This window comes from Sulfurimonas aquatica, from assembly GCF_017357825.1.
GTDB classification, from domain to species: Bacteria; Campylobacterota; Campylobacteria; order Campylobacterales; family Sulfurimonadaceae; genus Sulfurimonas; species Sulfurimonas aquatica.
Genome location: NZ_CP046072.1, coordinates 1 through 230,686 on the forward strand (window position 1 = coordinate 1; position 230,686 = coordinate 230,686).

Genomic DNA, 230,686 nt, shown 5'->3' on the forward strand with positions numbered 1-230,686 from the left:
AGTTATTCACATATCTTTAACCCTAATTTATGCAATATGTTTGTACTATTCACATATATATTAATTAACAAGGTTTTATGTGAATATAGGTCAAAAAGTTTTAGAATCATTAAAAGAAGAGATCAGTGAATTAGAATACAAAAGATATATCAAGCATCTGCACTATGATGAAAAAAAATCTACTTCTGATTTAGCAATATTTTATGCACCCAATGCGCTTGTAGTAAACTGGATAAAAAATAAATACACAGAAAAAATTTCTCACCTATTTGAGGTTAAGTCAGATTTAAAAGTAAAAGTACAAATAACGCTAAAAAATAAAATTGAAAAAAAATCTTCTAAAAAAAGCATTGAAGTAAAAAAAGGAAGCACTCTTTTAAATCCATCTCATTCGTTTAACAACTTTATGGTTGGTGGCTCCAACCAGTTTGCTTATGCTGCTGTAAAGAGTGTAAGTGAAAGTGCTGGGAAGATTTATAACCCACTTTTTATCTATGGTGGTGTTGGACTTGGAAAAACTCACCTTATGCAGGCTGCAGGAAATGTCTTTTTGCAAGAAGGCAAAATAGTTATATATACTTCAGTAGAGCAATTTTTAAATGATTTTACACGCAGTATTAGAAATAATACCATGGAGCGTTTTCGTGAAAAATATCGTAAATGCGATGTTCTATTAATAGATGATATTCAGTTTTTAAGTAATAAAGAGGGTATTCAAGAGGAATTTTTTCATACCTTCGAAGCACTTAAAGGTGATGGAAAACAGATTATATTTACAGCAGATAAACATCCAAAAAAGATAGCAGGACTTGAAGCACGTCTTCAAAGTCGTTTTGAATGGGGGCTTGTTGCTGATATTCAACCACCTGAGCTTGAGACAAAAATAGCCATTATAGAAAAAAAATGTGAAATCAATAAAGTAAAACTCTCAAAAGAGATTGTTAATTATATTGCAACTGTTATAGAGAGTAATGTGCGTGAGATAGAAGGCATTCTTTCAAAACTACATGCCTATTCACAACTTATGAATATAGATATAGATTTAGAGTTTACTAAAAACGTTTTAAAAGATCAACTCCATGAAAAACGAACAAATCTTTCAATGGACACTATTACAGAACTCGTAGCAAAAGACTTAAATATAAAACCAAGTGAAATCCGCTCTAAAGGGCGTAGCAAAAACATAGTTTACGCTAGAAGAGTTTCCATCTATATATGTAGAGAACTAACACAAAACACAATGCCACAACTTGCTAAGTACTTTGGTATGAAAGATCATACTGCAATTAGTCATACTATTAAAAAAATAAATGATTTAATACAAGATGATGAAGATTTTAAAGTAAAAATAGAAGAACTAAGTAACAAAATAACATCCCTCTCTTAAACTTTATACCTGAAATCTATTAAAAAAAGATATAATTCTAAAAGTGAATAAGCGTGAATGAAACTCTAAGCATTCATCACGCTGTAAATGTACAAGTAGTAGGGCTTTGAATATCCTTTTCACGTATTCACTACCCCCTACTACTACATACTAAAATTATAATAATTATATAGGGAATTTCATATGATAATAACTATTTCTAAATCAATTATAGAAAATATACTCATTCATGCAGGACCTTTTTTAGAAAAAAAAGATACTTCACAAATAACTTCACATATTTATATAAATGCTTCAAATTCAACTCTAACTATAAAAGCTACTGACTATGAAATAGGATTTTTAGTTACAACACAAAATGTAAATATAGAAAAAGAGGGTAGCATTACCGCTAATGGTAAAAAGTTTTTAGATATTGTTAGAATACTTAAAGATGGTAATATAAACTTAGAAGTAAAAAATGATATGCTTCATATCTCTCAAGCTCATTCAAACTTTAAATTACCTACATTCTCATTTAATGACTTTCCAGAATTCCCTTCTTATGAAGGTAAAGCACGAATATCAATAGAATCACATACTCTAATAGAATCTCTTAAGAAAATAACGCCAGCCATAGATACAAATAACCCTAAATTTGAATTAAATGGCGCATTAATAGATATAAAAACTGATAGTATTAATTTTGCATCTACAGATACAAGAAGATTAGCAATTGTAACTATCAATAATGAAAGTGAAAATGAACTCTCAATAATCATTCCTAAAAAAGCAATAATTGAAATACAAAAACTCTTTTTTGATAATATTGAACTTTATTATGATGATACAAATTTAATTATACATTCAGAACAATATACTTTTTTTACAAAACTAATAAATGGAAAGTTTCCTGAATATTCAAGAATTATTCCTAAAGAGATTAAAAATTCACTAATTCTGCCAAAAGCTTTAATGATAGACTCTATAAAACAGATAACTACTATTTCTACAGACGTTAAAATTACGTTTTTAAATGAGTTGATCACATTTGAGAGTTTAAGTGATGATAACATTGAAGCAAAAACAGAAATAAGCCACTCCACAGGTTTTAATGAGCCTTTTTCAATTGCTATAAACTCAAAATATTTATTAGATTTTTTAAACTCTATAAACTCTTCAGAATTTAATATCGGACTAAATGAAGGTAATTTACCTTTTATATTAAACGATGAAAACTTCAAAACAGTTGTAATGCCTATCGTTATTTAATTAACGATAGCTTACAAAATCCCCTATAAAACAAACTTTTAGATTAATTTAGATAAAATAACTTCAATTATGCCAATTAAGGCTACTTACGGAGATGTTAATGGAAAATTATGGTGCTAGTAATATTAAAGTTCTTAAAGGACTTGAAGCTGTAAGAAAACGCCCTGGTATGTATATTGGTGATACAGGTCACCGTGGATTACACCACCTTGTATATGAGGTTATAGATAACTCAATAGATGAAGCTATGGCTGGTCATTGTGATACTATCAATGTAACGCTTACAAAAAATGGCACGTGTAAAGTTTCTGATAATGGTCGTGGTATACCAACGGATATGCACCCAACGGAAGGTATGAGTGCCGCTACAGTTGTTTTAACTGTACTTCATGCAGGTGGAAAGTTCGATAAAGATACTTATAAAGTCTCTGGTGGTCTTCATGGTGTTGGTGTTTCTGTTGTAAATGCACTCTCATCTGATCTTAAAATGACTATTCATAGAGAAAAAGAGATATTTGAGCAAGACTTTAAAAAAGGTATACCTCAAGAACCTCTAGCTGTAATAGGTAATACTCGTAAAACTGGAACAACTATAGAATTCTCTCCAGATCCTAGTATATTTACTGAAACAGTAAATTTTGAATTTGATTATTTAGCTCGCCGTTTTAAAGAGTTAGCATACTTAAATCCATTTATTAGCATCGTTTTTAAAGATGAGAGAACAGATGTAACAGAAACATATCACTTCGAAGGTGGTATAGAGCAATATGTACAAGACTTAAATAAAAAAACACTTGTTGCACAGGCTTATTCATTTAGTGGAAAAATTGAAGATATTGAGTTTGATGTTGCTCTTATGTACAATGATTCATATGAAGAAAAGGTTGCGTCATTTGTTAATAACATTCGTACGCCAAATGGTGGTACGCATGAAGCTGGATTTCGCGCAGCGTTAACGCGTGTAATTTCTACATATAACACAAATAATTCTTCAGCAAAAGAAAAAGACGTAAAAATTTCTGGTGATGATACAGGTGAAGGGCTTATTGCAATAGTATCTGCTCGTGTTCCCGAGCCTCAGTTTGAAGGTCAAACAAAAGGAAAACTTGGAAATACTTATGTAAAACCACTTATTCAAAAATCAACTTATGAAATTCTTTCAAAGTATTTTGAAGAAAATCCTATTGAAGCAAAAGCTATAGTTTCTAAAGCACTAATGGCTGCTCGTGGGCGTGAAGCTGCTAAAAAAGCTCGTGAATTAACTCGTAGAAAAGATTCTATGAGCGTTGGAACGCTTCCTGGTAAATTAGCAGATTGTCAAAGTAAAGACGCATCTATCTGTGAACTTTATTTAGTGGAAGGGGATTCTGCAGGTGGTTCGGCAAAAATGGGTAGAGATCGTGTTTTCCAAGCGATATTGCCATTAAAAGGTAAGATTTTAAATGTTGAAAAAGCTAGACTAGAGAAAATTTTAAAATCTGATGAAATTACAAATATGATTACAGCTATGGGCTGTGGAATTGGTGAAGAGTATAATGAAGAGAAGCTACGTTATCACAAGCTTGTAATCATGACGGATGCGGATGTAGATGGTTCTCACATTCAAACGCTACTTTTAACATTCTTCTTTAGACATTTCCGTGATGTAGTTGAAAAAGGATACTTATATCTTGCTCAACCACCTCTTTTTAGATATAAAAAAGGTAAAAAAGAGATTTATTTTAAAGACCAACGCGAAATGAACGACTTTTTAATTGGCAATGGTATTGAATCTTTAGAGAATCAAACATTGGGTCATAACGACCTTGTATCTTACTTTAAAATGGTTGATCATTATGCTGGTTCACTTGAAGCGCTTGACAGAAGATACGCACTTGTAAACCTTATCCGCCACTTCGTAGAAAATCCAGACTTGATTAGTCTTGGTGCAAAAGATTTATATGTTAAAGTTGAAGAATTTTTAAATAGTATCGAAAATAACGTACTAACTAAGACAATCAATGAAGAGGCAAATGAGATTCATATTTTTGTTCAAACAAAAGGTGGAATGGAAGAGCTTCTTATTAATGATGATCTTTTCAGTGCTCCTCACTTTACAGAAGCTAATTATGTATTTAAAAAGATTCAAGAGTGGGAACTAACATTTGAAGAAGATATTTTAGTAGAGCTTGAAAATATTAAAGATTATGCGAAAAAAGGTGCTTATATTCAGCGTTACAAAGGTCTTGGTGAGATGAATCCTGATCAACTTTGGGAAACAACAATGACTCCTGAAAATCGTGTATTACTCCAAGTAACTATAGAAGATGCTGAAGTTGCATCTGATGCATTTACTCTCTTTATGGGAGATGAAGTTGAACCTCGTCGTAACTATATAGAGACTCATGCTAAAGATGTTAAACACCTGGATGTTTAACAGCTATTAATGCTATTACCACAAACTAAAGAGAGGGAGTACCGTTTTAGACTAGCTCTAAGAATGGGACTTCCTATCTTTGCTCTCATTATTGCCCTTGTATCTCACACTCTTGTAGGTAACTATGATACTCTAGAAAGCTCGTTCTATGTTGAATCTATTCTGCTTCTTGTCTTTAGCATCTATTTTATTTTATTTCTTATATATCGTGGTTATGATGTAAAAATAACAGATGATGTGACTAAAACTTTTACACGTGAATATCTTTATAAACATATTAAAAAAAAGCTAAAACTTCAGGGTGATTACACATTAATACTTGTAAGTATTGATAACTTAAATGATATAAATAGGCTTTATGGAATCAACAATGGAGATAAGGTTTTAGAAGAGATATCTCTTTGGATAGCTAATTATCTCAAAAGCCAAAAAATTGAAAACTTCCCTCTTGGACATATTAAAGGGGGAGATTTTATTTTAGGACTAGAGGGACTTAAAAGTGAGTTTACAACTATTTTAGACCTTATGTGTTTAAAATCTAGTGAGTTAAAAGTAGAAAATATAGAGATAAAAATCTCTGGCTCAATCATAGATACTGAGTACTCTAGAGATTTAAACTATTTGGTTGAAAATCTTTTTATATCCCAAGAAGAGAATAGAAACTCAAAAAATACTCAAGCATATGAGCATATAAATCCAAATGAATTAGAACTACTTGTGATTGATGCACTTAAAAATAGAAGCCTTACTATTATGAAACAAGATGTTTTTAAAAATAAGTCTGTAGCTTTTTCAGAGTGTTTTATAAAGCTAAAGGCCAAAAACTCAAAGCTTTTATATCCAAAGAGTTATCTAAAAGTTATAAATAAACTAGGTTTAAATATAGAATATGATTTGATGATATTAGAGCAAGTTTTACTTTTTGCTAGGCATTCACAGACTCCCTATGCTCTTTCGATCTCTCCAACATCATTAAGAAATGAAAAATTTATTGCTAAAACGAAAGAGCTTTTAGAAGAGTCCTATCAAAAAGTTATTTTTATTTTAAGTGAGCAAGAGTATTGTTCACATATTAGTAGATATAATAGCATTCTAAAATCTCTTCAAAAAAGTGGAGTTTTAATTGCTATTGATAGATTAGGAGCAATTCATACAAGTTTTTTATATTTAAGGGAGCTTGATGTTGATATAGTTAGATTTGATAGTTATTACTCAAGTAAAGAGAAATTAAAAGAGAATGAAAATATTATTGATGGCTTTAACCTGATGGCACATGAAAAAGGGATAAAGAGCTGGATAAAAAATATAGAAGAAGATGAAAGTTTTGAACTTGTAAATAAAATGAATATAGACTATAAGCAAGGAAAATATCTCTCATCTTTACAAGAAATTTATGCAAGTTAATAGGAGAATTATAAATGAAGTATGGTGAAAAAATAGTAAATGAGTTTGATGTAGAAAAAGATTTAGAGATATGGCCCAATGAGCATAAACGCGACTATCTAATAAAGATGACTCTACCAGAATTTTCTTGTCTTTGTCCTAGAAGTGGATATCCAGATTTTGCTACTATATATTTAGAGTATACACCTGATGAGTGGGTAGTTGAACTAAAGGCTATAAAACTTTATATAAACTCTTTTCGTAATAAACATGTATCTCATGAGAACTCTGCAAATGAGATTTATGAGCTTTTAGAGAGAAAGCTAAAACCAAAGTACATGAAAGTTGTAGCTGATTACAACCCAAGAGGAAATGTTCATACTGTTATAGAGATCGATAGTTCAAAAATGAGCTCATAAGGAGCAGGTATGTTTGGTAAAATATTATCCAAAAAGAAAAAAGAAGAGGCTAATCCAGTTAGAGAGAAAGTCTCAAAAATGACTATAACAGAGATGAAATCGTATGTTAGAGCACCTGATGTAGAAGAAGAAGATATCTATGAGGTTATGCGAAAATTGACTTTAGAAGATAAGAGTACGAAGCAGCTATACATTAAAAGTGATGACATGGATTCTAAAAAGAAAAAAGCTTTTGATCTTGTCTTACAGATATCTGGTAATGCTAAAGTTTCAGTCGACTCAATAGAGTTGACACAAAAGTTTTTAGAAGTCTATGCAGATATTCTAAAAGATTATGACACAAAACATAAGGATATCTATATATCAAGAATAACAGACTCTATTGATGTCTCTTTAGGAATATTAGAGACACTTACTCAATTAAAGTCAAAAATGGATCTTTTAAAGCAGTAAATCTAACTCTTTTTTTAACCAAGCTTTAGCCTCTTTATAGATGATAAACTTACCTTTTATTTGGGCATCATAGGCAAGAGCTAGGATTTGAGAAAACTTTATAGATGGCTTTAATCCAAGTTCAAGTAAATCTCTCCCTTTTAATAAAGGCTCCGCTTCTTTATTTAAAACACCAAGCTTAGATGCTTTTTCATATATCTCTTTAGACTTTTTTCTGTTTTTACTTAACTCGATAGCCTGTTGAAAGATTAAAAAAAGTTCTATATCTACTTTAGTTGCTAAAAGATAGATATCGTAATCTGTTTTTTGTTCATCAAGAGAGATGTTTTTATGTTTTAGCAAAGGAAATACTGACTCAAACAGTTTTACCTCATTTGTTAATCTTGATAAAAATATTTTTGAATCTCTCTCATTAAAGTAATAGCAAAGTACAGATAACATAAGAGTTATGTTTGTTTTGTTATTATTGATGGTAAATCTTTTTAGGTGGTCTATAGAGTTAAGAGTAGATAAAAATTCATCTTGAGAAAGCAAAGCAAACTCTCTGAAATAAGAAAATCCTCCCATCTCTTTAAGTAGTAAAAATCCTTTTGATGGTTTAGTAGACTTAAAAAAAAGTTTTTTTATTTCATCAAAAACTCTCTCTTTTGGAAGTTCATCTAAGAGAGACTCATTTATCATCGCTCTGCATTTCATTAAAAGCATATCATCTATTTTTAGGTTAAATCTAGAGCTAAACTGAATAGCTCTTAAGACTCGTAGTGGATCATCAGCAAACTTTATAATGTCTACTGCTTTTAATATTTTTAGTTTTAAGTCTTCTCTACCATTAAAAGGGTCTAATATTTTTCTCTCTTGTACATCGTAGCCAATAGCATTTATAGTAAAGTCACGCCTGCTTGTTGCAGTTTTAAAGTCTAAGTGGTTTTCTACTAAAACATTAAAACCTTTGTGTCCTGAGGATATTTTACTTTCACTTCGAGGTAGAGAGAAGTCTATATCTAAATCCTTCAAAGTGAGTTTACACACCCCAAAACTTTTACCTACACTGTTAACCCTGCCAAACTCTTGTAGGATGTTTTCTAAATTTTCAAAGTTTTTTACGCCATAAAGTTCAATATCTATATCTTTAGAGTCAATATTTAAGATTTTATCTCGTACATAACCACCAATAATTATGGGTTTTATGCTAAATTTCTTTAGTTTATCAAAGATTTTTTCTAAATTATTTGGATAATCAATCATAGTTCACTTTTTTTAAAGATAAATATTTTGTTTTTAGAAAATAATAATATTTCTATTTTTCTTTGAATAATAAAAGATTATGCTTTTATTATAATGCTTAAGAGTGTGTAATTACAATTTTAACATCTAAGTATATCACTTATTTTACAAGTCTCTTATATTTATTTGGGTATAATCGCGAAAATAATTGAGATGCTCTGTTTTTAAGTAGAACACTCTTCTAGAAAATCTTTCCCAAAAAGGAAACCCTAATGCAAAAAATTAGAAACATCGCCGTAATCGCTCACGTTGACCACGGTAAAACTACACTCGTTGATGGACTGCTAGAACAGTCTGGTACATTTGGTTCACATGAAGCACATGATGAAAGAGCTATGGATAGCAATGACTTAGAAAAAGAACGTGGAATTACGATTCTTTCTAAAAATACAGCTATTCGCTATAAAGACTATAAGATTAACATTATTGATACTCCGGGTCACGCTGACTTCGGTGGTGAAGTTGAACGTGTTCTTAAAATGGTTGATGGTGTTTTAATTCTAGTTGATGCTTATGAGGGTGTTATGCCTCAAACTAAGTTTGTTTGTAAAAAAATGTTAGCACTTGGTAAAATGCCAATCGTTGTAATTAATAAAATTGATAAACCTTCTGCTGATTGTGACCGTGTTGCTGATGAGATGTTTGACCTTTTTGCAGATATGGGTGCTACAGATGAGCAACAAGATTTCCCAATCATTTATGCTGCTGCACGTGATGGTATAGCAAAACTTGATATGGATGATCCTGATGGAAACTTTGAGTGTATATTTGAGACTATTTTAAGTCACATACCTGAACCAGAAGGTTCTCCTGATAATCCACTTCAATCACAAGTATTTACACTTGATTATGATAACTATGTTGGAAAAATCGGTATTTCTCGTATTTTCAATGGTACTGTAAATAAGGGTGATAACATCATGCTTGCAAAAGCTGATGGTGAATTTGTTAAAGGTAAGATTACTAAACTTATTGGTTTTCATGGTCTTAACCGTATGGAAATTGAGCAAGCTGAAGCTGGTGATATCGTTGCATTTGCTGGTATGGAGACTGTTGACGTTGGAGATACTGTTTGTGATCCAGTTAATCCAGTTGCACTTGACCCAATGCATGTTGAAGAGCCAACACTAACAGTTGTTTTTGCAGTTAATGATTCTCCACTAGCTGGTAAAGAGGGTAAACACGTAACTTCAAACAAACTTCGTGAGCGTTTAGAGTTTGAGATGAACACTAACGTTGCTATGAGACTTGAAGTTGTTGGTGAGGGTAAATTTAAAGTTTCAGGTCGTGGTGAGCTTCAGATTACTGTTCTTGCTGAAAATATGCGTCGTGAAAACTTTGAGTTTTCTATCTCTCGTCCTGAGGTTATCAAAAAAGAGATTGAAGGTGTTAAGTGTGAGCCATTTGAGCATTTAGTTATTGATGTTCCTGAAGAATTATCTGGTGGTGTTATTGAGCGTCTTGGTAAGCGTAAGGCTGAGATGAAGTCAATGCTACCAATGGGTTCAGGTTTCCAAAGAATCGAGTTTGAAATTCCTGCTCGTGCACTTATCGGTTTCCGTGGTCAGTTTTTAACTGATACTAAAGGCGAGGGTGTAATGAATCACTCTTTCTTAGAGTTCCGTCCATTTAGTGGAACAGTTGAATCACGTTCATATGGTGCACTTATCTCTATGACTCCAGGTTCAACTCTCGCATTCTCACTATTTGGTATTCAAGATCGTGGTGTTCTTTTCATCGGTGTTCAGACTGAAGTATACGAAGGTATGATTATTGGTGAGCACTCTCGTCAAAATGACCTTGTAGTTAACCCTATTAAAGGTAAAGCACAGTCAAATGTACGTTCATCAGGTGCTGATGAAGCTATTAAACTTATTCCACCTCGTGATATGTCACTAGAGCGTGCTCTAGAGTGGATTGAAGATGATGAAATTCTTGAGGTTACACCTAAGTCTATTCGTATCCGTAAAAAATTCTTAACAGAAGCAGAACGTAAACGTAACTCTCGTAAGTAGTCGTTACTTCTTACATGTCACACAATGTGACATGTAAGTCTAAGGGTTTAAAGATTTAAACTCTTAGTTTTGGCACTGACCTTTTCCTTGACCCCTAGCATTAGCACTATTTTTCCCTTGACCTTTTCCTTTCATGCTTTTAGTATTATTACAATTACCTCTACCACAATCTGGACTTGATGTAGATATATTAGATACTAACCAGTTTGCAACTATGTCTAGTTCAGCTTCAGTGATATTTTCTTTTTGAGAGGGCATAACGCCAAATCTTCTTACACTTCTACATACTGCTTTATCTGCTGTGGGGTTCATTGTAAATGATTTTATATGAGAGAGAAGCTCTTCATCACTTTTCATAGCTTCTCTTAGATGAAATATAACACCTTGTATTGGCGGAGCAAGCATAGTGGACATATCATCCGGTCTTTGCATGGTATGACAGAGGGCACATTTGTTTGTAAATAGCTCTTCACCTGAAGATGCCAAGAGTTGAGTATATGTTAATGAAAGAGAGAGAGTTAAAAGTAGGCTTGATAGTTTCATGGTAATAAATCCTTATTTTATATATAGTAGATTATACTTACTTTGTGTTAGGCTAATATTAACTCTAGATGCTCGCATGACCCTTCACAAAGAGCTTCATAAGTGCTCCAGTGAGAGTAAGGTTCATAATCATAGCAACTATAACAGTTACTCCTGTTATTAGTCCAAAGTTATATAGGTTAGTCATACTAGCAAACATAAAAACCAAAAATCCTGAGCTTAAAACAATGGAGGTGATGAAAATTGCTCTACCTGTAGAGTGTAGGGTCAATCTTATAGCTTCATCCACATCGTTGTGTAGAATATAGTAGCGTTTAAAATTATGCATATAGTGAATGGTGTCATCAACTACCATACCTATGGCTATTGCACCGATTAGGATTGTAAACATATCTAGAGGTAACTCATAAACATACATGAATGCTATACCAAACATAATTGGTGTTAGGTTTGGTATCATGCTCAGTAATCCAAGTTTTAAATTTCCTATTAGCACAACCATAAGAACTGCTATAACTACAAACGCAATAAGATAACTCTCTAATGAACTCTCAATTGACTTGGTGATAGTAGTGGCGAGTATAGGGAGTATCCCAGTTATACCAACAGTGGCTTTATCTTTAAACTCACTCTCAAGTAGATTCGTTAGTTTATCTATCATATCTAGATACTCAATAGCATCAACCCATGGTGCTTTTATGGAGAGTCTTGTTTTGCTAAACTGTGAGTCGACTATCTGCTCTAAATCATCACTTCCGCTATTTTCAAAGAGCAGAAACTCTTGTGCTATGAGCTCTCTATTTTGTGGAATGGTGTAAAATTCGGGCCTATTTTCATTTAACGCCATGTTTATTTCACGAAGAACATCATTGATAGAGACTATTTTACCTATAAAGTAGTTCTCCCCTTTGTAGGTATATATCTCTTTTGTTACTCTCTCAATGGAATTTAAAAACTCAGGATTATAAACACCATTTTCTTTGCCAGTATCTAAAACAACTTCGATTGTGATAGAGCCTCTTAACTCTTTGTCTATAGTCTCAGTATTTATACGAACCTGATTATCTTCTTTAAACCATTCTAGAGGGTTATGTGAAAATCTCATCTGTATGGCAAAAACTAAAGAGACAACAATGATAACTACAGCAGCACCAATGATACTTTTGTAGTAATTTATAGAGAAGTTAGCGATTTTTATCATAAAGGAGTCTAAAAAACTATCGCTATCTTGAGACTTGTGTTTCATTGGAGTCAGTGAGAGCATTAAGGGAATAAAAACAAGTGTAAGGATAAGAGCTAAAGTGACACCAAGGGCTGAAAATATTCCAAGACTTGCTACTGGTGCAATATCTGAGATGCTAAATGAGAGAAGAGATGCAGCTGTGGTAAACGAGGTCATAACTACGGCTAATCCAGAGTGGCCAATAGCATAAGCGATGGAATAGTTTTTATCTCCTGTTTCATCATACTTATGATAAAAAATCGAGAGTATGTGTATACTATCACCAATGGCAACTGCCAAAAGTAAGGAGGGCAGAATCTGTGTCATAGATGTTATAGGATATCCCAGCAGAGCCATACTCCCTATAGTAGCTACAAGCGTGAGAATAACAACAAGAAGGGGAACAATAATGCCACTGACTCTAACAAAGGTAATAAAGAGCAAAATAGAGATAGTTAAAACTACATAGAGGATAAATTTAGACATATCACTCATGAGGGTTGATTGTAGGTTTTTGGTAACTATGGGTGAGCCAGCATTATATATTTTAAAGTTATCGTCTTCGTACTTCTTTAAAATCTCCTCCAAAACAAGTATGAGTTCATTGCTCTCATTTGCTGTAATGAACTCTAGTTTTACGTCACTACTTGAATCCTCAAAACCCTCACTTAGTGGATCAAAATTATCGGCTCCGAGTGATGAGTATGTATTTGTGGTTATCATTATGGTTGTAAAGGTAGCATCTGCATTTAAATAGAGGTCTTTGTAAATAGCATTACTTTGAGCAAACTCTTTTATGGCGTTTAGTTTTTCCTGCTTAGTAGGTATGCCATCGACAAAGAGGTCTTCGACTATAAGTGCACTCTCGTTACCAACTGTCTTTCTAGCATTTTGGAGTGAATCTACCTCTTTTATGTAGGGTAAATTATCTTTAATCTCCTTGTGGAGTTTGAAGAGTTTTTCTAAAAACTTTTTATCAAAAATATCCTCTGTTTTTATGGCGACTATTATCTTCTCATCGCGACCAAATTGATTACGAAAGTCATTATAGAGGAGTATTTTTGGGTCATCTTTATATAAAAACCCCTCTGTCGATGTGTCAAAAGTAATATTTGGTATATTTGATGCGAGAGTAAAAATCATTAAGAGAGTTAAAAAAAGTGTTTTAAGTCTATGTTTGATTATAAAGTAAGAGAAACTCTCAAATTTTTTTTCTACCTGTAGGCGCCAGTTTGATTGCATAATAAATCCTTGATCGAATTTTCTTATAGATTGTAGTCAGTTTATGTTAAGTGATTGTTAAATTATACTTAGTCTAAAAGTTCAAGCATCTCTATGGCTTCTTCTACACCTTCGTTGGAGGCTTTTGTAAACCAATATTTTGCTTTTGTTATATCTATGACTGTTGTATCGCTTCCCTTGTAAAATAGCCAGCCAAGCATAAGCATAGCATCTTTGTCACCATTGTTTGCTGACTTTTCATACCAGTGAGATGCCTTTTGTAGATCTTTTTCACCAAGCTTACCATTTTTATATGCAGTTGCTAGTAAAAAAGCGGCAGAGTTATCTCCTGCGTTTGCTAAGTTTTCTAACTCAAGTAAAACACTCTTGTTAGTGTGGAGTTTGTTACTCTCATATAACTCAAGTGCCTGTTCAATGACTAGCGGAACACAGAGCAGAAGGGTAGTGACAAAAAGAGAGAGAAAGAGTCTACTTAGTTTCATAGTTGTACACCAAGTTTAAAAGTAACATAGTTCTATCTTCACTCAAAAGATCTCTATCATCCACATCCATATAAACTACACCACCGCTAATTGAGAACTCTCTATTAAGCTCATAGCCCCCATAGAGATCTATCTCCCTAGAGAAGAGCTTATTAGCATCTGTTTGAAATATATCATTATAGATACTACTTCCTACTACAGTTTCGAGATAGAATTTACTAGCATTATATCTATATTTAAAAAAACTATTTTTAGCACTGCTTCTATCTACTTGATTACCAAGGTAGAAATTGCCAAAGATATAGCTTCCCATACTAAGCATTGTATAGAGTCCATTCTCTCCTGTAAGGGATGCTCCAAGGGCCATATAGTGGTTTTTGTAAAGGTACTCAATAGAGGCATCAAGAAATGATTCATGATAAGCATATGAAGATGAGTCGTCTCCAACAAGACTTGTGTAGCCAAGATTAAAACCAAAGTTTTTATAAATATATGCGAGGTTAGCACCCGACATTGTAAATGAGTTCTCGATACAGTAACTATAAAGATGAAGCTGTAAATTTCTATCTTCTATAGAAAATATACTACCAAACATCCCCTCAAGTGAGCTAGAGTCTGTTTGTAGTTTTGTTTGTGCATAGTAGTTATAATAAAGCTGTTCATAGTTGTAGGCCCAAAAAGTTTGTAAGCTATAGATGCCATATGTATACATAAATATAGCTCCGTCCATAGAGCCAGATATCCAGTCATAGTTTATATCATTTTTGCCAAGAGTTATAGTGAAGTTTTTATTTTGGTAGTTAAGAGAAGCTTCGCTGATCATAGCACGGTTAAGTTCCTTAGACGTTTGGCGTAGAGTTAGATTTGAAGTTGAGTCATAGTTGTCTTCATAAAAAATGTAGTTGGCTTTAGCACCTAAAAGAGTATAAAAGTTTTCATTAAAATCGTAGGCTATACTTAAGTGTGAGTAGAGAGAGCTGTTTGTTTGTGAGTCTGTAGAGTTGTTTTTGGGTAGTATAGTTTCTGCTTCAGCATGCGCGATAGTGTTAAGCCATACAGTATAGTCTTGTGCTAAAAGATGGATCTGTAGAAGTAAAACTATAAGAAGCTTATTCATTCCAAGTTACTCCCATCTTAGTGATTACCTCTTCCTGGTGGCCTAGCATCGATGGAGATATTAGGACTTATCCTCTCTTGAAATGTATCTAGTTTCATTTTAGCCTTAGCTTGATACTCTCCAGTGCTATGATTTGTAGGAGAATTCTCTAATAAACGAGTTCTATTTTGAGCCTTAAAAAAAGTGTCATGATTCATAGTTGTTGATTTTTTATACTTTAATCTTCTGTTTTGTTTGTTAGTGATAGTTCTTTGTGTATGAAGCTCTTTAAACTCAGCTAGAGTTGCATAGCGTTCACTCTGACGCAAAGACTCCATGCTCAGAGCAAAAACATTTGTAGCGAGTAAAAAAAATGAGATAAAAGTTAATGTTTTCATAGGAGTATTATACTTAGTTAAAATGTAGTTAGTGTGTAATGCTAGATATATCAAAACTAAACGTAGTTCCATTACCCAACTGCGAGTTTATGTTTATCTTTACTTTATGCATTATAGCTATTTGGTAAACTAAAAAGAGACCCAGACCTAGGCCATCTACTTTTGTAGACTCTCTATAGTATTTCTCAAAAACCATTTTAGGATTTTTTATTCCCTCTCCTCTGTCAACTACCTTGAGCTCATTTCCTCTAAGCTCTATGGTGACGTTCTGATCTTGTTTGGAGTATTTTATGGCGTTTATTACTACATTGTCTATCATTCTAAGTAGAGCAATTTCATCTGCATTTACAGATATCCTCTCCCCTATAACATTCACATTTATGTTAGTTTTAAGATCATTCCAATAGCCTTGGCGTTCTTGGAGTTTAGAAAAAAGGTCAAACTTCTTTTTTTGTAGTTCATAGTGGTGGATTTTCAGTGTAAAAAGAAGTTGTTCTTCAAGGTTTTCTATATGCTCGCTTGCTTGGATGATGCGTCTATTTTTAGCGATGAGTTTTTCATCATCAAGTCGGCGTGCTATTGACTGGGCATTGAGTTTTACTATACTAAGTGGAGTATTGATGTCGTGGACTATTCCATTTATAAAACTATCCATTCTCTCTACCGAGTCACGAACAGGCTTGAGTGAAATCCTAGCAAGGATAAAACCTGCTCCAAGTGTAAAGATAAGTGTTAAGAGCGATGTATAAAGAAGAGTCTCTGTTGTTTTACTCATATCTGGTCGGGAGCTTTGCATCTCACAAATTTCTTCATTTTGAAGTAGAGAGTTGATGCGTTTGCACTCATTAAACGCCAACATTACTTCAACTCTTTTCTCTTTAAATAGGCGTTGGCGTTCTTGGAAATAGTATAAAGATGCAAGAGCTATAAACATAAGCATAAAAACTGATGTATAGATAAGAAAAAAGCGTATAAAACTTCCCCTCTCATAAGACTTTAAAGCGATAACCAACTCCTTTTACATTTTCAATCTCTGCATAACCCTCTATGTGGCGTTTAATATTTTTTATATAGGTTCTAAAGGTAGCTATAGTTATAGGGTTGTCGCTATAAAGTATGTTAATGATATCTTGAGCAGAATTAATTTGATGTAAATTAACGCAGAGATACTCAAGTATGGAGAACTCTTTAACAGGAATGTTTATGGCGTTATCATCGCAAATGATAGTTTTATTTACGGAATCTATGGCAAATCTATTTGAGAGTTGAAGTGCAGTTGTTTTTGGGAGTTTAGACTCTATACGTAGCAGGAGTTCATCTAAGTCAAAAGGCTTTTTGATATAGTCATCAGCACCGGCTTTGAAGCCTTTTTTCATGTCGTTTATCTGGTTGAGAGAGGTTAAAAAGAGAGCGGGAGTTTTGTCGCCGCTCTCTCGTAGTGACTCTAAGAGTTCAAAGCCATCTATATCTCCCTCTACATTTACATCAAAAAGGTAGAGGTCAAACTTTTCATCATAAGAGAGTTCACTTGCATCATCTGAGCTGCTCACCCAAGATACCTCATAAGAGATATCTTCAAGCTCTTCAATAACACTTTGTGCTAAGTTTTTATCATCTTCCATAAAGAGTATTTTCATTCTATAAACACCTAGGGCTATTTGAAGATAATGATAACCAAAGCAAGCTTAATGGTTATTGTTTACCTTTTCGTAATCTTTTAGCAGTCTCGCCTTCAGTAGCATTACTCTCAGCCACTGGATAATCTTCAGTAGTTTTTGCATACTCAGAGCCTAAAATGCCACATCCTTCAGCTACACCAAGGTTGATAAGTGCTCCATTATAAGACCAGTAGTGAGAGTAGCTTCCATTTAGAAGTACATTAAATGCTGCAACTACATCTGCTGAGTTATTTGCAGTGGCTGTTTGTATGTCTGCTCTTAAGTCATTCACATCTACTACTTCTATTATGCATCCTACCTCTAGAGCACTCTGCATATCTGTCTGCCCTTTTGTATAAAGGTCATCATAAAGGTTTTGAATTACAGGGAGACTATAGGTTCCAGGAGCAAAACTACGAAGTTCTTCTTCACTATAATTAACACTATAGTCTACAAGGTTGGTGATGTTAAGATCATAACGCTCTACAAGCGACTCAACTATATCTATATGTTTAGCTTCACTTCTTGTTGCGATATTTATAAATGATTTTTGTTCTGGATACAGAGCAAAAAGTGCATTGTACATATCATAAGCTAAACGCTCCTCGTTCCACATATATGCAAGAGTATACTTTGTAGCCTCATCTAATGTTGACTCTGGATAAGCACTCAGGTTAAAATCATTTCCACCATTTTGCATATCTTGATTTGCTTCGCGTTGACCCATCTCAAACGAGAGTTCACTTTCTAGAACTACCATATCCTCATCGTCATAGATATCATCATCAAGTGCTGAACTCTCATTTGCATCAGATATTTTATTATGGATGTTATCAATAGTAAGTGCAAGCGTATAGCCTGTAAAACCATTTGTTTGGAGTTTTTGTAACTCTGAGTGAAAGTCTTTGAGTTTATCCTCATCTAGTGGCTCTAATCTTTGTCTATTGCGGTCCAATGCATTAAGCATAAGTATTTCCATATTTGCACCATTCGTAGAAGCTTGCGCATACTCGGCATAGACATCAGCATCACTATCTTTCTCTTCTATATATGCTGAGATATACTCTAACTCCATAGCTATTTTTAAGATATTTTCATTGCCAAGATCAACAGGATTAGAGTCTAAATCTTCAACGCTTACTCCAAGTGTAGAAGCAATTTGCAGCTTTATCTCTGCTAATGTTTGAGTAGAGTTTTGAAGTTTGTAATTGTGTACAAGTGTTGTTAGTGGCGTTATATTTTGAGTAGTTGCATCTGTCTCTATAAGAGCAGAGAACTTACCCATAAATTTTTTCTTAGTTGCCTTGTCAAAGCCCTCAGTAACTATTATTGCCTTGTCTAAATCTTCTGTAGGTATATTTAACGTGTAAAGTCCATTCTCATCAGTGTATGTAAGGAGTTCACCTTCATCATATGTACCATTACTGTTTGCATCTACAAATACCTTTGCATTTACTAGTTCTGGGTCAACTGCATAACCTGTTATTGTGTCTGTGTTTGTACTATCAAGTGCACTTTGAGCACTACTACCACAACCACTGAGACTTATGATAGCTACTAAACTTAGACTCGCTAATGTTAAATTTTTCATCTTTAAAACCTTCTGTTTTTATTTATAAACGAAGTATAGGAAAGATGAATGTGGTTAGTGTGTAGTGAAAAGATTATAATCTAGTATTGAAATCATTTTTATTATGGGAGCTATTTATCTATTCCCACAATAGTTGTGGGAATAGATAAAAAAGAAGGTACTTAGATATTAGTTAAGTTCTTGGTCATCTACTTTGAACTTTTGGAAGTATTTACTAACAATAGTTCCAGCTGGCATACTTTCAATTTCTGAGAAGATGACATAACTAATAACACCATGGATAATGAGAGTAATAATAAGCCCCTCAAAGATACCAACTTTAAATACCAAGCCTGCACAAACAGTTGCAAGTAGTACGGCATAAGGTCCAAACGCAGCAATGTGTAACAAGCCTAAGAACATTTTGATACCAACAAACGACATAATGATTGCCAATGCGAAGTAAGGTAAGTAATGTAAATATTGAGAGTTAAATACAAAAAACGTTATGAGTATACCGATTACTAATACCGATAGTTTTGTATATGCACCCGCAAGATGATTTGTCGAGGATTTTGCCAAACCATCAAGGTTTGTCATACCACCAAAGAAACTTGCACCCATGTTTGATACCCAGATGGACAATAAGGAGTTATTTGAATTAGATGGACGCTCTAATGGGTCGATTTTTTCAATTGCCGCATTACTCATTACCTGCTCAATTACATCAACAACAGCTAGCATTAATGAGAAGAAGATCGCATAGGCCCATAAATATAGAGAATCGAAATTAGGTATAGGTAACGCCAGGGTGAAATTCACATCTTCTACCGTTAGCATCTTCACATCGATAAATAGAGAAGCTACGATACCATACACGATTAAAGTAAAATATGGCAATGCTGGTTTTGTATCTTTAAATTTTTTAAACAAAAGAAGAAAAAGAATTGTTCCAACCACAGAAAGTGCGATGATTTGAATGCGAGCGTCACTCCAAAATGCTTCATCAGTGGCAGCGCCAGCTGGCAGCATCCAAAGAAAAGGCAAGAATTTCAGAGCAATTTTTAAACCGATACCAGCCAATAATCCTTCAACTAAGTAAGAGGGAACAGCCATTAAAAGATAGCGTTGCCAGTTAAACTTCCATATAACAGCTTGAAATGTTGCCGTCATAAAAATAATAAAGGCCATGTTCTCCATCCCAAAGGTTGCAATTCCCATCGCAAGAATTGGGGCTAAGCCCGCTGCAATTCCTGGAGCTCCAATATAATTACCTGGACGAAAGATAGCAAATATGAATGCTATAAAAGAAGCAAATGCAACTGTTGCAAGTCCTACTTGAATTGGATAATCTGACATCATGGCAATACCAATGGATAATGGGATTGCCATTGTCGCGGTAATTACACCAGCTTGAAGGTCACGACTAGCATATTTTGCAATAAATGCTGCAGAACCGTGGTCTATGTTCTGGTCTTGCTCAGTATTTTCATTTTTCATAGTTCAGTATACCTTTGTAATGTTATTATTATTTTTTAGTGAAATAGTATATAGAATATTACTTATAAAATCAAAAAAAAAGAGATAAAAAGATTTTTAATACAAAAGAGTTACTATATGAAAACATTTTTTTTTGTATTATTGACTAATTATCTCCAAAATTTCTCTCACCCCTTGTATAACTCCCCTACAACTTCGACTTTTCTCTTCAAGTTTCTAAGTGGCGATTTACACTAATTTATATTTTAGAAAGATTTGTTATTATTTCTTACTTACAACTAAATGGATAATATCATGCAAAACTGGTACGAAAAAACAAGAGCTAAAACAGAATATATTTATCAAGAAATCATTATGCACGACTTCGTTAGTGAACTTATGCAAGCAACTTTAGACAAAGACACTTTTGGTTTTTACGTTAATCAAGATTCGCTTTACTTGAGTGAGTATAAAAAAGCGTTAGTTGGCGTGGGAAGCAAGTGCCATCGAGCGGAAGATACGCAGTTCTTTTATGAGTCTGCTACGGGCATCATACAAGTTGAAGACGCTCTGCACAAAGAGTTTTTAGAGGAGCAGTATAAAAATACTACTCCCTCTCCTACGTGTGAACTCTACAACTCATACCTCGCGCGTATAGTAAATAATGAATCTGTAGAGATTGGAGCAGCAGCAGTACTTCCATGTTTTACCATCTATAAGGAAGTGGGTGACTTTATATTGGCAAACCAAGAAAACAGAGACTCCAACCCTTACCAAGCATGGATAGCTACATATGCAAGTGATGAGTTTGCGCAGGCCGTTAAGCAAGCAATAAACATTGTCGATACATATGCGTTAACAGCTTCGCCTGAGAGTCTTGCTAAAATGGAAGAGGTATTTATAAAAACATCCAAATTAGAGTGGATGTTTTGGGACTCCGCATATAAGCAAGAGCAATGGAAGATATGAGAGTAAAAGAAGATAGTTAATGAGTATTTACGCTTTACAATCGCCAGCAGGTGGATTTTTAGATGAAGAGCTAGAACACTTTAATAAAGTCTTTGATGATTGGTGCGTTCAGTTTGACAACTTTGAAGACGCAAGTCTCATCGCTCAGAGTTTAGAAGAGAGAACAAGCGTTAACATTGTTGAAATTACGCCTCTGAGTTATCCAAAGTATTTTTTTCATACTCTTCAAGGTGATATCCATGCAACGCGCCAAGTAAATGGAAAAATTATTTGTATAGTTGAGCCATTTATGGGCTCTAACTTTCGCCTTGCAATATGTGACATAGAAACAAAGTATGTCAGATTAACGAATACACGTTATAAAAATGTCCTAAGTGTCGAAGGTGCTTTTGCACATTACGAAGAGTGATTTAGTAATATATTATTTATTTAATATTTTCAATAAACGTAAATATATAATCTTCAACTTGTGGCAGAATCATTGTTCCATGACCATTGCCTGAGACAATAAGAGCAGTTCCTAAAATAGACTTTTGAGTATAAAGAAGAGTTCTTTCTTTAGCACCGAGAGGATCATTTTTAGAAGCTATAAAAAGCTCCTTTGTCATAGAAGTAGAGAGTGCCATGTTTGTCTCTTCTTTAAGCGATGCCTGTCTTCCCGTAGATATTGCAACTAACGCTTTGGCGTCATACTCATTAAGAAGAGAGATGATACTACCAGCGCCTAAAGAGGAGCCAAACAGATAGAGGTTTTCCATATCAAGAGACTCGTCATCACTTATGTACTCTAACCAATTAGTAAGGTCTTGAGGGATATTTTTAAAAGTAACTTTTTTATCACTTTGAGTATGTGCTACTTTAATCTCTGAAAACTTAGTAGCGGTTACAACCTCATTTTTTTTGTTATTTTGATATATAGACTTACCATGTCCTCTAAGGTCAACAAGTAGAGTTGCATAGCCTTTATCGTTAAACTTTTTAGCGATGTTATTCCATGAGGAGTGGTCTGAGCCAAACTGATGCGCAAAAAGTATGATGGGAGTTTTACTTTTTGAAGTTTGGGGCTTATCTAAATACCCATAGAGTTTAAAACCATCTTCTGAGGTAATAGTTAGTTCAGAAGCAAAACTTGAGAGGCTCAAAAGTAAAAGTAGGGCAAATTTTTTCATACTAAATCCTATTAATTTTAGGTAATGGTACTAGAGAAGTGTAAAATTAGTGTTAAAGAGCTTTGAAAACTACAGAACCTAGGAGAAAAATCTAATAGCTCTTTTTTCAAGCCAATACTCTGGTTTGAAAATACTCCCGCCAACAAATCCAACATGCCCGCCATTTTGACTTACTTCAAGCGTAATGAAGGGAGAGAGTTCATTCTCGTTTGGGATTACATCGCTACTCATAAAGGGGTCATCAAGAGCATGAATAATGAGTGTTGGCGTTTGAATGTTTTTTAAAAACTGTCTTGAGCTACACTTGGTGTAATAATCCTCAGCAGATTTAAATCCATGAACCGGAGCAGTATATGCTCCATCAAAATCCCAGAAGGTTTTAAGTTTTACAATATCTTCGCGTTTAAGATTGATATGAGAGAACATATCGTGTTTATCGTACTTTTTATCTAGAGACTTGTTTAAATCTCCCACTAATCTTTTTTGGTAGATTTTAGAAAAGCCCTCATTAATAAAGTTTGCACAAGTATCTAGTTGCATAGGAGCCGAGATGGCAACGGCTTTTTTTATTAGAGAGTTTTTTGCCATCTCTCCAAGGAGTTTTAAGAGCATATTTGCGCCCAGAGAGAAGCCTACTGCATAGACGTCCGAGAGAGGATTTCTTTTTCTAAGGGATTGTATAAACTCTAAGGCATCTCCACTCTCTCCACTGTGGTAAGAGCGGGGCAAAAGATTTGCTTTTGTACCGCAGCCTCTAAAGTGCATTAGTACGGTGTTAAGTCCTGCAGAGTTAAGCGCATGGATCATTCCCAGTATATATGAAGATCGGTATGAGCCGGTGAGGCCATGAAAAAGTACGACGGTTGGCATTTGTTTCTCTTTTTTATCCGCATAACTCCAAAAGCACTCAAGAAAATCACCATCGCTTAAAACAAACTCTTCCACTTCAAAATCAATGGGAACGTTTTTTCTAAAAAATGATGCATAAACCGTCTGTAAATGTCTATTTTTTAGACCAAAACCAGCACTAAATTTTTCATACATTTTAACCATCCTAAAACATTATTATAGCTTATTATATTTTTATATATAGATGGCTATAATCATGAACTTACAAAATATGGAGCCACTAAAATGGATAGAAAAAAGATATATAATCCTGATTCGACTGAGAGTGTAAATGATAGAAAAGTATTTGGTGGCGATCCAACAGGAATCTTTGAACTTAACAACATTAAGTATCAGTGGGCATACAATCTTTGGGAGATGATGTTAAATAACACATGGTTTCCAAAAGAGGTAGATATGACTCGTGACGTGAATGACTATAAGCTTCTTACTGACGCTGAAAAGACGGCTTATGATAAAGCGCTTTCACAACTTATTTTTATGGACTCACTCCAAACAAATAATATCATTGATAACATCAATCCTTACATCACTTCTCCAGAGATAAATCTTATCTTGGTACGTCAATCTTTTGAAGAGGCTCTGCACTCACAATCATATGCGGTTATGGTTGATAGTATCTCAACAAATTCGGCTGAGATTTATGACCTTTGGCGTAGAGATATGATGCTTAAGGGTAAAAATGACGCCATAGCAAGAGTTTATATAGAGCTTATGGATAACCCTACCGATACAAACTTTGTAAAAGCGTGTTTTGCAAACCAAATTTTAGAGGGTATCTACTTCTACAGCGGATTTACTTATCTCTATACGCTTGCTCGTTCAGGTAAGATGCTAGGAAGCGCACAGATGATTCGTTTTATTCAACGCGATGAGGTAACACACCTTGTACTTTTCCAAAACCTTATCAATACACTTAAAAAAGAGAGAGCGGATCTTTTTACGGATGAACTAAAAGCTGACGTTATTGAGATGTTTAAAGAGGCCGTTCAACTTGAGACTGAATGGGGAAAATATATAACGCAAGGACAGATTTTAGGTCTTACTGATGATATTGTTGAGCAGTATATTCAGTACTTAGCTGACGATAGACTTCGCGCTGTTGGTTTTGAGAAGATTTACAACGTATCTAATCCTATTAAATGGGTAGATGACTTTGCAAAGTTCAACGACCAAAAAACAAACTTCTTTGAAGCGACGGTAACAAACTACTCTAAAGGGAGTCTTTCATTTGATGATGACTTCTAAAGTAGATGAGCATACTCTGTGCTCATTGCTTTTTAAAACCACTTCTGACTATAACGCTAACCTACAAACGCTACTAACGCTCATAAACAAAACGCCAAAAAACTCTTTTATTGTTGCTCCTGAAGTCTGTTTAAGCGGTTTTGATTACGCAAACATTGAAGATGCTGTGGCATTTAGTAAAGAAGCTACTCTAGAGATATTAAAAGCTTCAACAGAGAAGATAGTTATTTTAACCATGCTTGAAAAACATGAGGGACAAATCTTTAACACGGCAAAGATTTTTTTTAATGAAGAAGTTGTATATGAACGATCAAAAGCAAGACTCTTTAAACTTGGAGACGAGCATAAATATATGGCTGAAGGCTCAGATGAAAACTTTGAAATAGTGGAAGTAAATGGAATAAAGATTGCAATATTTATCTGTTTTGAGCTGCGTTTTAAAGAGTTATGGAAAAAGGCTGAGGGAGCGGACGTGATAGCTACACCATCATGGTGGGGTGTTCCAAGAGCTGAGCATTTTAAAGCGCTAACGCAAACGCTTGCCATCATGAACCAGTGTTATGTAATAGCAAGTGATTCACTTAATGAAGAGTGCTCAAAAATGAGCGCAATAATTACTCCAAATGGTGAAGTCACTTACAATGGGAATAAGCCTTGCTTAGAGCAGGTATATAAGAAAAAAGAGATATCTTTAATGCGAAGATATATTGACGTAGGGATAAAATAGTTTGGACAGAATAACAGCAACAAAAACAGCCCGCTTAGCAGATGAGTGTGATGCAAGATTTAAACTTAGCGACGACGTTAAAAATGCCATCGCCTCTACAAACAGAGAAGAGTTTGTACCAGCTGGCTTTAGACATAGCGCATATAAGCTCGATGCCCTACCTATAGGCTCTTCACAATACATAAGCTCACCACTAACAGTCGCTAAAATGAGTGAGTACCTTGAGTCAAAAGGCGCTGATAGAGTCCTTGAAGTTGGCTGTGGAAGTGGTTATCAAGCAGCAGTTCTTTCACATCTTTTTCGTGGTGTTTTTACTATTGAGCGGATTGAACCACTGATGTTAGAGGCTAAAAAGAGGTTTAGAAGTCTTGGGCTGAGTAACATTCACACGAGAACGGATGATGGACAAAATGGGTGGATATCTTATGCACCTTATGACAGAATACTCTTCTCAGCAACGGCTAAAGAGATTCCCCAAAAACTTTTTGAGCAACTCAGCGATGGTGGAATTTTAGTAGCTCCCATGCAAAAAGGCTCTAAGCAGATTATTACTAAGTTTATAAAAAATGGAACTACTATAGAGAGAGTCGAGCTAGAGGCTTGTGATTTTGTTCCCATCTTGGATGGTGTGCAGAAGTAAACTGAGGAGTTATTATGAAGCTAGTTTTATTATTGCTCTTTTTGCTATTGTCACTTCAAGCAGAAACGAAAGGCTTTAAAAAAGAGGTTTATGGTGCTGTTAATAGTGATATTGAGCAAAATAATGACGAGCTCTTTAGTACCCTAAGTTGGATTGAAGATACCCAAACGAAAAAAACAATTTTCCAGCACTCCCATTCTGTTTTTAACATCAAGTCTCACCATGAAAATTATTTACTTCCCCTAAGCGCTAGAATAAACGGAAACTACGATGATTCAACTAAGATTCGTGATACATATAACATGGAAGTAGAGTTTCAAGTGAGTGTAAAGTATAGTTTTTTCCCGAATCTTTTAGGTCTTGGAGAACTCTATAGCGTTGCTTATACTCAGCACTCTTTTTGGCAATACTATGTTGGCGATGCTTTTTTTAGGACGAGTGATTATAATCCAGAGTTTTTTGTAACGCTCCCACTCAAGACAGAGTATGCAAAAGCTATTCGTTTAGCATATGCGCATAAATCAAATGGTCTAGGAGTTCCGCATGAAAGAGCATGGAACTATGTAACTCTAAGTACTTATTTTCAGTATAGATCAATTTTTGCAGAGCTTGCTCTTTGGACTAGGGTTTCAGACAACTATGACTACAATCCAGCGCTAGTAGACACAATGGGAAGAGGGCATCTTAAGTTTTTATTTCCTTATAAAAAGCATCTTCTTACAACGCTCTTTAGAGATAACTTTAAAGATAGGGGCGCTATTGACATACGTTATAGTTATCCTCTTTTTGGAGAGAGTCTTTTCCTTTATGTAAAAGGTTTTATGGGCTATGGTGAGAGTATGAGCTCTTATGCTGGAAATAGTGATTATGCAGGGCAAACCCCACAAGAAGATGACTATGTAGAAAAGATAGCTATAGGATTTAGTTTATCACGCTGAGAAAAGAGTCTTAACGACTCTTTTTCTTCCCTATCTCTGCACGTGGAACAAACTCTAAAACAGTGGCATTAATGCAAAAGCGTTTTCTTCCATCTTCTCTATCAAAAACGTGACCAAGGTGCGCGCCACTTTTTTTAGCGACAATCTCTACTCGCTTCATGCCAAAGCTATTGTCCTCTTTTTGCACGGTATTGCCATTTACCGCCTTATAAAAACTTAACCATCCCGTTCCAGAGTCAAAACGATCTCTTGTATCAAAAAGAACGTCTCCTGAGAGTTTATCTACAAAAACGCCATCGGGAGTATCTTTAAAGATGTCATACTGTTTACAAAATCTATAGTCGGTTCCCTTGTCAAACGCCACTTTATAGCTCTCAGAGTTTTTGCCGAGTTTAAAGTCGCCTAGCGTTTTGTAAAACTTTTCACTCTCCATATATCCACGATGAGCCATAATCTCTTTGCCATCTTCTATAAAAAGAATGGTAGGAGTGGCAAAGAGCGCCGTGCTAATGTCAAAGCCCTCTAACGAGCTCATAGTGACGGTTCTAAGAGGGATGGTCCCTTTATAAAGACTGCTCACTTCTTCGTCAAACTTCTCACAATAGGGACAATACCCCTCTGCTTCAATGACTAGAATCTCTTTTGAACCCAGTGGTATAACTTTTTCCTGAACTGCTTGCGTCTCTTTTTCAAACTTTACGCCAGTGGCGTGGTTTGGACAGTATCCAAAAGGATTTTTTGTAAGATAGTCTTGATGATAAGTCTCGGCTGTGTAAAACTTCTCAAGTGGTTTTATCTCTGTAACAATTTTTGAGTAACCACTCTTGGTTAAAAGCTTTTGATACTCATCTTTTGTGTTTTGCGCTATCTTCGCTTGGTTTTGGTTTGTATAGTAGATAGCACTTCTGTAGTTGTTACCGATGTCATTGCCTTGGCCATTTACCTGCGTTGGGTCATGAATCTCCCAAAAAGATTTTATCAGGGTTTTTGCATCTGTTTTTGCCATGTCAAACTTTACTAAAACAGCTTCGGTATGGTTTACTTCGCCATTATCAAGTTTGAGGCGACGTTTTTCCAACACAGACTCATAGTCGGGGTTCTTATAGCTTCCCCCACTATATCCAGACTTTACTTCCACCACACCAGGCAGTGATTCAAAATGTTTCTCAACGCCCCAAAAACAACCTGCTGCAAAAACTATTTCCGCTATCATCATAAATCCTTTGAAGTTATTATAGCGCTAAGTATGCTAACAATATTTTTTTAATTATATATTTAGTATAATCTTTTCAATATAAGGCACAGAGTAGAATAGGCGGTAAGACATATGGAAGAAATGTACGGAATAAAATATAGCAGACCTGAGGTAGTACTCTTACAAGACACTGGAATAGGCGTAGCGGAGAGCGCTGCTCGAACTTGCTATGACTCTTTTGAAAACAGTGAAAACGACGTTGTTAAAAGCATTGAGCATCAGATGCCAGATGATATAATGCGCGACGAGTTAAACGCCATTGAAGATTCGGCACTGCTTGACGACTTGGCATGGACCTATTTTCACCACTCTATTTTAGAGCATGCCAACCTAAGCTTTTTAGTTCGTGGAACGTCTCGTGGAGTTCTTCAAGAGCATGCTCGTCATCGTCTTCAAGCTATCTCAGTGAGAAGCACGCGCTACACTATGAGCTCACTAATAAATGCTTTTGTGGCTTCAAAACATGGCGGAGATAGAGAGTTTTTTATAGATAAGGTTATGGCATTCGATATGTTGGTAACTGCCGATGAAGCCTATAATCGCGTTGAGATTGGCGGGATGTATGACAAGTTAGATTTCCAGTTTTCCAAGGTAGAAGATTTTTATGAGATCTCTGTTGCAAAAAGCTCACTTCCTTTTTTAGATGAGTTTGACAATGAGCCTCAAAAGCTCTTTGAAGCGCTTCAAGGTGGAAAGAAAAAGCGTAACGTTGGCGACGCTTTTAAACACATAGTAAGTGATAACGTAAAAGTAGACATGGTTGTTACGTTTAACCTTAGAAGTCTTAAAAACTACTTCGCGCTTAGAGATAGTGGTGCGGCATACTTTCAGATACGTTGGTTAGCGCAAGAGATGATGAAAGTTACTCCCGCTAAGTATTTAGACCTTATTATTAAGAAAAAATAGGAAAATTATGTATAAAATTTTACTCCCGATAGCACTACTTTTAAGTGGCTGTTCATACTTTACTTTTAACGCGACTATGTGTGACCAGATAGCATCCGAGCCAGGTTCAATTATGCCAAAAGAGTGTCAAGAGTACTCAGAAGAAAAAGCGGATAAAGCCTTTCATAAAGATACCCCTAAGCATGAATCTAAAGAGGATATTATCAAATTTTCTCAAGACGTAGAGGAGAACCATAGATGAGTTTGGAAGTTAGAAGCGGTGGTGTTTGTGAATTATGTGGAAGTAGTGAAGGGCTGAGCGCTTTTGAAGTTGCTCCAAGTGATGCTAGTGATGAGCAGTCTGTATATATCTGTTCAACTTGTAAATCTCAGATAGAAAATCCTGATACTCTTGATGAGTCTCACTTCAACTGTCTTAACGACTCTATGTGGAGTGAAACACCTGCTGTTGCGGTTCTCTCATATAGACTACTTGGTGCTTTAGGTCGTCAAGACTTGGTAGACATGATGTATATGGAAGATGATATAAAAGCTTGGGCAGATGCGCAAAGCATCGGTGGTGGGGATGATGCTCTTGTTTATAAAGACGCAAATGGAGTGACTCTTGCTGCTGGTGATACAGTGGTTATCACAAAAGATTTAGATGTAAAAGGGACTGGTTTTGTAGCTAAACGCGGAACGGCAGTACGAAACATTGGCCTTGTTCCAAACGATGCTGAGCACATAGAAGGTAGAGTCAATGGCGTTAAGATTCATATCCTTACTAAATATCTTAAAAAATCTTAGGTTTTAGCAGTTGAATCCTACTGATAGATTTCATAAAATAGATAAAGATTTTCGCAATCCCTATGCAAGAGATAGAGATAGAATCATCCACTCGGGAAGTTTTAGAAAACTTGAGTATAAAACGCAGGTTTTTTTAAACCACGAGGGAGATTTTTTTCGTACTCGTCTCACTCACTCCATAGAAGTTTCACAAATCGCTCGCTCTATCACTTCTCAACTAGGCCTTAACGAATCACTTGGAGAAGCTATAGCGTTAGCGCATGATTTAGGACACACTCCTTTTGGTCATGTTGGCGGAGATACACTTGATGAGTGCTTAAAGGCGGATGGTTTTAAAAATGGTTTTGAGCATAATTTTCAAAGCTTTCGGGTGGTTTCAGGACTTGAGAAACGCTACAAAGCTTTTGATGGACTTAACCTTACTTTCGCTACTCTAGAGGGGATTTTAAAACACTCTTATCCATACAAGAAGTCTTTTTTCCCTAGCATCATTCATGAGCAGTTTAACCTTGACGCGCATCCATCTTTTGAAGCGATGGTGGTAGACCGTGCCGATGAGATAGCATACATAAGCCACGATATAGACGATGGCGTTAACTCTGGTCTGATATCTTTTGAGGATTTAAAACAGAGTGAGTTAGCGTTAGAGATACTTGACAAAGTAGCGGCAGAAGGTGTTGGAGAGGAAAATGACGAGATGTTTCGTTATCGTTTTAGCTCACACCTTATAAATCATTTGGTCTACTCTCTTTTAGAGTACTCAGCGCCAAAACTCAAAGATGCAGCTATCTTAACGCCAATAGGTTTTGACGCAGCGCTTGAGACTAAGATAAAAAAACTTAAAAAACTTCTGTTTGAGAAGATGTATCACCATAAAAACATAGTGCGTAAGATGTATGCTGGAAAGCAGGCTATCAAAGGTCTCTATAGCGGTTTGATGGATGAGCAGAATATGCTTCCAGAGTTTTACTACTTGCAGCTAGATAAACGCAGTAAACATCGTGTTATAGCGGACTATATAGCAAGTATGAGTGATAGATATGCTCTAAATTTTTATAATGAAATGTACGGAAAGATTTAATAACACAAGATGCAGATAAAAAAAGCCTCATCCACAGAAGATATAGCAAGTGTTGAGGCCTTAGCTCACGAGATCTGGAATGAATACTATCCCTCTTTAATAACTCAAGAACAAGTTGATTATATGCTTGATAAATTTCAAACTTCAAGTGCCATAACAAAACAGATTGAAGAGGGGTATCTCTATTTTTTGTTTATTCAAAACAAGAAACCTTTTGGATATATGTCCATCCAAAAACAAACTAACAGCTTCTTTCTCAGTAAGTTATATATCCAAAAATCTTTTCGAAGAAATGGTTTCACAAAAAAAGCACTCAAGTTTTTAAAAGAGTTAGCACTTAAGCAGAGAGTTACAAGTCTCTATCTTACTGTTAACATAGGTAATGATATAGCTATAAAGAGTTATGAAGCATTATCATTTAAAAAGAGTGGGAGTATAGTGCAAGATATTGGCAATGGTTTTGTTATGGACGATTTTAGGTATGAGTTAGAGTTTTAAAGTTACTTTTTATTGCTGAGTAAGTTTTTCTAGAGCTTCTTCTTGCTTTCTAATTCTTTCATTTGATAGTTCATTGGGTGAAGGTAGCTTTTCACTTTGAATCTCTTTTGCTGCGCTAAGAGTGTTTGATATTATGTCTTTGTCAATTCCCGTACTTTCGCTTAGAGAATTAATCATCTCATTTGTTTTGTCTGGCATAAAATAATTGGCAATGTAAAATCCAGCAATACCTATAAAAAGTATCTTAATAATAAAACCCATTTGAAATCCTCTATATTAATAGAAAAGTAGTCTAGCATAAATTGTTAAATTTTTTGTGAAATAGTATGAAGGTTTTGTAAAAGTTAGTTAAAGAAGATAAACGCAGCCCGAAGGCTAACGCTTACAGGCGTGATTCATAACGTCTCATCATATAAAGACGCTTAAGCATCTTTTTACGAGAAGCAATTTTGAATTTCTTACGTTTTTCAGTTTCCGTTTCGTGGAAACGGCGAGCACGAGCTTCAGTAACGATTAAGTTACGGTCAGTCTGCTTTTTGAAACGTCTATAAGAAGCGTCAAAATTATCATCATGGCGTAGTACGATACCAGGCATATCACATCACCCACTTTCATTTAATTTTTTTCGAGTTGAAATTATAGCCTAATAAAGAACTTATTACAATGGGGAACAAACCAAAGTGGCTTAATAAAACTCTGAAGAGGAATTTTATTCATATTAATACAACTGGGTAGTGTTATGCTGTAAAAGTATAAATTTTAATGCAAATATGAAAAAATATAGGTAGAATATAAGAAACAGTTATTTTATAAGGGGATAAGAATGAAGAAAATATGTTTTTTAATACTTGCCTTCGTACAGTTTATCTCTGCTAATGACTACACCTATAAGATAAGTTCAGGCTTTTTAGAACCTGAGGTAAATCTTGTAGGAGAGGTGATAAAAGAGGGCTTTTCAAGAGCAGGAGAAAAGCTTGAGTTTCAAATCCTTCCTAATCAACGCTCACTTATAAATGCAAACTCTGGCATTAATGACGGTGATGGTTCTCGAATATGGGAAATAGCTAATTTTTATCCAAACCTTGTAAGAGTAAGTGTTCCTACTCACTCTATAGACCTGATGATACTAAGTAAGAAAAAGATTTTTATAAAAAAACTCTCAGATTTAAAATTTTATCATGTGGGTGTAATTAGGGGAATGAAGATAGCAGAAAAAATAGCATCGGAAAATACTCCGCTCTCGCTTACTATGTCTACTAATTATATTAACCTTATGAAGATGCTTGGTGATGGGAGACTTGATTTTATTATTATAAATAAAATTGCTCTATATACACTTATATCAGGTTACAAAGATGAGGCTTTCTACATGCATAAAAAGCCTCTCATGTCTCGTCTTCTCTATATGCATCTGCATAAAAAACATGCAGCGATGATACCTAAGTTCGAAAAAGCCTTTACTAGTATGCATGAAGATGGAACATTCAAGAGAATTCAGATGGATTTTGTGAAAAAAATGAGTGCAGGTAATACGAATTTTCTAAAAGTAATAGAGTATGATTAAAGGACTGCTAGATAAACTCTTTTATAAACAGAGAGTATCTTTAAAACTTCTTATTCTTACTATACTATTTAGTGCACTCATTACACTGATTATTACATTAATACAACTCTATATCGAGTATAGACACGGATACAAGAGCATACACTCTCAAGTAGAACTGGTTGAGTCAAGCTATTTAGCAAGTTTGAGTCAAAGTGCATGGGTTTATGATACTCAGCAGCTAGCTTTGCAGCTAGAAGGCATTGTAAACCTTACAGATATAAAATATGCTTCGGTTACTTTGGGTGATGGAGACTTTTTTGAAATGGGTGAAGAGGTACAGAAAAATTTTATAGAAAAAAGACATAAAATTCTCTTTAATTATGATAATAACCAGATAGAACTGGGAGAGTTAAGAGTTTTAGCTGACCTAAATGAACTCTATAGCTATCTGCTTGATAGGGTCACAGTTATCTTGTTAGCGCAAGGGATTAAAACTTTCCTTACATCTTTTTTTATTCTTTTTATATTCCAAAGATTAGTAACACGTCATATTCAAGAAGCAGTTAGGTATATGCAAGAGTTTAATGTAAATATATACAGAGAACCACTACTGCTGACAAGAGTTTCAAGTCACACAAAAAAAGATGAGCTTGATGAACTACAAGACTCTATAAACATCATGAACCAAGAGATTTATGAGGGGTATGAAAAGATCTCTTCAGAACTTGAAAAACGCATAATGGTAGAAAACTCGCTAAAAGTACACGAAGAGAAGCTTGAGCATCTTTATACGACAGACTCTCTTACTGGGCTGGGCAACAGAGTTAAACTACTTTTAGATATTGAAGAGATTTATATGCCTGGGGTAGCAATTATTGATATAAATAATTTTAAAGAGATAAATGACTTTTATGGAAGTAATATAGGTGATAAGGTAATCATAGATCTAGCAAAAAGAGTTGTTGAATACTTAGAAGAGAGTAACTTTGAGGTATATAGACTCCATGCAGATCAGTTAGCACTTCTTTCACATGGAAATGAAACTGCTGAAGTCTTAGAATCGAAAATAAAAGATCTTATAAGTAGCGTAACCAAAGAGAGTATGCTTTTTGATCATTATGAGATTATCATTGGGCTTAGCGTTGGTTTTGCGGTTGAAGAAAAAGACTCCTACATAGATGCTGATATAGCACTACTAATAGCAAAAAAAGAGCATAAAAACTTTGTAAGATATACTAGTGAATTTAACATAGAAAAAGAGTACGAATCAAATCTAAAATGGACAAGAGAGCTTAAGAATGCACTTGAAGATGATAGGGTAGTTGCCTATTTCCAACCAATATATAATCAAAAAACTCACAAAATAGAGAAGTTCGAGGCACTTGTGAGAATGATAAGTACTGATGGTAAGATAATCTCTCCATTTATGTTCTTGGGCGTAGCCATCAAAGCGCAACTCTACTTCCGTATAACGATGATTATGATAGACAAGGTGATAGAAGCGGTTCTTGAGCATGATTATGAGTTTTCTCTAAACTTCACGCTTGAGGATATTTTACATAAGGACGTGAGTACGTACTTTATAAATAGACTTGAAGAGACAGGCATAGGTAAAAGGATTGTTTTAGAGCTTGTTGAAACGCAAAACATAGAAAACTATGAAGAGGTTAACAACTTTATAAAAGAGATAAAGTCTTTAGGCTGTCAACTTGCAATAGACGACTTTGGAACTGGTTATTCAAACTTTGAGTATCTTCTAAAACTAAACGCAGACTATATTAAGATAGATGGTTCTTTAATCAAAAATATCGATAAAGATCCAAACGTAAGACTAATAACGGAAAATATTGTTGCATTTGCAAAGATAGCGAAGATGAAAACTATAGCTGAGTTTGTTTATAGCGAGGAAGTCAGAAGTGTTCTTGATGAAATTGATGCTGATTATCTACAGGGCTATCATATCAGCGAGCCTGTGGCTTATGAGGAGATCTCTAAGTTTAAGTAAATATAAGGGGTGGTTTATGAGGGGCTTTATTATAGCACTGTTGTCACTGTTGACACTCGATGCTTTAGCGAACGATGATGTTAATGGCTCTAAGGTTGATTGGGGAGACTTTGAGGGTAGAATAAGACTTTATCATATATTTGAACCAGCATATATAAAAAGCGGTCGCTCAAAAGACTACGGGATTGACGCAAGCACAATCGGCGGGCACCTTAGATATAAATCTCCAACATATAAAAATATTGGCGCGACTGCAGCTCTGTATACGGCAAGCGGAACAGGTCTAAACAATCTAAATGATAATGATACCATCATAGGTGCAGGGCGTTTTTTCTCAAAAGATTACTCTACAAAAGTTGTTTTAGGCGAGTTAAATCTACACTACAAAGACAAAACTCACCATGCTCGAGTAGGGCACTTCAAACTTGACACTCCGCTTACAAATGCCATCTATACTTATATGCCAAATATGTTCGAGGCCTTTTTGTATGAAAATAGCTCTTTAGAAGATACAACTATAAGCATAGCTCAAGTAGAGAAGATGGCCTATGGAACTCGTGCTCCGGTTGAATTTGGTTTGATAGGAGAGGTAACAAGAACAGGCGGAACGACGCAAAATGCTCTGGACACTAGAGGTCTTTTTCAAGACATAGAGAAACAGACAGTTGCTGACAATGCGGCTGAGACAAATGGTCTAACAACATTAGGCATTGTAAACAAATCCATTAAAAACACAACTATCAGAGCTTGGGACTTTTTTGCACACGACATAATCAATATGTTCTATCTCGATGGGACGTACAAAAGTAAAGAGTATGCATTCTCTTTAGCGGCGCAGTACTTAAGAGTGGATAGCGTAGGAAAAGGCTTAGCGGATAAGTGGCTGGACTCTTCAAGCGCTTCTATGGTAGGTTTAAAAGGGACATATAAGTATAAAAAAGCATTTTTTGCTCTTGCTTATAACCACTCGGGTGATTCAAGAATCTTAAACCCTTGGAGTGGAGACCCGGCTTATACCTCTTCGTTTTTTTCAAAAAACGCTTATCGAGCAAATGTTAACGCTTATAGAGTTGATTTTAAGTATGATATTTTTGATAACTTGAAACTTATCACATTCTATGCGAACTATGGCAAGTCAACTACTAAAGGTTCTTTTGCTCCTGCAAGACCTTTTGAAGCGATAAATGATCCTAGAGGAGAGGCTATGGAAGAGGCACTTCTTTTATCATACAAGCCTATGAAAGGAGTGCATATTTTGGGTGGGTTAGTCTATAAAACAAGCGAGTACTACTACCAAAACCAACAGGTTGAAATCTTAGACGTAGATTTGTTGGTAACCTATAATTTTTAAATCATCTTCTTTGAAGCAAACATAGAAGATAATCCGCATTATTAAGGATAAAAAACATGGATTATCTATTACTCTTTTTTAACTCTCTTTTGGACCTAAGTAATGCTATGGCCCCATACATACTCTTCGGTCTTATATTTGCAGGTATTTTACACGAGTTAGTCCCAGACACTATCGTCTCAAAGCACCTAGGCAAAAGCTCTATCCTCTCTGTTATAAAAGCAACCCTCTTTGGCATACCCCTTCCCGTATGCTCATGTGGCGTTGTTCCTCTTGCAACAAGCATAAAAAAGAGTGGAGCGAGCAATGGTTCTACCTTGGCGTTTTTAATCTCAACGCCAATAACTGGAGTTGATTCCATACTTGCAACTTATGGAATGTTTGGTTGGGCATTTACTATCTACAGAGTTATAAGCTCTATGATTATCTCCATCATCGCAGGAGTTCTTGCTAACTTTTATGGGGATGAAACGCTAGAAAAAGAAGAAGTCAAACCTGCGTTTAGCGTTCAGCCTCCTCTGAAGCCATCTGCCGTTATGAACTTCTCAGCCGCTAAAACTTCTCAAACGCCACAAGAGGAGCAGAGTGCAAGTTGTTGTTCATCTTCATCATCTTGTAGCGATGAGAGTAGTAAAAAGTTTTCACTCACTAAGGCCTTGCGTTATGCTTTTGGCACGCTACTCAAAGATATAGCGTCGCCTCTGCTTTTAGGTCTTGTTCTTGGCGCTCTTATAACGACAGCCGTGCCAGACAACCTTAGCGAGATACTTATAGAGTACAGTTGGCTCTCTTATCTTATAGTTATAATCATCGCCGTTCCTATGTACATTTGCGCTACTGCTTCTTTGCCAATAGCAGCTGGACTCATGCTTGCAGGAGTGTCTCCTGGAGCTGCATTTGTCTTTTTAACGGCGGGTCCCGCTACAAATACGGTGACCATAGGAGTGGTTAAAAAGATGCTAGGAACTCGTACGCTTTATGTCTATCTTGGAACTATCGTTTTAGGCTCTATCGCTTTTGGTTTTGGACTTGACTATATGCTTAGAGACGTGAGTGTAAGTGATATGGTTCACCTTCACGAAGAAGCGGGTTTTATAGAGTGGGGCTCCTCTTTAGTGCTTTGGGTTTTAGTGCTTTACTATATACTCAAGCCCTATTTTAAGAAAAAAGATGAAACGCCAACTGCAAGCTGTTGTTCAAGTAACTCTTAATGCATATGGATTTAACGCAAGGGACTATTAAAGAGCATATAGTAAAACTCGCCATTCCTTCCGTAGTTGGCTACTTCTTTCACACTCTTTTTAATGTCACAGATACCTACTTTGCAGGGCTAATATCTACAGAAGCACTCTCCGCTCTCTCTTTGTCGGCTTCTGTGTTTTTTATGATTTTAGCCATTGGCATAGGGATGAGTGAGGCTTTGAGCTCTTTAGTTGGAAATGCTTTAGGTGAAAAAGATATAAAAAAAGCACAGCATACTACGCTTAACGGCCTGCTTTTTGCACTACTGCTTTCCATATTTTTAAGCGTAGTTGGCATTTTGACTCTTCCTCTTTTAGTTGAAGCTCTTGGTGATCCTTCTTATGCAAAAGAGACATATGAGTATATTCACATTATCATCTATGGGATTATCTTTTTCATAGCCTCTTTCTTTTTAAATGCCCTTTTAAACGCCACGGGAGATACAAAGTCTTTTAGAAACGTACTTATATTTACGGCTATTTTAAACATCTTTCTTGATTATGTTTTTATACACTACTTTAACCTTGGCGTTAAGGGTATAGCGTTAGCTACCATACTCGCTGAGGTTATCACTATGCTTTATCTCTTTTACAAGGTAAGAAAGAGTGTTTTATGGAGTGGATTTTTAGCATTAGAATATGATTTTACACTTATAAAAAGATTACTAAAAAATGGTTTCCCACCAAGTGTAAACATGTTTATGATGGCGTTTGGTATGTATATCATTACCTATTTTGTTGCACCCTTTGGAAAAGAGGCTGTTGCCGCGTTTGGTATAGGTATGAGAATAGAGCAGCTTTTTCTTATGCCGGTAGTAGGGCTTAATGTCGCAACTTTAGCCATAGTCGCACAAAACAACGGTGCTAAAACATACGAGCGAATAGAGCCAACAATGAAGATGGCTATAAAGTATGGATGGATTATCTCTACCTTAGGTGTGACGTCATTTTTACTCTTTGGGGAGTTCTTCGCCTCTTTGATGACTACTGATGCTTTAGTGATAGAACAAACTGCGCTTTATCTTCGGGTGGCAGGCCTTGCTTCTTATGGCTTTGTGATTATTTTTATCTACATTGCGATGCTCCAAGGCATAGAAAAACCAGCAGTTATCTTACCTGTGAGCATATACAGACAAGTGGCTGCACCCATCCTTCTTTTATCACTTTTGAGTTACTATGACTTCTCATTAGTCTGGGTGTGGATAGCTCTAAATGCCATCATATTCTCCTCTGCGATTTTCTTGTGGCTTTATGGAGAGAAAAAGTTAAAACTACTAGCTTAATCTCCTTGGTTACACTCTTGTAATCTGAAGAAACCCACTTGCTACCTCCGTGAAACAATCTTGTAATCTTTAAACTCTAGAATTCGCCAAGCCAAAAATTATGGCATATATTTATGGAGTTTACTAATGAAAAAAAGAACAATGATAAGTTTTGTAACTGCTACAGCTTTACTATTTACCCTCAGCGCTTGTGGAACAGATACACAAGATGGTGCTGTTGGAGAAACTGGCTTAGTTGGTACAAGTGGGAGTGATGGTGTGGATGGAGCAGATGGTGCGGATGGGACAAATGGTGTTGATGCAACGGCATACAGCATGTCGTTTACTAGCATAGCCGTTCCTACGACTGATGCTGACAAACGTGTGAACAATGCTTCAAAATCTGTAACAATTAATGGTACAGAAAAATCAATAGACTTTCATACCCTGCTGCGTTCAGGTGATGCCTCTCCTGATGCTAATGGAGAACACTTTGCACTTGTAAAAGATGCTGCGGGTAATGCACTTACTCAAGCAGATAATGTTGCTAACTCTAAGTATGGAGGGAGTGAGCCTTGGTACTGTGGACAATCTAGTGGACTTGATTATACTTCACTCATCACTTATGGTTCAAAACTTTTTGCCATTACAGCGCTAGAGTGTAGAATCGGTGGTGCATATATTACTGAGTTAAATCAAGATGCACAAAATGGAGAGTTATCAGTTGTTTCGACAAAGAGTGTTGATTTCTCAGATGTAAATGGTACGTACATTAACTGTGCGGGTATGACTACTCCATGGAATTCACACCTAGGTAGTGAAGAGTATGAACCAAATATGCGAACTGTTGATGAGACAGATTCTAAGACTATAAGTATCGCAAAATACAATGGCTATACTCCAACTGCTACAAATGCTAAGTACATCGGTTATCACATGGGTTGGATTCCAGAGATAAAAGTGACAAGTGATGCAGGTGCTACAAATGTAGTAAAACATTATGCAATGGGCCGTGCAGCACATGAGTTAGCATATGTGATGCCAGATAAAAAGACAGTTTACCTGAGTGATGATGGTACAAATGGTGGATTTTACATGTTTGTTGCCGATGTTGAGGAGGATTTAAGTGCTGGTAATTTATATGCCGCAAAATGGATTCAAGAGTCATCTGAAAATGGCGGAAGTGCGACTATTAACTGGGTTGCTATGGGTCACTTGAGCAATGCTGAAGTTAAAACAATGCTAGATGCTAAAACTGAGTTTAGCGATATCTTTGATTATGAAGCTGTAGATGTAAATGGTTCATGTACTACTGCTGGGTATAAGCCTGTAAACACATCTGCTGGAGCTGAATGTCTTTTACTCAAGTCAGGAAAAGAAAAAGCTGCTGCTAGTTTAGAAAAACGCCGTTATGCAGCATATCTTGGTGCAACTACAGAGTTTGCAAAAGAAGAGGGAATCACATACAACTCTGATGATAAAAAACTCTATATGGCTATCAGTAATATTTACAAAGGTATGGAAGATAACAAGTACAAAGGCATAGCGGAGACTAAGTATGACATCGCTAGTAATAATGACATTCGCCTTGACTATAGTAAATGTGGAGCTGTTTATGCACTTGATGTTGAAAATGGCAAACGCGATACTCAAGGCGGCACAATTGATAGTGACTATGTAATAGGAAATATGTACTCAGAAGTAACGGGTGCAGATGCGACTTATACAGGAGACCTTGCGTTTAATCAGTGTAGCGTTAATGGTATCTCTTATCCTGATAACGTAACATACTTAGATAAGTATGGCATTCTAATAATCGGTGAAGATACTGGCTATCATGAAAATGATATGATTTGGGCTTACAATGTAAAAACAAAAGATATGAAACGTGTATTTACATCTCTGTATGGAGCTGAGACTACATCTCCATTTTGGCATAAAAACATCAATGGTTTTGGTTATATGACGACGGTTGTACAACATCCATTTGGTGAAGATAACACAGACAAAAAACTTGTTGATTCTGATCTTAACTCTTACATGGGTTATATGGGACCATTTCCAGCTTTAGACTAAATCTCTAAACTATCTCTTTTTTTGAGAGATAGCTTCTATCCTTTAAACCTCTTGTAGATATAATACATACATGATTGCACAAGACTCCATAGAAGCCCTAAAGGCACGACTTGACATTGTTGACGTTGTTGGTAGCTATGTTGAGTTAAAAAAAGCAGGTGGTAACTACAAAGCACCTTGTCCTTTTCACGATGAAAAATCCCCCTCATTTGTTGTAAGTCCACAGAAGCAGATATATCACTGTTTCGGCTGCGGCGCCGGCGGAGATAGCGTTAAGTTTGTTATGGAGTATGAGAAACTTAACTATCCAGAAGCCTTAGAAAAACTTGCCGACTCTTACAACTTTACGCTCTCTTATACAGATAACAAAAACAACAAACCCCGCTCACAAGTTATGGACGCTTTAAACGAGTGGTACAAAAACCTACTCAACCAAAAACGAGAAGCACTCGCATACATACAAGAACGCGGAATATACGAGAGTAGCGTTGAGAAGTTTGGCATAGGCTATGCACCTGATTCAAACGCGACTATTAACTATGTAAAATCTCAGATGTTTACTATGAATGAAGCCGTTGAAATGGGTGTGATTGGTTATGATGGTGGGCGAAATTTTGCACGCTTTATAGAGCGTATAACCTTTCCTATTCGCTCGGCAAATGGAAGTTTGGTTGGTTTTGGTGGAAGGACTATTACTGGACATCAAGCAAAGTACGTAAACTCTCCAGAGACTCCATTTTTTAACAAGTCGCGTTTACTTTATGCTTATCACTTAGCAAAGCAGTCGCTTCATAAAAAAGGTGAGATTATTATCACTGAGGGTTACTTAGACGTTATCATGCTTCATCAAGCGGGTTTTGATAACGCAGTGGCAACTTTAGGAACGGCTCTAACAGTTGAGCATCTCCCACTTCTTAGAAAAGGTGAGCCAAAAGTTGTGATGGCATATGATGGAGATAAAGCTGGTCGTGCTGCGGCTCTTAAAGCCTCTAAGCTTTTAAGTGCGAGTGGATTTCGTGGTGGCGTTGTTGTTTTTGAAGGTGGACTTGACCCTGCAGACATGGTAAAAGATGGAAGAGTCGAAGAGCTTGCAAATATGTTTCGCTCTCCTAAGTCTTTTATAGAGTTTGTTTTAGATGAACTACTCTCTTTGTATGATCTAAGAGATCCAAAGGCAAAAGAGAGCTGTATGGGAGAAGGCGTGGCATATCTTAAAACTCTCTCGCCACTGCTTCAAGAGGAGTACAGGACTTACCTTGCTTCGCGTTTAGGCGGACTTGGCGTTTCGCCATCGCTTGTTAAGCTAACGTCTAATGACAACTCCCAGCAAAATAGGCCACTTGTTCAAAATAACTCACATAAAGATATGTGGGAGCTTTCACTCATAAAAACGGTTTTAGAAAAACCACACTTTATAAACCAGATACTAGATGTTCTAGACCCGTCATTGTTACTTTTTCATTCACGTGAATTCTCTTTAGCAATAGCTGGGAAGAGTGATTCTCCTGAACTTATGGCCATCATGGTAGATGAGAGTATAACTGGACTCAAAGATGAAGATAGTCTCAATGCAGAACTTATAACCTTTCTGACTCGTTACTACGAACGTGAACTTAGGAAGGTAAATCTTGCGCAAAATATCTCTTTTGAGGAAAAAGCATTTTATATTCGTAAGTTTCGTGGTAAAATAGGAAAACTTAAACGCGGCGAACTTGTTGGCTTCAACGATTAAAGATTAGGAAAAATTTATGAAAATAGTATTACTTGTATTTATCTCTTTTGTTATGGCATATGCTCAAACGCCATTTGTGCTTACTGCATTTAAAAGTGCATACCCTGTGGTAGAAATAAACACAGATAAGGTACCACAAGAGTATAAAACAAACATTACTAAGTTACTTGCTAATACTACAAAAGAGTTGGGCATTAATACTGCAGGTTACTCATCAAGACCTATCGCTCTTACAATTTCTCGCATCGCTATAGGTGAGAAGTTAGTTCTAAAAGTGGCACTTATCGTTGGTGAAGAGGTTAAACGCAGTGATGATAATGAAGAGGTGTTTGCTATAACTTATGTAAAAGATGATATCTTTGAAGTTGAAAGTCTAAGAGGAGATGTGATGGATAGTGTTGAGTATCTTCTAGAAGATTTTAAAGAACAGTATAAAGAGGATAACACAAAATGAGATATATCTTTTTAGTAACACTCCTTTGTAGTTTTATGTTTGCGCAGTCCTATCAAGAGTTTGCAAAACAGTACGGATATGAAACTGACTATAAAGTAGCTCTGCAAAAGGCAAAACAGGCCAAAAAAGATGTTTTAATGGTGCAGGTTTCAAACTACTGTCCATGGTGTAGAAAGTTAGAAAAAAAGATACTCTCTCGAGAAAATATAAATGAAGTTATACATAAAAAGTATATTCCACTCATAGTAAACCGCGAAGAAAAAAACTTACCAAAGCAGTTTAACACACCGATAATCCCCGTGACATACATTATAGATTATGAAGATGACACTGCTTTTCTTAGCCTCCCTGGATATAAAGATAAGGACGAATTCTTCTCTTTTGTAGAGTAGGTTTTGGTAGAGAAAGTTACAGCTCACACATTTAACTTCCATGAATTAGTCAAGTTTTTTATTATTACATAAGATTTTGCTATACTTGACTTAACACTAATGAAAAGGTTCATTCATGGCAGGAATACATTTTACATTTGACAATTTCAAGCAACTTATGCGTTTAAATATGGGTATATCAGATAGATTGGATGAGAATCGTGCAGAGAGCTTTACTCTTTTGTATTGTGATTTTGAGGGGATAGCCCCTGAGATTATTGATAGTTCATTAGAAGAGATACTAAGAACGTCCGACTCCATTGTAAACCATGGAACAGACTACTTTTTTGTACTTCCATATACGGACAAATATGGAGCGGACATAGTTAAGAAAATGTTTGATGAGTTTTTTGCTAAGTATTTGAATGCTTTTTTACTCTCTTATCCAGCTGATGGAGAGACACCTGAAGAGATACTTGGAGCTATGCAAGATAGTGTAAGTACCTTTTTAAAAAAAGATCTGCACTGTCTAGATAGGTTCGCAAAAGTAATCTAATAATCTTTTTTTACAAACTTGTAATATTTTGAATTTTTATAAAAAAGTATCGCATTTTCAATTTTGCGTTCTTTAGATACTTTTTTATCACACACCCATCTACACTTCACCTCTGAATTTTCAGCTATTTTTTGATGAGTCTTACAAAGCATGATATTTTTAGGGACATAAGCAATAAGCATTGATGCTGCAAGTAGTAATAGTGCTATTTTCATACTCTCTAAATCGGCAACTTTTTAAATAGGTTTAGTTCATTTGTGGATAGATTAAAACCTAAGCTGAAAACCAACTTGCATGTTATGGATAAGGTTGAAACTTATACTTGATGATGTGTCTGTGAGTTCTATGAGTTGATTTATATAGATAGCTTGGTAAGCACTATAAATGGAAAAATTATCTCCTATATCGTAGGAGATACCAGCTTGTACACCTAAGAGCATAGATATTGATGGTTCACTTGCTTCATACTGTGTTAGCTTGAGTGAACTGACTCCTCCAAGAAGCCCTGCATAGAGTCCTAAATCTTCTGTAGCATATAGCTTGTAGTTAAGAGATCCATATGCATTGCTCATTGCTATATCAGTAGTTGAGGTGTCTAAATAGCTTAGAGATGAGAAAATATTATCGTTAAAGTAGTAACCAGCCTCAAGAGCGAAGCTCATACCACTGTTTACATACTGGCTTGCCGTTTGATCATCTGTTGATCCATTAATGCTTGAGAGTCCAAAACCTGCTGCTATGAACATACTGTTTTTATCCCTATCTGCTGTACTTTGAGTACTTGTTGTCTCTTTCTCTTGGCTTTTGATGTTTTTGGTATTTTCATCTTTGCTCTGTTGTTTTACAACTCTAGCAGAAGGGAAGTAGCGTTTAGCTCTTTTAAGAGCTAGGTTAGCAGATGAAGTAGAGTTGTATTTACCTGAATACACGACATAACCTGAAGAAGACTTCTGTACAAACATCTTTATCTTTAAAGAGTCTAGTTTGGACTTTATGGACTTTAAGGCACTCTTCTTAGAAGTTTTTGTAATGATGAGCTGCGATGTAGCGGCAAATACAGGTAGACTCAAAAGAGAGATAAGCAGTAGTAGTTTTAGTAGTTTCACGATTTTTCCTTATAATATATCAGCATAGGAGTAAACTTTTGTAGCTGTTATTTCATTTGAATTTTCAGAGTTTAGTTCATATCTATAACACTTATGAAGGCCATCAATATCTTTTGGAGTCATGAGATAGATAGTTTTGTCTATGTTATTCACCCAAGCCTTATTAAATACAAAGTAATAGTCTGTTTCAAAAAATACTACATTTGATTCTGTTTTTGTATTTTGAAGATCTGGGTAAAAAAGTTTTACTTCAGAATTGTTTATATTTATGGCATCTTTATACTCTGATCTTATAGATATTCCATTGCTCAAGTCATCACTCTTTTGAAGTGCTAAGTTGTCATTTGTAAGTATGTTATAGTTTGTCTCTTTGCAAGCTTTATTATCCAAAATTGCATCGGTAGTGTCAAAGTCAGATTGAGTGATAGTATCATTTGTGATTTCCATGCTTACAACTGTTATCTCAGTGATATCTGAAGAGTTCACAAGCTTTTGGTTTGCCTCTGTCTGCTTGTTTAGTATGGATTCTTGGAGTCTGTTGAGGTTTGCTATATCAAGAGATGTGTCTTGTGCAAGTGTATTAAGTGTTGTCTGAAGCTCTTGTATCTGTGCTACAACATATATCTTTTCATTTTGAGGAATACTCATATCTAAGTTAATCTCAGAAGCTATAAGTATGTTGTTTATGTTTAGGTTCTGCTGTATCATCTCATCTTTTATGAACTCCTCTAGTGAGAAGTCAGTAGGTTTTGTGAAACTTGGGTTTTCATTTTTTTCTATAGCTGTTTCTATCATCAGTTTTGTGTGCTGAATCTCTTGAGACTTTGCAAAGAGCTTTATGTCTTTCATGGGGTCTTGATCTATTTGTGCTGCAGTTACTTCAAGAAGAGAGGAGATAGTAACCACTGCGTCATGGAGTGTTAAAATATCTATGTTTTGAGAGTTTAAAACAGACATAGCAACAAGATCAGTCATAGGAGAAACAACTACACTTGGATTATTACTTAAAGTAGAGGAGTTAAGAACTCTTTTAAGTTCTCCCTTGTGATCTAAGTTTGTAGAGGTGTCTATACCTCCAAAAGAGATAAGAGAGATTATTGAGTCCTCTTCAAGGCTAATGGCTTTAAAGCTAAAATTTCCATTTGAGTCTGTAGTGGTAGATGGCTCACTGCTACTACAAAGAGCATCATTGTTTGTATCTATACATACGGTTGCCCCACTGATATATCCATCAACCACAATGCCATTTATATTTGTAGTATGTACTGAAGTAGTATTTGAATCAGTCGCTTTGTAGTTAGATGCACCACATGCATTTAAGAGTAAAAGAAGTAGGAAAGTAAGTATAGTTTTCATAATATTATGCAATGCTATTTCCTTACTATATAATGTATTCATGTATGTTTTTGATTAAAAAGCATAAATTATTCCATAAAAGTTAAATAATAAAAAATAATAGTCGATATGTGGATGTATGTTATAAATTTTTGGAGAATCTATGAAGTTTTTTGTTGTTTTTATTTTATTTTTATCACTTCTTTTTTCTGCAGATAACTACATACTTGTAACAAAAGCTACAAAAAAAGCACATCTAAATAGCATCTACTCCAAACTTAAAAGAGTTGGGGAAAAGATGCTCTATATTAAAAATAGTAGAAGCTATATAATATATACAGGACCATATGGCAATGCCCTCTCAAGCAAGAAAGCACTCTCAAGAATAAGATACTATTTTCCTCATGCAAAAATCTCTATGAGAAAACAAGAACAGAAGTCAGATGTACTACAGCAAAAAGTAAAAAATAAAAAGACAGATAGTGAAAACAGCAGCCAGCTTTTTTATACAAATAATCATAAGTCTGGAAGCTTCATAAAGTTTGGTACTGGATTTAGTTCGGCAGTATCTACTCACAGCATAGAGAGTGGAACAGTAAAGATAAATGAACCAAATAGTAATGGTATAAGCTATACACTTGGTGCAGGATATAATTTTAAAAACGGTTTTTTTATCTCTACTAACTATATGCACCTTAACACTGATGATATAGCATTTGATAATATTTATGCTTCTCTAAACTATAAGTTTGAAAATATCAAAAAATTTACTCCCTACTTTGGTCTGATGAGTGGTTACAGTAGACTAGGATGGAGTGTAGGGCCTATAGATTCCGTTGATCCAGTCTCAAACAATAACAGTGATTCTCTTTTTTTTGGAACGCTGGCTGGAGTTTTATATGAAAGTACAGAAAACTTCTCTTATTTTATAAACTACGATTGTCTTTTTATGCAACATACTACAAACATAGATAACTCTACTGCTACAAGTATAAATATTTCTTCTTTAAAACACAACACACTACACTCCCTAAAATTGGGAATCCAATATAATTTTTAATAATATTTCGAAAAAATTTAAAGTTTTTTCATCATCTGTCGATTTTTACTTTAGAACATGGAACAAATTATGCTCATCCAAAGGACGGGCTAGCATGTTTTGTTATAAAAGGGGTGTGTCGTAGGTAATTTTTACCAAAGACATTAATTAACATATTTGCTAAGACAATATAGTTTTCATTTTTTCGTAAATGGTAATTGTATTGTCTTAGGTATGTGAAATATTTTCAAGGATGGAAAATGAAAAGATTAATTATTACATTAATAAGTGCACTAGCTCTGAGCTTAGCATTTACGGGATGTGGCGGTAGTGCTGGTAGCAGTAGTTCTGCTGCGGATACATCTGTTAACACAGTCAATGAAGTTGCAACAGTTAGTAATAGTAGAACATTAAACACAGAGGGAATCAGAGGTTTAAGTAGTTTACCACCTGTTCCAAATCCTCCAATCGACTAAAATAGGTTGTAGGGTTGTATAGTAAAGTTCTAGTATTTATGTCTTTAATATTTGTGTTTAGTTCTTGTGGTGTATCAACAGAGTCTAACACAATTAAAGAGACTATTGTAGTTGTTGAGAACAACACAACAGATACAACTGACGACACTACTGAAGGTGAAAACTTAGGTGTCGATACAAATACAACAAATAGCACAGGCGGAGTTACGGTTATAGATCCTTCAAGTTCAGGATTTGATAAAACTGGAGCATCATATGATGCAAATTCTTGTAACATTGTGGGCGATTACAAAGCTATTTCAGATACTAGTTTTGATCCACTTTCTACGGTTGACCCCGTCAACGGTATTGAGATAAATTCAGATTTGGGCTATACATCTGATCTGCAGGGAACGACTGTTGCGATTTATTATCCAACTCTGACAAAAGTTCTGGTTGGACAATTTGTAAATGTCTATACGGACAAAAAGTACAGATTTGGCTTTGATAAAGCATGGCTGAGTAATGTTAATAAGACAGTATATGTAAGAACACCAAGTATTGATGGATTGGATTACTCCTGTTATAGGTTTACTCTTACTTCTCTTACTCCAGGTGCAATCACAAGTACTAAAGTATATCGATAAGATTTTAAAAATAAGGATTTTCAAATGATGAATTATAAAAAAAGTTTAATGAGTTTAGCTGCTACATTAGCTCTCTCTTCAACAGCAGTAAGTGCAAACTACATTACGTTAAATAATGCTAATGCTAATACGCCTAATGCCCCTTGGGTTCTCTTTGGTGTTACGGGTCTAAAAGCTAACGGTGCTGGTTCTGGCAGTACGGCAGGAGTATTTAGTATAACTGATAATACTGCGAATAAGAAAACTGATTCAGGTTCTGATGAGCTTTTCACGGAAGGTTTTTTTGCAGGAACTGGAGAGAGTTTAGCGAAAATTAAGGCGATTGCTGTTCCAACTGTGGAAGTGAGAGTTGATACAACTAGTCTCACTTTTAATAACACTGAACCGGTACACACTATGTACGTAACAATGGAAGCTGGGGATTCTCCATCTTTTGCTATTACCTATAGAGCGTCTATGGAAGGTCAAAAAATGCAGTACAGTATTCTACCAGATGGTTCTAGCGCCCATGAGATCACATTAAGCTCTTCAGGTACCTATAGCAATCCTGGTGTTGGGGCTTTGATAGAAACTGTTCCAGGTCTTGAGAGCGGGACGCTTAATAAGATAGCAGATGTAGTAGATTACGATTTATCGAATAATCCTACAACTGCTTCATACTATGACAAAACAGATAACCAGCAAGTTGCAGCTGCAAGTGAATACATAAGATTATATAATTATGATACTGCGAACACTAGATGGAATCTATACGATTCTAGAAATAGTGAAGCGACAAACGACTTTCTAACACTTACAAAAGGTAAGGGTTACTGGGGGCAGATGAATTTAGAACTTTCAGATAGACAAGCCGGTCTGGTTCTTGGAAGTTCGTCAATATCTGCTGATGAGTATACTGCCGCAGGCATAACTGAGGGCTGGAATCTCCTCGCATTTAGTGATGAAACTTCAACGATTAGAAAAGCTTCTACTGGATTGAAAGTAACACTAACAGGTGCTGCTACTATACAAATTTGGGACTCTTCAGGTAATCATATGGTAGAAGCCGCTTTTGTGGGAGCTACATTAGCTAATACTCGATCAGGATGTTTAGCAATCAATCAAGCAATTAAAGATGCGAAGATAGCTGGTGATTTTCCTGAGACATTTGACCTTAAAGCTTTTAGCTCTATTGCAGGAAGTATTGTTCTGATGTCAAACCAGCGCTTTGTAATTGCAGAAAAAACAGGTACTACAGCAATAAATGCTGTAACAACTTTAGCTAATCAAGTCCCATATAATGTAGATGTATCAGACTTAACACAAACAACATCTGTTGCCGTTACGGATTTAGGTACTGGTGTTGGAGCTAAGACAGCAGTTATGTCTAAATATGGTGAGTACGCGATGGTAATAGAGCCACTTACTGAAGCCGGTGTTGTCGCTGCCGCTAATGCTACTCCTAATAAAGTTAAAATACATTTCCAAAACGCTGCCGATGATGCAACGGATGCTACACCGATTGAAACTAGTGGTGCCCTTGGCGATGTAGTTACTCAAGTAGAAGCGATTGCAACTGGCGGTTCAACGTATAAAGCGGTAGTGATAGATACTAATTATGACAGCGCAAGTGCTGTAGATAAGGTTCTTGTGGCTTCAACTAAGCCTTTCTTTATTAGAGATCATACTTTTACAAGAGTTTTTGATTATACAGATGTCAATGCTAATTCAAAAGTTAGAGTTACAGGTGCTGGCGCAGATTTAGAAACTGATGTAAATGGGGCTCAAGATTTAGGTACTTTTGCTGGAGCACTTGATACGGCAGTAAATAATGTGAATGTTTCATTTGTAGGTACTACCACTGATTCTACGGGTAAAATAGTTATGTTTACATCCGTGGCTGATGCAAGTAAATTTGATGTTACTGAAAATATAGAGACTTTACCATATACGGATCAACTAGCAGATGGCACGACGACTGACAACTTAGCTAAAGGTGCCGTTAAAGGTGTTTGGTCTTTAGATAGTTTAGCAACTGGAACTATGAACAATGTTATTACACATCAAGTTGTTGCCGCTGAATTTCCAGATAATGCCGCAGATAAGATTACGCTTGTACTTAGAAATAGTTATGGAGCAGATTATACTCATCCTGAATACACGGTTAGTGGTATTCCAGCAGATGATGCGGCATGGGCGGCAGAATTAAAAACATTGATTGAATCAGCATTAACAGCGGCAAATTTATCAGCAGTTGTTACAAGTGTAGGTGATGGAACAGATGTTGATATTACTATCACAAGTACGGAAGTAGCTGATATCGCTTGGAGTTGGGAAGCTGGTAATGGAGCGACTGATGAAGAAGCAGTTACTTTTGCTGGTGCAACTCCTGTTGATAATATAGAAAGTGGTTTACTCGTAGTTCCAACTGCAGATTTAGTGGAAGACTTGAAATTTAATGCAGTGTTTACACCAAATTATGTATCTTTTGGACCTCTTTATACTATTATGGATGCTGGTTATGCTTTAAAAGCTTTGGTAACTGGTACGACGAATATCTCATCAGGAGCTGTAGAGTGGGAGAGTATAGATTTAACTAGAAAACCTTCTGAGTGGCTAGACTCTCAAGACTATAGTCTTTTCAAAACTAAAGAGACTTCTGGCTACTGGGCATACCTTGAAGCAGCGACTGAAGAGACATTAAGTATTACAACTGCATCGTTTAACCCAACGTATACGACGCACTTTAACGCGAACGGTACTACATATAACAATGTAGCTGGTCAAATTTATCTTGAAGTTGCTGGATTGCCTCAGTTTGGAGACTCAAACTATGATAATTCATCAGTTATTAAAGCTTTAGTAAATGGTAATGCGATTGAGCTTAGTAGTAAAAGCACAAACAACGTTTATTCTGGAGACTTAAGTTCTTATGAGGTGGCTAACCTCACAGCCGGCTCTAAGTATCCAGTTTATGCAAATATTGCTAATGGACTTGGTTCAAATCTACTTAATGCAGATACTGGATTGATTGTTGACCTTATAAAACCAGCTGCTCCTACTGTAAGTATCGGTGATGGAGTAAGTGTGGCATTTTCGTCAACAAGTACGGATGTTGCTGGGTACTATGTATTTGATGGCAAAGTACCTGATTATAACACTCTAAGTGGCTCAAATCTAAAAGCAACTTTAAGTGTTACTGATGCAGCGGCTTATCCATTGTGTTCAAAGTTAGATCGACTTACAACGTCTAGTGAAGATGCTTATGCTCTTAATGTATTTGCTGTTGATGGATCGGGTACTTTAGGTACAGGTAATGCATCTGATGTTACTACGAAAAATTACATTCCAATACTAAAATCAGCTGTTAAAGTATCTGATGCAGCTAACACGGATAGTGAACCTACTACTTATGGTACGGTTTATGGTGATGATTGTGTTGCAACGGGACCTCAGGTTATTGATTATGGTTTATCTATTACTTCAGAGACTGATTTACAGACAGTTGCGATAGCTTATGAGCCTGAAAATGGAGCAGACCTTGCAAGTCCAATTGATGTATTTGTAAGAGGTGCTGTATCATTGGCAAGAATAACTTACTCTGATGTGTATGAAGGTTCGGTTGTATACATTAAGATAGATGAAGTTGTGTATTCTTATACTCTACCAACAGCTGCGAATGCAGTACCTTTTACTTCAGCTAATCCAGCTGTTCTAACTGATACTGCCGTAGCTACTAAACGTTCTGATCAAAATTTTTAATCCTTCTATAGGATTATAAAAAGCTTAGGTTTAGATTCTCTTTTTTAGGTTATAATTTTCCTAAAAAGGGATTTAAATGAAACGACTAACTCTTTTGGTGCTTTTCCTTGGCACCGTCTTAAATGCTGACTGCGAAAACCTTCTCCTTCTTGGTTTACAAAATAAAACTCTCAAAAGTATACAATCTGACAACACCATCATTTGGAGCTTACGAGATAAAAAATGGCATGCCTCAGAACCTTTAGCTTCTAAAACACTTCAAGATATAAAATGCGATAAGAATGCTTATGCTCTAGTAAACGAGAATGCTCTTAAGAACACGAGTAAACTTCATCCAAAGGATAGCTACGAACTTACAAAAGGTTGGAATCGTCTTACAAGCCCCAAAAATGGTATCGACACAGTTGAGACTTTTTCTGAGTTAAAAGAGGTGAAGTTTGTTTATGTCTATGACAAACTATCAGCTGCATGGGCCGGCTTTTCAGCAGATGACAAGATACTCCAAGAGATACGAAACACGAGAATCTTGGATCTCAAGTATATAGAACCCAACATTAGCTTTTACGTTTATGTTTCAAAACGAGTTAAAGTAAATATCGAAAATACCGATGTATCTAAGATATGTAAAGATAAAATAGCTTCAGGGTTTGAGACTTTACTCTCTTCAGGGATAAATGAGAATCTCATTTTTAACAAAGAAAAAAGTGTAGGTTTGAAGTCGCGTTATATGTCTCACTATAGAAGAGGAGTGTATAGCGACTCGAGGGTCTTGCTAATATACCCGAAGATAAGAGCAGCTTCAAAAAAGTTGCTTAAGTATGGGCCAGGCTCCCCACGAGTAATACTCAACTACGCTAAAGAGTACGAAGATAGAGAGTTTTATGTTTTTGACTACTTTGAGAAAAGCTGTTACAAGGGCAAATACCCTTCTATGAAGATGCCTCCAGTTCCGACTCTAAGAAAGTTAAAAGAGGAATAGTTTGTGCTACTTCATTCCTAAAAAGGAGAACATGTGTTTAAGTTTATTATTTTATCTATACTATTTATAGCACAACTCCAGGCAAATACACTTTGCAATACCAATTTAAATGGGATGATACACACTTTTAATGCAGCAGATAAGTTGGCATATGAAAAAAAATATGTCAGAGCGATAGCTGAACTTAAAAATAGTAATGAAAGCTCCTATAAGGCACTTGAGTATTGTGAGGCAGAAGAGAAATTTGATTTTCGCATGGTTTATGCCTACATTGTAGAGAGTGAAAATAGAATTTATAAACTCCAAGAACTACTTATAGTAGATTAGGATGATCAAGCTAACATCACTTTACATATTGATTTTATCAGTTTTTACTGGATGCGGTAATATAGAACAAACCAAATCAAATATAGACACTAACGGTAGCATTGAGACAAACGCTACCGTAGCATCAACCGTTACAGGAAGATTTTTAGATGATTATGTTCAAGGACTTTCTTATCTATGCTCCTCTTCTAGTGACATAAACCTAACAAACGGCTCTGGAGAATTTACTTGCCTAGAAGATGATAATGTAACTCTTTCTTTGGGTTCTTATAGCTTTAGTCCTTTTATGATTCAAAACGCAACTCTAACTCCATATACTCTTTTTACAAAGGATGTTAAGGCCTCTTTAAATCTAGCAAGGCTAATACAGTCCATCGATTCGGATAATCTCACCACAAATGGAATTATTGTTTTAGATAAAACAAAAGAAGCGCTCATACCAAATGATATTAACTTCAGTAGTCCTAATTTTGAAGCAGATATAGAGGCCGCTCTTTCTATAACTCTCGTAAGTGCCAACAGCGCGCAAACTAATATGAACGCAGCAATTGTAACGGCTGGATTAAGCGTGCCTGCAGAGTTTAGCGTAGTGCCCTTAGCAAAAATAGTTACAGACCTTAACGCGACTACAAATGGAGTGGTTAAACTTGATGGAAGTAGCTCTATAGCTTCGAGCTATTTATGGCGTTTGGTAGAGCCCCTACCATTGGGCAGTACGACTTCGATCATAAATCCTACAGCGCAAAACGCAAGTTTTTTAGCAGACGTAAATGGAACATATATAGTTGAACTCGTTGTAAACGAGGGTGATTTAAATAGTATCTCGCAGAGAGTTGAGATAGTTGTTAGCAATGATATGACTTCAGCTCTAAACTCAGCGCCAGTAATAAGCCCAACTCTAAATGACGTTTTGGAAGTGTATGAGAATACTCTGATGGTAGTTGACGTAAATGCTAGTGACGTAGATGGAGATACTCTAAGTTACTTTATCTCAGGTAGCGATAGCGGTAGTTTTTATATGGATGTGAAAACAGGTGTTTTGAGATTTAAAGTAAAACCAAATTATGAGTTAAAAAACTCATACCGCGTCACGGTGCTAGTGGATGATGGAAACAGCGTAAATTCACAAGCAAGCAAAGATATAAATATAAACGTTAAGAACATTGTCGAAGTTCCCTCATTGGCAAATACAAGTTTAAACATTGATGAAAACGCTTCCATTGGAGCTCTTGCTGGAAGTGTGACTATTTTAGATCAAGGTGATTCAAACATAAGCTCACTAACTCTTTATGGAGAAGGCGGTGAAAGTTTTAAGATAGATAGTTCTGGCAACATTAAAACCGCTACCGCTTTAGATTATGAGACAAAAGTTTCTTACACTCTTTTTGCTTATGCGACAAGTAGCACTGGAAAAAGCGCAACGGTAAGCGTAAATATAAAAATAAATAACAGTACCGATACTAAACCAACTATAGTAAACACTGCGCTTACTATTCTTGAAGATGCAAAAAGCGAAGCGCTTGTGGGCTCGTTGACTATTTCAGATTATGGAGATACTAGCATAAGCGACATATCTTTCAGCTCTCCATCGAGTGAATTTACTATAGATACAAATGGGACTATTAGAGTGAGCAGTAGCGCCGTACTAGATTATGAAACTACCCAAGAGTACAACCTGACGGTAAGGGCGATAAATAGCGCGGGAAGTAGTAACGGCGCAATAATTACTATATATATAAATAATGTTATTGACGAAGTTGCAGTCCTTGTAGATTCAAATGCAAACATAGATGAAAATGCAATGGCTGGCACATATGTTGGGGACATAAACATAACATATATGGGTGATAGTAATATTACTTCCATAGCTTTAAGTGGCAGTGGAAGTGAAAACTTTCAAGCTGCGGTGGATGGAAGAGTGAGCTTAAAGTCCGGCGCGTCATTAGACTATGAAAAAGTAAATAGTTATGAGCTTATAGCGGTTGCGACAAATATGAAAGGCAAAAGCAATTCGGCACTATTTAAAATAGCTCTTAATGATATACCAGAAGTTGCTATCTTAAATGATTTTGTAGGCTCAATAAAAGAGAATAAAATTACTGGAGCGACAATTGGAACTATGGAGATACTCTATGGAGGAGATACTTCAATTACGGAGATAAAGTTAAGCGGCAGTGGAAATGAAAATTTTATAGTTAATGCTACTGGTTTGATGAGTTTAAATGCAGGCTCTACTCTCGATTATGAGACTACAAAGGTTTACAACCTAAAAGCAGTTGCGACTAATACGGCGGGAAATAGTGCAGAGGTAGATGTAACTATTTCAGTAGAAGATTATGCTTTTAGACCTTTTCAGATAGCAAAACTCCAAGCAAGCGACGCAGAAAAAAATGACAACTTTGGAACTACTGTCGCAGTGAGTGGCGAGTATGTAGTTGTTGGAGCGCCATACGAAGACGCGGATGGAATAAGTAACGCCGGAAGCGCTTATGTTTACAAAAAAGATGAAAATGGCTCATTAGGGCAAGTACAAAAACTCCAAGCCACAACGCCTTCGGCAGATGATAACTTCGGAAGGTCCGTAGCCATAAGCGAAAACTTTATAGTTGTTGGAGCACCAAATGAAGATACGACAGCAACTAACGCTGGTAGTGTTTATCTCTACGAGAGACTCTCAAATGGCACTATTTCGTTTATATCTCAGTACCAGGCCTCAAATGCTAGTGCGAGTTCAAATTTCGGCTCATCTTTAGCTATGGATGGCAGTTACTTTGTCGTAGGCGCTCCAAAAGAGGACACTTTGAGTGAAAACTCGGGAACGGCTTATCTGTTTCAGATATCTGGCTCGGTAGCGACTCAAAGAGCTATCCTAAGAGCAAATTCCCCAGCCTTTAAGGATAACTTTGGCTCATCCGTAGCTATAGATGGGGATTATGTGGTTGTAGGAGCGCATCTAAGCGACACAATTGCAAGCGATGATGGAAGCGTATATGTTTTTAAAATAGCAAGTAACTCCACCGTAGGAACTCCTAAAAAGATAACAGCATCGGATAGGGAAGATAGTGACTACTTTGGCTCAGCTGTGAGTGTAAGTGGTTCTTACATACTAGTGGGTGCTCCTAGTGAAGACTCACAAGGCTCAAACGCAGGAAGTGCATACCTTTACAAGATACAAAGTGATGAGAGCATTAGTGAGCTTGAAAAAGTACAAATAGCAGACATAGAATCGGGCGATTACTTTGGAAATAGTGTGGCTTTAAATGGTCAATACTTTGTAGTTGGTGCTTATAAACAAGACTCTTTAGCGAGGGAAAGCGGAAGCGCATATGTTTATGAGATAAACAGTGGCGACTCTGTGAGTCAGCGCTTTAAACTAAAAGCAAACGATAAAGAAGCAGATGATATGTTCGCTTCTTCTTTAGCGTTTAGTGGAGATTATATAGCTGTTGGAGCACTTGGAGAAGATACTATTGCCTCTAATGCAGGAAGTGTTTATCTCTTTGATACAGAAGCCGTAGATAGAATCTATCTTTACAATAGCAATAGTGTGAATATTTATGAAGATGAGGAGCAAAAAAGGGTACTCTTTAGTGTAGACGCACTTAGTCCAAATGGTTCTCTTTTTTACTCTCTTGGCGGAGATGACTTTGATAGTTTTGAGAGAAATGGTACAGATATCTCAAATCTAATCAAATTTGATTACGAAATGCCACTTGATGTAGGAGCAAACAATAGTTACTCTGTCACGGTAGGTTTAAGTGATACTCTTGGAAATAGCGCTTCATTAAGTAGAGTTGTAAATGTAAATGATCTCTATTACTTAGAGTTAGCACAACAGTTAGCTTCTGATCCAAGTTTAGATGATAGATATGGCGAATCAGTCTCTATAAGCGGCGATATCATAGTAGTAGGCGCACCTTATGATGACGATACGGCAACGGATGCGGGAAGCATTTACATATATAGAAAAAACAGTGATAAATCTCTCTCTTTTGTTGATAAGATTCAAGCTGCTACTCCAGAAAATGGAGCATACTTTGGAACATCAGTCTCTATAGATGGGGCATACATAGCAGTAGGAACTCTCAAAGAAAAAGCATATCTTTTTAAGATAAATAGCTCTTATGTTGTAAGCCCTATCGCTTCACCAACTATAAGTGATGGAACTTTAGGCGATATGTTCGGAGCTAAAGTGGCTCTATCTGGAAATTATTTAACGCTGAGTGCTCATGAACAAAACTCAAGTACTGGTAGTGTGTATGTTTATAAAATTATAAATGATACAAATACATCTCTCATAGGTAAAATTTCAGCAAGTAATAGTGCTAGCGGTGATAAGTTTGGCTCAACTATCTCTATTGATGGTAGCTATATTCTTGTAGGTGCAGCAGAGAAAAATACGCAAAGCGGAAGCGCATACCTCTTTAAAATTCAAAGTGATACTCTTGTAACAGAGTTAGCGAGTATTGTCTCAAGTGACATAGCACTTGGTGATAGATTCGCTTCAAGTGTGAGCATAAGTGGTAGTTATATTGCAATTGGTGCTAGTCATAGTGATGCAACAGCCTTAGATTCTGGTTCAGCATATATCTTTAAAATAGCAAGCGATGATAGTGTGAGCGAACTCCAAAAGCTTGAGTTTGCATCAGCTTCACCTAATCAGCATTTTGGAGTATCTATATCTATAGATAGTGATCACATAGTCGTAGGCGAGTCTTCAACAGAAGAGAGCAAAAATGTGTATGTTTACAAAATTAATAGTGATACAAACATAACGCAAGTAGAAACGATTAGTGCAAAAAATAGTAGTGTTAGTAGCAATTATGGTGTATCAGTTGATATAGATGCAGATAATATTGTTGTTGGGGCAAATAAAGAGAGCAGTACCATTGTAGATGCTGGGGCAATCTATCTCTATGAAAAAGATTAAACTTTAATCTATCTTAGTCAATAATTATGTTAAAATCATTCAAAATGAAAATTTAGGATGAGAATATGGTTCTGTTACGACTTTTATTATTAGTTTTTATAAGTTTTCCACTTTTAGGAGAAGAAAATAGTGAATCAAAAAGTATAGAAGCAAAAGTTGAGTTTGGTATTTATCTGCCTAAAGCTGGTGGAAGTATTTCAAATTTAAAAAGTACGGCATACTTTAAAGACGACCTTGGCTATACAGGCTCACAAGCTTCATACCTTGCATTTTCTCTTGTAACAAAATACGATTATGTGCCTTGCTTTAAACTATCCTATTTTAATATGAACGATAATCAAGATGCTACTCTAGCTTCTCCTGCAACATTTGTAAGTATTCCTTATGCCTCTGGTGTGGGAACGGTCATAGATTACCAAGTTTTAAATACCGTAATATATTATGACTTAAAAAGTAAAGGTAACTATGTAACATTTTTTGGCTCACCGTTTTATACAGGTGATTTGGAGTTTGATGTAGGTGTAAATATTAAAACAATTACATGGAAGTATAAGGTAAGAGATTTAACTGATAGCTCTAATAGTTCTGCATTTATAAATGTTAATGAACTCGTTTTTGCTCCATCTATAGGAGTGAAGTATTATTTATATGATTTTATAGCTTATGCTGGTGCAAGTGCACTTTCATTTAGCACGGCAAAATCAACATCCTATGAAGCAGAACTGGATTATCGTGTAGTAGGCGGACTTTACCTAAGCATAGGGTATATGTATAATCAGTTTGAAGCACTTGATAAACTAGATACGGTAGATTTTTCTATGTCTGGATACAAAGCAAGCTTTAAATATGCATTTTAGATTTTAATAAAAAAAGAGGAAAACGAATGAAATATATATTAGCGTTTATGATTCTACTAAGTCTCAGTATATCAAGCTATGCAAAAGATGGTTACCCAGATGAAGAGTATATACAAGAGTATGTAGAAGAGGACTCTAAAAAAGAGATGAGCGATGACCTGGGTTCTATGGTTACTATTTCAGTTACAGGACAGGGTGTTGCCCCATCATTTGCAACTTCTCCTGCTCAGGCTTATGCACTTGCCAAGCGTGCTGCTATGGCAGATGCATATAGACTCTTAGCAGAGCAGATTAAGGGTGTTAAGATAGAAGGTAAAGATACTATTAAAAACATGGCTATTAAAAGCTCTGTAGTAAATACTCGCGTTGCCGCTATGATAAAAAACGCTAAAGTTGTTGAGACTACATTTAAAGATAGCATGTGTGAAGTTGAAATGGAAGTTACAATAAATAAGGCTGACTTTTAGTTAAAAATATATAATGGAATAGTTCTTGCTCTAAAATATAAAAACCCATGCTTTTTTTGGGTAATTATAGTAGGAGTAAAAGATGATTTCATTAGATGTAAAAACAAAACCTTCCTCCCCTTTATCATTGGGTGTACCCACTCTAGATGCTAAAGAAAATTCCCTCTCCTTTTCAGAACTTTTAAAAGGTATCTCTTTAAAAGATGATGATAAAGCTATTCAGGCTGGTCCTGTCTTCCTAGCTTTTGAAGATGCTAAAGAGTCAACTCAAGCCACTCAAGAAAAGCCTACTCTTGGGACTCTTTTATCTTTACTTAAAGGTGATGGCACTATAGCAGAAGAGATAAAATCAATGCCACAAAAGAGTATAGAAGCTTCAAAGAAAGATACTCTTGACATCCCTTTAAAAGAGTTAAAAATCCTTGTGGGTGATGCTAAAGAGTACTTAAAAACTAAAATACTAGAGAGTTCTGATTTTAAAAAGTTTGAGGCTAAAGAGTTGCCAAAGACACTTAAAGGGCTTGTGAGCTTAGCTGAAAAGTTTGGATTGGATCTTAGTAAAATAACTCTTGAAGAAATTAAACAGACTCCAAGTAAACTAGCAACAGAGTCTTTAGTTTTAAAAGATACTAAGGCACCAGCTATAACTCTTCCAAAAAGTAAGCTAGATGTCACAAAACTAGATATCAAAGATGAACCTATAGTTTTAAAAAAAGAAACACCATTAGAGAGTTTTTTAAAAGAGAAAAATAAAGCAGAAGCTCCAGTAAAACAAGAAGCTAAGGCAGAAGCAAAAGTGCAAACGCCAACTCTGCAAGAAGCTCCAGTAAAACAAGAGGCTAAAGCAGAAGTAAAAGTTCAAACACCAACTCTGCAAGAAGCTCCAGTAAAACAAGAAGCTAAGGCAGAAGCAAAAGTGCAAACGCCAACTCTGCAAAAAGCTCCAGTAAAACAAGAGGCTAAAGCAGAAGTAAAAGTTCAAACACCAACTCTACAAGAAGCTCCAGTAAAACAAGAAACTAAGGCAGAAGTAAAAGTTCAAATACCAACTCCAAAAGAAGCTCCAGTAAAACAAGAACTTAAAGAGCAAATAAAAGTTCAAACACCAATCCAGCAAGCGACAAAACATGAATTACATTCACAAGTCGTAGCTCCGAAGCTTACAACACAAGAGATAGTTACAAATAGACAGCCTAAAGTAGAAGAAAAATCAGCTAAGAGTAGAGCAGATGAAACGCTTAAACTGCTCCTTCGAGGAGAGAAGTCTTCCCTAAGCATAAATGCGAATATCACAGCAGACTTCTCAGTAGCTACAGCGAAGGTGATCGCACCAAGTGCTACAACAGAATTAAGTAAAAATCTTGCTTCACTTTTAAGTTCAGACACATCAAATAGTGAGAGTAGCTCTAAGGTTGATGGATTAAACATTCCAAAGGCAGATAGCTTTGAAGTAAAACTACAAGAATCAAAACAGATGATTAAATACCTTTCATCTGATGTTAAGAGTGCTATAGAAGATTATAAGTCACCATTTACAAGAATAAAAATTCAACTAAACCCGCAAAGATTAGGGGAAATTGATTTAACCGTAGTGCAACGTGGAAAAAACCTACATGTAAACCTTAGCTCAAACAATGCAGCAATTAACACACTCGCACTTAATGTAAATGATCTGCGTACTCAATTAAATAATAGTGGAATAAATAATGCTTCATTAAACTTTAATAACAACTCACAAAGCTCTGAATCAGGTTTCTCTGGATCTCAACAGCAAAGTTCTGGCCAACAAAGCCAAGCTCGAGATGAATATAGAAGTTTTCAAAAACTTGATGAGGAAGAGACTAGCCAAGAGATATTAAGCTCTTTAGAGATAGTCGTTCCTCGCTACATATAAAGGATAAGTCATGGCAATTACAGCAACAAATGAGTATCAACCAATAGATTATACAAATGCAAGAGCAGCAGTAGATGCAACAGATAAAAGTATATTATCTAAAGATGATTTTATGAAGCTTCTTTTAGTTGAACTACAAAACCAAGACCCTACTGAGCCTATGGATAGCGAAAAGATTTTATCGCAGACTTCTCAACTAGCAACTCTTGAAGCATCAGATAACACGACTAAAGCCTTAGAAGAGTTGTCAAAGTCATTAGGTAGTTCACAACAGTTCTCGAATGTAGCGGCTATTGGTAGAATGGCTGACTTAGGAAGTAGTGCTATCTCTTTTGATGATACCCAAGGTGCGAGTACTTTTGAACTTTACTTTCAAGCACCTGCAAGTTCAGGAGAGGTTGAGATTAGAGACTTTGAAGATAAGTTAGTAGCGACTCTTGAAGTATCTGAGGGAATGAACGGCTTAGAGCAGTTTACATGGAATGGTTTAGACTCAGCAGGCAATGCAGTTGAGAATGGACTCTATAATGTAACAGCGAAATATCAAGATGCAGACCAAAAAGAACTTACAACAAAGGTTGGAGCATATCCAATAGAGTCAGTAAGATTTGAAGATGGAAAAACACTTGTTAAAGTTGCTTCTAGTTATGTTCCTTTAGAGAATATTGTAGAAGTTTACTAAAAGAGGAGTCGATTATGATGACTCAAGCATTTTATACAGGACTAAGTGGCCTTAGAAATATGTCCACTGGTATAGATATTGTCTCCGACAACATGTCTAACAACAGTACAGTTGGATACCGTGGTTATGGAGTAGAGTTTTCTAACCTTTTTGAAGAGGCCGTAAATCAGGTTGCAACTTCAAGTAGTGTAGATAGTTCTATCGGTGTTGGAGTTAAAGTAAACGCAACTCCAATGTTAGAAAAAAATGGAGAACTACTCTTATCAGATAGAAGTACTGACCTTGCAATAGATGGGGATGGCTGGTTTGGTATAGAAGGTGGAGCAGATACCATTTATACAAGAGCAGGTAGTTTTACTTTTGATGCAAATAATGATCTTGTAACAGAAGATGGCTTTCATGTACTTGGAACGATGGCTAATAATATACAAGACAATACTTTAACAGAAGTTATTAATACTATGTCCCTTGGAAATGTGGCAACACAAGAGGGTCTACGGTTTCCTAAAACACTTTCATACCCTCCCCAGCCAACATTAAATAGTTCATTTTATGGCAATATAGGTATTTCAGATGAGTTTCCTAGTACTATTAGTGCTACTGTAATTGATGCTCAAAATAATAGAAATGAGTTAAAACTTACTTTCACTAAAGCAGTTGATCAAAATCAACTAGGTACAAGATGGGATGTTCAAGCCGTTACTCAAAGGCTAGATGGTTTAGTCACTTATGATACACAAAATGGTACAGTTGAGTTTGACTCCTCTGGAGCTCTTGTCTCTTCTAGCTTAACCTCAATTGATAATAATGGAACAGCTGTAAATATGGACTTAGGTAGTGAGTTTAGTGGTGTAGTATCGAGTAATGTGCCACAAACAACTGGTTCAAGTTCATCTGATGGACTCATAGGCGGCGATTTATTAGGCTACTCTATAAATATAAACTCTGAAGTTATTGCTACATTCTCTAATGGAGAGCAGAGTAGCGTTGGAAAGATTGCAGTTTATCATTTTCAAAATGACCAGGGATTAGAGCGAATTAGTGGAAGTAGATTTCAGGAGAGCTCAAACAGTGGAGTTGCACTATTTTCAACTGATGGAAATGGAAACAATATATTGGGTGCAACAGTACATAACTTTAAACTTGAAAGCTCAAACTATAATAATACAGCAGGCTTAACTGAACTTATTATACTTCAAAGATCGTATGATGCAAACTCTAAATCGATAACTACAGCTGATCAAATGATGCAAAAAGCCCTTGACATGGATGCCTAAGTAGGTTTATTAAAACTGGAACACTAAGTGCTATATATCTTTTACTAACTCTATCTTTTTTAGATAGACCGATAAAGGATTTAAAATGTTAAAGTCACTTTTTGCCGGTGTATCCGGACTCCAATCACACCAAGTTGCGATGGATGTTGAATCAAACAATATTGCCAATGTGAATACTACAGGCTATAAATATTCTCGTGCAAACTTTTCAGATTTACTAGCTCAAACCAAATCAATTGCTACAGCTCCACAAGGTGAACTTGGTGGACGAAATGCAGTTCAAGTTGGACTTGGATCTCAGGTAAGCTCTATGACTAGAATCTACTCTCAAGGATCTGTCCAAAATACTGATAAAAATACCGATGTAGCTATTCAAGGTGATGGTTTCTTTATAGTCTCACCGGATGGTGGTAATACTTATAAGTATACACGTGCAGGAGATTTTAAATTTGATTCTGGCGGAAATTTTGTTGACAATGGTGGATTTATCGTTCAGGGATGGTCAAGAGACGATGAAACAGGAGTTGTAGATACAAGTGCTCCAATTTCAAATATAAACATACCACCAGGACTAACAACACCTGCAAATCCAACTGAAGATCTCGTACTAAAAGCAAACCTAAACTCTGGACCTGTTGTTGAGAGTTTTGCTCCAGCTTATGAGGTTGCAACTACTTCAACGGGTGATGCTGTAGATACCAATGGACGAGTAATATCTTCAGGGGATATGGGTGTTATGTATAACGAGAGTGGAGAAGCTCTCTCTTTGCAAGACTCACAGGGAGTTTGGGCTTCTTTTAAAGCAGCAACTCTTCCTCAAGGTGCAGCAGTAGCAGCCGGTGCAGTAGCACTAGATACGACATTTACTCTTGATGATGGAAGTACAGTAAATGTTACTTCAGCTGCAGGACCAGCAACAAATACAGCTCTAAACAATGCGAATGCTTTCATGGCAGCCATAAATGCAAAGAGTGCAGTAACAGGTGTGGTTGCATCTGTATCTACTTTAGGTGAATTAACACTTAGAAATGAAAACTCTAATGTAACAGCAGCACATAATATTAACTTTACTGACAATACAGGGACATCAGGAATAGCTTCAGGAAGTAGTGTCACTGCGTATCAGTATCAGTATAGTCCAACATCTGCAGTTTATACAGAAAATGCTAATAAAACATTTACAACAATCGCTGATCTTAGAGCTGCACTTCAAGCACAAGCAAGAGCTGATGGTGGTGCTGCAAATGGCATCGAGGTAATCGTAAATGAGCAAGGAAAACTTGAAATAAGTAATACTGGGACAAATGCGACAGATGATTATGATGTTAACTTCAGAGTAACTGCTATTAGTACAGCTGCAATTACAGAAAACACTAGATTTACTAGCAACATGTTAGCTTTAAATACTGTTATTCCAGCAGGAAGTGCAGGTAAAGCATATTCTCAAGCTTTTAACACGGCAACGCATTCTGCAAGTATTGATGTATTTGATTCTTTAGGCTCAAAGCATACAGTTAGAATGGAGTTTAGAAAAACTTCTGTTGATAGTGCGACAGGTAGTACATGGGATATGGTGGTAAGTGTGCCAGCTCCAGCTCAGATTGATACTATCGCTCCTTTAGACGAAAAAACGGGAAGTGTAAAGTTTAATAGTGATGGCTCACTTGCTACTTTTAACCCACCAAATATCTCTTTTACAGGAAATAATGGTTCGTCTCCAGATCAGCAGATTAATTTACGATTTGGTACTACTAATGCTTTTGATGGAATGACTAGTTTTGATTCACCATCAGCTACATCTGGAATTTCTCAGGATGGTTTTACTGGTGGAGATATCGTTGGTATCAGAATTGATCAAAGTGGCGCTCTTATTGGTTCATTCTCAAACGGTAGATCTTTTGCGCTCGCTCAAATTGGTATGGCTAAGTTTACAAATAACGAAGGTCTCGCTACCGAGGGTGGAAACGTATATGCGCAAACGGCCAACTCGGGAGATCCTATCATCGGTACAGCGGCAACGGCGGGACGTGGGTTTATCCAATCTTCCGCACTTGAAGCTTCCAACGTGGATCTTTCAACCGCTCTAACGCAGCTAATAATCATTCAACGTGGTTATCAAGCTAATGGTAAAACGATTACTACGTCCGACCAATTACTTCAAACTCTAATTGGACTGAAAAACTAGTTTAATCCTAATTTGATATAATTTCTTCTTTAGTCGCCTCATGCAGCGCAAGCGAGTAAAAGGGATACATTCCTTTTACGGACTATTAAATAAAAGAAGGAATTATACTCATGCAATTCTCCGCTCCCCTCAAATCAAACTCAAAAAAAGTAATGTTGCTAGGTTCTGGCGAACTTGGAAAAGAAGTAGCTATCGAAGCTCAGCGTTTAGGCCTTGAAGTTATCGCAGTTGATAGATACCAAAACGCGCCTGCGCATCATGTGGCACACCGCTCTTACGTTGTAAATATGCAAGACAAAGACGCTCTTTTAGAGATAATCTACCGTGAAAAACCTGATTATATACTTCCAGAAATAGAGGCAATAAGTATCGACGCTCTTTTTGCAGCTGAAGATAAGGGTTACAACGTAATTCCAAACGCAAATGCGGTAAGTAAAACTATGAACCGTAAAAACATACGTACGTTTGCGGCGGAAGTTCTAGGTCTTAAAACTGGTCCTTATGAGTTTGTTACTACTGAAGAGGAGCTTGAAAAAGCATCTGCTAGAATGGAATACCCTTGTGTTATAAAACCCGTTATGAGCTCATCTGGACATGGTCAGAGTATCTGTAAGAGCGCTGACGCAGTTGGAGAGTCATGGGAGATTGCAAAAGAGGCGCGTGGAGACGCAAGTGAGCTTATCGTTGAAGCCTTTATAGACTTTGATTATGAGATAACTTTACTTACTGCTCGCAATGGCAGTGAGACAGTATTTTGTGAGCCTATAGGACACGAACAACGCGATGGCGACTATGTCTTTTCATGGCAACCGATGCAGATGAGTGAAGAGGCTAAGAAAAAAGCTCAAGATATGGCTAAGACTATAACTGATGGGTTAGGTGGCCGTGGAATTTTTGGCGTAGAGATGTTTGTAAAGGGTGACGAGGTTTACTTTTCAGAAGTCTCTCCTCGTCCACACGATACAGGCATGGTTACACTTATTACACAATCTCAAAGCGAGTTCGCTCTTCATCTTCGCGCTGTTCTTGGACTGCCTCTTGGGTTTACTTTTTATGGCGGTGGCGCTTCCGCTGCGTATAAAACGCAGATGAAACATAGTAACGCCCCGGTTATCAAGGTTGATGACTCACTCTTTTGTGAGAACTCGTTTATAAGAGTCTTCTCTAAACCAGAAGCGCATGCAGGTCGCCGTTTGGCAGTTGCTCTTGTTTATGATGAAGTTGAAGCTGCTCTAGAGAAGGCTCGTGAACTTATCGAAAAAATCGAGGATAATTAAGATGCAAATAACTCTTTTAGATACTCTTACGTTTGGAAGCACTGACTTAAAAGGCTTTAATGATTTAGGCAACGTCACGTCGTATGAGACTACTTCATCTGATTTAACGCAAGAGAGAATAACAAACGCTGAGGTTGTAGTTACTAACAAAGTTCTCATTACAAAAGAGCATATGCAAAAAACCCCATCGCTTAAGCTAATCTGCGTTGCGGCGACTGGGATGAATAACGTAGACCTTGAAGCCGCTAAAGAGTTAAATATAGAGGTTAAAAACGTAGCAGGATACTCGACTGATTCAGTAATCCAGCATACGTTTTCTATGCTCTTTTATCTTTTGGGTCACTCAAGATATTATGATGAAGTTGTAAAAGACGGTACGTACTCTAGAAGTCCCATCTTTACAGACGTGTCTCAACCTTTCTTTGAAGTGAAAGGTAAAAAATGGGGTATCATCGGTTTAGGCGAAATAGGCCGTGGCGTGGCAAATATAGCTAAAGCGTTTGGCGCTGAAGTTTTTTACTACTCTACAAGCGGAGTAAATCGTACTGAGGATTTTCAAAGAACAAATCTTGACGAGTTGCTAAAAACCTGTGACATCATCTCTATTCACGCTCCATTAAATGACAAAACTAATAACCTTTTAGATTATGAACAGTTGTTAACTTGTAAAGATGGAGCTACAGTTTTAAACCTAGGGCGCGGTGGTATCATCAATGAAGAGGCAATTGCTAAGATTATAGATGAGAAAAATATCTTCTTTGGCTTGGATGTTTTAACGAAAGAGCCTATGAGAGAAAATCATCCACTACTAAGCGTTAAAAATAGAGATAGCCTCTACATAACGCCACATATAGCTTGGACTTCAGTTGAGGCTAGAGATAAACTTATAGCTAGCGTTATAGAAAATATAAAGAGCTCTTTTTAAGAGCTAATGCTAGAACTTACTCTTTTTGTAACTGCGTTTCTAGCAGCTACAATCCTCCCTTTTTCCTCTGAAGCCGCTTTTTTAGTAGCACTCTCAAACGATATGCCGACTCTTAATGCCATACTTAGTGCTTCATCCGGAAATATCTTAGCGATTATCTTTAACTACTATCTAGGCTACTTTTTATATGAAAAGACAAAAACAAAACTCCTAAAATCTAAGATTGGAAATCGCTCTTATGCTCTAGGGCATAAGTATGGGTACTTTGCGCTACTTCTATCTTGGTTACCGATAGTGGGCGATCCACTCACTCTAGTAGCAGGTCTTGTTAGACTGAAGTTTGTTTGGTTTGTTATTATAGCCGGAGTGTTAAGAGTCGCTAGATACTATTTTTTAACTCTTATGATATAATCCAAATAGAAAAATTAACAATACTGAGTAAAGAATGAATTATAAAAGTGATGTATTAATTATTGGAGCTGGTGGGGCTGGTTTAACTGCGGCTCTGCATGCTAAAGAGAGTGGAGCAAGTGTAAGAGTTCTCACTAAAGAGTATCCAACGAGAAGTCAAACCTGTATGGCACAAGGTGGTATGAACGCAGCACTAGCAAATGTAAGTGAGGATAGTGTTGAAGCCCATATTGCTAACACACTTAAATCTGCTCATGGCGAGGCTGATGAAGAGGCAGTTAGGTTTATGTGTAGTGAAGCTATAAACGCAGTGGAGTGGTTAGACTCTATAGGCGTATGTTTCTCCCGCACGGCTGATTCAAAGATAGCGCAAAGAACACTCGGTGGTGCTTCTGCACCAAGAGCCTGTTATGCACAAGACTATACGGGTCTTAAGATACTTCATACTATCTATGACAGATGTCTCTCCCAAGATATTGAGATACTCAATGAGAAGTATCTGCTTGATATTTTAAAAGATGAGAGTGGAGTAGTAAAGGGCGCTAAAGTTCTAGATATTAGAAGTGGTGATATAGAGATATATGAAGCAAGCGCCGTTATCCTCGCGAGTGGTGGATATAGCCGAATATATGATAAAAACTCGACTAACTCCACTGCTTCAACAGGTGATGGCATAGCCGCTGCAAGTCGCGCTGGAGCAAAACTTATAGATATGGAGTTTGTACAGTTTCATCCTACAGCTCTGAAAAACTCATCTATACTTATAAGTGAGAGCGCTCGTGGCGAAGGTGGGTATCTACTTAACTCAAAGGGAAAGCGTTTTACTAACGAGTTAGCGCCTCGAGACGTAGTGAGTCGCGCTATAAATGACGAGATTAACAAGGGTGAAGAGATATTTTTAGATATTCGGCACCTTGGAGAAGAACTTATAAACGAAGGACTTCCTCAAGAGAGAAAACTAGCAAAACTCTATGAAAACGTAGACCCGGTACATGAACTTATTCCCGTGCGTCCAGTTGCTCATTATACTATGGGCGGCATTGAAGTAGATAACAAGTCTAAAACATCTTTAGATGGTCTTTACGCTTGTGGAGAGTGTGCCAACCATAGAGTTCACGGCGCAAATCGTCTCGGTGGAAACTCACTCTTAGAGATAGTGGTTTTTGGAAAAGAAGCGGGACTAAATGCCGCAAAATACGCACTTGAAACAAAAAATGCACAGAGTGAGTTAGTTTTAGAAGACGGTTTTTTTGAAGAGATAAAAGAGTGTAAAAATGAGATAGACTTTTATGCTAAACGCGAGCATGTAGGAAATATGTTTTATAAAGACGTTGGCATAGTAAGAACGCAAGAGCAGTTAAAATCGGCCTTGTTAGAAGTCAAAGAGTTGCAAGCAAGTCTAAATCTGATGGGAGTGAGTGATAAGTCCAAAGTTTATAACACAAACCTTGTTGAGTTTATAGAGTTTAAAAACATGTTGGAAGTTTGTGAGCAGGTTGTGAGTAGCGCAATTAAACGCGAGGTGAGCTGTGGTGCTCACTACATAGTATAGAGTTGGGAATAAGATGAAGATAAGTATAAAAAGAGAAGATAATATTATAAAATATGAGCTTGATTTAAAAGATATCACACTCTTAGAAGCACTCAATTATATAAAAAGCAATCTAGATAATACTCTGGCGTTTAGCAGCGGCTGTAGAAGTAGCGTATGTGGCTCTTGCTCTATGCGCGTAAATGAGAGAGAAGAGCTTGCGTGTAACTATAAAGTTCAGGATGGCGATAGTATTGAGCCTCTTAAAAATATGAGTGTTATTAGAGATTTAGTTGTTGATATGGATAGCGCTTATAAGACAAACTTCAAAGCAAAGGCATGGCTCAATAAGCTCACCCAGGGAGTAAGCCTAAACCATGATGACGAAAAACGAAATGAAGTTCAGAGTGATTGCATACTCTGTAGCGCATGCTATTCCGCTTGTCCTGTATATGCTGTAAATGGAGAGTTCCTAGGGCCATTTGCCCTCACTCGCGTTTGGAAATACGTAAGTGATAAACGCGAGAGTGATGAGAAGAGTAAAATAGACAATGTTCAGAGTAATGGTGTTTGGGATTGTACTCTGTGTAACGAGTGTACTCTAGTCTGTCCTCAAGATATCTCAAGTAAAGCGGACATAGAAAAACTACGCGCAAAATCAGCGGGATATGGTTACATGGACCCTAGTTTTGGTAGCTTTGGTGGCGGATTTGGCTTTGATGGAAGCCCAAGTTTTTAGATAGATGGGGCTTTTGGTGGAGCACTCTGCACATCACTAACAATTGGTTGTGGAGGGTTTTTGGAACTTTGCACACCATCCGCATCCTGCGTTATATTTTCTGTGCATCCAAGCAAAAAAAGTGTTAGAACTGTTAGTATCACTATTTTCATTTTGTAACTCCTAAGTTTTTAGAGATAATGTTTGAGCCTTTAAAGAGAGCTCCGTAACTAGAACTATCTAGATCAAAAAGTAAACCCCTCCCAACGTCTCCCCAGTTAGAGTTATCTGAGTCAATGGCAGTAATTGCTTTTATACTCATACCGTCTATCTGGTAGATACCAAAATGTTCACTATAACTTGATGAGTAGTTTCTGTAGGGCACTCCAAACATCAGGTCACTTGCTCTGTATGTGAAGGCTTTATGGTTATGTTCTGCTTCACTATAGCTATATCTGTCCCCGATTTGGATTTTATCTGCAAGTTTTGGATTTGTAAAATCACTTACGTCAAAGAGTTGAAACTGTAACTCTTGAGCAATGCCACTCTCATCTGCATTACGGCCAATGCTTAAGACTCTATTTTCATCTACAACATGAAGGTAGCTTGAAAATCCAGGGATAGAGAGCTCTCCAACTGTTTGTGGATTAGTAGGATCGCTTAGGTCTATGGTATAGAGAGGATCCGTTTGCCTAAACGTTACAACATAGCCACGATCTCCCATAAAACGAACGGCACGGATGGTCTCTCCCTCTTTGCCAAGACCTGTAAGCGTTGCTTGCATTTGAAGCTCTTTATCTACGTCTTTTAGAGTGTAAATGGAGTTGGTAGTCTCTCCACCTCCCCACCATGCCCAACCAGAAGTGGTAGCAACTCTAAGGTACTCATCTTTTTCACTCATGCTAAACTGGTTAAGCATTCTTCCTTCAACCAATCCACGACTTTTATAGGATAGGTTCTCATCTAAAGAGAAGTGGTAAATCATCTGCTGTTCTTTGTAGTTAGTAAAGTCATAGTAGAGCGGGTACTCATTTGAGACAAGGTAGATGGATGAAGTTGAAACATACTGAGTTGTGCTGTTTCCTAAAAATGAACTTGTATTGTTATAAACGCCGCTATCGATGTTAAAGCTACTTATGGAGGTAATATTTGCTCTTTGGTTAAGTTTTATAGGGGCATAAAACTTCAGAGGATTTATAAGTTCTGACGTTACTCCATTTGAGGTTATCTTTGGCGTTAGTTTTTCGCTTGTTATAGTTGGGTTTTCATAATCATATCTATACTCGTCTATTTTGTTGTAACTATAGACTAAGAAGGGAGAAAATGAAGAGATGAGATAAAAGTTGTTATCTATGAGTCTACTATCAACATAGTAGCCTTCAACATTATGAGTCGCAGTTAAGGAGATGCTGTTGATATCTGAAATATCATAAATATCTATGTTAAATGAAGAGCTATATTGTGATGGCATTGCGATAGAGTATGAATAGTAATTATAGTTATTTGCATTTGAGACTACGACAAGTCTGGAGTTTTGAAGATACATGGAGGTAATGTATTTGTCTGTATAGTCTATTGAATTAATTGGGGTGTAAATCTGCCGCGCAATATTTGTAAAGCTCGTGATTATAATTTTATGATTTGAATTATCCACACTAAAAATATGTACTCCATCATGCTTTAAAATATCTCCCTCATCTACACCACTCTCCTGAAGATTCGTACTTGTAGTGTCTTTGGCTGTTTCATCACTTGTACTTGGTGTTGCAACATTGTTTAAAACTGCTGTGTCGGTAGTTTCAAGGAGGGCAAAACTGTAGGAGTAGTACTCATTCATACGAACCATCTTTCTAATGTAAGAGAGCATAGACTCCTCTGAGTTAAAAGTGCTTAACTCTGATGATTTTGTATTTATATCTATATTTACGTTTGACTCACTCTTAACCCAAAGCCCTTCGCCTAGAGTTATACTCTCTATAGAGGGAAAGTTCAAGTCATTTTTGTTTGTTTGCCAGTCACTTCCTTGAGAGAATTTCCAAACTAATGCATCCCCAAAAAGTTTATCGCTTATGATGCTTTTTTGAGGTAGGGCAACGAGATTCCAGCCAGTTAGAAGTTCAATACTGCTATTTTTTGGACTCTGTAAATTCTGCTCAGGCTCATACTCTAAACTCCAGTTTTCTTTTGAGAGAATCAGCATAGCTTGATAAGGTTTGAGTGAAGTGAGTTGCTTATAGCTAGCAACTATCTGAGTATTTTTTTGGACTTCTGGTGAGTAACCCATCCAGCTCTGAGTATTTGCATCAAAGCCCCAGACTATGTCAACATTTTCATTATTAAGCAGTTGTTCAACATCCAGAGTTGTAGGTACACCTATGAGTTGCCACCCTTTTTGAATACGTAGAGTTTCACTCGCTTGTAGTAGGTAAAAGAGCATGGTGAGTAGAGTTAGTAAACGCATGAGTAGACTCCTGTGTTTAGATGATATTACATAAGTATAGCATATTAGACTATAGTACTCATAACCCATTTATAACATTGTTATGAAATATGTTATAATAATTTAAATAAGATAAAGGCGGACTCATGGCAAAAGAGCACTCATTTGATATTACAGCAAAAATAGATATGCAAAACTTTAAAAATGCGATAAATCTAGTCGATAGAGAAGTGGCAAACAGATATGACTTTAAAGGGACTACATATGAAGTGAACTTTAAAGAAAAAGAGAAGGTTTTAGTTTTAGTGGCGTCATCAGATAACAAGCTTGACGCACTCAAAGATGTAGTAATAGCAAAGTTTTTAAAACAAGAGCTCTCTTCAAAAGTTTTAGAAGAGTTAAGAGTTGAAGACTCAAGCGGTGGTAATAGAAAAGCTACTTTTAAAGTAGTCGATTACATAGAGTCAAAAGAGGCTAAAAAAATAACTGCTGAGATAAAAAAGATGAAGTTAAAAGTAACTGCAAACATAGAAGGCGATAGCATCCGCGTTAAGGGAGCTAAACTTGATGATTTGCAAAAAGTTATGAAGATGGTTAGAGAAGAAGAGTGGGATGCGCCACTAGTTTTTGAAAATATGAGATAAGGGTTCTATTATGAGTAAAATGAGTGTAAGTGATGCGGCAGAGCATTTTGGTGTTTCAAAAGAGGCTATACATAATCGTATAAGACGAGGTTCACTAAAAGTAGTGGTAGAAGACGGCATAAAAATGGTAATAATTGACCCTTTGGCTCAATCTTCTAAGTCAAGAGTATCATCAGCTACTCAAAAATCAAGCACAACAAATGATAGATACTATAAACTTCTAGCAGAGCAAAACGAGAAGCTCCAATCTCGCATAGCGTTTTTAGAAGATGAGACGCGAACGCTTAGAGATCAAAAAGAGTTGATGCTTATAGAAGAACGAAAGAAAATAGAACAGATATATAAAGATAAAGACGAACAGTTAAAAAACATACTTAGTAGTATCTCTTCGCAGTTTATGTTACCTAACGCAAAAGAAGAAGAGCTTGAAGTTGAAGCACTTGAAGTGGAAATAGAACCTAACGATGAAGTAGAAGATGATGTTAGTTATGTTATATCTCTAAAAAAGTATCTAAACTCTACAAAACTCTCAGATAAAAAGAGAGAGAAGATACAAAAGAGATTTGCTAAACATGCGCAAAAAGATAAGAGAATTACAACTATAGGTAAAAAGTATTATATAGATACTTCAAAGTATGACTATAGTGACTTAATAAGATAAGAATCTTATAAGTCATCCATTTTTAAAGTAAGACCCTTCAGATGAGATATAGGGTAGGCATAAGCTATCCCATCTCCCTCCCCAGCTAAATCTAAATCATACATCAATTTTTGAATAATTTTATCAACATTTTTTGTAGGGGTAATAAACATCATATTTGAATCGGTTGAGTCAGAGTGTAGTCTATTATAAAAGTTATCCATCTCTTCTAGACCCATTCCATGAGCTTGCATAATGGTAACGCCATGAGCCCCTGCCTCTTTAGCTGAGAGGAGTGCTTGTTCTTCTTTATCGTGAGGAATTATGACATGTACAGATGAGAATGCCATCTCATAAGAGTGGTGTTTGTTTGTCCCATGTACATGAACTGTTGCTAAGCCCATATTGCTTGCATCTTCAAGTGCATAACGAAGCTCACTAAGATGAATAGCCTCCATCTCTTGCTTACCTTTCACTCCCATTCTCTCAGTCATGAGTCCATACGCCATAACAGTAATCATAGGAAAAAGCGATGCAAAGGCGATAAGTCCAAAACCATCTATAAGTGGGTCACGTCCAGGTATGTTTGTAGCAAGTCCAAGACCAAGAGCGGCAACAAGAGGAACGGTAACAGTAGAGGTCGTAACGCCACCACTATCATAAGCTATTGGAACGATGTACTTTGGAGCCATAAATGTTAATACGATAACGAACATATAGCCTGCCATGATGTAATAAACTATCTCTCCACCGTTTACAATTCTAAAAGCACCTAAAGAGATACCGATGGCAACGCCAAGTGCTACAAACAGACGAAGCACAAAGTCATTTACCTTGCCATCACTAATCTCTTTTGCTTTTCGAGCAATCGCAGTGAGTGAGGGTTCAGCCATAGTTGTTGAAAATCCAATAGTAAAGGCAAAAGTGTAGATAATAATATCACTATCATTTTGAGTAAGTTGCAGAGCCATAGTCTCACCAAGAGAGAAAAGACCCATCTCAAGACCAATGATGAACGCATCAAGACCAACAATAACAAGAGTAAAGCCTATGATTACCTCTTTTAGATTATCTATAGGTTTTTTAAGAATCACATACTGGAAAAAGAGAATTACACCAAGAATTGGAATAACGTCAGTTGCAACACTTACTAGACCTTTAAGAAGTGCAAGTGCACTAAAGTCAAAGGCAGCAGCAGTCTCTGGAGTATGTGCAGCTAGAGGTATAACTACCTGAGAAGCCTCTATAAACTCATATACATAAATACCATAAAACTGAACGAAAATCATAGGTGTAAGTGAAGCAAACGCGATAAGACCAAAACCATCTAAAACAGGGTTTCTCCCCTTTATACTAGATGCTAAGCCAATACCAAGGGCTGCTACTAGAGGAACGGTCACGGTAGAAGTTGTAACGCCACCAAGGTCGTAAGCAAGTCCAACTATCTCTTGTGGTGCAAAGGCAGTAGCCGCTACAACCATGATATACCCAGTGATGATATAGTAGTGGATAGGATGACCCTTTATAATCCTCCAAACACCAAGAACGATGGCAAAACCAACAGAGAAGGCAACAACCATTCTAAGAGTAAACGCATCTATTCTTCCAGCACTTATCCCAGCAGCCTTATCAGCAATAACTAAAAGAGCTGGTTCAGCGATAGTAGTACCAAAACCAATCATAAAGGCAAAAATTACTATCCAGCCAGTGGAGCCCTTATGTGCAAAATCTGAGGCTAACCCTTCTCCAACAGGAAAGATTCCAACTTCAAGACCAAGAAGAAAAACAGCAAGACCAACACCAACGATAGCAAGACCAATTGTGGTGCTTAACCAGTTCTCTGGAACAACTTGTATGATAGCAAGCTGAAAAAATATAATTACTAAAATGATGGGAAGTAGGTCCCGAAAGGACTCTTTTAGGAGTTGCAAAAATGACGATATACTTAGCATTAATTACCTCTAATTATTTTTATTATAAAATAATAGCAAATATATGCAAAAAGTAACTTTATAAGTAGAATTGGATTATATTAAATTTATTTGGATAGAATATCATCTCTAAATATGGTCGAGTGTCCGAGTGGCCGATGGTGCAACCTTGGAAAGGTTGTGTAGGAGCAATTCTACCGAGAGTTCGAATCTCTCCTCGACCACCACTTTTAGATTTTTAACTTCAAGCAAAAAACTTTTCCCTTTAAAATTATGACTTTATACACTACTTAATTAAAATAATGAGAAATTTTAGATAAGATTAATTTATAATTTTTTTAAGATGGACAATTACATTGAAATATCTTGTAACTCTACTTTTATTTACACTAACACTCTTTGCTTCTGAGCCTGCTTACCTCTACGAGGATAAAAACAGCAGCGTTACCATCGATTATGTCAAAGAGAATGCTGACGTTATTTTTAAATCTACTGATGATTTGAGTAAAGGTTTTAGCAATTCAGCTTGGTGGCTAAAAATTGATATAGAAAATCCTACTGATGAGAAGGTAGATAAGCATTTAATATTTGAATTTCAGTTACTTCAAAAGATCGAAGCCTATATAATAGATGGTAAAAATATTTCTACATATATATCAGGAAGAAATCTCCAAAAAAATCAAAATAATCTTCATGCAGGTTTTAATGAAATCGAATTTACAATGCAAGCACATAGTAAAAAAAGGGTATTTGTAAGGATAAAGAGTGACCACATTATCCATCTTCAATACAAGCTATTAGATACAAAAGCCGCATTTGAATATTTTCAAAACTGGAGTATTACTACAACCCTCCTCTTTAGTGCTCTATTTTTCTTATTTGTTTACAATTTTGCTAATTTAATCTGGTTTAAACAGAAAATTTATTGGTACTACATAGTGTATGTCTTTGGTGGAATAATATCTTTGTTAGCAGCTAATAACTTATTTACAACACTGTTTAACTTTGGTATAGATGATATTAAGTTTTATGTATTTGGTGGCATGCTTTTTTATTTAGGACTAGCATTTTTCTTATACGAACTCTTAAGAGATAGTATGCCCGCACTTGATGTGAAGTTACATTATATGATTGTAGCGATTATGTCTGTACTCACAATTGTGGCTATATTTGATAGCGGTTTGGCAAATAAGATGTTTTTATATGGTGCGGGACTTGTTGTTACTGTACTGTTTACCTGTATAATTATTAATGCTTTAAATAGGCAACACCCATTGGCAAGATATATCCTCACAGGGTGGTTAATATTATCATTCTTTCTTACTTTCTTTCTTTTAAGTATGCTAGGAATTGTAGGTATCGAGTATCGTTACTTTTATGTTTATGGGCAGATAATTGAAGGTTTTATCTTTTCTATTATTATTACTTACCAGTATCGTTTTTTACAGGTTCAAAAAAAACAAGAACAAGAAGAGATAAAGTTAGCGCAGATGGGAGAGCTCATATCTATGATTGCCCATCAATGGAGACAACCTCTGAGCTCTATCTCTGCAATTGCAAGTACACTTACCCTTGATATCTCTATGGATAACTATAAAAAAGAGTTTTTTTCACAGAGATTAGAAGATATCAATAGACTAACGCAGCATCTCTCATCCACAATTGATGACTTTAGAAACTTCTTTAAGCCTAATAAAGAGTCGATAGAAACAAGCTTAGAGCATGTTGTTGCAAAAAGCTTAGATATTACACAAGAGTTGTTATCAAATTCAAACATAGAAATCACTACTGAGTTTAACGATAGCATAAATGTGAATGTATATGAGAGCGAGTTGATGCAGGTTCTTTTAAATATTTTAAGTAACGCACATGACAATTTTATAGAAAAAAAGATACAAAACCCATCTCTTAAAATAAGTACAAAAGATAACGCCATAATCATATGTGATAATGGTGGTGGAATCCCTGAGGATATAATAAGTAAGATATTTGAACCCTACTTCTCAACAAAAAATGAAAAGAATGGAACAGGCTTAGGTCTCTATATGTCAAAGTTAATTATAGAAGAGCATCACAATGGTAAACTATCTGTATATAACAAGAATGGCGGTGCGTGTTTCGAAATTATAGTGGGCTAGTTAGATTAAACTCTTAGGTAATTTTTACTTAGAAATTAAATTTATAGCTTCACTAATGTGGTCGATGTCTTTTTTGGAGTAGTTCATCAGAGTTGAGACTTCATTTGAGAGTTCACTCTGCTCATGGACTGATGAAGAAATAGATTCAGAGATTATAGTCATATTGGCGATGATTTTTGAGATACTTGCAATAGCTTCGATAGCTAACTCGGCTGATTCTTGAACCGAGACAATACTTTGAGACACCTCTTGCGTCGCAGCTGCAGTTTGTAGAGAAAGAGCTTTTACTTCAGATGCGACTACAGCAAAGCCTTTACCAGCTTCACCTGCTCGTGCCGCTTCAATAGAAGCATTGAGTGAAAGTAAATTAGTTCTTTGAGCGATAGATGATATGGATTTGACAACTCCACCAATTGCTTTGGATTGTCTTCCAAGTTCAGACATAAGTTGAGTAGTGCTTTGTGATTTAGTTTGTGCTTCTTTAGTGATATTATTACTTAGTTCAGTAGCTTCAGAGATCTTATGGAGTGAGTGAATCATGGCACTCATATTGTCACTAACCCTTTCTAAGTTAGAAGAGGATTGATTAAGATTCTTAGCAGAGTCTTCTACTGCTAAAATCATCTCTTTATTTTTAGTGATATCTAGAGCAAACTTGACTACCTTAAAGGGCCTACCTTGTAGGTCTAAAATAGGGTTGTATGTAGCTTGAATCCAAACTGTTTTACCATTTTTATCTAGGCGTTTGTACTCGCCCGTGTCAAACTTTCCTTGGTTAAGTTGTTGCCAAAATATTTGATACTCTTGAGAATTTTTATAAGATTTTTCACAAAACATACTATGATGCTTGCCAACTACTTCACTCCTTGAGTAACTAAATGTTTTTAAAAAGTTCTCGTTAACATCTAGGACGATGCCCTTTAAGTCAAACTCGATGACGGCTTGTGACTTTGAAATAGCATTCAACTGACTCTCGTAATTAGAGCTTTTTAATTTTTGAGAAGTAATATCTTGAGCAAATTTAATAATCTTCACGACATTTCCGTACTCATCTGTAACAGGAGTATAAGAGGCTTTTAACCAAACGATATCACCCTCTTTGGTGATGCGTTTAAACTCGCTTGTTTGAGAGTATCCTGCAGCTAAATCTTTCCAAAAATCTCTATACTCACGAGTTCTAGCATAATCAGGAGTACAAAACATACGATGGTGTTTGGATTTTATCTCTCTAAAAGTGTAGCCCATTACATCTAAGAAAAGTGAGTTGGCCTGTAAAATGTAACCTTTAGTATCAAATTCAATAACGGCATAATTGGTATTTAAAGCTGTTAATAAATCCTTGTCGTCATTCATATGAGTACCCCTAAGTCCTTTATATATGTTAAATATCGAAGTAAAACCGTGCTTGCTAATATGATATTATTTTTTATTTTAGCATAAAAGATACTCTTTAGATTTTTAGTTTGATGAAAGTAACTCATTTGTTTTAAAAAACAATTTAGTTTATATTTAAGTAAACTCAGTAACATATTAATAATACATAGAGATAAAGAGGAGTGAAAAATTGAAAAAGATCTTAATCATTCTTATAGCTTTTCTGTTTATAGCTTGTGAGCAAAAGGAGCAAAAGCCCTTAGTCCTCTCTGTAGATAGATGGATAGGCGCTTCTCCAATTTACTATGCGCATAAAAAAGGGTGGCTCAAAGATATTGGGATTGAGATGATTTTGGCACCCTCAATTGCCGATAATCTACATTTATATAGATTAAAAGTCTCAGACATTGTAACGGGAACACAGCATGAGTTTTTTAAATTAAAGAAAGACTCTCTTGATATAAAACCATTTTTAATTTATGATAGATCCTATGGTGGTGATGTTATCATGGCAAACAGAACTTTAAAAGAGTTTCAAAACTCATCACAAATGATTCATGTCTATTTAGAACTTGGAACCATAAATGAAGAGATGCTTAACTTTTGGAAACTCTATAATGAGATAGCCGATGAGCGTCTTATCCTCCATAACGCTACTCAAGACGAGATATCAAATCAGATAGTAAGAGAAAATCAAGAGCCACTACTTCTTATCACATACAACCCACATAATATAGCTCTTAAAAAGAGTGGATTTTACCAGATTGCAGACTCTATGGACGATAGATACTTAGTGCTTGACTCTCTGTTTACGTCGGATAAGGTTTATAAGGAGAGGGGCGAAGATCTAAAAAATTTAAAAACTGTTTTACTTAAAGCTACTATGGCTTATGAAAAAGATGCAAAAGAGTACTATGAAACCATAAAAGGGTATATCAGCAATCCGAGTTATGAAGAGTTTAAAGATATGCAAAAAAATATACGCTGGTTACTAGATAGCAAAAAAAGCGACTCAATATACAAAGCAATGGAGTCTATGAGTTTTCCTCATAAAGATCTACTGTAGTGAATTTAAATAAATTAAAAACCTTATCTACGTCTATCTTTATATCGTTTTTAATAATTTCTATCATCCCCTTAAGTATAGTCTCTTGGATTTCATATAGCGATTCTGTAAAAAATATAGAGCAATTAAAAAAAAATAAGCTAGAAAACAGAGCCGCCCAAAACGTCGACTTTATAACAAGCCTTTTTAAAAATACAAAAGAAAACTTACTCTCATGGGCAGGGTATGAGGGTACTCAAGAGTTTATGCAAAAGCTTAATAGTGAAGTTTTTCAAAGTAAACTAACAGCTAAAGAGTTTGTTTTAAGCGATAAGTATAAGAGTATGAAACAGATCAAAGAGAATACGCTAAAGCAACTCAATGAAAGTTATGACTATATATATGATACCTTTTTAATAGACACTGCAGGAAACATCCTATACACAGTCAAAAGAGAGAGCGATCTTGGGGAAAACTTAAGTACGGGGATTTACTCTAGTACGCTTTTTGCACAGGTATTTCGGGCTTCAAGAAGGGATAAAAAAACATACTTTTCCGATATTGAGCGTTACACACCGAGTGGTGGAGATATAGCTGGCTTTATCTGTACACCTATGATAACTAACGCAGGGAAGGTTATTGGCTACATAGCTGTGCAGATAGATCTGGCCTCTATGTTTAACAGGTTTCGTAACATAAAAGATGAAGAGAGTGGGATAAAACACTACCTAGTTGGTTCAGACTCTCTCTTGCGTACAAGTTTAAACAATCATGATGAAGTTTTAAAACGAGCTATAAATACAGAGCAGTTTTGGTTATGGTATAACAAGTACGGCATTGAAAAAAACAAAAATCCAAAGATGAAAGAAGAGCTTCTCTCCTACATGGGCCCAGATGGGACAAAGGTTTTGGGTCTATATTATCCAATCAGTATACTTGGGAAAAACTGGGTTCACATTAGTGAGATTGATGCAAGTCTGTTTTATAAAGATTCTCATGAGTTGATGAAAAACATTTTAGGACTTATGATACTTACTGTTTTGCTTATTGTTGTGTTGTCTTTATGGATAGCTAAACGCATAACGTCTCCCATAGCCTATCTAAACAACCAAGCACACAGATATATAAAGGGTGAAAAGTCTGTTAGTCTACTACTTAACTCTAAAGATGAGATTGGACAGCTTTCAGATACTTTTCACACCATGATGAAGCAACAACAAGAGCATGAGAAGGAGCTTGAAAGATTACTTGAGAGTTTAAAATTTCAAAAGTTTGCTCTAGATGTACATGCTATAGTTGCTATAACAAACACACAGGGCGATATTCTCTATGCTAACAAACAGTTTGAAGAGATTAGCGGTTATACTCAAAATGAACTTCTTGGAGCAAACCATAGAATTCTCAACTCTGGACACCATCCATTAAGCTTTTGGAAAGAGATGTATGAAGAGATTAAAAATGGAAATATTTGGCATGGCGTTGTTAAAAACAGAGCTAAAGATGGAAGTTACTATTGGGTAGATACAACGGTTCTTCCATTTATGGGAAGTAATTCTAAAGTAGAGCAGTATATTGCCATTAGGACAGATATAACGCACCAAAAAGAGATAGAAAAAAATATTTTAGAGAACGCAAACTTACAAAACGCCATGTTTGATAATGCTGGAATAAGCATCATTATTACAGATACACAAGGATTAATCCAATCCTTTAACAAAGAAGCGGAAAATCTACTTGGTTACAAAGCAGAGGAGCTTGTAGGTAAAGAAACTCTCGCTATTTTTCATAAGGTGAACGAGATTGTCTCCATGTCAAAACAACTCTCTAAATGCTTTGGAGTAGAGATAGAACCCGGTTTTGGTGTTTTTGTAGAAGAAGCAAACAGAGGGCTTGCTAGCATACATGAGTGGACATATGTACATAAAGATAGTAGTGAGTTTCCTGTTACCATAGCTGTCACAGCTTTTTATGGAGAGAGTAATGCCATACTTGGTTATGTGGGGATGGTTCACGATATAAGACTCTTTAAAGAGGCACAACAGAAGATTATAGATGCTAAAGATGCAGCAGAGTCGTCAGAGAGAGCCAAGTCGGAGTTTTTAGCGTCTATGAGTCATGAACTTCGAACTCCTCTAACAGCTATTTTAGGCTTTACGAATATACTGGAGTCTAAAGTCACAGATGAGACCCATCTCTCTTATGCTAAGCATATCGCTTCAAGTTCTCAGCAGCTGCTTACCTTAGTAAATGACATCTTAGATATCTCAAAAATTCAAAGTGGAAAATTTAGAATCTCTCCATATAGTTTTCATGCTCACTCAGAGTTTACAAAGCTATCGCTAGGACTAGAATCTTTAGTAGAGAAGAAAAAGTTGCACTTTGAAAAAGATTTCGATGAGAGTATAAAGTTAGTTCTTTATGGAGACCTCACAAGAATAAATCAGGTTATAACCAACTTACTCTCAAACGCGATCAAGTTTACACCTCAAAAGGGCAGTATTGGCTTAGCTATTCATTACTCCGATGGCAAATTAATAGTAGAAGTCAGAGATACCGGCATAGGTATGAATGAAGACGCCCTAAGTAGAATCTTTAAGCCTTTTGAGCAAGCGGATGGAAGCACAACAAGAAAGTATGGAGGAAGCGGTCTTGGCTTGACCATCGTACAAAAAATAATAGAGTTAATGGATGGCAGATTAGAGACTAAGAGTAAAGAGGGAGAAGGAACAACTTTCAAAGTAACACTTCCCATCCCTTTAAGTGATGAAGAGATAGAAGAAGATAGTACTGAAGAAGGGAATCAAAACAGTAAATTTCAAGGAAACATCCTCGTAGCGGAGGACAATAAAACAAATCAGATTTTAATACGGCTACTTCTAGAGGAGAGAGGTCTCTGCTGCGATTTTGCAGATAATGGGCAAATTGTAGTAGAGATGTATGATCCTCGGAAGTATGATTTACTTTTTATGGATGAGAATATGACACTAATGAATGGTACAGAGGCATTTAAAATTATTAAAAACAGATATAAAGATAAGTGCGGTCCTATTGTTGCACTGACTGCAAATGCAATCTCTGGGGATAGAGAGAAGTTTATAAGTATTGGGATGGATGATTATATCTCTAAGCCTATAGATGAGCAGAGACTCTATGAAGTTTTGAGTAGATATACGACTGTTATGAAATTCTAATATTTTGTGATAAACTATCAAATATAAGATTTATTAATTTTTAGACAGAACTTCTAACTTGGATGTACTTATGAAAGTAATTTGGTATATTTTTACTCTATTTTTTGTAGCTTCACTTCTATTTTCTATAGTGGGGTTTTCTACGGAAAATTTTGATTTTTTTGTATTTCAAGAGCAGCGTTTTTATTTTCAGTTTTGGATTTCACTCTCAGGAATTTTGTTTACACTGATAATGACAATGTGCTCTTATGGTGTCTATAAAAAAACTCAGTTGAAGCCCCTTAAGTACATTCCCTTAAGTTTTTTATTAACCGCTCTTGCTTATATGGTGATGGCATACCATGCATCGTATTGCGAAGTTTGTAGTGACTTGGCTCTATGTGCGGCAAGCCATACCTATCCTAACTATTTGATTATCATCTCCTTTATTATATTTGTTATGAGTGCCATTGTCTTTAGTCGTCGTTTAAGTATTCAAAAACGGGCTGAGACGCTACAAAGGTTTTCTTACGGTCTTATAGTGGCTACCACTCTGTTGATCCTTACACTCTTTATCAGCATGCAATATATGGAGCTAACGGATATTACCCCCTACTCTGGTGCTCAAAATCTACAGGCTGCTATTTTTATTCTTCCTATGTCTATTGTACTTATCGCGTTTATATATTTTTACAGAACTTACAAAGTGAGTAAAATCTATATGTTTATAGCCTTTTTATTAGCCGCAAGTTTTTTACCTCAGGCTTATCACACGTATATTTGTGCAGATTGTGATGCCTTAGAGTGCTCGGAGTTTTATGTAGTCTCAGGATTAATTATGTTTGTTGTTACTGGTCTATTGATTCACTCAGTAAGTCTACAGATACAAGACAATAAGGAAGTTTAAAAATGCAAACTACCCTTTTAAAGAAACTGCTGCTGTTTATCTTGCCTTTGAGTATTCTTCCTTTGATATTGATGATGCTCTTTTACTATATGTATCTTCATCAAGTACTGCAAAATGAAGAGATAAAGTCGCAAAAAGAGAATATGACCCATATTGCAACTGATATTAAGAATTTTCTAAATGAACCCTTAGAGTTTAAAGAGCATTTTAGGCATGAGTATATTAATCTTAGCAAAGTATCTATTGTTGACAAGAGAGCAAAGGTGCTAGTGAGAAATTTTGAGCTCAAAGAGAGCGACAAGATATATTTTAGCAAGAGACTCGAACCACTCTTTGAAAAGATGCTAAAAACAAATGAAGAGAAGATTGAACATGACGAAGCGAATAAGGTGCTAATAAAACCTATTTTCATTGATGGGAAGATTACCTATTTTATTGTCTCAAATTATAAACACAATCTTGATGAGAAATTTATGCCAATAAATCAGACATTTATATATATCTCATTTATTATTATTTTTACAGTTTTTATCATAGCGATATTTATCATTATCTTTTCGTTAAAGATTTTAGAGCCCCTAGAGTTACTCATGGAAGGGATTGAAAAGATCTCCAAAGGTGATCTCTCTCATACTATAAAAAGCAGTTCAAACGATGAGTTTGGCGTACTTGTAAATGCCTTTAATGATATGAGAGTAAAGAGTGAGCAAATGAGCAAAGATATGCACAAACAAGAGGTCCTTCTTGTTCAGCAGTCTCGTCTAGCACAAATGGGTGAGTTAATCTCTATGATTGCCCATCAATGGAGACAGCCTCTTAGCTCAATCACAGCGATTGTCTCAACTCTGCGTATGGATATTCTCATGGGAGAGTATAAAAAAGATTTTTTTGAAGAGCGTTTGAACTCTGTTGAGGTATTAGCACAACACCTCTCTGGTACTATTGATGATTTTCGTACATTTTTCAAAGCCGATAAAGAAGTTAAGCAGACGACAATCCAAGAGATAGTAGAGGGTAGTTTTAATATTATCGCTCCTGCTTTAGTGGCAAATGGCATATTGATAGATAAGCCATCTGATGATGCTCCCATTGTTGTAAATACTCTTGAAAATGAGATGAAACAAGTTTTATTAAACATCTTAAAAAATGCGGAGGATGCTCTTTTAGAAAAAGAAGATGCAAATCCACAAATCTGGATAAGTTACTTTAAAGAGAAAGAGTTTGCACTCATTATGGTTGAGGATAACGCAGGTGGGATTCCTGAGTCAGTTATAGCAAATATTTTTGACCCTTACTTTAGTACAAAAAAGGCTAAAGATGGCACGGGACTAGGACTATATATGTCAAAAACTATAGTTGAAGAGCATTGTCATGGAGAGCTGTCTGTAAGCAACAGTGATAAGGGTGCACAATTTATTATTAAGTTACCCATAGAGAGTAAGAGCTAAAAATTAGATTTCTTGAGGATATATAAATGCTTGAACATAGAGATATGTTGAATGGACTCACAAAAAAGAGTTCTCTGCAAGAAAAGTTAATAAATATTCATCACTCGCTAAGTGACAGGTTCCCTTTTGTGGTGCGTATAGCAGTAGCAGTTTATGATCATAAAACAAAAGTTTTAAAGACTTTTTTACATAGTAGTGCAGAAGAGAACCCACTAGAGCACTACCAATCCTTACTCGATAATGCTCCTTCTCTAAAAAGCATCCTTAAAAGTGCTAAGCCTCGCGTTATAAACGACTTGCTTGAACTTGAAGAGATAACGCATGAGCATACCAAAAAGATAAATGCTCAAGGCTACAGAGCTAGCTATACTCTTCCAATATATAACGAGGGCCAATTTGTAGGTTTTTTGTTTTTTAACGCGGATAAAAAAGATGTGTTTAATGAGGAGGTACTTAATGAACTAGATCTTTATGCACATATTATCTCACTTTATGTAGTCAACGAGTTTGGCGCAATAGAGACCATGAACGCAGCTATAAAAACAACAGGGAACCTTTCTCATATTAGGGATCCAGAGACAGGCAAACACCTTGATAGAATGTCTCACTATAGCAGGATAATAGCTAAAGAGTTGGCAGATAAATACGATCTCGATGATAACTACATAGAGCACATATTTATGTTTGCTCCCCTGCATGATATCGGAAAAATAGGAATTCCCGATAGCATACTCTTAAAGCCAGCCGCTTTAAACTCTGATGAAATGGCTGTAATGCAAACACATGCTAGTATAGGAAGTGAAATGGTTTCTGACCTTTTACAGAACTTTGGACTTAGCAGTTTTGAGCATGTAGACGTACTGCATAACATTGCTATGCATCATCATGAAGCCGTAGATGGCTCAGGATACCCTAAGGGAATCAAAGGCAATGAAATTCCTCTTGAAGCACGCATTATCGCCGTTGCCGACGTATTTGACGCTTTGACAAGTAAGAGATGTTATAAAGAAGCTTGGAGCAATGAAGAAGCGATTGAAACATTAATCAAACTAGCAGATGTAACGCTTGATAAAGATTGCGTTAATGCGCTAGTAAAAAATATTACTGATATCGAAGAGGTTCAAATCCGCTTCAAAGAATAAGATAGTACTCAAGTTTAGTTCTGTAAAATATTTCTCAAAGGCTGACTAAAGTAGTAGCCTTGAGAGTAGTCAACACCTAGCTCTTTTACCTTGTTGAAAATTTCCTCACTCTCAACAAACTCAGCTATGGTTTTCGCGCCAAGCTCTTTGGCTACGTTTACGATTGTTTTTATCATGAGTTCCGAGTTTGAATCATTAAGTACATTTTTTACAATAGATCCATCAATCTTAATGTAGTTTGCTTTTAGCTTTATAAGATAGTCAAAATTTGAATAACCTGTTCCAAAATCATCAATGGATATTTTTATTCCAGACTCTTTTAAATACTCTAAAGACGAAAGCAGTTCTTGAGACTCTAAAGCTTCCGATTCGACAAGTTCAAAGACAATGTACTTACTAGCATCGGCTACTTGTATCTCATCACTCATGTACTGCATTAGCTTGCTGTTTTGTAAATCAGAGACGGTTAGGTTAACCGAAAAAGGTATTTTTATTTTTTTTGCCATCTCTAGCGTTTGATTAAAGACTATCTTTGTCAACTTTTCATAGAGTTTGGTCTTCTTTGCAATCTCTAAAAAGAAATAAGGCGATATAACGTTGTTTTCCTCATCTATCATCCTCACGAGCGCCTCATATTTCTCTATCTGCTCATTTTCGTTATTTATTATAGGCTGAAAAAAGGCCTTAATCCTGTCCTCTTCAATAGCATGATGTAGTTTTTTTGACCATTTCAAGTTGTTATGATGAGCGCTGTTTATATCTGGGAAATCTTCATAGGAGCAGATATCTTTTTTTAAGATTTTTGCTTGCTGGAGGGCAATGTCCGCATTGACTAAATGATCATTATCTCCTATATATATACCTACGGAAAAATGAATATATATCTCATGATCATCAATCATAAAGCTCTCGCTGAGATGTTTAAGTAAATCCTCTACATACATCTTCTCTTCAACCTCATTAATATGCTGGCCTAAGAGCGCATACTCGTCTACGGGGAGCTTATAAAGTCTATGAGTCTGCTCTATAAAACTTTTTATCTTATTTGCTACCTCTATAAGTAGTTTATCGGCGATATCATAACCGTAGAAACCGTTGATTTCATTAAATGAGTCAATATTTATAATCACAAGAACAGCAGAGCTCATGGGCTCTAACTCTGATATCAGTTTTTGGCGGTTAGGGAGTTTTGTTAAGGTGTCTGTATACTGCTTTTCAATGATTCTATTCTTCTCAATAAGCTCTGTAATGTCTTTTCTTATTGAGATATACTCAAGTATATTTTCTTTTGCGTCGAGTATGGGCATGATGGTTGTGTTTACAAGATAAAACGTTCCATCTTTCTTACGATTTTTGATGACTCCTTGCCACACTTTTTTATCCGTTATTGTCTCCCATAAAGAGCTGAAAGTCTCTAATGGAGTGTCAGGGTGCCTAACGACTCTGTGAGTGGCTCCAACAAGCTCTTCTTTTGTATAGCCAGATATCTCACAAAACATATCATTTACATAGGTGATTATACCCTTGGGATCCGTTTTAGAGACTATGTTTGTTTGGTCTATTACGTTTTTGTACTGCTGTAGATGAGCTTGTTGTTCTTGTATGTTATGCATATTTTCACTATTGAGCAAGTTCATATAAACGCGACTAAAAAACTCTTCAGATTGGTAAGGCTTGTGAAGATAATCATTCGCGCCTGCTCTAAGACAGTCGGAGACCTTGTATCCATCTCCATGTGCAGAGAGAACCATGATGGGAAGATTGTATCTTGTATGTTTTCTGCGAATCTGTTTAATAAGTTTTAGACCATCCATAACAGGCATTTCATAATCAGTTAAGACCATTTTGATATCAGGATTTTTTTCTAACTCTATGAGGGCTTCTTTGCCATGCTGTGCTTCTACTACAGTGAATTGATGGCGTTTTAGCAACTCTCTTAAGTGCATTATATATGTTTGAGAATCATCCACTATAAGTATTTTAGTATTACGGTTTTCTTCTATCTGTTTGATGAGTCCAACCACTTTTGCAAAATCATCCTTACTATCTTTTAGCATATAATCAATGATGTTTTTACTAAGCATTTTTTTTCGTAGTTCTTCACTATGTGAGGCGGTAAGGACTATTGTAGGTATTTGATGAGAAAGAGTATACTCAACCATCTCCCCCTCTATAGAATCTGGGAGAGTCAAGTCTACTATAGCTATATTGACGCTTTTTTGATTGTCGATTATCTCCCTAGCTTCTTTTGCATTATTAGCTATGAGTAATTTAAAGTCGAGTGGATTTATTAGTTGATTAAAATAGGATTGTACAACTTTGCTATCATCAATTAATAAAATCGTTTCTATTGGCATATGATTCCTTTAGATAAAGTAGAAAACTACATTAAACATTAAAATTATTAATTTTTCAGTCATTTCAATGATTTTATCATAATAATTGAAATATATTTATTAAATAACTTATTGATGAAATATAGGAGTGAGAGCTTAAATTATTAAATACAGTATTAATATACGTTATAATATATAGGTATGAAAAACTAATACAAGAGAGGCTCTTATGTTAGATATTACATTGATTCTTGTTGAAGATGATGATGAGTTGCGTAAACTTCTTGGACGGATGCTTTCTCGAAAAATTACTAAGCTATTTCTATTTTCAAGTCCAGTAGAGGTGCTTGAAAAACTTGATGCTATAAACCCTGACCTTATAATAACAGACATCAGAATGCCACAGATGAGTGGGTTAGAGATGATTGAAGAGATTAGAAAAACCAAAAAAAATCTTCCAATTATAATCTCTTCTGCGTTTACTGATGCCACACACTTCCAAAAAGCGATTAAACTTAAGGTAACAAACTTTCTTGTTAAACCCATAGATGTTGAGGAACTAATATTTGAACTAGATCGAATCGTAGAGAATATGAGACTTAATGAAAAATTGCATGCACAGGAGAAGTTACTTGCTGAGTACAAAAGAATTGTTGATGTTAGTAGTTTAATTTCAAAAGCAGATATTGATGGAAACATTACCTATGTAAATGACAAGTTCTCACAGTTAAGCGGATACACTAAAGAGGAACTTATTGGAAAACCTCACAGTATAGTCCACCATCCTGAGATGCCTGGAATTTTTTTTAAAGAGATATGGGAAACTATCTTAAACAAACAGATATGGCAAGGCATAATAAAAAACCGTGCAAAAAATGGCGAAAGTTATTATGTCGATACGACTATAGCTCCAATCTTAAATACAAAAAATGAGATTACTGAATTTATATCACTGCGTGAAGATGTGACAAAACTCATCAATACTATTGAAGAGGCAAAACGGCTTGAAAAAGAGAGAGAAGATTATTTAGCGCTTATCGATGATAACATTATCTGCTCTTCAACAGATGTAAATGGAATCATTACCTCCGTTTCTAAGGCTTTTTGCCGCATAAGTCAATATTCAAAAGAGGAGCTTATAGGGCAGGGTTATCAGATGCTAAGGCACCCTGAAGTAGAGAAGGCTTTTTATGAGTCATTATGGCAAGCAATAAAAAATACTCAAAGATGGGATGGAGAGATTAAAAATTTAGCCAAAGATGGCTCAACATACTGGATAGAGACTTCTATAACATCTATAATTGATCCTCATGGAGAAAAAATAGGTTATACGGCTATGGGGCAGGATGTAACTGATAAGAAGTTAGTTGAAAAGCTCTCAATTACCGATCATCTAACAGGATTGGTCAATAGATTAAAATTAGATGATATCTTAAAATATGAAATGTCAAAATTTATACGATATGGTTCTAGTTTATCGATAATATTAGTAGATATAGATTATTTTAAAAGAGTTAATGATAATTTTGGTCATCTTGTTGGAGACCAGGTACTAAAAGAGGTGAGTGAAATACTTATGCTAAATAAACGCGAAACCGATACTGTAGGACGCTGGGGAGGTGAAGAGTTTTTAATCATCCTTACTAAGACCGATATTGAAGGTGCTAGAATAAGAGCTCAAAAGATTCGATTAGCCATAGAATCACATACCTTTTCCGTCATTGGAACTAAAACAGTCTCTTTAGGAATCGCTGAATTAAAGCTAGACGATACTGAATCTAGCTTTGTAGAACGTGCTGATAACGCACTCTACTTGGCAAAAGAGAGAGGTAGAAACAGAGTCGTTGGCTAAAAAGCTAAGCTCTGTTTTCTAAAACTAGTTTTGGAATTTCTAATCTAAATTTACTTCCTTTATATGACTCCTGAATATTATCGCGATACTCTAACGTGCCTTTAAAAAACTGTTCTGTAATTGTTTTTGCTATATGAAGACCAAGTCCCGTTCCCATCTCTTTAGTTGTAAAGTAAGGCTCAAAAAGACGCGTGAGCGTCACTTCATCTATCCCTCCTGCAAGGTCGCGAAGCTCAAAAACTATAGTCTCATCTTCAAGTATAATAGCGATGATAATTTGATGCTGTTCTTTGCTGGGTTGCTCTAAGTTTAGGATAGCATCTTTAGCATTTGAGAGGAGGTTAAGAAGCACGTGCTGTAGTTCACTAGGGTAGCCTGTTATCTCATAGTGTGGATAATCTTGGTGGCTTGGGTATGGACAACTCTCATTTTCGGCTTGAGGACAGAGTATACCTATCTCAAGAGAGTTTGCTTTGAGTTGAGGCGCATAGAGACGCTCTAACTCTCTAACAAGCTCTATGGCGTTAAAAGTATTTAACTCTTTTTCTTTTGAGAAAAAATGTCTGAAATCATCTATAGTCTGCGACATATACTTAAGTTGTGTCATGATATCTTCTCTACTCTTTTTCATAGTTTCAAGATCAAGGTCACCATCTTCGTGGATATAGTACAACTCTTGAGCAATGAGTCCTATGGAGTTAAGAGGTTGTCTCCACTGGTGAGAGATGGCACTAATCATCTCACCCATGGATGCTAGCTTAGCCTGGTGCATCATATTTTCTTGTTCTTTATGCTGCGCCTTAAGCTCGACAATCTGAGAAAGATCCCTAATAGTCCCAATAAAGAAAAGCTCATTATTTATTTTAATAGGCATGACAGCGAGAGTTATTGGGACTAAGTTTCCGTTTTTATCAACTGCTTCAAGCTTTCTCTCTACCCCGATAACCTTACTTTCTTGGTTGTGATAGTTACGTACGTGCTCATCATGTAGGTCATGCTCAGGTTGAGGGATTAAGAGCTTGATATTCTTACCTATTAGCTCTTTATCTTTATATGAAAAAAGGATATTTGCAGCTTTGTTGACTCTTTTGATGATGGCTTTTCCATCAGTTATAATGAGCGCATCAAAGGAGTTTTCAAGCACACTATCCAGAAAAGTGTTTTTTTCATTTAATTTGATTTGTTCTACCTTAAGCTTTGCAATCATCCTTTTTATGATTAAAATAGCGGGAATTAGAATCATTAAGAGTGCGAGAAGTTGTGCTAGAGAGAACTCAAGTGCTTTGTATATAAAATCCTCAGTTGGAGAGGTTTTTGGCGAAAAAACAGCTAACATTTTCTCTTGATTAAAAAGAGTGATAGGGTAAGCGTTGCTATTGTCTAGATAAAATGGAGCAGGAGTCTCTTGAGCTTTTAACAGCTGGTAAAATTTACCATCTTTAAAAGGTGGATTACGGTAACGCGACCAGTTTTTTTGTGAATCTGGGTGAAGAATATAGTAACCCTGAGAGTCTATAAGTGTGAGCTGTGTTTCTACAAGGTTTGCTGCATCCTTTAGAAATGCACTCATGGAAAAGTTTATGATTACTATTCCAATTTTTTTTGCATCTTCAAACACTGGCATACCTATGCGAAGTGTAGGTTTCCATGGCAACTCTACTTTTCCATGTTCAACATTTAAATCAAGTTCAGAGTAGCCTATTTGATTCTCAGATAGAGAGTTAAAGTGGATAAAATAGTCTCTTTTTGATTTGTTTTGAAGTTTTTTTCCTTGGATTTGATGCAGAGTATTATCTGAAGTTCTATCGACTCTTATAAGTTCCATTCCATCAAGAGAGAGAAGTCTTAGCTGCATGATGTTTTGGTTAGTTTTTGCAGTGTGAAAGAGAAGACTTTGAACAGGTGCTCGAGACTCTGCGGATGTGTGGCTCAAAAACTCTGTAACATCAGGATGCTCTGCTAGCATCTTTATAAAGAGTTCTCGATTATTTTGAAAACTTTTAAACTTATCTGCAGTCAATTTGTATTTACTATGCATCTTGTCATGATTTTGTTCACTCAGGTCGCTGTTGATAAGCCAAATTACACCAACCATGATGATAATCGAACCTATAATTCCAAAAATAAGTAATTTAAAATTCTTATACATAAGTATCCTTATAAATCGAGCAGTGTACCTGTAGGCATTGGCTTCTCTAGTGGCTCACTTAGATAATAGCCTTGTAGAAAATCTACTCCTAAGGCTAGAGCAGCATCGTAGATGGATTTGTCTGAGACAAATTCTCCCACACACTTTATCCCAAGTTCATGAGCAAAGAGGAGTATTGAGTGGACTAAAACGCGAGAGCTATTGTCTTTAGCTATCTCTTTTATTAAAGAGCCATCGATTTTGAGTTGATCCATATCGAGGTTGATGAGATAAGAAAAGTTTGAATATCCACTACCAAAATCATCAATAGAGATTTTGATTCCATGCTTTTTGAGATACCTAAAAACATCTCGTATTAAGTTGAAGTTATCTATTCCTTCTGATTCTAAAACCTCGACGATGATACGATCTTGAAGATTATATTTATTTACCTTTTCTATTAAAAACTCTAAAGTCTCTTCATCCATTAAATCTTCGATAGAGAGGTTTATGGAGAAGGTCTCGCTGCGAGCACAAAAGGTTTCACATGCAAGAGTGATGACGGTACGGGTAATCTCTCGGTAGAGACTTGAGCGTTTAGCGACATGAAGAAAGTAAAAAGGTGAGACTACTGTACCATCTGGCTCAATGAGACGGACTAAACACTCATATTTTTTTATGCTTTTCTCTTTGGCGTTTATGATGGGCTGATAGTAGATAGTGATACGCTTTTGTGCAAGTGCCTCTTTAATCTTACTCGTCCATTTAAAATTCTCTTCATACTCTTTTTGTTTTTCGATTTGAAAATCATAAACTTCAAAGAGTTGATGGTGCTCACGTGCAGCTCTCATGGCTGTATCGGCACACTCGACATAATTGGTCATACCTGGCATAGAGAGAACAATCCCACAACTAAAATCAATCTCAAAGTTTATACCCTCATACTCAAAAGGATTCTTCTTTATATGTTTTTTAAGAGCATAAGCAAAGCTTTTGAGTTGCTCAAGACTGTTTTTTGGTTTACAAATTACATATTCATCTGATCCTATACGATAGACTTTTCCATAACTATCATCTGTAAGTTCTTTGAGCATATTTGCCATGTAGATGAGTGCTGCATCACCAAAATGAAGACCAAATAAAAAGTTGATCTCTTTAAAACGGTCAATATTTACGAGCATAAGTGTGAACTCTTCTTTATTCGCAAGAGACTGATGCAAACTGATACGGTTAGGTAGGCCTGTGAGACGGTCAGTTATGAGCTGCTCTTTAAGTTGTTCACGCTGCATTATAATGTCTGAAATATCCACTTTTATAGAAATATATTCGAGAATCTCTCCATCTGTGTTTAGCACCGGTGCTATGGTCGTCTCTACATAAAAAACAGTTCCATCTTTTTTACGGTTTTTCATTATTCCTTGCCACACCTGTTTGGACTCTATTTTTGTCCATAGTGCTTTAAAGAACTCCTTGGGAATATTTGGATGACGAACAATGTTATGTGAACTTCCAATCAACTCCTCTTGGGAGTAACCGCTGAGTTGAATGAACTTTTCGTTAGCATATTTAATAATACCACGTGGATCAGTTATGGTAATGTTGTTACTTAAGTCAACAATATGTTTGTACTGCTTGAGCAGAGTCTCTTTCTCTTTTAAAAGTTGTTCTACTTTGATGTGAGAAGCTATATCCTTAATCATCTCAAGTAGTTTATCAACATCAATGGGTTTGATAAGAAAGTGTTCTATTTTGAGGTTGATTGCTTTGAGAAAGTAGTCAGTTTCACTAAATGCTGAGGTGATTATGACAGGTATCTTTGGATAAATTTTTCGGACGATATTTATCATCTCTAGGCCATTCATCTCAGGCATCTTGATATCGGAGATGATAATGTCAGGATTAATCTTTGTAAGCTCTTCGAGAGCGTTTGATGCATTTTCAAAGGAGTTTACAACACTGATTTTTCTTGAGAGTATACGGGAGAGTCGTTCGCGTAACTCTGGATCATCTTCAACAAGTACTAAGCTTATATCTATCATTTTATCTTCTCTTTATATATAATATTAAGATCTCAAATTTATTAATACATGTTAGTATAAAACTCCTGAGGTATAACTTTATTTTATAATATGAAAGAGATTCTAATCATTTTCTGATGAGATTACGCAGTTTCTTCCTCTTTCTTTGGCTATGTAAAGATAGCTATCAGCAGTTTTTATAAGATCTTCAGCTGAAGTCTCTATGCCTGAGGATACACCTATTGAAGTCGTGATTTTTATGGACGTAGTTTCGTTTAGTTTTATGGAGAGAGATTCTATGTTTTTTCGGATATTTTCAGCCTTTATAACAGCATCGGCTAAAGAGCAGTGTGGGGCTAAGATTAAGAACTCTTCTCCTCCCCATCTACAAGCGATATCGGCTTCTCTTGAGTTGGAGAGAATCTCTTGGGCTATTATCTGCAAGACAGTATCACCTGCATCATGACCATAGGTATCATTTACTTTTTTAAAGTAGTCAATGTCAAAAAGTAAGATAGAGTAGGGTTGGTTCTCGCGTTTAGCACTTGCAACTACATGTGTTACGTTTGCATGAAAATAGTTTCTATTATACATAGTTGTTAAGCAGTCTGTCATAGCAGCTGATTCAAGCTTTTGTAATAAGAGAGTATTCTCTTTAAAAAGTCTTGAGTGATCAAGCAGAGTATTCATCCGTGTTAGAAGCTCTTCCATTGAAAACTCTTTAAAAATGTAATCATTTGCTCCAAATTTCAGGATATTTGCTATAAGGGCAGGATTTGAAGACCCTGAGAGTATCAAGATAGGTAGTTCAAACTTATCATATTTTAAACGCAGAAGACGAGTAAGGTCAAGACCGTTCATCAGGGGCATCTCAAAATCACTTATTAAGATATCTGCATTTATGTTGTGCTCGACAATAGACTCATGTGCCTCTTTGCCATTTGCAAACTGAGCATAGGGGATGTTTTGAGTTTTTAGCATATCTGAGAGTACTCTTCTTGAGATAGAGGAGTCATCGCAAATAAGAGCAAGGGATGTTCTGTTTGCCATTAAACGCGAAAGTGTATTGTTGATATATTTTATTACAGTATCTTTATCACTTTTATACATATAGTCAACGATAGGGAGTTTGATAAGTTTTTCACGCTCTTTATCATTCTCTGAAGAGGTAATGATGAAGAGCCTCTCTTTTCTACGAATAAGCCATCCTATAAAGTTTCCACTACTATCTGGCAGGTATATATCGACAAATAGTAAATCATACTTTTTACTTTGAATGAGTTCTCTCGCCTCTTGTTCTGTTGCTGCTACATCACAAATGATTGAAAATTTTTCTTGAATACTTTTTTGCATAAATTGAGATAGGGTTGATGAGTCTTCTATAACTAAGACATGTTTTACCTCATAGCAGTGATCGGAGAATATTTTAACTTGCTCATCATGATTGGGCTGAGTTGACTGGCTCTTGGAAAGTTCTTTAGGCATGGTTGCTCTTTATATATTTATAATAATTTTTAATCACAATAAGTATCTTCTTCCTCTTCATACTCAAACTCTTGCTCTTCTTCTAGGGGTTCTTCATTTAAGTAGTCATAAGGTTTGTCATCTATCTCTTCTTCTATGGGTGTGTTATCAAAATGGTAATAATTCATCTGTAGACCTTTTAAATTTTCTTTTTATTATTTTAGCTGTTTTTTCTCATATTGAGTAGTTCTTCATCAACATTTTCAATAAGATGTTGCGCTTCGGCTATCTCTAAAACACCATCATGCTCCATCTCCCAAACTAGAGAACGCTCATGGTTTATAAGCAGACGCTGTGCTGAGTTTTTTTGTAAAATAGTAATGAGTTCAGGATGCTCTTTACAGACAACTCTTGTAAATGCCAAGGCTTTTGAACGGTTTTGCTCTATAAGTTCTCTCGCATGTTTGGCACTTTTCTCATTTGGCTTAAGTGTGTCAATATGTTTGAGCATCTCATCTTGTGCCTCAACAAAACCTCTAGCAATGTCATAGTTTAAAGAGAGCCTCGATATGAGCCACTCTTTCATGGAGCTACCCATAAGAGGTAGAGAGTGTATCCATTTTGGAGGAGTGGGAACACTAAGGCTTGCGTTTAAGTAAACTCTTGGTGCTATGAGTGGGTCATTGTCTAGTGCTGATTCAACAGACCTAGAGAGAGTAGCTGCAGCTTGGCGACCGATGTAGCCCTCTTCATACTGTCTCCAGTAGTCACTTCTTTCTATCTCCAAAAGTCGACGCATAAACGCTACCTCTTGCTCTTTGTTGGTTAGTTTTTCACTGAACTCTTTTTCAAAACTCTCCTCTTCAACTCTATTTACGAGTGTAGTGAGTTGGACTTTATCAAAAAAAGGATTATGGATGAGTGTTCTTAAATACTCCCTCATTCTCTTGTCTATCTCACTCTGTGCTTTTAAGACGGAAGCCTCCTTTGCCGAGGGGAGACGGTCTAGTTTTAGTAGATGAAGTAACCACTCCATAGTCGAGCCATTTATAAGCATAGTCAAAAAAACTATGCCAGCAGTTAAAAATAGAATCTGCTCTCTAAGCTCCGCTTGGATATTTACGTCTTGAGCGATAGATAGAGCAAGTGAGAGTGAGACAGCACCACGAAGTCCTCCCCAAACAACAACAGAAGCCTTGCTCTTTGTTATGCCTGTGCCAATGCGAGAGAGTATAGGCATCAAAGAAAAAACTGAAATAGCCCGTATGAGGGTAAGCAATATATAAAGCAGAGCAAGTGTAATCCAAAGCTCTAAAGAGTCAAAGGTTGCATAGCTGATGATGATAATTCCAACTATCAAGAAGATAAGCGTGTTTGCAATATAGGTCATCATCTCCCAAAACTGATGTAAGAAGTGAGAGTTTTCAGGAGATATTCGCGTTTTTCCAATGGTAGAGAACATCAATGCCAGTGAGACAAGGGCTACAACTCCTGAGACATGTAAAGATTCGGCAATGAAGTAGGAGACATAAGCCGCTACGATTGAGAGCGTTATCTCTATGAGAGGTTGATTGAGTATTTTTCCCATTATCCAAAGAGTTATCCATCCTATGCCTAAGCCGGTAAGAAGTCCAGCGCAGACGACCCAGATAAACTCTACAACAAGACTAAAGGCACTGACCTCGGTTGTTTGACCAAGGGCAAATCCATAAAAAAGAGAGAAAAAGACTATGGCGGTTCCATCATTAAGTAGAGATTCCCCCTCTATGAGAGTCTCGAGGCGTTTACGAGAACTCTTCTCTTTTAGAAGTGCTACAACTGCAACAGGGTCAGTTGCGCTTATAAGTGCTCCAAAGAGTAGCGAAACACCAAGACCCCAGGAGAGTAGATAGTGAATGCTCAGTGCAGATAAAAGCATAGATATGATGAGCCCCACTATGGCTAAAAGGGCGATTTGAGGAAGAGTCCTAAAAAATAGATGCGACTCCATGGTATAGGCGGATTCAAATATAAGTGTAGGTAAAAAAAGAAAAAGAATTAGATGGGGCTCAATGTGAGAAATTTCATAAAACATAGTGCCAATATTAGAGTATTCATTCAATAGACCAGCTTCATTCGCTCCACCTAAGGCTATACCAACAAGCAGAAGCATAATAGTGTAAGGAATGGGACTCCGCTTCATAATGATTTTTATGAGCGAGCCTATCAGAAGCGAGATGACGACAAAGAGTAGTATGATGAGACCGTTACTGTGCATAGAATTGTTCCCTTTAATTATTGTTTAATTATTTCAGTTGTTTGGCATCTATTATATTCACATTGAAAAGTAGTGTGTGTTATACCAAAAGAGTTAGAGAGCCTATCTTCAAGTATATCTATGATTTTTTGAGACTCCTCAAGTGATAGGTTGTTATTAAAATCAAGATGTGCTTCAAGATGGATTCTATGCTCATCTAGTTGCCATAGGTGAAGATGATGGGCATTGTTTATCTCCTCTTGCTGAAGTATGAGACCAAGTATCTCTTCTAAATCTACATCTTTTGGAGTAAACTGCATCAAAATGGCGCTAGAGTCTTTAACTAAACCCACTGAAGCCCAGATGAGGTAAGTTGCGATGATGAGTGAGACGATAGGGTCAACCCAGTAGAGTTGATAGTAGTACATTAGTACTCCGCCAACAACTACCGCTACAGAGGTCATAACATCAGTGAGAAGATGAAGATAGGCTGCTCTGATATTCATGTTTTCATGGGCATCATCTTTAACTAAAAGAACGCTAATGGCATTTAAAATAATACTCAAAATACCAAGTGCAATAACCCAGATAGAATCAACAACCTCAGGGTTGTAAAACTTGTGAAATGACTCAAAAATAAGAAAAATACCTATACCTATAAGAACGGAGGCATTAAAAAGAGTTGCGAGAATCTCAGCACGTTTGTACCCAAAAGTTTTATCGGTATCGCTTGGTTTTGCAGCCAGACGATTTGCGCCATAAGCAACTACTAACGCTATAACATCACTAAAGTTATGAAGTGCATCACTCAGTAGTGCTAATGAGCCAGAAAGCACTCCCCCAACTACTTGTGCAAGGGTGATAATAACATTGAGGATGATGGTTATAAAAAGATTTTTTCCACTTACATCATGATGGTGATGATCTGCCGACATACTGCTTCCTTTGAAGGGTATATAAAAGATATCTTATATGATAACATGAGTTTGTGTAAGATTACTAATGTGTAAGTGTAAAAAAGAGAGGATAAACTTCCATGCAAGTAAAGAACAAAAATAAGCTCTTTACTTTACTGCTTAAAACGCCAAGTATGCACCAAGGTATGTATTTGTAATCTCTCCGGATGGAACCGTTACTGAATTAGAAGACATTTTATTTCTAATTATTTTAGAATAACCTAGCATCACACCTAGTTCATTACCAAAAAGTTGAGTGTAGCCTATGCTTAAAACTAAATCAGCGTTATAACCTCCACGTCCCTCAAAAATTGTATCTGAGTCTGTGTTTTCCGTATGGTCCCATATAGGCATACCTGCAATAGCTCTAAAGTTCAGATGAAGTGATGAATCATTTAAGTAATACCCCTCATACCAGTATCCAATTTGAGCTGTTACAGACATAGAACGCTGCTCAGTAACCCCTTGCTGCTGATCTACTCCATTGATTGTAAGTGTTTCATCAGCATGTTGAGGAATCAGAGTTGTACTAATCTCGCTTGAATATGCAAAGTTACTTTTGGTCTCATAAAGAGTTCCTACTGTGTAGAGAGGGTTTGTTGATGTTGCATCAGTCTCTATAGTGTCATTTGTTGTTTTAAAGTTGAGGTTGTTCATAACAACTCTATAGTATGAGTATCCACATTTTTGTTTGTATTAAGGAGAATGAAAGGAGCTTTAAGAAATAAAATGGTTTTACAGCGACTTGATCAAACATATAATACAAGCGAAGAATTATAGTGTAGAAAAAATATATCAATAATTGTATAAAATTTAATCAATTATAAGTATATTTTAAAATCATAATATATTACAATCTCCTCACAAAACATGGAATATAGTTTATACTCTCCTTAGATCTACAACTTGTAAACATTTCTATTACCATGTTTTATAAAATATAATTAGGAAGAAGAATGAAATTATTAAAAATAAGTACAGTAGCCGCACTTTTAGTAAGTGCTAATGTATATGCGGTAGAAAATGTAAAAGTAGGTGGAGACGCTAAACTTTTTTATGGAACACAAGATGCGGGATGGTTTAGCGGTGCAGATTCAGGTCTTTTTGAAAAAGATGCGTCATATGCAGACTTTGGAGTTAGTTTAGGTGTTACGGCTGATCTTATGGAAAATGTGAAGGCTGGGGTTAAGGCTCAACTCATAACAACTCTAGGTCTGGAAAATGATATAGTTGTTGGGGGTTGGTCAAGTGCACACTCAAGCGAAAGTGGTACACTTAAGACAACAGAATGGATTTCAGAAGCATGGATTGAAGGTAAAATTGGTAATACAACCGGTACCATAGGTCGTATGACACTAGATACTCCACTTGTATTTACCGAAACATGGAGTATGGATTATAATACTTTTGAAGCGATTACAATTACAAATGAAGATATTCCAGATACAACATTAACAGGTATGTTTGTTGGACAGTCAAATGGTTATGGATCTGGTGGAACAGCAGATGCTAACGTTATGGCTTCTGGTGGTGCATTTAGTAAATTAGGATCTGATGGTGCCTTTATTGTTGGTGCAACTAATAACTCTGTGAAGCCGTTAACGGCACAAGCATGGTACTACAATCTTCCAAATACGTTGGACGCTTTTTGGTTACAAGCTGATGTAGATTATGAAGGTATCATCGCTGGTGCTCAATATACTACTATTAATAGTGATGGTGGAACGGATAGTGATACTGCATTTGCTGTAAAACTAGGTTATGCTATCCCAGATATTGCAACAATAACTGCTGCTTATTCATCAGTAGGTGATAAGGGTGATCGTGGAGGAGTATATAATATTGCCACTGATGGTCAATATTCTGGTACAGCATCAGCACTTTATACAGAATTCTGGTGGTGGTTCCAAACAGCAAGTGTTACAGGTGCAAATACTATGACTCTTTCAGCTGAAGGTTCAGTTGCTGATGTAGATTTATTTCTTGGACTATACAGTGCAGAGATTAAACCAGCAACAAGTACTACAACTGATAAAGTAGATGAAATTACTTTCACCGCAAGTAAATCTTTTGGTCCTATAGACACCTCTATTGCACTTATGTATGATATGTTTGATACAGATGCTGTAAAAGGTCCAAATTACATGGAAGATTTAACTTCATTCCAAGTATACTTGACTTATAACTACTAATCTATAAAACTACATTACCCCTTTTCTTAAAGGGGTAACTCTTTATACCTCATTTATGAATATTAATACCACACTTTTCTAAAACAAAATTATCTATTTCATACGGTTGTATATTATTTAATCAACTAATTGTATAAAATATTTATTCTGCATGTTATAATTATTTCAGAAAACATATCATGAGGTTGAAAACCTCACTGCAACTAATAGACAACTAGGGTTCCGATGAAATATTTCATGTCTGGTCCGAGAGTTGTCAACCTTTTGAATAGAGGTTACACGGAGGGATAAAAGCCCGGGAGGTTATCTACCTCTTGGTGTGTTTACCTTAAATCTATTCAGGAGTTTTTTATGAAATCTTTTTTTACATCAACATCAAAATTATTAGTTGCCACAGCTTTAGTTAGCACACTTGGCTCATCATTACTTATGGCTGAGGTCAAAGACAAATTTCAAGTATCATGGACGATTTATGTAGGTTTTATGCCTTGGGATTATGCTCAGCAAAAAGGAATCGTAGATAAATGGGCTAAAAAATATGACATAGAAATAGATTTAGTTCAAGTTAACGACTATATAGAATCAATCAATCAGTATACTGCCGGTAAATTTGATGGTTGTTTAATGACAAATATGGATGCACTAACTATCCCTGCTGCAAGTGGTGTTGACTCTACTGCACTAATTATGGGTGATTTTTCAAATGGAAATGACGGTATTGTTCTTAAAGGTACAAATAAACTTTCTGATATAAAAGGTCAAAATGTAAACCTTGTTGAGCTTTCAGTTTCTCATTATCTTCTTGCTCGTGGTTTAGAGACTGTTGGTCTTAGCGAAAAAGATATTACTGTTGTAAATACATCAGATGCAGATATGGTTGCTGCTTATACATCAAGTGAAGTAACAGCATTAACACCATGGAATCCTCAACTCAGTGAAATTATGTCAATGAAAGATGCAAACCTAGTATTTGATTCAAGTGCAATCCCTGGTGAAATCATCGATATGCTTGTTGTAAATACAGATACATTAAAAGATAACCCCAAGTTTGCAAAAGCTTTAACTGGTGCATGGTTTGAAGTTATGGCACTAATGAAAAAAGGTGACAAGGAAGCTTTAACATTTATGGCAGAAGCATCTGGTACTGATCTTGCAGGCTTTAAAGGTCAACTTAATTCTACAAAGATGTTTTATGACGCAAGTGAAGCAGTTGAATTTTCTCTAAGTAATGAACTCCCAAACACAATGAAGAAAGTGAGTGAATTCTCATTTGATCACGGTATTTTAGGTGAAGGTGCTCCAAATGCAGAGTTTATTGGTATGGAATTTCCAAATGGAAAAACTTTTGGAGATACAAAAAATATCAAACTCCGTTTCATTGATACTTATGTGAAAATGTCTGCTGATGGGAAATTATAAGATATCACTATGAAACGATTAATGAACTTACGCCCGTCAAAAGCGACAAAATTCTTTTTAGGACTTCTACCATTTTTGATAGTGGGTATTTTCTATATCATTGCATCAGATATACGTCTAATGGAAAATCCACATGACAAGTTATTGCCATCCCTTACTAGTTTCTCAAAAGCTATCGATAGAATGGCTCTAACACCAAGTAAACGAACAGGTGAAATTTTATTTATAAATGATACTTCTGCTTCACTTCAACGTCTTGGACTAGGTATTCTCATAAGTGCTATATTGGCAATGCTTATAGGAATTCCATTAGGATTTATTCCCTTTGTAAGAGCTGGTTTTTCACCTTTTGTGGCCGCTTTTTCAATGATTCCTCCTATCGCGGTACTTCCTATACTTTTTATAGTCTTTGGAATGGGAGAACTCGCAAAAGTAGCTCTGATTGTTATTGGTGTTACACCTTTAATAGTTCGAGACCTTCAGCAACGTGTATCTGAGATACCCGCTGAACAGATTATTAAAGCACAAACTTTAGGGGGTTCTACTTGGACTATTGTAGTTCGAGTAATACTGCCACAAATTATGCCAAGATTACTTGACTCAGTACGTCTAACACTAGGTACAGCTTGGATATTTTTGATATCTGCAGAAGCAATTGCTGCAACCGAAGGTTTAGGATATAGAATATTTTTAGTACGTCGCTATATGTCTATGGATGTCATTTTACCTTATGTAGCATGGATAACTATCTTAGCATTTTTGTTTGACTATTTCTTAAAGAAAATTACTTACAAACTTTTCCCTTGGTATAGTGGTGCAAAGGAAAATACATGAGTTTAATTACTATTAAAAACCTTTGGAAAGAGTATGGAGATAATGTTGTTTTAGAAAAAATCTCTCTTAACATTCAAGAGGGAGAGTTTTGTACACTTGTTGGACCTTCAGGCTGTGGAAAAACAACTTTTTTGAAGATGCTACTAGGACAAGAGACACCAACAAGAGGAACTTTTCTACTTGAGGGTAAGCCTTTTCCGCAAGAGCCAAGTTTAGAAAGAGGAATTGTATTTCAACGTTACTCTGTATTTGAAAACTTAACAGTACTTGGAAATGTTCTGCTCTCTATCGAGCTTAAAGAGTCGAAGTTTTTTGGACATCTTTTTGGATTAAAACGCCAAAAAGCGAAAGAGGCTGCAATAAAGATGCTTAATGCTGTTGGACTCGCAGAGTCTCTGCATAAGTATCCTACTGAACTCTCCGGTGGTATGCAACAGCGTTTATCAATTGCACAATCTTTAGTAAATAAACCAAAGATATTATTACTAGATGAGCCGTTTGGAGCTCTTGACCCTGGTATACGTGCTGATATGCATGCACTTATATTAGATTTATGGAAGAAACACAACTTAACTGTTGTTATGGTTACACATGATTTACATGAGAGTTTTTACCTTGGAAGTCGTCTTCTAGTATTTGACAAGGTGAGAAATGACTCACAAGCACCTAACAGATTTGGAGCACAAATTACTTATGACATTCCTGTTGGTAGTGAAGGAATGATAATGACAAAAATTAATAAATCTCTAAAAGAAGGAAACAAATGATAATAGAACATACAAAAATTAAACCTGAAAATATACTCTTAGAAGAGACACTTCCTGGTGGTGCTAGGTGGTCAAAAATAATTCGTCGTGGCGATAAAATACGTATTAGCAGTAAAGATGGTTTGGCATCTCTTTCAGCAATGTTTTACAATGCAGATAATAAGGCAGAACGATTTAACTCTGCAGATACTGTAAAAGTACAACATAATGCTTTTTTCACTAAAGGACAATCTCTATACTCAGAACTAGGTCGTATACTTTTTTCTATAACTGATGACACTACGGGTGGTCTTTTTGATGCAATTACTGGAATCAGCAATCCACGTATTTTAAAAGAGAATTTTGGTAATGGTACTTATGAAGATTTACGAAATCGTTACCATAAAAGTGATCGTGAAAACTTTTTAGTTGAACTTGGAAAGTATGGAATGGGTAAACGCGATATGGTTCAAGCGATTAACTTTTTTAGAAGAGTAGATGTCGTTGATGGAAATAAACTAGAACTTTCTTCTAAACGTGCTGAACCAGAGAGTTATATTGACTTACGTGCTGAAATGAACGTACTACTTGTGCTATCAAATACGCCTCATGTTATGGAAAAAGGTGACTACAATCCTAGTGATGTTCAACTTACACTTTATAAAGGGTCCCCCGTAACAGAAGATGACCTTTGTAGACATTTCAGTCCACAATCACAGCGTGCATTTATAAATAATGACCGCTACTTTGCCTAAGGAAAAAATAATGAGCCAAAATATTGAAAATGAAATTTATAATGAAAAGATCGCAGCAGGTGTTCCTTGGAGCTATGTTGTAAAAAAAGGGCAAACTCTTCGTATAGTTGACCTTGAAGGATGTCAAGCAGTTGATACGCTTTTTTACAATGCAAATGATCATGAAGAACGCTACTCTGCAAATGATACAGTAAGAGAACAAGGAAGTATCTTTGTTTCGACTGGAACAAAACTTATCTCTACTGATGATAATGTAATGATGGAAGTGGTGGCAGATACTTGCGGTAATCACGACACACTTGGTGGACACTGTAGTGCTGAGAGTAACACAGTTAGGTATGCACTTGATAGAAAATACATGCATAGTTGTCGTGATAATTATCTCTATGAGATAGGTGAGTTAGAAATGGACCCTAGAGATTTAACAAATAACATAAACTTTTTCATGAATGTTCCAGTGGAAGAAGATGGTCATCTTATTATAGTTGATGGTATATCTAAGCCAGGTGCATATGTCGATATGAAAGCAGAAATGGATACATTAGTTTTGGTTTCAAATTGTCCACAACTTAACAATCCATGTAATGCTTTTAATCCAACTCCTGTACAGATGATTATCTGGGAGGACTAAAATTATGACTAAAATTATAAAATTATTTAGACATAATGATGCATTGATGCCTAATGTATTAGCATGGTCATATGTCTTGTTTACATACATATTTGGTTTTATGGCAATACTAGCCAATGATTTATGGATAAATGCTATAGGTGTGATTTTTTTGGCACATTCTATGGTTATAGCAGCATATTTTATTCATGAATGTGCACATGAGTCTGTTTTTAAACAGAGTCGCCACAATCAAATACTTGGTGAAATTCTTTTATGGATAACGGGAAACTCTTATAGCGACTACAAAGCACTTAAGAAAAAACATGTTCGCCATCACATGGATAGAGCGGACATCGTCTCTTTTGATTTTAGAGAAAAACTCAGCGAGTATCCAAAAACGCTAAAACTACTGCAAACACTAGAGTGGTTTTACATACCAGCACTTGAAATCATGATGCATGCTTTGGTGATTGTGCTTCCATTTATAAAAAGCAATCGTAAACATCTTCGCTCAAGAGTAGCACTTGTTTTAGCTCTTCGTATAACTATGTTTACACTTTTAGCTTCTATCTCGCTAAAAGTGCTTGTTTTATATCCTATAGCTTACATGATTTTTTTGACTGTTATGCGTTTTATGGATGTTCACCAACATACTTACGACTTGTATGAAACACTAGACCAAGAGCGAGGCGAAGAGGTGAAAAAGTATGATGGTGCTTTTGAGATTGCAAACACCTACTCAAACTTAATCTCGGAGCGTTTTGCATGGTTAAATCTTTTTGTGCTCAACTTCTCGTATCACAATGTTCACCATGACCAACAAATGCAACCCTGGTATGCTCTGCCTAAGTTACATGACAAGCTTTATAAAGGGAATGAAACGCGAGTGCTAACATTTTCAAAACTTTTAAAAAGTTACCACACGTACCGAGTGGCGCGCATCATAAATGCTGATGAACCATATACAAATGTTCATCATGGTAAAGATTTTATTGGAGTGGATGGCGTTTCGTTTTTGACGGCACACTAAAGGATTTTTGATGACACAAGTAAAAAGATTTACACCCATACTTACGGGAACTCATCGTTACGAGAAGACACTCTCAACTCGTGGACACGGTAAAGGGGTGATTATTGAAGCACCTATTTTAGCTTATCTCATAGAGACTAGAAATGGACGGATTTTGTATGACGTTGGCTGTGACTATAGCAAAATCGCAAATGAAGTTAAACGCAAGAAGTTCTATGAAAACGATGGTTTTGAGTTTGGTGCACCCACTATGAGTGAAGAACAAAGACTTCCAAATCGACTGGCAGAGCTCGGTTTACTCAAAGAAGATATTGATGTGGTGTTTTGTGGTCATCTTCATTTTGACCATGCAGGTGGATTATGTGAAATGTGTCATGCTGATGTACATGTTCATAAAGCTGAATTAGAGAGTGCTAAAAACCTAGAAGATGAGGCTTATTTTGCAGAGGATTTTGACTGTCCCATAAACTGGAAAGTTTTTGAAAAAGAGTACAGCCTCATTGATGGTGTAAGAGCTATTGAAACACCAGGTCATACAGCTGGGCACATGTCTATGCTCATCGAACTTCCAAAAGGAAAGCCAATTTTACTTGCAGGCGATGCGGCGGACTTGAGTGAAAACATAGAAAAAGAGATAGCACCAGGGCTTTGCTGGCAAGAGAATGAACAGATGGCTATACAGAGTATTCGTAAGCTTAAAGATATAGCAGACAAAGAGAACGCTCAAATATGGCCAAATCACGATATGAAGTTTTTTAAGTCTAAAAACTGTTTTCCACAGTTTCTTTCTTAGCACTTGGAAAAGAGTATATCTTCTCCCTTTCACAAGACGGCTTGTGAAATGTATCAACCGGGACGGCCCACAAAATTTACTATCTAAGGAAAACAAATGTTTACTAAAATATTAATTGCGAACCGCGGAGAAATAGCTTGTCGTATTATCAAAACTTTAAAGAAAATGAATATTCAATCAGTTGTCGTTTATACTACAGCTGACATTGACTCACTACATGTGAGTTTAGCAGACGAGGCCTATCTTATAGGAGAAGGTCTTGCAAGTGAGAGTTACCTTGATTATAAGAAAATTCTAGCAATTGCTAAAGAGAGTGGTGCCCAAGCGGTTCACCCTGGTTATGGTTTTTTAAGTGAAAATGCTAAGTTTGTAGATTCATGTATAGAAGCAGGTATTGTTTTTATAGGGCCGACAACAGAGCATATGAAAAAATTTGGTCTCAAACATACAGCACGTGAGTTGGCTGAAGACAACTATGTTCCCCTACTCCCTGGTTCTTCAATCTTAAAAGACTTAGAAGAAGCAAAACAAGAAGCTTTAAGAATTGTTTATCCGGTAATGCTTAAAAGTACTGCAGGTGGTGGTGGGATTGGAATGCAATTATGCTATAACGAAGAAGAACTTTGTAATTCTTACGACTCAGTAAAACGCCTAAGTGAAAACAACTTTTCAGATGGTGGTATGTTTCTAGAAAAGTATGTTACTCATGCCCGCCATATAGAGGTACAAATATTTGGTGATGGCAAGGGTTTCATTGGTGTTTTGGGTGATAGAGACTGTTCTGTTCAAAGACGTAATCAAAAAGTCATAGAAGAAACACCAGCACCAAACCTTAGTAATGAGACAAGAGAAGCACTTTATAGCGCAGCAAAGAAGTTAACGTCATCTGTTTCTTACCTCTCAGCAGGTACTGTAGAATTTGTTTATGATACAACAAGTAGTGAGTTTTATTTCCTTGAAGTAAATACTCGTCTTCAAGTAGAACATGGTATTACCGAAGAGGTATCTGGTGTTGACTTAGTTGAATGGATGGTTCGTCAAGCTTATGGAACAAATCCTGAGTTGTATTCTTATGAGCACAATCCAAAAGGACATTCCATAGAAGTGCGTATCTATGCGGAAGACCCTGCTAAAAACTTCCAGCCAAGTTCTGGAACATTAACAAATGTAAGTTTTGCTGATGATATTCGTTGTGATACCTTTATCGAAACTGGTTTAGAAATCTCTGCATTTTATGATCCAATGATTGCAAAACTGATTATAAAAGCTGAAAATAGAGAGAATGCTTTAGTGAAGATGAATAAGGCTATTGAAGAAACAAGAGTTGATGGAATAGAAACTAATCTTCGCTACCTTGGAGCTATTGTAAAGTCAGAAGTATTTGAACAAGGTTTACAAACAACAAAATTTCTTAATACATTTGAGTATGCAATTACAAGTATTGATGTTCTTAGACCTGGGACACAGACAGCTATTCAAGACTATCCTGGGCGTTTAGGATATTGGGACATTGGTGTTCCTCCCTCTGGTCCTTTTGATATGCTTAGTTTTCGTTATGCTAATCGTATAGTGGGAAATAGTGAAGATGCAGCAGGATTAGAGATTGCTATTTCTGGTCCTACATTAAAATTCAACTCTGATACAGTTTTCTCATTATGTGGAGCTCCTATTGATGCCTCGTTAGATGGAGAAGAAGTATTAATGAATAAGGCAATTACTATTAAAGCTGGGAGTATACTAAAACTAAAAAAAGTGAGTGATGAAGGTTTTAGAACATACTTAGCAGTTCGTGGTGGATTTGATGTACCTAAGTATCTTGGAAGTCGTTCTACATTTACACTTGGACAGTTTGGTGGTCATGCAGGTCGTACATTATTAACGGGAGATGTTTTACATCTTGATACCCTTATTGAGAGTGAAGCCGTATCTGAAATGATAGTACCACATCAAGAGTACTCCAAATCATGGAAAATAGGTGTTCTATATGGCCCCCATGGTGCACCAGATTTTTTTACAAAAGAAGATATAGAAACTTTCTTTGCAACTGACTGGAAAATCCATTATAACTCAAACCGTACGGGGATAAGACTTATAGGTCCTAAGCCAGCATGGGCAAGAACTGATGGTGGCGAAGCTGGACTACACCCTTCAAATATTCATGACAATGCTTATGCTATTGGAGCGGTAGATTTTACTGGAGACATGCCTGTCATCTTAGGACCAGATGGTCCAAGTTTAGGTGGGTTTGTGTGCCCTGTAACAATTGTAACTGCAGAACTGTGGAAATTAGGTCAATTAAGAGCTGGTGATAAAGTTACTTTTGTTCCATTAGAACATGACACTGCAATGGAGATGCTTCAAGCACAAGAAGATGCTCTTGAAAATTTAGAGACTTATGATGAGAAAGTTTTCTTAGAACCTAAACCTATTGGGAGCCCTATTCTGTATAGTGATGAAGGAGAAGGTGACCTTCCTTCTGTAGTAATGCGTCAGTCTGGTGATAGTTATCTGCTAATAGAATATGGAGAGATGCAACTAGAAATATCATTGCGTTTTAGAGTTCATGTACTAATGCAAGCGATTAAGAGTGCTAATATTAAAGGTATCATAGATGTAACACCAGGTATTCGTTCTCTACAACTGCATTTCGATCCTAAAGTATGTAAACGCGATGAGTTAATGGAAAAAGTGAAAACGATAGAACTTACTTTACCATTAGTAGATGATATTGAAGTTCCTGCTCGAATAGTCCATCTGCCACTATCTTGGGATGATGAATCAACACGAGTTGCAATTGATAAGTATATGAAGACAGTTCGTCCTGATGCACCTTGGTGTCCAAGTAATATTGAGTTTATTCGTCGTATAAATGGTTTAGATTCAATACAAGAGGTAAAAGATATAGTATTTGGTGCTAACTACCTTGTTATGGGCCTTGGTGATGTTTACTTAGGTGCACCAGTTGCAACTCCACTTGACCCAAGACAACGGCTAGTGACAACTAAGTATAATCCAGCACGTACCTGGACACCTGAAAATGCGGTAGGTATCGGTGGTGCTTATATGTGTGTATATGGTATGGAAGGCCCTGGTGGTTACCAATTTGTTGGTCGTACAGTTCAGATGTGGAATCGTCATAGGCAAACAAAAGATTTTATAGAAGAAAAACCTTGGTTACTAAGATTTTTTGATCAAATAAAATTCTATGAAGTAAGTGCTGATGAATTACATCAGATGCGCGAAGATTTTCCTCGTGGTCGAATGAAACTAAAAACAGAAGAAACTACATTTTCACTGAAAGAATATAAAGATTTTTTAGATACTAACAATGAGTCAATAAATGAGTTTAAAAAGACTCAACAAGATGCATTTGAAGAAGAACGCCAAATGTGGGAAAGAACAGGACTTGCAAACTTCAACATGGAAAATAGTGACATTCAAGTAATAGATGAAGAGAAAATAGAACTAGCACAGAATGCTGAAGCTGTTGAGTCTCCAGTCCAAGGAAGCCTTTGGAAAGTTATGGCAAAAGTAGGAGATACTGTAGCAGAGGGTGATGTACTCGCTATTGCAGAATCAATGAAAATGGAAATAGACATTGATGCCCCGGAAAATGGAAAAATAACTCATGTTTTATGTTCTGAAGGCGAAAATATTCAAACCGGTAAGATGCTTTTTGTCATTGAACCTATTTAAAGGAATAATAATGAAACTTGAAAATTTTAAAACTATGTGGGGATTCGAAGGTGACTTTGAGACAGCTTGTATTCAAGCGAAAGAAGCTGGCTTCGAAGGTATAGAAGGACCATCGCCACAAGATCAAAAAGAACGTGATTATTGGAAAACCTGTTTAGAAAAATATGAGCTAGAATTTATTGCTGAGATTACAACAGGTGGTGATTATGTACCTAAGAGAGACCATAGTGTAATAGAACATATTAGCGATGTGGAAATAGCTATTAAGAACTCTCTAGAACTAAACCCACGTTTTATGAACTGCATGGGTGGCTGTGATGCATGGGAAGAAGAGGATAGTATTATATTTTTTAAATCAGCAATTGCAATAGCAAAAAGTTATGACATAGAAATCTCTTTTGAAACTCATCGTAGTCGTTCTTTATTTACACCTTGGGTTACTAGACGTATGACTAAAGCAATACCAGAGATGAAATTGACTTTAGATATTAGTCACTGGTGTGTAGTTGCAGAACGTCTTATGGATACAGAGATGGATACAATTAAAGCAATAGCACCAAATGTTCATCATTTTCATGCTCGTGTTGGTTATGCTCAAGGTCCCCAAGTGCCACATCCCGCAGCACCTGAGTATCAAAAAGCTCTACAATCTCATCAAGAGTGCTGGGAGTTAGCCTGGGATTCTCAAAAAGCAAAGGGAATGAAAATCTCTACAATGACACCTGAATTTGGACCAGATGGCTATCTACATACACTACCATTTACAAATGCACCTATTGCTGATTTATGGGAAATCAACTGTTGGATGGCAGAGACACAAAAGAAGCATTTTAATGACTATACTAAATATTAAAGAGCAACTTCCGGTAATTGTATTATTTGTTGCTTCTGTACTTTGGGGACTAACATGGTTACCTCTTAAAGCTATTAATGCTACAGGAATTGATGGAATTGCACTTATTTTCTTTGCCTATGCAATATTGGCAGTAGTATTAAGCCCATTGCTTATTAAACAGTTTTCAATTTGGAAAGAACATAAGAAAATGATGTTTTTAATCGCACTCCTTGGGGGCGGTGCAAACCTTGCATTTACTTATGCTCTCATAAATGGTGAAGTGATTCGTGTAATGGTCTTGTTTTACCTCTTACCCGTATGGGGTGTAGCTGGTGGACGAATATTTCTAAAAGAGAAAATCGATTCTTGGCGTTATCTTGGTGTCACATTAGCAATAGCAGGAGCATTTATAATTCTTGGTGGTTTCGAAATTTTTAATACACCACCCTCATGGATTGACCTAGTTGCCTTAGTTTCTGGCCTTTTCTTTTCCATGAATAATTTACTCTTTAGAGCGGCTCAAAGTATTCCGGTAAGTTCAAAACTAGGCATTATGTTTTTAGGTTGTTTTACTTTAGCAGGAACATTATTACTTTCAGGAGTAGAAGAACTTCCAACACATGTCATAAGTAATGGCTGGATAATGCTAATAATGTACACTTTATTTTGGCTATTGCTAGCGAATATTGGATCACAATGGAGTGTTACACATATGGAGGCTGGTCGATCGTCAATTATTATGATTTTCGAGCTTATTGCAGCTGTTGCTTCAGCTACTATAATTGCTCATGAGAGCATGTCAACATTTGAATATATAGGTGGTTCACTTATAATGGCAGCTGCGTCTATAGAAGCATTTCGTACTAAAGATGATGATATACCTACAATTAAAATTGAATTATAAAGGAAAAATATGACAATTTCAAGTTTACAAAAATCATATAAAGACAAAGAACTCTCCCCAAGAGAGTTAATGCAGCAGATAAAAGAGAAGATAGAGATACATAAAGATAATCCTATCTGGATTCATGTTTTAAGTGAGGATGAACTAGAGCCTTATCTCAAGAGACTCGAATCAAGCGATGTAGACTCTTTGCCACTTTATGGTGTTCCCTTCGCTATTAAAGACAATATAGACTTAAAGGACATTCCTACTACAGCCGCCTGTCCTGATTATAGTTACGTACCTGATAAATCTGCTTACGTAGTTGAGCAACTTATAAACGCGGGAGCCATCCCAGTTGGAAAAACAAATCTAGACCAGTTTGCAACGGGGCTGGTAGGTACTCGCTCACCCTATGGAGCGTGTCAAAACAGCATAAACGCAGAGTATATTTCAGGTGGTTCTAGCTCAGGGAGCGCGGTAAGCGTGGCTTTAGATATGGCACTCTTTTCACTTGGAACAGACACAGCAGGTTCAGGTCGCGTTCCCGCAGCGTTTAATAATCTCGTAGGAGTAAAACCATCAAAAGGAATCTTAAGCACTTCAGGGGTTGTACCAGCATGTAGAAGTCTTGACTGTGTCTCTATCTTTGCTAAAAATAGTGAAGACGCAAGTAGAGTTTTAGACATAGCTATCTCTTTTGATGAGAGTGATCCATACTCAAGAGTGATGCCAGATGTGAAACATAACGTTAAGTCGCCTTTCTCTTTTGCCATTGTAAAACAAGAACAGTTGAAGTTTTTCGAGGATAATGAAGCTGAGGAGCTCTATAAAAAAGCCGTGAAGCATTTTGAGATGATGGGTGGTAAAGCGCTTGAGATAGACTTTTCACCGATGCTTGAAGCTGCAAACCTTCTCTACTATGGACCATGGGTTACAGAGCGTTACGTCGCTCTAAAAGATATGGTGGAGACAAAACCTGAGAGTTTTATGGATGTTACTAAAACAATAGTCTTATCTGGAAAAACAAAAAGCGCCGAGGATTATTTTAACGCCGAGTATAAAATAAAAGCCTATAAACGCCAAGCGGATATCTTAATGAAAAACATTGACTTTGCTTTGACTCCAACTACCGGAACCATTTATACCATCGATGAAGTAAACGCGGATCCAATAGAGCTCAACAGCAACCTTGGTTACTACACAAACTTTATGAACCTACTTGATTTTTCTGCCTATGCGATTCCTGCAGGATTTAGAAAGAATGGCTTGCCTTTTGGAGTGACGCTTTTTGCTGAGGCGTTTGAGGATAGAAAACTAATCAACTACGGCAAATTATTTACGTCAAAGGATTTCAATGTCTAAAACAATAGAAATAGCGGTATGTGGTGCCCATATGAGTGGACTCCCTCTAAATCATCAACTAGTAATGCTAAACGCGAGTTTTGTAAAGGCGACTTCAACGGCGAGAGGGTATAGACTCTTTGACGTGCCGCAGAAGCTTCCTCCTCGTCCTGGAATGATTCGAGACGCTAAAAGTGAAAGCTCTCTAACATTGGAAGTATGGTCAATGCCACTTGAGAACTTTGGAGCGTTTATGATTCAGATTGCCTCGCCTCTGTGTATAGGAAGTGTAATCCTTGAGGATGAGAGCATAGTTTATGGCTTTTTATGTGAGAGCGATTATCTTGAGGGTGCTAAAGAGATAACCGAGTATGGGGGATGGAGAGAGTATCTTGCTTCAAAGTAAAATACTCTTTTTATTTACTGTTAAGTAAATTATACTCTTGAATAAACTCTCTTGCGTTATCACCTCTGAGATACTCGGCAAATCCGACTAAACCATCTACGAGGTAGCGAGTATTATAACCTTTGAGTTTCAAAAACGTACGCGCCATAATTGCTCGGTCTTTATGGGGACATGCCGTAACTATTACTTTTGACTTATCAAGTTCATTCAAACGTTTTGGCAGCTCATTAATGGGTATGTTAATCGAGAAAGGCATATGCCAAGCCGCATACTCTTCTTTAAATCGAATGTCCACAAGTTGAGCTTCACCTTCTTCAAGCATAACGGCAAGTTCTACGCTACTGATTTTCATAGCCTTGCGCTCTTCATAGGTAAATGCGCTTAAGTAGTTATCATAAGTAAGCATTAGAGTCTCTGCGAATACAATTACATAGCTGCATATAAGTAGTAAAATTATTTTTTTCATGCTAGATTAATCCAAGAAGAGCCACAAGCAGTACTGGTGGCGTTATAACAAGACCTACTTTCATGTACTCGCTCCATGAGATTTTCACTCCCTTTTGAGCCAAAACATGAAGCCATAAAAGAGTTGCTAGTGAACCAATAGGCGTCATTTTTGGCCCTAGGTTTGAACCTAATATATTTGCGTAAACAAGTGCTTCGTTTCCAACATAACCAACGCTCTCGATTGCTATGTCCATAATCATGATAGTTGGCATATTGTTCATCACTGAACTTATAAACGCGGATAAAAAACCCGTTCCTATGATGGCAACGGTTGAGCCATGAGCGTTTAACTCTACTATCCATGAAGCTATGACATCTGTGAGTCCTGCGTTTTTTAGACCATAGACAACTACGTAAAGCCCTATGCTAAACCATACTACCTGCCAAGGCGCTGACTTTATAGTTGCTAGAGGTTTTACAGCCTTATAGTATTTTGCAATGGCTAAAAAGAGTAGTGCGCCACCAAGAGCAAAAAGACTAACTGGAAGATTGTAAAAATCTCCTATGAAATAACCTACCATTAAAAGGGCTAAAAATGGCCAAGAGAGTCTGAACATCGTCTGGTTTTTGATAACCGACGCAGGCTCAGGAAGTTTTGATACGTCTACCTCAAATGGAATATCTTTACGGAAGTAAATCCAAAGTACGACTATGGAAGCGAAGATAGAAAGAAGATTTGGCAAGAACATGTTTTTTGCATACTCAACAAAGCCTATGTCAAAATAACCAACTGTTACTATGTTAGTTAGGTTAGAGATAACAAGTGGGTTTGAAGCACTGTCGCCAATGAAGCCTCCCGCCATTAAAAAAGCGAAGATTGCCAAAGGTTTCATCTTAAGATATTTCATCTTAGCTAGAAGGATTGGCGTTAAGATAAGCGCCGCGCCATCATTAGCAAAAAATGCCGACACTAAGGCACCAAGTAGGAGAATGTAGACAAACATTTTGTTTCCATTTCCACCACTGAGTTTAGCCATTTTGATGGCCGCCCACTCAAAAAATCCTATCTCGTCTAGAATCATAGAGAGGATGATAATGCCTATAAACGCCAAAGTCGCGTCCCAAACAATATCTATAACGCTTAACACGTCATTATAACTTACAACGCCAACCACAAGAGCGGCGATAGCTCCAACTACGGCAGTTGTTCCTATTTGCAAACCTTTTGGTTGCCAAATGACAAAGAGTAGCGTGACTAAAAAAACAGATAAGGCTAATACCATTACTTCTCCAATAAATATATATGAATAAAGATGAAACTATACCTAAATTAAATCATAATATCAATATATCTTGATTTAATGATTCTAATCTGCTACAATTTTCTCAATTAAAAAATAGATGGAGCTCTTATGAAAAGATTACATATGCATATATCGGTAGAAGATTTAGAAAAAAGCACGAAGTTTTATACGGCGCTTTTTGGGATGGAACCTACAAAACTCAAAGAGGATTACGCTCAGTGGTTAGTAGACGAGCCTGCCGTAAACTTGGCAATTTCGACTGGTGGCGAGAAAAAAGGGCTTAATCATATGGGTCTGCAAGTTGATAGCAATGAAGCGGTTCAAGAGCTAGAAGATAGACTCCAAGCCGCTGGTGTTTCAGGAGAGAAGCAAAAAGAGGCGGTATGTTGTTATGCAAAGTCTAACAAGTACTGGGTACAAGACCCTGACGCAATCATCTGGGAGAACTACCACACTATGGAGCAAGCAGAGACATTCGGTGGGGATAGTTTTACCGGTGGTACAGGTTGTTGTACTCCCTCTTTTAGTACAAACGGTCAGTGGTCAACAGGTGGAAGTTGTTAAATAATGGAGATATTTTTAAAGAGCGTATCGGCGTTAAATGATGAAACGCGAGTCTTGATTTTATCTTTTTTAAATGAGTATGGAGAGACTTGCGTTTGCGACCTACAAGCATCTCTTGACATGATTCAGTCGCGTTTGTCTCGTCACTTAAAGATACTCAAAGAGGCTGGTTTTTTGAGAGTTCAGAGAAAGGGAACTTGGGCTTACTACTCTATACGAAGTCCGCTTGATAGATTTAGAAGCGAAGCCCTAGAAGAGATTAGGCATTTAGAGATAAAGTTGCCAGAGTTAAAAAAAGTATCAGATAATGGAGCATGTAAAGTATGAATGAAAAAAAAAGAGTCCTGATTTTATGTACGGGAAATAGTTGCCGCTCTATCATGGCGGAAGCGCTTATAAACGCGAAGTTAGGCGAGCATGTTAAAGCACAAAGTTCTGGCGTTAAAGCAAGTGGAGTAGTCAACCCAAACGCACAAACACTCCTAGAGTCTCGTGGTTTATGGAGAGATGAATACCACTCTAAAGTGATAGAGACTCTCATAGATGAAGAGTTTGACTTAGTTGTAACGGTATGCGATCACGCAAAAGAGACGTGTCCCGTTTTTCCTAAGGTGGTTAAAACTATACATGTAGGTTTTGATGACCCATCAGGCAAAGCAGTTCCTGAGTATGCAATAACCCTTGATTTGATAGAAAAAGAGTTATTGCCAGTTATTGTAAAAGAGTTTTTACTATGAGTGGAAGGTAATAGTAGTTGTATATATGTTGTTTTTAAGTTCTGTAGAGAAGGTAAAGTCAAGCTTCTCTGAGAGCCTTTTGATGATTTTAGTTCCTATCTTTGTAGACTTAAACGCACTCTCTCTATCTGCTAAAGACTTAGCTTCGTTAGTAATGAGCATGGTTTTGTTTTTAGCGTCTACTTCTACATTTATGGTGCTACCTTTTTGCGTATGAATAAAAACATTTTCATAAACTGCTTGTAAAACCTTACGTATTGAGTGTTTGAAAGTATATATATGAAAGTCTTCATTCCAAGGTGCATTTACTTCAACGTGATTGAGTTCCAAGATGGGACCAAATTTTCCCTGCATAAGCTTACACTCTGTTCGCATAGAGATATCGCTCTTATGGGTGTTTTGAATCTCCATCTCTATCTCTTCAAGAAATAGTAGTTCATAGATGATGTTTTTTACATCCTCAATATCTTCATCCGTCTCGTTTATATATTTTTCAACATTACTTGGCGTATCGTCTACGCTTAAGAGAGAAAGCCTTGCTTGCATAATGGCAATAGGCGATTTTAGCTCATGTGCTATCTCTTTAAACATGTCAGATTTTTTCTCAAAAAGAGATTGGTTTTTGATAAGTAGTTTCGTTATAGCATCTCTTAAATCTTTAATCTCATAACTACAAGGACAATAACTAACCGTGTCTGATTGCTCTGTTGTATCATTACATAAATCTACTAAACACTTTAGTGCATAAAAAAGCTTTTTGTTTAAAATGATAGCGATTACCGTAAAGATCGTAGATATAGTGATAAATATAATAAGAAGCATATTTCTAAAGTGAGTCATCTTCTCATTAATGTACTCTTCTGATACAGAAAGTACAACGGATGAGCCATCATCTAAGCTAATAATTCTTGAAACTGTTTTTTTAGGTAAAGGTTTATTGGGAGCAAAATACTCAAGGTCTAAAGAGGTAAACCTATGGTTATACTCACAAAGTATGCACTCTGGATTACCAACTCCATCACAATTTTCATTACATTTACTAAGAAACTCTGGATTGAACTGAGTCTTTTGCACTTTTTTTATAGAGTCAAAGACAAACTCCAAGCTTCTGCCATACTCTTCATCAAGACTCTTCTCATGCATGGAAAGAGAGATAAATATCATAAGGATAAGGGCAGCATAAAGGCTTCCAAGAAGGAGTATGAGTGTTCTATACTCTAAAGAGACATTATCGAACTTCAATCATATATCCTCGCGTTTTAAACGTTTTTATTATCTCAACGGGGAGTTTCTTACGTATCTTACCAACTGTAACGGTGATGGTATTTGGAAGAATGTCATCAGGATGAGAATATATAGCATAAATAAGATCTTGAGCTGAGAAGACTTTGTTGGCGTTTTCCAGGAGGTAAAAAAGTATTTCATTCTCTTTTTGAGAGAGCAGAATGACTTTTCCATCATACTCAATTTGGCGGGACTCTGTGTCAAATTTCATACCATTTAGTTCTATGTTTGTAGGAAGTTTTCGTCTGAGTAAAACGGCTATTCTCGCTTCGAGTTCTCTTATGTTAAAAGGTTTTTCCAGATAATCATCAGCACCCAAAGAGAGGCCGTCTATCTTGTCATCAACACTACTATAAGAGCTTGTAACTATCACTCCCGTTGTTGCATCTTTTTTATGAATAATTTCTATAGCCTTGAGTCCAATATCTTCGCCATGAAGATTTCTATCTATAATCGCAACATCATAGTTAAAGTGCTCAACTCTTCTGTTTAGATCTTCAAGATGAGAAAGGTGGTCAACTTGGTAAAACCTACTCAGATACTCGACAACTATCTGTGCTAATTTTGGGTCATCTTCTAAATATAATATTCGTCTCATGTAATATAGATTCCTATGATTATAAGATAATAATTAATTATATAGGAATTCAAATGAAGCTTAGATAAAAGTGAAATATTTAAATAAATTGATTGGATTAAAATGACTTTTATAATAAACTACATAGATTGAAATGCTACATGTTAATGTTAAAAGGCAAATAAGAATGAAGTTACAAATGCAAGAATCCCAAACCATAGAGTTTAAACAAATTTGGAAAGACGATTACATCAAATGGATTAGTGCTTTTGCAAATACTGATGGAGGAAAGCTCTACATAGGAGTTGCAGATGATACAAGTATCGTCGGAGTTGCCAATGCAAAAAAATTACTAGTAGAGATTCCAAATAAAGCAAGGGATATCTTGGGTGTGGAAATTGATGTAAATTTGCTTGTAGAAGACTCTAAAGAGTATCTTGAAATCATAACGCCACGCTATCCTAATGCCATCAGTTATGAAGGTGGGTATTACCACAGAGTAGAAAGTAGCACTCTAGAGTTAAAAGGCGCGGAGCTTGACACTTTTCTTTTGAGTAGGGCAATTGTAGAGTAGCTTAACGTTTAGCTAACGACTCTTTATATATACTTCTTTTATGTCAAAAATATTATTACTAGAAGATGATGAAGTATTAGCAGAAACATTAGTAGAACTCTTAGAGAGTGAAGGTTTTGAAGTTACTCATGTAGCCGATGGTGAGCTCGCGTTAGAGAGTACTTTTTTAAAACAGTTTAGCATTTTACTTCTTGATGTAAACGTCCCTTATCTTGATGGATTTGAGTTACTTAAAAGTCTAAGAGAGAGTGGAGATACTACTCCTGCCATCTTTATAACAGCCCTTACTGATGTCGCTTCCTTGTCTAAAGGTTTTGACATGGGTGCAGATGATTACATAAAAAAACCATTTGATTTTGATGAGTTGCTTGTGAGAATAAATGCGCTTCTACGAAAATCATTTAACTCGTACGCTAAAGAGATAGTAGTGGATAATTTTGTCTTTTCCATAGATAAAAATGAGCTCTATCTAAGTAAAGAGTTTGTAGCACTCTCACCTTACGAGCTAGAAATTACTAAACTATTATTTAAAAACTTAGATAAAACTCTTGAAAAAGAGACTATCTTTGAGTACTTGAGTGAGGGTCGGGAGATGAGTGAGGGCTCACTAAGAGTTCACATAAACAAACTTCGCAGAATTGGCTTACCAATCACGACCATCAAAGGGATAGGGTACAGACTTGCATCAGCATAAAAAAGTAGCATTTTTAAAATTTTTCATTACCTACTTCGTTAGCGTCGCGCTGCTTATTCTTGTTGCAGGTTTTTTTTACTTTAACCAGACAAAAGAGCACTTTTTAAAAGCGGAAGAATTTTTACTGATAAAGTATGCAAGATATATAAAGATGCAAGATGCCCCTAACGACTTTACTTCAGACTATCATCATGAGTATGTAACTCTGAGTGCACATACGGAGATAACAAACTTTAGCGTTGAAGAAAAAGAGTTTAGTAAACTTCTTCCTATGCATAAGAAGTTGAGATATCTAAAGGTCTACAAATCTAAGGAAAATTATGATGCAAGAGTGTATGATTTAAAGCTAAAGGTTATCGCTCTTCAAGCTTTTTTACTGCTACTCTTTGCATACCTGAGTTATCTGCTTGCAAAGAGCGCTCTAAAGCCTCTAGAAGAGAGTATAAATACTCTAGATAAGTTTGCAAAAGATCTCATACATGACCTAAACACACCAGTAACTTCTATAAAACTCAATATGAAACTGTTAAAAAAACTCCCAGAGTTTAGCTCAAACAGTGCGCTACTGCGGCTTAATAAAAGCGTGCACAATATCTCCGAACTTCATGAAAATCTTACTATTTTACTTCAAGAGGAGACTTTTCAAATAGAAGAGCTTAAAATCTGTGAAATCGTAGATGAAGTGGTGCAGATGCAGCAACAGATATATCCTGAGATAGCGTTTACTAGAGAGTGCTCAGAGCTAAATGTAAGACTCAATAAAAATGCTACTAAGCAGATTTTACAAAATATAATTTCAAATGCCTGCAAATATAACTCAAAAAATGGAAGCGTGAAAATATATGTAAAAGAGAAGAAACTTTACATAGAAGATAGTGGTGGAGGGATTAAAGAGCCAAGTAGGATTTTTGAACGCTCTTATAGTGAAGAAAATAGTAGCGGAATAGGGCTAGACATAGTAAAAAGATTAGCAGCAGCGATGGATATCAAGATAGCGGTAAACTCCTCGGATAAGGGGAGCTGTTTTATTTTAGAGTTTAATATTTAGTGCTATTATCATAGTATAATTAATTAATTAATTAATTTATTTAAGGAGAGAGAGTGTTTAAATTTAGTTTCATTATTTTATCTGTCTCAGCAGTGCTTGGAGCATCTAGTAGTTTAATGCTTCAAGAAGCCATAGAAAAGGCGCTGCAAAATCATCCAGACATTCAAAAATCATCCCTGCAAGTTAAAAGGGCTCAGAGTGCCGAGAAAATTGCAAGAGCTGATTATCTTCCTCAAATCAATCTAAACGCAGAGTATGATCCTCTACGAACATACACACTCCCAGCCAATGGTGTTTTTAATACCAAAGATAGTGATGGCTGGCTTGTAAACGCGACACTCAACCAAAAGATTTGGGATTTTTCTAAAACAAGTTTAAGTATAGAAGCTGGGGAGATAGAACAAAATGCAGCAGAGCAATCACTCTTAGATATCAAAGCTCTTTTGGTCTACAAGGTAAAGCTCCAGTATGAACTTATGTTAGTGCAACGCGAAGCTATCAAGGTAAGAGAAGAGGATGTAAAAGTAAAAGAGGAACTCTACAAACAGGCTCAGGCTTTTGTGGAGTTAGGTATGAAAACAGATGCCGATGCTACTCGCTTTTTATCTGCTCTTTATAGAGCAAAAGATAACCTTGCTATTGCAGAGGCGAACTTTTTTAAGGCAAAAACGGTGCTCTCTTTATATATAGGTCAAGAGATAGACAAAAATGTCATACTTCAAAACACTCTAGGAAAAAGAAAAGTAGTTACTACAAATGAGCAGAGCGTTTTAGAGGCATCACCTGCTCTTAAAAGTTTGCAAAATAGTCTCAAAAAAGATGAGCTCAACTACAAGGCGGCTAAGGCCTCTCATTATGGTTCTATTGACGCTATCGCTTCTTATACTCTCCAAAACACACTCAATGAGTATGACTCGAGCCTTATAGGTTTGACACTTAGAGTGCCTCTTTATAGTGGTGGGAGAACTTCAGCCCAAGTTGAGCAGGGCATAATCAATAAGCAGAGCTCTCAGGCTAATGTAAACGCCAAGGAGTTAGCTCTTAAAGAGGAGTTTGCAACTCTTATGATTGACCTAAAAAGATATGAGAAGAGCATAGAGTCTAAAGAGTTAGAGATAAAAGCATCTACTCAGACTCAAAGAGTTCTTGAGGCAAGGTATAAAGAGGGTTTAGCGACTTACATAGAGATGTTAGATGTAAATACATTTACACTTGATGCAAAACTCTCACTCTTACAAAGCCTCTATGAGAGAAGCTCAACCATTCATCGTTTAGAATATTTACAAGGAAAGTTAAAATGAAAATATTTATAAAATATTTTATAATCGCCATAGTAGTAGGTGTTGGAGCAACTCTTTTTTATAACAAAGTCTATGTGGTGAAAACTACTTACGAGACTATCTCTCCAACTAAGGGTGAGTTAGAGGTAAACATCCGCGGCATAGGTAATGTAAGTGCTTTAAATATCTATCCAATTACTTCTCAGAGCGCTGGGAAAATCATCAAGATATTAGCTGATGATGGCGTTTGGGTTAAAAAAGGAGAGTTACTTTTAGAGATGGACAGTATAGACCTGCCTCAGCAACTTGAAGTAGCCCATGCAAATCTTTTAAAAGCAGAGTATGACTACATAGCTTCAAAGAGTGAACTAAAAAACCTAAAAGTGCAACAGGCTCTTTTAGAGGTGACTTACAGTCGTTATAAAAAGCTCAAAGAGAGAGGTTTTGCCTCAGAGTCTGAGTACGATAAGGCTGAAGCAGAGTTCAAAAGTGCACAGGCAAACGTAGTTGTCTCAGCTTCTCGCATAGATTCTGCAAAGGCGGCTTTGATTGTTAGTAGAAAAAACATAGAAGCTATAGAGGTTAAGATAGATAGACTAAAAGTCTACTCGCCTGTTGATGGATATGTCATAAGCAGAGACGCAGAAGTAGGACAGAATGTCCTTCCTTCTAGCCCGATATTAAGTATAGTTGATCCAAAAACTTTATGGGTACAGACAAAGATAGATGAGAGAATAAGCTCTCAAGTAAAAGTTATGCAAAAAGCGACTATTAGCTTGCGTTCACAACCTCAAAAGCTATATAAAGGTTTTGTAAAACGAGTAGACGCCATGAGTGATGCTGTAACATTAGAGCGAGAAGTAAACGTGGCGTTTGAAAGCATCCCTGAGCCTTTTTACATAAATGAGCAGGCTGAAGTGACTATCTCTATTAAAACTTTAGAGGATGTTTTAAAGTTACCACTATCAGTCATAGTACAACGCGAAGGTGAACTTGGTATCTGGTTAGCTAAAGAGGGACGTGCAAAGTTTTTAGCTATAGAAAAAATAGCTCAAAGCGAGAGTGAGATAGCTATAAAAAACATCAGTAGCGAGAGTAAAATAATTGTTCCAAACAAGTCAAAAAAAACTCTTAAAGATGGAATGAAGATACGATCGTGATACACTTAGCAAAAGAGGATATAAAACACACACTTGGTAAGTTTTTGGTTACGGGTATGGGTGTTGGAATGCTCCTTGGAATAGTCCTTATCATGATGGGCGTTTATAGAGGAATGATAGCTGATGCTGAGATTCTCTTAGATGACTTGAGCGTTGACCTATGGGTAGTCCAAGACAATACTCTTGGACCCTTTGCTGAGGCTTCAAGAATCCATGAAGATTTAAAGTACACACTCAAGTCTATCCAGGCTATAGATAAGAGTGAGGCGATAACTTTTCAAAACTTTCAACTCCCTCTAGCAGATAGAAAGCTTGCAGTACTAGCCATCGGTTATGACGTACATGGAGAGATGAATCCAATCAATCCTGAGAGACTCATAGCAGGAAAAGTTTTGCAAAATGAGAGATATGAGATAGTAGTAACGGATAAAACAGGTTATAAACTCAATGATAAAGTTGAGCTAGGACGTAATAATTTTAGAGTGGTTGGGATAACACATGGAACGGTTGCCTCTGGCGGTGATCCAATCATATACATAAGTCTTAAAGACGCTCAAGAGTTACAGTTTACCTACACTAACAAACGCATCCAAACAGATAGAGCAAGAGGCATAATAAATAAAGACTCGCATCTCGTAAACGCCATCATAGCAACAACAAAACCGGGTTATAGTGTAGATGAGAGTGCTGAGTATATAAGAAAGTGGATGCATAAAAGCGTTTACACTAGAGCGCAGCAAAAAGTGGTTCTTACAAGAAATGTAATAGAGAAGTCCTCAAAGCAGATAGGACTTTTTACCGTCATTCTCATTGGAGTTGCTACCATCATCATCGGGCTTATTATCTATACTATGACATTAGAAAAAATGCGTGAGATTTCTATCATGAAACTTATGGGTCTACCAAACTCTATGATTATAAAGATGATAGTTGAAGAGACACTTATCTTGGGATTTTTGGCGTTTATATTTGGAAATATATTTGCACACCTTATCTATGAAAAGTTTCCAAAAAACGTACTTCTAGAGCCATGGGATTCTTTTTTACTACTAGGGATTGTTCTTATGGCATCGATTTTAGCCTCATTTATAGGTGTGAAAAAAGTAGTAAACGCAGATCCAACTGCGGCAATAGGTGGGTGAGATGACAAAACAAGCAATACGAGTGGAAAAACTAAACAAACACTTTGGAAAGGGAGATACCTTTGTAGATGTTATCCATGATGCATCTTTTGTGGTAAACAAAGGGGAGCTTGTAGCGCTTGTTGCTCCTAGTGGTGCTGGAAAGACTACTCTGCTAATGATGCTTGGCTGCGTTGATGAGCCAAACTCTGGTCAGATATGGCTAGGGGATGAAAAAGTTTATGATGATAAATGGCTTACAAAAGAGACAAGAAAAATAAGACGAGAGAAAATAGGCTTTATCTTTCAAGCGCACTATCTCATTCCATTTTTAAACATTATAGACAATCTTACGCTTTTACCTCAAGCAAATGGAACCTCAGATGAAGACGCAAAGAAAAAAGCAAGAGAGTTGCTAAAGTATTTTGACATAGCGGACAAAGAGAAGTCTATGCCAACACAACTCTCAGGCGGACAAAATCAAAGAGTCGCAATTGCAAGGGCCTTGGCAAATAATCCTCAAATTATCCTCGCTGATGAGCCAACAGCAGCACTGGACACTGAGCGCTCCATAGATGTTGTAAAGATGCTAAAAAAGATAGCGTTAGAGCAAGACGTAGCCATAGTTATGGTAACCCATGATGAGAGAATGTTGCAGTACTGCGATAAAGTATTAAAGATTGAAAATAGAGCAGTTGTGGTGGAAAAAGTAATAGTTTAACCTTCATGTAATCAGTATGTAACTATAATATACTAAGATTATAAATGAAATTATGTGTTTTTTAATGGGCGGTACTTATGCGTGGTGTTATTTTTAATAGCTTATATGAATATATTGAATCAGAACAAGAGATATTGTTAGCATTTGGCGATTACTTTCTCGATAGAGGTTATCCCTATGTTGCTCCACTGATAATAAGGAGGGATGAAAATGGATAATGAACTATTACTTCAAAAACAACTCCAAAGAGAACGCCAAAGACGAGAGGAGGCGGAAAAGCTTTTAGAGATAAAGAGTTTGGAACTTTATGAGACAAACCGTCAGCTTCAGCTTACTCTTGATGAGAAGAGCTTAGATATACAAAGAATGAATAAAGAACTCTCCTCTTCACTGCAATACACTTCGGATGAACTTGTTGAAAATATTGGAATGCTTAATGAGTATAAAAAAGCAATCGACGCAAGCACCATCGTCTCTATGGCAGATATCAATGGTGATATCATCTATGTAAACGATGCTTTCGTTACTATTTCTGGTTATTCTCGAGAAGAGCTTATTGGGTCACCTCATAGTATTATTCGTCATCCAGATAGTAGTCCTGAAGTCTTTAAAGAGATGTGGGCAACACTTCTTGCAAAAAAACCATGGCATGGAAGTTTAAAAAACCTCTCTAAAAATAAAGAGGTTTATTATGTAGATACTACTATAAATCCAGTACTCTCTAGTAAGGGGAAAATCAAAAAGTTTATAGCGATGCGACAAGATATTACTGAGTTGATACACCTAAACGAAACATTAGAAAATCGCATTTTCGATGAGCTAAAAAAGAATGCAGAGAAGTCTGAATACCTTCTTAGACAATCTAGACTTGCTCAGATGGGTGAGATGATTAGTATGATAGCCCATCAGTGGAGACAGCCTCTTACTTCCATATCTTCTATCTCAGCGACACTTAGTTTAGACATATTGTTAGATGCATATAATAAAGAGTTTTTTCAAGAGCGAATTGAGTCCATAGCTGCCATAACGCAACACCTGTCATCAACCATTGATGATTTTCGAAACTTTTATAAAAGCAATAAAAAAGCAACAACAACTACAATTCAAGATATTGTTGAGGGGTGTTTAAAGATTATTGGCAAAACACTTGAGGGAAAAAGTATCTGTATAGAGCATCTTAACTTAGAAACACCCATAAAGATTACTACCTACGAGAATGAACTTAAGCAAGTGATTATAAATATTCTTAAGAACGCAGAGGACGTCTTTTCTGAGAAAAATCAACAAGATGCAAAAATATGGATCAGCTGTGAAAATAGAGGAGATCATGCTGTTTTAGGTATAGAAGATAATGCAGGTGGTATACCCGAGGATATCTTACCAAAGATATTTGACCCTTATTTTAGTACAAAACATGAAAAAGATGGCACTGGACTAGGTCTTTATATGTCTAAAACGATTATAGAGGAGCACTGTAAGGGAAAAATCTCTGTACATAATACAGATAGAGGGGCAAAATTTATAATTATATTGCCCTCTAGTTTGGAGGTGTAATTTTTAAAGTTACACTTGAGCGTAAAGCTCTTTTTCACGTGCAATTAAAATATCTGCTAAAAAGAAATAAGCCTCTTTCCAAGCCTCTATAACTTCATCAGTTGCCGCATCACCTAAAACATCTTTTACTGCACCTAAGAGCGAAACACCAACAAGTGGATAGTGCTCAGGAAGTACTTTAACTCTTACATGTGTAGTAGCCATTTTCTCAACTGCTTTAGCTAAAACACCTAAGTTGTCAATGTTTGCTGCATATGCAGAGACTGCAGAAGCTAGTTTTTTGTGCTGATCAGAGTCTGCATTTTTAAATAACTCTTTGAGTTCTGGGTGCTCTGAAAATAAAATCTCATACATTCTTGTTGTGATTGCTTCAGAATTTTCTGCAACTGGCTTTGCCGTTGCTTTTACTATGTCGATTGTTTTTTGTGATAAACTCATACTATTTCCTTGTAATTATAATGTCGTAATTAAACACTTGAGGACATTATACTACATATAGGTAGTATATAATATAAAGACTTGATCAAAAAAGAAGCAGTTAATATTCTCAAAAGAATTTAATTACTTCTTAGTTACTGTTTGTGCCTGTGCTCTGCGACCGATTGCTATTTCTATCTGCATTATACTTGAGTAAAAAGATGAGTTCATGTAGTGAATATCATTAGCTGTTTTTTCTATTAAGACTGTTTTTTTCCACTCAAGTATGTTTGAGACGATATCTTGCACTAGAGTAAGAAGGGCATCACCATTTTTAGTGATATCAGCATCTTGTAGGTTTTGAGCAAGAAGCATAAATGAGTAACTTAAATCTTTAAACTCAAAAAGAGGGTTGAGTGCACTTGTATAACCCTTTAAAAAGTGAATGAAGTGTTCATTTAAGTCTTCGTTGTAGTGTGTAGTGTAGATAAACTCGTTGATATCATGCTCAAGCTCAAGTAGTTCTTCATAAACCTCATTATCAAGTTCTAAACCTTCAAAGAACTCACTTGCTGAGATAGTTTTAGTCTGTTTAGTATTTTTTATTGTCTCAGTGAAAGTATCTTCTTTTGGAGTCCCTTGCTTTTGAGTATGGCTCTCAGCACACTGATACTCATGTTTGAACTTAAAACATATGTCAACAAGGTAACGCAAGGAGTCTTGAAGGTCTATAGTCGCAACATTAAATGCATATACATTCTCCTCTTGATTTGAAATATGCTTATTCCAAGAGCTTAAAGATTCAAGTGCATAGAAAAATATATCTTTGAAGTCTTGATCATGTTTCGTGAGAATATAAGCGATATTTCCAGACTCAGCTAACATCTGAATAGTTGTTAAGTGTGACATTATCTCTTCTAGTTGATAAATATCTTTCATACATATCTCAAACTTTAAAACGGAGATACTAAAGAGGTGAATAGTATTGTCATCTGATGGGTTTTTCATCAGTTCGTTACTTTTGTTGTAGAGGTCAAAGTAGACAGCCTCTACCTCTTTACTTTTATCTTTTAGTCTACGAAAGAGGCTGTTCTCATTAAGTTTTGCCGCCCGCTCTATCTCAAGGTTGCTTTTTTGTAGTTTTGACTCGGCAATAGAGTCAATATCTTTTACCCCTATCTCAATTTCGAGCTCTTCAATCTCAAGAGATTTAAAGTGTATCTTTCCTATTTTATTAAAAAGGTAGTTTATCTTCTCTTTTTCACTACTTATGAGTTTGTAGTTTTCAAAACTCTGTTTACTTAACTCAACTATAAATGTTTTATGCAGATCCTTGCGTTTACTAGTGTTTAGTTGGTCTAAAAATATGATGTGATTATCGCCCATATCAAATGGAGAAGTTTTGTAAGAGTTTGTTGAGTGACTTGTAGTCTCTGTGTAAGATGGTTTAAACTCTTGTGAACCATAGAGTTTGTTATATATCTCTTCGAGTGTATCAGTATTGAGATTTTTGTTTAACAGATAGAAGTCAAGTCTTTTGCTGTTAGAACCAAAACGACGACGACCAAGTATAGCAAAGAAGTAACCTCTTCTCATAAAGTCATCTATACAGATATTTGCTATCTCAAGGTAGTAGAGACGGTCAACTTTTATATTTACCTGTCTTGTTTGGATATTTTTTTTACCCTCTACCTCTGTAGTCCAATACTGCATATACTGAACATAGTGCTTAATAGAATCCTCTTGAGTAATCGTGATGATGTTTTCTAATAGGCCATGTTCAGCTGATGTGTCAGGTGTTTGGAATTTAAATGTATGAGAGAGTGTTTGTATCATTTTGTTGTCCGTTTAAAAGATTCTTATTAAAGAATCTTATAATAGCATAAAATGATTACACACTGATTACAAGCTTTGAGAAATTCCCCATGAGAAGTATGGAATAGTCGCTTTTATAACACTAAAAATTTGTTGCATATTTGGGGCGTCTAAATTTACCACGGCTATACTCTCCTCTGAAATGAAGTGAATAATAGTTCGTTTACTCTCTTTGAGATAAGAAAACTTCACCTCTTTGAGTAGCTCGTCTCCTTGTTTGTAGAGTTCTAAGTTTGTATCATCAGTACGAGAAGTTTGCTCATTTTTTACAAGTGTATCTTTACTTGGCTGAGGAGCATTGCTCTCTTGAGGAAGTGTACCTGCATAAAATTTATCCATGTATTCACTCAAGGTTGGGAGTAGTTTTAGACTAAAAGCCCTTGTAATCATAAAATCAACTCTATTGTTTATATCTTCATAGTTAATAGAGAGTCTTACCCTATCTTCAAGAACATCGTACTTTGGCGTAAAGTTTATAGCTTTTATTTCTCTCTTTGTCATTTTTCTCCACTTCTTAGCAATCATATTTTTATAAGCAACACTCTACATCGAAGCATCTAAATTACTCATTAATAGGCTTAATATTAAACCAACTGCCCCTTAACAAATTCGTTGTAGTGACCCTCTTCAGCTTCAAGCGCATCATGAGTTCCACTTTGAACAATTTTACCCTCTTCTAAAACGTAGATATAGTCCGCGTTTTTAACGGTTGAGAGCCTATGTGCGATGGTGATGACTGTTTTATCTTTTAAAATTGGCTCAAGCATGATTTGAAGTTTTGCCTCCGTATGCACGTCAAGTGCTGAGGTAGACTCATCAAAGATGACTACACTAGGATTTGCCACTATCATTCTAGCTATGCTTAAACGCTGTCTCTGTCCACCTGAGAGTCTAACACCATGATGACCGACTATGGTGTCTAGTTTGTCATCCATGCCCTCTACCATCTCTGTGAGTTGCGCAACTTCTAAGGCTCTTTCAATCGTCTCATCGCTAATGTTCTCTTTGCCCATAGTGATGTTAAAACGCAGGCTAGAGTTAAAAAGGATGGGCATTTGAAGGACTAAAAATACCTTCTCTCTGAGTGAGCTTTTATCTAACTTCTCTATCTCCATGTCATTATACTTTATGCTTCCCGCACATTTTTCATAAAAACCGGAGATGATTTGAGCGAGTGTAGTTTTTCCACTTCCACTGGCACCAATGAGAGCGATTTTAGAGCCTGTAGCTATCTCTAGAGATATCTCTTGGAGGATGTTTTTCCCCTCTTTGTATGCAAAGTCCACGTTTTTGAGGGAGACGTTTATCTCATTTGAGTTAAGTATCTCTTCTCCACTCTCTTGCGTTTTAAGAATGAGTATCTTGTTTATTCTCTCTAACGCCGCCTTTGCTGCGGAATAGCTATACTGCATACTAAGCATGTCTTGAACGGGAGTCATGATAAACCAGATGTATCCAAACATGGCAAACATCATACCGATGCTCAACTCGCTATAGGCGACAAGCACTAGACCAGAAGCTCGAAGTATCTCAAACATCACCAAAAAGATAGTGTATGAGAGTCTCTCATAAGCTACGTTTTTATAGCCATACTCGTTAGAGGTAGTTTGAATCTGTTTGGCTAACTTGTTAGCGCGTGAAAAAAAGTACTTCTCCTGATTACTCGCTTTTATCTGTCCAAAAAGCTCTAGCGTTTCGCCGATGTCCTCTTGAAAATTAGAGATAGATTCATTCTCCTGTTTTTTGAGTTTTCCAACTATCGTAGACATTTTCTTACTCAGCAACATGATAAGCGGCTGTATGATGAGAATAAGAATACCAAGAATAGGATTGATGGCTATCATAACGCCACCGACTGCAACAAGCGTTAAAACGGAAGAGACTAACTTACTAACGCCAGTTATGATGAAAGTATCAAGAGTGTTTACGTCTGTGACGAGATTTGAAGTGATGGCCCCACTTCCTAGGGTTTCATACTCATTCATCGCCGTAATTTGTAGATGGTTTATAAGACGCTTTCGAATCATGTAGGTGACGTACTTTGCTATTTTTGTAAAGATTTTAGTCAAAACTACTGTTAAAAAGTAGTAGATAAAACGAAGAAAAATCACAGACAGAGTGACTATGAGTATGTAGTTAAACGCCGTAGTCCCACCAAGAAAATAGTTAATGGCATTTACAAATACTCCAGGCTTATCAAGAAGCACTTCATCAACCATAAATGGAAGCATTAGAGGGATGGGAACGCTTACAAGTATGGCTATAAGTGTAATAATCTGCCCATAAATGAGAGATGACTTTTTTTCTAAAACAAGATTTATAATGGTTTTGAGGTTTATTGTTTCATTGTTCATTTGGGAATTATAGCTTCATTTTATGTTACCATTAAGTAGAAAATTTAATCAGGAGAACTCCTATGAGATACATTCGCTTTTTTAATGAACTGAGTATAAAAGACGTGCCTATAGTTGGTGGGAAAAATGCTTCGCTTGGAGAGATGTACCAAAACCTTACCCCAAAAGGCGTGAAAGTTCCCAATGGATTTGCTACCACAAGTGAAGCTTACTGGTTACTCTTAGAAGAAAACTCCATCAAGGAGAAGATAAAAGAGATACTCTCCTCTTTAGATATAGTTGACACTGATAATTTACAAAAAAGAGGAGGGGAGCTTAGAGAGCTAATCCTCTCTTGCAAACTCCCTCAAATTTTAGTTGATGAAATCTCAGAGGCTTATAAAAAACTCTCAGAGGAGTATGGTGTTAAGGACGTAGACGTGGCGGTTCGCTCATCTGGAACCGCCGAAGATTTACCTGATGCAAGTTTTGCAGGTCAGCAGGAGAGTTTCTTAAACGTAAGTAGCGAAGAGGAACTCCTCTCTTGCGTTAAGAGATGTTTTGCTTCTCTTTTTACCGATAGAGCCATTAGCTATAGACAAAGCCGAGGGTACGATCATCTAAAGGTAGCACTCTCCGTTGGCGTTCAAAAGATGGTGCGAAGCGATAGCGCTTCGAGTGGCATAATGTTTAGCGTAGATACGGAGAGTGGCTCAGAAGAGCTTATCCTCATAAACTCTAGCTGGGGACTTGGCGAGAACGTAGTGAGTGGAAGAGTAAACGCCGATGAGTTCTTCGTCTTTAAACCTATGCTAAAAAAAGGCATGAAAAGTATCATAAAATGCTCCCTTGGAAGTAAAAAAGAGAGGATGATATATACCAATGATGGAAGCAGAACATTAAATATACCAACAACTGAAGAGGAGAGAAACTCCTATTCGCTCAGTGATGAAGAGATTACTCAACTAGCAGAGCACGCTCTAATAATAGAAGAGCATTACAAACTGCATATGGACATAGAGTGGGCAAAAGATGCCAAAGACGAGAAGCTCTACATAGTCCAAGCCCGTCCTGAAACGGTTCAAAGTAAGCTAAGTAAAGAGGTAAATGTTACAAAGTTTAGCATCAAAAAAAATGAGGATACGAAACTGCTTCTCTCTGGTAGAGCCGTGGGAGAGAAGATAGGCATTGGTCGTGTGAGCATCATTAAAAGTGTAGATGAGTTTCATAAGTTTACTAAGGGTGATATCTTAGTTGCAGATACTACCAACCCTGACTGGGAACCCATCATGAAAAAAGCCTCTGGGCTTATCACCAACAGAGGAAGTCGAACTTGTCATGCCGCCATTGTAGCAAGAGAGATAGGAGTCGCCGCCATTGTTGGATGTACAAACGCGACTGAGGTCTTAAAAGATGCACAAGTTGTGAGTGTGAGTTGTGCGGAGGGAGATGAGGGATATGTTTATGAGGGTGCGGTTGATTATGAAGTGGAGACAACAGATATCTCTTCACTCAAACCCACTAAAACAAAACTCTTTATGAACATAGCAAATCCTGCAGAAGCCTTTAAGTTCGCAAAAATTCCAAATGATGGCGTAGGGCTCGCACGTATGGAATTTATCATCAACGGCTCTATAAACGCTCATCCTATGGCGCTTGTAAATATGAGTAAGGGTAAAAAAGTAAAAGACAGTGAAGATATCATGGCGTTTATGTTGCCATTTAAAAATCCTAAAGCATTTTTTGTGCAAAAACTTAGCGAAGGCATAGCAAGCATAGCCGCGGCGTTTTATCCTAACCCCGTTATCATCAGAACGAGCGACTTTAAGAGTAGCGAGTATAGAAATATGCGAGGCGGCTTAGAATACGAGGCGCAAGAAGAGAACCCTATGATAGGCTTTAGAGGGGCGAGCCGCTATAGCGACAAGAGCTATAGAGAAGCGTTTGAGTGGGAGTGTGAAGCGCTTAAAAACGTAAGAGACGAGATGGGACTAACAAACATAAAAATAATGCTCCCCTTTGTAAGAACGCCGGCTGAGGGAAAGAGCGTCATCGAGATTATGAATGCAAAGGGTTTACTCCAAGGCGAAAATGATTTAGAGATATACGCGATGTGTGAGATTCCCTCAAACGTCATCCTAGCAGATAAGTTTTTAGAGATCTTTGATGGCTACTCCATAGGTTCAAACGACCTAACGCAACTAACGCTTGGGGTTGACCGAGAAAGCGCAAAAATAGCGCATATATTTGATGAGAGAGACGAAGCGGTTAAGCGAATGTTGCAGATGGCTATTGTGGCATGTAAAAAGGCTGGTAAATACATAGGCATATGCGGACAAGCCCCATCGGATTATCCTGAGATTACAAAGTTTTTAGTCGAGCAAGGCATAGACTCCATCTCGCTAAATCCTGATTCCATCTACAAGATGCATAAATTGGTAAGTGAATTAGAACAAGAGTAGATATAATTAGAGCAGATTAAAAGGAGTAATTAAATGAATGAACATGAAGAGTTGCCAACAGAACACGAAGATCCGCTAATAGCATTTTTACATAAGAGCATTCGAATAGCTGTTAAAATTTTAGCTATTTTAATGGTTTTTGTAATATTTTGGGGTGTTGGCGACGTTTTTTATGTTCTTTATAATAATTTAATGGCGCCACCATTTATGCTTTTAAGTATTACAGACATATTTAAAACTTTTGCCGCATTTTTAGCAGTTCTTATTGCCATAGAGATTTATCAAAATATTGTGTTGTATTTAAGAACGGACATCATACCTATAAAACTGGTTGTGGCTACTGCTCTTATGGCAATAGCAAGAAAGGTTATAATCATAGATTTTGCGACTATTACTCCAGCATATATCTACTCAACTGCCGCTGTTGTATTGGCATTGGGTATTACCTACTATCTCGTAGGAAAACATCATAAAGAGAGACTTATTGAAGAGAGAGGCAAACCTAAAGATGATAAGAGTTAGCTCTTAACTCGGTAGAAGTCTTATCTCACTTATCTCTGCACTTGCTCCCAAACGCATAGGCGGTCCCCAAAAACCCGTTCCTTTGTTGACATAGATTTGTAGGTTTTCATTATGCTGGTGTAGTCCACTGATGTAGGGCTGTACTACTTTTACTAAAAATCTAAAGGGATAGAGTTGCCCTCCATGGGTATGTCCACTAAGCATCAAGTCAACACCCTCTTGTACTTCGTCTATATACTTTGGTTGGTGAGCAAGCAGAACTGTAGGAGCATCTTTTTTACCCTTAAGTGCTGATTCTAAATCAGGTATGAAAGTGAGTGAGCGGTAACCAAATACGTCATAAACGCCAGCGAGATTAAAGCCTTCATTCTCTTTACCTATATATACATTTTCATTTTCTAGAACTCGTATGCCTATGGATTTGACGCTCTGTATGATTTTTTCTATGTTATGAAAATACTCATGATTTCCCACGATAAAAAAAGTGCCATATTTTGAGTCGAGCTTTTTAAGCTCATCCATCGCTGCTTGTGCTTTAGATATCTCTATGTCAACTAAATCTCCAGTGATAACTACGAGATCTGGGTTTGTGGCGTTTACTCTTTTTACTAAGATGTTTATAAAGTTTTTATCTATAAGCCCACCTATATGTATGTCACTGAGTTGGATGATTTTATACTCTTTATTTAACTTCTTTATTTTTATCTCTACTTTTTCTAGCTCTATAGTTCTCGCATTGTAAATCGCTTTTGCGCTTAGGCTAGAAGCCGCGAGTAGGGATGAAGCGTCTAGAGAGCGTTTGAAAAACTTTCTGCGTTTAGGAGAGAGTGGAGTATGATGCAGAAGTACTCTTGAGATGTCATAAATAACTGTAGTACAAAAGAGTAAAAACAAAACGCCAACAGGTAGACTAAACAAAAAATAGAGCCAGTTTGGTATGTTTATGTAGTATCGACCAAGCACATAAAATAAAATCCCGATGAGGTTTAAAACTAAAAATATTCGTAAGTAGTGTTTATGCTTCAAAGTGATGTCAAGATGTGTAATAAGTCTTTTTGATATGTACATGTTTAGTAGTGAAAAGACACCAAGTAGGGCTAGAGTAAATAGTATTGGTTTCAATAATTTTCCTTTGTCTAATTTTATCATTACAGAGATAATGGATTTGTTTTAAATGAGTTAAATCTTATATTAATTATAATATGATATTATTCTGTATGAAAAATATACTTTTAATTATACTAATAAATGCTCTACGTTTAAGTGCTATGGAGACTGAAACCCTACACTCTAGTGCCTCTGTTTATTATGAAAATATTAACTTCTCTAATTCGCTTCAAAAAGAGAATGGTAATGTTTATGGAGTTGGTGCAGACTTGCATTATGGAGTCTCTGAGTTACAGGTAACTTATGAAAGAGGAGAGACTAATACTATTCAGCCACCTCTATCTGATGACTTAAAAACAGATAAACTCTTTTTTAAATATGGCCACAAGATTAATGAAAAACTTGCTATAAATCTTCATTCCATCTCTATATTAAATGACAATATTGCCATTACAGATAAAGGACAAGGCTATGGAGTTGGGCTTGAGTATAGTTTTAGTGATGCATTTTCTACATCTTTTACACAATACTATAGTGACTATTATGATTTTGACGTTTATCAAAGTGATATAAAGCTGGCCTATAAAGTAGAAATAGATAAATTTCATATGAAGTTTAGTTCTATAACAAAGTACATAAATATAGATGAATCTAATGCAAATATATTTACAAAAAATGCTAAAGAAAACTATCTAACATCAGGGTTGAAATTTCACTCTCACTATCAGAGTTATCACTTTGGTTTTGGGGCTTATTTTGGAGAGAGGATTTTTGCCATCATGAATGATGGTTTGAAAGTACAACACCACTCAATGCGGATAGATAGAACATATGTCTTAGGTATTGGTAAAAATATATCAGACTTTGTTTTAAGAGCTCAGTATATATTTCAACGAGCAGAAGAGTTGCCTCTAAAGAATAAAAATGTATATACCAAAAACACACGATTTATAGTTAGTCATAAATTTTAAGATAAATTATTATTTTTAGTGTATAATCTGATATCAAATAAGGGGTAGAAATGAGTACAAAGTATCGTATCGTATCAAGCATCATTTTTTTACTCCTACTACTTAGTATTGGTTTATCGGTTTTAAATTACTATATCATACTTCAGAGTACAAAAAAGCAGTTAGAATATTCAGATATTCCACTAAGCACAACAAACATATACAATGAAATCCAAAAAAACTTGATAGAACCAAATCTAGTCTCTTCGGTAATGGCACAAGATACATTTTTAAAAGAGTGGCTGATACATGAAGAGCATGATGTAGAGAGTATAACTGAGTATCTCAAATCAATCAGAAAAAAGTATGGACTACTCACTGTTTTTTTAGCATCAGATAAGACAAATAAGTACTACACCTCCAAGGGCCTTGTTGAAGAGATGAGTAGAAAGAGGGAGCGAAATCTCTGGTATTATAAATTTAAAGATAATAATCTAGAGAATGAAATAAATATCGATTATAATAAATATGCTGACAATAATCTAATAATGTTTATAAACCACAAAATTTTTAATGCTAATCAGAAGATGATAGGGGCAGTCGGTGTAGGTATAAAAGTGTTTTATATAAACGAGATGCTAAAGCAAGCACGTAAAACATACAAGCTAAATGTCTACTTTATTAATGAAAAAGGCAGAGTAGTCCTTAAAGAAGAGGCATTTAATAGCTTTCATAGTACTAGGCACAATAGTGAACTAAATGATGCTTTGATAAATCCTACTGGTGGAACTCTAAAGCATAAATATAATTCACAAGAGTATATAACACACTCGAAGTATATTCCAGAGTTAGATCTTTATCTCATAGTAGAGGCAAAGGTATCTGATTTTACATCTGATGTGATATCAACCTTTTATATAAACTTAATTATCTCATTGCTTATTACGACCTTAATTCTTCTTGTTGTTCTTAGAATGGTTAGTCGCAATAATGAAAAACTAGAACACCTTGCTCAACATGACACTTTGACATCACTCATGAATAGAAGATCCTTTAACGATGCTCTGGAGCAGTTGATTTTAAGAAATCAAAGAAAAGAGCAAAAGAACTCCATCATCTTCTTAGATATTGATGATTTTAAAAGGGTCAATGATACCAAAGGGCATCAGATTGGCGACAAGGTATTGGTCCGTGTCTCAAAAATACTCAAAGAGACACTAAGACAGACTGATTTAGTGGCTAGATGGGGAGGAGAGGAGTTTATAGTACTCTGTATAGATTCAGAAATCAGTGATGCAGAGTTAATAGCAGAGAACATAAGAGTCAAAATACAAAACGACAAGGAACTCCAAGAGCTTCTTACACATGAACTCACTGCTAGCTTTGGTGTTACAAAGATAGCTAAAGGTGAGAGCTCTTTAGAGCTTATTAAAAGAGTTGATAAGGCTCTTTATAAAGCAAAAGAAGAGGGAAAAAATAGAATAGTTTTATCGGTGTAGATGATAGAGGTTTGAAGCTCTTTAAAAGGGTTTCAAGAGCCTAAGAGAGTGCAGTCATCGCGTTTGCAATGCGTAGCATCGTCTCCTCTTTACCTATGACAGACATTACTTCATCAAGTCCTGGACCGCTTAGTTTTCCAAGCAGCGCAACGCGAAGAGGCTGGCCAATCTTACCAAATCCTATCTCCATCTCCTCTACAACACTCTCCATAACTTTATGATAGTCTACTGGCAAATGAAGTTCGTCAGCACTAGATAGTTTAGCTCCAAACTTATTTAAGACCTCGATAGCATTGCCTTTAAAAGCTTTTTTTACTGCTTTTTCATCATAAGTGTGTGGCGTTGTAAGTACCTCATTTACAAGAAGTACTAGCTCTTGTAGGGTTTTAGCTCTCTCTTTAAGAGTGTCGAGTAATATTTCGCGTTTATCATGTGAAGTAAGAACCAGTCCATACTCAGTAAGTAGTTGTGCTAGTGTATCATTTGAAGTGTTTTTAATGTAGTGAGCATTAAGCCAGTCGAGTTTTTCAGTGTTGTAGATAGAAGCTGATTTGTTTATATCTTCAGGGTTAAAAAGGTGAATCATCTCATCCATAGAGAAAATCTCTTGATCCCCATGACTCCATCCTAAACGCACAAGAAAGTTTAAAAGAGCGGCTGGTGTATAACCCATCTCTTTATAAGCCATCACGTCTGTTGCACCGTCGCGTTTAGAGAGTTTTTTCCCTGCAGAGTTATGTATCATTGGAACATGATAAAACGCAGGTATATCAAAACCTAAAGCCTCATATACAACTATCTGTTTTGGAGTGTTTGAGAGGTGGTCGTCTCCACGGATAACTTCGTTTATTCCCATGAGGTGGTCATCTATAGCCACGACAAAGTTATATGTTGGTGCGCCATCTGCGCGGGCGATTACAAAATCATCTAAGATATCTTCGGCTTGAAAACTTACATCTCCTTTAACGCCATCTTTTACAATAATCTCTCCCGTTTTAGGTGCTTTTATACGGATAACAGGCTCAACGCCCTCTGGTGGAGTACCATGAAAGTCACGGTATCTTCCATCATACATAGTACGTTCTTTATTTGCCATCTGAGTTTCGCGAAGCTCTGTAAGCTCCTCTTTACTCATGTAACATTTATAAGCCTTGCCCTCATCTAAAAGTTGCTTGATGTATTTTGCATATATCTCATCGCGTTGGCTCTGGTACGTTATCTCACCATCATGCTCAAGACCTAACCAATCAAAGGCTTTAAGAATAGCCTGAGTAGCTTCCTCAGAGTTTCTAGCCTTATCTGTATCTTCTATGCGAAGTACAAACTTACCACCGTTCTTTTTCGCCCACAGATAAGAGAAAAGTGCAGTACGAAGACCGCCAATGTGAAGATATCCAGTAGGACTTGGAGCAAAACGAGTTACAACCATGAGAGAGCCTTTTATTTAAGTAATCAAATTTTAGAGTATTGTTTGTTAAAGTGGGGTAAAAGTGAGTTAAGTGTTTTGTTTTTGTACAAGAGTTTTAAACTCTTGTATAGCTACTGGTTTAGAACAGTAGTATCCTTGATAGCTCTCACATTTAAGTTGGCGTAATATCTGTAGTTGGCTCTCTTCTTCTACCCCTTCTGCAAGAACCTTTAGTCCAAGTGAGTGACTCATGGCGATGATGGCCTTGGTAATCTCTACATCATTTTCATCTCGATCTATCTCATCGATAAATGATTTATCAATTTTTATCTTCTGGATAGGGAGTCTTTTAAGATAAGAAAGAGAGGAGTACCCCGTTCCAAAATCATCTATGGAGAGGGTTATTCCAAGATTACGTAGTGTATCTAAAACACTACAAGCATGTTCATACTCTTTCATAATCATGGTCTCAGTTACTTCAAACTCTAGATAAGATGGATTTAAAGAGGTAGAATTTAGTATATTTTGCACAGATTGGACAAAACCTTGATGACGAATCTGTTTTAAGGAGAGATTAACAGCGATATTATTAAGCACGTATCCTGAATCAAGCAGCATTTTCATATCTATACATGCCTGCTCTAAGACCTGAACTCCAATCTCAACGATATAGCCCTTTTCTTCAGCTAATGGAATAAACTCAAAAGGCATAGTAAAACCATGTTCAGGATGAATCCATCTGACAAGAGCTTCAGCTCCTGTAATCTTACCTGTTGCTATATCTACTTGGGGTTGATATAAAACTATAAACTCTTTGTTGTCTATAGCTTTTATAAGAGACTCGTTGAGTTTTTGATCAGCAAGGATCTGCTTGCTAATGTCTGAGGTAAAAAATGAGTATGCATCTCTCCCTTTTTCTTTAGAGAGATACATTGCAATGTCAGCGTTTTTTAACATTTGTAGAGCTGTTTGACCATCTTCATAGACGTTTATACCTATACTAAACGATATTTTTATGATGTGCCCTTCGATGTCAAAAGGTTCACTAAAAGCTTTTTGTATATTCTCTGCAATAATAGAACAGTCATCAATGTGTGCTAAATCATCTAAAAGAAGAACAAACTCATCGCCTCCCCATCTAGCAAGTGTATCGCAAGAGCGAATACGACTCTCTATGGTCCTACTAACGGTTATAAGTAGTTCATCGCCTATGTCATGACCTAGCGTGTCATTGATCGTTTTAAAATGATCTACATCAAAAAAGAGAACCGCTATGTTGCGTTTGTTTCTCTGAATCTGTTTGAGTGTAAGTTCCAGCTCTTTTTCAAATAGTTTTCTATTTGTTAATCCTGTAAGACTATCAAAAAAGGCCATATTTTGAAGTTGTGTGTTTGTCTCTGTAAGTTCTGCAGAATTTACTACAAGTGCATTCTCTAATAGAATACGCTCTTTATCTTTTTCTACATAATAATCACCGATAAGTGTAAAAAAGTTTTGAAGTTTTTCATCTTCGAGATACTCTTCTCCTAGCCCTTTTTTTATTTGGCGTTTGAGTAATCGGTGCATCTTTTACGACCTAGTTTTCGTTTATGATTGTAAGTGTCATAGTTTGGTTGTGAAGAGCACACTCACTAAAACCAACAAGAGGAGCTAGCTCCCCATAAGAGTAAAATCCAGCGATAGTACTCTCTTTTCCAATGACTTCTTCAATGGCGTCAATCTCCTCTTCTACAAGCTGCGACAAGATTATACGTCTACCAACACAACTAACAGCGATACACAAGCTGTTTTCCTTTGTTCTAGAATAAGCTTGCTCAGCAGCTAAGCCTGCATTGTCTATGAGTCTGTCCATGTTTGATTTCATAAGACGGCAGTGAAAACCCTCAGGAATATCGCCGGCAAATGTGAGACTTTGTGTCTCTTCATCAACAGCGAGAAGAGTACGAATAAGAGGCTCCTGTGTTAAATCTTTTCTAATAGCAATTGGAAACTTTAGCCCACTTGCAGGAAGATCTTTTGTCTCATCTCCTAGGTAAGATTTATAGAGTTCAAGTGCAGGTTTTCCGTCAATTTCATAAAGGATATTGCCCTTTGACTTTGTGATAATTCTCTCTGCTCCAAACTCATCCCAGCCTGCAAAACAACCACTCTTAATCTCTAATGAGTCACCATAAAAACCAAGGGCTGCAACTCTTTTACTTTTGGGTACATCATTAGCTACGACATAAGTTTGTGCAAAGTCCACTCCATCGCCCGCTAGTCCACCAGTAAGTAAAACTCCTTCTGGTAGGACTTCATTAAAACCATCTGCTATCTCGCTTCCATTGACATTGAGACCATCACTAAGGACAAAAACATGTTTTAAATCTTCGCTATTAAGTTCTTGAGCTAGTTTTTTAGCCGTAGGCATTGACTCTTCTGCTGTATCAAAGTCTGCAGATACGATTTTGATACGGCCTTGATCAAATGAGACAAGAGTCGCAACTGTTATGTCATCAACCCTTTGTCCTATAATAGACCCAGCAGTAGAACAACCCAGAATATTACTTTGAGGGTAGAGTTTTTTGAGGTCACCGTAGCTACTAGTTTTAAAATAATCACCATTACCAAAGAGTAAAATAAGTTGAGGATTTTTGACTTCATTTTTTGACGCGTTTTGCCATCCGTTTTCATTACTATATAAAAGTTGAGAAGTTGTCATACTAAACCTTTTTTAATGAAATTTTATTACAATGATTATAACATAATAGTTTTTGACTTTATTAGCCTGTTTGTTAAAGCTTGGTAAAATACACTATTAATTTAACAAATGGATATATATGTATAAAATACTTTTAACTCTTTTTTTTGTAGGCCTATTAAACGCAGAGGTATATGATGGTATCGCTATAGTTGTAAAAGATGAGGCTATAACTCTTTTAGATATTAAAAATGAGATGAAAACTTCAAAAGTCGATGCAAAACAAGCTAGCGACCTACTTATTCGTCAAAAGCTAGAAAAGATAGAGATTGATGAGCGAAGAATATCTGTTTCAAGCACAGAAGTATATGATGACATAAAGCAGATGGCTGCGAGAAATAACATGAGTATAAGCACTCTATATGATGCCATAAGAGACTCAAATGGACTCAATTCGACTGAGCTAAAAGAGAAGATAAAACAAAAGCTTTTAAGTCAAAAGCTATACTCGGCTATTGCATACTCATCAGTGGAAGAGCCAAGTCAAAGAGAGATAAAAGAGTACTTTGAAATGAACAAAGAGAAGTATAGTCACCCCTCTGAGTTTAGCGTTATCATCTATGAATCTAAAGATGGTGCCAGACTTCAAGAAAAAGTATCAAATCCAATGATTTATGCTCCCGATATTAGTATGAATGAGCAAGTATTAGCGTATGACAGAGTCTCTCCTGAACTTGCTAAACTACTTCAAAATACACCCCTTAATAGCTTTACACAAGTAGTGCCAAATGGACAGGGCAGTTTTATGAGTTTTTATTTAAAAGAGATAAAATCAGCTGGCGAGGGAAGTATAGAGGGCTCTAAAAATGAAATCATAAACGCCATCATGGCTGAAAAACGAGAGCAAGTGTTAGGCGATCATTTTGCAAGACTTCGCCATAACACTGAGATAAACATTATACGAGAGGTAGAGTAGACTTATGCTTAGCGATGTAAACTTCATAAATATAGCACTCGAGTTGTCAACCGCTTCAAAGTGTGTCTCCAAGCAAGTAGGTGCAGTTATAGTTAAAGATGGACGGATTTTAAGTACAGGCTATAATGGTACCCCGGCTGGTTTTACAAACTGTAGCGATCACTGGAAAGGCAAATATACTCGTGAACATCATGAGTGGAGTAAGACTTATGAGATTCATGCTGAGATGAATGCCATCATATGGGCGGCGCGTGAGGGTATAAGTATAGAGGGTGCTACTATCTATGTAACACTAGAGCCATGTAGTGAGTGTTCTAAAAATGTCATAGCGAGTGGGATAAAACGCATAGTCTATGCAAAACCATACGAGCATACTCACTCAGAGGTTATCTCTAAGTTTATTAAAGATAACGGTGTGAGTATTGAGATGTTAAGCGTTTAAAAACTCTGTAATAGCTGAGCTTGGTCTACCTATGATAGCTTTGCCATCTTTAAAAATAACTGGTCTTTGTATCAGCTTTGGATTCTCTAGCATTGCATCTATAAGTGCTTCTTCATCTTGAACATTTTTTAAATCTAACTCTTTGTATACTGCTTCAGTTGTGCGCATTAGCTCTCTTGCACTCATGCCTAACATCTTTAAAGCCTCTTTTAACTCATCTTTTGTTGGCAGTGAATCTAGATATTTTACTACCTCTACGTCATTGCTACTCTCTTGCGCTATGGCTACACCTTCACGAGATTTTGTACATCTTGGGTTATGCCAAATGGTTACTTTGCTCAATTTTCTTCCTTTTTTTTGTTAACATTTTACACTATAATGATGTCTAATAACTTAAGGGTGGTTTATGCCCTTTAGATGGAGTGTAATTATGAAACATGCTGGTACCTATCATACTCTAGCAAACTTTGGAAGGGAGCTGTTAGAAAAAAGAACACTCGCTGAAGGCTTGCCTCTTATTGCTACTTATGCTAAAAATGTTATCAATGCAGATCGCTGTTCTATCTTTATGTATGATGCAGTAGAGAAGTACTTCTGGACAACTCTAGCTGATGGCGTTGAAAAGATTATAATTTCATCTGATAAGGGCATAGTAGGGTATACACTTAAAACAGAAAAACCAGTGGTTGCTAATGATGCTTATGCACATCCAAGTTTTCTTCCTGAAGTTGACAAAGAGACGGGATACAAAACTGAGAATGTTATTACCGCTCCTATATTTAGCTCAAAAAGAGAGATTATAGGAATCCTTCAACTTTTAAATAAACCAACAGACTTTGATAGTGATGATGTGAAGTTTATGGTCTTTTTTTCTCACTATGTTAGTGGATTCTTAGAACTTACAAACATATATCTTCAAGAAGATAGAAGATTACTAAAAGCGAATGAAAAATGAATAAGTTAAATCAAATAGGTGAATTTGGCAAAGAGTTGATGACATCTACAAATATAGATGAGACACTCGCTATCATAGCAACGGAAGCAAAAAGATTGGCAAATGCTGATAGATGCTCAATATTTATAGTAGATGAAGAGGATGATGTTCTATGGAGTATTTTAAGTGATGGAATAGGCAGAATAGTGGTAGCTCTTAATGCTGGTATTGTCGGGGATACTTACACAACACAAGAGGCACAAATAGTAAATAAGCCTTATGAAGAAGAGCGATTTTTACAAAACATAGATAAAAAGAGTGGCTATATTACAAAAAATATGATTACTGTGCCTATTTTTAACTCTAGGCAAGAAGTAATGGGAATCATCCAGCTTTTAAATAAAGCTGATGGGGATTTTACAGAGTTTGACAAAGAAACATTTACGTTTTTTGCAAACTATGTGAGTGGGAGTTTAGAACTACTTTTGATGCAGGAGTAAGTGTGCATCATAAGCGAGTCTCATCACACCAACCGCATAATTAGATGAGTTGTTATAACGCATAATCTTTTTTACGTACTCTTTCATGTATGCAAGCTCTGGTTTTCCTTTAGTGAAGCATTGGTAGATTTTTCCGCTTTTACTCGTTTCATACACAAATGAAGCATCTTTGTTTTTAAATTCATACTCATACCACTGACTCTCAACACCTGGAAGATAAGGGAGTTCATTCCAATCAAGTGGCTTGTTATATCCTGCTTTTTTATTTAAAAAAGTTGCCACGGAGACTATTGCGTCTTCCATCTTTGTTAGATCTACAACCTTATCTATGTAAGACTCGGCATAGATAAAACTGTTGGGCATAAACTGCGGGATTCCAACTGCTCCTGCATATGAACTAGGAAGGTTACACTGCTCAGGAGTTACATCTTTAGCATAGCAGTGTTTGATGATAGAGATCATATTTGTTTTGCCAAGATTGATAAGCCACTTCTCCCTAGTTGAGTTTGGTTTAGCACGTGTGAGCATAGTGTTGAAAACTATAAACGCATCATGTGTGGGTTTAATCTCTCCTAGTTTTGTCTCTTTGAGTAAAATAGCTGCAATTATCTCTTTATTTACCCCATACTCTAGCTCAGCATAGTCATAAACATCTTTATACTTCTTGATGTTCTCTACCATTTTAGGTACTGATTTTACTAAAACATTGTTCGCTTTTTTCTCATTTTCTTGATGAGTTTTTAGTTTATTTGGCTGTAGATATTTCCAGCTTATCTCATCAAACTTTTTTGTTTTAAAGTAAGAAGTTAAAAACTGGTTTGCATATTTTATGGAAACACCATCTTTTACTACTGCTTTACATATATCTTCATAATGTGGGGTTCTGAATTTACAGTTATCATACTTTGCAAAAGCAAGCACGCTTAAACTTATGAGTAGAAGTAACTTAATCATTTATATCCTTTAATCTTTTTGGCGTACCTATGTCATGCCACATTTTCTCAAACACTTCACCACTTATTTGCTCTTTGTCTATAGAGTCTCTAAGAAGTGGTGCCAATGGGCTTTTTTCTATCTTCACATCTTTAAAAAAAAGAGGTGAATAGTACGCTATTCCTGAGAATGTGTACATTTTTTTCGACTTGTTAATAACTAAAGCATCTTTAAGTCCAAAATCTCCTTTTTTGTTGTGTTCAGGATTAGAAACTAAAATGAGATGGGCTAATTTATCTTTTAAATCAAACGAAGCATCAAACTCGTACTCACAAAACACATCTCCATTTACAACCAAAAAAGGCTCATTTGCTAAAAGATGAAGCGCGTTTTTAATGCCACCCCCGCTCTCTAGTGCTCCACTCTCTTGCTCATCCGAATAAGTAATGTTAACTCCCCATCTTGAGCCATCACCAAGTGCTTGGGGTATTTTAAACCCTAGATGGGCTATGTTTATGACTATGTCTTTAAAGCCATTGCGTTTAAGATTTTCTAAATGCCAGACTATAAGTGGTTTGCCTCTTACTTCAAGTAGGGGTTTTGGAAGAGAGTCGGTTAGTGGTCGCATCCTCTCCCCTCGACCGGCTGCTAGTATCATAGCCCTCATTAGGCATGCTCTTTTAAAAACTCTGAGAGATTTTTTGTCTCTTCGTATCTGCTCGCAGTTTCAACTACATACTTTAGAGTTAGCGGAATGTCTTTTAAGTAGCCATCCTTGCCATCACGAAGGTGTAAACGCGAGAAAATTCCGAGTACTTTTATGTGTCGTTGTAGTCCCATAAAATCAAACCACTTTAAAAATTCACCATTACCTGTTTTTAGCCCTAGTTTATCTCTAAACGCAAGGACTAACTCTTCTATCTCTTCGCGTTTAAACTCTATATAGCAGTCTTTTAAGAGCGATACTAAATCATAGGTGATAGCTCCACTCATAGCGTCTTGATAATCTATAACGCCTATCTGTTTGTTAGTCGTTAGCATAATGTTGCGAGAGTGATAATCACGATGTACAAAAACACCTTGAGGTTGAGAGAGAACGATCTCAGATATGCTATCAAGAGCCTTTTGCATCATCTCTTTTTGCTCTTGAGTAAGCTTGATTGAGAGTTTTTGTTTTAGATACCACTCACTCATTAAGTCCATTTCAAAATGTAAGAATTTTTTATCATAAAGAGGGAGGGAGCTAGCATCCGCTTTTTGCATATTTATTATTTCATCTATGGCACTAGTGTAAAGCTCTCTAAAGTTTTTAGAATCTAAAATATTTAAAAGATGAGTGTCTCCAAAGTCTTCTATGATTAAGTAGCCATCTTCAAGATTTTTCTCATAGATAGTTGGCACTTTTACTCGAGCCGCTTCAAGTCTTGAAGTGACGTCTAAAAAAGGCGCTAAAGACTCTTTTTCAAGTGAAGAGTCCATAAGCAGATAAGTTTCACTCTCTTGCGTTAGTCTGTAGTATTTTCTAAAACTAGCGTCTGCCGAAGCTATGCTAAGTTTATAATTTTTATAAGGGGTTGTATTTAGCCACTCTTTTATTTTATCCATATATTGCTCCAAGTTGTGAATCTTTTTTTGACCCTGTAACTGAGCTAAGCTCAACTACTTCATTATTTATGCGTTTATATGCAAGCCAAGCAAACGCCATCGCTTCAAGAGCGTCGCTGCTAACGCCAAACTCTTCACTACGATTTATTTCACAAGAGCAAAGCTCACTTAGCCTTTTGACTAAAAAGCCATTTCTCGTGCCACCACCACAGAGGATAAGCTTTGTGGCGTCTGTTTTATTGAGATCGTTTGCCACTGTTTTAGCGGTGAGCTCAAGAAGCGTTCTCATGATGTCTCTATCTTTGTAAGCATTAAAAATAGGCAGAAACTTTGCAAACCAGCTCTCATTAAAATACTCACGACCCGTACTTTTTGGAGGCTCTTTTTTAAAGTACTCATCATTTAACATATCTTCTAAAAGTTCAGAAATAACTTTTCCACCCTGTGCGAACTCACCATTTTTATCATAACTCTTCTCTTGCGTTTTACTCATCCACATATCGAGCAGAACATTTCCACAACCAGTATCCCAACCTCTAAGAGTACTCCCAAGTAGCGTTATGTTAGCCATGCCGCCAATATTTAGAACTGCTATATTACCCTCGAGTTTTTCAAACAAAAACTTATGAAACGCGGGAGCAAAAGGAGCGCCTTCTCCGCCATTTGCTATGTCCATCCTTCTAAAGTCGGCAACGGTTTTTATACCTGTTTTTGCCACAACTCTGTTGGCATCTCCAAGTTGCATGGAAAAAGGGTGTTTAGAGTGAGGTTCATGCCATAGTGTTTGACCATGTAGCCCAATGGCGTTTATATCTTTGGTGTTTAACTTTTGAGAGCGCAAAAACTGTGAGAGCGTCTCAGAGTAGAGTTCTCCAAGTTTAGCGTCAAGAGTGCCAAGCTCTTTGAGTGTTACAACACCGTTGATGATGGAGAGCACCTCTTCTTTAAGAGTTTTTGGAAATGGGTACTCTTCAAACGCGAGGAGTTTACAACTGCTTTTGTCTATATCACACAGAGCGATATCAACTCCGTCAAGACTAGTCCCCGACATAACGCCAATATATAAGTTACTCATTGTTTCCCCCTAACTGCATTATAAAAAACGAAACTAAAGTCCCAATGACTATCTGCCAAGAAAAGCCCATAGTGATGCCAAAAGCATAAGGCTGTAGAGCTAAAACAGTTAAAAAGCCTCCAACAAGCGCAAATGGAACTGTTTTTTTATTTCCGCGTTTGGTAAAGATGGCTGAGAAGAAAACTCCAAGAAGTCCAGTATACGCAAACGCCATAACGCCAAGCGCGAAACCTATGAGAGAGAGTTCTGAGTACCTCTGCCAGAAGTAGCTCACTATCGCCATAAGTGAAAGTATAAACGCGAAGAAAAGAACGGCGTTTCTTGAGGCTTTTACAAAATGCTCTTCATCTATTTTGTTGTCGCGTTGGAGTTTCCATGGTTTATACAAATCTTCTATAGCCACGGATGCCATAGCCCCCAGCACTGAGTTGGTACTTGAGAGTGCCGCTGCAATAGCTCCCACAGTTACAAAACCACGAACACCTTCTGGCATCTCGTTTAAAATGTAGTACATAAAGATAGTGATTTTCTCACCCTCAAAGTTTTGACTCACGTCTGCATTTTGATAGTAGAGAAAAAGAAGCGCACCAATAGTTAAAAAAAGTAGCACTATGGGGATAGTTATGAGAATGGAGAGGATGAGTGACTTAGAAGCTTCATCTTTGTTCTTGCAAGAGAGAACTCTTTGCGTCATGTCTTGGTCGAGTCCAAACGCCGCTATGTTTAGAAGTAGCCATCCTGTAAGAAGACCGATAAGTGAGAACTTTCCATCGAGCGAAGTATCTATGAGAGTGAGTTTGTCACTATCTTTAAGTGCTTGTAAAATATCAATGCCATCAAGGGAACTATATAAAAAGTAGACAACTACGACTCCCGCGCTCACATAAGTTATAGCTTGGATGACGTCGCTAAGTATGACGGAGCGAACTCCTCCAAAGTAGGTATATAAAAGCGCTCCAAAAACTAAAATGAGGATAGAGATAAACATATGAAGAAAACTAATATCTAAAAAAAGTATCATGGAAATGGCAAGCCCGCCTATGTAGAGTCTAGCACCACTGGCCATAATCCGACCAACCAAAAACATAATGCCAGCTTGTTTTTTAGCGCTTTCTCCGTAGCGTTTATCTAAGAGTTCATAAACCGTTATGGCATTGATCTCATAAAACTTTGGAACGAAATACTTTGCGATGAAGATTACGGCGAGAAGGGCTGAGAAGTAAAAACCGATGAAAGTAAAGTTGTTTGAGTAGGAAAACTCAGGGGCTCCTAAAAAAGTTGCCGCTGATTGAGATGTGGCAACTATGGAGAGTGCCACGGCAAACATTGGCATAGAGTTTGAACTTACGAAATAGTCTCTTGAAGAGCTGATTTTAACTCGTGAGAAGAGATAAGAACTCAGAGCTAAAACTAAAAAGTAGGCTAAAAATATAGCCCAATCTAAAGAGGTAAAACTGCTATTCATTTATACCGGCTCGAACTTCACTCATAAACCTCTCTCCAGGATCAACTTTCTCGGTTCTGTATCCAGCATCTTTTTCAAGCCAAAGAGGCGTATCTTCTAGATTTCTGTACTCATGATGCCCTATGAGTTTTCGTATGCTTGGATATTTTTGAGTGAGGTATTTCACAAGCTTGATATTTGCGTTTACTTGTGCTGGTGTGAGGTCGTCTTTCTCATTACCTTCTCCTCCAACATTTTCAACTCCTATGCTCGAGTAGTTAAGTCCGATGACATGACGAGCCATCCAGTTCTCAGGCATAAGTTGGTAGATACTCCCATCACGGTCTACTAAAAAGTGTGCCGAGACATTAAGTGCAGATGCCTTTGCTATGTCTGCTCTATCACTGTAGAGTAGTTCAGCGTTTAGTCTCTTAAATGACGCCTCAAAGTCCATCACGGCAGTCCAGTGAAGAACGATAGTGATGGGCTTAATCGTAATATCATTAATAATAAGCCCATAGTGCTCTTTAACGTACTCTTTTGTAAGAGTCTCGCGTTTATCGCTAAAGAGTATTGGTTTTTGTATGATGGAGTATTTCGTGTGAAGGTTTTCTATCCTTCTGTTTGCTTCTTTGATTCTCTCTAAAGAGATAACACCACTTTTTACTTGCTGATATACAGTTTCAATAATCTCTTTAACACTAACCCCTGCTAGTTGGTTTCCAAAAAGGAGTATATCAACGCCTGCGTTTATAGCTAAAGTTATAGCCTCTTTTGTAGAGTAATGTTTTGAGATAGCCTTCATTTGCATATCATCACTGATGACTACGCCACGGTATCCCATTTTGTCCCTGAGTATATCTGTGTTTACTCTGTATGAGAGAGTGGCAGGATACTTTTTGTCTAAAAACTCGTTAAAAACATGCGCTGTCATTATCATATCTACTTCATTTTCATCTATAAGCTTTTGATAAGGTTCTAGCTCTTTTGGGCTCCAAGTTCTGGAGATATTTACAAAGCCTTGATGAGAATCTCCAACAGAGGAACCGTGACCGGGAAAGTGCTTAAGAACTGAGATGACATTATGACTTCTTTGCTCTTGCAGCATTATCTTTGCAAACTTTACAACTTTTGAACTCTCTTTTGAGTAAGAGCGTTGGAGTCCAACTATTACTTTGTTTTTAGGATTTATCGCTAAGTCTACCACTGGTGCAAAGTTAGTATTTATCCCATTTTGTTTGAGCATATTTGATTGAACTCTATATGTATGTCTTGCATCCTCTTCACTCATCCGTGAAACACTCATAGCCGATGGAGTCTCTTTAAAACCATACTTAGGCTTGAGTCGTGCCACTTTTCCACCCTCTTGATCAACACTGATGAGAAGTGGTTTATTGCTTAGCATATTAAGCTTTTTAGTGAGACGATGGAGCTGTTCATGACTTTGAATGTTTTTAGTTCTATTTCTATCATTAAAAAAGCTATCAAAAAGGATAACCCCACCTAAATCGTACTTCTGTATATCTTTTACTATTTGGGAGTTTTCATCTATCTCTGAGTCGTTAAAGCCAACTACAAGCATCCGGCCTATCATCTTTTTAAGAGTAGTTTCATCTATCTCGTTAGCGTTTAGAGCTGTTAGTAAAAGTAAAAAAAGTAAAAATATTCTCAAAAATTATTCCTCAGTAAAAAGTATTCCGTTTATAACATCAATTTGATTAAAAATAAGTGCTTTTGTATCTTCTTTTGTGATACTTTCTGGTTCAAAATGGTCACTAACTATTTTTATAATATGAAAATTTTTAATGGCAGGAGAGTGTATAACGCTATCATAAAAGCCAAAGGACTCCATGTCGACTATATCATACTTCGTATCACTTGCTTCTTCATCCAAGCAGACTATAGATCTCTTCTTATTATTAAATATATAAGAGGAGTTATCATAGGTAACTCTTCCTATTTGTATAAGGGTGCCTATTTCATATTTATCTGTCGCTCCGCAGATGCCAACATTTATATATATGTCATCATCAGTAATATCATACTGATTTATCAAAGACTGAGTTGCAAGTCGGGAGTTTGTTACTCCTATGCCACTTACTATAAGTCGGATTTGTTCATTTTCAAAAAGGGAAAAAGAGTTGAGTTTAGACTTTTTTAGCTTATATCTATCTACATATGCTTGAGCCTCAGATTTTAGCGCTATTACAAAATATAACAATTATTTTCCCTTTAAAGAATATTTCGTTATTATAATGAAAAATAATAAAGGAATTAAATAGATGCCTATAACAAATCCAAATTATGATAAGTTAGATTATGAAAAGATGGCAGAAACTATTGGACTCAAAGCTAAGCACATTCCTGTATTGATGGGTAGCTTTCTTGAAGAGTCAGCTAAAATTCTTGCACGATTAGAGAGTGCTGTAGAGCCTTTAGACTTCGAGTCACTAAAGTTAGAGTCTCACTCAATGAAGGGGAGTGCCGGTAATTTACTTTTCAAAGAAATCTATGAAATGGCAAAAGAGATTGAGATAGCTGCAGAAGAAAGTGATGCTTCATTTCCTTATAAAGCATACCATGATGCTATAAAAGATGCCATTTCTACTATAAAACTATAATAATATTTTACATTAAATAGATTTTTCGATATACTTTCAATTCTCTTCTTTAGACCTGTGCAATGGTTGCTTGAGACAATGTGTCAGGGTAGGAATACAGCAGCACACCTTAAGTGATTATGTGCCGCAGGTATCTGGAGAAGAGTCTTTCTTTTAGAAAAACTTCAACATATAAATTTTAACTAATTTAAAAAATGTGCTCGATTAACTCAGTGGTAGAGTGTTTCCATGACATGGAAGTGGTCACTGGTTCAAATCCAGTATTGAGCACCATCATATTTTTTATTTCCAAAATGTAATCTTTTTTCACTATAATAATAAAATTAAATAATTCAAAGGCAAGATTAATGCAAAAAAATGTGCAAAAAAGAAGTTTTAGAAAAGCTTTTTCACTTATAGAACTTATGATAGTTATCGTGATATTAGGGCTCTTAGCAGCTATGGTAATGCCGAGCTTAACAGGTAAAGGTGAAGGGGCTAAACGCGACTTGGTTTGCGTTCAGATGAAGAGCATTTACGATGGCGCTTTAGATATGTACAAGATTGATAATAGTATATACCCATCTACGGAAGAGGGACTAAAAGCGCTTACTGAGACGGATAAGTACTTCAAAGATGGAAAAATGCCAAAAGATTCATGGGGTCAAGAGTTCATTTACCTTAATAACGATGGATCTATTGAGTTGATCTCTTTAGCCGCTGATAAAAAAGAGGGTGGAAAAGACGAGTCAAAAGATATAAAAATGAGTGAGTGTAAATAGGCACTTGAAAAAAGCCTTCTCTCTCATAGAACTAATGATAGTCATCGTGATTATCGGAGTTGTATATACTTTAGCCATTACAAAACTCAAGAGCGTTTCTGAGCAGAAAATGTCTCCAAGTTTGTCAAACCTTAAAGAGTATCTTTTGAGTTACGTAAAAGACGACGTCTCTAAGGTTAGACTTTTATGTCTTGATGATTGCAGCGAGTGTCGCGTTTATGTAGATGATAAAAAAGTAGAAAGTTTGAAGAGTTTTTTTGATGAGAGCATAGAAGTTTATTATTATGACGCTCTTCAAGGCGCTACAGAGGTTAAACCGAGAGTTTTTTTTAACGAAGAAGACGTTCAAGAGAGCGTATGTTTCTCTTTTGACGTAGGTAAAAATTTAGTTGCGGATCAGCTTATAGTTGTGTATGAAGAAAAAGCCTATGACTACTCTAGTTATTTTCAAAAAACCATAGTCTATGATTCTATAGAGGAGTTAGTAAGTGCTAAAAGAGAATTTACATCGGAGATTATGCAGTGATATTTAAGTATAAGGGCATAAACGCCGAGGGTAAAAAAGTTAGTGACAGAATTGAGGCGCTATCACTCGAAGAAGCTAAGAGTAAACTAAAAGCTCAGAGCGTTATTTACCATACTTTAAACGAGGATGAACCTGCTTTTTATGAGAAGTTTGACTTTAGTTCTAAGTATAAGATTCCGCCTAAAGAACTCTCCTCACTCTCCCGTGAGTTATCCATGTACATTCGCTCGGGTATCTCCATAGTTTCTGCGCTAAAGATTGTGCAAACGCACTATGAGAAAAACAAAAAGATGAAACTGTTTCTCTCGACTGTAAGTACCCACCTTGATGAGGGACAAAACTTTTACGCCGCGTTAGACGCTCAAACGATAGTGGAGCTGCCAGCGTTTTTTAAAGAGTCCATCAAAGTAAGTGAGAGTGGCGGTATCTTAGATGAAGTTTTACTTGAGTTGTCGCGTTTTTTAAAAGAGCAAGATAGAATTCATAAGGAGATAAAGGGAGCGTTTGCCTACCCGTCTTTTATGATTATCATCTCATTGGTAATGATAGCGTTTATGCTTACTTTTGTAGTCCCACAGATTACTGGTATATTTGAAAACATGGACCAAGAACTTCCCGGTTCAACACAGTTTGTAATCGCCGCAGGTGATTTTTTTAGCAATAACTTCCAGTTTGTTTTAGGAGCTATTTTTGCCTTTGTCGTTCTTTTTGTAACTTTGAGAAAAAAAGTGTACGCCTTCTCTTATGGCGTTGATAAACTGATGCTTACTCTACCTCTATTTGGGGAGATAGCGCTAAAAAGCGAACTCGCGCGTTTTTCTTACATCGCTTCGCTTCTTACGCGCTCAGGCGTTCCTTTTGTGCAAACTATAAATCTTAGTGCGAACATTTTGAATAACCTTGTTATAAAAGAGCTCTTTGTTAGGGCTAGTAAAAAGGTAGTTGAGGGAAAACTCCTCTCAAAAGCGCTCAATGAGTCCAAAACAAAAATAGATAACGCCTTTATCCAGTCTATAGCGCTTGGAGAAGAGACCTCACAACTTGAAAATGTTTTAACAAACGTTTCAGAGCTTTATTTTGAAGAAAATCGCGAGAAAATATCTTTGCTACTTACTCTTTTAGAGCCTGCTCTTATGCTTTTTGTCGGTGGCAGTATTGGTTTTATCGTCTCGGCTATGCTCCTGCCAATCTTCTCTATGAGTATCAACTAGTGCAAAGCAAAAAAAACGCGATAGCTCTGCTAATAACTATCATGTTTGTCATAGTCATTACTGTAGCCATTGGATTTAGCCTTAAGCAGATTAATAAGGCCTCAGATGAAATAAAAGATGAAAGTTTTATGTATCAAAGTAGTATGTTGCTCGAGGATATATTAGGTGTTTTACGTAACTCCCCAGAGCTTACAAGCGTAGCTGACGCAAACTCTTCAGAAGAATTTTTCATATTTTTATCTCAAGCTGGATTTATTCCTCTTCAGAGTTCAGGAGTTGAACTTGTCATAAAGATAAAGAGCGCAAGGTCAAAGTTTAACCCTAAGAACTTTAACGCTCATAGAGCTGATATGATGAGACAGTATTGTAATAATTATATGATAAATAGTGATTACGTAGATATTTTAGTTGATAATATGAGCGGCATTAAAGCTGACAATAGTTATAATAGCGCCATTTTTGATGAAAATCCCTATCTTTTTAGGGATTATATAGCTTCATCTAAACATTTACAAAAAATAAACGATTTTTACGAAAAAGAGTACAACGAGAACAGTTTAAAAAATATAAACTTAGACGCGCTGTTTTACTTTAGCGATGAGTCTAATACCTCGATAGACCTTAATTATGCAACGCCAGAGGTATGGGAGATGATGTTAGGGATTGATAGGGATAGATCTATACTTCTTAATGAGATGGGTGGAGCCTATTCTTCTGTGGATGATTTAGACCTTTCACCTGATGAAAAACTACGTTTAGCAGAGTTTAAAACTAGTTTTTTTGAGCCAATAGTTTATGTTGAGCTAGAGATAAGAAAAGATACAAGTAGCTCTACCATTGGGTTTGAGTATGATATAAAAACTAAAAAGGGATCCAACTTTGTTTATGACATTTAAACGCAGTAGCATAACACTATTTTTAGACCCTTCATACAAGGAGAAAATAGAGTATGATAGAGATAAAAAAGTAGATATTATTCTCTCTCCGTCACTCTATTGGGTTAAAAAAGTAACACTGCCAGTTAAGTCGGTGAGAGAAGTAAAAAAACTGCTTCCTTCAATTTTCGAAGACTTACTTGTATCAGGTCACTACAGCTATAGCGCCTATAAGACTGAGGGTGGTTTTTTTATTTTTGCTTATGAGGATAAAAAAGTTCTTGAACTACTGAGTCAAAATGAAATTAGTGCCGCAGATATAAAAAGCGTTCATTTTGCTCAAAGTGAGTTCAAAAATCTAGAATCAGCTATAAAAATAAATGAAGAAAATAGCTTATACATTCAAGATGAAACAGTTGTTATGGCACCTACGGAATGGGTGAAAGAACCTCAGGATTTAGATTTAAGTTCGTTAGAGCTTTCAAAACATACCATAAAATTACAGCAGTATGGGCATATAGTAAAAAATAGTAGTCTCTATAAAATAGCAGGAGTCTTTATAGCACTGATAGTTCTAGTAGGAATCGAAGGATTTATAACATCATATAAGATAGGTAAGGTTAATGATTCTAAGGAGGAACTCTTTAGTAAGTATAAACTTCAATCAACTATGATGCAAAACAGATCAACCCTCGAGCGATATAAAAATATTTATAAGATGCAGAGTAGTGTTCGTGAATATATCTCTTACTTTTTAGGAATGAGGCTACAAGCAGATCAAAAAATAACTTCAATGGAGTATGCAAATAAGCTTCTAACTGTAAGTATTAGCGGTGTTTCTAAGAGTAATAAAAAAGCTATTTTGTCTGTTTTAGATTCTAAAAATGTAAAATACACTACATCATTAAATAAAGAGAGCCTTAAAGTGGAGATGAAGATATGAATCAAATTAGTCCACTTCATATAGGAGCCTTCTTAATAGCGCTGTTGGCGTTTACATTCTTTCAACTTAGTAACTTACAAGAAGAGTTAGTCGATGCGAGTGATAGCTATGCTGAGAGTGAAAAGTTAGCGGTTGAACTGAGCTCCCTTAAAGAGGTATATGCGTCAAAAAGTAAAACGAAAAAAGCAATAGATAGAGTTCTAAATCAGTCGACATTAAGATCAACTGACTTAGATATCAAACGCACAAAGTCATCTATCTCAATAGCATCAAAAAGTATAGATGCAAAAGCACTAAACTCTTTGATGGGTAAAATTTTAAACGCTTCATATAACATCACAAGACTTAAGATTAAAAAACTGAGTGAAACAAAAGCAAGCTTAGATATGGAGATAAAATGGTAAAAAAGATAGCTAAATTTTTTGCGTATATGATTTTCTTTATTATGGCACTTATCGTTTTTACTCCTAAAAGTAATGCCTACTTTTTTTTAGAAAAGAATTTAAAGCAGTTTGAGGTAATAGTCTCGCAAGAGAGAGTAGAGGATAAACTTTTTTCATTAAACATAAAAGATATGCATGTGAGTGTGAAGGGCATAGATAGTGCCCTTATAAAAGAGGCTGATATAACACTACTCCTTGCATACAACTCTATAGCGTTTAGCGACATAAAACTCTCATCTTTGGTTGACTCATTTGCTCCATCAAAGATAGATAGTGTGAAAATCACCCATACAGTTCTGAACCCACTCTATATTATCTGCGAGGGAGTAGGGGAGTTTGGAGAGGCTACTGCTACTCTAAGTATTTTAGATAGGAGTGTTGATGTGGTACTAACACCATCTAAGATGATGCTAAGTAAGTATCAAAAATCTCTGAGACAATTTAAAAAAGATGAAAACGGGGAGTATAGATATGCAAAAACTTTCTAATTCAAAACTACTCTCAATTTTTACAACACTCTTAACTCTACTACTTATTGCAAAGCTTATATCATTAGTTCTTTGGTGGTTTCTGCCAAGTGAGGGAGTTGAGTTAAATGCTGCAAATTCGTACCAAGCCAAGTATCAAAGAGTAGACTTTAAAAATATGCTCATCCCTGCAAAAGTAGTTGAACAAGCCAAGAGTAAAGAATCAGTGACCAGTAGTATATCTACAACAAGTATAAATAGCTTGATTCTAAAAGGCCTTTATGGGAAAGGGGATAATGGTTTTGCCATAGTTGCTAAAAAATCAGCTGCAAAAAAGACAACTATAGTTGCTGTAGGCGAAGGCTATGAAGGTTACAAACTTAAAGAGATACTCATAGATAGGGTTTTATTTTCTAAGCTAGGTAAAGAGTATGTTCTTATGCTCAATGAAGAAGCGGCTAAAAATACAAAAAGCTCAATAAAAAGAGTAGAAGAGCCAGATGATTCCACAAGACCGGTCAGCAAACAAGATATAAATTATTACTCAAAACATCCAGATCAAATCTGGAAAGATATAGCTATCTCCCCTGTTCAAAAGAGTGGTAAAATAGATGGCTTTATAGTAAATAGGATTAAGGCAGGCTCAAAAATGGCTGAACTAGGACTAATGAAGGGCGATGTAATCATTAAAGCAAATAATATTGTTTTAAAATCTTATAAAGACGCACTAGAACTTTATAAAAAAATCGATAAGATAGATGTGATAGAGCTAGTAGTTAGAAGAAACAATCAAGAGAAGGAACTAGTATATGAAATTAATTAAGAGCATATTTTTAACAACGCTACTCATTGTAAGTTTAAACGCAAGAGAACAGGTAAATGTAAATTTTTCAGATCTACAAATAGATGATTTTATTACATTGATATCAAAAATTACGAAGAAAAACATTCTTATAAATAATAAAATAAACGGGACGGTAAACTTTGTAAGTACTACACCTGTATATGATGATGAACTTATCGGAATACTGGTTTCAGTTCTTGAGTCAAAAGGCTTCACCTTAGTAAGAAATGGTTCTATCTATGAGGTTGTGCGTTCAACTGAAGCTGCTAAAAACAATGTAGTAGTAGTAAACAAGGGCAAAAAAGTTTATGGTTCCATGATGGTGACTCAGGCTATCCCAGTAAAAGGTGAAAATGTAGATGTAGTGGCGGCAAAGATCCGTTACCTTATCTCAAAAACTGCAAAACTTATGACGATGAAAGAGAGTAATCTAATTCTTTTAACAGATTATCCAAAAAATATTGAGACTATCAAAAGAGTTATAAAAGACATAGACACAAATAATTCGGCTATCGTAAAAATCATACAGATACAACATGCAAACGTTAAAAAACTACAAACAAAACTTGTGGATATAGCTAAGTCTATATTTAATGAAAAAGTTACATCTGAGATTGTTAAAATAATACTCGATGACAATATAAATGGTCTTATTGTTGTCGGAAATAGCGAAAATGTAGGTCGAGTGGAAAAACTCATATCAGAGCTTGATGTAGAGTCAACTATAAGTAATGGCGTTGAGATTTATGAACTGAAAAACTCAGATGCTAAAACTGTTGCGGTTTCTCTAAACGATATCATCTCAAAACAGACTTTTGCAGACCCCCTTATGAAACCAAACGTATCGGCAAGTGAAGAGATAAACGCCATAATCGCCATAGGCGACCCAATGATAGTAAAAGGGATTAAGCTAATAATTGACGAGCTTGATAAAGAGAAGTATCAAGTTTATGTAAAAGCTAGAATTATTGAAATAAATCAAAACAGTAGTGAGGATATCGGGATTAAATATGGTTTTGACGCAGGAGCGCTTACCGCTTCGGGACTTTACTCATTTTCAGCTAATTTTGGTGGGGCTACAACTCCTGGAATCATCGGTACAGCTTTGGCTAGTTCAGTTGTAGGAAGTGGTGCTACACAAGGCTTTGCTTTAGGTGCGGCAATGGACTTTTTAGAAGCAAATGGAGCTTCAAAGTCTATATCAAACCCATCTATACTTTGTGTTAATAATAAAGAATCATCAATTTATGTGGGTAAAACAATCTCTGTCTCAACGGGAACAGTTTCAAATACAACTGTTGGAGCGGGACTAACAAGTAGCTATAAACGCGAGGACGTTGGTTTGACTCTTAAAATAAAACCTCGCGTTTCATCAACGGACAAGGTAACACTTGACATTGAAGCAATACTTGAAAACATCTTGGATGATGGTAGCAATAACGCAACGGGACAACCAGTTACGTCAAAGCAAGAGGTAAAAACTCAGGCGATTCTTCGTCATGGAGAGAGCATTATAATCGGAGGGCTTGTTAAAACTTATGATAGAGACGCTGTAAGTAAGGTTCCTCTTTTGGGAGATATCCCATGGATTGGAGAGTATCTCTTTTCATCTACTAGTACAACAGAAGAGAAGGATAACCTCGTTGTTATTCTTACACCTTTTGTAATAGATAAAAGTGAAAAACTTTCAAAACTCCAGCAAGAGTTAGGTGTACTTTCATCTCTTCAAGCAGAATATAACGATAAAGTTTTCAAAGAGATACAAGAGAAAGGCTTTAACTCAAATAAAGAGAAGATAGACTAGTGTTAAATTTAGAACCCCTACACAACCTGAAACTAGAGGTTTATGAGCCTGAAGAGTTAGTTACAGACATCAGCGTCAAAAACTACCTTCTTTTTAGCCAACTTGAGGATGACGTTTGCGCGTTTGTTTGTGAGAGATACTTTGTAGAAGCGAGTAACTACTATACAAAGATAGAAAATAAATATTCTCTTTATATGCTTGATGAAGACTCATTTGATAGACTATATAACAAGTTTTTGGAGCTTCGTACAGATAAAGCGATAGAGACGATGCAAGAAGACTCTGATAAAGAAGAAGATGAAGAGGATATCTCTCTAACGGATTTTTTAAGAACGTCAAGCGATATCTTAACAAGTGAAGAGTCAGCTCCAATTATTAAGTTTGTAAACGCTCTTTTTTATCAAGCCGTTAAAAAACGAGCTTCAGATATTCACATAGAAGTTCAAGAGAAAAAAGGCGAAGTACGATTTCGTGTAGATGGTATGCTTGCTAAAAATGCTGACCTAGATAAGAAGGTAGTTAGTTTAATAGTTAGTCGTATAAAAGTTATCTCAAATCTTGACATATCTGAAAAACGGATTCCGCAAGATGGACGAACGCAGATTAAAATTGCGGGAGAGGTTTTAGATATTCGTGTATCTATTCTTCCTACGTTTTATGGCGAGCGGGTTGTTATGCGTTTACTTATGCAGAGTTCTCAAATACCACAGATTACAGAACTGGGTTTTAATGACTCACTAATTGGCGACGTAAGAAAACTACTGCGTTCATCTCACGGTATCATCTTAGTTACTGGTCCAACTGGTTCGGGTAAAACGACATCGCTTCACTCATTTTTACGTGAAGTTGAAGAGCCTCATAAAAATCTTATAACGGTTGAAGACCCGGTTGAGTATAAGTCTGATCATATTGCACAGATTCAAGTAAATGAGAAAGTGGGGCTTACTTTTGCCGCGGCTCTGCGTTCTATTCTTCGTCAAGATCCAGATGTTATTATGATTGGGGAGATCCGTGATGAAGAGACAGCGGCAATAGCGGTTCGCGCAGCCCTTACCGGACACTTGGTTTTCTCAACGCTGCATACAAATTCAGCTGCAGCGACTATCTCGCGTTTAGCAGATATGAATGTCGAACCTTTTCTTATCTCTTCATCTCTACTAGGGATTTTAGCACAAAGACTTGTTCGTGTCTTATGTGAAGAGTGTAAAGAGGAAGATGATTTAGCAGAAAACTTTGCGGATGATTATGACCTTCCCAAAGATGCGGTGATTTTTAAAGGCAATGGATGTAAGGCTTGTAACTACAGTGGTTTTTCAGGTCGACGCTCAATTGGCGAACTTTTAGTTATGAACGATAGGGTAAAAGACCTACTTAAAACTACAACGGATGAGCATACTATCAAAACAGAACTAGAAAAAGATGGCTTAAAAACCATATCTCGCCAACTCTCTCAAATGCTCCTTGATGGTGAAACGTCTCTTGATGAAGCGATACGTATCGGTTTAGGGCATGCATAACGCAAGTAAAGCATCACGTAATAGAAATGCTTTTACTCTTATGGAAGTGATGGTTTCGGTTATGATAGTCTCAGTTGTAATCGCTTCATTACTCCAGATGAGAGGAAATTCAAATCAGAAATTTTTCAGAATCAAAGAGATGGTAAACAGTACCCAGTATAACTCTTTTTTACTCTATCATGGTGATAAATATGGCTATGAAAAAAGCAACATTGATATGAAAACGTTAGTAGACAATTTTGACGTGGAAAGCGACTTGAGACGAAAACTGTCTTCTATGAAAGTAAAACTTGATTATGAAGAACTAAATACAATCGATACGAGTGAGTTTGACGATAGTGAGCAAAACGCGTCTACGGGAGTAGTCTTTGAGATAGGTAGAACGCTTCTAAAAACAGAAGAGTTTACTACATCTATTATGCGAGTAAGAATGCAATGAGAAGAGCTTTTACACTTGTTGAGCTTATGGTTTCAGTTGCCATACTCTCACTTATTATGATTTTTTTATATAAGAGTTATGCAGAGTTAAATATCTCAAATAAGATATATGAAAAAGAGGTTACAAAGATAGAAAAAATTGAACTTCTTAAAAAAACCATCTATCTAGATTTTTCGCTTTTAAAACCATCGAGTGTAAATATTATTAATGAGAGTAAAACTGAAGATGTCTTTTATGCACAAACTTCGCACTCCATTCATGATAGGATAAATCCATATATAGCGTATATAGTGAAAGAGAAAAAACTTTATAGGCTAGAGTCGCTAAAGCAGTTTAAAGAGTATCCACTAGGAGTTGAGAGCGAATTTGAAGGGGATTATCTTGGTGACGTAGAGATATTTAGAGTTTATAAATCACAAGATCAAAAATCAAATGAGTATCTTGTGAATATAGAGTTTCAAATGAAAAACGAGATACTACTTAAGATAAAAGCACTAAACAGTAAATAGTGCTTTGCTTGGGATGATTTTACTCTCTATGCTTAGAGATGCCACAAGGTTGATTTGGCGTTGGCGGGTGCTCTTTTAAGTATGTTAAATCTTCAAGTGTTTGAGTAAGTACTTTTTTTTGCTGTAGTATTGGCAGCATTAAATTGTCTTTTTCATTTAGAGGAATGCCCCAATCTAAAAGTATCTTTTGGACTTCATCATCAAGCTCTTTAAGTGCGTTTTCTATGTGTTTAATTGAATTCATAAGCGGAGTATAGCAAAAATTTAGAAAATTTTGGGTATAATCCCAATCTCAAAAACACTAACATATTTTCTGCCTCTTTTAGAGGCTAGCTTTAGTGCCCGAGTGGCTAGCGATTTATTTGTGGACTTGTTCGCAAATAAAATTAAATTAGTGGATGAGAATTTTACAAAGGAGCCATCGATGCCAAAAATGAAATCGGTAAAAGGCGCTGTAAAGCGTTTTAAGGTTAAGAAAAACGGTACTGTTAAACGTGGAACTGCGTTTAGAAGCCATATTCTAACTAAACAAGATGCACAGACTCGTCGTGAGCAAAACAGCCCAAAAGTTGTTGCGCCAGCAGATGAAAAAAACATTAAGGCTATGATTAACTAGTTTTTAGTTAATTTATAAATCTCCAACTTTAAAGAGTTGGGCAAGACCACCAAAGTAGTGGCACCCTGATCGTGTAGAGTATGGCTCAGTGAATCTCTCATATTTATATGAGTAGCTTTAGGGGGTTGTAGGGATATAATGTCCATGCCTACAAAATGGACTCTATTCATTATGTAGTGAAATATAGCGACAAGGTAAAGAAAAAGGAAAAACATGCCAAGAGTAAAAACTGGTGTCGTTCGTAGAAAAAGACACAAAAGAATATTAAAATTAGCAAAAGGTTTCTATAGTGGTCGTCGTAAACACTTTAGAAAAGCTAAGGAACAATTAGAGCGTTCAATGATGTACGCATTCCGTGACCGTAAGCAGAAAAAACGTGAGTTCCGTAAACTATGGATCGTTCGTATTAACGCAGCGGCTCGTTTAAATGGAATGAATTATTCAACTTTCATGAACGGTGTTCACAAGTCTGGTATCGAGCTTGACCGTAAAATTCTTGCTGATATGGCGATGAATGATGCAGCAGCATTCACTGCAGTTGCAGAAGCTTCAAAAGCAGCACTAGCAAAATAGTCTACTCCCCTTTTGGGGACTAGCACCTCTTTAATCTCTTCATACTCACTTTATAAAGTAATAAGATGCTACTATGGCACTTATGAAAATCATAAATAAACTATTTAAAATTACAACTTTACTTACATTATTATATACTTTGCAACTGAATGCGCAAGATAGAGATCTCGAAAGAGCAGGTGATATCGTAATGTTATTGCTTCCTGCGTCATCTTACGCTTACACCCATTATCAAGACGATAAAGATGGACGAATCGAGTACTATAAATCATTTGCGACAAATGCCGTCGTTACCTATGGACTCAAGTACAGCGTAGACGCACAAAGACCAGACAGAAGTGATAATCACTCATTTCCTTCCGCACACACTTCTCTTTCGTTTCAAAGTGCTGCATTTTTACATAAACGCTACGGCTTAGAAAAAGCTATACTTTCTTATATTGGAGCTACATTTGTAGGATACACTAGAGTAGTGTCTGAGAAACACTACATAGGAGATGTTATAGCTGGGGCAGTTATAGGCTCACTCTCGTCATATTTTTTTACAAGTAAGTATGAAAATATTGAATATAGCCTAGATTTAACATCAAATAAGAGAAAAATGGTGATTTCTTATGTCTGGTAATGTTCATCTAAGTTTATTTACGGCAATATTATATTAGTAAATTAAAACAATGGAGTTATAAATGAAATTAAGTAAAATTTTGCCTTTATCGGCAACATTAGCAGCGCTATTAATGGTGTCTGGTTGTAGTGATAACAATATCCCAACTGTAACAAGCAGCGGATCGGCATTTGATGGTGCTATAGCAAATGCTACAGTATGTATTGACTTTAATGAAAATGAAGAGTGTGATGCAAATGAACCATCTGATACAACAGATGTATATGGTGATTTTAACATTGTAAATACAACTAATGAAACAGGTCCACTGTTCTTAACTGGTGGTATAGATATGGGTACAGGTAAGGCTTTTACTGGTTCTTTATCAGCTCCAGCTGGTTCAACAGTGTGTAGCCCTGTTACTTCACTAGTACAAGCTCTTATTAAATCTGGAGATTCTGCAGAAGCTGCAGAAAAAAGTATTAAAACTGCACTTGGAATTCCAGATGGTGTAATCGTTACAAAGTTTAATCCTTTTAAATCAGCTGATACTGCTGATGGAAAAGCTGTTTTATCAGGTATGGGTCAAGCTCAAGCGATAATACATACGATTTCTGTGACTGTTTCTGCTTCAAGTACAGGTGCAAAAACATCTACAGCACAAGCTATGAAAACTGCTGTTAAAGAAGTTGCTAAAACTTTAAAAACTAAAAAAGTAAACGAGATGACTAGTGCAGATGTATCAACTGCGATATCAGCTACGGCAAACACTGCTTTAGCAGGTGATGTAGCAGGAACATCTAAGGCTGCATCTCAAGCTGACTCTATAGGGACAGTAGCGGTGAACACGGCAGCAGCAATTAAGACAGCTGTTGAAGCAAATCCTAATGCTAGTGCTGCAGATACTTTAAACGCGTTTAATGGTGGTATCATAGTTGTAAATGATACTGTTGCAGCTGATATAAAAACTGCAGTAGACAATAATACAACTGCAGTTGATTCAAGTGCTTCAGTAGCTGCAGCAGCGACTACTGCTGCTAGTATTGCTAGTGATGCTGCAGCTGCAGAGCGAAAAGCTTGTGAAGATGCTGGTGGAACTTATACACCTGGTACACCTGGTACATGTGCAAATGCTACAGCTCCTATAAAACTACCAACAGGTGCTACGGGCCTTAATGGCTAAATAGGAAACTTTTCTTTACTGAGAGAGAATCTTTTATGATTCCTCTCTTTCCTTCTTCCTAAACAAACTATACTTTCAACCACTTTTTAGTAAAACAATCAATTGCATACAATCTTAACTGTTAACGAGTTTTTCTTTTACCCCGTCCATGTGTATAGTTTTTCTTAAAACAAGATTGACAAATAGCATACTTTGAGTTTAGCGGAAGTGGAGCAGAACACATTTTACACATTTGAGCGAGTTGAGCGATATGTAGCGTCTCTTCTATGTACTTGTTTAAAACACCTCTATATTGTCTGGCCTTAGCCTCATCTATAAAATACTCTCCAAACCTATAACTGAGCCAAAGATAAAGAGATATCTCTTTTACCATATCTTCAGCTCGAAGAAGCTCGTCCGCCGTTCTTGCATGATCTCCAACTATTGATGGTGCTATGTAGCGCACAGGCTCTTCTTTTTCAAGAGAGTGAATATATCTCTCGTAAGATTCTATGATATAGGGAGACTTTAGCGTTAATGGTGCACAGGCTAAGTGATACTTTGTGGCTATATCTAAGTCGTAATGATCAACTATCTTTGAAGCTTCTAGCATATCGTCAAGACTAGAAGCATAAAAAGGGCCATTAAATTCCATATTTTTTACAAAAAAAGCTAGGATGGCTTCAAGTGACCTCTCTTCTAAAATATTTCCAACTAGTCGAATATGCTCTAGATTTGCCATCACTTTAAAAGGGATAGTTATTGTTTTAGCCTCTTTATAAAAGTTCTTTTTGACTATCTTTAACGTGTCGCTGTTTAAAGCGCCCACAAACCCTTCTTCTTTAAGGCCAAAACGACCAGCACGTCCTGATATTTGATGGACTTCCGATGGTAGAAGATTTCTCTGAGATATCCCATCAAACTTTTCTGCTTTTGAAAAAAGTATGGTTTTTATAGGGAGGTTCATCCCCATAGCTATTGCATCGGTTGCTATTAGTATTTTTGTCTCACCAGAGCGAAAACGCCGCGCTTCTTCTCGTCTTACTTCAGGAGAGAGGTTCCCGTAGACTACGCTTACTTTAAATGATTTTGAAAAGTTTTGTTTGAGTCTGAGTACGTCTTTTCTACTAAACGCTATTACGGCTGTTCCCTCTTCCACGTCTTTTACGTCAGTAGGAGTCTCAAGCAGTGAGAGTGAGTTTTTACGCTCAAACTCTATTATCTCTAACTCTTCTCCAAGATACTCAGCTAAAGCGATAATGGCCTCTTTAGAGTTAGTAGAACCCGTCATGATAATCTCTTTGGCAGGCGCTCCTATGATGGCGTTTGCCCAGGCCCATCCACGGTCCCTATCATCTATCATCTGCACTTCGTCTATAACGCAGACGTCTACGTCTACTTCAAAGTTTAACATCTCTATGGTAGAGCTTATATGCGTTGCGTTATCGTCTATTATCTGCTCTTCACCGGTTATGAGTGAGCTCTCTATATCTTTAGACTTAAGCCCTTCATATCCTTCAAGCGCTAGTAAACGCAGAGGCGCAAGGTAGTAGCCAGTATCAGCACTCTCAAGCTTCTTCATTGCCTGATATGTTTTTCCACTGTTGGTTGGTCCTATATGTAAGACTAGTTTTCTTCGCATCTCGCGTGCGAGTGGAAAGAGGTTTTTAAAATCTCTTATGGTTCTAGCTAAGAGCTCTTGGCGTTGTTTTTTGATGAGTAGTTCAGATATGGAGTGAATGAAACGACGGATTACTTTTTTACTTATTTTTGGAGTTATGTTTAGACTATGCGGCATAAGATCAAGAAGAAACTCATAAACTTTGTTATGAAGTACTTCATCACTTAGATGCAGTAGCGTTGCATATTTGGAACACTCATTGACCAGAGAGTTTAGAGCTGTTAAAAATTCATTCTCATACTCTTTTTTACTCTCTTCTTTGAGTGAGTCAAAGTTAAATCTGTTAGAGTTCCAGATATCTTCCAATAGGCCGTTAAGCTCAATATGCAATTCTAAATTATAAGCTAGCTGTAGTTCTGAGTAAGGAAGAGTGAGTTTTTCTTCCACTACTAAAAGTAGCTCTTGTTCATGAATGTCAATCTGCGACATATCTATTTTTTCGCTCACTATACACGCTATAGTTTTTTTAGGAATGAGTGGATAACTAAGAGCTGTTTTTGGCGGAGTAGAGCGAAGAGCATCTAGAATCTCTTTTTGGCTTAGGTAGGAGTGAGGATTTTTAAGAGACGCAATAAACTTATCTATACTCTCCTGTTTTACTTTTGTAATGGAGAGTTTATCATCCCCAATTTTTTGTACAATATCGTTAAGATCGCTCTCTTGAAGATATGCATACTCATAGGGTTTTGTATTAAGAGTGAGAATCTTATGAAACTCTTGATCATAGAGTTTATAGTGCAAAGACGCGTTAAACTCTAATGAGTCGTCAATGTCAAAAATGCCTTCTAATTCCTTTTGTAACTCTTCGCGTTTTTTCTCAAAACGGATATGAGCGAGTTTAGACTCTAGTTTAGCTATCGTTATTTTTTTACTTCTTATACTCTCAAAAGCCTCATAGAGCGCTGCATCTTCTTCTTTTGTTGTATCTAGCTCTTGAAGAAGGAGTTCTATCTTCTGATCTCTATCATAGTTTGGAATCTCTTTTGAGTCAGCCTTATAGATTTGAGCGTTATTTTCAAAAAAATTTAAAATATCCTCTTTCATCCCGCTATGGGCATCACTCCAAATCATTCTAATTGTTTTGATAAGGAGTTTTTTATTGTGTGAAACATCATATATACCAAGGGCTGAGAAGAGCTCGCTTAAAGTCTCAGAACTAACTCTTTCTATACCAACGTCAAAAGGAGCGTCGTCAAAATATGTTCTTATTTTTTGATTTATTTTACTGTTTTTTTTATTTTTTTTGGACATAAGAGATTATAGCAGTTTTTTGTTATGCTTAATTATACAGATAACTTAATAGATTCAATATATTTGTATCAAATAGTGTATATAATTGCTTTATGAATTATCCAGATGAATGGACTCAAAAAGAGTTCCTAGAAAACAGAGAGTTATTAAAAAAAGAGGGAGTAGATGTTATCTTGATAGATACCATACTCTCTCCTATTGAAAAAGCAGACACAGTAAGATATAATCCACATGAATTTAAAAACTATCCTGATGGGAGTGTCTTTGTCTTTTACTGTGATAGTGGCAAAGCAACATTAGATAGACTCAAAGAGTACAAGAAGAAGTTCCCAAAACAGCACTGTATTTCACTCAAGGGTGGTAGAGGTTACTGGAGAAAAAATATGATGTTATTACCAGAGGCTAAAGATGATAAATAAAAAAATAGATGAATATATAGAGTGTATACAAGAGCATAGGTACTATGATGCACATGAAGCACTCGAAGAGGTTTGGTTTCCACGGCGTTTTGAAAAGTCTCATGAAGTAAAACTCATCAAAGGATTTATAAATGCATCTGTAAGTTTTGAACTTATCAAACTAGGGCGAATTCCACAAAGTAAGAAAGTTTGGGCAACATATCTCAAGCATAGACAACTGCTCTTTAAGGTAGAATCACCTTATCTCAACAGATACTACCAACTCTCTCGATATATAGAAGAGATAAATTTGAATAAAACTCACTCTTAAATCATTATTGCATGTTACAATCCACTTATAAAAAATAAAGGAAGAGTAAATGGAAATAGAAAAATATACTGACATGGCTGTTATGTACGCTTCAGAATATGGTTTAAAAGTTATTGCAGCAATTGCAATTTTTGTTATAGGAAAGTGGATAGTTAAAAAACTTACTGCTGTTGTTAAGAGTATGCTCTTAAAAGCAAATGTTGATAAAACGCTTGTAGAGTTTTCTGAGAGCATAGTCTATTCAATCCTTCTACTTATGGTTGTACTGGCATCATTGAATGCATTAGGTATAAACACTACATCTTTCATGGCAATATTTGGTGCGGCAGCTCTTGCTATTGGTTTAGCGCTTCAGGGCTCATTTGCAAATATTGGTGCGGCAGTTTTAATTATAATCTTCCGTCCATTTAAAGTGGGTGATTTTGTTGATGCTGGTGGAGCAACGGGAACAGTAGAAGATATCAATCTTTTCTCTACTATCATTTCTCCTGTAGATAACCGTACTATTATAGTACCAAACTCTAATATCATTGGTGGAAATATCACTAACTACTCTAGAAAGCCACTACGTCGTGTTGATCATGTATTTGGTATAGGGTATGATGATGATCTTAAACTTGCAAAAGAGACTCTAATGGAACTTTTAGTTTCAGATGATAGAATACTTAAAGATCCTGCTCCATTTGTAGCAGTAAGTGAACTTGGAGATAGTAGTGTTAACTTTACAACTCGTGCATGGGTTGATGGTGCTGATTACTGGGCTGTACACTTTGAACTTATTGAAAAAGTAAAACTTACATTTGATGAAAAAGGTATCTCTATCCCTTATCCACAAATGGATATACATACTGATAAATAAAACAAGTAAAAGGAAAATATGAATGAAGAAAATACTACTAAGTACAATCCTAGCTAGCTCTTTAGTTGTTGTAGCACAGGCTGCAACAGAGGAGACTCCATTAGTGACTCATACTGAGTTAGGATATATTGAGACAAGCGGAAATACGCAAACACAAACTTTTAATCTAGATGCAAATGCAAAAAAATCTTGGGGTAAACATGTTGGTAACGCTATGCTTGATGGTCAATATGCAACTAATAAGAATGCTACTAGCGGGGATGTTGAAAGAATTAAAAATAAATATGTTGCTGAATTAACATATGATTATGACTTTACTAAGAGATTCGCGTTTACATATCTAGCTGGTTATAAAGCAGATGAGTTCTCAAGCTTTGGTTATCAGTACTATACTGGTCCTGGTGCAAAGTACAAAGCGATAGTTGCTAAGAGTCATAATCTAACTGTAGAGGCTGGTGCACTTTATGCCGCTGATAAGTTTAATGATACACTTGCTATTACTAACAAAAAAGAAGATACTTATGCTGCTTATAGACTAAAAGCTCTTTTTGATTGGAAAATAGTTGATAACTTGAAATTTAACCAAGAAGTAAGTATGAGGGGCTCATTCGAAGAGACTAAAAACTACTTTATCTACTCTAAGAGTGGTTTCACTAGTAAATTCTCAGACATGTTCTCTGCTGGTCTGAGTTATAAAGTTGACTATGTTGCTACTCCAGCAGCTGGTGTTCAAGATACTGATACAACTTTAACTCTGAATCTTATAGTAGACTACTAAAAATGGATCTAGGCTCTGCCTAGATTACTTCTCTGCTTCGTCCAAAAATACAAAAACAAAAATGCTCCAAATGCCAAGATAGATGAACTTACAAAAAGGTACCTTGGATATAAGTCATATATATACCCCGCTATTAGCGCCCCACTAAGTCCACCAAAACCATATGTGATACCTGAGAAGAACTGTTGTGCCAAAGATTTGTGTTTGTAAATTGCAAAAAGATAAGAGATAGCCGCAGAGTGAAAAAGAGCAAAACTAAGTGCATGCAGACTTTGAGAGAAAAATAAAATGGCAATGTTTTGTGGATATGCAAATACTAGAAACCATCTAAAGGCAGTGATAAATGTCGTAAATTGTAGTATATAAAGTAGGTTGCCACGAAGTAGTTTTCCTTGAAAATAGAGCATAGCAATCTCAACTAATACTCCAAAACTCCAAAGATATATAGTCATGTCAAGAGTGATTCCATTATCTGTGGCATAGATAGTAAAAAAGTTATAAAATGAACCAAAGCTCATCTGCATAAAGACAAGTCCACTCCATAGTTTCCAATCAGTCAATAGGTTAATATCATTCTTCTCTTTTACCTTGTCCAAGGGCTCTTTTTTTACACTTATTTTTGCAATGATGAAAGCTACTATAGCGGTGGTAAAAGTTAAAAAGATGAGAAAATATAGAGCCATAGTATATGAGTTAAGTAGTTTTACCAACACGAGTGCTACAAGAATAAATCCTACTGAGCCAAAGAGTCTTATCTTTCCGTACTTTTCTTTTCCCAAAGTTTGTAAAGATATCACTTCTATATAGGGGATTATAAGACTCATTCCTACACCTAAGAAGATATTTGAGAGTAAAAGAGTGTAAAAGTTACTGATGGAGAGATAAAAAGCGATACTACTTAGGAACATTATAAGAAGTGCTAGGTTAAATATCTTGACATTTAGCTCTAGCCCACGGATAAAAAGAAAAGGGAGTATGAAACGCACAAGTGGCGCTGCTGCAAAGATTATACCTATCTGAGTAGGGTTATATGCCATCTCGGAGAGGACCTTAGGTATGAAAATGAGATAAACACCCACTATAGAAAAATAAAAAAAGTAAAAAGTAGATAGTAATATATTCATAAGGAATTATATCTAAGATTCATAAGTTGTAGTTACTATTTACTTACTATTTACTTATAATAAATATAATATCAAATCTCAATTATGTTTTACCCCCTTTCATGAATGAGAATAAATAATATTAACAATTTTTTAGCATACAAGGTTTTTCCCCCTTTTATTACCTTGTATGTTTATGCTAAACTTCCCCTATGAAAATCATACTTACAACACTTAATTCAAGATACACACATAGTGCCATAGGATTAAGATATCTCTATGCAAATATGCAGGAATTGCAAAAAGAGACAGAGATTGTTGAGTTTAGTATAAATGATGCTCTCCAAAGTGTAGCTGAGAAGTTATTGCTCTCTTGTCCAGACATTATAGGAATCGGCGTTTATATATGGAATGCCTTAGAAACCTCAGAGCTTATTCACATCCTTAAAAAGATATCTCCAAAAACTACCATTATTCTTGGTGGACCGGAAGTAACGTATAAACCCCTTCGTGTTAACCTTGATGATGCTGATTATATCATTGAGGGAGAAGGAGATCTGGCTTTTTATAAACTCTGTAGCGAAATACAAAATGGCATAACGCAAGATAGAACTATCTCTATGACTCTGCCAAATTTAAAGGAGATAGAACTTCCTTACAAGTACTATAGTGATGAAGATATACAAAACCGTTACATATATGTAGAGGTTTCGCGTGGATGTCCTTTTGAGTGTGAGTTTTGCCTCTCTTCTATGGATGAGAAGGTAAGGGCATTTAAACTTGATGACGTATTAGAGGAGTTTGAAAAACTTTGGCAAAGAGGAGCGAGAAATTTTAAGTTTGTAGATAGAACTTTTAATCTTAATATACGCTCAGCCAATAGGATTCTTGATTTCTTTTTAGCAAAAGAGGGACCCTATTTTGCACACTTTGAAGTCATACCAGACCACTTTCCAGAATCACTCAGAGAAAAAATAAAGCTTTTTCCCCATGGAGCACTTCAGTTAGAGATAGGAATCCAAACTCTTAACTTAGAAGTTGCAAACAGTATATCAAGACAACTGAAACTAGATAAGATAGAAGATAACATCAGCTTTTTAGAAAATGAAACAACTGCGCATATTCACCTTGATCTTATTGTAGGACTTCCTGGAGAGTCTTTAGGGAGCTTTGGAGCTAACTTAGACAAACTTGTAAGTATGAGTAGTTGCGAGATACAAATAGGTATCTTAAAAAAGCTCTCAGGCACTTATATTAAACGCCATGATGAAGAATTTGCAATGGTTTACAGCGATATTCCCCCATATGATATATTAAAAAACTCACTACTCTCGTTCAATGACATTCAAGATATGAAACGTTTTGCTAGGTTTTGGGATCTGACTTTTAATAGTGGAAACTTTAAGAAAAGTATTCTTTTGCTATGGAAAGAGGAGAGTGTTTATAAAAACTTTTCAGACTTTAGTAAGTGGATATATTCACAAACGGATTCTACTTGGAAGATATCTCTACAGCGTTTAGGGGAGTTACTCTTTAGATATCTATGCGAAATTAAAAAAATAGATGCTAAAGATGTAGGTCAAAAGATGATAGAAGATATGATGAAGCTAAAAGGAAGGGCACTCCCTGCATATTTAAAGCCTTATGCTGACTTAGTTGTGGCGAAGCAAGTGGAAGGCTCTTCAGGTTTTAATAAAAGACAGAAATAAGTTCTCTTTTTCTTATTTGCCTCTAGAGTTTAAGCCTTTGGTTACAAACTCATTTATCTCTTGTTTATATGTTGGGTTTCTACTCTCAAGACCTCTATCAAAACCTAAAACAATGTCCTTGTTTGTGTTTGGGTGTCTACATACCATTATAAGAAGATGTCCATAAACATCAAAGTTTGGACTAGGTCTAATTCCTATCTTTTTATCGATAGTTCCATGATGCTCAAGTACTAAGTCTAAAGCTTCTTTAAGTTCTGTAGAAGTAGTATTTTTATTTCGTACTATATTTAGTAAAGCATTGAGAGTTGGAGGAGCTAACTCAACTTTTTTCTCTTTTTTTACGATTTTTGTCTCTTTTTTCTTCTGCTGACTCGGTACATAAATAAATAAGAAGAGTAAAATAGCAAGTAGTAGTACTAGTGCTATAATGATTTGTATTAAAAGTGTGATGCTCATGCTTGTCCTATAGTGTGAATTATTACCTTGTTTCTGCCTGTGTTCTTTGCTTCATAAAGAGCATTGTCAGATACCTTTAACATCTCATATATATCGGAGCTTTTTCCGTAAGCAACACCAAGAGAGACCGTGTACTGAATTGTAATATCTTTGATTGTTATTATATTCGCTTCAAAAGTTGCACGAATTTTTTCGAAGAGTTTTTGTGCATCTTCAAAAGAGATATCTTCTAGAAGTATACAGTACTCTTCTCCACCAAACCTAGCTACGAGGTCTGTTCTTCTTAGTGTCTGTTTAAGTAGGCTTGCTATTTGTTTGATTGCCGCATCACCTACATCGTGGCCATAGGTGTCATTGATATTTTTAAACTTATCGATATCAAGAGTAGCTACGACTATACTTTCATCTTTTCTCGCATTTTTGCCAACTATCGCTTCGCTTGCATCAAAAAAGTATCTTCTGTTGTATGAGCCTGTTAGGTAGTCTTTATTTGATAAATCTTTTGTTGTTTGAAAAAGATCTAAAACATCTAAGTTTGAGTTGATACGTACACTCAGTCCTTCAAAAGTATGTGGTTTAGCAAGAAAATCATTCGCTCCTGCTTTTATGAACTCCGAAAGAGCATGTTCGTCCTCTGATGCACTTAAGGCAATAATGGAGAGAGTATCTTTTTCATAATCCTCCCTTAATCTCATTGTTAACTCTATGCCATCTACTTCTGGCATATAGTAATCAGTCAAAACTAAAGATATCTTTTCCTCAGTTTCATTGAGAACATCTAAGGCTTCTTGGCCATCACAGGCTTCTAATACATTAAGGTGTAGTTTCTCTAAATCTTCTCTTAATACAGTCCTATAAAGTTTTGAGTCATCAACAATAAGTACGGTTGAACTGTAATTACGAATTATCTTTTTGATAAAGTTAACCGCACTTTTTATACTGCCTAGAGAATCTTTCAAAATATACTCTAGAACATCTTTTTTTAGAAATAACTCTTTGAGGTTCTCATCAACGTCACTAGTTAATACTATGGTTGGTATTTTATGTGAAAGTGTGAGAGAGACTGCTTGACCCGGCTTACAATCAGCTAGATGTAAATCAACAACAGCCATAAAAATATCATCTCGATTTTTTCTTATTGTTGTACTTGCAAGAGTGAATGAGTCTACACAAATTACTTCTATATCGTCAATATTGCTTGTTAATGTTAACTCTAGTGTTTCAAGTATAGTTTTATTATCATCTATAAGAAGTATTTTTTTCATTCTATGATTATCCAAGTAGTTGTGTGTCTTTAGTCTAACATATAAATTATTTAATTCTAATGAAGAAAATGAAATTTATAGTATTTAAAAATCTAATACTTCTAGAGTAACTGTTTTTTAATCCATACAGAGAGAACATATAAGCCCCAGATATGATGTTTAAAACTTCCATTAGATGCACTCTGTATATATTCGTCTAGTTTATCACTTTTAAATAGTCCCGTTTGTTCATTTACATCTTTGATAAGTTCTATTTTTTTACTGTTTATAAGGTACTCCATATATGGATTTGAGAAACCTTTTTTCTTGCGTTTGAGTATAGAGTCAGTTAGTTTTGGTTTCATTATTTTTTTAAGAAGTGATTTTGTGATACCATCCTCATAACGCAGCTTTGGGTCTATGCTAAAAACTTTTTGCGCCAACTTATGGTCCAAAAAAGGTGTTCGTGACTCTATAGAGTGAGCCATACTAACACGATCAAGTTTTGTTAAAAAGTGCTCTGCTTGAAAGATATTAAGATCAATGTAGCTATACCAAATGCTCTCATCACTATGAGCTGAAGCTTCAAATCTATCTCTATAGGGCTTTAAGTATTTAAGACTTTGATTGTCCTTTACATTTCTTCGCATAAGCATATTTTTTTGCAGGTCAGTAAACTTTTCGCCAGACGTTCTAAAAAGAAGAGTATCATCAAAGATGCGTTTGTACCACTCCCATTCTCGGTTCATTGAAAAATTTGCACGAAAGTACTTTTTGAGCCAGTTCTTATGAGCTAAATTTGAAGCACCTTCTATGTCTAGATATTCAAAATAGTGCTTATAACCTAAAAAGAGTTCATCGCTTCCCTCTCCACTCATAACTACCTTATATCCATCAGCTTTTATTTTTTCAAAAAGAAGATAAAGAGGAATCGCCGCTGGGTCATTAATAGGCTCATCCATAGAGTCAAAAACTTTCTCGCTTGCATCTATGAAATCATTTTGGGATATCTCTACTTGAGTGTTTTTCAGACCTAAAAACTCTGCACTCTCCTTAGCATTTTCTCTCTCATCATACTTAGCATACTCTTGGTATCCTAAGGTATAAGTAGGAAGACTCTGTCCATGCTTAAGAGCATAAGCATTTATCGTTGCACTATCAATGCCACCCGAGAGAAGAGAAGCAATTGGTACATCAGCATTTAAACGCAGCTCTATTGATTCACTTAGTAGTCTCTTCAAAGAGTCTATAGCTTCATCTCTATCTGTAATAATATTTGGCTTAACACTTAAAAGGTCAAAGTAGCGTTTGACTTGGCTAGAGCCATTTTCATGGACAAGATACTCTCCTGCAGCTAACTTTTTTATGCCTTTAAAAAAAGTGAAGGGTGGAGTAGGGCTTAAGAAAGAGAGGTAACTCATAAGTGCATCTTCATCCATCTCATTTTTCTTTAAAAATGGCACTATCGCTTTGAGCTCTGATGCAAAGATAAATGAAGAGTCATTCATATAATAAAGAGGCTTTTTACCAAGTCTATCACGAAATAGGTAGAGTGTTTTGCCATCAAGCAGAGCTATGGCAAACATACCACGAAGGTGCTGTACAAAATCAACTCCCCATTTTAGATAAGCTGCAATAATGACTTCACTATCACTCTGCGTTTTAAAATCAAATGCTAACTCTTTTTTTAGTTCTTTAAAGTTGTAAATTTCACCATTAAAGGATAGTAGAATATTTTGATGTTTTAGAGGTTGATGACTTCGTGAGTTAGAGTCTACTATGCTTAAACGCTGGTGTGCAAAAAAAAGTCTTTCATTTTGCACAATGCCACAGTAGTCTGGTCCACGATGAACTAAAAGCGAGAGAGCCTTTTTAGCCTTTGATTCATTATATTCGCCAATTATTCCAAATACTGCACACATTATTTAGCGAAATATTTTATCTATATCTTTATGTATAGCTCCTGGTGTTGTAGCAATAGTCATGAACTGTGACATTTTAAGCATAGGATACATAATAGCAATATAATACTTTGGATCTAGAATCTTTACTTCACCACCCTCTATAAGAACTGGATATGGTAAGAGGCCTGCATTTTGATAACCAATTTTTTTGACAAACTTAGTTGTTCTACTGCCAAGTTTAACCCCTATGATAGTTGAGTCAACTGAAAGAGCTTTTTCATAAACAACTTTGTTAGACTCTCTAGCTTTTTGTAAAAGAGTATGCATATTCCCTTTTTTGATTGTGGTCATATCCATGTACTTTGGAAGTCCTTTCATGAACTGATAGCGTTTAAGTATACGAAATTTTAGCTGTTCATCGGAGTTTTTTAGATCTTTAAATGCATCCCTGAGTGTGCTAAGAGTTCTGAGTGCTAATTTTTTATCATAATCATCTTGCATAAAAGCGTTCATAAAAAATATTGGATTTGTGATACTAACTAGTCTATTTTTTTTGTCTATAGTTACTCTAAGTGTTGAAGCAAAACCTCTGTTTATCTTAGTAGATGCTTTGAGTATCTCATCATTTGTAAACACTATTGATGTTGCAAATCCTTTTTTATCTATAGGGAGTGAAGCAAGAATTTCAAATCCAGCTTTTTGAAGTATGTCTATGACTTTGTTTTGCTCCATATATGTTGTATGTAAAAATGCAGTAACTTTTCCATTGAAAATTTCACCAACCTTAGCTACCTTTGATGAGTCTTCTTTGTGCTCATAATATACAGGAGCTTTATGGTTGCTAAACTTTATACTTTTGTCTCTGTTTAACTCTTCAAGTATCTCTTTATTTGTTTTAGATGTGCTACCAGTTACTTTTAGTGTGATAGGTTCTGGAACTACTGCTTCAACTTTAGGAACATCAGGAAGTTTGATCTCATAAACATTACTAGCAAGAGTGGAAGTGATAGGTATTAAAAATATTGAGAGTACAATGAGAACTTTATGGTAGTTTTTCATATAAAATCCTTTTCTTATAACTATTATAAAACTTTTAATTATATTAATACTTAAATCTATAACTTAAAGAAACTTTTATTATCTTTCGTAAGATTATTGTGTAATAATTGGACAAATATTTAGGCTGTGCCTATATGAGGAGATACTATGAGTGAAAAAAGAGTTGTTTTAGGTGGTGGGTGTTTTTGGTGTACTGAAGCAGTATATCTCAATGTAAAAGGTATTTTGAGTGTTGTGAGTAGTTATGCAGGTGGAGCAAGAGCAAATCCTACATATGAAAATATTTGCACAGGAGCAACCGGACATGCTGAGGTTATAGATATGAAATACGATAGCGATATCATATCTTTAGATGAGATTTTAGATATATTTTTTGTAGTACATAACCCAACAACTTTGAATGCTCAAGGAGCAGATAGAGGAACGCAGTATCGTTCCGTAGTTTATTATGCAGATGCGAATGAAAAAGAGGTGATTTTAAACTCTATAAAGAAACATCAAGCAAATTTTGAAGATAAAATAGTTACAGAGGTGAGTGAGTTGCCTGAGGTTTATCCGGGAGAGGATTATCATCAAAATTATTATAATTTACATCAAACGCAGGGTTACTGCCAAGCTGTAATCGCTCCAAAACTTCAAAAGTTTATGATGACGTTTCCTCAAAAAGTGCAGTAGACTAGCTAATGATAGCTGGGTCTCGCTCACTTATCTCTCCATCTGGAGTTTGAAGAATCAACTCGACTTCGGCATGGAGATACTGTGACGTTGTTAAGACTTCACTATTAGGGTCTTCAAAAGCAGCTTTTTTAGCACAGAGTATGATGTTGTTGATGAGTGTGCTCTCATTATCTAGTGAGCTAGATGACCCCTTTAGTTCATTGTTAATATATAGATTAACTACTACGCTAACAGGCTGGGCTAGAAGTGGATGCAGAGTAATAAGCTCATTTTTGTCTATGGTATGTTGTGCTTCAAAGACTTCAGCAATTGAGTCGCGAGCAAGTTGAAGAAGTACTGAGCGACTCATGCTATTACTACTTTATTTTTATATATATGTATCAACTTGATAATAATCATCACCCCGATAACTTGAAAAAGAGCCGCTAAAATAAACGCATAGTAGTGAAGCTTATCTATGGAGTCGGCTGAAAATGCCAGTGTAGCCATCGCTATAAGAAGCGTAAGTGGCATAGAGTGAGAAAGTCCCATAAGAAGGGCGTCTACGTAACCCAACTCTTTTATAAACGCCAAAGAGGCAATGAGCCTCATTATAATCATAACTACTGTAATGATAAGCGCCTTTTGAATCAGTCCATCCATCACTAAGGCGTCTAGGTTAAAAGAACTTCCAATATGTATGAAAAATATTGGAATCAAAAATCCAAACCCATAAGAAGCAAGTTTTTCCGGAAGCTCATGTTTGTGCTCAAAAAAAGTAGGAATAAATATGCCCGCTAAAAAAGCGCCAAACGCAAGCTCAAGGTGAAGATAAAGCATAGCACCAACAAGGAGAAAAAAGATTCCCATAGAGAGTCTTATGTCTTGCTCTTTGTTGTCATCGTGTGGCATAAGCGCAGTTGAGACAACTGGGTACCACCAAAAAAGAAGTTGCATCGCTCGAAAGAGTAAAAACATAAAAATTAAAAATGCTATAAGTGCGAGGATAGTTTGAAACAGGTCTAGTCCTATGCCTGACTCAAGTGCAGCTGAGGTAATTGTTAAGATTACGATACTTATGACCTCACCAATCCCTCCAACGGTCATAGATAATGAGAGCCATTCCGTTTTACCATACTCTTTTGAGAGCGTCGCAACCAAGCCAACCGATATGAGTGGTAAGAGCACCATAAATATCTTTCCAAGTTCAAACTGTATGGTAAAAAGTATGGAAAATGCATAGAGAAAAGTTAGATAAAGAAGCGCTTTTTTCATAATCAAAGAGGGGGTGTTGAGTACATTTTTTAGATTAATTTCCGTACCGGCTATAAACATAAGATATAAAAAACCTATCTCTGCAACTATGTCAAAGAGGTGCTCGTCGTGGAGGAAACCTACATAACCAAGGATAGAACCTAAAATAATTTCTATTGGGGTAGTAGGGAGTTTTACAAACTTTGCGAGAAATGGAGAGAACATTATAATGAGTGAAAGCGTTATGATTAAAGTTACGTTGTCACTCATGCTCTTCCTTTAGCGTTTTGCTTATGGTTACTTTACTTTTTTGGCAACTTCCAAATTTAAAGATTTTAACATCTCTAAGTCTTTGCTCATTATTCTACCAGAAGTTGTAAGATAATTACCAATTACTATGGAATTTGCTCCATGAGTAAATATCTCTTCTTGACGAGATCCAAACATAAGCTCACGTCCACCGGCAATCATAATACGTTCCGCCTTTGGAACAGACTCTCTTGCTAATTTTACAAGAGAGAGAGCTTCGTCTACAGTTAATGAGTTAGGCTCAAGTTCAAGCGCTTCGTTATGGTGATAAAAGTTTATAGGAACAGACGTTGGGTTGAGTGACGCTATTGAGTTAAGCATAGATATTCTATCCTCTTGTGTTTCACCAAGTCCAAAAATTCCACCAGTAATAAGAACTAATCCAGACTCATTGACATTTTGACAAGTTTCATAGCGTTCAGACCATGGATGAGTTGTACAGATTTTAGGGTAAAAAGCTTCACTTGTTTCGAGGTTGTGATTATACGCTTTAATCCCAGCCTCTTTTAAAACAAGAAGTTGCTCTAGAGACGCCGTTCCGTTACATGCTATCAAACGCAGCTCAGGAGCTACTTCAGTGACTGCTTTTGCCACGCTGCATACAAAGGCTAAGGTCTTATCATTAAGTCCCTTATCGGCAGTTACCAGACAAAAACCAAGAGCGCCGTTATCTCTAGCGGTAATGGCCTCTTTTTGAATCTCTTCTAGAGGTTTTTGCTTATAGCGGTCTATATCAGCTTTATATCTAACGCTCTGAGAACAAAATTTACAATCCTCTTTACAAGTTCCACTGTTTATATTACAGATAGAACATAAAAATATCTCTTGACTCACTTTTTTTTCCTTTTATATGAGAACTCTTTTGCTTTAAAAAAGTCATCCTTTTTCTTTTTTGAGTAGTAAGTTACAAAAAATTTATCAGCTGTAACCTCTAGTAGCGCACACTCTGAGACAGGCTTGTTTCTCGCACAACTCTCACCAGGATTTAAAAAAAGCGTGCCGTTATTAAATTCTGAATGAAACTTATGAGTATGTCCAAACACTACCACTTCGGCATCAGGAGACATGTAGTAAGGGAGGTGCATTAGTTTAAATTTTGTATTTGCTAACTTAAAGTAGTTTGGTTCTTGGACTAGGTTGTATTTGTTATGGAAAGAGACCAGGTGTGCATCGTTATTTCCATAGACTGCGACATATTTTTTACCACAGTTTTTTAGCAGTTCTAAGACCTCAGGCTCAACGATGTCTCCTGCATGAATGATAAACTCAGCCCCATTTTCTATAAGTATATCTAAAGTGGCTTTTGCTTTTTTTACTTTAGTGTGGGTGTCTGAGAGTATGCCTATCTTCATCTTTTATGCTTTTGTTTCTTCTTCTCTTGGCGTGCGTGCTTTACACTTTACACACTCGTAAACTTCTTTATTTCGGTAAGTACGAGGAGCTAAAACACCCTTACAGCCTTTCTCTTTACATTTGATGGTCGTTGGTTCAAACTTAGAGATAAATTTACACTCAGGATAGTTGTTACATCCCCAAAATGGCCCACGACGAGAGTTTTTAAGACTGATAGTTCCACCACAGTCGGGACATGGCGTTTCACTATTTTGTTCTGGGACATTAATGCTTTTAGTATTTTTACAATCAGGATAGTCGCTACATGCGAGAAACTGACCATTACGACCATTTTTAATAACCATCTCTTTACCACATTTATCACACTTCTCATCCGCAGTCTCTTCTTTTTTCTCTACGGTATTTCCCTCTTCATCGCACTGTTCCGTGTATTTACATTTAGGAAAGCCACTACATGCTATGAAGTTTCCAAAACGCCCAGAACGCAGAAGTAGTTCAGACTCTCCACATTTAGGACAAGTTCTCCCAAGTGGCTTAGCAAGTTTAAGAGAGACAATGTTCTCTTTACCAGCGGCTACTTGATCCATAAATGGAAAGTAGAAGTCACTTAAAAGTTTCTGCCAGTCCACAGTACCTTCACTTACTTCATCGAGCTTTTCTTCCATGTTCGCTGTAAAAGAGATATCTACGATGTTAGCAAAGTGTTTTTCAAGTATATCGGTAACTGTAAATGCCATCTCTGTTGGAATAATCTGCTTTTTTTCTATAGTTACATAAGTACGAGTACTTAGCGTAGCGACTGTTGGAGCATATGTAGACGGACGACCAACGCCCTCAGCTTCAAGTTTTTTAATTAAAGACGCTTCTGAGTAACGCGGAGGTGGTTCTGTAAAGTGCTGCTCAGGTTTAATACTCTGTATCTCAGCACTATCTCCCTTTTTTAAAGTTGGAAGAAGTTTATCTTTGTCTTCCGCTCCAGTTACAGCGTAAAAACCATCAAAGATTAGTTTTCTACCACTTGCTCTGAACTCATTCTCCTTACCAGTGAAGATAATACTTTGTTGCTCAAACTGAGCATCTTCCATCTGACAAGCCATAAAACGCTCATAGATTAGACGGTAAAGTTTAATCTCATCTGCTTTTAAAAAGCTTTGTGCAACTTCAGGGGTAAACTGTAGCATTGTAGGGCGGATAGCCTCGTGAGCTTCTTGCGCTCCTTTTGCTTTTTTTGTGTAGACTTTAGGCTCTGCAGGAAGATATTTTTTACCATATCTACTCTCGATAATTCCACGAACCGCGCCAACGGCTTCTTGAGCTAAGTTAAGTGAATCCGTTCTCATGTAAGTGATAACACCAGAAGTTCCATCTGGTGTTTTTACACCTTCATAGAGTGCTTGAGCAACCATCATTGTCTTTTTAGGAGTAAATCCAAGTTTTGATGAAGCGGTTTGTTGCAACGTTGAAGTCATAAATGGTGGTGGTGTTGAGCTCTTTCTCTGCTTAGTTTCTATCTTAGTGATTTTATAACTGTCAGCTTTAGCGCTTGAAGTAATTGCTTCTGCCTGAGACTTATTTTCTATAGACATTTTAGAGAGTTTATCACCCTTATGTAAGATGAGATTTGCATCTATATCTTTTTTAAATGCTGTGTCTATAGTCCAAAATTCTACTGGAATAAAAGCTTTTATCTCACGCTCGCGTTCAACTACAAGCTTAAGCGTAGATGACTGTACACGACCGCCAGAGAGTCCTTTTTGAATCTTTGACGCAAGAAGTGGTGAGAGCTTATAACCCACAACGCGGTCAAGCATACGACGAGCTTGCTGTGCGTTTACCATATCCATGTCTATCTTACGCGCTGACTCTAGGGCATGCTTAATAGCTGTTTTTGTAATCTCGTGAAATACAATACGAGGAAGTTCCTCTGGGTCTTTTTTGATAGCATGTGCAATATGCCATCCAATAGCTTCTCCCTCACGGTCCTCATCGGTCGCGATATAGATAGTATCAGCTTTTTTTGCAAGAGCTTTTATCTCTTTAACAGTTGGAGCGTTCTCTTTTGCTACGGAGTAAGCAGGTACAAGATGATTTGTCTCTTCATCTATTGTAATTCCAAAGCGTGATTTAGGAAGATCACGGATATGTCCTTTAGAAGCTATAACTTCATAACCTTTGCCTAAAAAGTTTTTTATAGTTCTAGCTTTAGCCGGTGACTCGACGATTATTAAATCCAAATAGTATCCCTATATATATAGTATAGTTGTTTTTTAATTGCGCAAGTGTATCGAAAAAAGATTAAATATTAAAATCTATAAAAATTTGCTAATTTCCTAAAGTTATTTTTGTGAGTGTCGATAATATAAATATCAAGGCAAGGAAGCCAAGATTAATTAAACAAAAGAGCGAAAGGCTCTTACCCAAAAAGGATTTATTATGGGATTTAGAATAAATACAAATGTTGCGGCAATGAACGCACACAGAAATGCTACAAACAACAATGTTGGACTTGATAAAAGTCTCTCTGCACTCTCTTCAGGTCTTAGAATTACTAAAGCTGCTGATGATTCATCAGGACTAGCAATAGCAAACAAACTTTCAGCTCAGTCAAATGGTTTAGGTCAAGCGATTCGTAATGCAAATGATGGAATTGGACTTATCCAAACTGCAGATGGAGCTTTAGAGGAATATGGAAATCTTTTAAATAGAGTCCGTACACTTGCAGTTCAAGGTGCCAATGATACTCAAGATAGTGATTCAAGAGCTTTTATCTCTAAAGAGATGTTAAGACTTCAGAGTGAAATGACACATATCGCTGCTGAGACAAAGTTTAATGGTAAACAACTTTTAAATGCAACAACTACATATACTTTTCAAGTAGGTGCTTTTAATGGTGATACTACATCAACTCAAATCAGTGGTATGTTGCCTGCTGCTGTTATAGGAACTGCATTAGCAACTTTCTCAACTCAAGCAACCGCAGCGATAATTATATCTGCTATGGATGATGCTATTACTGTTGTTGATACACTAAGAGCAACACTGGGTGCTGCACAAAACCAACTTGAATCAACTGTTAGAAATATATCAGTAACACAAGTAAATGTTAAAGCAGCAGAATCACAAATTCGTGATGTTGACTTTGCAGCAGAATCTGCTACATTTGCTAAACATAATATACTTGCACAATCAGGTTCATATGCTATGAGTCAGGCTAATGCCGTTCAGCAAAATGTTCTTAGATTACTTCAATAACCTAAATAACTTTTAACAATCGGTACATTTTATCTAACTATTTAGAGGGTGAAAGCCCTCTAAATACTTTAATGTAAGATGTTTAAAGTTCATTTTTTTGATAGCCGATATAGTTAATATATAGGCAAGGATGCCTATAAAAATAAATTAAAGAGTGAAAGGCTCTTTCCCGAAAAGGATTTATTATGGGATTTAGAATAAACACGAATGTCGCGGCGATGAACGCGCACAGGAATGCTTCAAACAATAATGTAGGACTTGACAAAAGTTTAAGTGCATTATCTTCAGGTCTTAGAATTACTAAAGCTGCTGATGATTCATCAGGATTAGCGATAGCAAACAAACTTTCAGCTCAGTCAAATGGTTTAGGTCAAGCGATTCGTAATGCAAATGATGGAATTGGACTTATCCAAACTGCAGATGGAGCTTTAGATGAGTATGGAAACATTTTAAATAGAATTCGTACACTTGCAGTTCAAGGTGCCAATGATACTCAAGATAGTGACTCAAGAGCTTTTATTGGTAAAGAGATGTTAAGACTTCAAAGTGAGTTGACACATATCGCTACGGAGACAAAGTTTAATGGTAAAGCATTATTAGCTACTACGGCTACATATACTTTCCAGGTAGGTGCATTTAATGGTGATGTCTCAAAAACGGTTATAAGTAATGTTGCTCTTGCCTCTATGCTAGCAACAGCAATGACGGCTTCTGCTGGACATGGTACAGCTACAGCTGCATTTACTCAAGCTGAATTTGCAGCACTTATTAATGGAATGGACAGTGCAATTTCAACAGTAGATACTATTAGAGCAACTCTGGGTGCTGCGCAAAATCAACTTGAATCAACTGTTAGAAATATATCAGTAACACAAGTAAATGTTAAAGCGGCAGAATCACAAATTCGTGATGTTGACTTTGCAGCAGAATCTGCAAACTTCGCTAAACACAACATTTTAGCTCAATCAGGTTCATATGCTATGAGTCAAGCTAATGCCGTTCAACAAAATGTATTGAGACTGTTACAGTAAGGACAAATGACGACATATTAAAGGTTTTAGATCTATTAAAATCGACCGATATTTTAGTTTAGCAAGGAAGCTAAAGAACACTATGAAACGAAAGGTTTCACCATAAAAAAGGATTTATTATGGGATTTAGAATAAATACAAATGTTGCGGCAATGAACGCACACAGAAATGCTACAAACAATAATGTAGGACTTGATAAAAGTTTAAGTGCATTATCTTCAGGTCTTAGAATTACTAAAGCTGCTGATGACTCATCAGGACTAGCAATAGCAAACAAACTTTCAGCTCAATCAAATGGTTTAGGTCAAGCGATTCGTAATGCAAATGATGGAATTGGTCTTATCCAAACTGCAGATGGAGCACTAGATGAGTATGGAAATATCTTAAATAGAATTCGTACACTTGCGGTTCAAGGTGCCAATGATACTCAAGATAGTGATTCAAGAACTTTCATTGGTAAAGAGATGCTTAGACTTCAAAGTGAGTTGACACATATCGCTGCCGAGACTAAGTTTAATGGCAAGTCTTTATTATCAGGAGCTACTACATTTACTTTTCAAGTAGGAGCATTTAATGGAGACACATCACAAACTGTGATTGGAGATATGAATATAGCTACTGTAATATCTGCAAATGGGATTATTACTTCAGGTGCAGAGTTTGATACTCAAGCTGAAATGGCATCTATGATAGCATATATGGATAATGCAATTACTTTAGTTGATACTCAAAGAGCAACTCTGGGTGCTGCGCAAAATCAACTTGAATCAACTGTTAGAAATATATCAGTAACACAAGTAAATGTTCAAGCGGCAGAATCACAAATACGTGATGTTGACTTTGCAGCAGAATCAGCAAACTTTGCTAAACATAACATACTTGCGCAATCAGGTTCATATGCTATGAGTCAGGCTAACGCCGTTCAGCAAAATGTACTAAGATTACTACAGTAAGTTAACAAAAGATAGCTACTTTTAGCTATCTTTTTATTAAATCAAAGCTTCTTGATTTAGATTAGAAACCCCCTTTGTTATGTAGCCTTACATTTAATTATTTATATGGAACAATAGTTGCTTTTTTTATTGTAGTTTAAAATACAATAAAAGGATTTACTATGGGATTTAGAATAAATACCAATATAGGTGCAATGAATGCCCACCGAAATGCTTCGATGAATAATATCGGACTTGATAAAAGTTTAAGTGCATTATCTTCAGGTCTTAGAATTACTAAAGCTGCTGATGATTCAGCTGGTCTTGCAATAGCAAACAAACTTTCAGCTCAGGCAAATGGTTTAGGTCAAGCGATTCGTAATGCAAATGATGGAATTGGACTTATCCAAACTGCAGATGGAGCACTAGATGAGTATGGAAATATCTTAAATAGAATTCGTACACTTGCGGTTCAAGGTGCCAATGATACTCAAGATAGTGATTCAAGAGCTTTTATCTCTAAAGAGATATTAAGACTTCAGAGTGAATTAACACATATCGCTGCTGAGACAAAGTTTAATGGTAAACAACTTTTAAATGCGACAACAGCATATACTTTTCAAGTAGGTGCATTTAATGGTGATACTACATCAACTACAATTAGTGGTATGTTGCCTGGATCAGTTATAGGAACTGCATTAGCAACTTTCTCTACACAAGCAACTGCAGCGATAATTATATCTGCTATGGATGATGCAATTACATTGGTTGATACACTAAGAGCAACACTGGGTGCTGCACAAAACCAACTTGAGTCAACTGTTAGAAATATATCAGTTACACAAGTAAATGTTAAAGCAGCAGAATCACAAATTCGTGATGTTGACTTTGCAGCAGAATCTGCTACATTTGCTAAACATAATATACTTGCACAATCAGGTTCATATGCTATGAGTCAGGCTAATGCCGTTCAGCAAAATGTTATGAGATTATTACAGTAACAGTTAGTTTTTAATAAACATACTCTCATTTTAGAGTATGTTTACCCCATTTTCTCTCTACATTTCAATTCTTTTCACATACTCTAAAGTTATATATATTTTTACCGATATTAATATCTATAAACAGCATGGAAGCTGGATTAAATTAAGAGCGGAAGGCTCTTACCCAAAAAGGATTTATTATGGGATTTAGAATAAATACAAATGTTGCGGCAATGAACGCACACAGAAATGCTACAAACAATAATGTAGGACTTGATAAAAGTTTAAGTGCATTATCTTCAGGTCTTAGAATTACTAAAGCTGCTGATGACTCATCAGGACTAGCAATAGCAAACAAACTTTCAGCTCAGTCAAATGGTTTAGGTCAAGCGATTCGTAATGCAAATGATGGAATTGGTCTTATCCAAACTGCAGATGGAGCACTAGATGAGTATGGAAATATCTTAAATAGAATTCGTACACTTGCAGTTCAAGGTGCCAATGATACTCAAGATAGTGATTCAAGAGCTTTTATTGGTAAAGAGATGGCAAGACTTACTAGTGAGCTTAACCATATCGCTGCAGAGACAAAATTCAATGGTAAACAACTTTTAAACGCGACAACTTCATATACTTTTCAAGTAGGTGCATTTAATGGGGACACAACTAAAACAAATATAAGTGGTGTAACTGCAAGTGCAGTTATTGGTGCTGCCAACCTAGTATCTGCAACTTCATCATTAAATCGTGCTGATTTTTCTGACATGATTGGTCAAATGGATAGTGCGATTACAACAGTTGATACACTAAGAGCAACTCTGGGTGCTGCACAAAATCAACTTGAGTCAACTGTTAGAAATATATCAGTAACACAAGTAAATGTTAAAGCAGCAGAATCACAAATTCGTGATGTTGACTTTGCAGCAGAATCTGCTACATTTGCTAAACATAATATACTTGCACAATCAGGTTCATATGCTATGAGTCAGGCTAATGCCGTTCAGCAAAATGTTATGAGATTATTACAGTAATAATTAATTAGTCGCTATTTTAACTTCACATACCCTTAGGGGTATGTCTCTTCTTTATTTATCTTTTTGATACTCTATGTAATCTTGAATTATTTCTTTAAAGTATTCAATCACTCTTATGATTTGAGGCATTACAACTCTATCTAAATGCTTAATAAGTTTTTTATGATTAGTTATCTCTTGTGTGTTTATTAGGTCAAAAATATAACCCGATACAAACTGCATATACATTGTTATAATATAGTCCATATCAGAGGTTGTTGAATCTGGTGTTTCAGCTAAAAGCTCTTGAAAAACTCCTAAGATATTATAATGATAATGGTCTAGATTGTGATGATTGGACTCTATATGCTTTTGAATGACTTCAATTATATCATTACAGTAATCTAAACGTTTTTGTAGGTCTTTCATCTCATCTTCATTTAGAAAGTTTTCAGATTTTTCATTGAAAGTTTTTGTTAGGCTATCGTATAATTTATCTTTATTAATCGTCGATAAAGCATCTGTATTAAAGTCGTCAATATTTGTTGCAATTGTATCATCTATATAAGCACCATCGCTAAAATTATACGTATGCATATTCTCTTTTTTAAAGTTTCTTGAGAGCATATTACATTCAGTTTTCCACCCATCCATAAGCAGAGTGGTAAAAACTTCTTCTCTTAGATTTCCTTTTACTTTAAGAACACTTTTTTTATAAACTAATTCGCCGCCGAGTTCATCATCTTCTTCAAGTTTAATATTACCTACGTACTCGTGTGTGTTCGAGTGTGTTTGACCGCTCTCTTGATCTAGAGCAAAATCAAGACCAAGTAGATACATCTCTTTTGAATCAAGAGATAACAGTAAAGCAAAAGATAAGGAACCAATATTGGATGATGTTAATCCACCGTGACCATGTTTATACCTTGAACTCCCTTCAAATATATAAATATTCTCTTGTTTGAAGTATTTTAAAAATGCGGGCTCGGTAAATCCACCAAATAGAGCAATGGTTTTATCAAAAAAGGAGATGTCTTTTATCTTTTGGATGTGTGGAAGCGCATCACTAAATCCATGAACATGAGTAATAATATCGGGTTTAATGTTAAGCTCTTCGAGTTTTGAAAGTAAGGCACTGACTGCAACGACTATAAACTTTTTGTGATTTTGTTGAATCCACTCGATATTGTTTTGAAATGATGGTCCAGCACCTAAAAGTAAAACAGGTTTTTTTGCAAGTTGACTAGTCGCATAGGAAGATTTTATGTCTAGAAGCTTATAGCCATTTTGGAGATGTATAAGTGGTCTAAGTATACTAATAGACAGCGCGGAGTAGTTAAATGTTAAATAAGTTTGGCCAACTATCGTACTTTGTAGGTGCTTTAGTTTTTTTTCAGAATGGCTGAGTAAGTGAAAAAATTTGATATAGTGATTGTATACAAACTGTTTATTTAAGAAAATATTAGTTTTCTTTCTAAATTCTGTATCTTCATCAAATATTGAAAATACAAGTTCAGCTCCATTATTAGTCAGCTCTTTATAATTAGTGACAAAAAGCGATAGTCTAAAAAGTTCTAAGTCATCCTCAACGATAAAATATACATTTGAGTTTATCTTTTTATGAACTTCACTTAAGTGTAAACCTAAGCCAGTGCCTAGAAAAATAAATTTATAGAGCTTTTTCATATGTGTAGTTTTATCTGCATTTTTATTTGAATAGCTGATAAGGCTTGCAGCTCCAGAATAACTATTGTTAGCGATTCCTTGTTCTTCTAACTCTTTTGCAAATTCATCTGAGATGGTTACATTGTAAAAAGTTTCGTATACGTTTCCCGTTTTAGTAAAGTCAACACTCTTAGCGATTACTTTGGCATGTTTGATGCTATTGAGAGTATAGAGATATTTTTCACTCTTTATCTCCATTACATCAAAATAGTCGTCTTTATATTCTAGGGAGTAGCGCTCATGGTGAAACTTTTTTTCTATAGCATGTGTGAGAGAATCTATTTTATTAAACAGTTCTGGTTGAGTAGCTTGAAAAAACATAATATTTTCGTTGTAAGTGTATATGGCTTTTTCTTCTATGCTCAAATCTTGCATTGCAAATCCTTATGTATATTGAAAGTAATAAAGCAAAATACATACCGTTATTTCTACAAATAAAAAGACTTTAACCGATAGTATATTATATAAAAGAAAAAGACTCAAAAATGAAAAGTATTGACAAGATAAAATTAACTACTGGCTCAACTATTAAAGAAGCTATGAAGGCTATAGATGTTGGTGCGATGAAAATTGCGTTAGTTGTAGATAAAGATGAGAGACTACTTGGTGTTTTAACTGACGGTGACATTAGACGGGCTCTTTTAGGTGATATGAGTTTTGATTCTACGGTTGAGTCTATTGTTCAAAAAAATCCTCTTGTATGTTATATAAATGACTCAAGAGAGGATATATTAGCAAAGGCGGTAGGTAAAAAGATTTATCATATGCCTATTTTGGATATGAAAGATAGAGTAGTCGGGATTGAAGACATAGACTCTCTTCTTGAGAGTAGAAATAGAGTAAATAGAGTGGTTTTAATGGTTGGAGGTCTTGGTTCGCGTTTAAGACCGCTTACCGAAGATACTCCAAAACCAATGCTTAAGGTTGGAAACAAACCAATTTTAGAGACGATAATAAATAATTTTAAGCAGTATGGTTTTAAAGATATTATTCTTAGTGTTAATTACAAAGCGGATATAGTTAAATCTCATTTTGGAGATGGCTCTAGATTTGGTGTTAATATTGAATATGTATATGAAGACAAGAGAATGGGTACAGCAGGTGCTTTGAGTCTTATGAGTGGAAAGTTTGATGAGCCATTTTTTGTAATGAATGGCGATTTACTGACAAATGTAAACTTTGAACATTTTTTAAATTTTCATATGGAAAATGACTCAAGAGCGACAATGGCGGTTCGGGAGTATGAGTATCAAGTTCCTTATGGCGTTATTAACCAAGAAGAAGGGGCGATTACCTCTATCGTTGAAAAGCCAATACAGAGATTTTACGTAAATGCGGGAATATATATTCTTGATCCATGTATATTGAAAAAAATTCCTTACAATATTTTTTATGATATGCCAACACTCTTTGAGGATTTGATAAAGAGTGAAAAACCTCCTATATCTTTTCCTGTACATGAGTACTGGCTAGACATTGGACAAATGAATGAACTTAAACAGGCTAGAGATGAGTATGCAACAATTTTTGAGGAGTAAGTCATGAAGATGAAAAAAAAAGTTAACTTTGACATCTGTACTTATTGTAATCATAAATGCACATTTTGCTCAAACTCTGATCCAAGAACCATAAAAGATCAGACCTCGCTAGTTGACTTTAAAAAGGTTATGAGCAATATCTCTAAATATGTAGAGATATCAGAACTAGGTCTTTCTGCAAAAGGCGAAGTTTTGGTAAATAAAGAGTTCGCTTCAATAGTAGAGTCATGTAAAAAAGATTTTAATGTTCCTTATGTTTACTTTAGCAGTAATGGAGCTCTTCTAAGCAAAGAAAAAGCGATAGAGATTATAGAAGCTGGTGCGGATAGTATTAAATTTTCTATTAATGCACTCGATAGAGAAAGCTATAAAGATGTACACCTTGTAGATGATTTTGATCTTGTAATAGATAATTTTAAAGAGTTGCTAAAGCTGAAAAAAGATAGATATCAAGCCTTGAAAGTGACAATATCCTCCGTTATAAATATGGATGAAAATATCTTAAGAGAAGAGTTTAAAAAGCTATTAGGCGAAAATTTTGATTTAATAGATGGGATATCTGTATATGCTATTAGCTATACACCAAAATTTGATGAGATATCGTCTTCTAAAGTTGTTACAAAAAAGTGTTCGATACCATTTAAAGAGTTATATATAAACTCTGATGGCTCTCTTGGGCTTTGTTGTAAAGATTATTTTGACGCTATAAACTTTGGTTCACTTAAAGAGAATGATTTTTTAGATGTTTATAACTCTGAGGAGTTTAGGTCGGTACGGGAGATGCATGAAAAGAGTGCGTTCCCAGATAATCATCTTTGTAAAAACTGTCTCCTTTATGGTGATCAATAATGTATGAAGATAGTAAAATATTAGCCATTATCCCTGCTCGTGGCGGGAGTAAACGCCTACCGAATAAAAATATACTACCACTTCAGGGTAAGCCTTTAATAGAGTGGAGTCTTGAAGAGGCTCAAAAATCAAAATATATAGACACTACAATAGTTAGTAGTGATTCTAAAAGTATTTTAGATGTAGTCTCTAAATTTGCTCCTAATATGGCGTTTAAAAGACCCTCTGAACTAGCACAAGACGAGACTCGTTCTATTGACGTGGTAATCAATGCTTTAGAGTTTTATAAAGAGTATGAGTATGTGATTCTTTTACAACCGACTTCTCCGTTACGTGATGTAAAGGATATAGACGGAGCGATAGAGCATTTTTTTAAAAATAAGGCAACTTCCGTTATAGGCGTTTGCGAGGTTGAACACTCTCCTCTTTGGAGTAATACTTTGGATGAAACTCTGAGTATGGATGAGTTTTTGGATGATAAGTATAACAATTCGCGTTCACAAGATCTACCACTCTATTATAGGATAAATGGTGCTTTTTATATGAGTAATACCGAGTCCATTAAAGAGAATGAAACTTTTTTTGTTAAGCAGAATATTTATGCATACATTATGAGTCAAGAGCATTCTGCCGATATAGATACAAAGTTGGACTTTATTGTTGCCGATGCTCTTTTACGAGAGAGAAAATTAGAAAAAAATAGATAATTATTATAGAGAAAAGGAAAAATTATGTCAGCACATCACATAGAAGAGAAAAAAGAAGAGGTAAACTACAATGCTAACGAGATAGTCTACTCTAAAGATTGGGAAAAATACCGTGGAGCAGATTATGCAGAGTATAGAGCAAATTGGTCCAAATATCCTAAAGAGAGGTTTGTCTCTCATTTTCCATTAAATCTTGATATTGAGACAACTGACCTTTGTAATTTAAAATGTCCAATGTGTCCAAGAACCATTATGGATGCAGACGAAGATAACCATATAGTAAAAAGTCGTTATATAGACAAAGAGACATATATGGACATCATAGACCAAGCAGTCGAACATGGAGTTAAAGCAATCAAACTTCAATACCTTGGAGAGCCTTTACTTCATAAAGACATAGTTTTTCAAGTCGAGTATGCGAAGAAAAAAGGCATCATTGACGTAATGTTTAACACAAACGCCGTTCTTATGACTCCTGAACTATCAGAACAACTACTTGAAGCTGGAATAGATAAGGTTTTTGTATCTTTTGACGCGGTAAACCCAAAGCTCTACCAGCAACAGCGTGTTGGAACAAGTATCGGGGTGGTTATAGACAACATTCACGAGTTTATAAAACTTCGTAACAAGTCTTACCCACAAACGCACATAAGACTCTCTATGGTTATGTATGACGATCCAGTTTGGCAGAGACAGTTTGAATCTATGAAGGTTATGTGGGATGGTCTAGTTGACTCTCTTGGGTATGGCGTTTTTAATGAAAGACATAAAGACTTAAAGCACGAGTATGAAAAAGTAGAAGGTTTTGCATGTGAGCAACTCTTTCAACGTATGTTTTTAAAGTGTAACGGTAATGTTACCGTATGTTGTGTGGATGGTGATGATGAGTATGTTGTAGGAAACTGGAAAGAAGAAAAACTCATAGATATTTGGAACTCTCCAAAGTATCAAGAGATAAGAGAACTACATACAAGTGGAAACTATGATAAAATAGCAATGTGTAGAAAATGTTTTTTACCTGATTTATATAACAAAACATTTAAATAAGTTTCTTCTTTATATACCATTTTGGATTATTAAGGTCTATCTTTTCTAAAAATTTTACAATTTTTTTATGAGCACTTCCATCTCCGTAAGGATTCTGTAGTTTTTGTATATTATTTCTGTATTTTCTATCAAAGCAGGCCTGATTTAAGGCTTTAATAATATCTATTTTATTATGCTCAACAAAGACAACATTACCAGCATTTAATCTCCCTTTTTGTCTATTGCCAACATTGATAACAGGGAGTTTATATAATGGAGCTTCTAAAATTCCCATACTTGAATTTCCAACTAGTGCAAGGGTATTTCTCATTACATTAACAAATATTTCTCTCGGTAAATTTTTATAAAATTTAATATCATCACTTTTATACTCATTAATCTTATCGATTATTTCATATGAACCTGGATCGCTATTTGGGTATATGCCAATAACCTTTATCTTATTAATGTCAGAAAATTCTTTAACGGCTTCCATAGTGGATTGAATTTGAGTATTAGTATCCTCAACTTCTGATGATATTGGATGTTGCAGTACTACAATATATTGACTGTTATAAATGTCAATATTAAGAAAATTACTTAATTTTTTAGCACTAATTTTTTTTGTCTTTATAATATTATTTAAAGCAGGATTCCCACTGTTTAGAATCCTAAACTTTTCTTCACCAATTTTTTTAAGATTATTAGCATACTCTTTAGCTGTTGCAAAATGAATATGAGCAAGCTTGCTACATGATAACCGGATTGGATCATCTGCATTACCATAAACTGGATCCCCTCCACCTATATGAGCAACTAATACATTCATATAATTCCCAACTATACATGTTGCTATACTCTCCTCTCTATCTCCAACAAAGATTAACATATTGGGATCTTCTCGTTCAACAGTCTGTGTCAATCCTTCTATTAGTATTCCAACACCTTTTGATCTTTGGGTTTTTCTATTAGTCATTAACAAGTAATCTATTCTGTCTGCTATGTTAAATCCATCTTCTATAATTTTATTAATAGTTAAGCCATGAGTATATGACAAATGAGCACCTGTAACTACAACTTTGAGTTCGAAATTTTTATTATTTTCTAGTTCGTTTAAAACAGGAAAAAGTATGTCGTATTCAGACCTTATACCAGTAACGGCTAAAATTTTCATTGTTTTCAATTTATATCCTTATATAGAAATTATTTAGTTAAGTAATAATATGAAAACATAGTTATATACATTAAAATATCTCTGTGATGCACAGTTGAAGGGTGCCTTTCGAATTCTGCAAGTAATCCTACATGTAAATTTTCAAAAATAATTTTTTTACTTAGAACACCGGACATGATATTCTTGTCTGTTTTAATAACTAAGTTGGCCTCTCTATGAAATTCTATACAGCCTTCTCCAAACTTTATAGTAATATTTAGATTGATGTCTTCAATGATAATCGAGAGTGTTTTCCCTATTATAGAAGGATAAAATTTTCCTTGAGAGACTTTGTCTACTACAAATTTATTAAAAAGAATAGCAAAATTATTTAGGGTGTTTTGAATGTTATTAGTATATTCATATATTTTATAAGTTTGGCATTGATCTACAATTCCATATGCATTATAATAATTAATTGCAGCATCTTTAATATTCTCTTGAGAGATTTTTTCAAAAAAGTTTTTGATTACTTTATCGAAATTAAACCTATCACCAGGCATCATATTGATTATTTCTAAGTGTTTTGGTATCTTATCGTGTAAATTACTTTCAATATATTTTTTTGATGGGGATATTATGTTTTCTAGCAGCTCTGGCTTATTTTTTAAAAAGATACCAACATATCCAGCATAAGGAAGAAAATATCTTGCACCAACGATATTAGCATTTTTCATTCCTTCAATAAGTCGCATATTTATAACATCATTTTGGATTTCACTTCTAATTTTATCGGTTATATTAGTATAAACCGTAGGGAATCCTGATGCCGCATTATTTTGAGACATATAAAATGTATTATTACTGCCAACTATACTTACCTCTTCTCTCATCATGTTTACTATGTTCTCTGCTAAAATTCTCCAATTATCATTGCAATGAATTATTAGTGCATCTGGTGTTCGTATTGTATACATTGCATCATCTAAAGATATTTCTTCATTCCTAAAACTTCTAAGATAAAAACTACCTATTTGTAATCCCTTCTCATCAATATTATTGTAATTAGTAAAACCATTTCTTTTAACTCGTTTCATCACACTTTTTGATTTAAAATTATTTGAGTAAATGGCTGTGTCTCTATCGAATATTTGTAGAAACTTTTCATCACAATGGTCATCATGGGCATGTGAAATTAGTATACTTAATTTATTCTTTATAGAAGCTACATATGCAGGATGAACATACATAGGTGGAATTGGTATCCAACTACCGAATGCTGGAGATTGATACCATGGGTCTGTTAAAAAATACTCGTCTTTATATCTAATTAAAATACTAGCATGACTTAAAAAAATAAGTTCTGTTTCCATCTTGACCTCTCTTTTTATCTTAATTTTTTAACTACAACATGATATCTGGCATGATTTATATTATTGAGTATATCTTGTTTTTCTATTAAAGTTATCTCTTGTATTTGAAAGAGTTTACCTAATAGTAGATTTATTTTATGTAAATCAAAATATGATTGTATAGTCCCTAGTTCATGTGCTTCATCAATTTCTTTTTCTAAATTCCCATTAAATGAACTATCTTTTGTTGAAATTAGGTCAAAATAAATATAACCATCATTTTGTATACATCTATGTAGTTCAGACATGCCAATTTTTGCAATTTCAAAAGGCATACTATCCAATACTCCATGTGAAAGCATGAAATCAAATTTATTATCATCATATGGTAAATTGGTAATGTTGGCTTGAATAACTTTATTGCCTAAATATGATAAATTTTGTTGTTGGAAAATTTCTTTAGCATATGAAATTGCATCAGTTGATAAATCAAACCCATATGCATCGAGTTTAAATTCATTGATAAGTTTAACATGTCTACCTATACCGCAACCAAAATCTAGTACTTTAGGTAAATGATGAAAATTGTATTGTTTTTTGAAATCATTAAAACCAATACGCTTCTTTATGTATTTGGATATAAACCTGATGATTTCTTCATGGGGGTAGAATACAAAGTTATCTTTATTCTTATAAGAATTGTTCCATTGACTTATGTGATTATTCATTTGATTGCTCCAATATTAATTCATCTTGTATGTAGTATTTACTTGCGATAGTGCCTACAATACAATCCCATTTCATAGGATTTATACCATTACCTGGGCGTTTAGTTGTGATGTTTTTCTCACTTAAAACATCGCCTTTTTTTATGTCGCACTTGGCTACTATAGATTTTCTAGCTATTTCTATGTTTGGAGTCTCGCTTGGAGTCGGTTTTTTCTCAAAACTTCCAAGAGCTACCTCTATATTTCGTATGGCGTTTACCATTGCATGAAGCTCCTGAGGTTCTAGCGAAGCTTTATGGTCGGGTCCTTGCATAGTTTTGTCAAGTGTGAAGTGTTTCTCTATGATAGTAGCACCTAAAGCAACAGCGGCAATGTCTACCTCTATGCCAAGAGTGTGGTCACTATAGCCATAGGCTATGTCAAACTCTCCCGTAATGCTAAGCATGGCATTTAGGTTGACATCGGACATAGGTGTCGGGTACTGAGTATTTGCATGAAGCACTGTGATATTTTCTTTGTTCGTCCCAGCTTTTATTAACACTTGTAGAGCATCTCCTATCTCTCTCATCTCGGACATACCTGTTGAGAGGATGACATTTTTATTCAGAGAGCCTATTTTTCGTAGAATTGGAAGATTTGTTATCTCCCCACTTGGTATTTTAAAGGTATCTAGTCCTAAGTTGTGGAGCATATCTACACTATCTAAATCAAAAGGAGTAGAGAGAAAGATGATGCTTTTCTCTTTGGCGTAACTGATAAGTTCTTTGTGAGTCTCTAGGTCAAGTTCGAGTTTTTTTATCATCTCAAACTGAGACTCGTTTCTGTCTGTAGTCTCTTTTTGGTACTGGGCCTTCTGAGCACTCTTGCTTACCAAGTTTTCTGTTTTAAATGTTTGAAATTTAACAGCATCTGCTCCTGCACTACTAGCCACATCTATGAGTTTCCTAGCTAGTTCAACTGAGCCGTTATGGTTTACTCCGGCTTCAGCTATTATAAAAACACTCATTTGACAATACTTCCAGCTTTTATGAAACCCTCCGCACCACTGTACTCCTTTATAGTTGACCCACTACCAAAAAATGTATTTTTCTTGATAATTGATCCGCCATTAATAATAGCTCCAGTGGAGATATGTACATTGTCTTCAATAATAACGTCATGTTCTATAAGAGCTTTAGAATTAACAATGCAGTTTCGACCAACTTTTGCATTGGCGTTTACAAGTGCATGATGCATAATAACAGTCCCTTCTGCTATACTCGCATGTTGAGAGACATAAGCATAAGGTGATACTATAGTGGGAGTGAAAAACGTTAATTTCTTTAAGAGGCTAAAAAGTTTAATCCTTAAAGTATTTGCTTGAATATGCCCAATAGTAACTACGGCATTAGGGATTTTTTTTCTTAACTCTGGTAGATCTTCATCGCAGCCAATAATCCTATAACCTAATACTCTTTGATCAATCAGCTCTTTTTTGTCTATTATTCCGATTATCCTGTACTTTTGTTCTTGCTCAATTACATCTATTACAGCTTTACAGTGGCCACCACCACCAATTAGTAAAATATCTTTCATCATAACCTCACTCCACTTGGAATATTAAGAACTCTCTCGCTTAAATATTTTGAGTTCTTTAGTGTATCTTTTTGGCACTTTTTAAACATCTTTAACTCGCTCAATAGTTTCCAAACCGGTCTACTCATAACTATATTATCATTTGAAATTTTTAAAAAATTATCCCTAGAACTTTTATCTTTAAAAATAAGAGCATTTAACCAGTAATTTGACTGTGCATTCTTTGGCTCTTTTATAAATTCTATATCGTCAATATTTGTGAAAAATGTTTTATATTTTTGAGCCAAATCTCTTTTATCTTCTAAAAATATTTTGAGTTGTTCAAGTTGTGCGCATAGAAGTGCCGCGTTTAGGTTTGGCATTCGGTAGTTGTAGCCTATTTCATCGTGCTCATATTCGTAAGGGTGCGGTACTTTTGCTGTCGTGGTAAGGTGTTTAGCCCTCTTGGCTAACTCTTTATTATCCGTAACAATAACTCCACCACCACCCGACGTAATTATTTTATTTCCATTAAAGCTAAATACGCCAAGAGAACCAAAGGTTCCCGTGTGCTTATCTTGATAGTGACTGCCAAGAGATTCTGCAGCATCTTCAACTAATTTTATATGCCAATTTTGACATATCTCTTTTAGCTCATCAATTTTGCAAGGGTGACCAAAGGTGTGCATCGGTACACAAGCTTTGATTATGTTGTTTGTATTTTTATTGATACATTTTTGCTCAATAATTTCACAGTTTAGGCTTAAAAAACTTTTTAACGAGTCTGGACTTAGCCCCAGTGTATCCATATCAACATCAAGAAATATAGGCGATGCACCAGTATAGCTGATGGCATTACTAGTAGCTACAAAACTAAGAGCTTGTGTTATAACTTCGTCGTCTCTTTTTACATCTGCTAAGAGTAGGGCAATGTGTAGAGCTGAGCTTCCATTTACTGTAGCTACTGCATATTTACTCCCGACATAAGCGGCAAAATCTTTCTCAAATCTATCTACAAAGGCACCGACACTTGAGACATAAGTAGAGTCTATACATTCGGTTAGATACTTTTTCTCATTCCCTATAAATTTTGGCTCATGCAGAGCTATAAACTCGTCTGTATCGTAAAGTTTTTTGATGAAGTTGATAATCTCAATCACTACATTTTCCCATCAAGGTATTTACCTGTTTCAATATGTCCAAAGTCAGGTATTAGTTTTAAAAACTCTTGTTTTATATCATCTTTTGACCACTTGAGACTCTTTTTAAATGAGGCTATTTTGGAGCTAAAGTTGTTGAGTCTGTTTTCATCATACTCTGGGTCGTTTTTAATAATGCCAATATTCTCAAAACTCTTCATATCGAGGCTCTCTTTATCTGTATAGAACTCTTCAAAATCTTTCTCGCCACTTGTATCGCTAGATGTAAAAAGGCAGGGCCATTTTCCTTCTGTAGGAAGAGTTTTTACAAGTTCCCTCGCTTCATCTTCATCTTTGCACTCGTGTACTTCATAGCCTTTTGTTTTAAGATACTTAACTGCTATGTCTGCAAAAGAGATGAGGTGTAGCTCCTCGGAGAGTTTAGGGAAAAAAATATCCCTATTTTTACCAAAGATACAGCTCATTAAACATAATTCACCAGACTCTTGAGCCGTGACAAAATAGCGTTTAACATCGTTTGGTGCGACGATAGGCTGAGCTTTTTCTATACGTTTATTAAAGCTATGTAAGAGTGAACCATCACTAAACGCCACGTTTGCAAAACGAGCTGTAGAGATTTGAATGTATTTGCTTCTTCGCATCAAAAACATCTCCATAATTCGCTTTGATGCTCCCATCATGTTTACTGGATTTGCCGCTTTGTCTGTTGAAACACAGAAGTATTTTTTCGTTCTTTTAGAAATGGCCTGTGCTATTGTTTTGTCAGTGTTAAAGATGTTGACATCACACATTCTCATAAGAGTATACTCATCCTCTTCGCTTCGTACATGTTTAAGAGCTGAAAGGTTTAGAACATAGTCATACTTTCCATCGTTGGCTATAAAAGAATCATACTCAATAGAACCGATGTCTAAAGCATATGTTTTAAACTCACCATCTATGTATCCAAAAGAGCTTCGTATATCACGAACTAGTTCAACAAGATTGTTCTCACTTATGTCAACTACATGAAGCTTCTTAGGTTGGCGTTTAAATATTTCTTTAACAACAGCTTGACCTATGCTACCAGCTCCACCAATGACAAGAAATGTAGAACTTGTTACTATCTCTAAAAGTTCGTTTGAATGGTTTAATATGTCATCCTTAAAGAGTAGTTTATCTCTGCCAATTAGATTGAGTATATTCACATGTAGCCTTAGTATGGAATGATATTTGTTATAATTTTCTATATAAAGCAAGTAAAGTACCATTAAATCATTAAAAAAATAGAATAGTTTGTCGATATAGTTATACTTAAAAATATATAATGATGAAAGATTATTTACAAAAGGATTTGTTATGGCAATTAGTTCATTGGGTGTGGGATCAGGTATATTGACACAAGATGTTATAGATCAGCTGCGTAAAGCAGATGAGGCTGGACGTATTCAGCCAATAGAACTAAGTATTGTAAACGAAAATGATAGAAAAGATGCATTTGGAGTTATGGATGCTCATATGACTAATCTTACTGATAGTATAGAGGCTATGAGTGGTCAGCTTCTTTATAATGAACGTTCATCAGATGTTTTAGGAACGTCTGTAGAAGTAACTGCAGATGAAAATACTGATATCCAAGACTTTACCCTTAATGTAGTAAGCCTTGCTACAAAACAGATTGAACAATCAGGTTCATTTGCACTAGATACTACAACAGTTGCTACAGGAGTAGGATCTTTTGACTTTAATGTTGGCACACAAAGTCTAAATATTGCTTATGATGGGACTACAACACTAGATGATTTAAAAGATTTAATTAACGAACAAGCAGGTGATTTAGTCGATGCAACTATAGTGCAGGTAAGTAGTGGAGATTTTCGATTATTTATAAGTTCCGCAGAGACTGGCGATGGACAAGATATTAGTATAGTTGATGGTGTTGGTGGAAGTCTGAGTAATCTGCTGACAACAGATACGAGTTTGAGTACAGCTCCAACAAATGATCCAGAAACAGGCTTACCTTATGCTGCTGTACAGTCAGGTGTAAATGCTGAGTTTAAGTTTAATGGTCAAACTGTATTTCGTGAAAGTAATGATGTTAATGATTTAATTACTGGACTCGATATTACACTTAAAGAAGTAGGTATATCAGTAGTTAGCATTGCTCAAAACCGTGAAGGTATTTTAGAAAAAATTGACAACTTTGTAAAACATTATAATGAGACAATGACAGAGTTAGATAAACTAACAAAATCAAGTACTGATGCAGACGAGAGAGGAATCTTTTCAGTTGATAGCACGATTAAGAGTATGAAAAGAGATATAGAAAATATGCTTATAAATATCAGCAGTGGAGCTGGAGCGATGGAAGATTATGGCTTTGAAATTGATAAGGATGGTAAGATGAGCATCGATAAAACATTACTTGAAGATCAACTTGATACAAATGCTGTAAATGTACAATCCTTTTTTGCGGGAGGGACTTTTATTACTAATGATCCTAATGTAGGTGATAGTGTTGAACTTGAGGGTGCTTTTGTTCAGATGTTTACAACAATGGATGCTTATGCTGGATACAATGGAACATTAGATCAATTTGAGGCGGACATAACCGATAAAATATCAACACTTGAAGATCGAAAAATGATTGCTACAGAAAGACTTGATTCAAAATATGAAATAATGGCAAAGCAATTTGCAGCTTATGATAGCTTGATTAACAAATTTAATGCAGCTTCTGATGTGTTTACTCAATTAGTAGCTGCACAAAGTGATAGTTAAGTAATATTTGACTTGAAACCCTAAATAAAACTGGGTTCTTGCCGATATATTTTACATGAAAGATTTTAACGATAGTAGTCAAAAAGGACCTAAAATGTATGGTAGTACAGCTCATAATATTTATGCACAAAACAATGTAGGGATAGAATCTCCTGCAAAACTTATAGAGATGCTTTACGAGGGTGTTTTACGTTTTAATGCTCAAGCAAAAAAAGCTATTAAAGATGGTGATATAGAGAAAAGAGTACATTGGATAAACCGCTCAACAGCAATTATCACAGAGCTCATATCCATCTTAGATATGAAGCAAGGAAATGTGTCGGAATATCTAGAAGGACTCTATAATTACGAAATAAAACTTCTTGCTGAAGCCGGAGCTCTAAATAGCATAGAAAAAATGGATGAAGTAAGTAATGTTTTTAAAGGCCTACTTGAAGCTTGGAGAGAATCCACAGATGTGGCTTAATCAGCTTAAAATTGCCATAATAGAAAAAAATACAGATAATTTAAATAGACTATTAGACAATCTCCCTCAGTTAAAAGATAAAAAAGAGATAGAGGAAGCTCTGTTTCTGCTCCAAGCGGCAACTGATTTAGTCCAAGGACTAAAGAGTGAGACACAAGCTTCAATGATACAGATGAAAAAAAATATAACTTTTTTAAAAGCTACACAAGAAAAACCTACTTCAAAATTTGATATAAAATCATAATTTATCTTTTTTTAGCAATTCCAAACTTCAAGCTTCTTATTGTATAGTCACTTACAACAGCCCCTTTTCTCATACCTAATATATGCTCAACTGCATCGGCAATATCTGAAGCAAAAAGCTTTTCATCATCTTTTTTACTTGTCTCAAAACGCAGATCATCATAAAATGGACTCTGCGTCATATCTGGATTTATATTTGAAATACTAAGTCCACTTTTTCTTGTCTCTTCAAAAAGAGAGTCTGAAAAAGCTTTAAGTCCACTTTTTGTAGCACTATAAACAGCTGAAAACTTACTTGCACGCACAGCTTCTATGGAGTTTATATTTATAAGGTAGCCATCATTTTTTTTTAAATCTCTTAGCAGGGCATTTGTTAAAAGCATGGGAGCAGTAAGGTTTAAGAAGGTCATTTCTATGATAGTTTGAGCATTAAGTTCTTCGTGTGGCTCAAACCGACCAAATCCCGCAGCGTTTATAAGAATGGATATATCTTCTTTTTTGAGCTCTTCACACACTACCTTTGTTTCATTCTCTTTGGAAAGATCTGCTTGAATAGGACGAAAATTTTCATCATTAAAGCACTCTAGGCTTACTGATCTACTTATTCCTATAACACTATATCCTAGCGATAATAGCCTATGTGTAATTTCTTTGCCTATTCCACTACTTGCACCAGTTACAACCACTTTTTTAATCATTATATCACTCTTTTTAGTTATACTATTATCATGAAAAATACATACATAACAGATTTAGACCATACTTTTTTACGATCGGATTTATCCATAAGCGATTATACTAAAAAAATATGGAACTCCTATGAGAATGAGTCTATTTTAAGTGTGGCAACGGCTAGAACATATAAAAAAACGATGCAGTTTTTAGATGGTGTAAGCATAAATGCCCCTATGATTCTTTTAGATGGTGCGCTTGTTGTAACAAAAGATAAAAAGATTATTGACACAAAGTTTATCTCAAAAAATATCTCTGATGAGATAATTTTTGAGGGTTCTAAGCTTGGTATATACCCTTTCATAATAGCCTTAGCCGATCAAAACCTAAATGAGGCGTTTTTATACTCAGATATCTTAAACCCTCATCAAAAAGAGGTTTTAACTCGCTATGCTAAAGATGATAACCTGCAAGAGATGAAAAATATAAAAGCATTGGATGAAAACTTTAAGCTTGTTTATATGGGTGAAGAGCTCCTTTTAAGGGAGTTAGCACAAAGTATAGAAGATATTTTTGGTGATTCGCTTAAATATATTTTAGCTCCAGAAGATTATATAGGTTGCTATTTTTTAACTATCCTGCACAAAGATGCTGATAAGTCTCATGGTATAAAAAGTGTTCGTGAATATATGGATTTTGACTTAAAGAAGTTGACTGTATTTGGAGACAACTTGAATGATATAGGGATGTTTGAACTTGCAGGAGTCTCAGTAGCTGTTAAGAATGCACAACAGAAGGTGAAAGATTTGGCTCATATTGTTTTAAGAGATTCCAACAATGAAGATGGCGTGGCAAAATATTTAGAAGGATTAAAGAATGCGTGAAAAATCTAGTTTAATACCAATGTTGATTATTGGTGTTTTATTTTTTATATTTGGTTTTGTTACTTGGCTAAATGGCTCTTTAATCCCTTTCTTAAAAGTAATATGCGATCTAAATGAGTTTGAAGCACTTTTTGTGACTTTTGCTTTTTACATAGCCTACACAGTGATGGCGTACCCTATGGCTATAGTACTTGAGAAGACTGGTTATAAGGTTGGAATGCAACTTGGACTTTTGGTTATGGCGGTAGGAAGTTTACTTTTTATCCCGGCGGCACTTAGTGCAGAATTTCTACTCTTTTTAGTGGCTCTTTTTACCTTAGGAACAGGTCTAACCATACTCCAAACCGCATCAAACCCTTACATAGTTCTGGTAGGTCCACTTGAGAGTGCTGCAATGAGAATTAGTATAATGGGTCTAATAAACAAAAGTGCTGGAGTACTTGCTCCTCTTGCTTTTACAGCTTATATTCTTTCTGGAATAGGCCCAGTTGAAAATATTGCTTCAGATCAGTTAGAGCTAGTGGCTATCAAATTAGTAGAGCCATATATCCTTATGGCTGGTATTTTAAGTAGCCTATATCTTCTTGTTAAGTACTCCTCTTTACAAGAGTTAGAGTTTACAAGCGACCCCTATGACAACAACTCAATTTTTACATTTCCAAAAGTTGTTTTAGGTGCTGTAGCACTCTTTTTTTATGTGGGTATAGAGGTTATTGCTGGAGATACTATAGGTCTGTACGCTCAAAGTTTAGGAGTGCAAAATGCCACGGCATTGACATCTTACACAATGGCGTTTATGGTTATAGGTTATATCGTAGGAGTGGTGTTTATCCCAAAGTATCTTTCACAAGAAAATGCACTTATAGGCTCATCTCTTCTAGGAATAGCTCTCTTAGCAGGAGTCACTTTTAGCTCTACAAGTTCAAGTGGAATTTCTGAAGTTCTATGGGGGTGGAGTGGTATAGGAACTATTCCTGATTCCATAACATTTGTGGCTTTGCTTGGCCTATCAAATGCTCTTGTTTGGCCTAGCATTTGGCCTTTAGTACTAGAAGACCTAGGCAAACATACAGCAAAAGCTAGTGCTTTACTTATAATGGCGATAGCGGGTGGCGCAATCTTACCACTTCTTTTTGGTAAAATTTCTGAGCTTAGCGGAAATATGCAAAGTACTTATGCCTATGCAACTGTATGTTATCTTTTCATACTAATGTATGCAGTAAAGTGGCACAAAATGATCTCATGGAATGGTGATGAGAGAGAATAAAAAAATCAATGAGATAGAGTATGTGGAGATAAAGAATAGTTCTGCCTCTGCTAAAATAGCCCTGCAAGGCGCTCATATTTTTGAATTCAAAACAAGAGATAAAGATGAACTTTTGTGGCTGAGCGGTGAGAGTGATTTTCTCTTGGGTAAAGCCATTAGGGGAGGAATTCCTTTGTGTTGGCCAAGATTTGGAAATCTTGACAAAAATATGCCTCAACATGGTTTTGCACGCGAAGCAATTTTTGAGCTTGTTGATATCAAAGAGTTGAATGAAAACTTGACAGAAGTGCTTTTTAAGTTGAAAGAGTCTAAAGAGAGTCGTAAGATTTGGGACTATAAGTTTGAGCTAGAAGTTAAGTTCAGTATATCGGACATACTGGAGATTGAATTAAAGACAAGAAATTGTGACTCAAAAGAGTTTATGATAACGCAGGCTTTTCATACATACTTTAAGATATCAAACATCTCAAACATAAGCATAAATAATTTAGATAAAAAATATTATCTCGATACACTTGATGACAAAGTAAAAGTTCAAAATAGAGAGATAACCATTGAGCAAGAGGTTGATAGGGTTTATCAAGGTGTAGAGAATGATATAGTTTTAAAAGACTTAGATAGAACTATAAATATAAAAAGTAGTGGTTCAAAATCAGTTATCGTTTGGAATCCATGGATAGAGAAATCTGCAAGTATGAGTGGAATGTCAAGCGAGGCCTATAAGGAGTTTGTCTGCATAGAGTCTGCAAATGCTTTTGAAGATTTTGTTACTCTGCTTCCAGGAGAGAGTACAGAACTAAAAGTATCTTACTCACAAGAGGATTAAATTTTTAGTCTTGATAGAAGTGTAGTGATGCTCTCTTTATCTTTTTGCCATGTTGAAGAGAGGAGATAAGAAACACCGGAAATAGTTTTATTTGTTGCGATTGATTTTAACTTAGAGCGTACTTTTGTTGCTGTAGTAGCATCTTTTGCAAGATAAATAAGTAAAAATTGTTTACTACTCCATCTTATGAGCATGTCATCTTCACGAATAAACTGTTTAAAGTTCTCTACAAACTCTCTAAGAGTAGTTTCGCTTACTTCCTTATCAGATTTAATCTCTATAGCACTGGCTCCAATGATCTTTTCGTTAAAGAGTGATGCATCTTCATAGCTTTTCATAATATGTAAAAAATAACTTTTAGAGTAGGCTCCACTTTTAGCATCTACACTAGCATTGTTCTCTATCATTAAGCGTTTGATGAGGCTTTGCGTTATATTCACAAAGGTGACAACTTTAAGCTCTCCCAAACTCATATCTACATTTACAGAGAATGCTTGAGGTTCATAATTTTGGTTGAGTATACTTACAACTCTATCAATCTCAGGTAAATTCATAATAGACTCAAACCAAGAGAGTTCAGGAGTAATCTTCTCCTTGTTGAAGTAAGATGGATGTGGTACAAAATGGTCTAGAAATGGGCCAAAATTGCTTTTGTACTCATCTAAGGATGATGCTCCGAAAAAATGGTTAAAAGAGTTGTTTGTTAATAAAATTTCCTCTTTGTCAAAAATGACGACTAGATTTTCTTGGCTATTTATGACACTCTTTACTAAATCTAAGTATTTTTCTTCTAACATGGTACTCTTCCTTCAATTGTATTATTTATCTTAACTGGTTGGTAAAGGTAACACACTATCTCGACCTGATGCTTTAGCATCGTATAAAAGATTATCTGCTTTTTTAATAAGAGTATTTAAGTCTTCATTGGGTTCATATTCTGCAACACCAAAGCTAGCCGTAATCTGTAGTTTTTTACTACTATGGATTTTTTCTTTGATAGCAATACGAAATTTTTCAGCAATCTTGAGTGCACTTTTAAGTGTGGTGTTTGAGAGAAAAATAAAAAACTCTTCACCGCCAAAACGAACGAGTGAGTCATTTACTCGTATGGAGTCTTTTAAAAGTGATGAGATAGAAATAAGTACTTCATCTCCCGTATGATGACCATAAGTATCGTTAACTTTTTTGAAGTGGTCAATATCAAGCATAACTAAGCAAAAGGGCTCTGCATATGCCTTAAACCTTGATGTTAAGAAGTGGAACTTATCCTCAGCACCATATCTGTTATAAGCATCAGTAAGAGGGTCGTGCACATTTCTGTCTTCACTTTGGAAAAGTTCCTCTTCAAGGTCTAGGGAGCCCAATACATGTGACTGTAAAAGTTTTAGGAGGTTTTTGAGTTGATAGGTGTAGTTAGGGTATGCAATAATGGAGATAACGTTAAAATCAATAGTACTTTGAATCAATGTATCATTATTGTCTAAATTTGAAATAATAATAATTGGAGTCTCTTGATTTTCTATATCTTCATGCATAATCTCAAGAAATTCAATTATCTCTTCAACATCAAGAGAAGTGTGTAAAATAAGCATGTTTACTGAGTTGTCCATAAGGTACTCTAGGGCATCTATCTTATTTGTGCTTTGTTCAAATGCTATGTTTAATTCTGAAAATAGTGAATGTAGTTGAGTATTGTTTTGTGTAGTGGAGTCTATATTGAGAATGTTGTATTTTTGAGTATTGAGCACAATATTTATCCAAGTGATTAAAAGTAAATTGATTATATAGTAATAGGTTTAAATTTTTGTTAAATTACTATTTATTAAAGTTAATTGTTACCGTTGTTCCTTTGCCCTCAGTGGAGTCTATTTTAACTTGATAATTGTATTCAGCTGCTATACTTTGTACAATATTTAGCCCGATTCCAAACCCTCCAGCATAAGAGTTTGCCCTGACAAACCTTTTAAAAATATCCTTAAGTTTATCTTTTGCAATACCTATACCTTCATCCTTTATACTGAAGCTATTCTCACTGCAGTAGAGGTAAATAGTACTCTTTGGAGTTGAGTATTTTATACTATTGCTCAGAAGGTTGTTGATAAGCATTTTTGCTTTTGTTTTTGTGATATTTATAGGGCACTCTTGGAGATCCTCAACTACTGTAATCTGCTTTTTATCAAGTAGCTCTCTTAGATAATTTATATCTTCTTTTACGACATGGCAAAAGTCAATACTCTCCTCTTTTTCACTAGAGTTGTCAAAACTCAAAAAGCTAAGAGAGGAGTAAATGTCATAAAGTTGTTTCGTACTAATTGAGATATTATTAATTGTTTTTTCATCATAAACTTGTTTGTTTTTAAGTCTTGATGTACTCATCATTAATGCCGTGATGGGGGTGTTTAACTCATGTGTTGTGTCTTTAACAAACTCCTCAATCTCTTTCATCTTATCTCTTAGGGGAATGAGAAAAATATAGGACATAACTACTGAGATTATAATAATAAAGATAGCAGTAATGATAACCGCATAAGCGACCCTGTTTTTTAAGACTTTTATGTTTTCATTACACTGGCTACTTTGCACAATTACATAGGCAACATCGAGGTGTCCTACAGCACGTTTTGAGATAAGTGTAAAAGAGCCATCTTTATTATAAAAGTCTTGAGTAGGGTCTATTGGGCTCTCTATTTTTCCATCTAAAAGAGTATAGTTCTCATCAAGTAGAGCTACTGAAGCATTAGGAAACTCTTCAAGTTTAAAGGGAGTGTTACTCATATGTGCATGAATAATTTTAGAACTTACTTTATCTGCTATATGATTCATTTTATAAAAGTTGTTATTCATCTCCATAGAGACTTGAGAAGTGAAAAACCAGTATGCAGCAAGAGTTAAAAAAATAAATGAAGAGGTTAGATAAAGGGCTAAAAATGAGAAAAAGGATTTTTGTGTAATCTTATTCATATATATAGCCTTGACCTCGAACGGTTGTGATACTGTCCTTACCTATAAGTTCTCTTAGGGTTCGTATGTGTGAACGCAGGGTTGCATCTGATGGGAGAGAGTCAAAGTCCCATATGTTTTGTGCAAGCTCCTCGGTTGTGATTAACCTTTTTTTATTATTTAAAAAGTAAGAGAGTAGCATGCTGTTTTTTGTGCCTAAGGAGATTTTTACTCCATTGCTGAGTATCTCTTTTGTAAGGGGTATAAATGTGATAGATGGACTAAGTTGAACTTCATCCCTCGTGCCAATGTTGAAAAGTCTTTTAGTATTTTCTATTCTGGCATTTAGCTCTTCAAGCTCAAAGGGTTTTTTTATATAATCATGAGCACCAAGAGTAAAAGCTTTCTTTAAATAGTTAGTGTCAGTATAAGCAGTAATAAATATAGTCGGAGTATGATTGCAAAACTCACGTAACTCAGCTAAGAGTTCAAGTCCATTTTTCCCAGTTACATTGATGTCAAAGATAAAAAGATCATACTTCTTTGACTCTAAACATTTATATACTTCATCCGAATTAAACGCATAATCAACACTCCATGACTCTCGTAAATAGTCAAGTAAAATATCAGATAAAACAGCATCATCTTCCATGAGAAGTATATTCATAACAAAGCCTTTGGTAAAATCTTATCATATTTTGTACAACTCACTATTAAGTCATTATAATTTGATACAATAGTAAATAATAAAGTTGGACGGAAAGATGAAACATATATCAATAGGTAGACAACCAATTCTAGATTCAGATTCAAACCTTTGCTCATATGAGATACTTTACCAGGGTTCTGATGCGGCAATGAGCAGGTTTAGTACAGCCTCTGTAATAAATAGTGTGCTTAACAAGTTTGGTACACATGCTCTTCTTGGCGACAGACGCGCTTTCGTTAAAATAGATGAAAAATTTTTAATGCACGATATCATATTTTCAATTCCTGGTGAGTTTTTTGTATTTTCTATTTTAGACAGTGTAGATATGAATGAAAGAGTAGTAGAGCGAATTGAGCAACTCTATGAAAAAGGTTATATACTATCTATTGATAATTTTACATTAACTGATAATGCAAGAGAAAAATACGAGTGCGTAATGAGTAAATTATCATTTGTAAAACTAAATATTATGAACTCTACTGCATCCAATATCACAGAGATGGTTCAAGGACTAAAATCTTGCGGAGTCACAATCGTCGCAGATAACATTGACACTTTGGAGCTTTATGACAAAGCAAGTGAACTAGGCTGTGACTGGTTTCAAGGTTACTTTTTTGCTGAGCCAAAAATCATTGAAAATGCTAAGTACGAACCATCACAGATGGCAGTTTTAAAACTTTACAATTTACTTATGCAAGATACAAATATAGACGAAATAACAAAAGAGTTTGAAAATAATCATGAAATTACAGTGCAACTCTTACAGTTTATAAACTCTGGGGCATTCCACTTTAGACATAAGATATCTTCTGTACATCATATTTTAACGCTTGTTGGAAGAATACCACTTGCTCAGTGGCTTATGCTTATGATTTACTCCAAGTCTGTTTCAAACTCTGGACAGAGCCCTATTATGTTAATGGTTAAAAACAGAACGGAACTGATGCAAAATATTTTAAAAGTAGTTGATCCTAAGGCAGGTAGTAATCTTTTGGGTGAAGCGTACTTTGTTGGAGTAATTTCACTTATAGACACTGTTTTTAGCGTTAAACTTGAAGATATACTAGAACAACTCGATATATCCGATGAGGTTGAAGACGCAGTGCTTAATGATGCGGGGATACTTGGAGAAATTTTTGCACTTGTAAGAGATATAGAGTCTTTTAATGTAGCTTCAAGATCTAGATTTGAGAAGGCTCATGGTTTAGAGATGGGCACAATAGAAAATGTTATCTTTCAATCAATAGAAGATGTAAATAAATTTGAAACTCCATTCGTAGCATGATTATAAATGTAAGTGATATTGATATTGCTGAGTTAGAGATATATAAAAACTTGCGAGATGCTGCATTTAGAAGTGATAATAGTTTTATCGCAGATAGCCCCAAAGTGGTGAATATACTTTTAGAACAAGATATAGAAGTAAAAAGCATTTTAGCTACGCCTGAGTACTATGATGAGTTTAAAAGTTTTCTTACGACTAAAAATATCCCTAAAATTTATCTGACTTCAAACGCAGAGATGCAAAAGATAGTTGGGCATAGAGTGCATCACAACTGTATGATGCATGGCGTTCGCCCCTTAGATAAGCCCCTAGATGAGTTGGGAGATAAAATCATAATGCTTGATAACATAACTTCAAGTGAAAACGTAGGCTCCATCGCTAGAAGTGCTGCTGCTCTTGGAGTAGACTCTTATCTTTTACCAAAAGAGTCTCCACATCCATTTAGCAGGCGCTCACTTCGTGTTTCTATGGGACATAGCTCTCTGCTTAAAACTCATATATACGATGACGTTAAAGAGGCTATAAAGAACTTACAAAAGAGTGGGTATAGAGTATATGCGGCTGAGGTAAAAGAGAATGCAACGCCACTCTCAAAACTACAGGTTGCACAAAAATGGGTTTTACTTATGGGACATGAAGGACACGGAATCGCAGATGAGATATTAGCCCTTTGTGATGAGGTTGTAACTATTGAGATGCAAGAGGGCATAAAAAGTTTTAACGTAGGCGTTGCCGCTTCAATTATGATGTATCAATTTCTACATCAGAGATAAAGCGTTATACTTCTAAAAAAGATTTTAAAAGATGAACTTCTCACAACTTCCCCTAACGCCAGAAATGGTAAAAACTCTCGATTCACTTGGTTATAAAGAAACTACACCTATTCAAGAAGAAGCACTTCCTTTCATACTAGAAGGCAAAGACGTTATCGCTGAAGCTAAAACAGGTAGTGGAAAAACCGCTGCATTTGGCATAGGGCTTTTGAGTAAGCTAAATGTCAAAAAATTTCGTGTTCAGTGTTTAGTACTCTGTCCTACACGCGAGTTAGCCGATCAAGTAGCGAAAGAGCTTAGACGCATCGCAAGATTTAAGCATAACATTAAAATACTGATGCTTACAGGTGGTGAATCTTTTGGAAGACAACTAGGCTCGCTTGAGCACCAAGCACATATTATAGTTGGAACTCCAGGACGTGTTTTAAAGCATCTCAATAAAGAGAGTTTAGACCTTTCAAACTTAGAGACTTTAGTTCTTGATGAAGCGGATAGAATGCTTGACATGGGTTTCATTGAAGAGATACAAAGCCTTTTGGCCTTTGCTCCTAAAGAGAGACAAACGCTACTCTTTTCCGCTACTTATGATGATGAGATTAAAAAGATAAGTAAAGAGATACAAAAAGACGCCGTGAGTATAAAAACAACACACCAAGAAGTAGCCAATAAGATAACGCAAGAGTTTTATCACACAAGTAAGAAGATGGACACTCTTGTAAAAGTTCTTAGTCACTACAAACCTGAGAATGTTATTGTCTTTACAAATACAAAAATAGAAGCAAAAGAGTTGGCAGAGAACTTGCAAAATATAAATATAGATGCACTTGCTATTCATGGAGATTTAGAGCAGTATGAACGCAATGACGTCCTTGTTCAGTTTGCAAATAAATCTTGCTCTATTTTAGTAGCAACGGACGTAGCCGCACGAGGTATTGATATAAAAGAGTTGAGCATGGTGGTTAACTATGATTTACCTCATGGAAAAGAGACTTATACACATAGAATAGGGCGAACAGGTCGCGCTGGAAATGAGGGTTTAGCTATAACGCTTTATGGCTCTTATGAAGTAGAAAAAGTTGAAGATTATAAAGATGATAGTCGTGACTTTTTAGAAGATAGTGACCTTCAAGAGAGTACAAACTTTGAAATGAGACCAGAGTTTGTAACTCTAGTTATAGAGGGTGGAAAAAAAGATAAAGTGAGAGCTGGAGACCTGCTTGGAGCACTTACTGGTGATGCTGGACTTGCCGGAAGTTCAATAGGAAAAATCGATATTTACGATAGACAATCATATGTCGCGATAGAGAGTAAATTTATAGATGATGCCCACAAAAGACTCAACTCTGGAAAGATTAAAGGTAAAAAATTTAGTGTTTGGATTTTAAAATAATTAAGAGTATAATAATTTAATGAACTTTTACAAAGGGCAAGAGCATGAATGAAACTTCTTTGGAAACACTCGATAAGTCTGAACTTATAGCTATGCTAAAAGAGAGTCAAGAGCAGAAAAAAGATCTTGAGTATCTACTTGAAAATATTAATGGAATCAGTTGGGAATTTGATTTAGTAAAAGATAAATTTACATATGTCTCCGCTAATGCAAAAAGTATACTAGGTTATGAGAGAGAAGAGTGGGGTAGTTTTGAATCATGGGCAAATATGATCTATGAAGAGGATAGAAAAGATGCTGTTGAGTATTGCTCTATAGAGACTAAAAAGGGTAAAAACCATTTTATGGAGTATAGAATGGTTAAAAAAAGCGGTGAGCCTATATGGATCTTAGACATAATAACCGTAAGTAAAGATGAAAACGACAATCCAATAAAACTACATGGATTTAATATTGACATTGATGAGAAAAAAAAGACTAGCTTAGCACTTGAAAAAAATCATAAATACTTAGAGTCTATTATTAACAACATTGATGAGCCAATCATGGTTATTCGTGATGATTACACTATAGACCTTATGAACGATGCTTTGAAAAAGAATCTCCATAAAATAGAGATAGCTGATCCAGAACATCCAAAGTGTTATGAGGTGTCACATCATAGATCTACTCCTTGTGATACAACTGAGCACCCTTGTCCTTTAAAAAATGTTCTCCAAAGTAAAAAAGCTGAAACTGTCATCCATACACATACTGATTTTGATAAGAATGATTATTTTGTTGAATTAAGAGCTACTCCTTTATTTGATGAGCATAAAAATTGTGTTGGTATTATAGAGTCCGCTCATAATATTACAGAACACCTAAATCTTGTTAAAGAGTTAGAAGACAAAAGTGAAATGTTAGATTATAAAGCACACCATGATTGTCTCACAGCTTTACCAAATAGAGTACTGTTTGATGATAGACTAGAACAAGCAGTAGCAACTTGCAATAGAGAAAACACTAAATTGGCTCTTATGTTTTTAGATTTAGATAACTTTAAAACTATTAATGACACTTTAGGGCATGACGTAGGTGATATAGTCCTTAAAGAAGTAGCGACTAGAGTTAGTTCGCTCCTTAGAGCAACAGATACACTTTCGCGTTTAGGTGGAGATGAATTTACGGCAATCATAAAAAATGTAAATACAAAAGAGGATGTTTCTAAGCTTGCAAAAAAGATTATTAAAGCTTTTAAAGCACCTTTAATTATAAATGAAAATGAAGTTGAACTCTCCGGAAGTATAGGGATAAGTCTCTATCCAGAATCTTCATATAGTGATCTTCTAAGGCATGCAGATATAGCGATGTATAGAGCGAAAAAGAAAGGAAAAGATAATTTCCAACACTATTATGAATAAACTTTTATTATTAATACTACTATTACTTACAACTCTTTACTCGGGAGAGAAAAATATGGATATTTATGATTTTAATGTACAGAGTATAGATGCTAAAAGCATCTCGTTAGAGAAATATAAGGGGAAAGTTCTTCTTATAGTAAACGTAGCAAGTGAATGTGGTTTTACTCCGCAGTATGAAGGTTTAGAAGAACTTTATCAAGAGTATAAAGAGCAAGGTTTTATGGTTTTAGGTTTTCCCTCAAATCAGTTTGGCTCTCAAGAGCCAAAAAGTAATGAAGAGATTAAATTTTTCTGCCAAGGGACCTATGATGTTCACTTTGATATGTTTGCAAAAATAGATGTAAATGGGGATAACGCAGACCCACTTTACAAGTATCTCAAAGAGGAACAAGGTGGATTTTTAGGGCTAGATAGTATCAAGTGGAATTTTACAAAGTTTCTCGTAGATAGAGAAGGAAATATAATTGATAGATTCGCATCAATGACTAAACCAAAAGATTTAAAACCAAGCATAGAAAAACTGTTAGCTAAATGAAGTTAAAGTATCTAAATCACTACCCACAAGGGATTCAAAATCAAGTTTTAACTTTAATTGAAAAAGATAAACTCTCTTCGCATCTTTTAAATAAATATCCCAAACCTCACAATATAACTAATGATAAAAACCTTTTTAATTTTGCCATGGATATTAAAAATGAGTATATGAAAAAGTCTGCACCACTAAGTAAAACTATTTACGATGGAAAGATAAACGTTATTCATAATGCATTGGGAACGCACCACTTTATATCTCGCGTTCAAGGTGGAAAGCTTAAAGCAAAAAATGAGATAAAAATTGCTTCTATGTTTAAGAGCGTGCCTGAAGATTTTCTAGAGATGATAGTGGTACATGAGTTAGCTCACTTTAAAGAAAAGGAACACAATAAAGCCTTTTATAAACTTTGTGAATATATGCAACCCTCTTATCATCAAGTAGAGTTTGATCTGCGTTTATATCTCACTCATGTAGATATGAGTGGTAAGTTAGAGGAGTGGAGTTAATCCATCCATCTTCTTGGGTCATATCCATCGCTAGGACGAACTAACTCTTTTTTGTCTAGCTTCTTGAGCATTATTAAAATTTCGCGTTTATGTATTTTACTCTTTTTATGAGATCCCTCTACAATCTCAAATCCGAACTTTTCATAAAATAAAATGGCAGTAGAATCACTAAGAAGAGCAATACTTATCTGCTCATAACAAGTAGAAGCTTCGAGTAAAAACTGCTCCATCATTGTGGTGCCTACTTTCTTCTCTCTAAACTCTGGAAATATGCTCATACTCAGTACTGGTGTATTTTCATCTATAAAACCACTAGCACCATGCTCTTTACAGAGTTGTCGACACCATAGTGCACCCGCTATTTTATTGTCTACAAGAGCATAGAGACCTAAGTCTTTTGGAGTTACTCCATACAACTCACTATATATATTGAGTTCTGGGTAGAAATCTAGAACATTTTCTTTATCGTCAAGTCCATAAGCATACTTTATCATATCTGTGATGATTTTTTGCTCGCTTGAACGCAAGAAATAGAGGATGGGAGTAGAGTTCATTTTAGCTTCCTTCATTTAGGCTAAGTCCAACTTTGCCTTTTTCATTGTCAACCGAGATAACTTCTATCTGTGGTAGATATTGATTAAGAGAGAGTACTTCAAGTGGATGAGAAACTCTCTTGTGACTCATTTTAGATATATGTATCATACCATCATTTTTAAGTCCGATGTCGACAAATGCACCAAAGTCGGTAATATTCCTTACGACTCCAGAGACAAAACTTCCCTCTTTGAGCATTTTAATATCTGTTACAGAGTCCTTAAATGGGATGGATGGCAACTCTTTTCTTGGGTCAAATCCAGGTTTTAGAAGTTCGTTAATGATATCTTGTAGCGTTTGCTCACCAATGCCAAGTTCTTTCGATTTTGATAAGATATCTATTTTTTTTAACTCAAGGCCATCTAATTTCTTAGCTATTTCATAACTCTCGGGATGGATTCCGCTATTGTCAAAACTATTTTTTCCATTCTTTATACGGATAAAACCCGCTGCTTGCTCATAAGCTTTTTTACCTAAGCCTTTTACTTTTAAGAGTTCTGATTTTGTTGTGAAGTTACCATTTATATCTCTATAGTCAGTTATGTTTTTAGCGATTTTTTTGCCAATCCCCGCCACATGGGAAAGTAGTGAGATTGAAGCTGAGTTTATATCAACGCCAACCCGATTTACCAAATCACATGTGACATCATCTAGTTTCTTTTCTAAAAGCTTTTGATTGACATCGTGTTGGTATTGTCCTATTCCTAAAGATTTTGGGTCAATCTTTACAAGTGTCGCCAGAGGGTCACGTAAGCGCTGAGCAATGGAAATAGCGCCTCGTATGGTCACGTCAAGCTGTGGATACTCCTCTTGCGCTAATGCAGACGCTGAGTAAACGGAAGCTCCCGCTTCACTAACAACCGTGTAGTTGAGTTTTACATTCTCTTCTTTGTTTATTTTTGCAAAGAACTCTTGCGTTTCTCTAGATGCCGTTCCATTGCCTATGGCCACACCATCTATATGGTACTTTTTGTTAAGCTCTAAAATCTTTTTTGACGCGTTTGCATAATCATTTTTTGGCGCGGTTGGGTAGATTACTGCTGATTCTAAATAGTTTCCATTTTCATCTATAACGGCAAGTTTACATCCACTCACAAACGCAGGGTCAACGGCAAGAAGAACTCTCGAAGTTACGGGTGGCGTCATAAGCAGTTGATTTAGGTTTTTTCCAAATACGCCAATGGCAGCTAAGTCGGCTTTTTCTTTTATTATACTTTGAACTTCTCTCTCTATGGAAGGAAGTAGAAGTCTTTTTAGTCCATCTTTATAAGCATCAAAAAGTAGCTCTTTTGAGCTTGACGCGTTTTTTGGCAACTTATAGGTTCTAATGTTTTCATGAATTCTCTCTACATCTATAGTTATTTTAACTGAAAGTTCTTTCTCACTTACTCCACGCATGATTGCAAGATAACGATGTGATGGTATGTAAGCCACTTTTTCGCTTTTGCCTGCAAGGTTTTTAAAAACACCATTTTCATTGAAAGTTTTTGTTTTTTTAGTCTCAATACTTCCTTGGCGGAGCATGCTGTTTCGTATACCCTCGCGTTCACGAGGATTTTCAGCATATCTTTCAGCAAGTATGTCTTGAGTGCCTTTTATCGCCTCTTTGATTGAACTTACCTTGGCGTTTAGAAACTTTTTTGCCTCAGTTTTGAATTCATGTTCAGTTAATTTAGCTGACTGTAGGGTATTTGCTAAGCCTTTAAGACCATTGTCTATGGCAGTGGTTGCTCTCGTATTTTTTTTCTCTTTGTAGGGTCTGTATATATCTTCAAGCTCCTGGAGTGTTTGCACTTTTTCTATTGCTTTTTTGAGTGCATCACTGAGTGTTGCTCTCTCCTCTATAAGCCTACTTACATCCTCTTTACGAGAGAGCAATTTTTGAGCACTCTCATAAATAGTCTCAAATGCTCTAAGGGTTTCATCATCAGCCCCACCAGTCATCTCCTTACGGTATCTTGCGATAAATGGAATGGTGGAGCCATCTTCTAAAAGTTTTAATATATTTTTTATATGTTCATTTTTGAGTTGTGTTTTGTTATGAAGCAGTTCTATCAAGTTTGTCATTTATTCTCTTATGATATAAAGTTTTGATTATTATACTCTAGTAGCTATTAATCCAAAAATTTTATTTAACTAAATTAATTTATATGATATAATTATCAAAAGTTCAATGAGGAGGAAGTTATGCAAGTCAAGCAGTACACTTTTCAATCACCCTCATCTTCTCAGGTACAGGTCGGAAGACCGGACATGAGTACTAAATCTGAGACGAGCTCAAGTGGTGATTTAAAAAATACAAATCAGACTTTAGCAAAAGCTGAAAGTTTTGCTCAAACACAAGTAAGTGAAGTAAAACCTACAGTGAGTTCAAATCAACTTTTAGATGTTTATGCTTAAATATCTAAAAGCCATCCATAAGTTTTAAAGTTTTTTCTTTAGCTCTTCTTTTATCCAAGGCCATTCGCCATATCCACTATCACCGTTAATATGTCCTGCGTTTTCAAGAATTTCCATAGGTATGTTTAACTTCTTTTGTAATCGTTTTGCTTCATCTTCGCTCATATAAGGGTCGTTTGTAGACGCTATTAAAAGGGCTTCTTTTGCATAAAGGTTCTGTGGCAAACTAAGCGGAAAGAAAGTAGCTAGTTCTGGTATGTAAGTCGTCAGACTTGGTGGTGCTACAAGATAGAGGGTCTCTATGCTTTGCACCTCTTGAGTATTACACAGATGAAACCAAAGCGTTGTAGCTAGAGAGTGACAAATAACAATGTCTGGCTTAAACTCTTCAAGTTCTTTTATGAGTTCACCCATCCAAATATCAAGGTTCGGATTTTCAAAATCACTAAAAGAGAAAAAGCTAACTTTTCCATACTCTTTAGCAATTTCTCCCGCTAGCCAACTCTGCCAATGAGGAAAATTACTCCCACCCCAACCATGAAGTAGTAAGACTTTTTTACTCATTACTCTGCTAGCTTCTTAAAGTTTTTTAGTGAGAGTAGTTTTAGATTTTCGCCCTTAAGAGTTTTGAGCTCATTAGAAAATCCATTTTTGGAAACGATTACAAATACGTCTGCTTTTATACCTGCTTTTTCACATAGCTCTTCAAGTCGTTTAAGTTCACTTTTTTTGACCTTGGCGTTTGTGTATTTACAACTTCCAACAACAATCTTTCCAGAAGTAGTAGTTGCATAGATATCTAACTCTATTTCTCTATCCCAATAGCTTGAGATTTCTTTTATTTTGTCATCAACGAATGTAAGTTTGAGTAGTTCATGGGAGAGTTCTATATAGGTTAAGTTGACAAACTCAGCTTCTCTATTAGCAAATCTTTTAATGATTTCATCATAATTTCCATCACGAATACCTTTAAAAAGAGGAGAAACAAATGCGAACCAAAAACGTAGAAAAGGCGTTGTAAAAAAGAGTTTGTTGTCTATCTTCTCGTTTTCACTCCAAGAGGTAAAAACTTTTTTAGATTTCTCAACTCTAATGATACCTCTTTGTACGAGTTCCTCAACAGCGTTTAATCCAGCTTCTTCATCAATTTTTGCGCGTTTAAACGTAGAGTGAGTTTTACCATCACCCATAGATATACCCGTTAAAATAGAGTGGTAAACTGGCGCTCCAGAAGTTAGTTCACTCACATCATTTCGTATGTATCTATAATCACTCAGTATAAGCTCTTGTATAAGATCCATAGACGCTTTAGAAGTGTCAACTTTACCCCAACCAACGCCACCAAAGATGGCAAACTTTTCTACTGCGTCTTCCATGCTTTTTGGTTGGTGTTCTTTATAAAAAATAGAAAATTGCTCTTTGAGTGTTTGGTTAGCTGTTATGATGATAGCTCCTTTTTGATATTATGGTAAATAAGATTATACAGGAATATTACTCTCTTTTTTGAGATAAGGATTCATCTGAGAAACTGCTTCTAACGCTAGGGGAAGCTGTTGCGGTTCCAATAAAAAAGAGTTTACCCCTAAGTCAATCAATCCTCCGATTTTTTCTTCATCACTCGTTAAAACAAATGCAACTTGTACTTGTGTAGGTTTCATCTGTTTAATTTGCTTTATAAAAGTTGTTCCATAAATAGGGTCTGTACCAATATCTTGAATAATAATATCATACTCATTAGCAAAAATAAGTTTGAGTGCCTTATGTCTATCTGGAGCAACATCAGCCTTATTAAACAAATCAGCAAATACGTCTGAAGATGTATCAAAGATAGAGTTTTCATCTTTTATAAAAAGTATATTCCATTTTTTATTCATTCATTTTCCTTTATTCTTCAAGCGAGCCTTATCTCGCTAATATCTCATCAAGCTCATCTGCATAAATAATCTCTTTTTCAAGAAGTAATTTTGATAAGTTTTCTATAGTTTCCCAATTCTCATTTACTAAGTCTATAATGCTTTTTTCACCCTCAAGCATCCAACGCTCAAGTGCGGCATCAATCTTTGAATGATAATGTTCAGTTGATTTAGTACTGATAGTATGACCTTGAGCATCCATAACGCCATTGATATTGATGTATCCTACCTCTTTATCCATGCCATAGTGTGCTATAGCTTTATAAGCATCACGTGTCGCTTGTTGTAAGTCGTTTGCCGCACCGGTGTCTATTCCGTCAATCTCACCAAAACGTTTAATCTGTGCGGTTCTTCCCGCTAAAGAGACAGATATTTTGTCTTTAAAGTCTTTAACCGTCATGTTGTCTTGAACGTCATTATAGTTATTTGAAATAAAGTGTTCGTTATTATCTCTTGGCGTTAAACTAACGTGTTCTATATGCACATGAGGCATTAAGATTTTAGAAGCAACGGCACGTCCAGCTTCATAGACTGATGTCTCTTCAAATATCTGCTCAAGTGATAAGTAAGTCTGCTTCTCACCATACTTGATTGCGTTTATCTGCTCTATTAGTATCTCCTGCGTTATAGCAGGTAGAGCATTACGTAGACAGTAAAATGAAGCCTCTTTACTAAGGAGTTCTAGTTGTGCGCCTGTAAATCCCGCAGTATACATTAGGAGTTTATTCATATCAAATAAACCAGTGGAAGGTTTGTTTTCAATAGTCTGATCTAGAAAGTATTGTCTTGCATCTTTATCAAGATTGTTTATTTCTATGTGAATCTCTATTCGCCCTGGTCTTATGATTGCGTCATCAATATTCTCTTTATAGTTTGTCGCAGCTACAACAAAAACATTTTCACCTTTAACATCAGAAAAGCCATCCATCTCTGCTAGAAGTTTATTAATAGGCACTTCTCTCTCATTGCCACCACCGCGTTTTCCGATGGTGTCTATCTCATCTATAAATACAATAGAAGGTGCATACTCTTTTGCTTTAGAGAATACTTTTTTTGTTTTCGTAGGATCAAGAAGTTCTAATCCTGTAATAGAGATAAATGGAAGTTCTGCTTCTCTAGCAAAAGCTTTTGCAAGCATTGTTTTACCTGTTCCTGGAGGTCCATAAAGAAGCATACCTTTTGGCGGTGCGATATTAAAGCTTTCAAGGAGTTTTGGCTCTTTAAAGAAGTTTATGACTTCTCGCAGTCTCTCTTTAGCTTTATAATGACCTGCTATATCATTAAAAGAGACTTTAGGTATGTCAAAAACAAGTCCATCTTCACTAAAGTCTTTGATTTTCGTCACTTGTTTAAACTTACAAGAAAATACTTTATAACTAATAACTCCGCGTTTATCACTTATGCTATCTTCTAGATCAAGGGTTATGTTTTTTCTAAAAAGTTCTTTAACTAGTTTTTCCTCTTCTATAAGAGGATTGACCATATCGTTTAAGAAGTTTATACATGTTTTAGATATAGATACTTTTATCTCTGTAAATTTATTTACAGGAATCCCAGAATCCATGATATATGCTGTGATTCTATTGAAAAATGTAGTGCTTACCTTATCTTTTATACGTCTAGCATCCAGCTCTGGCGCAAAGTTAAGTATCTGCATTTTTAAAAAATCATTGAAGTTTTCACCCGGAGAAAATTCAATGCGATACTTCTCGCTAAAACCATCTTTATATTTTAAAAATCCTTTTTCTGCTATCTTCTCATATGCATCATAATTTAGCTTGTTAAAAAGACAGATGTTTGCTTGAGAAAACCTAGAAACAAGCTCTGGTAAAATCGCTTCTTGCCAACCACCACTTCTACTATCGCGTTTAACTTCTCGTCTAATAGCTTCAAGTATCATCGACTCAGCTTGGATGTAGTCTTCTTTTATAAGATCCTTAAAGCGGTTATCTAGATAGAGTTCTTTACCTAAACTCGTTGTAATGATAAATATAGCTTCTGTGAAATCAACCATATAATTGGCGTTTTCATCATTGTAGATGATGTCAAGATCTTCGCTACATGCTGCATCTGTGACCTTATCCCAACCACAGTTGTCACGCATCTGGCCACCCTCAAAGATTCCAAGAAGGTTACTTTGAATGGTGTTATCACACTTCTCAAAAGCGTCGAGTACAATTACGGCCTTTGGGTTTCTGTGGACAAAGCCTGTTAACTGACCAACGCCATAGCCTTTCCATCCAGCTGGATAACCATAAAGCTCTCCACCATTTTGTTGGTGGTATTGCGTCATGTCAAATTTCATAATTTTATATTTTGGTAGATGCTCACTCATAAGCTCAGCTAAGAATGTCTTACCAGTTGCGGGAGAACCTAAGAAAAGATATGTCGCCTTAGGCGCTTTTTTATTCTCAGTAATGTCATTTTTCATACTGTTGACAACAGAATTGATTGCTTGTTCTTGTCCAAAGAGCTCTTTAGAGAGTTGTTCTTTGAGTGTTTTGGCAAATTCTAGTTTGTTATGCGTTTGGGCAACTGCTAACGCTTCTGCTTCATCTTCTTCGTCTTTGTCTTCAAACTTCTCTACTGCTGATTGGGCTAACTCTTTTAAAGCTTTTTGCTTATTTTCTTTTTCTTCTCTTTCATGTTTTTCTACTGCAGCTTGGGCAAGTTCTCTTAAATTTGGCATATTGTACTCTTCATATATTTATAGTTTATTATTTCGTATAATACTTAATTGTTATTGAGTTTAAGCATAAAATAATGCTTAGAGAATAAAGCAGAAAGACTACTTAAAGTTACTACTCTTCTTAATTAAAAAGAAGAATCCTAATCGACTCAAGTAATTCTGTTTTAATCGGCGTTAGTGAGCATGTCCAAGATGAAGAGCAGCCTCTGTATCCCATTTTGAGATATGTAAAATTAACCACTTTTTAAACTCGTTTTCTAAAAAGCCCTGAAGCTCAATAGGACTTTTAATAGCTAACCATCTCTCAAAATATTTTGCTAGTTTTTCTCTCATAGTATCATGGTCGCTTTTATGTACTTGATAATAGCCATAATTATTTTGCAACATCATATTCTCTTCTTCTTGAAAGTGGTCTTCTACGTCAAATAAAACAACTTTGAAAAGTTCATCGATTTTTTCTATATCTTTTGCAACGACTGCATCGTGAAAATCATTGATAACCTCTATCTCTTCTTCATGTAACATATTCATTACTTCATTTGCAACTTGTTGTATATCTTGTATTTTAATTAGCATTTTTTCTCCAGAAAATAAAGTTTTAGTGAAGCATTATATCTATAAACAGTTTAAAAATTATATTTCAATACTTATAGCCAATAACGCGGATAGTGTCTTTTAGGTTGTGCATGCTCTGCTTGTGGCATGTCATAAATGAAGATTGCCGTTGTTTCAAAAGAACCCACTAAGCGTACTCTTGCTCTAGCTTTTTTATTAACTCAATCTCCCTTTGTGATGCTACGGTTGCTTTTAAATAGTTCCAAAATTTTTTTGCTTCAAGAGTTACTTCTATCCATTCTGGATCTTCTAAAATGTCTCTAGGGTCTTCACTCGGCTCAATGTATAGATATGCAAGTTGGTGAAACTTACTGGCATTATCGACCTCTTCTTGTGAAACATTAGCACTTTTAAGGGCTTTTGCATAAGTGTCATCTAGTGCTAATATGTCAAAGTAAGAAGAGAGACACTCTTCAAATGAAGAAAACCAAGGTTCATCATTAGGCCAAGTAGTCTCAGAAGCTTCAATCCATGACATCTTTTGCAGTTTTAAATTTGAGAATTCAAAAACAGAATGAATCCAAAAAAGTCTCCATCTCTGTTTTAGTTCTACATCACTGATATCATCTTGCATATTTGCCATTAACATTTAGTACTTTTCTCCATGCTTTTTTTTATGTTTTAAAAATTATAGCACTTTAACATATTCCTAATTCTTTATACAGTACTTTTATCTTTTTAAATATTTTTGACTACTATATCTCATCCTTAAATATTTAAGAGATTAAAAGCTACAATTGCTCAATTGATTCATATAAAAATAAATAAAAACTATAAGGGTAAAAATACAATGAACATGGAAGCTTTACAATTAGTACAAGATGAAAATGCATCTGCTGAGACTTTAGAAAAACTGAGTGAAGAAGAAAATCCATTTGTGAGAGTAAGAGTAGCTGCTCATGCAAATGTATCTGCACAAACACTAGAAAAGTTGGGTAGAGATGAGACACCTTTAGTAAAACAGTTTGTTGCAGAGCATTTAAACACACCAAAAGATACATTGGTGGAACTAAGTAAAGATAGTGATTATGGGTATTGGGTTGGTGGAAATCCAAACACTCCTGTAGATATTTTAAATAAACTTAGTAAGCATGAGGATGAAAATGTTCGTTCATCAGTTGCAGTGAATCCAAATATACCTGTAACTACCTTAGCTATACTCTGTTGTGATGAAAATGAAGATGTTAGAGCAGCCGTTGCAAAAAATCTAGAAACGCCAGTTGCAATTTTAGGTAAGTTAAGTCAAGATGACTCGTTAAGTGTAAGAGAAGCCGTGAGTAAAAATCCAAATAGACCATCTAAAACAAAGGAATAATATTTTGATTTCACCAGATAAATTACCAATGGTAGAAACAGCGAGTATGAATGATACTCATTTTGATACGATTTTACTTATAAATAAACTCTCTACTGCAGTAGATGCTAAAGATATCAATAGCATAAGTGAACTTTTTATAGAACTAATAGAACATACTGAGCAGCATTGCAAAAATGAAGAAGAGATGATGATAGAGAAAAAATTCCCTCCTTATCCTGCACATAAAGAAGAGCATGACTTAGCTCTAGATGATATGCGAAATGCCGCGTTAAAGTTCACTGAGACAAAAGACATAGATGCAGTTAAGAAGTATGTGGATCTAAATTTAGCTCCTTGGTTTTTACAGCACACTGAAACTATGGATGCTGTTACTTCAATGTTTTTAGAAAATAGTGAGCTTCACCGTGTCTATTGGGATCGATTAGTACCAAGAAAATAAGATTTAGTTACATCGCATCAAATGAGTTAAATATATCTACCTCAATGTTGTTTATAGCTTCATTAGTGTCGAGTAACTCTTGTTTTACATCTGAAGATAAGTCTACATTTAAATCAGACTCTTCATGTTTTTTAATTACATCAAGTGTTGACATATTGATTTTTTTGAGATTACTATATAGCTCTTCATGCTCGTTACTTGTAGGAATAACTATAATTCTATTTTTTTCAAAGTATCCTATGAAAGCATCTGCCATACAGGTGTCTCTAATCTCTTTTATAGCAGTTGCAAATGCCCTTTCAACCTCTATGGCGTCTTTTTTCCCACACCATTTCTCAACTCTATTAAA

The 230,686-nt window shown here is 35.9% G+C and carries 218 protein-coding genes, 2 tRNA genes, 1 other RNA gene and 1 riboswitch (1 of these 222 cut by a window edge); of the genes, 137 read left to right on the forward strand and 84 right to left on the reverse strand.

Annotation, left to right across the window (positions count from 1 at the left end):
- Positions 1-79 precede the first annotated feature (79 nt).
- The 6 genes from dnaA to GJV85_RS00030 all read left to right on the forward strand — a co-directional run bounded on the left by dnaA (position 80) and on the right by GJV85_RS00030 (position 7,309).
- Complete coding sequence (gene dnaA / locus GJV85_RS00005; protein ID WP_207561843.1) at positions 80-1,387, forward strand: chromosomal replication initiator protein DnaA; 1,308 nt, start codon at positions 80-82, stop codon at positions 1,385-1,387.
- A 183-nt stretch (positions 1,388-1,570) separates the two neighbouring features.
- The gene (dnaN, locus tag GJV85_RS00010; protein ID WP_207561844.1) at positions 1,571-2,638 is read left to right on the forward strand and encodes a DNA polymerase III subunit beta; all 1,068 of its coding nucleotides are present in this window, start codon (positions 1,571-1,573) and stop codon (positions 2,636-2,638) included.
- Between the two features lie 100 nt (positions 2,639-2,738).
- Positions 2,739-5,054: a DNA topoisomerase (ATP-hydrolyzing) subunit B gene (gene gyrB / locus GJV85_RS00015; RefSeq protein WP_207561845.1), complete on the forward strand. Its 2,316-nt coding sequence runs from the start codon at positions 2,739-2,741 to the stop codon at positions 5,052-5,054.
- Between the two features lie 9 nt (positions 5,055-5,063).
- Positions 5,064-6,458 (forward strand): EAL domain-containing protein, encoded by a 1,395-nt coding sequence (locus GJV85_RS00020; RefSeq protein ID WP_242689800.1) that lies wholly within the window; start codon positions 5,064-5,066, stop codon positions 6,456-6,458.
- Between the two features lie 14 nt (positions 6,459-6,472).
- Positions 6,473-6,856 (forward strand): preQ(1) synthase, encoded by a 384-nt coding sequence (gene queF, locus GJV85_RS00025; RefSeq protein ID WP_207561846.1) that lies wholly within the window; start codon positions 6,473-6,475, stop codon positions 6,854-6,856.
- A gap of 9 nt (positions 6,857-6,865) precedes the next feature.
- Complete coding sequence (locus GJV85_RS00030; RefSeq protein WP_207561847.1) at positions 6,866-7,309, forward strand: hypothetical protein; 444 nt, start codon at positions 6,866-6,868, stop codon at positions 7,307-7,309.
- Here the strand turns inward: GJV85_RS00030 and GJV85_RS00035 are convergent.
- Positions 7,298-8,554, reverse strand: coding sequence for a CCA tRNA nucleotidyltransferase (locus GJV85_RS00035; RefSeq protein WP_207561848.1), 1,257 nt, complete (start codon positions 8,552-8,554; stop codon positions 7,298-7,300). The two genes, GJV85_RS00030 and GJV85_RS00035, sit on opposite strands and share 12 nt — an antisense overlap.
- Before the next feature lie 251 nt (positions 8,555-8,805).
- Between GJV85_RS00035 and typA the strand changes: the two genes are divergently transcribed.
- The gene (gene typA, locus GJV85_RS00040; protein ID WP_207561849.1) at positions 8,806-10,608 is read left to right on the forward strand and encodes a translational GTPase TypA; all 1,803 of its coding nucleotides are present in this window, start codon (positions 8,806-8,808) and stop codon (positions 10,606-10,608) included.
- 63 nt (positions 10,609-10,671) lie between these two features.
- On the opposite strand, the gene GJV85_RS00045 is transcribed toward typA, so the two are convergent.
- The 9 genes from GJV85_RS00045 to GJV85_RS00085 form a co-directional block, all read right to left on the reverse strand.
- The gene (locus tag GJV85_RS00045) at positions 10,672-11,151 is read right to left on the reverse strand and encodes a c-type cytochrome (RefSeq protein WP_207561850.1); all 480 of its coding nucleotides are present in this window, start codon (positions 11,149-11,151) and stop codon (positions 10,672-10,674) included.
- A 64-nt stretch (positions 11,152-11,215) separates the two neighbouring features.
- Positions 11,216-13,615 (reverse strand): efflux RND transporter permease subunit, encoded by a 2,400-nt coding sequence (locus tag GJV85_RS00050; RefSeq protein ID WP_207561851.1) that lies wholly within the window; start codon positions 13,613-13,615, stop codon positions 11,216-11,218.
- 68 nt (positions 13,616-13,683) lie between these two features.
- The gene (locus GJV85_RS00055; protein ID WP_207561852.1) at positions 13,684-14,097 is read right to left on the reverse strand and encodes a tetratricopeptide repeat protein; all 414 of its coding nucleotides are present in this window, start codon (positions 14,095-14,097) and stop codon (positions 13,684-13,686) included.
- Positions 14,084-15,214 carry an outer membrane family protein gene (locus GJV85_RS00060; RefSeq protein ID WP_207561853.1) on the reverse strand — a complete coding sequence of 377 codons (1,131 nt, stop codon included), beginning with the start codon at positions 15,212-15,214 and terminating at the stop codon, positions 14,084-14,086. The genes GJV85_RS00055 and GJV85_RS00060 overlap by 14 nt, the downstream gene beginning before the upstream one ends.
- A gap of 17 nt (positions 15,215-15,231) precedes the next feature.
- Complete coding sequence (locus GJV85_RS00065) at positions 15,232-15,591, reverse strand: hypothetical protein (protein WP_207561854.1); 360 nt, start codon at positions 15,589-15,591, stop codon at positions 15,232-15,234.
- A gap of 28 nt (positions 15,592-15,619) precedes the next feature.
- Positions 15,620-16,603 carry a sensor histidine kinase gene (locus GJV85_RS00070; RefSeq protein WP_207561855.1) on the reverse strand — a complete coding sequence of 328 codons (984 nt, stop codon included), beginning with the start codon at positions 16,601-16,603 and terminating at the stop codon, positions 15,620-15,622.
- The gene (locus GJV85_RS00075; RefSeq protein ID WP_207561856.1) at positions 16,578-17,228 is read right to left on the reverse strand and encodes a response regulator transcription factor; all 651 of its coding nucleotides are present in this window, start codon (positions 17,226-17,228) and stop codon (positions 16,578-16,580) included. The genes GJV85_RS00070 and GJV85_RS00075 overlap by 26 nt, the downstream gene beginning before the upstream one ends.
- Positions 17,229-17,283: 55 nt before the next feature.
- Positions 17,284-18,840, reverse strand: a complete 1,557-nt coding sequence (locus GJV85_RS00080) for a DUF2202 domain-containing protein (protein WP_207561857.1) — start codon at positions 18,838-18,840, stop codon at positions 17,284-17,286.
- Positions 18,841-19,008: 168 nt separating this feature from the next.
- Positions 19,009-20,319, reverse strand: coding sequence for a SulP family inorganic anion transporter (locus tag GJV85_RS00085; protein ID WP_207561858.1), 1,311 nt, complete (start codon positions 20,317-20,319; stop codon positions 19,009-19,011).
- 294 nt (positions 20,320-20,613) lie between these two features.
- On the opposite strand from GJV85_RS00085, the gene tenA reads away from it, so the two are divergent.
- Complete coding sequence (gene tenA / locus GJV85_RS00090) at positions 20,614-21,267, forward strand: thiaminase II (RefSeq protein ID WP_207561859.1); 654 nt, start codon at positions 20,614-20,616, stop codon at positions 21,265-21,267.
- A gap of 19 nt (positions 21,268-21,286) precedes the next feature.
- A complete protein-coding gene (locus GJV85_RS00095; protein WP_207561860.1) occupies positions 21,287-21,676 on the forward strand; it encodes a hypothetical protein in 390 nt (129 codons plus the stop codon).
- 16 nt (positions 21,677-21,692) lie between these two features.
- On the opposite strand, the gene GJV85_RS00100 is transcribed toward GJV85_RS00095, so the two are convergent.
- Together GJV85_RS00100 and GJV85_RS00105 are read right to left on the reverse strand one after the other, a co-directional pair.
- Complete coding sequence (locus GJV85_RS00100) at positions 21,693-22,436, reverse strand: alpha/beta hydrolase (protein WP_207561861.1); 744 nt, start codon at positions 22,434-22,436, stop codon at positions 21,693-21,695.
- A gap of 78 nt (positions 22,437-22,514) precedes the next feature.
- Positions 22,515-23,480 carry a hydrolase gene (locus GJV85_RS00105; RefSeq protein WP_207561862.1) on the reverse strand — a complete coding sequence of 322 codons (966 nt, stop codon included), beginning with the start codon at positions 23,478-23,480 and terminating at the stop codon, positions 22,515-22,517.
- A gap of 90 nt (positions 23,481-23,570) precedes the next feature.
- Here GJV85_RS00105 and GJV85_RS00110 point away from each other — a divergent pair, with 90 nt between their 5' ends.
- The 4 genes from GJV85_RS00110 to GJV85_RS00125 are packed head-to-tail and all read left to right on the forward strand — an operon-like array spanning position 23,571 to position 26,898.
- Positions 23,571-24,593: a ribonucleotide-diphosphate reductase subunit beta gene (locus tag GJV85_RS00110; protein ID WP_207561863.1), complete on the forward strand. Its 1,023-nt coding sequence runs from the start codon at positions 23,571-23,573 to the stop codon at positions 24,591-24,593.
- Positions 24,580-25,320 (forward strand): carbon-nitrogen hydrolase family protein, encoded by a 741-nt coding sequence (locus GJV85_RS00115; RefSeq protein ID WP_207561864.1) that lies wholly within the window; start codon positions 24,580-24,582, stop codon positions 25,318-25,320. Before GJV85_RS00110 ends, GJV85_RS00115 begins: the two co-directional genes overlap by 14 nt.
- Position 25,321: 1 nt before the next feature.
- Positions 25,322-25,960 carry a protein-L-isoaspartate(D-aspartate) O-methyltransferase gene (locus tag GJV85_RS00120; protein ID WP_207561865.1) on the forward strand — a complete coding sequence of 213 codons (639 nt, stop codon included), beginning with the start codon at positions 25,322-25,324 and terminating at the stop codon, positions 25,958-25,960.
- A 14-nt stretch (positions 25,961-25,974) separates the two neighbouring features.
- Complete coding sequence (locus tag GJV85_RS00125) at positions 25,975-26,898, forward strand: phospholipase A (protein WP_207561866.1); 924 nt, start codon at positions 25,975-25,977, stop codon at positions 26,896-26,898.
- A 10-nt stretch (positions 26,899-26,908) separates the two neighbouring features.
- Here the strand turns inward: GJV85_RS00125 and msrA (GJV85_RS00130) are convergent, their stop codons facing one another.
- Positions 26,909-28,111 (reverse strand): peptide-methionine (S)-S-oxide reductase MsrA, encoded by a 1,203-nt coding sequence (gene msrA / locus GJV85_RS00130; protein WP_207561867.1) that lies wholly within the window; start codon positions 28,109-28,111, stop codon positions 26,909-26,911.
- A 114-nt stretch (positions 28,112-28,225) separates the two neighbouring features.
- Between msrA (GJV85_RS00130) and GJV85_RS00135 the strand changes: the two genes are divergently transcribed.
- Genes GJV85_RS00135 through GJV85_RS00155 form a run of 5 tightly spaced genes read left to right on the forward strand, consistent with a single transcriptional unit; the run spans position 28,226 to position 31,424 of the window.
- Positions 28,226-29,059: an FAD-dependent thymidylate synthase gene (locus tag GJV85_RS00135; RefSeq protein WP_207561868.1), complete on the forward strand. Its 834-nt coding sequence runs from the start codon at positions 28,226-28,228 to the stop codon at positions 29,057-29,059.
- A gap of 7 nt (positions 29,060-29,066) precedes the next feature.
- Entirely contained in the window at positions 29,067-29,300 is a 234-nt protein-coding gene (locus GJV85_RS00140; RefSeq protein WP_207561869.1) for a hypothetical protein, read from the forward strand.
- Positions 29,297-29,845: a PhnA domain-containing protein gene (locus GJV85_RS00145; RefSeq protein ID WP_207561870.1), complete on the forward strand. Its 549-nt coding sequence runs from the start codon at positions 29,297-29,299 to the stop codon at positions 29,843-29,845. The genes GJV85_RS00140 and GJV85_RS00145 overlap by 4 nt, the downstream gene beginning before the upstream one ends.
- Before the next feature lie 10 nt (positions 29,846-29,855).
- Positions 29,856-30,926: a deoxyguanosinetriphosphate triphosphohydrolase family protein gene (locus tag GJV85_RS00150; protein WP_207561871.1), complete on the forward strand. Its 1,071-nt coding sequence runs from the start codon at positions 29,856-29,858 to the stop codon at positions 30,924-30,926.
- Between the two features lie 9 nt (positions 30,927-30,935).
- Positions 30,936-31,424, forward strand: a complete 489-nt coding sequence (locus GJV85_RS00155) for a GNAT family N-acetyltransferase (RefSeq protein ID WP_207561872.1) — start codon at positions 30,936-30,938, stop codon at positions 31,422-31,424.
- Positions 31,425-31,433: 9 nt separating this feature from the next.
- Here GJV85_RS00155 and GJV85_RS00160 read toward each other — a convergent pair whose 3' ends face one another.
- Entirely contained in the window at positions 31,434-31,685 is a 252-nt protein-coding gene (locus GJV85_RS00160; protein ID WP_207561873.1) for a hypothetical protein, read from the reverse strand.
- 121 nt (positions 31,686-31,806) lie between these two features.
- Positions 31,807-32,019, reverse strand: coding sequence for a 30S ribosomal protein S21 (gene rpsU, locus GJV85_RS00165; protein WP_207561874.1), 213 nt, complete (start codon positions 32,017-32,019; stop codon positions 31,807-31,809).
- Between the two features lie 228 nt (positions 32,020-32,247).
- On the opposite strand from rpsU, the gene GJV85_RS00170 reads away from it, so the two are divergent.
- The 10 genes from GJV85_RS00170 to GJV85_RS00215 all read left to right on the forward strand — a co-directional run bounded on the left by GJV85_RS00170 (position 32,248) and on the right by GJV85_RS00215 (position 44,018).
- A complete protein-coding gene (locus tag GJV85_RS00170) occupies positions 32,248-32,988 on the forward strand; it encodes a substrate-binding periplasmic protein (RefSeq protein WP_207561875.1) in 741 nt (246 codons plus the stop codon).
- Positions 32,981-34,975, forward strand: coding sequence for an EAL domain-containing protein (locus tag GJV85_RS00175; protein ID WP_207561876.1), 1,995 nt, complete (start codon positions 32,981-32,983; stop codon positions 34,973-34,975). Before GJV85_RS00170 ends, GJV85_RS00175 begins: the two co-directional genes overlap by 8 nt.
- 16 nt (positions 34,976-34,991) lie before the next feature.
- Positions 34,992-36,326 carry a hypothetical protein gene (locus GJV85_RS00180; protein WP_207561877.1) on the forward strand — a complete coding sequence of 445 codons (1,335 nt, stop codon included), beginning with the start codon at positions 34,992-34,994 and terminating at the stop codon, positions 36,324-36,326.
- 56 nt (positions 36,327-36,382) lie between these two features.
- Entirely contained in the window at positions 36,383-37,537 is a 1,155-nt protein-coding gene (locus GJV85_RS00185) for an SO_0444 family Cu/Zn efflux transporter (RefSeq protein ID WP_207561878.1), read from the forward strand.
- Complete coding sequence (locus tag GJV85_RS00190) at positions 37,537-38,850, forward strand: MATE family efflux transporter (RefSeq protein ID WP_207561879.1); 1,314 nt, start codon at positions 37,537-37,539, stop codon at positions 38,848-38,850. Before GJV85_RS00185 ends, GJV85_RS00190 begins: the two co-directional genes overlap by 1 nt.
- 126 nt (positions 38,851-38,976) lie before the next feature.
- Complete coding sequence (locus GJV85_RS00195) at positions 38,977-40,905, forward strand: PhoX family protein (RefSeq protein WP_207561880.1); 1,929 nt, start codon at positions 38,977-38,979, stop codon at positions 40,903-40,905.
- A 70-nt stretch (positions 40,906-40,975) separates the two neighbouring features.
- Positions 40,976-42,637 (forward strand): DNA primase, encoded by a 1,662-nt coding sequence (gene dnaG, locus GJV85_RS00200; protein WP_207561881.1) that lies wholly within the window; start codon positions 40,976-40,978, stop codon positions 42,635-42,637.
- Between the two features lie 16 nt (positions 42,638-42,653).
- Complete coding sequence (locus GJV85_RS00205) at positions 42,654-43,091, forward strand: hypothetical protein (protein WP_207561882.1); 438 nt, start codon at positions 42,654-42,656, stop codon at positions 43,089-43,091.
- Positions 43,088-43,483: a thioredoxin fold domain-containing protein gene (locus tag GJV85_RS00210; protein ID WP_207561883.1), complete on the forward strand. Its 396-nt coding sequence runs from the start codon at positions 43,088-43,090 to the stop codon at positions 43,481-43,483. Before GJV85_RS00205 ends, GJV85_RS00210 begins: the two co-directional genes overlap by 4 nt.
- A gap of 115 nt (positions 43,484-43,598) precedes the next feature.
- On the forward strand, positions 43,599-44,018 hold the full coding sequence (locus GJV85_RS00215) for a hypothetical protein (protein WP_207561884.1): 420 nt from the start codon (positions 43,599-43,601) through the stop codon (positions 44,016-44,018).
- Here the strand turns inward: GJV85_RS00215 and GJV85_RS00220 are convergent.
- The 3 genes from GJV85_RS00220 to GJV85_RS00230 are packed head-to-tail and all read right to left on the reverse strand — an operon-like array spanning position 44,015 to position 46,492.
- Positions 44,015-44,233 (reverse strand): hypothetical protein, encoded by a 219-nt coding sequence (locus GJV85_RS00220; protein WP_207561885.1) that lies wholly within the window; start codon positions 44,231-44,233, stop codon positions 44,015-44,017. The two genes, GJV85_RS00215 and GJV85_RS00220, sit on opposite strands and share 4 nt — an antisense overlap.
- A 51-nt stretch (positions 44,234-44,284) precedes the next feature.
- Entirely contained in the window at positions 44,285-45,124 is an 840-nt protein-coding gene (locus GJV85_RS00225) for an outer membrane beta-barrel protein (RefSeq protein ID WP_207561886.1), read from the reverse strand.
- A 9-nt stretch (positions 45,125-45,133) separates the two neighbouring features.
- On the reverse strand, positions 45,134-46,492 hold the full coding sequence (locus GJV85_RS00230; protein WP_207561887.1) for a hypothetical protein: 1,359 nt from the start codon (positions 46,490-46,492) through the stop codon (positions 45,134-45,136).
- Positions 46,493-46,622: 130 nt separating this feature from the next.
- Here GJV85_RS00230 and GJV85_RS00235 point away from each other — a divergent pair, with 130 nt between their 5' ends.
- The 18 genes from GJV85_RS00235 (at position 46,623) to GJV85_RS00320 (ending at position 70,822) form a co-directional block, all read left to right on the forward strand.
- The gene (locus GJV85_RS00235) at positions 46,623-47,519 is read left to right on the forward strand and encodes a porin family protein (RefSeq protein WP_207561888.1); all 897 of its coding nucleotides are present in this window, start codon (positions 46,623-46,625) and stop codon (positions 47,517-47,519) included.
- A gap of 239 nt (positions 47,520-47,758) precedes the next feature.
- Entirely contained in the window at positions 47,759-47,974 is a 216-nt protein-coding gene (locus GJV85_RS00240; protein WP_207561889.1) for a hypothetical protein, read from the forward strand.
- 38 nt (positions 47,975-48,012) lie between these two features.
- A complete protein-coding gene (locus tag GJV85_RS00245; RefSeq protein ID WP_207561890.1) occupies positions 48,013-48,600 on the forward strand; it encodes a hypothetical protein in 588 nt (195 codons plus the stop codon).
- Positions 48,601-48,624: 24 nt separating this feature from the next.
- Entirely contained in the window at positions 48,625-52,341 is a 3,717-nt protein-coding gene (locus GJV85_RS00250; protein ID WP_207561891.1) for a hypothetical protein, read from the forward strand.
- 76 nt (positions 52,342-52,417) lie between these two features.
- Complete coding sequence (locus GJV85_RS00255) at positions 52,418-53,320, forward strand: hypothetical protein (protein ID WP_207561892.1); 903 nt, start codon at positions 52,418-52,420, stop codon at positions 53,318-53,320.
- A gap of 33 nt (positions 53,321-53,353) precedes the next feature.
- Entirely contained in the window at positions 53,354-53,647 is a 294-nt protein-coding gene (locus GJV85_RS00260) for a hypothetical protein (protein WP_207561893.1), read from the forward strand.
- A gap of 1 nt (position 53,648) precedes the next feature.
- Positions 53,649-58,577, forward strand: a complete 4,929-nt coding sequence (locus GJV85_RS00265) for a cadherin domain-containing protein (RefSeq protein WP_207561894.1) — start codon at positions 53,649-53,651, stop codon at positions 58,575-58,577.
- Positions 58,578-58,642: 65 nt separating this feature from the next.
- The gene (locus GJV85_RS00270) at positions 58,643-59,434 is read left to right on the forward strand and encodes a porin family protein (protein WP_207561895.1); all 792 of its coding nucleotides are present in this window, start codon (positions 58,643-58,645) and stop codon (positions 59,432-59,434) included.
- A gap of 26 nt (positions 59,435-59,460) precedes the next feature.
- Positions 59,461-59,901, forward strand: coding sequence for an LPP20 family lipoprotein (locus GJV85_RS00275; protein ID WP_207561896.1), 441 nt, complete (start codon positions 59,461-59,463; stop codon positions 59,899-59,901).
- 82 nt (positions 59,902-59,983) lie between these two features.
- Positions 59,984-61,795 carry a flagellar hook-length control protein FliK gene (gene fliK, locus GJV85_RS00280; RefSeq protein ID WP_207561897.1) on the forward strand — a complete coding sequence of 604 codons (1,812 nt, stop codon included), beginning with the start codon at positions 59,984-59,986 and terminating at the stop codon, positions 61,793-61,795.
- Between the two features lie 10 nt (positions 61,796-61,805).
- Positions 61,806-62,477: a flagellar hook capping FlgD N-terminal domain-containing protein gene (locus GJV85_RS00285; protein WP_207561898.1), complete on the forward strand. Its 672-nt coding sequence runs from the start codon at positions 61,806-61,808 to the stop codon at positions 62,475-62,477.
- A gap of 14 nt (positions 62,478-62,491) precedes the next feature.
- Positions 62,492-63,754 carry a flagellar hook-basal body complex protein gene (locus GJV85_RS00290; protein ID WP_207561899.1) on the forward strand — a complete coding sequence of 421 codons (1,263 nt, stop codon included), beginning with the start codon at positions 62,492-62,494 and terminating at the stop codon, positions 63,752-63,754.
- 85 nt (positions 63,755-63,839) lie between these two features.
- Entirely contained in the window at positions 63,840-65,939 is a 2,100-nt protein-coding gene (gene flgE / locus GJV85_RS00295; protein ID WP_207561900.1) for a flagellar hook protein FlgE, read from the forward strand.
- A gap of 110 nt (positions 65,940-66,049) precedes the next feature.
- Positions 66,050-67,216 carry a formate-dependent phosphoribosylglycinamide formyltransferase gene (gene purT, locus GJV85_RS00300; protein WP_207561901.1) on the forward strand — a complete coding sequence of 389 codons (1,167 nt, stop codon included), beginning with the start codon at positions 66,050-66,052 and terminating at the stop codon, positions 67,214-67,216.
- A gap of 1 nt (position 67,217) precedes the next feature.
- Positions 67,218-68,141 carry a D-2-hydroxyacid dehydrogenase gene (locus tag GJV85_RS00305; protein WP_207561902.1) on the forward strand — a complete coding sequence of 308 codons (924 nt, stop codon included), beginning with the start codon at positions 67,218-67,220 and terminating at the stop codon, positions 68,139-68,141.
- A 6-nt stretch (positions 68,142-68,147) separates the two neighbouring features.
- Positions 68,148-68,552, forward strand: coding sequence for a YqaA family protein (locus tag GJV85_RS00310; protein ID WP_242689801.1), 405 nt, complete (start codon positions 68,148-68,150; stop codon positions 68,550-68,552).
- Positions 68,553-68,586: 34 nt separating this feature from the next.
- Positions 68,587-70,104, forward strand: coding sequence for an FAD-dependent oxidoreductase (locus GJV85_RS00315; protein WP_207561903.1), 1,518 nt, complete (start codon positions 68,587-68,589; stop codon positions 70,102-70,104).
- Positions 70,105-70,117: 13 nt separating this feature from the next.
- Entirely contained in the window at positions 70,118-70,822 is a 705-nt protein-coding gene (locus tag GJV85_RS00320) for a succinate dehydrogenase/fumarate reductase iron-sulfur subunit (protein WP_207561904.1), read from the forward strand.
- Here GJV85_RS00320 and GJV85_RS00325 read toward each other — a convergent pair.
- Positions 70,819-70,974 carry a hypothetical protein gene (locus GJV85_RS00325; protein ID WP_207561905.1) on the reverse strand — a complete coding sequence of 52 codons (156 nt, stop codon included), beginning with the start codon at positions 70,972-70,974 and terminating at the stop codon, positions 70,819-70,821. The two genes, GJV85_RS00320 and GJV85_RS00325, sit on opposite strands and share 4 nt — an antisense overlap.
- Positions 70,971-73,262 (reverse strand): beta-propeller domain-containing protein, encoded by a 2,292-nt coding sequence (locus tag GJV85_RS00330; RefSeq protein WP_207561906.1) that lies wholly within the window; start codon positions 73,260-73,262, stop codon positions 70,971-70,973. Before GJV85_RS00330 ends, GJV85_RS00325 begins: the two co-directional genes overlap by 4 nt.
- 125 nt (positions 73,263-73,387) lie before the next feature.
- On the opposite strand from GJV85_RS00330, the gene GJV85_RS00335 reads away from it, so the two are divergent.
- Both GJV85_RS00335 and GJV85_RS00340 read left to right on the forward strand, forming a co-directional pair.
- Positions 73,388-73,885 carry a YajQ family cyclic di-GMP-binding protein gene (locus tag GJV85_RS00335; protein WP_207561907.1) on the forward strand — a complete coding sequence of 166 codons (498 nt, stop codon included), beginning with the start codon at positions 73,388-73,390 and terminating at the stop codon, positions 73,883-73,885.
- A gap of 10 nt (positions 73,886-73,895) precedes the next feature.
- Positions 73,896-74,546, forward strand: a complete 651-nt coding sequence (locus GJV85_RS00340) for a DNA-binding protein (protein ID WP_207561908.1) — start codon at positions 73,896-73,898, stop codon at positions 74,544-74,546.
- A gap of 5 nt (positions 74,547-74,551) precedes the next feature.
- Here the strand turns inward: GJV85_RS00340 and GJV85_RS00345 are convergent, their stop codons facing one another.
- The gene (locus GJV85_RS00345; protein ID WP_207561909.1) at positions 74,552-76,477 is read right to left on the reverse strand and encodes a DUF1538 domain-containing protein; all 1,926 of its coding nucleotides are present in this window, start codon (positions 76,475-76,477) and stop codon (positions 74,552-74,554) included.
- 116 nt (positions 76,478-76,593) lie between these two features.
- Here GJV85_RS00345 and GJV85_RS00350 point away from each other — a divergent pair.
- Together GJV85_RS00350 and GJV85_RS00355 are read left to right on the forward strand one after the other, a co-directional pair.
- Positions 76,594-76,683: transfer RNA gene (locus GJV85_RS00350), tRNA-Ser, on the forward strand.
- Between the two features lie 129 nt (positions 76,684-76,812).
- A complete protein-coding gene (locus tag GJV85_RS00355) occupies positions 76,813-78,594 on the forward strand; it encodes a sensor histidine kinase (protein ID WP_207561910.1) in 1,782 nt (593 codons plus the stop codon).
- Between the two features lie 24 nt (positions 78,595-78,618).
- On the opposite strand, the gene GJV85_RS00360 is transcribed toward GJV85_RS00355, so the two are convergent.
- Positions 78,619-79,947, reverse strand: a complete 1,329-nt coding sequence (locus GJV85_RS00360) for a methyl-accepting chemotaxis protein (RefSeq protein WP_207561911.1) — start codon at positions 79,945-79,947, stop codon at positions 78,619-78,621.
- A gap of 211 nt (positions 79,948-80,158) precedes the next feature.
- On the opposite strand from GJV85_RS00360, the gene GJV85_RS00365 reads away from it, so the two are divergent.
- The 5 genes from GJV85_RS00365 to GJV85_RS00385 all read left to right on the forward strand — a co-directional run bounded on the left by GJV85_RS00365 (position 80,159) and on the right by GJV85_RS00385 (position 87,680).
- Positions 80,159-81,034, forward strand: coding sequence for a substrate-binding domain-containing protein (locus GJV85_RS00365; RefSeq protein ID WP_207561912.1), 876 nt, complete (start codon positions 80,159-80,161; stop codon positions 81,032-81,034).
- A complete protein-coding gene (locus tag GJV85_RS00370) occupies positions 81,034-84,204 on the forward strand; it encodes a PAS domain S-box protein (RefSeq protein ID WP_207561913.1) in 3,171 nt (1,056 codons plus the stop codon). Before GJV85_RS00365 ends, GJV85_RS00370 begins: the two co-directional genes overlap by 1 nt.
- Before the next feature lie 70 nt (positions 84,205-84,274).
- On the forward strand, positions 84,275-85,090 hold the full coding sequence (locus GJV85_RS00375) for a hypothetical protein (protein WP_207561914.1): 816 nt from the start codon (positions 84,275-84,277) through the stop codon (positions 85,088-85,090).
- Positions 85,091-85,092: 2 nt separating this feature from the next.
- Entirely contained in the window at positions 85,093-86,538 is a 1,446-nt protein-coding gene (locus tag GJV85_RS13610) for a sensor histidine kinase (protein WP_242689802.1), read from the forward strand.
- A gap of 26 nt (positions 86,539-86,564) precedes the next feature.
- Positions 86,565-87,680 carry an HD domain-containing phosphohydrolase gene (locus GJV85_RS00385; protein ID WP_207561915.1) on the forward strand — a complete coding sequence of 372 codons (1,116 nt, stop codon included), beginning with the start codon at positions 86,565-86,567 and terminating at the stop codon, positions 87,678-87,680.
- A 14-nt stretch (positions 87,681-87,694) separates the two neighbouring features.
- Here GJV85_RS00385 and GJV85_RS00390 read toward each other — a convergent pair whose 3' ends face one another.
- A complete protein-coding gene (locus tag GJV85_RS00390) occupies positions 87,695-90,037 on the reverse strand; it encodes an EAL domain-containing protein (RefSeq protein WP_207561916.1) in 2,343 nt (780 codons plus the stop codon).
- Positions 90,038-90,245: 208 nt separating this feature from the next.
- Here GJV85_RS00390 and GJV85_RS00395 point away from each other — a divergent pair, with 208 nt between their 5' ends.
- Entirely contained in the window at positions 90,246-91,868 is a 1,623-nt protein-coding gene (locus tag GJV85_RS00395; protein ID WP_207561917.1) for a diguanylate cyclase, read from the forward strand.
- 4 nt (positions 91,869-91,872) lie between these two features.
- Here GJV85_RS00395 and GJV85_RS00400 read toward each other — a convergent pair whose 3' ends face one another.
- The 7 genes from GJV85_RS00400 to GJV85_RS00430 form a co-directional block, all read right to left on the reverse strand.
- Complete coding sequence (locus GJV85_RS00400; protein WP_207561918.1) at positions 91,873-94,017, reverse strand: PAS domain S-box protein; 2,145 nt, start codon at positions 94,015-94,017, stop codon at positions 91,873-91,875.
- 8 nt (positions 94,018-94,025) lie between these two features.
- Entirely contained in the window at positions 94,026-96,035 is a 2,010-nt protein-coding gene (locus GJV85_RS00405; RefSeq protein WP_207561919.1) for an EAL domain-containing protein, read from the reverse strand.
- Positions 96,036-96,137: 102 nt separating this feature from the next.
- Entirely contained in the window at positions 96,138-97,499 is a 1,362-nt protein-coding gene (locus GJV85_RS00410) for a GGDEF domain-containing response regulator (RefSeq protein ID WP_207561920.1), read from the reverse strand.
- Between the two features lie 29 nt (positions 97,500-97,528).
- On the reverse strand, positions 97,529-97,666 hold the full coding sequence (locus GJV85_RS00415) for a hypothetical protein (protein ID WP_207561921.1): 138 nt from the start codon (positions 97,664-97,666) through the stop codon (positions 97,529-97,531).
- Between the two features lie 32 nt (positions 97,667-97,698).
- Complete coding sequence (locus GJV85_RS00420) at positions 97,699-99,735, reverse strand: cation:proton antiporter (RefSeq protein WP_207561922.1); 2,037 nt, start codon at positions 99,733-99,735, stop codon at positions 97,699-97,701.
- 17 nt (positions 99,736-99,752) lie between these two features.
- Positions 99,753-100,649, reverse strand: coding sequence for a cation diffusion facilitator family transporter (locus GJV85_RS00425; RefSeq protein ID WP_207561923.1), 897 nt, complete (start codon positions 100,647-100,649; stop codon positions 99,753-99,755).
- Positions 100,650-100,790: 141 nt separating this feature from the next.
- Complete coding sequence (locus GJV85_RS00430; protein WP_207561924.1) at positions 100,791-101,327, reverse strand: hypothetical protein; 537 nt, start codon at positions 101,325-101,327, stop codon at positions 100,791-100,793.
- A gap of 299 nt (positions 101,328-101,626) precedes the next feature.
- Here GJV85_RS00430 and GJV85_RS00435 point away from each other — a divergent pair, with 299 nt between their 5' ends.
- The 13 genes from GJV85_RS00435 to GJV85_RS00495 all read left to right on the forward strand — a co-directional run bounded on the left by GJV85_RS00435 (position 101,627) and on the right by GJV85_RS00495 (position 116,216).
- The gene (locus tag GJV85_RS00435; protein WP_207561925.1) at positions 101,627-102,862 is read left to right on the forward strand and encodes a hypothetical protein; all 1,236 of its coding nucleotides are present in this window, start codon (positions 101,627-101,629) and stop codon (positions 102,860-102,862) included.
- 203 nt (positions 102,863-103,065) lie between these two features.
- Positions 103,066-103,166: riboswitch (guanidine-I (ykkC/yxkD leader) on the forward strand.
- A gap of 47 nt (positions 103,167-103,213) precedes the next feature.
- The gene (locus GJV85_RS00440; RefSeq protein WP_207561926.1) at positions 103,214-104,281 is read left to right on the forward strand and encodes a putative urea ABC transporter substrate-binding protein; all 1,068 of its coding nucleotides are present in this window, start codon (positions 103,214-103,216) and stop codon (positions 104,279-104,281) included.
- A gap of 9 nt (positions 104,282-104,290) precedes the next feature.
- Complete coding sequence (locus GJV85_RS00445; protein WP_242689803.1) at positions 104,291-105,115, forward strand: ABC transporter permease; 825 nt, start codon at positions 104,291-104,293, stop codon at positions 105,113-105,115.
- Complete coding sequence (locus GJV85_RS00450) at positions 105,112-105,882, forward strand: ABC transporter ATP-binding protein (protein WP_207561927.1); 771 nt, start codon at positions 105,112-105,114, stop codon at positions 105,880-105,882. The genes GJV85_RS00445 and GJV85_RS00450 overlap by 4 nt, the downstream gene beginning before the upstream one ends.
- Entirely contained in the window at positions 105,879-106,616 is a 738-nt protein-coding gene (locus tag GJV85_RS00455; protein WP_207561928.1) for an urea amidolyase associated protein UAAP1, read from the forward strand. The genes GJV85_RS00450 and GJV85_RS00455 overlap by 4 nt, the downstream gene beginning before the upstream one ends.
- 10 nt (positions 106,617-106,626) lie before the next feature.
- Positions 106,627-107,247 carry an urea amidolyase associated protein UAAP2 gene (locus GJV85_RS00460; RefSeq protein ID WP_207561929.1) on the forward strand — a complete coding sequence of 207 codons (621 nt, stop codon included), beginning with the start codon at positions 106,627-106,629 and terminating at the stop codon, positions 107,245-107,247.
- A 4-nt stretch (positions 107,248-107,251) separates the two neighbouring features.
- Positions 107,252-108,259, forward strand: a complete 1,008-nt coding sequence (locus GJV85_RS00465) for a fatty acid desaturase family protein (RefSeq protein ID WP_207561930.1) — start codon at positions 107,252-107,254, stop codon at positions 108,257-108,259.
- Between the two features lie 10 nt (positions 108,260-108,269).
- Positions 108,270-109,052 carry an N-acyl homoserine lactonase family protein gene (locus GJV85_RS00470; RefSeq protein WP_207561931.1) on the forward strand — a complete coding sequence of 261 codons (783 nt, stop codon included), beginning with the start codon at positions 108,270-108,272 and terminating at the stop codon, positions 109,050-109,052.
- Positions 109,053-109,148: 96 nt separating this feature from the next.
- The gene (gene uca / locus GJV85_RS00475; protein WP_207561932.1) at positions 109,149-112,748 is read left to right on the forward strand and encodes an urea carboxylase; all 3,600 of its coding nucleotides are present in this window, start codon (positions 109,149-109,151) and stop codon (positions 112,746-112,748) included.
- Positions 112,749-112,758: 10 nt separating this feature from the next.
- Positions 112,759-113,601, forward strand: a complete 843-nt coding sequence (locus GJV85_RS00480) for a sugar phosphate isomerase/epimerase family protein (RefSeq protein ID WP_207561933.1) — start codon at positions 112,759-112,761, stop codon at positions 113,599-113,601.
- A complete protein-coding gene (locus GJV85_RS00485) occupies positions 113,582-114,487 on the forward strand; it encodes a DMT family transporter (protein WP_207561934.1) in 906 nt (301 codons plus the stop codon). Before GJV85_RS00480 ends, GJV85_RS00485 begins: the two co-directional genes overlap by 20 nt.
- Positions 114,488-114,496: 9 nt before the next feature.
- On the forward strand, positions 114,497-115,831 hold the full coding sequence (gene atzF, locus GJV85_RS00490) for an allophanate hydrolase (protein WP_207561935.1): 1,335 nt from the start codon (positions 114,497-114,499) through the stop codon (positions 115,829-115,831).
- On the forward strand, positions 115,824-116,216 hold the full coding sequence (locus tag GJV85_RS00495; protein ID WP_207561936.1) for an allophanate hydrolase-related protein: 393 nt from the start codon (positions 115,824-115,826) through the stop codon (positions 116,214-116,216). The genes atzF and GJV85_RS00495 overlap by 8 nt, the downstream gene beginning before the upstream one ends.
- A 10-nt stretch (positions 116,217-116,226) precedes the next feature.
- Here GJV85_RS00495 and GJV85_RS00500 read toward each other — a convergent pair whose 3' ends face one another.
- Complete coding sequence (locus GJV85_RS00500) at positions 116,227-116,682, reverse strand: rhodanese-like domain-containing protein (RefSeq protein ID WP_207561937.1); 456 nt, start codon at positions 116,680-116,682, stop codon at positions 116,227-116,229.
- Between the two features lies 1 nt (position 116,683).
- On the reverse strand, positions 116,684-117,946 hold the full coding sequence (locus GJV85_RS00505) for an arsenic transporter (protein ID WP_207561938.1): 1,263 nt from the start codon (positions 117,944-117,946) through the stop codon (positions 116,684-116,686).
- Between the two features lie 129 nt (positions 117,947-118,075).
- Between GJV85_RS00505 and GJV85_RS00510 the strand changes: the two genes are divergently transcribed.
- The 3 genes from GJV85_RS00510 to GJV85_RS00520 are packed head-to-tail and all read left to right on the forward strand — an operon-like array spanning position 118,076 to position 119,268.
- Complete coding sequence (locus tag GJV85_RS00510; protein WP_207561939.1) at positions 118,076-118,531, forward strand: ArsI/CadI family heavy metal resistance metalloenzyme; 456 nt, start codon at positions 118,076-118,078, stop codon at positions 118,529-118,531.
- A 3-nt stretch (positions 118,532-118,534) separates the two neighbouring features.
- A complete protein-coding gene (locus GJV85_RS00515; protein WP_207561940.1) occupies positions 118,535-118,858 on the forward strand; it encodes an ArsR/SmtB family transcription factor in 324 nt (107 codons plus the stop codon).
- Positions 118,855-119,268, forward strand: coding sequence for an arsenate reductase ArsC (locus tag GJV85_RS00520; protein ID WP_207561941.1), 414 nt, complete (start codon positions 118,855-118,857; stop codon positions 119,266-119,268). The genes GJV85_RS00515 and GJV85_RS00520 overlap by 4 nt, the downstream gene beginning before the upstream one ends.
- Here the strand turns inward: GJV85_RS00520 and GJV85_RS00525 are convergent.
- Positions 119,263-120,510 (reverse strand): sensor histidine kinase, encoded by a 1,248-nt coding sequence (locus GJV85_RS00525; protein ID WP_207561942.1) that lies wholly within the window; start codon positions 120,508-120,510, stop codon positions 119,263-119,265. The genes GJV85_RS00520 and GJV85_RS00525 overlap by 6 nt on opposite strands.
- Positions 120,497-121,150 (reverse strand): response regulator transcription factor, encoded by a 654-nt coding sequence (locus tag GJV85_RS00530; protein WP_207561943.1) that lies wholly within the window; start codon positions 121,148-121,150, stop codon positions 120,497-120,499. The genes GJV85_RS00525 and GJV85_RS00530 overlap by 14 nt, the downstream gene beginning before the upstream one ends.
- A 166-nt stretch (positions 121,151-121,316) precedes the next feature.
- Here GJV85_RS00530 and GJV85_RS00535 point away from each other — a divergent pair, with 166 nt between their 5' ends.
- From GJV85_RS00535 to GJV85_RS00570, 8 genes are all read left to right on the forward strand, one after another.
- Entirely contained in the window at positions 121,317-121,703 is a 387-nt protein-coding gene (locus GJV85_RS00535) for an AlbA family DNA-binding domain-containing protein (RefSeq protein ID WP_207561944.1), read from the forward strand.
- 40 nt (positions 121,704-121,743) lie between these two features.
- A complete protein-coding gene (locus GJV85_RS00540; protein ID WP_207561945.1) occupies positions 121,744-122,397 on the forward strand; it encodes a response regulator transcription factor in 654 nt (217 codons plus the stop codon).
- Entirely contained in the window at positions 122,384-123,445 is a 1,062-nt protein-coding gene (locus GJV85_RS00545) for a sensor histidine kinase (protein WP_207561946.1), read from the forward strand. Before GJV85_RS00540 ends, GJV85_RS00545 begins: the two co-directional genes overlap by 14 nt.
- 53 nt (positions 123,446-123,498) lie before the next feature.
- On the forward strand, positions 123,499-124,746 hold the full coding sequence (locus GJV85_RS00550) for a TolC family protein (RefSeq protein ID WP_207561947.1): 1,248 nt from the start codon (positions 123,499-123,501) through the stop codon (positions 124,744-124,746).
- Positions 124,743-125,885 carry an efflux RND transporter periplasmic adaptor subunit gene (locus GJV85_RS00555; protein ID WP_207561948.1) on the forward strand — a complete coding sequence of 381 codons (1,143 nt, stop codon included), beginning with the start codon at positions 124,743-124,745 and terminating at the stop codon, positions 125,883-125,885. The genes GJV85_RS00550 and GJV85_RS00555 overlap by 4 nt, the downstream gene beginning before the upstream one ends.
- Entirely contained in the window at positions 125,882-127,027 is a 1,146-nt protein-coding gene (locus tag GJV85_RS00560; protein ID WP_207561949.1) for an ABC transporter permease, read from the forward strand. The genes GJV85_RS00555 and GJV85_RS00560 overlap by 4 nt, the downstream gene beginning before the upstream one ends.
- 1 nt (position 127,028) lies before the next feature.
- The gene (locus GJV85_RS00565; protein WP_207561950.1) at positions 127,029-127,727 is read left to right on the forward strand and encodes an ABC transporter ATP-binding protein; all 699 of its coding nucleotides are present in this window, start codon (positions 127,029-127,031) and stop codon (positions 127,725-127,727) included.
- A gap of 210 nt (positions 127,728-127,937) precedes the next feature.
- A complete protein-coding gene (locus GJV85_RS00570) occupies positions 127,938-129,281 on the forward strand; it encodes a PAS domain-containing sensor histidine kinase (protein WP_207561951.1) in 1,344 nt (447 codons plus the stop codon).
- 9 nt (positions 129,282-129,290) lie between these two features.
- Here the strand turns inward: GJV85_RS00570 and GJV85_RS00575 are convergent, their stop codons facing one another.
- The 4 genes from GJV85_RS00575 to GJV85_RS00590 all read right to left on the reverse strand — a co-directional run bounded on the left by GJV85_RS00575 (position 129,291) and on the right by GJV85_RS00590 (position 133,927).
- On the reverse strand, positions 129,291-129,719 hold the full coding sequence (locus GJV85_RS00575) for a globin domain-containing protein (protein WP_207561952.1): 429 nt from the start codon (positions 129,717-129,719) through the stop codon (positions 129,291-129,293).
- A 123-nt stretch (positions 129,720-129,842) separates the two neighbouring features.
- Positions 129,843-131,534: a hypothetical protein gene (locus GJV85_RS00580; RefSeq protein WP_207561953.1), complete on the reverse strand. Its 1,692-nt coding sequence runs from the start codon at positions 131,532-131,534 to the stop codon at positions 129,843-129,845.
- A gap of 66 nt (positions 131,535-131,600) precedes the next feature.
- Complete coding sequence (locus GJV85_RS00585; protein ID WP_207561954.1) at positions 131,601-132,074, reverse strand: hypothetical protein; 474 nt, start codon at positions 132,072-132,074, stop codon at positions 131,601-131,603.
- A gap of 83 nt (positions 132,075-132,157) precedes the next feature.
- Positions 132,158-133,927: an ABC transporter ATP-binding protein gene (locus GJV85_RS00590; protein ID WP_207561955.1), complete on the reverse strand. Its 1,770-nt coding sequence runs from the start codon at positions 133,925-133,927 to the stop codon at positions 132,158-132,160.
- A 62-nt stretch (positions 133,928-133,989) separates the two neighbouring features.
- Here GJV85_RS00590 and ppsA point away from each other — a divergent pair, with 62 nt between their 5' ends.
- Complete coding sequence (gene ppsA / locus GJV85_RS00595) at positions 133,990-136,368, forward strand: phosphoenolpyruvate synthase (protein ID WP_207561956.1); 2,379 nt, start codon at positions 133,990-133,992, stop codon at positions 136,366-136,368.
- A gap of 33 nt (positions 136,369-136,401) precedes the next feature.
- On the forward strand, positions 136,402-136,890 hold the full coding sequence (locus tag GJV85_RS00600; protein WP_207561957.1) for a phosphate-starvation-inducible PsiE family protein: 489 nt from the start codon (positions 136,402-136,404) through the stop codon (positions 136,888-136,890).
- Between the two features lie 3 nt (positions 136,891-136,893).
- Here the strand turns inward: GJV85_RS00600 and GJV85_RS00605 are convergent, their stop codons facing one another.
- A complete protein-coding gene (locus GJV85_RS00605; protein ID WP_207561958.1) occupies positions 136,894-138,012 on the reverse strand; it encodes a metallophosphoesterase in 1,119 nt (372 codons plus the stop codon).
- A gap of 95 nt (positions 138,013-138,107) precedes the next feature.
- Between GJV85_RS00605 and GJV85_RS00610 the strand changes: the two genes are divergently transcribed.
- Together GJV85_RS00610 and GJV85_RS00615 are read left to right on the forward strand one after the other, a co-directional pair.
- Positions 138,108-138,968, forward strand: a complete 861-nt coding sequence (locus GJV85_RS00610) for a hypothetical protein (protein ID WP_207561959.1) — start codon at positions 138,108-138,110, stop codon at positions 138,966-138,968.
- Positions 138,969-139,018: 50 nt separating this feature from the next.
- Entirely contained in the window at positions 139,019-140,446 is a 1,428-nt protein-coding gene (locus GJV85_RS00615) for a sensor domain-containing diguanylate cyclase (protein ID WP_207561960.1), read from the forward strand.
- Positions 140,447-140,486: 40 nt separating this feature from the next.
- Here GJV85_RS00615 and gltX read toward each other — a convergent pair whose 3' ends face one another.
- The 3 genes from gltX to GJV85_RS00630 form a co-directional block, all read right to left on the reverse strand.
- Positions 140,487-141,875 carry a glutamate--tRNA ligase gene (gltX, locus tag GJV85_RS00620; RefSeq protein WP_207561961.1) on the reverse strand — a complete coding sequence of 463 codons (1,389 nt, stop codon included), beginning with the start codon at positions 141,873-141,875 and terminating at the stop codon, positions 140,487-140,489.
- A 66-nt stretch (positions 141,876-141,941) separates the two neighbouring features.
- A complete protein-coding gene (locus GJV85_RS00625; RefSeq protein ID WP_207561962.1) occupies positions 141,942-143,420 on the reverse strand; it encodes a putative bifunctional diguanylate cyclase/phosphodiesterase in 1,479 nt (492 codons plus the stop codon).
- Positions 143,421-143,430: 10 nt separating this feature from the next.
- Positions 143,431-144,555, reverse strand: a complete 1,125-nt coding sequence (locus GJV85_RS00630; RefSeq protein ID WP_207561963.1) for an FIST signal transduction protein — start codon at positions 144,553-144,555, stop codon at positions 143,431-143,433.
- A 118-nt stretch (positions 144,556-144,673) separates the two neighbouring features.
- Here GJV85_RS00630 and GJV85_RS00635 point away from each other — a divergent pair, with 118 nt between their 5' ends.
- Entirely contained in the window at positions 144,674-145,510 is an 837-nt protein-coding gene (locus GJV85_RS00635) for a peptidylprolyl isomerase (RefSeq protein WP_207561964.1), read from the forward strand.
- Positions 145,511-145,514: 4 nt separating this feature from the next.
- Positions 145,515-145,952 (forward strand): deoxycytidylate deaminase, encoded by a 438-nt coding sequence (locus GJV85_RS00640; protein ID WP_207561965.1) that lies wholly within the window; start codon positions 145,515-145,517, stop codon positions 145,950-145,952.
- Here the strand turns inward: GJV85_RS00640 and arsC are convergent.
- Positions 145,941-146,294, reverse strand: coding sequence for an arsenate reductase (glutaredoxin) (gene arsC, locus GJV85_RS00645; protein ID WP_207561966.1), 354 nt, complete (start codon positions 146,292-146,294; stop codon positions 145,941-145,943). The genes GJV85_RS00640 and arsC overlap by 12 nt on opposite strands.
- A gap of 88 nt (positions 146,295-146,382) precedes the next feature.
- Here arsC and GJV85_RS00650 point away from each other — a divergent pair, with 88 nt between their 5' ends.
- On the forward strand, positions 146,383-146,907 hold the full coding sequence (locus GJV85_RS00650; RefSeq protein ID WP_207561967.1) for a GAF domain-containing protein: 525 nt from the start codon (positions 146,383-146,385) through the stop codon (positions 146,905-146,907).
- Positions 146,904-147,386: a GAF domain-containing protein gene (locus tag GJV85_RS00655; protein ID WP_207561968.1), complete on the forward strand. Its 483-nt coding sequence runs from the start codon at positions 146,904-146,906 to the stop codon at positions 147,384-147,386. The genes GJV85_RS00650 and GJV85_RS00655 overlap by 4 nt, the downstream gene beginning before the upstream one ends.
- Here GJV85_RS00655 and GJV85_RS00660 read toward each other — a convergent pair.
- The 7 genes from GJV85_RS00660 to GJV85_RS00690 are packed head-to-tail and all read right to left on the reverse strand — an operon-like array spanning position 147,366 to position 154,664.
- Positions 147,366-148,340, reverse strand: a complete 975-nt coding sequence (locus GJV85_RS00660) for a lytic murein transglycosylase (protein ID WP_207561969.1) — start codon at positions 148,338-148,340, stop codon at positions 147,366-147,368. The two genes, GJV85_RS00655 and GJV85_RS00660, sit on opposite strands and share 21 nt — an antisense overlap.
- Positions 148,333-148,977: an N-acetylmuramate alpha-1-phosphate uridylyltransferase MurU gene (gene murU, locus GJV85_RS00665; RefSeq protein WP_242689804.1), complete on the reverse strand. Its 645-nt coding sequence runs from the start codon at positions 148,975-148,977 to the stop codon at positions 148,333-148,335. Before murU ends, GJV85_RS00660 begins: the two co-directional genes overlap by 8 nt.
- An 8-nt stretch (positions 148,978-148,985) precedes the next feature.
- Positions 148,986-149,924, reverse strand: a complete 939-nt coding sequence (locus tag GJV85_RS00670) for an aminoglycoside phosphotransferase family protein (protein WP_207561971.1) — start codon at positions 149,922-149,924, stop codon at positions 148,986-148,988.
- Positions 149,917-150,999, reverse strand: coding sequence for an anhydro-N-acetylmuramic acid kinase (locus GJV85_RS00675; protein ID WP_207561972.1), 1,083 nt, complete (start codon positions 150,997-150,999; stop codon positions 149,917-149,919). The genes GJV85_RS00670 and GJV85_RS00675 overlap by 8 nt, the downstream gene beginning before the upstream one ends.
- Positions 150,992-152,464 (reverse strand): sodium:solute symporter, encoded by a 1,473-nt coding sequence (locus GJV85_RS00680; protein WP_207561973.1) that lies wholly within the window; start codon positions 152,462-152,464, stop codon positions 150,992-150,994. Before GJV85_RS00680 ends, GJV85_RS00675 begins: the two co-directional genes overlap by 8 nt.
- Complete coding sequence (locus GJV85_RS00685) at positions 152,457-154,115, reverse strand: glycoside hydrolase family 3 N-terminal domain-containing protein (RefSeq protein WP_242689805.1); 1,659 nt, start codon at positions 154,113-154,115, stop codon at positions 152,457-152,459. Before GJV85_RS00685 ends, GJV85_RS00680 begins: the two co-directional genes overlap by 8 nt.
- A gap of 3 nt (positions 154,116-154,118) precedes the next feature.
- Positions 154,119-154,664 carry a nucleoside phosphorylase-I family protein gene (locus tag GJV85_RS00690; RefSeq protein ID WP_207561974.1) on the reverse strand — a complete coding sequence of 182 codons (546 nt, stop codon included), beginning with the start codon at positions 154,662-154,664 and terminating at the stop codon, positions 154,119-154,121.
- Between the two features lie 61 nt (positions 154,665-154,725).
- Here GJV85_RS00690 and GJV85_RS00695 point away from each other — a divergent pair, with 61 nt between their 5' ends.
- The 15 genes from GJV85_RS00695 (at position 154,726) to GJV85_RS00765 (ending at position 165,403) form a co-directional block, all read left to right on the forward strand.
- Positions 154,726-155,064, forward strand: coding sequence for an Hpt domain-containing protein (locus GJV85_RS00695; protein ID WP_207561975.1), 339 nt, complete (start codon positions 154,726-154,728; stop codon positions 155,062-155,064).
- Positions 155,065-155,110: 46 nt separating this feature from the next.
- Positions 155,111-155,208, forward strand: an RNA gene (ffs, locus tag GJV85_RS00700) — signal recognition particle sRNA small type.
- Between the two features lie 54 nt (positions 155,209-155,262).
- Positions 155,263-155,337: transfer RNA gene (locus GJV85_RS00705), tRNA-Val, on the forward strand.
- A 74-nt stretch (positions 155,338-155,411) separates the two neighbouring features.
- Positions 155,412-155,825, forward strand: a complete 414-nt coding sequence (gene gspG / locus GJV85_RS00710; protein WP_207561976.1) for a type II secretion system major pseudopilin GspG — start codon at positions 155,412-155,414, stop codon at positions 155,823-155,825.
- 4 nt (positions 155,826-155,829) lie between these two features.
- Positions 155,830-156,351, forward strand: coding sequence for a prepilin-type N-terminal cleavage/methylation domain-containing protein (locus tag GJV85_RS00715; RefSeq protein ID WP_207561977.1), 522 nt, complete (start codon positions 155,830-155,832; stop codon positions 156,349-156,351).
- Positions 156,348-157,562 carry a type II secretion system F family protein gene (locus tag GJV85_RS00720; protein ID WP_207561978.1) on the forward strand — a complete coding sequence of 405 codons (1,215 nt, stop codon included), beginning with the start codon at positions 156,348-156,350 and terminating at the stop codon, positions 157,560-157,562. Before GJV85_RS00715 ends, GJV85_RS00720 begins: the two co-directional genes overlap by 4 nt.
- Positions 157,562-158,458 (forward strand): hypothetical protein, encoded by an 897-nt coding sequence (locus GJV85_RS00725; RefSeq protein WP_207561979.1) that lies wholly within the window; start codon positions 157,562-157,564, stop codon positions 158,456-158,458. The genes GJV85_RS00720 and GJV85_RS00725 overlap by 1 nt, the downstream gene beginning before the upstream one ends.
- Positions 158,442-159,380, forward strand: a complete 939-nt coding sequence (locus GJV85_RS00730; RefSeq protein ID WP_207561980.1) for a hypothetical protein — start codon at positions 158,442-158,444, stop codon at positions 159,378-159,380. The genes GJV85_RS00725 and GJV85_RS00730 overlap by 17 nt, the downstream gene beginning before the upstream one ends.
- Complete coding sequence (locus GJV85_RS00735) at positions 159,377-159,784, forward strand: hypothetical protein (RefSeq protein ID WP_207561981.1); 408 nt, start codon at positions 159,377-159,379, stop codon at positions 159,782-159,784. The genes GJV85_RS00730 and GJV85_RS00735 overlap by 4 nt, the downstream gene beginning before the upstream one ends.
- Complete coding sequence (locus GJV85_RS00740; RefSeq protein ID WP_207561982.1) at positions 159,778-160,311, forward strand: hypothetical protein; 534 nt, start codon at positions 159,778-159,780, stop codon at positions 160,309-160,311. The genes GJV85_RS00735 and GJV85_RS00740 overlap by 7 nt, the downstream gene beginning before the upstream one ends.
- Positions 160,295-161,113, forward strand: a complete 819-nt coding sequence (locus GJV85_RS00745) for a type II secretion system protein N (RefSeq protein WP_207561983.1) — start codon at positions 160,295-160,297, stop codon at positions 161,111-161,113. The genes GJV85_RS00740 and GJV85_RS00745 overlap by 17 nt, the downstream gene beginning before the upstream one ends.
- Positions 161,100-162,938, forward strand: a complete 1,839-nt coding sequence (locus GJV85_RS00750) for a secretin N-terminal domain-containing protein (protein ID WP_207561984.1) — start codon at positions 161,100-161,102, stop codon at positions 162,936-162,938. The genes GJV85_RS00745 and GJV85_RS00750 overlap by 14 nt, the downstream gene beginning before the upstream one ends.
- Positions 162,938-164,455: a GspE/PulE family protein gene (locus tag GJV85_RS00755; protein ID WP_207561985.1), complete on the forward strand. Its 1,518-nt coding sequence runs from the start codon at positions 162,938-162,940 to the stop codon at positions 164,453-164,455. Before GJV85_RS00750 ends, GJV85_RS00755 begins: the two co-directional genes overlap by 1 nt.
- The gene (locus tag GJV85_RS00760; RefSeq protein WP_207561986.1) at positions 164,448-164,894 is read left to right on the forward strand and encodes a prepilin-type N-terminal cleavage/methylation domain-containing protein; all 447 of its coding nucleotides are present in this window, start codon (positions 164,448-164,450) and stop codon (positions 164,892-164,894) included. The genes GJV85_RS00755 and GJV85_RS00760 overlap by 8 nt, the downstream gene beginning before the upstream one ends.
- The gene (locus GJV85_RS00765; protein ID WP_207561987.1) at positions 164,891-165,403 is read left to right on the forward strand and encodes a type II secretion system protein; all 513 of its coding nucleotides are present in this window, start codon (positions 164,891-164,893) and stop codon (positions 165,401-165,403) included. Before GJV85_RS00760 ends, GJV85_RS00765 begins: the two co-directional genes overlap by 4 nt.
- 19 nt (positions 165,404-165,422) lie before the next feature.
- Here the strand turns inward: GJV85_RS00765 and GJV85_RS00770 are convergent, their stop codons facing one another.
- A complete protein-coding gene (locus tag GJV85_RS00770; protein ID WP_207561988.1) occupies positions 165,423-165,647 on the reverse strand; it encodes a hypothetical protein in 225 nt (74 codons plus the stop codon).
- 180 nt (positions 165,648-165,827) lie between these two features.
- Here GJV85_RS00770 and rpmI point away from each other — a divergent pair, with 180 nt between their 5' ends.
- The 4 genes from rpmI to GJV85_RS00790 all read left to right on the forward strand — a co-directional run bounded on the left by rpmI (position 165,828) and on the right by GJV85_RS00790 (position 168,379).
- On the forward strand, positions 165,828-166,019 hold the full coding sequence (rpmI, locus tag GJV85_RS00775) for a 50S ribosomal protein L35 (protein ID WP_207561989.1): 192 nt from the start codon (positions 165,828-165,830) through the stop codon (positions 166,017-166,019).
- 213 nt (positions 166,020-166,232) lie between these two features.
- Positions 166,233-166,592, forward strand: coding sequence for a 50S ribosomal protein L20 (gene rplT, locus GJV85_RS00780; protein WP_207561990.1), 360 nt, complete (start codon positions 166,233-166,235; stop codon positions 166,590-166,592).
- Between the two features lie 73 nt (positions 166,593-166,665).
- Positions 166,666-167,217 carry a phosphatase PAP2 family protein gene (locus tag GJV85_RS00785; RefSeq protein ID WP_207561991.1) on the forward strand — a complete coding sequence of 184 codons (552 nt, stop codon included), beginning with the start codon at positions 166,666-166,668 and terminating at the stop codon, positions 167,215-167,217.
- Positions 167,218-167,278: 61 nt separating this feature from the next.
- Complete coding sequence (locus GJV85_RS00790; protein WP_207561992.1) at positions 167,279-168,379, forward strand: hypothetical protein; 1,101 nt, start codon at positions 167,279-167,281, stop codon at positions 168,377-168,379.
- Positions 168,380-168,500: 121 nt separating this feature from the next.
- Here GJV85_RS00790 and GJV85_RS00795 read toward each other — a convergent pair whose 3' ends face one another.
- On the reverse strand, positions 168,501-171,290 hold the full coding sequence (locus tag GJV85_RS00795; protein WP_207561993.1) for an SUV3 domain-containing protein: 2,790 nt from the start codon (positions 171,288-171,290) through the stop codon (positions 168,501-168,503).
- A gap of 92 nt (positions 171,291-171,382) precedes the next feature.
- Here GJV85_RS00795 and GJV85_RS00800 point away from each other — a divergent pair, with 92 nt between their 5' ends.
- From GJV85_RS00800 to GJV85_RS00815, 4 genes are read left to right on the forward strand one after another with little or no spacing between them, the layout of a single operon-like run.
- On the forward strand, positions 171,383-171,709 hold the full coding sequence (locus GJV85_RS00800; RefSeq protein WP_207561994.1) for a hypothetical protein: 327 nt from the start codon (positions 171,383-171,385) through the stop codon (positions 171,707-171,709).
- Positions 171,699-172,019, forward strand: coding sequence for a DUF309 domain-containing protein (locus GJV85_RS00805; RefSeq protein WP_207561995.1), 321 nt, complete (start codon positions 171,699-171,701; stop codon positions 172,017-172,019). Before GJV85_RS00800 ends, GJV85_RS00805 begins: the two co-directional genes overlap by 11 nt.
- A 49-nt stretch (positions 172,020-172,068) precedes the next feature.
- Positions 172,069-172,878, forward strand: a complete 810-nt coding sequence (locus GJV85_RS00810) for a mechanosensitive ion channel family protein (RefSeq protein ID WP_207561996.1) — start codon at positions 172,069-172,071, stop codon at positions 172,876-172,878.
- Between the two features lie 22 nt (positions 172,879-172,900).
- The gene (locus GJV85_RS00815; protein ID WP_207561997.1) at positions 172,901-173,656 is read left to right on the forward strand and encodes a DUF481 domain-containing protein; all 756 of its coding nucleotides are present in this window, start codon (positions 172,901-172,903) and stop codon (positions 173,654-173,656) included.
- Between the two features lie 8 nt (positions 173,657-173,664).
- On the opposite strand, the gene GJV85_RS00820 is transcribed toward GJV85_RS00815, so the two are convergent.
- Positions 173,665-174,780 carry an MFS transporter gene (locus tag GJV85_RS00820; protein WP_207561998.1) on the reverse strand — a complete coding sequence of 372 codons (1,116 nt, stop codon included), beginning with the start codon at positions 174,778-174,780 and terminating at the stop codon, positions 173,665-173,667.
- Between the two features lie 191 nt (positions 174,781-174,971).
- Between GJV85_RS00820 and GJV85_RS00825 the strand changes: the two genes are divergently transcribed.
- Positions 174,972-176,468 carry a B12-binding domain-containing radical SAM protein gene (locus GJV85_RS00825; RefSeq protein WP_207561999.1) on the forward strand — a complete coding sequence of 499 codons (1,497 nt, stop codon included), beginning with the start codon at positions 174,972-174,974 and terminating at the stop codon, positions 176,466-176,468.
- A 12-nt stretch (positions 176,469-176,480) separates the two neighbouring features.
- Here GJV85_RS00825 and GJV85_RS00830 read toward each other — a convergent pair whose 3' ends face one another.
- From GJV85_RS00830 to GJV85_RS00845, 4 genes are all read right to left on the reverse strand, one after another.
- The gene (locus tag GJV85_RS00830; protein ID WP_207562000.1) at positions 176,481-176,924 is read right to left on the reverse strand and encodes a hypothetical protein; all 444 of its coding nucleotides are present in this window, start codon (positions 176,922-176,924) and stop codon (positions 176,481-176,483) included.
- Complete coding sequence (locus tag GJV85_RS00835; RefSeq protein WP_207562001.1) at positions 176,921-178,189, reverse strand: diguanylate cyclase; 1,269 nt, start codon at positions 178,187-178,189, stop codon at positions 176,921-176,923. Before GJV85_RS00835 ends, GJV85_RS00830 begins: the two co-directional genes overlap by 4 nt.
- 101 nt (positions 178,190-178,290) lie before the next feature.
- Positions 178,291-180,090, reverse strand: coding sequence for an asparagine synthase (glutamine-hydrolyzing) (gene asnB, locus GJV85_RS00840; RefSeq protein WP_207562002.1), 1,800 nt, complete (start codon positions 180,088-180,090; stop codon positions 178,291-178,293).
- Between the two features lie 3 nt (positions 180,091-180,093).
- Positions 180,094-181,131, reverse strand: coding sequence for a hypothetical protein (locus GJV85_RS00845; RefSeq protein ID WP_207562003.1), 1,038 nt, complete (start codon positions 181,129-181,131; stop codon positions 180,094-180,096).
- A gap of 147 nt (positions 181,132-181,278) precedes the next feature.
- Here GJV85_RS00845 and msrA (GJV85_RS00850) point away from each other — a divergent pair, with 147 nt between their 5' ends.
- Entirely contained in the window at positions 181,279-181,806 is a 528-nt protein-coding gene (gene msrA / locus GJV85_RS00850) for a peptide-methionine (S)-S-oxide reductase MsrA (protein WP_207562004.1), read from the forward strand.
- A gap of 1 nt (position 181,807) precedes the next feature.
- Here msrA (GJV85_RS00850) and GJV85_RS00855 read toward each other — a convergent pair whose 3' ends face one another.
- Genes GJV85_RS00855 through topA form a run of 5 tightly spaced genes read right to left on the reverse strand, consistent with a single transcriptional unit; the run spans position 181,808 to position 186,938 of the window.
- Positions 181,808-182,158: an AMMECR1 domain-containing protein gene (locus GJV85_RS00855; RefSeq protein ID WP_207562005.1), complete on the reverse strand. Its 351-nt coding sequence runs from the start codon at positions 182,156-182,158 to the stop codon at positions 181,808-181,810.
- A complete protein-coding gene (locus GJV85_RS00860; protein WP_207562006.1) occupies positions 182,155-183,312 on the reverse strand; it encodes a cation:proton antiporter in 1,158 nt (385 codons plus the stop codon). Before GJV85_RS00860 ends, GJV85_RS00855 begins: the two co-directional genes overlap by 4 nt.
- Positions 183,313-183,339: 27 nt before the next feature.
- Positions 183,340-184,185, reverse strand: coding sequence for a biotin synthase (locus GJV85_RS00865; protein ID WP_207562007.1), 846 nt, complete (start codon positions 184,183-184,185; stop codon positions 183,340-183,342).
- Positions 184,182-184,703 (reverse strand): metallophosphoesterase family protein, encoded by a 522-nt coding sequence (locus GJV85_RS00870; protein ID WP_207562008.1) that lies wholly within the window; start codon positions 184,701-184,703, stop codon positions 184,182-184,184. Before GJV85_RS00870 ends, GJV85_RS00865 begins: the two co-directional genes overlap by 4 nt.
- A gap of 3 nt (positions 184,704-184,706) precedes the next feature.
- The gene (gene topA / locus GJV85_RS00875; RefSeq protein ID WP_207562009.1) at positions 184,707-186,938 is read right to left on the reverse strand and encodes a type I DNA topoisomerase; all 2,232 of its coding nucleotides are present in this window, start codon (positions 186,936-186,938) and stop codon (positions 184,707-184,709) included.
- Between the two features lie 199 nt (positions 186,939-187,137).
- On the opposite strand from topA, the gene GJV85_RS00880 reads away from it, so the two are divergent.
- The 5 genes from GJV85_RS00880 to GJV85_RS00900 all read left to right on the forward strand — a co-directional run bounded on the left by GJV85_RS00880 (position 187,138) and on the right by GJV85_RS00900 (position 191,933).
- Positions 187,138-187,956, forward strand: a complete 819-nt coding sequence (locus GJV85_RS00880) for a flagellin N-terminal helical domain-containing protein (RefSeq protein ID WP_207562010.1) — start codon at positions 187,138-187,140, stop codon at positions 187,954-187,956.
- A 185-nt stretch (positions 187,957-188,141) separates the two neighbouring features.
- The gene (locus GJV85_RS00885; RefSeq protein ID WP_207562011.1) at positions 188,142-188,987 is read left to right on the forward strand and encodes a flagellin N-terminal helical domain-containing protein; all 846 of its coding nucleotides are present in this window, start codon (positions 188,142-188,144) and stop codon (positions 188,985-188,987) included.
- 119 nt (positions 188,988-189,106) lie between these two features.
- Positions 189,107-189,940, forward strand: a complete 834-nt coding sequence (locus tag GJV85_RS00890; RefSeq protein WP_207562012.1) for a flagellin N-terminal helical domain-containing protein — start codon at positions 189,107-189,109, stop codon at positions 189,938-189,940.
- Positions 189,941-190,101: 161 nt separating this feature from the next.
- The gene (locus GJV85_RS00895) at positions 190,102-190,920 is read left to right on the forward strand and encodes a flagellin N-terminal helical domain-containing protein (protein WP_207562013.1); all 819 of its coding nucleotides are present in this window, start codon (positions 190,102-190,104) and stop codon (positions 190,918-190,920) included.
- 182 nt (positions 190,921-191,102) lie between these two features.
- Entirely contained in the window at positions 191,103-191,933 is an 831-nt protein-coding gene (locus GJV85_RS00900) for a flagellin N-terminal helical domain-containing protein (RefSeq protein ID WP_207562014.1), read from the forward strand.
- A 54-nt stretch (positions 191,934-191,987) separates the two neighbouring features.
- Here GJV85_RS00900 and GJV85_RS00905 read toward each other — a convergent pair whose 3' ends face one another.
- On the reverse strand, positions 191,988-194,015 hold the full coding sequence (locus GJV85_RS00905; protein ID WP_207562015.1) for a 6-hydroxymethylpterin diphosphokinase MptE-like protein: 2,028 nt from the start codon (positions 194,013-194,015) through the stop codon (positions 191,988-191,990).
- A gap of 110 nt (positions 194,016-194,125) precedes the next feature.
- Here GJV85_RS00905 and GJV85_RS00910 point away from each other — a divergent pair, with 110 nt between their 5' ends.
- The 4 genes from GJV85_RS00910 to GJV85_RS00925 are packed head-to-tail and all read left to right on the forward strand — an operon-like array spanning position 194,126 to position 197,781.
- Positions 194,126-195,178, forward strand: coding sequence for a nucleotidyltransferase family protein (locus tag GJV85_RS00910; RefSeq protein WP_207562016.1), 1,053 nt, complete (start codon positions 194,126-194,128; stop codon positions 195,176-195,178).
- 3 nt (positions 195,179-195,181) lie between these two features.
- Positions 195,182-196,027 carry a radical SAM/SPASM domain-containing protein gene (locus tag GJV85_RS00915; RefSeq protein ID WP_207562017.1) on the forward strand — a complete coding sequence of 282 codons (846 nt, stop codon included), beginning with the start codon at positions 195,182-195,184 and terminating at the stop codon, positions 196,025-196,027.
- Positions 196,027-196,734: an acylneuraminate cytidylyltransferase family protein gene (locus GJV85_RS00920; RefSeq protein ID WP_207562018.1), complete on the forward strand. Its 708-nt coding sequence runs from the start codon at positions 196,027-196,029 to the stop codon at positions 196,732-196,734. The genes GJV85_RS00915 and GJV85_RS00920 overlap by 1 nt, the downstream gene beginning before the upstream one ends.
- A gap of 24 nt (positions 196,735-196,758) precedes the next feature.
- Positions 196,759-197,781 (forward strand): radical SAM/SPASM domain-containing protein, encoded by a 1,023-nt coding sequence (locus GJV85_RS00925; RefSeq protein WP_207562019.1) that lies wholly within the window; start codon positions 196,759-196,761, stop codon positions 197,779-197,781.
- Here the strand turns inward: GJV85_RS00925 and neuC are convergent.
- The 7 genes from neuC to GJV85_RS00960 are packed head-to-tail and all read right to left on the reverse strand — an operon-like array spanning position 197,774 to position 204,894.
- Positions 197,774-198,934, reverse strand: coding sequence for a UDP-N-acetylglucosamine 2-epimerase (gene neuC / locus GJV85_RS00930; protein ID WP_207563102.1), 1,161 nt, complete (start codon positions 198,932-198,934; stop codon positions 197,774-197,776). The genes GJV85_RS00925 and neuC overlap by 8 nt on opposite strands.
- A gap of 29 nt (positions 198,935-198,963) precedes the next feature.
- Entirely contained in the window at positions 198,964-200,286 is a 1,323-nt protein-coding gene (locus GJV85_RS00935; protein ID WP_207562020.1) for an MBL fold metallo-hydrolase, read from the reverse strand.
- A 14-nt stretch (positions 200,287-200,300) separates the two neighbouring features.
- Positions 200,301-200,993 (reverse strand): class I SAM-dependent methyltransferase, encoded by a 693-nt coding sequence (locus GJV85_RS00940; protein WP_207562021.1) that lies wholly within the window; start codon positions 200,991-200,993, stop codon positions 200,301-200,303.
- Positions 200,986-201,999 (reverse strand): N-acetylneuraminate synthase, encoded by a 1,014-nt coding sequence (neuB, locus tag GJV85_RS00945; protein ID WP_207562022.1) that lies wholly within the window; start codon positions 201,997-201,999, stop codon positions 200,986-200,988. Before neuB ends, GJV85_RS00940 begins: the two co-directional genes overlap by 8 nt.
- Complete coding sequence (locus GJV85_RS00950; RefSeq protein WP_207562023.1) at positions 201,996-202,571, reverse strand: NeuD/PglB/VioB family sugar acetyltransferase; 576 nt, start codon at positions 202,569-202,571, stop codon at positions 201,996-201,998. Before GJV85_RS00950 ends, neuB begins: the two co-directional genes overlap by 4 nt.
- Positions 202,568-203,707: a LegC family aminotransferase gene (locus GJV85_RS00955; protein WP_207562024.1), complete on the reverse strand. Its 1,140-nt coding sequence runs from the start codon at positions 203,705-203,707 to the stop codon at positions 202,568-202,570. The genes GJV85_RS00950 and GJV85_RS00955 overlap by 4 nt, the downstream gene beginning before the upstream one ends.
- Positions 203,707-204,894: a UDP-N-acetylglucosamine 4,6-dehydratase gene (locus GJV85_RS00960; RefSeq protein ID WP_242689806.1), complete on the reverse strand. Its 1,188-nt coding sequence runs from the start codon at positions 204,892-204,894 to the stop codon at positions 203,707-203,709. The genes GJV85_RS00955 and GJV85_RS00960 overlap by 1 nt, the downstream gene beginning before the upstream one ends.
- 151 nt (positions 204,895-205,045) lie before the next feature.
- Here GJV85_RS00960 and fliD point away from each other — a divergent pair, with 151 nt between their 5' ends.
- The 3 genes from fliD to GJV85_RS00975 all read left to right on the forward strand — a co-directional run bounded on the left by fliD (position 205,046) and on the right by GJV85_RS00975 (position 207,177).
- Positions 205,046-206,467, forward strand: a complete 1,422-nt coding sequence (fliD, locus tag GJV85_RS00965; RefSeq protein ID WP_207562026.1) for a flagellar filament capping protein FliD — start codon at positions 205,046-205,048, stop codon at positions 206,465-206,467.
- 94 nt (positions 206,468-206,561) lie between these two features.
- Positions 206,562-206,933, forward strand: a complete 372-nt coding sequence (gene fliS / locus GJV85_RS00970) for a flagellar export chaperone FliS (RefSeq protein WP_207562027.1) — start codon at positions 206,562-206,564, stop codon at positions 206,931-206,933.
- Positions 206,923-207,177: a hypothetical protein gene (locus GJV85_RS00975; RefSeq protein WP_207562028.1), complete on the forward strand. Its 255-nt coding sequence runs from the start codon at positions 206,923-206,925 to the stop codon at positions 207,175-207,177. Before fliS ends, GJV85_RS00975 begins: the two co-directional genes overlap by 11 nt.
- 1 nt (position 207,178) lies before the next feature.
- Here the strand turns inward: GJV85_RS00975 and GJV85_RS00980 are convergent, their stop codons facing one another.
- A complete protein-coding gene (locus GJV85_RS00980; RefSeq protein ID WP_242689807.1) occupies positions 207,179-207,874 on the reverse strand; it encodes an SDR family NAD(P)-dependent oxidoreductase in 696 nt (231 codons plus the stop codon).
- A gap of 30 nt (positions 207,875-207,904) precedes the next feature.
- Here GJV85_RS00980 and GJV85_RS00985 point away from each other — a divergent pair, with 30 nt between their 5' ends.
- From GJV85_RS00985 to GJV85_RS00995, 3 genes are read left to right on the forward strand one after another with little or no spacing between them, the layout of a single operon-like run.
- The gene (locus GJV85_RS00985) at positions 207,905-208,732 is read left to right on the forward strand and encodes an HAD-IIB family hydrolase (protein WP_207562029.1); all 828 of its coding nucleotides are present in this window, start codon (positions 207,905-207,907) and stop codon (positions 208,730-208,732) included.
- Positions 208,725-209,999 carry a sugar MFS transporter gene (locus GJV85_RS00990; protein WP_207562030.1) on the forward strand — a complete coding sequence of 425 codons (1,275 nt, stop codon included), beginning with the start codon at positions 208,725-208,727 and terminating at the stop codon, positions 209,997-209,999. Before GJV85_RS00985 ends, GJV85_RS00990 begins: the two co-directional genes overlap by 8 nt.
- Positions 209,986-210,825, forward strand: coding sequence for a D-hexose-6-phosphate mutarotase (locus GJV85_RS00995; RefSeq protein WP_207562031.1), 840 nt, complete (start codon positions 209,986-209,988; stop codon positions 210,823-210,825). Before GJV85_RS00990 ends, GJV85_RS00995 begins: the two co-directional genes overlap by 14 nt.
- Here the strand turns inward: GJV85_RS00995 and GJV85_RS01000 are convergent.
- The 4 genes from GJV85_RS01000 to GJV85_RS01015 form a co-directional block, all read right to left on the reverse strand.
- Complete coding sequence (locus GJV85_RS01000; protein ID WP_207562032.1) at positions 210,822-211,622, reverse strand: nucleotidyl cyclase domain-containing protein; 801 nt, start codon at positions 211,620-211,622, stop codon at positions 210,822-210,824. The two genes, GJV85_RS00995 and GJV85_RS01000, sit on opposite strands and share 4 nt — an antisense overlap.
- A 30-nt stretch (positions 211,623-211,652) precedes the next feature.
- Complete coding sequence (locus GJV85_RS01005; RefSeq protein ID WP_207562033.1) at positions 211,653-212,573, reverse strand: diguanylate cyclase; 921 nt, start codon at positions 212,571-212,573, stop codon at positions 211,653-211,655.
- Positions 212,574-212,640: 67 nt separating this feature from the next.
- A complete protein-coding gene (locus tag GJV85_RS01010; RefSeq protein ID WP_207562034.1) occupies positions 212,641-213,786 on the reverse strand; it encodes a sensor histidine kinase in 1,146 nt (381 codons plus the stop codon).
- Positions 213,779-214,432 (reverse strand): response regulator transcription factor, encoded by a 654-nt coding sequence (locus tag GJV85_RS01015; protein WP_207562035.1) that lies wholly within the window; start codon positions 214,430-214,432, stop codon positions 213,779-213,781. The genes GJV85_RS01010 and GJV85_RS01015 overlap by 8 nt, the downstream gene beginning before the upstream one ends.
- Positions 214,433-214,529: 97 nt before the next feature.
- Here GJV85_RS01015 and GJV85_RS01020 point away from each other — a divergent pair, with 97 nt between their 5' ends.
- Genes GJV85_RS01020 through GJV85_RS01045 form a run of 6 tightly spaced genes read left to right on the forward strand, consistent with a single transcriptional unit; the run spans position 214,530 to position 220,369 of the window.
- Entirely contained in the window at positions 214,530-215,759 is a 1,230-nt protein-coding gene (locus GJV85_RS01020) for an EAL and HDOD domain-containing protein (protein ID WP_207562036.1), read from the forward strand.
- Positions 215,756-216,532 carry a TrmH family RNA methyltransferase gene (locus GJV85_RS01025; protein ID WP_207562037.1) on the forward strand — a complete coding sequence of 259 codons (777 nt, stop codon included), beginning with the start codon at positions 215,756-215,758 and terminating at the stop codon, positions 216,530-216,532. Before GJV85_RS01020 ends, GJV85_RS01025 begins: the two co-directional genes overlap by 4 nt.
- Before the next feature lie 31 nt (positions 216,533-216,563).
- Entirely contained in the window at positions 216,564-217,922 is a 1,359-nt protein-coding gene (gene dbpA / locus GJV85_RS01030) for an ATP-dependent RNA helicase DbpA (RefSeq protein ID WP_207562038.1), read from the forward strand.
- 44 nt (positions 217,923-217,966) lie between these two features.
- The gene (locus GJV85_RS01035; RefSeq protein WP_207562039.1) at positions 217,967-219,325 is read left to right on the forward strand and encodes a sensor domain-containing diguanylate cyclase; all 1,359 of its coding nucleotides are present in this window, start codon (positions 217,967-217,969) and stop codon (positions 219,323-219,325) included.
- Between the two features lie 55 nt (positions 219,326-219,380).
- On the forward strand, positions 219,381-219,863 hold the full coding sequence (locus GJV85_RS01040) for a glutathione peroxidase (RefSeq protein ID WP_207562040.1): 483 nt from the start codon (positions 219,381-219,383) through the stop codon (positions 219,861-219,863).
- Positions 219,860-220,369: a YgjP-like metallopeptidase domain-containing protein gene (locus tag GJV85_RS01045; RefSeq protein ID WP_207562041.1), complete on the forward strand. Its 510-nt coding sequence runs from the start codon at positions 219,860-219,862 to the stop codon at positions 220,367-220,369. The genes GJV85_RS01040 and GJV85_RS01045 overlap by 4 nt, the downstream gene beginning before the upstream one ends.
- On the opposite strand, the gene GJV85_RS01050 is transcribed toward GJV85_RS01045, so the two are convergent.
- Together GJV85_RS01050 and GJV85_RS01055 are read right to left on the reverse strand one after the other, a co-directional pair.
- Positions 220,366-220,923: a GNAT family N-acetyltransferase gene (locus tag GJV85_RS01050; protein WP_242689808.1), complete on the reverse strand. Its 558-nt coding sequence runs from the start codon at positions 220,921-220,923 to the stop codon at positions 220,366-220,368. The two genes, GJV85_RS01045 and GJV85_RS01050, sit on opposite strands and share 4 nt — an antisense overlap.
- A 1-nt stretch (position 220,924) precedes the next feature.
- Positions 220,925-223,030, reverse strand: coding sequence for a helix-hairpin-helix domain-containing protein (locus GJV85_RS01055; RefSeq protein WP_207562042.1), 2,106 nt, complete (start codon positions 223,028-223,030; stop codon positions 220,925-220,927).
- Between the two features lie 120 nt (positions 223,031-223,150).
- Here GJV85_RS01055 and GJV85_RS01060 point away from each other — a divergent pair, with 120 nt between their 5' ends.
- Positions 223,151-223,363, forward strand: coding sequence for a hypothetical protein (locus GJV85_RS01060; protein ID WP_207562043.1), 213 nt, complete (start codon positions 223,151-223,153; stop codon positions 223,361-223,363).
- Between the two features lie 24 nt (positions 223,364-223,387).
- On the opposite strand, the gene GJV85_RS01065 is transcribed toward GJV85_RS01060, so the two are convergent.
- From GJV85_RS01065 to GJV85_RS01090, 6 genes are all read right to left on the reverse strand, one after another.
- On the reverse strand, positions 223,388-223,927 hold the full coding sequence (locus GJV85_RS01065) for an RBBP9/YdeN family alpha/beta hydrolase (protein ID WP_207562044.1): 540 nt from the start codon (positions 223,925-223,927) through the stop codon (positions 223,388-223,390).
- A complete protein-coding gene (locus GJV85_RS01070) occupies positions 223,927-224,739 on the reverse strand; it encodes a DUF234 domain-containing protein (protein WP_207562045.1) in 813 nt (270 codons plus the stop codon). Before GJV85_RS01070 ends, GJV85_RS01065 begins: the two co-directional genes overlap by 1 nt.
- Before the next feature lie 102 nt (positions 224,740-224,841).
- A complete protein-coding gene (locus GJV85_RS01075; RefSeq protein WP_207562046.1) occupies positions 224,842-225,237 on the reverse strand; it encodes a response regulator in 396 nt (131 codons plus the stop codon).
- A 28-nt stretch (positions 225,238-225,265) separates the two neighbouring features.
- Positions 225,266-227,965 (reverse strand): AAA family ATPase, encoded by a 2,700-nt coding sequence (locus tag GJV85_RS01080; RefSeq protein ID WP_207562047.1) that lies wholly within the window; start codon positions 227,963-227,965, stop codon positions 225,266-225,268.
- A 174-nt stretch (positions 227,966-228,139) separates the two neighbouring features.
- Entirely contained in the window at positions 228,140-228,541 is a 402-nt protein-coding gene (locus tag GJV85_RS01085) for a bacteriohemerythrin (protein WP_207562048.1), read from the reverse strand.
- Between the two features lie 166 nt (positions 228,542-228,707).
- Positions 228,708-229,169 carry a hypothetical protein gene (locus tag GJV85_RS01090; RefSeq protein ID WP_207562049.1) on the reverse strand — a complete coding sequence of 154 codons (462 nt, stop codon included), beginning with the start codon at positions 229,167-229,169 and terminating at the stop codon, positions 228,708-228,710.
- Between the two features lie 201 nt (positions 229,170-229,370).
- Here GJV85_RS01090 and GJV85_RS01095 point away from each other — a divergent pair, with 201 nt between their 5' ends.
- Together GJV85_RS01095 and GJV85_RS01100 are read left to right on the forward strand one after the other, a co-directional pair.
- Entirely contained in the window at positions 229,371-229,895 is a 525-nt protein-coding gene (locus tag GJV85_RS01095; protein ID WP_207562050.1) for a HEAT repeat domain-containing protein, read from the forward strand.
- Positions 229,896-229,899: 4 nt separating this feature from the next.
- Positions 229,900-230,337: a bacteriohemerythrin gene (locus tag GJV85_RS01100; protein WP_207562051.1), complete on the forward strand. Its 438-nt coding sequence runs from the start codon at positions 229,900-229,902 to the stop codon at positions 230,335-230,337.
- A gap of 7 nt (positions 230,338-230,344) precedes the next feature.
- On the opposite strand, the gene GJV85_RS01105 is transcribed toward GJV85_RS01100, so the two are convergent.
- Positions 230,345-230,686, reverse strand: partial view of a response regulator gene (locus GJV85_RS01105; RefSeq protein ID WP_207562052.1) — the final stretch only. The gene runs 918 nt beyond the window's last position; the window shows 342 of its 1,260 coding nt (coding positions 919-1,260); its start codon lies off the right edge, out of view — the gene reads right to left on this strand; it ends in the stop codon at positions 230,345-230,347.

Excerpts from the sequence above, each read along its gene's own strand:
- dnaN (WP_207561844.1), top strand. The coding sequence starts at position 1,571 with ATGATAATAACTATTTCTAAATCAATTATAGAAAATATACTCATTCAT.
- gyrB (WP_207561845.1), top strand. The coding sequence starts at position 2,739 with ATGGAAAATTATGGTGCTAGTAATATTAAAGTTCTTAAAGGACTTGAA.
- GJV85_RS00020 (WP_242689800.1), top strand. The coding sequence starts at position 5,064 with ATGCTATTACCACAAACTAAAGAGAGGGAGTACCGTTTTAGACTAGCT.
- queF (WP_207561846.1), top strand. The coding sequence starts at position 6,473 with ATGAAGTATGGTGAAAAAATAGTAAATGAGTTTGATGTAGAAAAAGAT.
- GJV85_RS00030 (WP_207561847.1), top strand. The coding sequence starts at position 6,866 with ATGTTTGGTAAAATATTATCCAAAAAGAAAAAAGAAGAGGCTAATCCA.
- GJV85_RS00035 (WP_207561848.1), bottom strand. The coding sequence starts at position 8,554 with ATGATTGATTATCCAAATAATTTAGAAAAAATCTTTGATAAACTAAAG.
- typA (WP_207561849.1), top strand. The coding sequence starts at position 8,806 with ATGCAAAAAATTAGAAACATCGCCGTAATCGCTCACGTTGACCACGGT.
- GJV85_RS00045 (WP_207561850.1), bottom strand. The coding sequence starts at position 11,151 with ATGAAACTATCAAGCCTACTTTTAACTCTCTCTCTTTCATTAACATAT.
- GJV85_RS00050 (WP_207561851.1), bottom strand. The coding sequence starts at position 13,615 with ATGCAATCAAACTGGCGCCTACAGGTAGAAAAAAAATTTGAGAGTTTC.
- GJV85_RS00055 (WP_207561852.1), bottom strand. The coding sequence starts at position 14,097 with ATGAAACTAAGTAGACTCTTTCTCTCTCTTTTTGTCACTACCCTTCTG.
- GJV85_RS00060 (WP_207561853.1), bottom strand. The coding sequence starts at position 15,214 with ATGAATAAGCTTCTTATAGTTTTACTTCTACAGATCCATCTTTTAGCA.
- GJV85_RS00065 (WP_207561854.1), bottom strand. The coding sequence starts at position 15,591 with ATGAAAACATTAACTTTTATCTCATTTTTTTTACTCGCTACAAATGTT.
- GJV85_RS00075 (WP_207561856.1), bottom strand. The coding sequence starts at position 17,228 with ATGAAAATACTCTTTATGGAAGATGATAAAAACTTAGCACAAAGTGTT.
- GJV85_RS00080 (WP_207561857.1), bottom strand. The coding sequence starts at position 18,840 with ATGAAAAATTTAACATTAGCGAGTCTAAGTTTAGTAGCTATCATAAGT.
- GJV85_RS00085 (WP_207561858.1), bottom strand. The coding sequence starts at position 20,319 with ATGAAAAATGAAAATACTGAGCAAGACCAGAACATAGACCACGGTTCT.
- tenA (WP_207561859.1), top strand. The coding sequence starts at position 20,614 with ATGCAAAACTGGTACGAAAAAACAAGAGCTAAAACAGAATATATTTAT.
- GJV85_RS00095 (WP_207561860.1), top strand. The coding sequence starts at position 21,287 with ATGAGTATTTACGCTTTACAATCGCCAGCAGGTGGATTTTTAGATGAA.
- GJV85_RS00100 (WP_207561861.1), bottom strand. The coding sequence starts at position 22,436 with ATGAAAAAATTTGCCCTACTTTTACTTTTGAGCCTCTCAAGTTTTGCT.
- GJV85_RS00105 (WP_207561862.1), bottom strand. The coding sequence starts at position 23,480 with ATGTATGAAAAATTTAGTGCTGGTTTTGGTCTAAAAAATAGACATTTA.
- GJV85_RS00110 (WP_207561863.1), top strand. The coding sequence starts at position 23,571 with ATGGATAGAAAAAAGATATATAATCCTGATTCGACTGAGAGTGTAAAT.
- GJV85_RS00115 (WP_207561864.1), top strand. The coding sequence starts at position 24,580 with ATGATGACTTCTAAAGTAGATGAGCATACTCTGTGCTCATTGCTTTTT.
- GJV85_RS00125 (WP_207561866.1), top strand. The coding sequence starts at position 25,975 with ATGAAGCTAGTTTTATTATTGCTCTTTTTGCTATTGTCACTTCAAGCA.
- msrA (WP_207561867.1), bottom strand. The coding sequence starts at position 28,111 with ATGATAGCGGAAATAGTTTTTGCAGCAGGTTGTTTTTGGGGCGTTGAG.
- GJV85_RS00135 (WP_207561868.1), top strand. The coding sequence starts at position 28,226 with ATGGAAGAAATGTACGGAATAAAATATAGCAGACCTGAGGTAGTACTC.
- GJV85_RS00140 (WP_207561869.1), top strand. The coding sequence starts at position 29,067 with ATGTATAAAATTTTACTCCCGATAGCACTACTTTTAAGTGGCTGTTCA.
- GJV85_RS00145 (WP_207561870.1), top strand. The coding sequence starts at position 29,297 with ATGAGTTTGGAAGTTAGAAGCGGTGGTGTTTGTGAATTATGTGGAAGT.
- GJV85_RS00155 (WP_207561872.1), top strand. The coding sequence starts at position 30,936 with ATGCAGATAAAAAAAGCCTCATCCACAGAAGATATAGCAAGTGTTGAG.
- GJV85_RS00160 (WP_207561873.1), bottom strand. The coding sequence starts at position 31,685 with ATGGGTTTTATTATTAAGATACTTTTTATAGGTATTGCTGGATTTTAC.
- rpsU (WP_207561874.1), bottom strand. The coding sequence starts at position 32,019 with ATGCCTGGTATCGTACTACGCCATGATGATAATTTTGACGCTTCTTAT.
- GJV85_RS00170 (WP_207561875.1), top strand. The coding sequence starts at position 32,248 with ATGAAGAAAATATGTTTTTTAATACTTGCCTTCGTACAGTTTATCTCT.
- GJV85_RS00175 (WP_207561876.1), top strand. The coding sequence starts at position 32,981 with ATGATTAAAGGACTGCTAGATAAACTCTTTTATAAACAGAGAGTATCT.
- GJV85_RS00180 (WP_207561877.1), top strand. The coding sequence starts at position 34,992 with ATGAGGGGCTTTATTATAGCACTGTTGTCACTGTTGACACTCGATGCT.
- GJV85_RS00185 (WP_207561878.1), top strand. The coding sequence starts at position 36,383 with ATGGATTATCTATTACTCTTTTTTAACTCTCTTTTGGACCTAAGTAAT.
- GJV85_RS00190 (WP_207561879.1), top strand. The coding sequence starts at position 37,537 with ATGCATATGGATTTAACGCAAGGGACTATTAAAGAGCATATAGTAAAA.
- GJV85_RS00195 (WP_207561880.1), top strand. The coding sequence starts at position 38,977 with ATGAAAAAAAGAACAATGATAAGTTTTGTAACTGCTACAGCTTTACTA.
- dnaG (WP_207561881.1), top strand. The coding sequence starts at position 40,976 with ATGATTGCACAAGACTCCATAGAAGCCCTAAAGGCACGACTTGACATT.
- GJV85_RS00205 (WP_207561882.1), top strand. The coding sequence starts at position 42,654 with ATGAAAATAGTATTACTTGTATTTATCTCTTTTGTTATGGCATATGCT.
- GJV85_RS00210 (WP_207561883.1), top strand. The coding sequence starts at position 43,088 with ATGAGATATATCTTTTTAGTAACACTCCTTTGTAGTTTTATGTTTGCG.
- GJV85_RS00215 (WP_207561884.1), top strand. The coding sequence starts at position 43,599 with ATGGCAGGAATACATTTTACATTTGACAATTTCAAGCAACTTATGCGT.
- GJV85_RS00220 (WP_207561885.1), bottom strand. The coding sequence starts at position 44,233 with ATGAAAATAGCACTATTACTACTTGCAGCATCAATGCTTATTGCTTAT.
- GJV85_RS00235 (WP_207561888.1), top strand. The coding sequence starts at position 46,623 with ATGAAGTTTTTTGTTGTTTTTATTTTATTTTTATCACTTCTTTTTTCT.
- GJV85_RS00240 (WP_207561889.1), top strand. The coding sequence starts at position 47,759 with ATGAAAAGATTAATTATTACATTAATAAGTGCACTAGCTCTGAGCTTA.
- GJV85_RS00245 (WP_207561890.1), top strand. The coding sequence starts at position 48,013 with ATGTCTTTAATATTTGTGTTTAGTTCTTGTGGTGTATCAACAGAGTCT.
- GJV85_RS00250 (WP_207561891.1), top strand. The coding sequence starts at position 48,625 with ATGATGAATTATAAAAAAAGTTTAATGAGTTTAGCTGCTACATTAGCT.
- GJV85_RS00255 (WP_207561892.1), top strand. The coding sequence starts at position 52,418 with ATGAAACGACTAACTCTTTTGGTGCTTTTCCTTGGCACCGTCTTAAAT.
- GJV85_RS00265 (WP_207561894.1), top strand. The coding sequence starts at position 53,649 with ATGATCAAGCTAACATCACTTTACATATTGATTTTATCAGTTTTTACT.
- GJV85_RS00270 (WP_207561895.1), top strand. The coding sequence starts at position 58,643 with ATGGTTCTGTTACGACTTTTATTATTAGTTTTTATAAGTTTTCCACTT.
- GJV85_RS00275 (WP_207561896.1), top strand. The coding sequence starts at position 59,461 with ATGAAATATATATTAGCGTTTATGATTCTACTAAGTCTCAGTATATCA.
- fliK (WP_207561897.1), top strand. The coding sequence starts at position 59,984 with ATGATTTCATTAGATGTAAAAACAAAACCTTCCTCCCCTTTATCATTG.
- GJV85_RS00285 (WP_207561898.1), top strand. The coding sequence starts at position 61,806 with ATGGCAATTACAGCAACAAATGAGTATCAACCAATAGATTATACAAAT.
- GJV85_RS00290 (WP_207561899.1), top strand. The coding sequence starts at position 62,492 with ATGATGACTCAAGCATTTTATACAGGACTAAGTGGCCTTAGAAATATG.
- flgE (WP_207561900.1), top strand. The coding sequence starts at position 63,840 with ATGTTAAAGTCACTTTTTGCCGGTGTATCCGGACTCCAATCACACCAA.
- purT (WP_207561901.1), top strand. The coding sequence starts at position 66,050 with ATGCAATTCTCCGCTCCCCTCAAATCAAACTCAAAAAAAGTAATGTTG.
- GJV85_RS00305 (WP_207561902.1), top strand. The coding sequence starts at position 67,218 with ATGCAAATAACTCTTTTAGATACTCTTACGTTTGGAAGCACTGACTTA.
- GJV85_RS00310 (WP_242689801.1), top strand. The coding sequence starts at position 68,148 with ATGCTAGAACTTACTCTTTTTGTAACTGCGTTTCTAGCAGCTACAATC.
- GJV85_RS00315 (WP_207561903.1), top strand. The coding sequence starts at position 68,587 with ATGAATTATAAAAGTGATGTATTAATTATTGGAGCTGGTGGGGCTGGT.
- GJV85_RS00320 (WP_207561904.1), top strand. The coding sequence starts at position 70,118 with ATGAAGATAAGTATAAAAAGAGAAGATAATATTATAAAATATGAGCTT.
- GJV85_RS00325 (WP_207561905.1), bottom strand. The coding sequence starts at position 70,974 with ATGAAAATAGTGATACTAACAGTTCTAACACTTTTTTTGCTTGGATGC.
- GJV85_RS00330 (WP_207561906.1), bottom strand. The coding sequence starts at position 73,262 with ATGCGTTTACTAACTCTACTCACCATGCTCTTTTACCTACTACAAGCG.
- GJV85_RS00335 (WP_207561907.1), top strand. The coding sequence starts at position 73,388 with ATGGCAAAAGAGCACTCATTTGATATTACAGCAAAAATAGATATGCAA.
- GJV85_RS00340 (WP_207561908.1), top strand. The coding sequence starts at position 73,896 with ATGAGTAAAATGAGTGTAAGTGATGCGGCAGAGCATTTTGGTGTTTCA.
- GJV85_RS00345 (WP_207561909.1), bottom strand. The coding sequence starts at position 76,477 with ATGCTAAGTATATCGTCATTTTTGCAACTCCTAAAAGAGTCCTTTCGG.
- GJV85_RS00360 (WP_207561911.1), bottom strand. The coding sequence starts at position 79,947 with ATGAATGACGACAAGGATTTATTAACAGCTTTAAATACCAATTATGCC.
- GJV85_RS00375 (WP_207561914.1), top strand. The coding sequence starts at position 84,275 with ATGAAAGTAATTTGGTATATTTTTACTCTATTTTTTGTAGCTTCACTT.
- GJV85_RS13610 (WP_242689802.1), top strand. The coding sequence starts at position 85,093 with ATGCAAACTACCCTTTTAAAGAAACTGCTGCTGTTTATCTTGCCTTTG.
- GJV85_RS00385 (WP_207561915.1), top strand. The coding sequence starts at position 86,565 with ATGCTTGAACATAGAGATATGTTGAATGGACTCACAAAAAAGAGTTCT.
- GJV85_RS00390 (WP_207561916.1), bottom strand. The coding sequence starts at position 90,037 with ATGCCAATAGAAACGATTTTATTAATTGATGATAGCAAAGTTGTACAA.
- GJV85_RS00395 (WP_207561917.1), top strand. The coding sequence starts at position 90,246 with ATGTTAGATATTACATTGATTCTTGTTGAAGATGATGATGAGTTGCGT.
- GJV85_RS00400 (WP_207561918.1), bottom strand. The coding sequence starts at position 94,017 with ATGTATAAGAATTTTAAATTACTTATTTTTGGAATTATAGGTTCGATT.
- GJV85_RS00405 (WP_207561919.1), bottom strand. The coding sequence starts at position 96,035 with ATGATAGATATAAGCTTAGTACTTGTTGAAGATGATCCAGAGTTACGC.
- GJV85_RS00410 (WP_207561920.1), bottom strand. The coding sequence starts at position 97,499 with ATGCCTAAAGAACTTTCCAAGAGCCAGTCAACTCAGCCCAATCATGAT.
- GJV85_RS00415 (WP_207561921.1), bottom strand. The coding sequence starts at position 97,666 with ATGAATTATTACCATTTTGATAACACACCCATAGAAGAAGAGATAGAT.
- GJV85_RS00420 (WP_207561922.1), bottom strand. The coding sequence starts at position 99,735 with ATGCACAGTAACGGTCTCATCATACTACTCTTTGTCGTCATCTCGCTT.
- GJV85_RS00425 (WP_207561923.1), bottom strand. The coding sequence starts at position 100,649 with ATGTCGGCAGATCATCACCATCATGATGTAAGTGGAAAAAATCTTTTT.
- GJV85_RS00430 (WP_207561924.1), bottom strand. The coding sequence starts at position 101,327 with ATGAACAACCTCAACTTTAAAACAACAAATGACACTATAGAGACTGAT.
- GJV85_RS00435 (WP_207561925.1), top strand. The coding sequence starts at position 101,627 with ATGAAATTATTAAAAATAAGTACAGTAGCCGCACTTTTAGTAAGTGCT.
- GJV85_RS00440 (WP_207561926.1), top strand. The coding sequence starts at position 103,214 with ATGAAATCTTTTTTTACATCAACATCAAAATTATTAGTTGCCACAGCT.
- GJV85_RS00445 (WP_242689803.1), top strand. The coding sequence starts at position 104,291 with ATGAAACGATTAATGAACTTACGCCCGTCAAAAGCGACAAAATTCTTT.
- GJV85_RS00450 (WP_207561927.1), top strand. The coding sequence starts at position 105,112 with ATGAGTTTAATTACTATTAAAAACCTTTGGAAAGAGTATGGAGATAAT.
- GJV85_RS00455 (WP_207561928.1), top strand. The coding sequence starts at position 105,879 with ATGATAATAGAACATACAAAAATTAAACCTGAAAATATACTCTTAGAA.
- GJV85_RS00460 (WP_207561929.1), top strand. The coding sequence starts at position 106,627 with ATGAGCCAAAATATTGAAAATGAAATTTATAATGAAAAGATCGCAGCA.
- GJV85_RS00465 (WP_207561930.1), top strand. The coding sequence starts at position 107,252 with ATGACTAAAATTATAAAATTATTTAGACATAATGATGCATTGATGCCT.
- GJV85_RS00470 (WP_207561931.1), top strand. The coding sequence starts at position 108,270 with ATGACACAAGTAAAAAGATTTACACCCATACTTACGGGAACTCATCGT.
- uca (WP_207561932.1), top strand. The coding sequence starts at position 109,149 with ATGTTTACTAAAATATTAATTGCGAACCGCGGAGAAATAGCTTGTCGT.
- GJV85_RS00480 (WP_207561933.1), top strand. The coding sequence starts at position 112,759 with ATGAAACTTGAAAATTTTAAAACTATGTGGGGATTCGAAGGTGACTTT.
- GJV85_RS00485 (WP_207561934.1), top strand. The coding sequence starts at position 113,582 with ATGACTATACTAAATATTAAAGAGCAACTTCCGGTAATTGTATTATTT.
- atzF (WP_207561935.1), top strand. The coding sequence starts at position 114,497 with ATGACAATTTCAAGTTTACAAAAATCATATAAAGACAAAGAACTCTCC.
- GJV85_RS00495 (WP_207561936.1), top strand. The coding sequence starts at position 115,824 with ATGTCTAAAACAATAGAAATAGCGGTATGTGGTGCCCATATGAGTGGA.
- GJV85_RS00500 (WP_207561937.1), bottom strand. The coding sequence starts at position 116,682 with ATGAAAAAAATAATTTTACTACTTATATGCAGCTATGTAATTGTATTC.
- GJV85_RS00505 (WP_207561938.1), bottom strand. The coding sequence starts at position 117,946 with ATGGTATTAGCCTTATCTGTTTTTTTAGTCACGCTACTCTTTGTCATT.
- GJV85_RS00510 (WP_207561939.1), top strand. The coding sequence starts at position 118,076 with ATGAAAAGATTACATATGCATATATCGGTAGAAGATTTAGAAAAAAGC.
- GJV85_RS00515 (WP_207561940.1), top strand. The coding sequence starts at position 118,535 with ATGGAGATATTTTTAAAGAGCGTATCGGCGTTAAATGATGAAACGCGA.
- GJV85_RS00520 (WP_207561941.1), top strand. The coding sequence starts at position 118,855 with ATGAATGAAAAAAAAAGAGTCCTGATTTTATGTACGGGAAATAGTTGC.
- GJV85_RS00530 (WP_207561943.1), bottom strand. The coding sequence starts at position 121,150 with ATGAGACGAATATTATATTTAGAAGATGACCCAAAATTAGCACAGATA.
- GJV85_RS00535 (WP_207561944.1), top strand. The coding sequence starts at position 121,317 with ATGAAGTTACAAATGCAAGAATCCCAAACCATAGAGTTTAAACAAATT.
- GJV85_RS00540 (WP_207561945.1), top strand. The coding sequence starts at position 121,744 with ATGTCAAAAATATTATTACTAGAAGATGATGAAGTATTAGCAGAAACA.
- GJV85_RS00555 (WP_207561948.1), top strand. The coding sequence starts at position 124,743 with ATGAAAATATTTATAAAATATTTTATAATCGCCATAGTAGTAGGTGTT.
- GJV85_RS00565 (WP_207561950.1), top strand. The coding sequence starts at position 127,029 with ATGACAAAACAAGCAATACGAGTGGAAAAACTAAACAAACACTTTGGA.
- GJV85_RS00570 (WP_207561951.1), top strand. The coding sequence starts at position 127,938 with ATGGATAATGAACTATTACTTCAAAAACAACTCCAAAGAGAACGCCAA.
- GJV85_RS00575 (WP_207561952.1), bottom strand. The coding sequence starts at position 129,719 with ATGAGTTTATCACAAAAAACAATCGACATAGTAAAAGCAACGGCAAAG.
- GJV85_RS00580 (WP_207561953.1), bottom strand. The coding sequence starts at position 131,534 with ATGATACAAACACTCTCTCATACATTTAAATTCCAAACACCTGACACA.
- GJV85_RS00585 (WP_207561954.1), bottom strand. The coding sequence starts at position 132,074 with ATGACAAAGAGAGAAATAAAAGCTATAAACTTTACGCCAAAGTACGAT.
- GJV85_RS00590 (WP_207561955.1), bottom strand. The coding sequence starts at position 133,927 with ATGAACAATGAAACAATAAACCTCAAAACCATTATAAATCTTGTTTTA.
- ppsA (WP_207561956.1), top strand. The coding sequence starts at position 133,990 with ATGAGATACATTCGCTTTTTTAATGAACTGAGTATAAAAGACGTGCCT.
- GJV85_RS00600 (WP_207561957.1), top strand. The coding sequence starts at position 136,402 with ATGAATGAACATGAAGAGTTGCCAACAGAACACGAAGATCCGCTAATA.
- GJV85_RS00610 (WP_207561959.1), top strand. The coding sequence starts at position 138,108 with ATGAAAAATATACTTTTAATTATACTAATAAATGCTCTACGTTTAAGT.
- GJV85_RS00615 (WP_207561960.1), top strand. The coding sequence starts at position 139,019 with ATGAGTACAAAGTATCGTATCGTATCAAGCATCATTTTTTTACTCCTA.
- gltX (WP_207561961.1), bottom strand. The coding sequence starts at position 141,875 with ATGGTTGTAACTCGTTTTGCTCCAAGTCCTACTGGATATCTTCACATT.
- GJV85_RS00625 (WP_207561962.1), bottom strand. The coding sequence starts at position 143,420 with ATGCACCGATTACTCAAACGCCAAATAAAAAAAGGGCTAGGAGAAGAG.
- GJV85_RS00630 (WP_207561963.1), bottom strand. The coding sequence starts at position 144,555 with ATGACAACTTCTCAACTTTTATATAGTAATGAAAACGGATGGCAAAAC.
- GJV85_RS00635 (WP_207561964.1), top strand. The coding sequence starts at position 144,674 with ATGTATAAAATACTTTTAACTCTTTTTTTTGTAGGCCTATTAAACGCA.
- GJV85_RS00640 (WP_207561965.1), top strand. The coding sequence starts at position 145,515 with ATGCTTAGCGATGTAAACTTCATAAATATAGCACTCGAGTTGTCAACC.
- GJV85_RS00650 (WP_207561967.1), top strand. The coding sequence starts at position 146,383 with ATGAAACATGCTGGTACCTATCATACTCTAGCAAACTTTGGAAGGGAG.
- GJV85_RS00655 (WP_207561968.1), top strand. The coding sequence starts at position 146,904 with ATGAATAAGTTAAATCAAATAGGTGAATTTGGCAAAGAGTTGATGACA.
- GJV85_RS00660 (WP_207561969.1), bottom strand. The coding sequence starts at position 148,340 with ATGATTAAGTTACTTCTACTCATAAGTTTAAGCGTGCTTGCTTTTGCA.
- murU (WP_242689804.1), bottom strand. The coding sequence starts at position 148,977 with ATGATACTAGCAGCCGGTCGAGGGGAGAGGATGCGACCACTAACCGAC.
- GJV85_RS00670 (WP_207561971.1), bottom strand. The coding sequence starts at position 149,924 with ATGGATAAAATAAAAGAGTGGCTAAATACAACCCCTTATAAAAATTAT.
- GJV85_RS00675 (WP_207561972.1), bottom strand. The coding sequence starts at position 150,999 with ATGAGTAACTTATATATTGGCGTTATGTCGGGGACTAGTCTTGACGGA.
- GJV85_RS00680 (WP_207561973.1), bottom strand. The coding sequence starts at position 152,464 with ATGAATAGCAGTTTTACCTCTTTAGATTGGGCTATATTTTTAGCCTAC.
- GJV85_RS00695 (WP_207561975.1), top strand. The coding sequence starts at position 154,726 with ATGCCTATAACAAATCCAAATTATGATAAGTTAGATTATGAAAAGATG.
- gspG (WP_207561976.1), top strand. The coding sequence starts at position 155,412 with ATGCAAAAAAATGTGCAAAAAAGAAGTTTTAGAAAAGCTTTTTCACTT.
- GJV85_RS00735 (WP_207561981.1), top strand. The coding sequence starts at position 159,377 with ATGAATCAAATTAGTCCACTTCATATAGGAGCCTTCTTAATAGCGCTG.
- GJV85_RS00740 (WP_207561982.1), top strand. The coding sequence starts at position 159,778 with ATGGTAAAAAAGATAGCTAAATTTTTTGCGTATATGATTTTCTTTATT.
- GJV85_RS00745 (WP_207561983.1), top strand. The coding sequence starts at position 160,295 with ATGCAAAAACTTTCTAATTCAAAACTACTCTCAATTTTTACAACACTC.
- GJV85_RS00750 (WP_207561984.1), top strand. The coding sequence starts at position 161,100 with ATGAAATTAATTAAGAGCATATTTTTAACAACGCTACTCATTGTAAGT.
- GJV85_RS00760 (WP_207561986.1), top strand. The coding sequence starts at position 164,448 with ATGCATAACGCAAGTAAAGCATCACGTAATAGAAATGCTTTTACTCTT.
- GJV85_RS00765 (WP_207561987.1), top strand. The coding sequence starts at position 164,891 with ATGAGAAGAGCTTTTACACTTGTTGAGCTTATGGTTTCAGTTGCCATA.
- GJV85_RS00770 (WP_207561988.1), bottom strand. The coding sequence starts at position 165,647 with ATGAATTCAATTAAACACATAGAAAACGCACTTAAAGAGCTTGATGAT.
- rpmI (WP_207561989.1), top strand. The coding sequence starts at position 165,828 with ATGCCAAAAATGAAATCGGTAAAAGGCGCTGTAAAGCGTTTTAAGGTT.
- rplT (WP_207561990.1), top strand. The coding sequence starts at position 166,233 with ATGCCAAGAGTAAAAACTGGTGTCGTTCGTAGAAAAAGACACAAAAGA.
- GJV85_RS00785 (WP_207561991.1), top strand. The coding sequence starts at position 166,666 with ATGGCACTTATGAAAATCATAAATAAACTATTTAAAATTACAACTTTA.
- GJV85_RS00790 (WP_207561992.1), top strand. The coding sequence starts at position 167,279 with ATGAAATTAAGTAAAATTTTGCCTTTATCGGCAACATTAGCAGCGCTA.
- GJV85_RS00795 (WP_207561993.1), bottom strand. The coding sequence starts at position 171,290 with ATGTCCAAAAAAAATAAAAAAAACAGTAAAATAAATCAAAAAATAAGA.
- GJV85_RS00800 (WP_207561994.1), top strand. The coding sequence starts at position 171,383 with ATGAATTATCCAGATGAATGGACTCAAAAAGAGTTCCTAGAAAACAGA.
- GJV85_RS00805 (WP_207561995.1), top strand. The coding sequence starts at position 171,699 with ATGATAAATAAAAAAATAGATGAATATATAGAGTGTATACAAGAGCAT.
- GJV85_RS00810 (WP_207561996.1), top strand. The coding sequence starts at position 172,069 with ATGGAAATAGAAAAATATACTGACATGGCTGTTATGTACGCTTCAGAA.
- GJV85_RS00815 (WP_207561997.1), top strand. The coding sequence starts at position 172,901 with ATGAAGAAAATACTACTAAGTACAATCCTAGCTAGCTCTTTAGTTGTT.
- GJV85_RS00820 (WP_207561998.1), bottom strand. The coding sequence starts at position 174,780 with ATGAATATATTACTATCTACTTTTTACTTTTTTTATTTTTCTATAGTG.
- GJV85_RS00825 (WP_207561999.1), top strand. The coding sequence starts at position 174,972 with ATGAAAATCATACTTACAACACTTAATTCAAGATACACACATAGTGCC.
- GJV85_RS00830 (WP_207562000.1), bottom strand. The coding sequence starts at position 176,924 with ATGAGCATCACACTTTTAATACAAATCATTATAGCACTAGTACTACTA.
- GJV85_RS00835 (WP_207562001.1), bottom strand. The coding sequence starts at position 178,189 with ATGAAAAAAATACTTCTTATAGATGATAATAAAACTATACTTGAAACA.
- asnB (WP_207562002.1), bottom strand. The coding sequence starts at position 180,090 with ATGTGTGCAGTATTTGGAATAATTGGCGAATATAATGAATCAAAGGCT.
- GJV85_RS00845 (WP_207562003.1), bottom strand. The coding sequence starts at position 181,131 with ATGAAAAACTACCATAAAGTTCTCATTGTACTCTCAATATTTTTAATA.
- msrA (WP_207562004.1), top strand. The coding sequence starts at position 181,279 with ATGAGTGAAAAAAGAGTTGTTTTAGGTGGTGGGTGTTTTTGGTGTACT.
- GJV85_RS00855 (WP_207562005.1), bottom strand. The coding sequence starts at position 182,158 with ATGAGTCGCTCAGTACTTCTTCAACTTGCTCGCGACTCAATTGCTGAA.
- GJV85_RS00860 (WP_207562006.1), bottom strand. The coding sequence starts at position 183,312 with ATGAGTGACAACGTAACTTTAATCATAACGCTTTCACTCATTATAATG.
- GJV85_RS00870 (WP_207562008.1), bottom strand. The coding sequence starts at position 184,703 with ATGAAGATAGGCATACTCTCAGACACCCACACTAAAGTAAAAAAAGCA.
- GJV85_RS00880 (WP_207562010.1), top strand. The coding sequence starts at position 187,138 with ATGGGATTTAGAATAAATACAAATGTTGCGGCAATGAACGCACACAGA.
- GJV85_RS00885 (WP_207562011.1), top strand. The coding sequence starts at position 188,142 with ATGGGATTTAGAATAAACACGAATGTCGCGGCGATGAACGCGCACAGG.
- GJV85_RS00890 (WP_207562012.1), top strand. The coding sequence starts at position 189,107 with ATGGGATTTAGAATAAATACAAATGTTGCGGCAATGAACGCACACAGA.
- GJV85_RS00895 (WP_207562013.1), top strand. The coding sequence starts at position 190,102 with ATGGGATTTAGAATAAATACCAATATAGGTGCAATGAATGCCCACCGA.
- GJV85_RS00900 (WP_207562014.1), top strand. The coding sequence starts at position 191,103 with ATGGGATTTAGAATAAATACAAATGTTGCGGCAATGAACGCACACAGA.
- GJV85_RS00905 (WP_207562015.1), bottom strand. The coding sequence starts at position 194,015 with ATGCAAGATTTGAGCATAGAAGAAAAAGCCATATACACTTACAACGAA.
- GJV85_RS00910 (WP_207562016.1), top strand. The coding sequence starts at position 194,126 with ATGAAAAGTATTGACAAGATAAAATTAACTACTGGCTCAACTATTAAA.
- GJV85_RS00915 (WP_207562017.1), top strand. The coding sequence starts at position 195,182 with ATGAAGATGAAAAAAAAAGTTAACTTTGACATCTGTACTTATTGTAAT.
- GJV85_RS00920 (WP_207562018.1), top strand. The coding sequence starts at position 196,027 with ATGTATGAAGATAGTAAAATATTAGCCATTATCCCTGCTCGTGGCGGG.
- GJV85_RS00925 (WP_207562019.1), top strand. The coding sequence starts at position 196,759 with ATGTCAGCACATCACATAGAAGAGAAAAAAGAAGAGGTAAACTACAAT.
- neuC (WP_207563102.1), bottom strand. The coding sequence starts at position 198,934 with ATGAAAATTTTAGCCGTTACTGGTATAAGGTCTGAATACGACATACTT.
- GJV85_RS00935 (WP_207562020.1), bottom strand. The coding sequence starts at position 200,286 with ATGGAAACAGAACTTATTTTTTTAAGTCATGCTAGTATTTTAATTAGA.
- GJV85_RS00940 (WP_207562021.1), bottom strand. The coding sequence starts at position 200,993 with ATGAATAATCACATAAGTCAATGGAACAATTCTTATAAGAATAAAGAT.
- neuB (WP_207562022.1), bottom strand. The coding sequence starts at position 201,999 with ATGAGTGTTTTTATAATAGCTGAAGCCGGAGTAAACCATAACGGCTCA.
- GJV85_RS00950 (WP_207562023.1), bottom strand. The coding sequence starts at position 202,571 with ATGATGAAAGATATTTTACTAATTGGTGGTGGTGGCCACTGTAAAGCT.
- fliD (WP_207562026.1), top strand. The coding sequence starts at position 205,046 with ATGGCAATTAGTTCATTGGGTGTGGGATCAGGTATATTGACACAAGAT.
- fliS (WP_207562027.1), top strand. The coding sequence starts at position 206,562 with ATGTATGGTAGTACAGCTCATAATATTTATGCACAAAACAATGTAGGG.
- GJV85_RS00975 (WP_207562028.1), top strand. The coding sequence starts at position 206,923 with ATGTGGCTTAATCAGCTTAAAATTGCCATAATAGAAAAAAATACAGAT.
- GJV85_RS00980 (WP_242689807.1), bottom strand. The coding sequence starts at position 207,874 with ATGATTAAAAAAGTGGTTGTAACTGGTGCAAGTAGTGGAATAGGCAAA.
- GJV85_RS00985 (WP_207562029.1), top strand. The coding sequence starts at position 207,905 with ATGAAAAATACATACATAACAGATTTAGACCATACTTTTTTACGATCG.
- GJV85_RS00990 (WP_207562030.1), top strand. The coding sequence starts at position 208,725 with ATGCGTGAAAAATCTAGTTTAATACCAATGTTGATTATTGGTGTTTTA.
- GJV85_RS00995 (WP_207562031.1), top strand. The coding sequence starts at position 209,986 with ATGAGAGAGAATAAAAAAATCAATGAGATAGAGTATGTGGAGATAAAG.
- GJV85_RS01000 (WP_207562032.1), bottom strand. The coding sequence starts at position 211,622 with ATGTTAGAAGAAAAATACTTAGATTTAGTAAAGAGTGTCATAAATAGC.
- GJV85_RS01010 (WP_207562034.1), bottom strand. The coding sequence starts at position 213,786 with ATGAATAAGATTACACAAAAATCCTTTTTCTCATTTTTAGCCCTTTAT.
- GJV85_RS01015 (WP_207562035.1), bottom strand. The coding sequence starts at position 214,432 with ATGAATATACTTCTCATGGAAGATGATGCTGTTTTATCTGATATTTTA.
- GJV85_RS01020 (WP_207562036.1), top strand. The coding sequence starts at position 214,530 with ATGAAACATATATCAATAGGTAGACAACCAATTCTAGATTCAGATTCA.
- GJV85_RS01025 (WP_207562037.1), top strand. The coding sequence starts at position 215,756 with ATGATTATAAATGTAAGTGATATTGATATTGCTGAGTTAGAGATATAT.
- dbpA (WP_207562038.1), top strand. The coding sequence starts at position 216,564 with ATGAACTTCTCACAACTTCCCCTAACGCCAGAAATGGTAAAAACTCTC.
- GJV85_RS01035 (WP_207562039.1), top strand. The coding sequence starts at position 217,967 with ATGAATGAAACTTCTTTGGAAACACTCGATAAGTCTGAACTTATAGCT.
- GJV85_RS01040 (WP_207562040.1), top strand. The coding sequence starts at position 219,381 with ATGGATATTTATGATTTTAATGTACAGAGTATAGATGCTAAAAGCATC.
- GJV85_RS01045 (WP_207562041.1), top strand. The coding sequence starts at position 219,860 with ATGAAGTTAAAGTATCTAAATCACTACCCACAAGGGATTCAAAATCAA.
- GJV85_RS01050 (WP_242689808.1), bottom strand. The coding sequence starts at position 220,923 with ATGAACTCTACTCCCATCCTCTATTTCTTGCGTTCAAGCGAGCAAAAA.
- GJV85_RS01055 (WP_207562042.1), bottom strand. The coding sequence starts at position 223,030 with ATGACAAACTTGATAGAACTGCTTCATAACAAAACACAACTCAAAAAT.
- GJV85_RS01060 (WP_207562043.1), top strand. The coding sequence starts at position 223,151 with ATGCAAGTCAAGCAGTACACTTTTCAATCACCCTCATCTTCTCAGGTA.
- GJV85_RS01065 (WP_207562044.1), bottom strand. The coding sequence starts at position 223,927 with ATGAGTAAAAAAGTCTTACTACTTCATGGTTGGGGTGGGAGTAATTTT.
- GJV85_RS01070 (WP_207562045.1), bottom strand. The coding sequence starts at position 224,739 with ATGGAAGACGCAGTAGAAAAGTTTGCCATCTTTGGTGGCGTTGGTTGG.
- GJV85_RS01075 (WP_207562046.1), bottom strand. The coding sequence starts at position 225,237 with ATGAATAAAAAATGGAATATACTTTTTATAAAAGATGAAAACTCTATC.
- GJV85_RS01080 (WP_207562047.1), bottom strand. The coding sequence starts at position 227,965 with ATGCCAAATTTAAGAGAACTTGCCCAAGCTGCAGTAGAAAAACATGAA.
- GJV85_RS01085 (WP_207562048.1), bottom strand. The coding sequence starts at position 228,541 with ATGCTAATTAAAATACAAGATATACAACAAGTTGCAAATGAAGTAATG.
- GJV85_RS01090 (WP_207562049.1), bottom strand. The coding sequence starts at position 229,169 with ATGTTAATGGCAAATATGCAAGATGATATCAGTGATGTAGAACTAAAA.
- GJV85_RS01095 (WP_207562050.1), top strand. The coding sequence starts at position 229,371 with ATGAACATGGAAGCTTTACAATTAGTACAAGATGAAAATGCATCTGCT.